The organism is Lentisalinibacter orientalis (genome assembly GCF_040706535.1).
In the GTDB taxonomy this organism is placed as follows: Bacteria; Pseudomonadota; Gammaproteobacteria; order Steroidobacterales; family Woeseiaceae; genus Lentisalinibacter; species Lentisalinibacter orientalis.
This window is the reverse complement of record NZ_JAPDRJ010000001.1, coordinates 623,481-850,546: the sequence shown is the minus strand read 5'-3', so window position 1 is coordinate 850,546 and position 227,066 is coordinate 623,481. Positions and strand designations below refer to the sequence as shown.

Genomic DNA, 227,066 nt, shown 5'->3' with positions numbered 1-227,066 from the left:
AGCCGCTGCCGGGTCCCTCGATGTCGAAGACCACTTTCGCGCCGTGCGGCGGATCCGCCTCCAGTATCTCCTTCAGCCGCCGGGCGGCCGCCGGCGCATCGACCGTGGGCGGCAGGCGCAACGACAGCTTCAGCGTGGTGTGGGTCCGCAGCACGTTGCCCGCGCTGGCGGCCTCGGGCAGGCCCTCCGCGCCCACCACCGACAGCGCCGGGCGCCAGGTGTTGTTCACTACCAGTTCGGCGACGTCGTCGGTGACCGGGCCGGTGCCGTCCGCGTACGGGAAGCTCCGCCAGACCTCGTCGCCGAGCACCTCGGCGGCGCGGCGCACCTGCTCCAGGCGCTCGCCCTCGGGTTCCGCCAGGAACTCCGGCGCGTTTATCTCACCGGTCTCGGCGTCCTCGATACGCCCGAGCAGCGCCCGGGCGATGCGGAAACTCGAGGGCACGATGCCGCTGGCCGTGCCCGAGTGCACGCCCTCGGTGAGCACGTCCACGCGCAGGTCGCCCACCACGATGCCGCGCAGCGAGGTGGTGACCCAGAGCTGGTCGTAATTGCCGGCGCCGGAATCCAGACACACGATCAGGCCCGGCGTGCCGATGCGCTCGCTCAGGTGATCGAGATAGGCGGGCAGGTCCGGGCTGCCGCTCTCCTCCGAGCCCTCGATCAGCACGATGCAGCGGGGATGCGGGATGCCCTGCCGCTGCAGCGCCTCGATGGCGGCGAGCGAGCCGTAGGCGGCGTAGCCGTCGTCGGCGCCGCCACGCCCGTAGAGCCTGCCGTCCTCGATCACCGGCTTCCAGGGGCCGAGGTCGTCGCGCCAGCCGGTGAACGGCGGCTGCTTGTCCATGTGCCCGTACAGGAGCACGGTCTCCTCCGTGGCGCCCGGGATCTCCATGTAGAGGAGCGGCGTCCTGCCCTCCAGCCGCAGGATCTCCCAGGTCATCCCCTCGATGTCCCGGGCCGCACACCACTCGGCGATGTGATCCATGGCCCGGTCGATGTGACCGTTCGCCTGCCATTCCGGGTCGAACAGCGGCGACAGGGCGGGGATGGTGATGTAGTCCTCCAGCGACGGGACGATCTCGGCGTCCCACACGGAGTCGACGAATTCCGTTGTTCTCGCGGTGTCCATGATCCTCTTCCCCACCGGTCTGTTGCTGCGATGTTCCGGCCGGCAGAATATCATGCGCCACGGCACACTGCGGTTGGGAGAGGCCATGCGCCGCCTGCTGAAATTTCTGCACACGATGAGCACCATCGGCATCACCGGCGGACTGGCCGCCTACATGCTCGTGCTCGCGACCGCGCCGCCGGTGGAGTCGCTGGAGGCCTATGCGGCGATGCGCGAGAGCCTGGCCATGCTCTCCAAGTGGCTGATCATGCCCTCCATGCTGATCGTCGTCCTGAGCGGGCTGCTGGCCATCGCCGCCCACTTCCCGTTCGCCGAGGCGCCCTGGGTGTGGGCGAAGGCGCTGGCCGGCATCCTCGTGTTCGAATCCACGCTGATGGCCATCGACGGCCCGGCCCAGCGGGCGGCGGAACTGAGCGAGAAGGCGCTGGGCGGCGAGATCGCCCCCGCCGAACTCGCCGGACTCGTCAGCGACGAGTGGGGCGCCTGGTGGATACTGCTCGCGCTGTTCACGGCCAACGTGATCCTCGCCATCTGGCGGCCGCGGTTCGGGCTGAAGGGCAAGTAGGGCGGAGGCTCGGGATGGAACGGGAACGCTGGCTCAGGATCAAGGAGATCTACCGCGAGGCGCTGGATTGCCCTGAACCCGAGCGCGCGGCGTTCGTGCGCGAGGCCTGCGGCGGCGACGAGGCGCTGGCCACCGAGATACTGGCGCTGCTGGAGACCGCCGGCGGCGCGACGGAGGCGCTCGGCGGCATAGTGGGAGACATCGTGGGCGACGTCGCCGGCGCCGCTGCGCCGGGCTGGTGGAGCGGCTCCGCCGCCGGCGAGCGCATCGGACCGTATCGCCTGCTCGACGTCATCGGCGAAGGCGGGATGGGCCAGGTCTATCTCGCCGAACGCGCGGACGACGAGTTCGAGCAGCGCGTCGCCATCAAGATGGCCAACTGGCTGCGCGCCAGCCCGCAGGTGATCGAACGCTTCCGCGTGGAGCGGCAGATACTCGCCAACCTCGAGCACCCGAACATCGCCCGCCTGCTGGACGGCGGGCGCACCGAGGCCGGCGTGCCCTACATCGTCATGGAGTACGTGGACGGCGTCTCCATCGTCGACTACGCGGCCACGCGTTCGCTCGACCAGCGTCTCGACCTCTTCCTCGCCATCTGCGACGCGGTGCAGTACGCCCACCGCAAACTCGTGGTCCATCGGGACATCAAGCCCTCGAACATCCTGGTGGGCGCGGACGGTGTGCCGAAACTGCTCGACTTCGGCATCGCCAAACTGCTGGACCCGGCGGACACCGAGCCGCTGACCCGGGCCGAGGCGCGCATCATGACGCCGGAGTATGCGAGCCCCGAGCAGCTGAGCGGCCAGCCGGTCACCACCGCCACCGACGTCTACGGCCTCGGCATGATCCTGTATCGGCTCATGGCCGATGCGCTGCCCTTCGATCTCGCCTCCCGCACCTCACCCGAGATCCGCGACATCGTCTGCCACACGGAACCGGTCCTGCCGAGCCGGGCCGCGGCGGCAGCAGGCAAGCCGGAGCGGGCCAGCCGCCTGAGAGGCGACCTGGACAACGTGATCATGATGGCGCTGCGCAAGGACCCGCAGCGCCGCTACGCCACGGTGAAGGAGCTCGCGGACGACATCCGCAACTACCGGGCCGATCAGCCGGTGCGCGCGCGGGGCGACGGCTGGGCCTATCGCACGGGGAAATTCCTGCGCCGCCACCGCGCGGCCGCGGCGGCGGTGGTGGTCGTCGTCGGCGCCATCGCCGCGCAGACGGTCTTCTACACCCAGCGGCTCGCCGAGGAGCGCGATTCCGCGGTGCGCGAGCGGCAGGTCGCCGAGAACACCACCGAGTTCCTGGTGGACCTGTTCGAGGTGTCGGATCCGGCCACCGCCCGGGGAGAGACGGTCACGGCGCGGGAGATCCTGGACCGGGGCGCCGTGCGCATCCGCGAGGAGCTCACGGACGGGGACGACGTGCGCGCACGCATGCTGCAGACCATCGGCCGGGTCTACGAGCGCCTGGGCCTGTACGAGGACGCCAGGCAACTCATGGAGGAGGCCGTACTGCTGAACCGCGAGCTGCTGGAGCCGCAGGACCGCCGCTTCATCGATTCCCTCAACGAGCTCTCCTGGCTGCACTACCGCCGCGAGGACTGGTCCGCCGCGCAGCAGCTTGCCGAGGAGGCGCTCGCGCTGCAGCGCTCGGCCAGCGGCGGCGACACCCCGGAGATGGCACGCTCCCTGAACCTGCTCGGCACCATCACCTACTACCTGGACGACTACGAGGGCTCCATCGGCTACTACCGGCGTGCTCAGGCCGTACTGGATGCCCCGGAGTGGCGCGACAGCGAGCTGCGCGGCACGACGCTCAATCACCTGGGCATCGTCTACTCCACCCTCTCCCGCTTCGACGAGGCCGAGGCCGTGTACCGGGAATCGCTGGAAATTCGCCGCCGCGTGCTCGGCGAGGACCACCCGGACACGGCCACCGCCTACGTCAACCTGGGCGCGCTCTATGCCAACATGAACCGCTACGACGACGCCCTGGAATACGCCAACCGCGGCCTGGAGATCGACCGCAGGACCAAGGGCGACGACCACGTGGACGTGGCCTTCGACCTCAACCTGCTCGGCAGCATCGAGGTCCAGCGAGGCAACCTGGAACGAGCTCTTGACCATGCACTGGAGGCGGCGGCCATCTGGCGCACCGCGGCGGGGCCCACGCACTCCCGCTACGCCCGCGCGCTGGACCAGCTCGCCGACGTCTATCGGCGGCTCGGGCGCCTCGACGAGGCGCAGGAGAGCGGGCGGCAGGCGCTGACGATATTCCGGGACGAGTACGGCGCGGATCACACACTGACCTCGAATGCCCACTACACCCTGGGCCTGATCTATACCGACGGGGGCGACCCCACGGCGGCACGCGAGCAGCTGCAGCGTGCCCTCGACATCCGGGTGCAGGCCTTCGGCGAGTCGCATCGGGAAGTCTGGAACGCAATGCACCGGCTGGCGAAGCTGGACCTGGACGCCGGCGATGCGGCCGCCGCGCTCGCCCGGGCCGAACAGGCCATCGCCCTGATCGAGGGCGCGGGACTCACCGAGCTGGATATCTACGAGTGGCTAAGCGGGCTGCGCGAGGCGAGCCTCGCTGCGCTGTGAGGCGGCACTCTGACGCTCGCCCGACAATACTCCGTCAGTCAGATCCGGCCGGCGGCTCCACGACCCACTCCGGGTCCTCGAACTCGCCGATCACGCGGATGTCCACGTGTTCGGCCTCCGCCGAGATGATCTCCTGCACCCGCTCGTTCGGTGTGGACTCCATCGCGTCCCGCGCCTCCTTGGACTCCCACCTGGCGATGGCGAGCAGCACGTGCGGGTCGTCGATCTTGCGGTGCAGCCGCGTACCGCGAGCGCCGGTCGCCCGCTGGATGATGCGGCTGGCGCGTACCCAGGCGTCGGCGTACTGCTCGGCGGTGTAATGGGGCCTGATGTGGACCTCGAAGACGAAGATCATGGCGGGGTGCTCCGGCTGGCTGCATGCCGTCACCGTAGCGCGCGCGTCCCCGCCTGCCAACGGACCGGCGCTGCGGCAGTGGCCATTGCCATTGCCATTGCCGGCGCACCGACCCGTTCAGTCGCTCAGGAGTCCGTGCCCGCGAACAGCTTCCACAGGGTCGCCTGATCCGGGAAGCCCGTGGGCTCGTAGCCGATGCTCGCCTGGTAGGACTGCACGGCCTCCAGGGTCGCGGCGTCGTAGTTGCCGGAGGCCGGCCCGTCGTAGTGCCCGCCCTCGCTCAGGCGGGCCTGCATGCGGGCGACCGTCTCCCGGTACAGCCGGGTCGCCTTCCCGTCCACGCGCACGTTCAGGATCGGCGAGGCCTCGCGCAGGCGCTGCTCGCGCAGCTGCTCCGCGATGGAACTCACCACGGTGAACAGGCGGTGTTGCGGGTTGTCCTCGCAGTGCCCCTCGATGACCGTGACCAGCAGCTCCGTGGACTGGAACGTGGTGATGTCGTAGGTGGACTCGGAGAGCTGGTTGTAGGCCGTGATGTAGCCGTCGATCCAGCCGCCCATCATCACGTAGGCATCCGAAGCGGCCCCTTTCTCGGCGAGGAAGGTCGCACAGTCGACGACGCCGGCGCCGCGCACGGCGTGACGTGCCTCGTCGTCGCCGGCGAAGGCCGGCCCCGTGGCGAGCAGCCCCAGCGACAGATACAGAATCGCGAGTTTCATGCCAGTGCTCCTCCGTTTGCAGAAATAGTCTCCGGTTCCGCCACGGACCGCCGGCGATTGGCAGCGACGGCCAGCAGCAGCAGGCCCAGCAACAGCAGGCCGAGCGAACCGGGCTCGGATACGGCCGTGGCCTCACCGACGCTCACGAGGAAAGAGGAGGCCTGGTACTCACTGAAACCGCCCAGGCCGAAATCGAGATCGAACAGCGACAGTCGGCCGATATCGAACTCCTCGACCAGCGAGCCGAGGCCCCAGGAACGGTTGAACGTGTAGTCGCCTAGGATGCCCAGATCCTTGCCGATGGAGATGCCGAAGGTCAGGAGGTCGATCTCGAGCAGCCCGTTGATGTCCAGCAACAGCTCGTTCAGGAAGCCGGCGACGTTGCGCTGGCCTTCGTAGCCGAGGTAGAAGGTGGGCGTCACCAGCGTCTCGCCGAGCCCGAACATGAAGTCCGGCAACGCGTTCCATTCTAGCCCGCCGACGAAGTCGACCATCTGTCCGAGATAGTCCACCGGCCGCGAAAAGGCGAGATCCACCATCAGCGTGGGCGTCAGCGTGAACTCCTGGCGCAGGTCCAGCGCGGGGCCGAAGTCCACGTCGACGAAGTCCCAGCTGGCGGAGCCGAAGCCCAGGTCCAGCGAGCCGCCGTACAGGTTCTGGGTGGCGCCCTGGGTGGCGACGAGGGAGACCAGGTTGTCGAAGTCGAGCGTCAGGTTGATGAGATCGTCCTGGCCGCTGGCGAACAGGCTCGTGCCGTCGGTGCCGTCGTAGCTGGCGTTCGGCTGGGGCAGGAACAGATCCACCTCGGCGAGTCCGCCGGCCAGCGGGATGTCTTCGGCCGGCAGCCCGGTCGGCAGCGAGACGCCGCCGGCGCCGAGCACCGCCTCCAGCAAGGGGTTGCCGCCGAACCACTCGATGCCGCCCTCGCCGTCCTCGTTGAACGAGACGATGGGCAGGTCGGGGTTCACGTTCATGCTGGCATTGATGGGGACGCAGCCGCCGATGCAGGCCTCGCCGCTGATGCCGGCGTAGATGTCGAACACGAGACCCGAGGTGAGCACGATGGTCGGGAACTGACTGGTGAGGTCGTCGCCGGTGAGATCGGCGGTCGGGTTCAGGTTCACCAGCCCGCCGTTCGCGCCGGCCTCGATCGCATCCGGGATCGTTGCCGTCACGTTGTCGAAGCCCACGGCCGCGTCGACGGAACCGCTGTCGATGGTGACGCCGAACTCGAAGCCGACCCGGCCGTCCGTCGCCAGCGTAACCTCCGCGCCGACAGGCACGGCGGGAACCGGATTCGAGATGGTCCGGGACGGCGCGTCACCGAGACCCGGGATGCCGATTGCGCCGTTGATACAGACGTCGCGGGAAAGTCCGGTTGCCGTGCAGCCGGCGAGCGCCAGCGACCAGGTCGTGTACAGCGGATTCGTGATGGTCCCGCCGGTGCCCGGGAAGTTGTTGATACTGCCGAACGACGTGCTCTCGTCCCATTCCAGGCCGAAGAAATACTCCTCGTCCAGCTGGAACGCCTCGCCCGGGCCCCACATGCTCTGGTCCTCGCTCTCGAAGCCGAGTGATCCCGGGTCGTAGATGGCGGGGTCCGCCCACGCTATCGAGGCCGTCGCGGCCAGTGCCCAGGTCGCGAGGCAGACGGCCATCCTGTTTATTGTTGTTTTCATCGCTACGCTCTCCCTACCGTTGTCGGTCGGCGGCGTCTTCCGCGCCGCCGGATCGGGGCGGCAGAGCGCCCCTTATCCTGTAAAGCAGGAAACGGAGGGAAAAGCGATCACGAAGGGTCGGCGGAACCTCGGGGCACGCCGCCGGAGGCCTGCTGCCCGTCCAGTGCGGCCAGCACGTCCACCCGTTCGGCGAACGCCTGCCGCCAGGCCTCGAGAATCTCGCGCCGGGCCAGGGCGGCGTCCTCGCGCAGCGCTTTCGCTTCCGCGGTCCGGCCGGCACCGGCCAGCGCCTCGGCCAGGGCGAGCCTCAGCTCCAGGATGCCGAGGTGGCCATCGTCGAGTTGTCGGCGCTCGAGCTCGAGAGCGCGCTCGAGCAGGGTGACGGCGGCGGGGGCATCACCGGCGGCGAGCTCGGTCCTGCCGAGCCAGCCCAGCGCCTCGGCAACGTAAGGGTGCTCGGGCCGGCCCAGCGCATTCTTCCCGTCGACCACCGACTGCAGCCGCTCGCGGGCGTCGGCGTAGTCCCCGGCGGCGAATGCCGCCCGTGCCACCGCGGTGCGCGAGCGCCAGGTGCTCGGTTGCTTCTCGCCCAGCGCGGCAATTCGGATCGCGAGCGCGCGCTCCATCAGCGCCCGCCCCTCGACGAGGCGGCCACGCTTCAGCGCCACGTTGCCACTGGCGATGAGTGTGGGCGCAAGGTCCGGGTTGTCGGGCGCGAGCGCGGCGTGCTGGATGGCGGCGGCGCGCTCGAGCACGGCCGCGGCGGGATCCAGCTCGCCCATCTCCTCCAGCAGGAACGCGTAACCGGTCAAAGAGAAGGCGAGCTCCGGGTGATCCGCGCCGACCGCCTCCACCTGGAGGAGGATCTGCCGCTCGAAGGTCTCCCGGGCGGCGACGAACTCGCCGAGCTGGTTGCGGGTGGTCGCCAGCGAGTAGAGCGTCAGCGGCAGGACAGCGTCTGCGCGGCCGACGCTCCGGATGCGCCGCTCGATGGACTCCTCGTAGGTCTCCGCCGCCTTGCGGTAATCGCCCATCTCGTAGAAGACGAGGCCGGTATTGTGCAGCGTGCTCGAGATGGCGGCGTCGTTCGGTGCGGGCTGCGCCTTCTGGATGCGCAGGATCTCCCGATAGAACCCGGCCGCCTGCTGCAGCTCGCCACGCTGCCAGTGGCACAGGGCGAGCGAGTTGATGCCCGGCGCGAGTGAAGCGTCGTCGGCATCCAGCAGCGCGTGGCGTATGTCGTAGGAGCGCTCGGCCCAGCGGCACATGGTCTCGTTGTCGCCCTCCGCATTCGCCACGGCCGAGAGCATGCTCGCGATCTGCGCCACGGGCATCGAGTTGCTGCCCTGTTCGCGCTCCCGTATCGCGAGGGAGCGCTCCAGCGAGGCCCGGGCGCCCGCATAGTCGCCGGTGATACGCAGGATCTTGCCCTGCACGTACAGCGCCATCGCCACGTCCGGGTGGTCGGCCGGGAGCCCCGCTGCCAGCAGGGCCAGCGCCTCGTCGATCAGCGTGCCGGCCTCCTCCGTGCGCCCGATCGACGAGTAGACGTCGGCGATGGTCGTGAGGAGCCGCCCCTGCACGCGGGGAGCGAGATCGGCATCGTCGCGGATGCGCTCGGCGCCCCGCCGGACGATGTGGTCGAGGGTGACCGTGCCGTCCTGACCGCGGTAGGGGTTGCGGGCGTCGAGCAGAGAGACCAGGAAATCGGCAGTCTGCTGGGCCGTCGTCCGCTCAGCGGCGAGCTGTGCCGTGTAGAAGGTCGTGAGCCCCACCACGGCCGCGAGCAGCGCGGCGGCGATGCCCACCGGCAGCCGGTGGCGGCGCAGGAACTTGCCGGCCACGTAACCGAAACTGTCGGGGCGCGCCTGCACGGGCAGGTTCGCGAGGTAGCGCCGCAGGTCGTCGGCGAACGCGGACACGGATTCGTAGCGGCGCTCCGGCTCCTTGCGCAGAGCCTTCAGCAGGATGACGTCGAGATCGCCCTTCAGCGCACGGCGCTGCCGCTCCACCCAGCGCTCGCTGCGGCCGCCCGTCCGGTGCTCGGCCTCGCGGGGCCGGTCGGAGGTCACGGCCGCACTGGGCCGCTCGGCGGGCGTGTACAGGATGGCGCGGGCGACGTCGGCGGGCCGCTCCGACGTCTCGGTGTAAGGCATCCTCCCGGTCAGCAGCCGATAGGCGAGCAGCCCGAGGCCGTAGACGTCCGCGGCGGTGGTGATCGGCTGACCGGCGATCTGCTCGGGGCTGGCGTACAGCGGCGTCATGATGCGCTGATCGGCACGGGTGAGATCGTTGCCCGCGGCGTCGTCGTCCAGCAGCTTCGCGATGCCGAAGTCGACGAGCTTCGGCACGCCCTGCCGGTCGATGAGGATATTGCTCGGCTTGATGTCGCGGTGGATCACGAGCTTGCGATGAGCGTACTGCACGGCATCGCAGACCTTCAGCAGCAGCCGCAGGATTCCCTCGTTGTCCGGCGCGTTGTCGCGGCAGTAGTGCTCGATGCTGACACCGTCCACGTACTCCATGGCGATGTAGGGCACGCCGTCGTCCAGCATGCCGCCGTCGATCAGCCGCGCGATGTTGGGGTGTTCCAGCGAGGCGAGGATGCGGCGCTCCTCCACGAATCGGGCGGTCGCCGCAGGATCCAGGCGGTGAGGCGGCAGGAGCTTTATCGCCGCCGTCTGCTCGAAGTCCGCGTCGACCCGATGGGCCAGGTAGACCGAGCCCATGCCGCCGTCTGCGATCTTGCGGCGGATACGCCACGCCCCGATCCGGCGTCCGTCCATGGAGGCGGCAAGACCGGGCTCCAGCGAGCCGGCTACCTCGCGGATGGCACTGCCGATATCCTCGGTCTGCTCACCGTCGTAAGCGAGCAGCTGCATGACTTCCTCGTACAGCGCCGCATCGCCCGCACAGGCCTCGCGCAGCCAGGCGTCGCGCTCCGACTCGTCGCGTTCGAGAGCGGATTCGAGCAAGGCGTTGATGCGCTGCCAGCGTTCCTGGTCGTCGGTCATGCGGGGCCCCCGCGTCAGGATCCTGCCCCTTATAGCAGCTTCGGGGCCCGGAAACGCTCACGCTTGCCCGCACGGCGGGCTCTATCCAGCCGCCGACGAGATCACCTGAGGCGAACGACTCGCCCGTGGAGTTCGCGGATGCGCTCGGAATTCGCCTGCAGCACCGGCGTCTGGCGGCGCAGCCAGAGTGCCCGCTCGTCCATGATGGAGGCCATGGTCTGCCAGCACATCATCGGATTGATGTCCCAGTCCCAGAGAATCTCCTCGAAGCGCTCCTCCGTGTCCCGGATGCCCCGGCGCGTCCGGCTCGCTTGCAGATCGTCCGGGAGATGGCTCTGCACGATCACGTCGGCGGGCCCTGAGAATTCCACGGAGAGAGGCCGGTCCGAGCCCGCCTCGTAGCGATCCAGGCTGTCGCGCAGGTCCCGCAACCAGGCGAGGCGGTCCTCCAGCGTCGCGATAGTCTGATCGACGTCCCGCTGGGGCATGCGCCAGACGCGCAGCGCCCGCGAGTAGATCTGCACAAGATCGGCGTAGTGCCACTGGTCGAAGATCTCGATGATCGCCTCCTCCCGTCAGGCGTCGTCAGCATCCGCCTCGGCGCGGCCGACGGCGTCGGAGCGGAATCGCCCGAGTCGATTCCCCCGGATATCGAAGACCTCGATGCCCGGGAAACGCCGCAGCACCCGTGCGAGCGTGCCGACGGGCACGTGGCTCACGCGTCGCTTTGCGGGCACCACGAGCAGAGCCAGCCCGTTCCAGCGCCGGATCAGGTGGGGCTCGGTCGAGAAATAGCGGTTGCTGCGGCTCACGGGATAGTTCTACCGCGTGCGGCCGCCTATGGCGACGGAGCAACCTCTGGAAATGCTGTGGAAATCGTGGGGTTCGCGCGGACTGTGCATCGAACCCGTTTCCGGGTCACTGGTCCCGGACAAAGTGTTAACCCTGTGTCCGGAACAAGGTGTAAACCATGTGATCGGAATGAACTAAGGAAGAATTGGCGGGCCCGGCAGGATTGGACAGCAGCTTCGCTGCCCTCGGTTCGAACCTGCGACCTCTGCCTTCGGAGCTCGCCTCTTCACTCCCAAGGTACTGAATTAATTAACACTATCCGGCGCGACGCTCATTGCATTTTCAGTACGGTTCAGGACTCTGCCGCACTCAGTCCCACAAATCTCCCACAGTCGGCACTTCGAGCGGGCGGTGCTGTAACTCTGGGTCGCTGGTCTTTGCTGAATCCAGGGCGTATCGGAGATGACGGACGTACGTACGGCGGCTTTGCTCCTGAAAGCAGCCCTAAGCTTGGGTTAAGTTATGATGTCGGGAGTCGACCCGAAGCGGACGTTAGATAGCTCTCTGGCCTGTACTCAATCCAGCGTCTGCCTGCTGGCTGTCGGCTTATCGGGACGACAGTAGCTTCTGTCCTAAAATCCAGCCGGCCAACCCGATATTGAATAGCAGAACAGAACCAGTGAAAGCCCACTTTGTGCTCGCAGGCGGGAAGACTTTATCGCCAACTCCGATCAGCACCAAGAGGCTCAGGCCAAGCAATAAACCGCAGGAAACTGAATCTCGGCGCAATTGTTGCTGGAGCCGACCGGTCAGAACGGCGATCAATTCAACGCCAGCCAGAATTAGGACTCCTACGAAGATCCAGCTCATAGTCTCCATAATTCTATATCCCTGTTCTTCGGCCAACTGCAGGCAATCATAGCTGCGGAGTCACGCGGGGTCACATTAACGATGTATGCACCGAATTTGAACGTACTCTGTAGTGACTCGAATGCACAAGAGCGATTCGGGCGCATTGTCAGAAGTCTGGATATATTACTGGGACTGACAGTTGTTTAATGACGGCTAATGTGAGCGGCCGCTCCTGGCCGATTCCCGACTGTTTGAGGTTAGATTTCCGCGATCCGAAGTAGTCCGCTTCCACCCTCATAGCGGACCATTAGCTATCAGGCGCGACCTCTCGGCTTAAGTCGGCTTTGCGGCCAGAGGCGGAAGGAGCGTCTCAATCAACGATTGCCGCCCCCGAGCAGAGAACTGTGGAGCGCCACACACCGCAGGGGATTCCCATTCAAGAGGGATTACCACTTGGTGATTTCATCGCAGATCGGCAGTTGTCCATCGGTGCCGGTTGTAGCACCTTTATCGTCTGCAACGGGATCGTCGATCAATTGAGGAACGCAATGACGCCGCTCATCGGTCCACTTTGACATCGTGGCTCGGGTGACTAGCAAGTTGCTCATCGGTCTAATCGGAGCCCTTGGCGGTCTGTCTATTTGGTTGTTTACCGATGGCTCAAGCAGGGAACCCACCGGCAGTCGTATATCGGAACTTGGTTTGTATCCCGAGATCGAGGAACCCGCGCAGAAACGTACCGAGACGCCGCCAGGCGGACTCGGGGGACATGAAATTGACTTGAACGCAGCGGACCGTGTATCCATCCCGAGACAGGCCGATCCACAGCCCATGGAGTCGATGATTGTCAGCGACCCTGGCGAACAGACGGCCGGGCTCGGACCAAGAACTCTGCGAGAGGTACTTGTAGATCGGGCATTCGCAGATCTGCCAGGGCTCATGGTGGATATTGACCAGCAGTTTCTGGCGGAAGAGGAGACCCGATGGGGCGAAAGATCCGCGGCTGCACTCGACAGGATAATGTCGGATGCTTATGCGCCAAACGATCCACCTCCTTATTCCCGACTTTGCAGAGCAACCATCTGCTACCTGGAACTTGACGGATCTGGGGCCGCGGCGGTGGATCTCCATCGTCGCCTCCGTACGATCGCCGGCTCGCAATACGATTTCGCAGAACAGTACGGCGATTTCACGTTGGGTTTTTATTCACGGCTGCCAGACGAGAGAACCCGGTTCTTTTTCCTTCATCCGGATTTCCATCTTGCCGAGCGTGCCGAGTCAGGACTGGAATCAGCGCGGTAACGCGACTCACGCCAACTGCAGAAAATCACGCAATCCGGACCCGCAACAAGAACGTGAAATAGCCGGCATGGAGTGGGGCCGAACACTGTCCTTCGGATCGCCCCTCCCACAAATCTCCCACAATCGGAGAATTGCCGGCACGGCGGTACAGGAGAGCCGCTCGTAAGCCACTGAAATAAAAGGGAAGAATTGGCGCGCCCGGCAGGATTCGAACCTGCGACCTCTGCCTTCGGAGGGCAGCGCTCTATCCAGCTGAGCTACGGGCGCTGATGCGGGTAACCGGCGGGTGCCGGGAAACGGAGGGATTGTACTCTCAGCGTCCAGCACACGTCCAACCCGGTCCTCACCCCAGGTTCGGCGCCTTCGGCGCTGAAACCGGCGAACAAGCTACTGCTGATAGACTGAAAGACAGGGCTACGAGTGGAGAGAATTGATTGTCCGACATTACCGAGCTGCTGCTCCAGTGGAACAGCGGTGACGAAGAGGCGCGAGCCGCTCTGGTCGAGAGCCTCTACAGCGAACTGACGAGCATTGCGGCACGTTACACAGCCGGCGAAAGCAATCTCCCGGACTTGCAGCCGAATGCCCTGGTCCACGAGGCCTATCTTCGCCTCGTGGATATGGACCGGGTGGCATGGCGCAATCGCGCCCATTTCCTCGCCATGGCTGCCACGGTGATGCGTCAGATTATCATCGATGAAGCGCGAAAAAGAGACTCGGCCAAACGCGATGGCGGGATACAGGTCACGCTGAGCGGTATCTTCCCGGCGCTGCAGGAGCCGAGCACCGACGCGCTGATGCTGCACGAGGCACTCGAACGGTTGGCCGAGGTGGACGCAGACCGGGCGCGGCTCGTGGAGTTGCGCTACTTCGGAGGCATGACCATCGAGGAGACCGCCGAAGTGCTCGACATCTCGCCGGCGACGGTGAAGCGCAACTGGGAGGTGGCGCGGGGCTGGCTCTACCGGGCGATGAAAAAAGGACAGTGGGACTAATTGGTTGCGGAAATATATCGCGCCGCTTCCTCGGGCTTCTGCCAGCGCTTGTACAAGTCGATGACCCGCTCGCGCGTGCTCTCCGTCACCTCATGATCCGGACCACGGGTCTCAGTCAGATGATCGAGCGCCCGCAAAAGATGGTCCTCCGCCGCCGCGTATGCGCCTGCCATCGTAAGGCAGAGACCGAGGACGCTCTCACCGGAGCTTATCGCCCAGTGCCCTTCCGGCAATAACTCCCGCCGGCTCTGCAACGACGACCGTGCCAGCGACGTTCCCTCCCCTACGTCGCCCTGCTCGCACAGGATGATCCCTCCTACGTTTTCGACGTAGGAGACAATGAACGGATTCGTCCCGCTTGAAGCCTTCACGCCGGCAACCGCGCGGCGGATGACCGCTTCGGCCTCGCCCGCCGCACCCATCTGCCTATGCAGATTCGCGAGGGATGTGAGCGAGGTGATCGTCTCGGCATGGCCCTCGCCGAGGACGTCCGTCAGGGTCCTGGCAGCCGCCTTGTAATTCTCCACCGCCTGGTCCAGGCGGCCCGTGTTCTTCTGTACGCCGGCGAGATTCGAGAGCAGGATGGCCTGTCTGACAGGGCCCACATTGCCTTTGCGGGCCGCATCCACAGCCTGCAGAAACACGGGTTCGGCCTGCTCGTATTCGCCTCGCTGCATACGATCCGTCGCGATATTATTGAGGATCGTGACCAGCTGCTCCGAGTCTTCCAGCTTCTCTTGCCGATACAGCGTGAGGGCCCGCTCGTAATATTCTGCCGCCGTCGCCTCGGTCGTGAGTTCGCCCTGTACGTTGCCCATCTGGTCATAGGCCCGGACGAGCCCGCTCCAGTCCGGGCTGTCTTGTTCGAGATACAGCGATATCGCCGTGTCGAATTCCCGTGCCGCCGCCTCGTAATCGCCGAGATAGTACAGCGACAGGCCCAGGGCCCGATGCGCATTGGCGGCCGCATTGCCGTCTGCCTGGGCCATCCGGTCGTAGATAGCGAGAGCCTCGAGAGACAGATTGCGGCCGCGCTCGTAATCTCCCCTTGCGACGAAGATATCGCCGAGCGCGACGAGAATCGTCGCGCGAGAACCGGGAGAGTCCGCGTACGCATTAGCGAGATTCGCTTCGGCGTAATCCAGGACATCGGCGATAGTCTCTTCTTTCTCCGAGGTCGCGAACGGATCACCGGCGAACAGCACCGCCTTGAGAAAGTCCACGGTGTCCCTTGCGTTCGCCGCCTGCTCCCTGGCGATATCTCGCTGCCTGGCCGCCTCGCGAGCCTGTGTGGCGTAAGCCAGCAGCCCGACTGCCAGGGATACGATCACCATCGTTACTGCAGCGCTGGCGATCCAGTTCCGCCGGATGAACTTGCCCAGCCGATAGCCCATGCCGCTGTCGCGAGCCTTCACCGGTAGCCCGGCGAGATAGCGATCCAGATCTTCGGAGAACTGCGCAACCGAGGCATAGCGGCGGTCCGGTTCCTGACGCAGGGCCATCATGAGGATCTTCTCGAGATCTCCCTCGAGCGCGCGCTGCAGCTTGCCGACCGATGTTGCCCGGCTCCGTGCTATCGCGTTGCGCTGATCAGCCTCCCGTATACGCTGCAACCGCGTGCTGGGACGTGGAACCGTCAGGCCCTCGAATGTGCGGACCATGTCCCGGTGGCTTCCCGTCTCAAGGCGGTACGGTCGTTCGCCGACCAGTAGCTGGTAGGCGAGTATGCCCAGCGTGTAGACGTCACTCGCCGTCGTCACGCGATTCTCGAGTATCTGCTCCGGACTCGCGTAATCCGGCGTCAGCGCCTGACGTCCGATGACCGTAACATCTCCGGGTGCCTGAGCCTCGGCATCCTCGATCAGCTTCGCGATGCCGAAGTCCAGGAGCTTCGGAATACCGTCCTGCGTAATCAGCACGTTGGAGGGCTTCAGGTCACGGTGAATCACGAGATTCTGGTGTGCGGCCTGGACGGCCGTGGCAACCTTCTGCAGTAGCCGGATTCGCTCACGGAGCCCGAGCCTCCGAGCGTCGCAGTATTCGTCGATGGGCAGCCCCTCGACATACTCCATCACGAGATACGGGATACCGTCCGAGGTGCGGCCACCGTCGATCAGGGCGGCAATGTACGGATGATTCAGGCCCGCCAGGATCTTGCGCTCGGCGTCGAAACGCTTCACGAGTTCCCGGGCCAGCATGGCGCCGCGGACGAACTTGATGGCGACGCGTTGCTTGAACTCCTCTGTGCGGCGCTCCGCCAGATACACGGCGCCCATGCCGCCTTCGCCGAGTCGCTCGAGGATGTGATAGTTGTCGACGGTACGGTCGATGAATCCGTCTTCTACCCCGTCGGATGGCAGCTGCAGTTTCAGGAAATTGCCGGACTCCTCGATGGCGAGCAGGACGGAGTCGACCGATGCACGGAGCTTGGGATCGCCGGCGCAGACCTTGTCGAGAAATCGAATCCGGGCCTCGTCACCAAGAACGACTGCCTCGTCGCAGATATCGAGGACGCGTTTCGACCGCCCCGCTTCAGTCATCCCATTACCCGCTGTATCAGTCGATACGCTGACCCGCCAGACAATGTCGGCCAGATCCGTCCTCGCAGCTCACGCATCAACTGCCGTTCAGGTCGATCCGGAAACGGGAGAGATTACTGCCGCCGGAAAAATAAAGCGAGACATCGCAGGGCATGAGAGGTATGCGACAGCGCTCGTCGAAGCTCCCGAGCGGCACGGCGCCGGCCTGACAGCCATCAGATTGTAGCCAGCTTTTGCACGAGCGGGTTGAGCGCGTTGAGGAACTCACGGACCTGACTCTCGTACCTGAATATACCCTTGGTCAGGAACGTTTGTCGCAAGACGACGTTCGCGCCGTCCGCGATCGCCTCAAGAGTGACGTTCGCCACGTTGTTTGCGCTCTTGCCCTTCCCGCTCCGTTGCAGGAACGCGATCAGATCATCTCCCCCACTGGCGAGGTAACGCTGAAAGGCTCGCAGACCCCTGAAGTTGTTGGAGTCCTGCAATACCGCGCTCGCAGCCGCTGTTTTCGTCACGTCGTTGGCATTGAACGAAACAGGCGCGATTCCCAGTGTGATGACCTCCACCCCGAGGTTGATCACGAATACTTTGAAGATATTGGCTCGGCTCACCGACCCTGAGGTCGAACCGATGGCGTCGGTAGTCGCACCTTCAACCACAGACAGTAACGTGGAGACCATGGCTTTCGAGGTGGCGATACTGATGAACACCATACCCTTGCGTGCGAGCTGAGAGGTGAGAGTCGAGACAACCTTCTGTGAGAGCTTCGCGGTCAATCGCGCGGACGCAGCACCACCGACCGCTGCAAACACTGCGGACACGGTTGCATTCGCGACTATCTTCGTGGGATTCCTGACACCGCTTGCAAGATCGAAAGCCACGGACGTTGTCACCGCGATCGTAAGCGCCACCTTGAGCTCCGAGCTCAGAGTGAATTGGCCCGTCGGGTCGCTGTTGCTGATCGGATTGCTGTTGGCGTAGAGATACCGGTGGAGCGAGACCGGATCCCTGAGTATGCCCTCGAAGGGATCCCGGCTCAGGAAGCGCCCACTGGCCGGATCATAGTACCTGGCCCGCAGATAGGTCAGGCCCTCTGGATCACCGAAGCGCTCACTCGCGAAGCGATACGAATTGGGTGTATCTCCGCTCCGCCCGAGCAGCTCGCCGAACGCATTGTAGTCATAGGTATCGGTCAGCTGGCCGCCCGCATCCGTCAGCGCGCGCACATTCAGGCTTCCGTCGCGATGATGATAGTGATCTACCCCGCCTCTATCCTGCCCGATCAGTTCGCTGCCCCAGGTGTACTCCGCGAATTGCTCGTAGGACTCGCCGTAGTCGGCCAGCACCTGCGAGACACCGGTCGGGTTGATCGGGTCCACAAGGAAGTTCGTGGTAAGCCCGCCTGCGGAGCGTGACAGGCGTTCACCGACGGCGTCATAGCTGTAGTGCACGGAGCCTGTTGCAGTGGTCACCGTCCGTAGCTGGTTCTCGGGATCGAACTCGTAGGTAGCTACCCCCGTGGGATCCGACCGCAGGAGACGATTGCCGTTGGCGTCGTAGCCAAAGCTGCTGTCGCCGGCTGCTATGAGCTGGTCTGCACTCGTGTAGGTGTAGGAAACACTCTGGCCGCTCAGGTTAGCCCTGTTGAGACGGTTGCCGACGAGATCGTACGTATACGACTGCTCGTAGAGCTTGGTGCCGACAGCAGAGTAATGACTTTCCCGGCTCAGCCGACGCTGGGAATCATAGGCGTAATCGACCCATGATCCGTCGGGGTGAACCACACGCGTGCGGTCGCCGGCGGCGTTGACCTCGTAGTCGTAATCGGCGATCAGCACGAGACCGCGGGTGTGCCTCAGGTTCACCAGTCTGCTGCGGCTGTCATAGGTGAATGAGGATAAGACACCGTTCGGATACGTGATCGAAGACACATTGCCGATCGCGTCATAGGTGTAGGACGTCGTTGCGTCATCCGGATCCGTGACCGAGGAAATCCGGTTCAGGGCGTCATAGGTATAGGTCGTAACCCGGGGTATCCGGATGCCGATGCCGGTTACCAGCCTGATCCGATTGCCGTTCCGATCATACGAAAAGGCGACGTAGCTACCGTCGGGCTGAGTGATCCGTGTCGGCCTGTCCATCGAATCGTATTCGTAAGCTGTCACGCCTTGCCCGTTAGTCGCGGAGAGCAGTTGCCCGGACGGGGAGTACGTGTAGGATTCCTCCGAACCGTCAGCGAAAAGCTTGCCGATCAGCTGACCTCCCGCATCATATTCAAGCGTCGTGACATCCCCGTTGGGGTCCGTCGTAGTCGCGATCCGGCCTGCGGCGTCGTAGGTCTGCGATTCGACCGTACCGTCCGGGAAAGTCTTGCTGGTGCGACGCCCGTTGGCGTCATAGGCGAAGAGCGTGGCACGACCAAGTGCGTCGATCTGGCGGACGAGATTGTCCTCCGCATCGTATTCGAACCGGGTCGTCGCACCACCCGGTTCGTCAACCGCCACCAGATTGCCGTCCCTGTCGTACGTGTAGCTCGTCGTCCGACCGAGCGCGTCAGTCTCGCTCAGGAGGTTTCCGAGCCCGTCGTAAGTCTTTGTCTCGGAGACGCCGTCCGGATAGGTACTACGGATGAGGCGATCGAGCGCATCGTACTCGAACTCGAAGGTGTTGCCTTTCGCGTCCGTCTGACTGACAAGATTGCCTGCCGCGTCGTAGGCGAAGGTCGTAGAATTCCCGAGGGCATCGGTCCGACGGGTGTTCCTGCCTGCCGCGTCATACTCGAAGCTGGTCACGTTGCCCAGGGCATCAGTCTCGGTCAGTATCCGGTCCGCGAGATCATAGGTCAGGACCACCTCGCCACCATCGGGACTGATGGTGCGGGTTCGCCTTCCGAGCGGGTCGTACTCGTAGCGCGTCGTCTCTCCGTTGGCATTCGTCAGTGCGACGAGATTGCCCTGCGCATCGTAGGCTCTCGTGACGGATTGCCCGAGCGCGTCCGTGTACGAGATGTCTTTCCCATTCGCGTCAAGCGCCAGAGCCGAGGAGTTGCCGAACGGGTCGGCTGCCGTTGTCAATGCACCGGTAGGATCGAAAGTGAACGTACTGGTCTGGCCGAGCGGGTCGGTCTTGGACGTAAACAGTCCGCGGCCGTCGACAGTCGTGCTGACGGTCGTGCCCCGCGCATCGGTCTCCGAGACTATGGCGCCGGTCGGATCGTAGCTGGTCGTCGAACGATTGCCTCGGCCATCGATCTCAGCGATCCGGTTTCCGAACGCATCGTACTCGAACCGGGTCGGGTTACCGTTAGCGTCCGTACGGACGATCACATTGCCATTGGAATCGTAGGTCCTGATCTCCTCGGCTATGCCCAGCGCATTGACGGTTCGCGTCAGACGCCCTGCCGCGTCATACTCGTAGCGGGTCGTCCGCCCGAGCGGATCGGTGGTCGACGTGAGCCTGTCCCGCTGATCGTAGGAGTAGGTCGAAGTTTCTCCTGCAGGATTCGTCTCCGTCAGCAGATTGCCTCTGGAGTCGAAACTGCGCGTAGTTGTCTCACCGAGGGGGTTGGTCGTCGAAGTCTGGTTGCCGTCGGCGTCGTAGCTGTTGACGGTGACACCACCGAGCGGATCGGTGACCCGCAGCACGTTGCCCTGCCGGTCGTACTCCAGCACGGTCACATTCCCGGCAGCATCGGTGACAACCTCCTGGCGGGCGTCCAGATCGCGCGCGTATTCTATGGTGCGGCCCGCGGCGTTCGTCACGCTGATCAGCCGTCCGTCCTGGTCGTACTCCGTACGCGCGATCACCCGCTCCAGGGGATCCGTCACGCGGATGAGCCCGTGATTTCGGTCGTAGGCGTAACGTGTCCTGTGGCCTTCCGCGTCCACGTGCGAGACGAGGTCACCATTGGAGTCGTAGCTGTAGACCTGCTCGTTGCCCGCCGGATCGGTCACGCTGATGATACGGCCCTCGCCGTCGCGCCGGAACGCGACCGAGCGGCCGGACGAATGCGTGATCCCATCCGGGGTGAACGTGATCACGTTGCCGCTTGGATCGGTGATGCTGCGCACGCCGGTGAGCCGACTTATGACGATTCGCGTTCCGTCAGGGGCCGTGTAGCGGAAGAGTTCCGGGTCGTAGGTGTCGCCCGTAACGTCGTCGGCCAGGATAACCGAGCCCGGCTGCGGATCGAATATGGTGAGAGTGTTGTTGGCCAGGCTCTCGAGACGGCCGAGCGTACCCGGGCGCGCAGCGAAGCTGGCGCGCAGCGAGGAGGCAGGGAACGGCACCAGCGGCGACAGGCGCGGCGAGACGACGAGATCGAACTCTTCCACCCTGCCGTTCGGCAGAGTTAGGCTCACTTTGTGCTGATCGGTCGGGATCAGGCCGAACGCGAGTCCGGACCTGTCCACGCGCCAGCCCGTCCCGGGCACCCGGTTCGTTCGCAGCTGCAGCGTGTTGACGTCCAGCCGCCAGCCGATACCGAAGTCTCCCTGCGCCTTGTCCCTGCTGTCATAGGTCCGGGTAACCGTGATCGGGATACCCGCCAGGGGGATCTCGAGATCGGTGAAGCTTAATGTGAAGTTGCCCACCTTGAGACCGCCGTCTACCTGCACGGTGGCCTCATCCACGTACTGATTGCCACCGGTGTCAGAGACGGTGAGACGAAGCGTGTAGAGGTCGTTGATCAGGAGCGTCGGGTCGAAGCGGCCGAGCGGGCCGTTCGTGACCGGCGCGGTACTCGTCACGATCGTCGTGAAGTCGGTCTCACCGGCAGGCGCATAGGCGAGCTCGTATTTCAGGAAGTTGCCGTCCGCCGCGGAACCGAGGACCTCCACCGGCTCAGTGACCGTGGCGTTGGCCGCCGGAGAAGTGAGCGACGCCGTCGGAGGCACTGTGTCACCCGTCGCACGCGCGACGACCTTCACCGTCGCAGATCCGCTGACGGCCCCTCTCGTCGCGGTGACAATGAAACTGCCGGGATCAGCTGAACTGAACAGCGGCCCGGCGGACCAGCCGACCACGCCGGTGAGGTTCTGGCTGGTACCATCCGCGAAGATACCCGTGGCGCTCAGAGGGACACTCTGCCCGGTCAGGACGGTCGCACCGGCGGGCGAGATGACGATGCTCGCGAGTGCCAGGTCCCCGTCGATGCCATCGCAGTTCGCGTCGATGCCATCGGCCGGTTCGTCGGCGGCGCCGGGCGCGACCGCGGCATCGCCGTCGTCGCAGTCGCCCTGGTTCTCGGTGAAGCCGTCGCCGTCGTCGTCGATGTCCGATGGAGCGGGACCCGTGGACACCACGAGATCCACCTGTGCGCCGAATTCCGCCACCGAGCCGGCCGGCGGCGCCTGCGAACTCACCGAACCGGCCGGTACGGACGGGTGCGTAACGGCTACGCTACTTCCGACCACGAGGTTGGCGCCGGTCAGCGAGGTTCCGGCGGCAGCTTCCGACTGGCCGACGACATCCGGCACGACGACGGGCTCTCCGACCACCAGTGTGTAGGACTGCACGGTGGAGAATCCGATGGTATCGCTGGCAATGAGACTGACCGCATACTCGCCGACGGCGTCCGGCGTCCAATTCAGCCGTCCCGTCGACGACAGGGTCATGCCCGCCGGCGCCGCGGCCAGCGACAGGCTCACCGTATCCCCGGCATCGAGATCGACGACCCTCGCGGCGTACTCGTAGGGGAAACCGACCGTGGTCAGGGTGTCCGGCTCGCTGAGGAACGCCGGCGGTGTGCCGGCCGGCTGCACATCGAACGTCACCGTGGCGATGTTCGAGGTTCTCTGCCCGTCCGAAACCTGGTAGGTGAAGGCGTCGGTCGTGCCGGCCAGCGGGTCCGGCGCCCGCTTGATCAGGTTCCAGCCGTTCAGCTCCGGCCGCAGCCAGTGCGGCGTCGGGTTGGACAGGACGTCACCGTCGGCGTCGGCGTAGCCCTCATGGAATATCCACTGGGTGCGGACCTGCGGCGCGGGAGGCAAGGGTTTCGCCTCCGTGCCCCCGATCACGCGCACGGTGCCCCTTAGACCCGTATTGAAGGACGTGACGATCTCTGCCTCACCGTCGCCATCGACGTCGGCGATGGTCGGGAAGCGATGGAACGGCGCATAGCGGTCCACCGGCATGAACTCGAGCAGGCTGCCGTCGCGGCCGCTGAAAATGTAGAGCCCGTTGCCGTTCTCGGCGTTGAGATGAACCACCAGGTCGTAGGCGCCATCGGCGTTGGCGTCGAACGCGGTCACACCCTGCCGCGCGCCCCCGGCGAAACCGGAGGGCTCCTGGAACCGGTCCCGATTCGCGTGACTCCAGAGCGGCGTGCCATCGGTATCGAACACCGCGAGGTAACGCGGCAGGCCCGAGCTGAACACGCTGTAGTCGCCGTCCATCCAGCCGAACTCGACCTGGCCGTCGCCGTCGAAGTCGGCGACGGAAATCGCGCTGGTGGAGGGCGTCTCCCGCGCAATTTCCCAGGCCAGCGTACCGTCGTGTTCGAACAGGTACGTCCAGTCCCTGCTGCGGCCGACGATCTCGGGATAAGGATCGTCGTCGAAGTTCGCGACGGCCGTGTGCAGGTACAGCCCCTGGCCGGGTGTCGTCGAAAATGCATCACGAATCGGCAACCGGAACTCGAATTCGCCATCGTGGCTGACGACGTGATTGTGAACTATGACTTCCATGGTGCCGTCCAGGTCGAGATCGACGACGGCAATGGGCTGGTTATTGACACCGTCCCGCTTCGGCTCAGCCTGGTACTCCCATTTCAGGGAGCCGTCCGCACTGTTGTAGACGGTGACCCCGGAGCACGAAACGCTCGCACCACAGCCGCCGGCATTCCACGGCACGAGGATTTCGACGGTCCCATCGTCATCGAGATCGGCGAAGGTCGGACCAGAGTTCGGCTCTGAGTAACCAATATAGGTCCGACCGGTGGGCTCGGAACCGCCGTTCCCCGGCCAGGCCAGGGTGCCGTCGTGATGGGCCGCGACCAGGGAGGGGGTCGGATCGAAGCCACCGTTCGGCTCCCGGAGGCGGTGCGCGATCAACTCGAGATCGCCGTCGCCGTCGATGTCGAGCAGGCCAAGATGGGAGCCCACGCGCACGCCGCCGACTGCCGCCACTTGCACCAGCGGGCTGGCGGGAAGCTGTACCGAGCAATCCTCGGCGTTGAGGATGAAGAACTCGCCGGTGAACGTATTCGTGATCCAGGACATGCCGACGAGCTCGATGTCGCCGTCGTTGTCGACGTCGCCGACGGCCACCGTGCCATTTGTCATGGTAGGCCGGGGCCCATTGAAGGGCAGCTCGCACTGGGTCTGCGTGTACACGCGATGCGGATCCGAGACCAGGTGGAAACCGTTGCGCCCAGGCTGCAGCCATGCCGGCTCCGGGTCGGTCAGGACGTTGGCCGCGTCGTCGATGCGCGTCTGGTCGAACATCCACTGGTTGCGGACGCCCGGCGCCGCCGGCAGCGGATTCGCGGTCGTGCCGCGCCAGACGCGCGTCGCGCCGGTACCGCCTGAAGTGAACGAGCTGATCAGCTCGGCCGTACCGTCGTCGTCGACGTCGGCGACAGTCATGAAGCGCTGCTCGGTGAAGTACGAATCGATCGCCACGAACTCGAGCACGGAGCCGTCGCGGCCATCGAAGATGTAGACACCGGTTTGTGCGGATATGCCGTTGTCGTAATGGACCACGAGGTCGGCCGCGCCGTCGGCATTGGCATCCCACGCCGTGATGTTCGGCCCGGTCGACCGGTTGATGAACGGTGGTGACAGCTCAGGGTTGCCAGCGTGGCTCCAGAGCACCTGGCCGTCGGTGTCGAAGGCCACCATGTAGCCCGGCAGGTTGCCGGTACCGGCGATAAAGGCAAACTCGACCTCGCCGTCCGCGTCGAGATCGGCCACGGTGACCTGGCTCTGGCCGTTGTTGACGAAGGGCCGCTGCCAGGCTAGCGCCCCGTTCTCTTCGAAGAGGTACACGTTCTGCTGGTCGTAGGCGACGATCTCCGCGAAGGTGTCGCCATCGAAGTCGGCCACGGCGCTGTAGAGATGGGTGGTGATTCTCGAGGGACCGCCGAGGTAGCTTTCAACGGGCAGCTCGAACTCGAGACCACCTGTATGGTCCACGACCTGCGTGTGGAGGATGATCTCCATGGTGCCGTCGCGGTCGAGGTCGGCGACGACCGGCGGCTTGTAGTCCGCATCGGCGCGCTGGTCGGGGCCGGTGTACTCCCACTTGATGCTGCCGTCGCGGCTGTCGTAGACAGTGATGCCGCTCCGCAGGTAGACGGACACGCTGCCGATGATGTGCCATGGCATCACGATCTCGACTACGCCGTCGGCGTCAATGTCGGCGAAGGTCGGGCCGGTGTAGCGGTAGGCGCCGCTGCTGGAGCCGGCCGCCGGGAGGCCGAGCGTCGGGCTCGTGGCGCTGCCACCGTCACCCGGCCAGGCCGGGGTGCCGTCGTGGTGCACGGCCAGCAGGTGCCGACTGTCGAAGACCTGGGATTGCGGCAGCGCCTCACGCGGCGCGATGATCTCCAGGTCGCCGTCGCCATCGATGTCGAGCAGGCCCGGGTGCGAGCCCTGCGCAAAGCCGCCGGCCGCGACCACCGCGGGAGAGGTCGCCAGCTCGGGCGTGCAGTCGGCCGCGTTAAGGATCCAGAGCTCGGCGCGGCCCGGGTTGGTGATCCAGTTGTAGCCGACAATTTCGGCCTGCCCGTCGTTGTCCACGTCGCCGACGGCGACCGTGCCGTTGTGCTGGAAATCGTTGGCCGAGATCGGGGACTCGCACAGGAGTTCGAGCTCGACCGGCCCGATGGGCTCCGGCAGCCCGGGCGTGTAGTCGAAGGAGCCGTCGGCGCGGAAGTCGAGCACGCCCTTTGTCGTGGTCGCAACGAGCTGAGCGCTGAGCGGGTCAGCGTCGGCGTCGGAGTCGTTTTGCAACACACCGGGCACGGTCTCACTGATGGTTTCACCGATGCGCGCCTGGTAGAGGTCGTCTACGGCCACCGGAGCACGGTTCAGCGGGCTCACGGTTACCATGAAGCTCTGCAGGGCGGCGGCGCCGGCGGGATCGGTGACCTGCACGGTGACGTCGTGGGCACGGGCGTCCGCCGCACCCGGCAACCAGGTGATCGACCCGTCTGCGTCGATCGTCATGCCGGCGGGCGCCGCGGGCAGGGTCCACGTGAGCGGATCGTCGTCCGGGTCGGATGCAACCGCCTGGATCGTCAGCGCAGTGCCCACTGGCACGTTGCGACCGGCAATGGGATCCAGCACGGGCGCTCCGTTGTCAGGAAGCTGTGCGGGTAACGAACGAACCTCGATCGTGAAAGTCCGCGTATCGGACAATCCGCCCTGATCCTCCACCCTCGCGGTGACGGCATTGGCGCCAAGCTGGGTCGCGTCAGGCGTGAAGTTCAGCTGGCCGGAGACCGGATCGATGCCGATGCCGTCCGGGCCTGCCGGGAGGGAGTAGCGCAGCGTATCGCCGGCGTCCGGATCGATGCCAAAGATCCGGAAGGCTAGGCTCTCGCCGAGGAACATCACCCGATTGCCGATGCTGGCCAGAGTGGGAGGATTATTCGACACGGCCACCGGAACGGTCACGGTCGCCGGCGCACTCGCGAGCTCTCCGTCGTCAACCACCAGCGTTGCGGTATAGCTGCCCTCCACGTCGGCGACGAACGATGTGGCCACATCGGTAGCCGAGGTCAGGCTCGCATTGCTGCCGGCAGGCACAGCCAGGGTCCACGAATAAGACAGGTCGGCGCCTTCGGGGTCGCTCGAGGCGCTGCCATCGAGCTCGACGAGTGCCCCGGGCTCCGGCGCGGCGGGTGTTGCCGTCGCCACCGCTACCGGAACCTCGTTTGGGCTGCGTGCCTCGATCACCGCCGTGTCGGGATCGCTGGCAGTGGTCCCGTCATCGACGATCAGCTGGGCCACGTAGAGGCCATCCTGGTCCGCCAGGAAACTCGTCGTCGCCGCGCCGGAATCGAGAATTGCGGCGGAACTGCTATCCGGCTGCTCCAGCAGCGACCACAGGTACGTGAGTGCATCGTCGTCGACATCGAACGAGAAGCTCCCGTCCAGCACGACGGTCTCTCCCGCCACGACCGACTGGTCGTCGCCGGCATCGGCCACCGGCGGGGAGTTCGCGGTGGTCACCGTCATTGAATCCGGCAGACTGTCAACGTAGCCGTCGTTCACGATCAGCTCGACGACATACTCGCCGGCCGCATCCACGGTGAAAGCGGTGTCGATGCCGCTTGTCGATTCGAGAGTCGCTTCGCTGCCGACCGGGCGATCCGCCAATCGCCACGCGTACGTCAGTACGTCGCCGTTCGCGTCTTCGGACGCATCGCCGAAAATCACGACGCGGGTGCCTACCGTGACGGTCTGGTCGAGACCGGCATCGGCGACCGGCCGGGTATTGCTGGTGGACACGGTCACCGTATCCGGAGCGCTCTGGTCCTTGCCATCGTTGACCACGAGCTGAGCCACGTAGTCGCCGGGCCGGTCGGCCAGGAACTCGGGCATGACCGCCGCGGGGTCATCCAGAACGGCATTGCTGGCAGCGGGGACCTGCAGGAACGTCCAGAGGTAACTCAGCGCATCACCGTCGGCGTCGGTAGAGCCGCTGGCGTTCAGTGTGACGACGGTATTGGTGGTCGTGCTCTGGTCCGGTCCGGCATCGGCGACCGGCGGCGTGTTGGTCGGGCCCGCGGGATCGGCGGCGAACGACCAGACGATGCTGTCGGGATTGAAGCGGTACCGTCTGTTCTGGCGAAACGTGAAGGTATCAGTGGTCAGAACCGTAGCGCCGGCAGCAACATCGCCGACGTCGACCGTTGCGTCAACGATCGTCGTGAAAGGGGCCGAGCTGGCTGCCGTTGCGACGACATTCGCCAGCGCATCACCGCCGTTGCGTACGGTAATCCGGTAAGTGAATTCGTAGTCCGTGCGGCTCACCCGGCGCGCACCGGCGTATTCGTAATCCACCACCTCGAGGGTCGTTGTGTCGGCTCTCACCCCGGCCGTATCGAGCATTGGCAGCAGAAAGACGGTAAACAGCGCGAAGAGGGTGCGTGCAGTGCGGGACAACGGCGGGCGGTTCAGCATGACGGTCGGCCTCGGCAGGCGGCCGCTCCTGCGGCCGCACGAAAAGATCGGCGCCGCGCGATCGATTGCGGTGCCGGGCAGCATCTCAGGACGAGAGAGGGGTGCGATCGCGAGGGCGGCGTCGCAATCCCAGAAGGGCCAGTCCGGCCCCCAGTAGTGCGAACGTGCCCGGCTCGGGCACCGCTGCCGTGGGCAGCGGACGGGTGAACGAACTGGCGACCTCGTTGAAAGCGAGGTCGAAGATCGTGAATGGCTGGGAACCGGGCCGGCCATCGCCGAGATAGGTGAAAGTCAGCGAGAAACCTGCCAGCAGTTCTCCGACTCCGACCGGGTCACCGAGGGCCAGCGCATCGAAAACTCCGCGCTGGTCGTCCGGCTCACCCGGGAAAAACGGATCCGGCGGCAGGAGGAGGACGTCCCAGTCGTCCGGTGCGTCCGCCGACAAGGGGTCGGCGATGTCGAACCCGCTACCCCATGGGTCCGGCACGAGGTCGAACACGAACAGGTCGGCATCGAAGTAGATCTGGAAGGACTCGATCGGCGCCCCGATTTCGTTGCCCACCGTATAGAAGTAGGTGTACCGGTCCTCGCCGTCGGCAGGCTCGACTTCGTAGAAGATTGGCGTCGCCGAGACCGAAACAGCAAGAAGACAAAGACCGAAGAATGCAGCGAGGCGCGTGGGACCCATTTTCATCTCCCCTTGGTTGTTGTTATGCCGGGTCCTGCCCGGAGTCGTTATGGGGTTAGGCGTAAACGGCGGACCAATCAGCTCACCCCCGCGCGGATGTGACTGCCCGGCCCATCTATCGACGGATCGAGGGCTAGCAGCATGGATACCTCCAGGGCGCACGCATAGCCTTATAGCCATGCCGTACCACTTGCAGCTGCCTCGCGGACTCTGACTGGCGGACTCCGGCGCCCGTTTACGATCTGTGTCATTACAGGGCAGTTGCCCGCAGCGGGCCGGCCGGGCACCCTAAGGTGGGGGCGAACAGGAATGCAGGACGACGACAGGTTCAGGACGGGTGGTGCGATCCGCGATCTGGGGGAACTGGCGGAGTCCGGCGCCGATTCCCTGGTCGGCAGCACCATCGGCCCCTATCGCCTGCTCTCGCTGATCGCCGCCGGCGGCATGGGCCGGGTCTATCGCGCGGAACGGACGGACGGCACCTTCGAGCGCGAGGTGGCGGTGAAGGTCGTGCCGTCCGGGCTCGGCGGCGAGTACGCCCGGCGTTTCGAGCTGGAGCGTCGCATCCTCGCCAGTCTCGCTCACCCGGATATCGCGCAGTTGTTCGATGCCGGCGTGTCGGAGTCCGGCAACCTCTACATCATCATGGAGCTGGTCGAGGGGGAACCCATCGACCGCTACGTCCGGGACCGGCGCGCGAGCACTCGCGGCAAGGCGCGCCTGATGCTGCGCCTCGCGCAGGTGCTGGAATTCGCCCACGCCAGGCTGGTGGTGCACCGCGACCTGAAACCGTCCAACGTGCTCATTACCGAGGACGGGAGCCTGAAGCTGCTGGACTTCGGCATCGCCAAAATCCTGGAGTCGCCGGATGACCTGACCGCGGCGTATCGCCCCATGACGCCGCGCTATGCGAGTCCCGAGCAGTTACTTAACGAACCCGTATCGGTTGCCAGCGATATCTATCAGTTCGGGCTGCTGTTCCTGGACCTGTTCGAGCAGCAACCGGGGTTCGAGGAAGAGACGCCGGCCTCGGCCACGGCACGGGCGGTCCGGGGAATCCCGGTCACGGCCGAGTCACGCCTGCTCGGCCGGCTGCCAACCGAGCTCGCGGCGATCATCAACAAGTGCCTGCGCCCGGATCCGGCCGAGCGTTACGGCTCGGCCGCGGACCTGGCGCGCGACCTGGAGAATCATCTCGCCGGCTACCCGGTCGCGGCACGGAATCCCGGCGTGCTGCAGCGCGGCGGAAAGTTCCTCCGGCGCAACTGGCTGCCATCCGCGACCGTGGCCTTGTTCCTTGCGGTCACCGTCGCCTCGACGGCCTGGTACATCCACGCCATCGACCGGGAGCGCGCAGCGGCGATTCTCGCCAACGAGCGGGCGCAGCAGGAGGCCGCGGTTGCCGAGAGTATGTCCGATTTCCTGCTGGGGATGATATCCGGCTCCAACGCGATGCTCACACCGGATGAGCCGCGCACGGTGCCCGAGGCCGTTACGCGGGGCGCGGAATTGCTGCAGACCGAACTCGCGGAGCGGCCGGTGGTGCGCGCGCGCCTGGTCAATTCGCTCTCCGGTGCGCTCAACAGCATGGCCGAATGGCAGAGTAGTCGGGACCTGCTGGAGGCCGCGTTGCCGGAACTCATCGACCACCCCGATATCGACTTCGAACAGCGCGGGCTCCTGCGCAGCAACCTCGCGTACGCGACCTACCGGCTTTCGGACTTCGATGCCGCCCGGGAGCCGTATGGCGAGATCATAGACCTCTACGAGCGGGCCGGCAGAGCCGACGATCTGGTGTATGCGAACGCGTGGCGGCGGCTGGGCCTTCTGGAGCGCCGGGCCGCGAACTTCGATGCCGCGGTCGAGAACATGGAACGCGCCGAGAGGGCGTATCGCGCCGCCGACGCGCCTGTGGGGGTCCTGGGCGGGTTCGCAGGAGACTACGGGCTGGTGCTGAGTCATCAGGACAAGGCAGCCGCGATTGCGAAGTACGAGGAATCGATCCGTCTCCTGCGCCAGATCCAGGGGGACGACTGTACGCGCTGCGCCATTACGATGGTCAATATGGCCTGGGCGCTGCGGGAACAGGAGCGACTGGACGAGGCGCTGGAGACGATAGAAGAGGCGGACCGGATCTACCGGCAGAATCTGGGCGACAATTACGGCACTCGGCAGGGGAGCATCGTCTTCGAGAAGGCAGCGATCATGAACGACATGGGCCGCTACGAGGAGGCCGACCGCCTGCATCGGCAGGCGACAGGGATCTATCACCGTGAGCTGGGAGCCCGCCATTCCCTCTACGCCCTTTCGCTCTACAATCATGCGCAGACCCACCGGGATCACGGCCGCTGCGATCTCGCCCTACCGCTGCTGCGCGAGGCCCGTGAAATTCACGTCGAGCTGTTCGGCGAGGCGGGAGAATGGGTGAAGAAGGACGACGCCCGAATCGCACAGTGTGAACAACGGCTGCAGGACTGAGACACACGGTCGTCGGCGCGGTCCGGGCGCTGCCAAATCCATGGTATCGCCGGTATAATGAGCGGCTGCTGAACAGGCTCCCGCCGGTCTCCGGTGCCGGAGCTCTACTCACCCGTCCGCAACAACCGGAGTGATCCCTTGAGCACGCACGACCGTCGCTTCTTCGACATCTTCATGCTGATCCTCGGCATCCTGATCGCCGTGGCGGTCGGTATCTTCCTGCTGGCCGAGTCCATCACGGACCGTACGCCCGGGGCCGAATCGGAGGCCATGTTCCAGGCCGAGGTGAAACAGCGCATCGCGCCCATCGGCGAGGTGGTGATGCCGGGCGAGGAAGCCGCAGCACGGGCGGAGGCCGAGACGGTGCCGACGCCCGAGCCGGTGGCGGCCACCCTGTCGGGACCCCAGGTCTACAACCAGGCCTGCATCGCGTGCCACGGCGCCGGTGTGGCCGGCGCGCCGGTGGTGGGGGACGCCTCCGTCTGGGAGGCGCGCATCGCCAAAGGCATGGAGATCCTCTACGACCATAGCCTGAACGGCTTCCAGGGCGATGCCGGCTATATGCCGCCAAAGGGAGGCCGCACCGACCTGTCCGACGAAGAGGTGATCGCCGCAGTCGACTACATGGTGGAAGAGAGCCGCTAGTGTCCTGTCCCGGTCGGCCGGGTCCGCATGCCCGCGGCGCCCGTAATCGTATTCCTGAAACTCACCGCCTCGGCGAGGTGATCGGTGCCGATCGCCTCGCTGCCGGAGACGTCCGCGATGCTGCGGGCCACCCGGATCACCCGGTGGCAGGCCCGCATGGACAGCGCCATGCGGTCGGCGGCCGACGCCAGCAGCCTGCGGCAGGCGTCGTCCAGCGGCGCATGGGCCGCGAGTTCGCGGCTGCCCAGCGCGGCGTTCAGCTTCCCGGCCCGCCGGAGCTGGAGCCGGCGCGCCGCGGCGACCCGAGCGGCCACCGCCGCCGTGGGCTCGCCTGACGACTGACCCGATCGCAGCACCTCCGGGGGCAGCCGGGTGACCTCCACGCCGATGTCGATGCGGTCCAGGAACGGGCCGGAGACGCGGCTGCGGTACATCGCGATCTGGCCGGGCGTGCAGCGACACTCGTGGCGGGGATCGCCCCGGTAGCCGCACGGACAGGGGTTCATGGCGGCGACGAGCTGGAAGCGCGCTGGGAAATCGGTCTGGCGCCGGGCACGGGATATGGTGATGCGGCCCCGCTCGATCGGCTCGCGCAGCACCTCCAGCACCGGACGCTGGAACTCCGGCAGCTCGTCCAGGAACAGGACCCCGTTGTGGGCCCGGGAGATCTCGCCCGGCATCGGCGTGCTGCCGCCGCCCACCAGCGCAGGTGCCGAGGCGGTATGGTGCGGCGCCCGATAAGGCCGCCGGCCCCAGCGCTCGCCGTCGAAGGGCCGGCCCGCGACGGAGTCGACGGCCGCGGTCTCCAGGGCTTCCGCCTCGGTCAGCGGCGGCAGCAGGCCTGGCAGCCGGGAGGCCAGCATGCTCTTGCCCGTGCCCGGCGGTCCGATCAGCAGCAGGTGGTGACCGCCCGCTGCAGCCACCTCCAGCGCCCGCCGCGCCCGTGACTGCCCGATTACGTCCGCCAGGTCCTCGCAGGGGTTGTCCGCGAGCGGTGGCAGGCCGGTGTCCAGCACCGGCAGACGTGGTTTGCCGCGCAGGTGCGCGACGACTTCGGTCAGGCTCGACGCCGCGAACACGGTGGCCCCGCGGATCAGCGCCGCCTCCCGCGCGACGGCCGCGGGTACCACGAGCGCCCTTCCGGCGGCCGCGGCACAGACCGCGGCCGGCAGTATCCCGGGTACCGCCCGCAGCTCGCCGTTGAGGCCGAGTTCGCCGTAGAACTCGCAGTTCCCGAGCGCCGGGGCCGGTACGTGCCTGCGGGCGGCGAGAATGCCCAGCGCGATCGGCAGGTCGAAGCGACCGCCCGACTTGGGCAGGTCCGCCGGGGCGAGATTGACGGTGATGCGGCTCTGGGGGAACTCGAAGTCGCTCTCCAGGATGGCGCCCCGAACCCGGTCCCGCGCCTCGCGCACGGCCGCCTCGGCGAGGCCGACGACGGAGAACCGGGGCAGGCCGCCGGACAGGTGCACCTCCACCATCACCGGGGGCGCCTCGAGCCCGTTCTGGGCCCGGCTGTGAAGCGTGGCGAGTCCCATCCGCCCTCCCTGGCAGATTTCGCTGGCAGACTTCCCCGGCAGACTCGCGAGGGAGACTTGCCAGACAGATTCGACGTCGGGCGCCGGGCGCGCCGGCGCGGAGTCAGTCCTGGTCGCTGGCGGGTTCGCCGTTGCCGCCTTCGGCTTCCAGCTCGGCGACCCGCTTCTCCAGTTGCTCGAGCAGTGAGCGGCTGCGGGCCAGCACGGCGGCCTGAACCTCGAACTCCTCCCGGGTCACGAGATCCATGCGGCCGAGCGCGGTGCGGAGCATCGCCCGGAAATTCTCCTCCAGGTCGCCCTGCACCGAGCGCAACCCCTGGGGGACCGCCGCCGCTAGCCGGCTGGCGAGGCTGTCTATGGTTTCTTTTTCCATGGGGCACTGTTTATCGCAGGCGGCGGCGAAAGGCCAGGCCCGAATCGGGCCACTGCGCCCGGAAAAGTGGCGTCGGCGCTGTCCATCATGATGCAGAGCAGCATTCTCGCTGCACCATAACGGAGCATACGCCAGACCAGGCCGAAGGTAACTTATTGAATTCAAGCCATATCCCGTCTTGGCACAGATTCTGCTTTACCCAGCCCGCATTGGCACCGGCCCGGTCGGCTGCCGGGCGCATAACGACAACAGAAACAGATCATCCGAGAAATACAGAGGAAATCATGAAACTGATCAACAAGACGGCACTACTGACGGCGGGTGTGCTTGCAAGCAGTGCGGCTATGGCCGACTTCTCCGCCAATGCGGGCTGGATGAGCGAGTACCACTTCCGCGGCATCTTCCAGAAGAACTCCTCGGCTTATGCCGGCCTGGATTTCGAGCAGAACGGCTTCTACGTCGGCACGTGGGCAGCCGACGTGGACAATGGTCCCGGCGCCGATGGTCTCGAGGTCGACGGCTACTTCGGTTACGGCGGCGAGATCGAGGGCTTCACGTACGGCATCGGCTTCACCGGCTACTACTACACCGGCGACTTCGACGACACCTACCAGGAGATCAACCTCTCCGTCGGTTACGACTGGCTGAGCATCGCGACGGCCTTCGGTGAGTACGAGAACTTCGACGGCCCCACCCAGGACTACACGTTCTACTCCATTACCGGCGAGTACGAGGGTTTCTATGCGACCTTCGGCGGTTTCAGCCAGGACTTCGACGGCAACTACCTCGAGCTCGGCTATGGCTGGGACTTCTCCGGCGTTGACCTGGGGGTCTCGCTGATCCTGGCCGAAGACGACCTGACGGGCCGTAGCGAGAACGACGAGTCGATCATCTTCACCATCGGCAAGTCCTTCGATCTCGACTGACAAGACCGGGGAGCGGCCGCTCACGCGCGCCGCTCCCGGTACATCCAACCGAAACAGGGGTACAAGCAATGAAGCTGATCACAGCGATCATCAAGCCCTTCAAACTCGATGACGTCCGCCAGGCGGTGGCCGACATCGGCATACAGGGCATCACCGTAACGGAAGTGAAGGGCTTCGGCCGTCAGCGCGGCCACACCGAGCTCTACCGCGGCGCCGAGTACGTCGTGGACTTCCTGCCGAAGGCCAAGATCGAACTCGCCGTGGACGACGACATCGCCGAGCAGGTGATCGAGGCGATCACCAACACGGCCCGAACGGGCAAGATCGGCGACGGCAAGATCTTCGTCACCACCCTCGAACAGGCGATACGCATCCGCACCGGTGAGACCGGCGCGGAGGCCGTCTGACCGTATAACGATAAAGGGAGGCTCCCCCAGTGGAAGAACTCACACAGTTAAGCGGGCAGGTGACCGAACTCGCCTATGCCCTCGATACTTTCTATTTCCTGGTGATGGGCGCGCTGGTCATGTGGATGGCCGCCGGCTTCACCATGCTCGAATCGGGTCTCGTCCGCGCCAAGAACACGGCCGAGATCCTGACCAAGAACGTCGGTCTGTATTCGATCGCCTGCATCATGTACATGGTGGTCGGCTACAACATCATGTACCCCGGCGACGCGGTATCCAGCTGGTTCCCGGGGATCTCTTTCTTCCTCGGTGCCGACAACACCGCGGAGGACGTGATCGCCAGCGGCGGAGACATCTACTACTCCGGCCTGTCCGACTTCTTCTTCCAGGTCGTGTTCGTGGCCACCGCCATGTCCATCGTCTCCGGCGCGGTCGCCGAGCGCATGAAGCTCTGGTCGTTCTTCGCCTTCGCGGTGGTGCTGACCGGCTTCATCTATCCCCTCCAGGGCTACTGGAAGTGGGGCGGCGGCTTCCTGGATCAGGCCAACTTCCAGGACTTCGCGGGCTCCGGCGTGGTGCATATGACGGGTGCCGCCGCGGCACTCGCCGGCGTGATCCTGCTGGGCGCGCGCAAGGGCAAGTACGGGCCGAAGGGCGAGATCAACGCCATCCCGGGCTGCAACCTGCCGCTGGCCACCCTGGGCACGCTGATCCTCTGGCTCGGCTGGTTCGGCTTCAACGGCGGCTCCGAACTGATGGTGTCCAACGTCGGCGAAGCGAACGCGGTCTCCATGATCTTCGTGAATACGAACATGGCCGCCGCGGGTGGCCTGGTAGGCGCGCTGATACTGTCGCGGCTCTGGTTCGGCAAGGCGGATCTGACCATGGCCCTGAACGGCGCCCTGGCCGGACTCGTGGCCATCACGGCCGAACCGCTGACGCCGACGCCCGGCGTGGCCACCATCATCGGCCTCGTCGGCGGCCTGCTGGTCGTGGGTTCCATCGTGTTCCTGGACAAGCTGCGCATCGACGACCCGGTGGGCGCCATCTCGGTCCATGGCGTGGTCGGCATGTGGGGTCTGCTGGCGGTGCCACTGACCAACGAGGGCGCCACCTTCGGTGCCCAGCTGCTCGGCCTGGTGACCATCTTCGCCTGGGTATTCATCGCCAGCTTCATCGTCTGGTTCATCCTGAAAGCCACCGTCGGCATCCGGGTGAGCGAGGAGCAGGAGTACGAGGGCGTGGATCTCAGCGAGTGCGGCCTCGAGGCATACCCCGAGTTCGTCAAGGGAGGCGGCGAATAGGAAAAACACCATAATAATCACTAAGGGTATCCGCCGGCGTCATCCGGTCCCCCTCCCGGTGCCGGCGGATACCTACCTGCAAAGGCTGTGGCACGCAGCCGCTGTTGCCGGGCCCCGTCAGGGGCCCTTTTTTTGTGCCGGCGCCGGTTATCCGGGCGGCAGCAGTCAGCCGGATCAGGTAGTGTGAACATAATGTGCGACGGGCCCGCAGCCCGGAATGGGAGTTGGTTCACTTAATGCGGACGGCCCCGGTGCTAGACTTCTTCCATCGCTGGCTGGAACCCCATCCACGGAATCTGGGAAAGACGAATCTGGAACATGAATGGACTGATCCGGACAGGGCTTATCGTTCTCGGCGCCACCTTCTTCCTGGCGACGCCGGTAACCGCCGACGTCTACATGTGGCGCGACGCCGACGGCACCGTGCACTACGGTGACAAGCCGGGCAGCGAGGACGCGAAGAAGCTCGACATCGAGACCGGGCAGACCGACCGGGCCACGGTCGCCCGACGCTACGAGCAGCGCCAGACGGCCCGCACCGAGTCCAACGCGGCCATAGCGGAGCGCCGCGCGTCCGCCGAGCAGCAGGCGGCCGACGCCGCGGCCCAGCGCGAGCAGAAGGCGGCGCGCTGCGAAGAGGCGCGGGAGCGGCTGGCGAGCTACATCAATTCCCGCCGGCTGTACCGTCTCGACGAGAACGGCGAGCGCCAGTACCTGGACGACGCCGAGATCGCCGAAGCCCGCGCCAAGGCCGAGGAAGCGGTCAACGAGAACTGCAACTGAGGGCACCGCCCACCCGGTGACGCTGGGGTAGAATCCCTGCGCAGGGGCGAGCGGAGTTCACTGTGGCGGCATTGGGCGAGGAGACCAGCGACGGGCAGTCCTACCTGCCCGACTTCTGCTCGGCCCGGGCGGTGCTCGTGGTGGTGCTCATCGCCGAGATGGTCGCCCTGGTCCTCACGCTGGCAGGCACGGCCGAGGGCGACTCCTTCCTGCTCGGCCTCTCCACGAACTCGCTGTTCGTGCTCTGGATCGCGCTGACCAGCGCGGCAGTCTTGTGCAGAGCCCGCCGCTGGCTCGCAGGCATCGACGTCGTCACCGCGCTCACCCTGTGCTTCGTGTTGCTGCAACTCGTGACCCTGCTGGTCTCGGAATGCGCCTGGTGGCTCGACCGCGTGTACGCCAGCGCGTTCCTGCAGACCGAGAGCCACGGCTGGTTCCTGCTGCGCAATCTCGGCATCAGCGGGCTCGTCTCGGCGGTCGCGCTGCGCTATTTCTACGTGGCCGGCGAATGGCGGCGCAACGTGGAGCTGGAGGCGCGGGCGAGAATCCGCGCGCTGCAGGCCCGCATCCGGCCGCACTTCCTGTTCAACAGCATGAACACCATCGCGGCGCTGATCGGCAGCAATCCCGGCCGGGCCGAGGAGGCGGTGGAGGATCTCTCCGATCTCTTCCGTGCCACCCTCGCCGAGGCGCAGAGCATGATCCCGCTGAAGCAGGAGCTCGAGGTGGCGCGGATCTACCAGCGCATGGAGCAGCTGCGCCTGGGCGAGCGCCTGGTGGTGAACTGGGACGTCGCAGAGCTGCCCATGCGCGCCCGCATCCCGGGGCTGATGGTGCAGCCGCTGCTCGAGAACGCCATCTATCACGGCATCGAGCCGCTGCCCGAGGGCGGCACGGTCTCGATCAGGGGCCGCAGGGATGACGGCGACGTGATGCTCACCATCTCCAATCCCCGGTCGCCGGGCGCCACGCGCCGGGAGGGCAACCGGCTGGCGCTGGACAACATCCGCCAGCGACTCGAGCTCGCCTTCGGCCGCCGCGCCGGCGTGGAGGTGGACGAAAGCGAGGCGCGCTACAGCGTGACGCTGCGCTTCCCCGCGGAGGAGGCGGAGCAGTGAGGATACTGATCGTCGACGACGAACGGCCGGCCCGCGAGCGGCTCGCCGATCAGCTCGGCCGGATGCAGCGCTGCGAGATCGCCGGCCAGGCGGCCGACGGCCGGGAGGCCCTCGAGCTCTGCGAGCGGCTGCGCCCCGACGTGGTGCTGCTGGACATCCGCATGCCGGGCATGGACGGCATCGAGACCGCGCGGCACATGGCGCGGCTCGCCAGCCCGCCAGCGGTAATCTTCACCACGGCCTACGACGAGTACGCCATCGAGGCGTTCGAGGCGGAGGCGGTCGGCTATCTGCTGAAGCCCATCCGCCGCAGCAAACTGGAGCAGGCGCTCGCGCGCGCCGCCCGGCTCACCGGCGGCCAGCTCTCCGGCATCGCCGCCACCGGCGAACGGCGCCGCCACCTCTGCGCCCGGGTGCGCGACGAGCTGCGCCTGATCCCGGTCGCGGACGTCTACTACTTCCAGGCGGACCAGAAATACGTGCGCGCCTGCCATCGCCGGGGCGAGGACCTGCTCGACGAGTCGCTGAAGTCGCTGGAGGAGGAGTTCGCGCCGGATTTCTGCCGCATCCACCGCAATTCCCTGGTCGCCCTGGAGCACCTCGAGGCGCTGGATAAGGATGCCGACGGCAAACCGGTGGTACGCTTCCGCCGCACCGGACAGACCCTGCCCGTCAGCAGGCGCCATGTCGGGGAGATCCGCCAACGACTCAAGGGAGGCATTCAATGAGGGTGAGAATCGCGACGAGGGAGAGTGAACTGGCACTCTGGCAGGCCCGCCACGTGGCGGAGCGCCTGGACGCGCTGCCCGAGGTCGAAGCCGTCGAGCTCGTACCGATGACCACGAAGGGCGATCGCATCCTCGACCGCACCCTCAGCAAGATCGGCGGCAAGGGGCTGTTCATCAAGGAGCTGGAGGTGGCCATGGAGGCGGGCGAGGCCGACATCGCCGTGCATTCCATGAAGGACGTGCCGGGGGAAATGCCGCCCGGCTTCGCCCTGCCGGCCGTGCTGGAACGCGAGGATCCGCGGGACGCCATGGTGGGCAGCACGCTGGACGCCCTGCCGGGCGGCGCCGTCGTCGGTACCTCGAGCCTGAGGCGCCAGTCCCAGGTGCTGGTGCGCCGGCCCGACGTGACCGTGAAGCCGCTGCGGGGCAACGTGCAGACCCGCCTCGGCAAGCTGGACGCCGGCGACTACGACGCCATCATGCTCGCCGCCGCGGGCCTGAAGCGGCTGGGGCTGGACGACCGCATCGCGGAATGTGTGGATCCGAAGGTGATCCTGCCGGCCAACGGCCAGGGCATCGTCGGCATCGAATGCCACGAGGACCGCGCCGACCTGATCGAGGTGCTGCGCAAGCTCGAGCACGCCGAGGCGCGGCTGGTGGTCGCCGCCGAGCGCCGGGTGGGCGTCGCCCTCGGCGCGGACTGCCATTCCCCCATCGCCGTGTACGCGACCACGGCGGGCGACCGCATCACGATCCTCGCCCGGGTGATCGCCACCGACGGCTCGCGGATGCTGGAGGACAGCATCGAGGGCGCCGCTGTCGATGGCGAGTCCCTGGGCGCCACGCTGGCGGACCGGCTGCTCTCGGCCGGCGCCGGCGAGATTCTCGCCGCGGCGGAATCCGCGACCGCATGAGCCGGCCCTCGCTGGCCGGCGCCGGTGTCCTCGTCACCCGTGCCCGGGACCAGGCGGGTCCGCTCGTCGCGGCGGTCGAGGAGGCGGGCGGCGTGGCCTGGCTGCTGCCGGCGCTCGAGATCGTTGCGGTGGACGGGAAGGAGGCGGCCGGTGAGACACCCGACCTGGCCGTCTTCGTCAGCCCCAACGCGGTGCGGCACGGCGCCCGCTTTCTCTCGCTGCCCGGCTGCCGCTACGCCGCCATCGGCCCCGCCACCGCCGAGGCGATGAGCCGGGCCGGCCGGCCGCCCGACCTCACGCCCGCGGGCGGCTACGACAGCGAGAGCCTGCTGGCCGCGGACGAACTCGCCGACATGAGCGGCCGCCGGGTGCTCATCGTGCGCGGCCGCGGCGGCCGGGAATTGCTGGCCGACACGCTGCGCGAGCGCGGCGCCACGGTCGACTACGCCGAGGTCTACGAGCGTCGGCTGCCACAGCCGGAAGCCGGGGAGGTCGAGGCGGTCATCGCCGCCTGGCGTGAGGGTCGGCTCCGTTACGTGACCTGCCTCAGCGTCGCCACGCTGCGTAACCTGGCGGAACTGCTGGGGGAAAACGGGGCGGCAGTGCTGCGGGGGGCCACACTGGTGAGCGCCAGCGATCGTGTGTTACAACTCGCCGTACGCGAAGACATCGCTGTGGACACCCTGCTTGCGCAAGGCCCGGAGCCCTCCGACCTCGTTCGGGCTATGGTCTTGGCGATGGTCTTCCCCGACGGGGATACCGGACAGAGCAGATCATGACTGAGCAAGAGAAGCCCCGGTCGAAGACCGCAGCGGACGACGATGCCCGACCCGACGCCGGCCCGCCGGAGGCCGACGAGGCTCGGGAGGCGCAGGGCGAAGACGAGGCCCCCGCCGAGGCCCGGGAGGCCTCCGGGCAGCCCGCAGACGACACCGCGGAAGCCGCCACGGACGACGCCTCAGCCGCCGCGCACGAAGAACCCCCCGCAGCAGACTCAGCCCGCGCGGACGACCCGCACGAAGGCGGAGGCGCCGCCGTGCCCGCCCCCGGCGGCAACGGTAAAGACGCCAGTGGCGGCGGCAGGACCGTCGCGCTGGTCGCATGGCTGGCACTCGTCCTCGCGCTGGCCGCAGCCGGCTTCAGCGGTTACCGCTGGTGGCTGGAGCGCAGCGCCGGCGCCGAGACGGCCGGGCTCGAGTCCGCCGTGAACACGCTGGAGAGGGAGGCGGCGGACAACGCGGAGGCCGTGTCCGAACTCCGCGGCCGACTGTCGTCGCTGCAGCAATCGTTGCAGCAGGCGCAGCAAGCGGCGCGCCAGGCGGCCGATGCCGACGAACTCGCGCGGCTGCAGCGCGAGTTCCGGGAGAGCCGCGACATCGTCGAGTCGCTGCCCGGCCGCATGGAGAACCTGGAAGAATCCATGGCCAGTCTCCAGGGCGTATCGGCCGGCGCGCGTGATGCCTGGCTCGTGGCCGAGGCCGAGTACTACATGCAGCTGGCGAATGCCCAGGCGCAGCTGGCCGGCAACGCCGAGCTGGCGGCGTTCGCGCTCGAACTGGCCGACCGCCGCATCCGCGAGCTGGGCGATCCGGTCTACACGCCGGTACGCCGCGAACTCGCCGACGAGATCACCGCGCTGCGGGCCGTGGAGGATGTCGACATCGAAGGGGTCACGCTGACGTTGGCGAGCCTGGCCGACGTGATCCAGTCTCTGCCGCTGGACGAGGAGGTGACGCCGGAGGATCGGCCGCGGCCGGAGATCGGCGAGGAGACCAGCGGATTCAGCCGCGCCTGGACGGCGGTGAAGAACGCCTTCTCGGACATGGTCAGCGTGCGCCGCACCAACGAACAGCTGGAGCCGCTGCTGTCGCCGGAGGCGCAGTACTTCCTGCGCACCAACATCGCGCTGCAGCTGCAGACGGCGCGCCTCGCTTTGCTGCAGGGCGAAGGCGCGATATTCCGCCAGAGCCTCGAGGACGCCCGCAGCTGGCTGGAGCGCTATTTCGACGGGGACACCAGGGCGGTGAGCGGCGCGGTGGAGACCATCGCCGAGCTCGCCGACAGCCCGGTCGCTGCGGAGCTGCCCGACATCTCGGCCTCGCTGCGGCTGTTCCGCCAGCGCCAGGCCCTGGCCCAGGGCAGTGGCCAGGGAAGTGGCCCGGGAGCCGACGAGGGAGCCGAATGAAGTTCGGAGCCTGGGTCGTCGTCACGCTGATCCTGGGCGCCCTGGGCGCACACCTCCTGTTTGCCGACCCGGGCTACGTGGTCATCAACATCCGCGGCTGGCTGATCGAGATGTCGGTACCCATCCTGCTGGCGCTGATACTCGCCACGATGTTCGCACTCTGGCTCGCCTGGGAGCTCCTCAAGGCGCCGAAGAAGCTGGGCGAGAAGGCCGGGGAGTTCCGTGCCCGCCGCGCCGGCCACCAGTTCACGAAAGGGCTGATCGAGGTGGCCGAGGGCAATTTCTCCAAAGGCGAGAAGCTGCTCACCCGGCGCGTGAACCGGGCGGACGCCCCGCTGCTGAACTACCTGGCCGCGGCGCGCGCGGCCCAGCTCCAGGGCGACGGCGAGCGCCGGGACAAGTGGCTGCGGCTGGCCTACGAGGAGACGCCGGATGCCACGAACGCCGTGCTCCTGACCCAGGCCGAGCTGCAGCTCGCGGCCGAGGAATACGAGCAGGCGCTGGCGACGCTGCGGCGCCTGCAGGAGAACGCCCCCAATCACTCCCAGGCGCTGTTCCTGCTCGGCCGGCTCTATCGGGAGCTCGAAGACTGGGATCAGCTCGCCGAGCTGCTGCCTAAGCTCAGGAAGCAGGGGCGCATCCCTGCCGGGACGCTGCAGGAATGGGCCCGGGAAGTGCATCGGCGCAAGCTCGAGCAGGCGGGAGAGGATCCCACCCGCGTGACCGCGGTGTGGAAGCAGATACCGAAGGCACTGCGGGACGACGACGTGCTGATCGGCGCCTACGTCGACGCCCTGGCCCGCGCGGGCGGCGAGGAGGTGGCCGAGGCGGAGCTGCGGCGCCGGCTGCGCGCCCGCTGGTCGCCGGGGCTGGCCCGACTGTACGGCAAGCTGGAGACGGCCGACGCCGGCCGCCAGCTCCGCCACGCCGAGAACTGGCTGAAGCAGCACGGCGAGGACGCCGCCCTGCTGCTGACCGCCGGCCGGCTGTGCATGCGCCAGGAGCTCTGGGGCAAGGCCCGGAGTTATCTGGAGACCGCGCTCGCGATCGGGCCCACGCCCGAGACCTACGAACTCTACGGCCGCCTCCTCAATCGCCTGGGCGAAGGCGAAGCCGCCGCCGACGCCTACCGCTCCGGCCTGACCATGGTCGCCGCCTCGGACCGGCTCGCGCTGCCGCACCTGGGCGAGGCCGGCGACGAGCGCCCCTGAGGGGGACGTGAGCCGGACATGAGCAGGATATGAGCGAGTCGTGACCGCGCCGCTGACGCTGATCGTGGGCGCCGGCTACACCGGCCGGCGGGTCGCCCGCCGTCTGGCGGACGAGCGCGCCGCCGTGCATTGCCTCACCGGCTCCGCTGCCTCCGCGGCGGCGCTGGCCGATGCCGGCATTGCGGCCACGGCGCTCGACCTCGACGAGTCCGGCACGCTGCCCCGCCTGCCGGGCGGAGCGCTGCGGGTGCTCTATCTCGTCCCGCCCGGGGAGGGTGAGGGCGAGGACGATCCGCGCCTCGCACGCTTCCTCGCGGCGCTGCCGCGCCAGCCGGAACGCTTCGTGCTGGCCAGCACCAGCGGCGTGTACGGCGATTGCGGCGGCGAACTCGTGGACGAGGAGCGCCCGCCGGCGCCGTCCACGGAACGCGCACGGCGCCGGGTGGCCGCGGAGACGACGCTCAGGCGTTGGGCGGACGCCGAGGGGGTGAGCTGGACGATCCTGCGTATCGCCGGCATCTACGGCCCCGGGCGGCTGCCCCTGGAGGCGATCCGTTCGGGTCAGCCCGTGATCCGCGAGGAAGACGCCTCGCCGGGGAACCGCATCCACGTGGACGACCTGGCGCGCGTCTGCATCGCCGCCCTGGAGCCGGCCGCGCCCGGCGGCATCTACAATGTGGCGGACGGCAGCGGGCAGAGCTCCGGGGCGTTCTTCCGACGGGTGGCGGAGGCGGCCGGGCTGCCGGCGCCGCCCGCGGTCAGCCGGGCGGAGGCGCGGCGGCAGATGTCACCGATGCGCTACAGCTTCCTCGCCGAAGCGCGCCGGCTCGACACGCGGCGGCTGCGCGAGACACTGGGCGTGGAACTGGCCTACGACGACCCGGCAGCAGGCGTACGGGCCAGCCTCGAGGAGGCCGGCGCAGCGCGAGACGGCTGACGCCGGCGCCGCTGCCGGCTCGGCCGTCGGCTGTCAGGGCCGGCTGCGGCGGGAGTTCAGCCACTCCATCAGCGGTTCCCACTGATCCCAGTCCGGCCAGGCCAGGTACTCGGGCAGCTCCGAGACGCCGAGCCCCCGGGTGTAGGCGCGGATGTAGTTCTGGGCCTCCCGGAACCAGGCCACGTAGGGCACCTTCAGGCTCTCCAGGTATTCGTCCAGATCGCCGGCGATCAGGGTGTTCTCGCGCACCCGGTTGGCCACCACGCCGATGCGCGCCTTCTTGCGCTCCACCTTGCCGACGCCCAGGAGCTCGTCGATGAAGCGGTTGGCCGCCTGCATGTCCACCGTCGACGGCAGCACGGGCACGATAATGGTCTCGGCATGGTTGATGAGCGAGGTCAGTTCCGGTCCGTGGGAGCGGGCCGGTGCGTCCATTATCAGCACGTCGGCGCTGCGGGGCAGATGCTTCAGCCCCTCCTCGAAGGCGGCGAGTCCGACGATCTCCGGATAGCCTTCCGGCCGGCGCTCGAGCCAGTCCAGACTGGAGCGCTGCGGGTCGTAGTCCGCGAGCGCGACGCTCTTGCCCTCGTTCGCATACCAGGCGGCGAGATTGGTGGCGAGCGTACTTTTGCCGCAACCGCCCTTCGGGTTCAGCACGATGATCTGACGCATGTTGTCTCCCTGCGCTTCGTGTTGGTTTTGTGCAGTTTATGTAAAGTATCGCCGCGCCGCTAGAAAGTCCACGCAACAGTGACGCCATTCGCACGGCAATTTGACCTACAGTACGCCCATGCAGCTGCCCTTCGTGAAAATGCACGGCCTCGGCAACGACTTCATGGTGGTGCGCGACCAGCCCGATGCTGCACTGCCCGACGCCGCCGCCATCCGCCGCCTGGCGCATCGCCGGGAGGGCGTGGGCTTCGACCAGCTGCTCTGGATAGAAGCGCCGCGCAGCGCCGGCACCGACGCGTGGTACCGGATATTCAACGCCGACGGCGGCGAGGTGGAGCAGTGCGGCAACGGCCTGCGCTGCATCGCGCGCCTGCTCGGCGAGGCGCCGGGGGCTCCGCCGATGCTGCGCCTGGAGTGCCGCGCCGGGATCTCCGAGGCACGCATCGCCGGACCGGGCATCACCGCCGTCTCCATGGGCCAGCCCCGGTTCGCGCCGGCGGACGTCCCTATGGCCGTGGAGATGGCCATGGAGACGGCGACGACCGCGGAAGCGGATGCCGGCACCTACCGGCTGGAGGCCGGCGGCCGCAGCGTGGAGGTCGCGGCGCTGTCCATGGGCAATCCCCACTGCGTGCTGCTGGTCGACGACGTCGACCGCGCGCCGGTGGCCGAACTCGGGCCCGCGCTCGAGCATCACCCCGCCTTCCCCGAACGCTGCAACGTCGGCTTCCTGGAGCCCCGCGGGCGCGACCGGGCCCGGCTGCGGGTGTGGGAGCGCGGGGTCGGTGAGACCCGGGCCTGCGGCAGCGGTGCCTGCGCCGCGATGGTGGCGGGGAGGCGCCGCGGCCTGTTCGGCGACGAGGTAACCCTGGCCCTGCCCGGTGGCGATCTCGTGGTAAGCTGGCGCGGCCCCGGTGAGGCCGTCTGGCTGACCGGCCCGGCCCAGTACTCCTTCGAGGGAACCGTCGCCCTATGAGCACACAGCACAAACGAGAGCCCGTGGTGGACAGTGCCAGCGAGGAGGCCGTGGAGGACTATCTCCTGCACCACCCCGAGTTCTTCGAGAACCATCCCCGCCTGCTCGACACGCTGCGCCTGCCCCATGCCGCGGGCGGCGGCGCCGTCTCGCTGGTGGAGCGCCAGGTGGCGACGCTCAGGCAGAAGAACCTCAAGGTCGAGCGCAAGCTGCGGGAACTCCTGGAGGTGGCGCGCGCCAACGACCGCCTGGCCGCCCGCATCCACACGCTGGCGCTGGCGCTCATGGCCGCCGACAGTCGGGAGGAGACCCTGGCCTGCATCGCACGGGAACTGCGCACGGGCTTCGGGGCGGATCACGCCGTGATGGTGCTGTTCGGCGACCCGGCGGACTATGCCGGCGTCGGCGAACGGCGTTTCCTGCACGTCATCGGCCGTGACGACCCGCGGCTGGGCCCCTTCGAGACCTTCCTCTCGGCCGCCCGCGCCCGTTGCGGCCGGGTGCGCGACAGCCAGCGCGAATTCCTGTTCGGCGCCTCCGCCGACGAGGTGGGCAGCATGGCGCTGCTGCCCCTCGGCGAGGGAGCCGCGCTCGGCTTCATCGGCATCGGCAGCGTCGATGCGGACCATTTCCACCCGGCCATGAGCATCGACTTCCTCACCCGCATCGGCGAGCTCGTGGCCGCTGCCGTGAGGCGTTACTGACCGGTCGGCCCGTTGTCGCCGGAAGAACGCCAGCGCACCGACGCCTTCCTCGAGCACCTCGCCTTCGAGAAGCGCTGCTCCGCGCATACCGTGGCCAACTACCGCCGGGACCTCGCGGCCCTGGTCGACTATTGCGAGCGCGCCGGCCACGACCGCTGGCGCGACCTCACCACCCACGATGTTCGCGCCTTCGCCGCCGCCTGCCACCGGCGCGGTCTCTCGCCCCGCTCCATCCAGCGCCGGCTGTCCGCCGTGCGCAGCTTCTTCCGCTACCTGATCCGGGAGAAGGTGCTGAAGCGCAACCCGGCCGCGGACGTGAGCGCGCCGAAGGCCGGCAAGCGCCTGCCGGGCACGCTGGACGCCGACCAGATGGCGCGGCTGCTGGAGTTCCCCGGCGACGACCCGCTCACGGTGCGGGACCGGGCCATGCTCGAACTCCTGTATTCGTCGGGACTGCGGCTGGCCGAGCTCGTGGCCCTGGACGTGCACGACGTGGACGCATCTGATGCCACGGTCACGGTGACCGGCAAGGGCGCGAAGACCCGCATCGTGCCGGTGGGCCGCCGCGCGCTCGAGGCGCTCGCGCAGTGGCAGCGCACCCGGGTGCGGATGGCCGGCCACGAGGAGCGCGCGCTGTTCGTCAGCCGGCGGGGCACCCGGCTGGCGCCCCGCTCGGTGCAGGAGCGCATCGTCCACTGGGCGAAGCGCCAGGGCATGGACCGGAGCGTCTATCCGCACCTCTTCCGCCATTCGTTCGCGTCCCACCTGCTGGAGTCGAGCGGCGACCTGCGCGCGGTGCAGGAACTGCTGGGACATGCGGACGTATCCACGACGCAGATCTACACCCACCTTGATTTCCAGCACCTGGCCCAGATATACGACCGGACTCATCCCAGGGCGCGCAACAACCGCAAATAGCCGGCGCCCGCAACAGCGAAGGCAGATCCATGGAGCAGTACAGAGGCACAACCATCGTCTCGGTGAGACGCGGTGGCCGCGTGGCCATCGGCGGCGACGGCCAGGTGAGCATGGGCGACACCGTCATGAAGGGCAACGCCCGCAAGGTGCGCCGTCTGGCCGACGGCAGCGTGATCGCCGGCTTCGCGGGCGGCACGGCGGACGCCTTCACGCTGTTCGAGTATTTCGAGCGCAAGCTGCAGCAATACGGCAACCTGACCCGCGCCGCCATCGAGCTGGCCAAGGACTGGCGCACCGACCGCATGCTACGCCGGCTGGAAGCGCTGCTGTGCGTGGCCGACCGGGAGACCTCGCTGATCATCTCGGGCAACGGCGACGTGATCGAGCCCGAATTCGACCTCATGGCGATCGGCTCCGGCGGGCCCTATGCCCAGTCGGCCGCCCGGGCGCTGCTGGAGAACACGGACCTGGGCGCCCGGGAGATCGTGGAGAAGTCGCTCGAGATCGCCGGCGACGTCTGCGTCTATACCAATCGTTTCATCACCATCGAGGAACTCCCCGGCGAGACGGAAGCCGGGGCCGAATGACATGTCTATGACCCCCAGGGAGATCGTCCAGGAGCTGGACAAGCACATCGTCGGCCAGGACAACGCCAAGCGGGCCGTGGCCATCGCACTCAGGAACCGCTGGCGCCGGGTACAGGTGCCCGAGCCGCTCAGGAGCGAGATCACGCCGAAGAACATCCTCATGATCGGCGCCACCGGCGTCGGCAAGACCGAGATCGCACGCCGCCTGGCGCGCCTCGCCCGCGCGCCGTTCATCAAGGTGGAGGCCACCAAATTCACCGAGGTGGGCTACGTCGGCCGCGAAGTGGACTCCATCGTCCGCGACCTGATGGACGTCTCCATCAAGATGACCCGGGAAGCCGAGATGGCCAAGGTGCGCCACCGGGCCGAGGACGCGGCCGAGGAGCGGGTGCTGGACGCCCTGCTGCCGCCGCCGCGCCGTGGCGTGGGTTTCGCCGCGGAGGAGCAGCCGCCCCGGGAAGGCAGCGATACCCGGCAGAAGTTCCGCAAGAAGCTGCGCGAGGGCGATCTGGACGAGCGCGAGATCGAGGTGGAGACCCAGGCCATGCCGGCGGGCGTCGAGATCATGGCGCCGCCGGGCATGGAGGAGATGACCAGCCAGCTGCAGAGCATGTTCCAGAACCTGGGCCAGGGCCGGCGCACGACCCGCAAGCTGAAGGTCCGCGAGGCGCTGAAGATCCTCACCGAGGAGGAGGCGGCACGGCTGCTGGACGACGAGGAGGTGAAGGCGCGGGCACTGGAGGCCGTGGAGCAGCACGGCATCGTCTTCATCGACGAGCTGGACAAGGTGGCCAAGCGCTCCGAGAGCATGGGCGCCGACGTCTCCCGGGAAGGCGTGCAGCGCGACCTGCTGCCGCTGGTGGAGGGCTGCACGGTCAACACCAAATACGGCATGGTGCGCACCGATCACATCCTGTTCATCGCCTCCGGCGCCTTCCACGTGGCCAAGCCCTCCGACCTGATCCCGGAGCTGCAGGGCCGCTTCCCCATCCGGGTGGAGCTCGATTCCCTGAAGGCGCCCGATTTCGTGCGCATCCTCACCGAGCCGGATGCCTCGCTGACCCGCCAGTACCGCGCGCTGCTTGACACCGAGGGCATGGAGCTGGAGTTCACCGACGAGGGAGTGGAGCGCATCGCGGACGTGGCCTTCCGGGTGAACGAGAACACGGAGAACATCGGCGCGCGCCGGCTGCACACCGTGATGGAGCGGCTGCTGGAGGTCATCTCCTACGAGGCGGCGGACAGGAGCGGCTACCGGCTCTCGGTCACGGCGGAGTACGTCGACGAGCATCTCGGCGAGCTCGTCCAGGACGAGGATCTCAGCCGCTACATCCTGTGAGCGCGCGAGCCGCATAGCCATGGAAGAGGCACCCACGGAAATACGCCTGCGCCGCAAGTCCCGGCTGCTGACGGTCGCCTTCGCCGACGGCGCGAGCTTCGACCTGCCCTTCGAGTACCTGCGTGTGTACTCGCCGTCGGCCGAGGTGCGTGGCCACGGGCCGGGCCAGGAGGTGCTGCAGACGGGCAAGGAGGACGTGCAGATCACCGCCGTGGAACCCGTCGGCCACTACGCAGTTCGACTCGTCTTCGACGACGGCCACAATACCGGGCTGTACCGCTGGGGTTACCTGCGGAAACTGGGCGAGAATCGGGACGAGCGCTGGCAGGAGTACCTCGACCGGCTCGAGGCCGCGGGGTATCCTCGCAGACCCGCTGACTGACCGCCCGACCCCGCCATGAGCAAAGAGAAGACCCGCGACAGCGAGACCCATTTCGGCTACCGCCGGGTGGCGGCCGACCAGAAGGCCGACCTGGTCCGCGGCGTCTTCGATTCCGTGGCCGAGCGCTACGACCTCATGAACGACCTCATGTCCGGCGGCATCCACCGGCTGTGGAAGCGCCGGACGGTCAGCGAGGCCGCCGCCCGTCCCGGCCAGTGCGCCCTGGACCTGGCCGGCGGCACCGGCGATCTGGCGATGAGCTTCGCCCGGCAGGTGGGCGAGACCGGCCACGTGGTGCTGGCCGACATCAACGCGGCGATGCTGCGCCAGGGACGACGGCGCATGCTCGACGCCGGCATCATCGGCAACGTGAGCATGGCCCAGGTGGACGCGGAAAACCTGCCGTTCGCGGACGGCAGCTTCGACCTGGTCACCATCGCCTTCGGGCTGCGCAACGTCACGCACAAGGAGGCGGCGCTGGCCTCCATGTACCGCGTGCTGAAGCCCGGCGGCAAGATGCTGATCCTGGAGTTCTCCCGCCCCGCGGAGGCCCTGCAGCCGATCTACGACCTGTATTCCTTCCGCGTCCTGCCGCTGCTGGGCCGCATGGTGGCGGGCGACGCGGACAGCTACCAGTACCTGGCCGAGTCCATCCGCATGCATCCCGACCAGGAGACGCTGCTCGGCATGATGGGCGATGCAGGCTTCGAGCGCTGCCGCTACGTCAATCTCACCGGGGGCATCGCCGCCCTGCACATCGGTTACCACCTCTGAGGGCCGTACGCCGTGGATCCCCTGGAAACCCTGTTCCGGCCGGCGCTCACCCTGGTGAACGCCCAGATCGCCCAGAGCACGCCGGCACGGGACCTGTGCGACGAACTCGACGGCCGGGTGATCGCGGTGCGGGTGCGGGATTCGTTCCTGGCGCTCTATGTCCGGGTCACCGCCGCCGGCCTGGAGCTGCACACCGACTACGTGGATGACCCGGATACGGTCATCACCGGCTCGCTGCTGGCGCTGCCCCGGTTGCTCGCCGGCGGCGCCGCCGAGGCGATCCGCAGCGGCAGCATCGAGATCGACGGCGATACCGAGACGGCCACCCGCTTCCGCGAGCTGCTGCGGTTCGCGCGGCCGGACGTGGAGGAACGGCTCTCGGGCGTGCTGGGCGACGCCGGCGCGCGCCAGGCCGGCGAGCTCGCGCGCAGCATCGGGCTCTGGGGCCGGCAGGTGGCCGACACCCTGACCCGCAACGTCTCCGAGTACGTGACCGAGGAACGGGGCGACCTCCCCGCCCGGGGCGAGGTCGAGGCCTTCTACGCCGAGGTGGACCGGCTGCGGGACGACGTGGCGCGGCTCGAGGCCCGCATCCGGGCACTGTCCGCAGACGACCGCTCATGATGCGCCCCCGGCTGCTGTTGCGCCTCATCGCCATCCAGCGGGTGCTGGTGCGCTACGGCCTGGACGAGCTGATCGTCGCCACCCATCTGCTGCGCCCCATGCGCTTCGTGTTCCGGCTGCTGCCGGGCCGGGCTGTCGTGGACGAACCGCTGGGCGTGCGCATCCGCCTGGCACTGCAGGAGCTGGGACCCATCTTCGTGAAGTTCGGGCAGGCCATCTCCACGCGGCGGGACCTGCTGCCGGTGGAGGTCGCCGACGAGCTCGCCAAGCTGCAGGACCAGGTGCCTCCGTTCTCCTCCGAGCTGGCGCTGGAGATCGTCGAGAAAGCCTATGGCAAGCCTGTCGCGGAGGTCTTCGGCAGCTTCGAGGAGCAGGCGCTCGCGGCCGCCTCCATCGCCCAGGTGCACGCGGCCACGCTGAAGGACGGCACCGAGGTGGTGGTGAAGATGCTGCGTCCCGACATGCGCGAGGTGATCGAGCGCGACCTGGAGGTGATGTACTTCATGGCCGGGCTCGCGCACCGCTACTGGCGGGAGGCGCGGCGGCTGCGCCCGGTGGAAGTGGTGCGCGAGTACGAGAAGACCATCATCGACGAGCTGGACCTCATGCGCGAAGCCGCCAACGCGGCCCAGCTCGCGCGCAACTTCGCCGGCTCGGACCTGCTGCACGTGCCGGAGATCTACTTCGACTACTGTCACGTCAACGTCATCGTGATGGAGCGCATCTACGGCATCCCCATCAGCAACATGCGGGCGCTCAGGGAGGCCGGGGCGGACATAAAGCGGCTGGCCGAGAAGGGCGTGGAGATCTTCTTCACCCAGGTGTTCCGGCACAACTTCTTCCACGCCGACATGCACCCGGGCAACATCTTCATCCAGGTGCACGACCCGAAGGACCCGCAGTATGCCGCGGTCGACTTCGGCATCGTCGGCACGCTGAACCCGGTGGACCAGCGCTACCTGGCCGAGAACTTCCTCGCCTTCTTCGAGCAGGACTATCACAAGGTGGCGCGGCTGCACATCGACTCGGGCTGGGTGCCGCCGGACACCCGGGTGGACGAGCTGGAATCCGCCGTGCGAACGGTCTGCGAGCCCATCTTCAGCAAGCCGCTGGACGAGATCTCCTTCGCCCAGGTCCTGATGCGGCTGTTCGAGACGGCGCGGCGCTTCGACATGCAGGTGCAGCCGCAGCTGATCCTGCTGCAGAAGACGCTGCTGAACATCGAGGGGCTGGGACGCGAGCTCTATCCCCAGCTGGACCTGTGGGAGACCGCCTATCCCATCATGCGCCAGTGGATGACCGACCGCCTGGGCGGCAAGGCCATGATCGACGATATACGCGACCATCTGCCGGAGCTGCGCGAGACGCTGCGTGAGCTGCCCCACTGGCTCAGGACCATCGCCGAGCAGTCGGCGGCCGGTGACCTGCGGGTACGCTTCGACGCCCCGGAACTGCGCGAGCTGCGCGATTCGATGGCGCGCCAGCAGCGCCAGCGCTTCGCGCTCGCCGTGGCGGCCGCTGCGTTCATCGGCGGCATCGTGCTGCTGACGACGGGGCACCCCCCCTGGCTCGGCTGGGGTGCGATGGGCGCGGCCGCGCTTGCCGCCCTGGCCGGGCGGCCCGGCGCAGGCTAGGAGGCGTACGCGGACGCGGGCCGGGCCGCGTTCGGCGGGAACCCGCTCAGTACGCGCTGGCGGCGCGGGCCTCGTAGTCCTCCAGCCGGGAGCGCGCCACCGCGGCCTCCCGATGCAGCGAGGCGATCTCGGATTCCAGCTCGCCCTCGCGGCGGGACATCTCTTTGGTCTCCATCAGGAGGCGCACCCGTTCCTCGGCCGTGGCCTCGCCGGCGATGAGGCGTGCGGAATTCGCCGCCATGTCGGAGCGGAGTTCCTCCAGCTCGTTCGCGCGGGCATCGATGCGGCTCTCGATACGCGATACCTCGGAGCGCAGTTCGTAGAGTTCGCGGCCCTCGGCGTAGCCGGCCATGAAGTCCGGCTCCAGGTCGGGCGGACACACGCCGCTGTAGCCGCCGCCGGAGGCGCCCACCCGGTAGCCGACGCCCGGCCGGCAGTACTCGAGCAGGCCCGCCTGGCGGCCGCGTTCGTAATCGTGGAAGTCCGGCGTGATGCCGGCGCTGGCACAGGCCTTGCGGTGACGGCCGATGGTGTCGGCCGAAGCACCCCGGGCGCCGTCCTCGTAGCCGATGGCCTCCCAGTCGGCGACCAGGCACTCCTCGGCGCTCATGCTCGCGCAGCCGGCGAGCGCGAGAGCGGCCGCCGCCGTGATCAGCCGTTTCAGTCCCATGATGCGTCCCTTCCCCGGTGGCAGGAACGGTGACGGTACCGCCGCCGGCAGGGCCGGCGCCCGGACCCGGTTCACAGAACGGGGCCGCCGCCGGGGCCCCTGTTTTACATAAGAGTCAGGGCGCGGCCGGGTCCCGGTCCTGGGCCCGGCCGCAGTTCCAGCAGACGGCGAACTGGTGCTCGTTCTCCTCGCCGCAGCGCCGGCAGCGCCAGCGAGGCCCCTCGTCCGCCTCCGCCCCGCGAGCCTCGCGGATGATCTCCTCGGCGCGCGCGGCCTCGAAGTCGTTGCGCACCCAGAGTTCGGGCCAGATCTCCGCATACGGGATCTCGCCCATGATCGAGCCCATGTTCTCGTTCCTGAGGAAGCAGTCGATGCCCTCGCCCTCGAGGAGGTTGCGGTAGTGGGCGACGGTTACCAGGGATTCGGCCGCGTAGACCTTCTTCACCGGCTCACCCGGGACCGGCCCTCAGCGACTCCAGGAACGCCGCGGGGTCGTCGCCCCGTTCCAGCACCTCCACCAGCGCGGAGCCCACGATGACGCCGTCGGCATGCCGGCCCACCTCGGCCACCTGCTCCGCCGTGCGGATGCCGAAGCCGGCGCAAACGGGCAGCTCCGAGGCATCGCGCACCCGGTCCAGGTAGGCGCTGGTATCCGCAGGCAGGCCGGCGCCGCCGCCCGTGATCCCGCGCATGGTCACCGCATAGACGAAACCCCGGCTCGCGCCGCACAGCCGGGCCAGCCTGGCCTCCGGTGTCGCCGGCGTGACCAGCTGCACCAGCGCGAGGCCCGCCTCCTCCAGCGGCGCCCCGAACTCCCGGCTCTCCTCCCAGGGCAGGTCCGGCACGATGAAGCCGGCCACGCCGGCTTCGAGCGACCGGCTGGCGACCCGCTCGTAGCCGTAGGCGAGCAGCGGATTCAGGTAGGACATGAGGATGACCGGCGCTTCGATGCGGTCACGGGCCTCCTCCAGGCGGTCGAAGATCCAGGTGAGGCTGACGCCCTGCTCCAGCGCGCCGCGGCTGGAGCGCTGGATGGTCATGCCGTCGGCCATCGGGTCGGAGAAGGGCACGCCCACCTCCACGACGTCGCCAACGGCGGCGATCGTGGCGAGATCATCCGCGAACCGGTCGGCTTTGGGGTAGCCCGCGGTCAGGAACGGCACCAGGCCGACGCGCCCGGCCGCCGTCGCCTCGCGGAGCGCGCGGGTGATGGTCTCATGAGGCTGCATCGTGGCTTCCTCCGATCGGATACTGGGTGAGCGTGGGCATGTCCTTGTCTCCCCGGCCCGAATTGCCGATCAGGATGCGGGCGCCGGGGTGGCTCGCCGCCCACTTGCGGGCCGCGGCGTAGGCGTGGGCGGTCTCGAGCGCCGTGAGGATGCCTTCCGCGGCGCAGAGTTCGGCCAGCGCGTCCAGGGCCTCGTCGTCGCTGGCGTTCTCGTATTCCACCCGGCCGATCGCCTGCAGGAAGGCATGCTCCGGCCCCACGCCGGAGTAGTCGAGGCCCGCCGACACCGAGTGGGTCTCCTGCACCTGGCCGTTGTCGTCCTGCAGGATCATCGTGTAGCAGCCCTGCAGCACGCCCGGCCGGCCGGTGGACAGCGTGGCCGAGTTCTCGCCCAGTCCGGTGCCCTTGCCGCCGGCCTCGACGCCGATCAGCCGCACGTCCTCGTCGCCGATGAAGGGGTGGAACAGGCCGATGGCGTTGGAGCCGCCGCCGACGCAGGCGAAGACCGCGTCCGGGAGCCCGCCGATCTCGATCATCTGCCGCCGCGCCTCCTGGCCGATGACCGCCTGCAGCTCGCGCACCAGGTAGGGGTAGGGATGCGGGCCCACCGCGGAGCCGAGCAGATAATAGATGCCCTCCGGGTCCGACACCCAGTGCCTGAGCGCCTCGTCGATGGCGGCGCGCAGCGTCTGGTCGCCGCTCTCCACCGGGCAGACCTCGGCGCCGAGCCGGCGCATGCGATCGACGTTGGGGGCCTGGCGCACGATGTCCACCGCGCCCATGTAGACGCGGCAGGGCAGCCCCACCCGGGCGCAGGCCGCGGCGGAGGCCACGCCGTGCTGCCCGGCGCCGGTCTCGGCGATCACCCGTTTGGCGCCGAGGCGCTTCGCCAGCAGGGCCTGGCCGATGGCGTTGTTGATCTTGTGCGCGCCCGTGTGGGCCAGGTCCTCGCGCTTCAGCCAGACCTCCGCGCCCCAGGCCTCGCCGAGGCGGCGCGCGCCGGTCAGCGCCGTCGGGCGTCCCACCCATTCGCGGAGCTCCCGGGCGTAGTCGGCCTGAAAGTCATCCCGGGGCAGGATCTCGCGGACGCCCTGCTCCAGCCGCTCCAGCGCCGGGACGAGGGTCTCCGGCACATATCGGCCGCCAAATGGCCCGAAACGGCCGCGATCGTCGGGTAACTCCCTGTCAAGGAGCTTCTGCAGCAGGCCCGGTGCCTCGCTCGCTGCGATCAATTCGTTCGTGGCTTCGCTCATGTGGCCTCACTCATCCTCTGTCCTCGTTCTCTACTCGGATACCCGCTGGTCCCATCGGCGGACGCTCTCCACGAAGGCAGCGATCCGGGCCGGGTCCTTGCGGCCCGGCGCCCGCTCCACGCCACTGGACACGTCCACGCCCCAGGGCGCGACGGCGGCCAGCGCCGCCTCCACGTTGTCCGGCGACAGCCCGCCGGCCAGCACCAGCTCGGCGTGGGCCGCCAGCGCCGCGGCCGCCGACCAGTCGGCCCGCTCCCCGGTACCGCTGCGCGCCCCCTCGAAGAGAAAACGTGCTGGTATCTTCGCCGAACCGGACGCCAAGTCCGAGTCATCGTCCCTGTACACCGGCAAACGGACGCAGGCGTCGGGCAGCTCCAGCGCCGCGAAATCCGCCGCATCCGTCTGCAGCCAGTCGGGGGCGAAGCCGTCCCGGACCGCGGCCCACTCGTCGGGGGCGGGGTGACGCATCACGGCCACCCGGATAACCCGCCGGTCCAGCCCCTCGCAGAGCCGCCGGGCCTCACCCGGCAGCACCCGCCGTGGCGACTCGGCGAACACGAAGCCCACCGCGTCGGCACCCGCCTCCGCGGCCGCCTGTACGGCCTCGCGGCTGGTCAGTCCGCAGATCTTCACCCAGGTGCTGTCGCTCATTCGCACGATGCTCATTCGCCCAGTGCCGCACGCCCGGCGTCGCGCATCGTGCGCACCAGCTGCCCGGGCCGCCGGTCCTGCATGAGCGCCGTGCCGACCAGCGCCAGGCGGTAACCCGCCGTCGCCAGCCGCACCGCATCGGCCGGCACCTGCAAGCCGCTCTCGGCCACCGCCGGCGCCGCGTGGGGCAACAGGGGCGCCAGCGCCTCCAGCCGGCCGTCGTCCACCTCCAGGGTGCGCAGGTCGCGGCTGTTCACGCCGATGAGCAGGCGCCCGTCGTTGCCGCGCTCGTGGAAGCGGGGTTCGTCGAGCAGCCGGCCGCAGCGCTCCAGCTCGCCGGCATCGAAGCATTCCAGCAGCACGAACAGCTGCAGATCCTCCGCCAGGTCGAGCATGTCCGCGAGCGCCTCGTCGTCGAGCAGCGCGGCGATCAGCAGCACGCCGCCGGCGCCGGCCGCCCGCGCCTCCAGCAACTGGTAGGGATCGACCAGGAAATCCTTGCGCATGGCCGGGATGCCCCGCGGCGCCAGGGCGGCGGCCACGCGCTCGAGGTGGACGAGGTCGCCGCCGAAGCGGGACGGTTCGGTGAGCACGGAGACCGCCGCCGCGCCGCCGTCGGCGTAGATCTCCGCGCGGGCGGCGTCGTCGTGGACCGCGCCGCCCACCTCGACACCCCCATTGACACCGAGGGCGCCGTCCCGGGGCGAGCGGTGCTTGATCTCGGCGATGATGTCGAAACGGTCCAGCACCAGGCCCGGGGGCGGTTCACCGTCGGCGATGCGCTTGCGGAGTTCATCGGCGGGGTGCTCCCGCCGCGCCGCCTCGCAGCGCAGGCGGCTCGCCGCCGCCATCTCACGCAGGAAATCCGCCATGGCTCAGCCCCCGAAGCCCCGCAGGCCGTCCAGTACCCGCGCCGCCCGGCCGTCGTCGAGGGCGGCGGCGGCCATGGCCACGCCTGCCTCCGGCCCGGCGGCCTCGCCCGTCACCTCCAGCACCAGCGAGGCACCGAGCAGCAGCGCGTCCCGGTGGGGGCCGCGGTCCTCGCCGGAGAACACGTCGCGAATGGCGGCGGCGTTCGTTTCGGCGTCGCCGCCGGCCAGGTCTTCGGGAGCACAGCGTCCGAGGCCGTAGTCCTCGGGCCGCCGGCGGGTCTCGACGATACGGCCGGGCGTGACGTCCAGCAGCAGAAACTCCCCGCAGGGCGTGGCTTCGTCCCAGCCCGGCTCGCCATGCACCACGAAGGCGCGCTCCATCTCCATGCCGGCCAGCGTCGCGGCCATGAGCCTGGCCGCCTCCTCGCTGAAGGCGCCGACGAGGTGATACGGCGGGGCGGCCGGGTTGGCCAGCGGCCCCAGCAGGTTAAACACCGTGCGCACGCCCATGGCGCCGCGGATGGGGGCGATGGCCTTCATGGCCGGATGGTAGTAGGGGGCGAACAGGAAGGTGAAGCCGGTCGCCGCCAGGCACTCCACCGCCGCGGCTTCGTCCAGCGGCAGCGTGAGCCCCAGCGTCTCCAGCACGTCGGCGCTGCCGCAGCGCGAGGACACCGAGCGATTGCCGTGCTTCACCACCCGGGCGCCGCAGGCGGCGGCGAGCAGGCCGGTGCCGGTGGACAGGTTCAGGCTGCCGGAGCCGTCGCCGCCGGTGCCGACCGTATCGACGGTGGGCGCGCCGGGCGGGATGCCCGGATCCCGGGCCAGCTCGCGCATGGCGGCGGCGAAGCCCCGGATCTCCTCCGCGGTCTCGCCCTTCGCGCGCAGCCCGGCCAGCAGGGCGCCGGCCAGCGCCTGGGGATACGCATCCTCCGCCAGCGCGTGCATCAGCCCGTGCGCCTCCTGCTCCGAGAGGTGCTCGCCTTCGAGCAGGCGCTCCAGTAAACGGCTGCCCTCGCTCAATGCTCCGCTCCCGGGCGCTGTTCGATGAAATTGCGCATGAGGTGGTCGCCCTCCGGTGTCAGCACGCTCTCGGGATGGAACTGCACGCCCTCCAGCGGCAGCTCCCGGTGGCGCACGCCCATTATCTCGTCCTGCTCGGTGCGCGCCGTCACGATCAACGCGTCGGGAACGGTCTCCGCTTCGGCGCACAGGGAATGATAGCGGCCGGCCTCGAACGGCTGGGAGAGGCCGCGGTAGACGCCCTGGCCGTCGTGGCTGACCGCCGAGGTCTTGCCGTGCATCAGACGACCCGCGCGCACGATGCGGCCGCCGAAATGCTGCACCAGGCACTGATGGCCCAGACACACGCCGAGCACGGGCACGCGGCGCTCGAAGGCGGCGATCATGGCCAGCGAGACGCCGGCATCCTCCGGTCGGCCCGGCCCCGGGGAGATCACCAGGTGAGTCGGCTCGAGCGCCAGCCCTTCCTCCACGGTGATGCTGTCGTTGCGATAGACGTGCACGTCGGCGCCCAGCGCCGCAAAGGCCTGCACCAGGTTGTAGGTGAAGGAATCGTAGTTGTCTATGAGCAGGATCCTCGCCGTGGCCTGCCCGCGACTGCCGTCGGCTATGCCCCTGACCAGCATGACTAGAGCCCCTCCTTCGCCATGTCCAGTGCCCGGCGGAGGATGGCGCTCTTCGCCATCACCTCCTCGTACTCGCGCGCCGGCACGCTGTCGGCCACCAGGCCTGCGCCGGCCTGGAAGCGGTACTGGCCGTCGCGGAACACCATCGTGCGGATCGTGATGGCCTGATCCATGTCGCCGCCGTGGCCGAAATAGCCCACCGTGCCCGCGTACAGGCCGCGGCCCACCGGCTCCATGGCGTCGATGATCTCCATGGCCCGGACCTTCGGCGCACCCACCAGCGTGCCTGCCGGGAAGGCGGCGGCGAACAGATCGAAGGCGTCCCGGTCTTCGGCCAGCGTGCCCTGCACGCCGCTCACGATGTGCATGACGTGGCTGTAGCGCTCGATGGAGAGGTACGGATCCACGTGTACGCTGCCGGCCTCGGCGACGCGGCCGAGATCGTTACGGGCGAGGTCCACCAGCATCACGTGTTCGGCGATCTCCTTGGGGTCGGCCAGCAGCCGCTGCTCGTTGGCCCGGTCTTCGGCCGTGGTCGCTCCGCGCGGCAGGGTGCCGGCGATGGGTCGGAGAGAGGCCCGCCGCCCGTTCAGCCGCACCAGCGCCTCCGGCGACGAGCCCACCACCTGCAGGTCGCCGAGATCCACGAAGAAGAGATAGGGAGAGGGGTTCAGCAGCCGCAGCGCGCGGTAGGCCTCGAAGGGCGAGACCGTGCTGGCGCCCGAGAAGCACACCGACAGGACGATCTGGTAGATATCGCCCGCCGCAATGTGCTCCTTGGCCTGCTCCACCGCCGCCATGTAATCCTCCGGCGAGACGCTGGCGGTGGCATCCTCCACCCGGCCGCCGTCCTCCTGGGCGTCCTGCGGCACGGCACCCCGCAGCCGGCCGATCACCTCCGTGCGCAGCGCCCGCCGCTCGGACTCGGAGCCCGCGTGCAACAGGGCGGCCCGACGGGTGAGGTGATCGAACACCAGCAGGGACTCCGGCGCCACGTAGGCGGCCAGCGGCATGCCCTCCTGGGCCGGCGGACCGTCCGGCAGACGCTCGAACCAGCGCACCAGGTCGTAGCCGGAGACGCCGACCAGTCCGCCGGTGAAGGGCAGCTCTTCGGCCTCCGGCGCAAGCCGGGGCACGCCGGCCAGCGCCTGGCGCAGGCCGTCGAGCAGTTCATCCCGGCCCCGGGGCAGCGGCCGCGACTCGCCGTCCACCCGGAAACCATCGGCATCCAGCCGCACCTCGCGGCCCGGCCCGAAACCGAGGAAGGAATAGCGCGCCAGACGCTCTCCGCCCTCCACGCTCTCGAGCAGGAAACGCGGGCCGAGATCCGCCAGCTTCAGCCAGGCCGATACCGGCGTGTCCAGATCGGCGGTTATGTCGAAGGGGCCCTGCATGTCTGTCCCGGTCTCCCTTGGATTGGTCTCGTGTCAAAAAAAAACCCATCCCCACGGTGCTGCGGAGATGGGTTTTCGGTTGTCCTGTCTGGTGAACGCTAGCCGGCTACCCTCTCCCGGAGAGGCCGCCACCACCAGATGCCGATTGCGTTCGGAGCGTTCATGACCGTCGGGAGTATCCACGGCCCCCGGCAGAGGGTCAAGCGCCACGGGCTCCGCACTGGCCTCACAGGCCGTAGAGCAGCGGCAGCACCAGGGAGAAGCCGAGCCACATGATCAGCGTCAGCGGGATGCCCACCCGCAGGAAATCCGAAAACTTGTAGCCGCCGGCACTCAGGATCAGCAGGTTGGTCTGGTAGCCGATCGGCGTGGCATAGCTCATGTTGGCACCGAACAGCACCGCAAGCACGAAAGGCAGCGGATCCGCGTTCAGCTGCTGGGCGATGCTGATGGCGATGGGCGTGCCGATCACCGCCGCGGCATTGTTGCTGACCACGTTGGTCAGCACGGTCATGATCAGCATGAACGCGCTCAGGATGAACGGTATCGGCATGGCGTCGGTGATGTCCACGAACTCGTGGGCGAGGTAATAGGCCATGCCGGTCTGCAGCAGCGCGCCGCCGAGCCCGAGGCTCGCGACGATGATCAGGACGACCGGGCGGCTCAGCGCATCGCTGGTGTCGCGCCAGGTGAGGCAATTCGAGGCCAGCATCAGGCCGACGCCGGCCAGCGCGCTCACCGAGATCGGCAACAGCCCGAAGGCGGCGGTCAATACCACGAAGGCCATGATGGCCAGCGCCCGCTTGGCCCGATGGGTGTGCGGCAGCGAGGTGGTGCCGTCCAGCACGAGCATGCTGCCGCTCGCCTTTAGCGTCTCGATCGCCTTGCGCGAGCCCTGCACCAGCAGCACGTCGCCGGCGCGCAGGCGCACCGAGCCGATGTCGGAGGTCAGCCGCGAAGCCGGCATGCGCGCCCGGTGCAGCGCGAGCGGCAGCAGGCCGCTGGACTGGGCGAAGCGCGAATCGGCGAGCGTACGGTGATGCAGCGGCGAGCCGCGGGTCACCACCACCTCCGCCAGCTGTTGCCCCTTCGAGCCCTCTCCAGTCTGCTCCTTGCCGCCCATCCCGTGCAGGGTGGCGCCGAGCTCGCGTTCGTACTCCTTCAGGTTGTCCGGTGTGTCCTTCACGAACAGCCGATCGCCCGGCTGCAGTTTCACCGAGGGCAGCTTGGCGACGAACAGCGACTCGCTGCGCCGGATGCGGTCCACCCGCATGCGTCCGCCCGTGCGCGCCAGCACCTCGGATAGGGTCTTGCCGGCGGCGAAGCTGTCCTCGTCGACGTGCAGCTGGGCGCTGAAGACCCGCGGCGAGGTGTCCTCCAGGGGCGGCACGCGTTCCGGCACCAGCCGCGGGCCCGCCAGCCACAGGAACAGGATGCCGGCGGCGCCCACGATGGCCACCGGCAGCGCGAAATCGAACATGTCCAGGCGCGCCTGGCCCAGATCGGCGGCAATGCCGACCACCAGCAGGTTGGTCGAGGTGCCGATGGTCGTGGACATGCCGCCGAGGATGGTGGCGAAGCCCATCGGCATCAGCACGCCGGACACCGGCACCTTCGAGCGCAGCGAGGCCGCCACCAGGATGGGCAGCAGCAGCACGACGATGGGCGTGTTGTTCAGGAAGGCGCTCAGCACCGCGCCGGCCACCAGGGTGAGCAGCAGCGCGATCATCGGCCGGGCCTTCCAGGCCGCGGCGATCGCGCTCGCCAGCGGCTGCAGCGCGCCGGTGGTCTCCAGACCCTTGCCCACGATCATGAGGGCGCACACGGCCACCAGCGCCTCGTTGCCGAAGGCACCGAAGAAATCCGCCGGACCGAGCAGCCGCTCGCCGTCGGACGTGTACGGGAAGATCTGGAACAGCAGTATGAGCGCGACCAGGATGCCGAGGCTCGAGCTCTCCAGAGGGATGTTGTCGCGCGTGAACAGGATCAGCGCGATCACGGTCAGCACGAGGACCGCTATGCCGTGGGCATCGGGCGTGAGTGTTTCCAAACCGTCCTCGCAACGTCAACCAGCAACGCGGCCCCCGCCGGGGGATCGCCGAGTATACGGGACCGCCCCCACGGCCGGACCGGGGAGTTTCTCACATCCGCTCCGCGGGCAGGACCACCCCGCGGACGGAAGCTGACACGCGGCAGCATGGCGGCGCCGGCGGGATTTGGGCCTCGATCGGGTTTCTGCTATGGTCGCGGCGAGTCCGCCGCGGCGCATCATCGCTGCCCGGCCGGCGCCTGGCCACCCTTGCAGGGCCACCCGTGTGGCCGCCCCTTCAGGAGTCCGCCCATGAGCTTCAAGCAGCTGCTGGAAACCTGGCAGAAGACGCCCCGTGTCACCCGGACCGAGGAGGAATATGCGGTCCGCCTGCCGCTGGAGGACGCGGCCCGGCTGCACGCCCTGGAGGAGCTGTTCGGCGGCCCCGAGCTGGAGCAGATCATCACCGACCTGCTGGGCACCGCCCTCGACGAACTGGAGGCCGCGATGCCCTACGAGCCCGGCGAACGCGTCATCCGCGAGGACGAGCAGGGCGACCCCATCTACGAGGACGCCGGCCTGACGCCGCGCTTCATCGAACTCGCCCGCAAGCATCTGCGCGCCCTGGAGAGCGCCGGCAGCGACTGAGCCGAACGGCTCGCCCGCACCCATGTCCCGCAGCACCGACGACGCCTGGGGCGCTCCCGGCGTCGGCGTATTCCGTTACAGCCGCCGGGCGATCGAACTCGTCTGGAGCACCTCCCGCGCGCTAGCCGTCTGGCTGGGGCTGGCCACCGTGGCGGCCGGCCTGCTGCCGGCGGCGGTGGCCTGGGTGGGCCAGCAGATCGTGGACTCCGTGGTGGCCGCGATGCAGTCCGGCGGCGGCTACCGGGAGGCGCTGACCTGGGTGGCGGTGGAAGGCGGGCTGCTGGTGCTCACCGCCGCCAGCCAGCGCTCCATCTCGCTCTGCCAGTCCCTGCTGCGCGCCCGGCTGGCGCAGCGGGTGAATACCATGATCCTGGAGAAGGCGCTGACGCTGTCGCTGGACCAGTTCGAGGACGCGGAGTTCTACGACAAGCTGACCCGCGCCCGGCGCGAGGCCTCCAGCCGGCCTCTGAGCCTCGTGAACCGCACGTTCTCGCTGGCCCAGAACGGCATCTCGCTGGTCAGCTACGCCGTGCTGCTGGTGCAGTTCTCGCCCTGGGCCGTGCTGCTCCTGGTGCTGGCGGGTCTGCCGGCCTTCGTGGCGGAGACCAAGTTCTCCGGCGACGCGTTCCGCCTGTTCCGCTGGCGCTCGCCGGAGTCGCGCATGCAGATGTACCTTGAGACGGTGCTGGCCCGCGAGGACCACGCCAAGGAGGTGAAGCTGTTCCGCCTGGGCCCGCTGCTGCTCGACCGCTACCGGGACATCTTCCACCGCCTCTACCGCGAAGACCGGCGCCTCACCATCCGCCGCGAGACGTGGGGCTTCTTCCTCGGCCTCATCGGCACGGCGGCGTTCTACGGCGCTTATGCCTGGATCGCCGTCAGCACGGTGGACGGCAGCATCACGCTGGGCCAGATGACCATGTACCTGCTGCTGTTCAAGCAGGGTCAGAGCGCGGTGGCCGCGAGCCTCGCCGCCATGGGCGGGATGTACGAGGACAACCTCTACCTCTCCAACCTGTACGAGTACCTGGAACAGCCGGGCACCATCGCCGGCGGCGACCGCACCGCCGGGGAGTCGCCCGGCGACGGCATCCGCTTCGAGGGCGTGGGCTTCACCTACCCCGGCAACGAGACCGCGGCGCTCACGGGCATCGACCTGCACATCGCCCCCGGGCAGAGCCTGGCGCTGGTCGGCGAGAACGGCGCGGGCAAGACCACCCTGATCAAGCTCATGACCGGCCTGTACCGGCCCACCGAGGGGCGCATCCTGCTGGACGGCACGCCGCTCGCGGACTGGGACCCGGACGCGCTCACCCGCCGCTTCGGCGTGATCTTCCAGGACTTCGCCCGCTACCAGTTCACGGTGGGCGAGAACATCGGCGCCGGCGACGTGGACCATTTCGCGGACGAGGAGCGCTGGCGCGAGGCGGCGGGCCTCGGGCTGGCGGACGCCTTCATCGAGCGGCTGCCGGCCGGCTACTCGAGCCAGCTCGGCAAGTGGTTCCGTGACGGCCAGGAACTGTCCACCGGCCAGTGGCAGAAGATCGCGCTGGCCCGGGCGTTCATGGACCGGGGCGCCGACATCCTCATCATGGACGAGCCCACCGCCTCCATGGACGCGGCCGCCGAGGCGGCGATGTTCGAGCATTTCCAGGAACTCGCGGCCGGGCGCATCACCATACTGATCTCCCACCGCTTCTCCACGGTGCGCCGCGCGGACCGCATCCTGGTCATCCAGCACGGCCGCGTCACTGAGGCCGGCAGCCACGAAGAGCTGATGGCGCTGGGCGGGCACTACGCTACACTGTTCTCCCTGCAGGCCGAGGGCTATCTGTGAGCCGCCGCCGGCCGGAGAGAACACCGTTGCACGGAGCCGAATACATGCCGAGGTTTGGGAGAGCGCTGCTGGCGGCACTGGCCCTCGCGCTGGTGGCGGGCTGCGGCGAGCAGCGCACCGACGCGCCGGCCGAGCCGCCGCTCGGGGCCTGGCGTGCCTGGCTCGAGCTGCCCGGCGGCCGCGCGCCCTTCGGCCTGGAGCTGGGCCGCGACGGCGCCGGCCACCGCGCCACGCTGATCAACGGCCAGGAACGGGTGCGCGTGCCCGAGGTCGCCGTCAGCGGCAGCCGGGTCACCCTCACGTTCCCCGCCTACAACAACCGCATCGAGGCGGAGTGGGCGGAGGGCCGGCTCACCGGCACGCTCACCCTCGTGAAACGCTATGGCAAGGAGCAGCGCATCCCCTTCGCTGCCGTGCCTGGCACCGCGGCATCCAGCCAGCCCCACGCCACGGCGGAAGTGGACGTCTCCGGGCGCTGGGAGGTGAGCTTCACGGAGCCGGACGGTAACCAGCATCCGGCCGTGGGCGAGTTCGCCCAGCGCGGCAACCGGCTGTTCGGCACGTTCCTCACCGAGACCGGCGACTACCGCTACCTGGAAGGCACGGTGCGCGGGCGCGAGGTGACCCTGTCCAAGTTCGACGGCGCCCACGCGTTCCTGTTCAAGGCAGTGGAAGAAGAGGGCCGCCTGACCGGCCGCTTCTGGTCCGGCACCGAGTGGCAGGAGACATGGTCGGCCGTGCGCAACCCGCGGGCCTCGCTGGCGGACGCCCGGCGGCTGACCTTTCTGAAGCCCGGCTACGAGCGCTTCACTTTCACCTTCCCCGATACGGACGGCCAACCGGTCTCGCTGGACGACGAGCGTTTCCGCGGCAAGGTGGTGGTGGTGACGCTGGCCGGCAGCTGGTGCCCGAACTGCCACGACGAGGCCGCGTTCATGGCGCCGCTGTACAAGCGGCTGCGCGGCCAGGGCCTGGAGGTGGTCGCACTCATGTACGAGCACCTGGAGGACTTCGACGCGGCCGCCGCCCAGGTGGAGAAGTTCCGGCAGAAGTTCGGCATCGAGTACGCCACACTGATCGCGGGCATCTCGGACAAGACGGAGGCCGCGAAGACACTGCCCTCGCTGAACCACGTGCTCGCGTTCCCCACCACCATCTTCATCGGCCGGGGCGGGCGGGTGCGCCAGATCCATACCGGATTCCAGGGCCCGGGCACGGGCGAGCATTACGAGCAGCTGACCCGGGAGATGACCACCTTCATCGAGGACCTGCTGGCCGAGCCCGTGCCGGCAGCCGAGGACGCAGCCTGAGGAGGGCCACATGCCATCGTTCGACGTCGTCTCCGAAGTGGACATGCACGAGGTTACCAACGCGGTGGACCAGGCCAACCGGGAGGTCACCAACCGCTTCGACTTCAAGGGCACCGGCGCGAAGTTCGAGCAGGAGGAGTCGGCCATCCGCCTGCGTGCGCAGGTGGAGTTCCAGCTGCAGCAGATGATGGACATCCTGCGCCAGAAACTCGCCAAGCGCGGCATCGACGTCGCCTGCCTGGAGGCGGGCGAGGTCGAGGAGAGCGGCAGCGAGGCACGCCAGACCGTGACGCTGCGCCAGGGCATCGACTCGGCGCTGGCAAAGAAGATCGTCCGGCTCGTCAAGGATTCGAAGATGAAGGTGCAGGCCTCCATCCAGGGGGAAAAGGTTCGCATCAACGGGAAGAAGAAGGACGACCTGCAGGCGGCGATCGCGCTGCTGAAGGACGCCGACATCGACCTGCCGCTCCAGTACGAGAACTTCCGCGACTGACCCGCCCGTGAGCGAACCAGCCGACAGCGGCAACGGCGGCCTGCGCCGCAGCGAGATCGTCTTCGCCCGCAAGGACCGGGCGCTGCGCGACGACGTACGCACCCTCGGTCGTCTGATCGGCGAGCTGCTGCGCGAGCAGGGCGGCGAATCCCTGTACGAGCTGGTGGAGAGCGCCCGGCGCATCTCCATCCGTCGCCGGGAGGGCGACCGGGAAGCCGCAGCCGAGCTCACCGACCTGGTGCAGGCCCTGCCGCCGGATACCGCCCGCGACGTGATCCGCGCCTTCTCCACCTACTTCGAGCTGGTGAACACGGCCGAGAAGGTGCACCGCATCCGGCGGCGGCGGGACTACCTGCGCGACGAAGACACGTTCCAGCCCGGCGGCCTGGAGTACGCCCTGCGCGACCTGCACGAGGCCGGCGTCAGCAACGCCGACCTCGACACGCTGCTGCATCGGCTGCGCATCCAGCCGGTGTTCACGGCCCACCCCACGGAGCCCACCCGCCGTACCATCCTGCGCAAGGAGCAGAACATCGTCCGCCATCTGGTGGACATGCTGAACCCCACGCTCACGCCCCAGGAGGAGCGCACCGCACTCGCCTCGATCCGCGCCGAGGTCACCGCCATCTGGCAGACCGAGGAGCACCCCTCCGAGAGCATGACCGTCGCCGACGAGCTCGAGCACGTGCTGTTCTTCCTCACCGACGTGCTCTACCGGGTGCTGCCGCCGTTCTACGAGAGCCTGGAGGACGCCATCGGCGCCGTCTACGGCCAGGAGACGCTCGACAACATCGAGATACCGGACCTCATCTCCTTCGCCTCCTGGGTCGGCGGCGACATGGACGGCAATCCCAACGTGGGGGCGAAGACCATCCGCGATACGCTGACCCGGCAGCGCTCGCTGATCCTGGACCTCTATTACCGGGAGTGCGGCCGCCTGTCCGGCAAGCTCAGCCAGACGGTGTCCCGCGTGGGCGTGGCGCCGGCCATCCTGGAACGCATCGAGGTCTACCGGGGCCACTTCCCCCACGCCTGGCACGCGGTGCCGGCCCGCCACCGGGAGATGCCCTACCGGATGTATCTCCGCCTCGTCCAGGAGCGGCTGCAGTCCACCTACGACGACAGCGCCTTCCCCTACGAATCGGCGCAGGAGTTCGAGGCCGACATCCGCCTGATCGCGACCAGCCTGCGCGCGAACCGGGGCCGCCATGCCGGGCTGTTCACGGTGCGCCGGCTGCTCCGGCGCATCCGCACCTTCGGTTTCCACCTGCTGACCCTGGACGTGCGCCAGGACGCACTGGTGCACCGGGAGGTGGTGGGCCGCTGCCTGGACATCGAGGACTGGCTGGAGTGGACGCCGGAGGCGCGGGCGGAGCGCATCCGCGAGGCCTTGCTGGACCGGGAGCTGCCCAAGGCCGACAGCACCGACACGCGCATCCGCAAGACCCTGGCCGTGTTCCAGGCCATCTCGTTCTGCCGGCGCAAGTACGGCAAGCGGGCCATCGGCCCGTTCATCGTCAGCATGACCCAGGGCGCCGACGACGTGCTGTCCGTGCTGCTGCTGGCCCGCTGGGGCGACCTGGCGTCGAAGGGCGGCAAGGTACCGCTGGACGTCGCACCCCTGTTCGAGACCGTCGACGATCTCAGGAACGGTACCCGCATCATGCAGGAGCTGCTGGCCGACGAGGTCTATCGCAAGCACCTCGCCCACCGCGGCGACGAGCAGATGATCATGGTGGGCTATTCGGACAGCAACAAGGACTCGGGGCTGGCCTCGGCGCGCTGGGCGCTGTACGAGGCCCAGGCGGATCTCGTGCGCGAACTCGACAGCGAGGATCTCGACATCACGCTCTTCCACGGCCGCGGCGGCACCACCAGCCGGGGCGGCGGCAAGACCCACGCCGCGGTACTGGGCGCGCCGGCGGACACCATCCGCGGCCGCCTGCGGGTCACCGAGCAGGGGGAGATCATCAACGAGAAGTACGGCCTGCGTGGCATCGCGCTGCGCACGCTGGAGCAGCTGATGGCCTCGGTCTCCATCGCCACCGCCAACCCGGAGCGCACCACGCCGGAACCGGACGAGTGGCGGCAGATGATGGACACCGTCGCCGTCGAGAGCCGCAAGGTCTACCGGGGCCTCGTCTACGAGCGGCCGGGCTTCTTCGACTACTTCCGCTGCGCGACTCCCATCGACGTCATCGAGCGCATGCGCATCGGCTCGCGGCCGTCGTCCCGGCGCAAGCAGCGGGGCATCCAGGACCTGCGGGCCATCCCCTGGGTATTCGCCTGGACCCAGAGCCGGCACATCCTGCCGGGCTGGTTCGGCTTCGGCAGCGGACTGCGCGCGGCCATCGAGATCCACGGCGAAGAGGCCTTCACGGCCATGACCCGTGAGTGGTTCTACCTGCAGTCGCTGCTCTCCGACGTGGAGATGGTGCTGGCGAAATCCGACATGACCATCGCCTCGCGCTACTCGGAACTCGCCGGCACGCTGCACGAGAAGTTCTACCCGGTGATCTGCGACGAATTCGAACTGACCCGGGACATGGTGCTGAAGCTCACGGGCAACGCGAACCTGCTGGAGAAGGACAAGACGATGCAGCGGGCCATCATGCTGCGCAATCCCTACGTGGACCCCATGAGCCTTCTGCAGGTGGATCTCCTGGCCCGCTGGCGCGCGAAGGAGCGCGACGACGACGAACTGTTCGCGGCGCTGCTGGCCAGCGTGAACGGCATCGCGCAAGGGCTGCAGAACACGGGCTGATCCCCTGTAGGAGGGCCTTCAGGCCCGATCCGGTTTCTTTTGACGTTGGCCCGCCAGCGTCACTGACTGGCGGATCCTCTCGGCCACCACGAGGCGGCCGTCATGCGGGGGTATCCATCGCCGCGACCTTTTGTCGGGAGCAAGATGGATACCCCCGCAGGGCGGCCACAATAGAAAGGGGGTCTGGCAGGGCGGGGTCGGGCCTGAAGGCCCTCCTACACGTCGTTGTAGGTGACGAATTCTTCCAGCTTCTTGCGGCGGATGTCCGGCACCCGGGCGTCCTTGCCGGGATAGCCCGTCACCAGCAGCAGGAACGGCCGCTCGCTCTTCGGGCGCTCGAGGATCTCGTTCAGGAAGCCCATCGGGCTGGGCGTGTGGGTGAGGGTGGCGAGGCCCGCGTGGTGCAGCGCCGTGATCAGCATGCCGGTGGCGAGGCCCACGGATTCCTGGGGGTAGTAGTGCTTCACCCGGGTGCCGTCCTCCAGGTAGCCGTATTTCTGCAGGAACACGGCGATCAGGTAGGGCGCCTTCTCGAGGAAGGGCTTGTCCGCATCGGTGCCCAGCGGCGCCAGGGCCTGCAGCCATTCCTCCGGTGCGCGGCGCTGGTAGAACTCCCGCTCCTCGGTCTCCGCGGCTTCGCGGATGCGCCGCTTGGTCTGCGGACCGCTGACGACCACGAAGTGCCAGGGCTGGCGGTTGGCGCCGCTGGGCGCCGTGCCCGCGGCGCGCAGGCAATCGTCGATGATCTGGCGGGGGACGGCGCGGGACGAGAAATCCCGCACGCTGCGCCGGCGCTCGAGTTCCTCGTGGAAGCGCCGCGCCCGGTCGCGCATATCGGCGACGGGGAACTCCCGGTAGGCGGGCAGCGGGATGAATCGGGCATCGGCCATCGCTCTCTCCTCGCGCCGCCTGCGGCGGCCGTCAGGGCCCGGACCCGCCGGGCAGGGGAATCATGTCGCACTCCGGATCCGGTTCCCCGTGCTCGTTCTCGGACACGGCCCAGGCACGCACGGAGATGCCGGCCTCGTGGACCGTCTCGGGATTGCCGCTGACCAGCGGATGCCACCAGGCGAGGCCGCGGCCCTCGCTGATGCGGCGATAGGCACAGGACCGGGGCAGCCAGGTCATCTCACCCAGCGAATCCGGACTCATCACGAGACAGTCCGGCACCCGCTCGGCGCGGTTCGCATAATCCGAGCAGCGGCAGCTGCCGAGCTCCAGCAGGCGGCAGGCCACCCGGGTGTAGCGCACCTCGCCGGTGTCGATGTCCTCCAGCTTGTGCAGGCAGCAGCGGCCGCAGCCGTCGCACAGCGACTCCCACTGTTCGCGGGTCATCTCCGCCAGCGGCGTGGTTTTCCAGAACGGTTTCACGGCCGCTCCCGCCCCGGCCGTCCGCAAGCCGCTCCTGCCGATGTCAGTGCTCCGTCCAATTCCCTGTCCCGCCGGCTCCGCCTCTCACTGGCCTCGTATCGGGCCACGGTTGCTAAACTAATCGTTTTCCCCCGGCCATCACAATGAGCAATAGCCCCAAAGCCGACGCCGTTTTCCTCGACCTGGACACGATGGGTGCCGGCGACCTGGACCTCGCCCCGCTGGCGGACGCCGTCGGCGGCAGCCTGGAGGTGCACGGCGCCACCGAGCCCGATGAGGTCGCCCGCCGCATTGCCGACGCCAGACTGGTCTTCCTGAACAAGGTGAAGCTGGGCCGCGCCGAGATCGAGAGCGCGGGCCGCCTGGGCTTCGTGGGCCTCACCGCCACGGGCGTGGACAACATCGACCTCGAGGCAGCCGGAGAGCGGGGCGTGGTCGTGGCCAACATCCGCGACTACTGCACGCAGTCGGTGGTGCAGCACGTCATGGGCGTCATGCTCTCGCTCACCCACCGGCTGGCCGAGTACACGGCGCTGGTCGCCGCCGGCGACTGGCAGCAGGCCGGCAACTTCTGCCTGCTCGACTATTCCATCCGGGAACTGGCCGGCAGGCGCCTCGGCATCGTCGGCTACGGGGCGCTCGGCCGCGGCGTCGCCCGCATGGGCGAAGCGCTGGGGATGGAGGCGCTGATCAGCGAACGCCCGGGCGCGGACTCCGTGCGGGCGGGCCGCCGGCCTTTCGAGGAGGTGCTCACGGAGGCCGACGTGCTCAGCCTGCATTGCCCCCTCACGGAAGTTAACCGGGGAATGATCGGCGCCGGCGAACTGCAGCGCATGAAGCCGGATGCGGTGCTGATCAACACCGCCCGCGGCGCGCTGGTGGACACCGCCGCCCTCGCCGCGGCGCTCACCAACGGGCGCATCGCGGGCGCCGGCATCGACGTGCTGCCCCAGGAGCCGCCGGTGGACGGCGATCCGCTGCTCGACTACCGGGGCGACAACCTGATCCTCACCCCCCACATCGCCTGGGCGGCGCGGGAGTCCCGCCAGCGCGCCATCGCGGAACTCGCCGAGAACGCGCGCGCCTGGCTCGCGGGAGAGCCCCGCAACCGGGTGAACTGAATGTCGCAGGGCACCGCGCTCGTCTGGTTCCGCCGGGACCTGAGACTCTCCGATAACCCGGCGCTGCGCCGGGCGGTGGACGAGAGCGAGACGGTCGTCCCCGTCTTCATCCACGACGAGGGCGAGGGCGAATGGGCGCACGGCGCCGCCTCGCGCTGGTGGCTGCATCACAGTCTGGCCGCGCTGGACGAAGCGCTGCGGCAGAAGGGCAGCCGGCTGGTCATCCGCCGCGGCGAGCCGCTGGCCGTGCTGCGCGAACTCGCCGGCGACACGGGAGCCGACGCGGTGCACTGGAACCGCCTCTACGACCCCCACCTCGTGGAGCGGGACACCCGTGTTAAGGAGGGGCTGGCCGAGTCCGGCATCCGCGCCCGCAGCGACAAGGCGGCGCTGCTGCTGGAGCCCTGGGAGATCGCCACGGGCAGCGGCGACCCCTACCGGGTGTTCACGCCCTTCTGGCGGCGGGCCCGGCAGGAGCTGCCGCCGCCGGAGGCGCTGGAGGCGCCGCACACCGCACGGCCGCCGGATTCCTGGCCCGTCTCGCTGGACCTCGCCGAACTCGGCTATCTGCCGCGCATCGACTGGGCCGCCGGCTTCCGCGAGCACTGGACTCCGGGCGAGGCCGGCGGCCGACGGCGCCTGGAGACCTTCGCCGACGGCGCGCTGCGCGACTACGACGAGACCCGGGACATCCCGGCCGTGGACGGCGTCTCCCGACTCTCGCCGCACCTTCACTTCGGCGAGATCTCCCCCCGCCATGCCTGGCACCGGATCGCGGCCCGGGCGGAGGATTATCCCGACGGCACCGAGGTCTGGCTGCGCGAACTCGGCTGGCGGGAGTTCGCCCACCACGTGCTCTACCACTTCCCCCGCACGACCGACGAGCCGCTGTACGAGAAGTACCGGAACTTCCCCTGGCGTCAGGATGGCGAGGACATGCTGGAGGCCTGGCAGCAGGGCCGCACCGGCATACCCGTCGTCGATGCCGGCATGCGGGAGCTGTGGCACACCGGCTGGATGCACAACCGGGTGCGCATGATCGTCGCCTCGCTGCTGGTGAAGAACATCCGCCTGCACTGGCTGGAGGGCGCGCGCTGGTTCTGGGACACCCTGGTGGATGCGGATCTGGCCAACAACACCATGGGCTGGCAATGGTCGGCGGGCTGCGGCGCCGACGCCGCGCCCTATTTCCGCATCTTCAACCCCGTACGCCAGGGCGAGCGCTTCGACGGCGACGGCAGCTACGTGCGCCGCTGGGTACCGGAGCTCGAGCACGTGCCCGACCGCTACGTCCACGAGCCGTGGAAGCTGCCGGCGGACGAGGCCCGCCGCATCGGTTTCACACTGGGTCGTGACTACCCCCGGCCGATCGTGGACCTGAAGCAGTCCCGCAAGGAAGCCCTGGAAGCCCTCAAGCGACTGTGAACCACGTTCTTTCATGGCCGCCCTGCGGGGGTATCCATCTTGCTCCCGACAAAAGGTCGCGGCGATGGATACCCCCGCATGACGGCCGTGCTCGCGGTGGCGTGAAGGCGCTGCCAGTCAGAAGCGCCTGCTGATTGGTGCCCAAGCCTCTCGGCTACGGGCCCGCCAGCGGCTGGGGCGGGCTGCGGGGGTCGTCCGGGCCGACTGGAGCCATGACGGCGGGAAGGAGGCCCGGCCGAAGCGAGGGAGGACAGGACGTCCGACTGAGCGTCCCCCGTAGCCCGCCCCAGTCGATGGCGGGCCTACGCCAACAGAAAGCCGGGTCGGGCCTGAAGGCCCTCCTACATGGGTTACGCGCGGCGCAGCGTGTTGACCGGCGGCGCGTTCACCGCACCGCGGGCGGCCAGCGTACCGCTGATACCCACCAGCAGCATGCCGGCGACCATCCCGGCCGCCCACAGCACCGGATCCACGGTGTAGGCCAGGTCGAACAGCCGTTTCGCCGCGAGCATGCCGAGAACCGTCGCGCCGGCCGCCGCGAATACCCCGGCGAGCAGGCCCAGCGCCAGGAACTCCGAGGCGAGACCCGCCATCACGGTGCGGCGCTTCGCGCCGAAGGTGCGCAGCAGAGCGCTCTCGTAGCGGCGTTCGTCCAGGGTGGCCTGGACCGCCGCGAACAGCACGACCAGACCGGCCAGCAGGGTGAACAGGAAGACGTACTGCACCGCCAGTGCGGCCTTGTCGATCACGCCGCGCACCTGGGCGATCAGCGCCTGGATGTCGATCACGGAGATGCTGGGATGGCTGCGTACCAGCTCCAGCAGCACGCCCTTGCTGTCCGGATCGATGTAGAAACTGGAGATATAGGTCTTCGGGTAGCCCTCCAGCGCGCCCGGCGAGAGCACCATGAAGAAGTTCGGCTCGAAGGAGTCCCACTGGATCTCGCGGATGCTCGCCACTTCGGCGGTGAGGGGCTCGCCCGCCACCAGGTAGGAGAGCTCGTCGCCGAGGCCCACGCCGAGCTCCTCGGCGGCATCCGCTTCCATGGACACCAGCGGTGGACCGTCGTAGCCCGCCGGCCACCAGCTGCCCGCCACCACCCGGTTGCTGGCGGAAAGCTCGCCGGTGAACGAGAGGTTCTGCTCCCGTTCCGACATGCCGCGGCCCCGCTCGTCCTCGAACGTGATCTCGCCGATGGGGGTGCCGTTGATGGCCGTCAGCCGCGCGCGCACCAGCGGCACGAACTCCGGCGCCTCGATGCCGGCACCGCGGAGGATGTCGGCGACGCTCGCCCGGTCGTCCGGCTGGATATTGATCAGGAAGTGGTTCGGCGCGTCCTCGTCCAGTGTGGCGCGCCAGCCCGCCAGCAGATCGTTGCGCACCAGCGTCAGCAACAGCAGGACCATCAGGCCGAGACCGAATGCCACCACCTGCACCGCGCTGTCGCCGCCGCGGCGGGCGACGTTCGCGAGCCCGTAGCGCCAGGCGACGCCCACCCGGCCCCGCATCCGCGACAGCGCGAGCACCAGCAGCCGCCCGGCCAGATACAGCACGCCCGCTATGACGGCAGTGCCGCCGAGGACCAGGACCAGCAGGGCGACGTCGCGCACCGCCCAGTAGACGAGCGCCGTCAGCGCACCGAGCGCGGCCAGCGTGGTGAGCCAGGCGGCGGGCGGCGGCGGTGTCAGATCCCGGCGCAGCACCCGCAGCGGCGGCGTGCTCTTCAGGCGCATCAGCGAAGGCAGCGCGAAGCCGAGCAGCAGGATGAGCGACGTGCCCACGCCGAGCGCCACCGGCGTCAGCGACGGCGCCGGCAGGTCGCTGCCGATCAGGCCGGCGAGCAGCCGCGACAGGCCGCTCTCGGCCAGAAACCCGATGCCCGCGCCGACCAGGCCCGCCGCCAGCCCGATCATCAGCAGCTGCAGCAGCGAGACCCGGAATATGAACGACTGGGACGCGCCCAGGCTCTTCATCAGCGCCACCGAGTCCAGGCGCCGTTCCGCATAGCGCCGGCCGGACATGGCCACGGCGACGGCCGACAGCAGCAGGCTCACCAGCGAGGCCAGCGACAGGAATCGCCCGGCCCGCTCCACCGCCGCATTCAGCTCCTCGCCCGCATCGCCCCGGTCCTCGAGACGCACCGTGTCGGGCAGCCGGTCCTGCCACTCCTCGACGAAGCCGCGCACCGCCTCCCGGTCGCCGGCGTACAGCTGCGCGTGGCTCACCCGGCTGCCGGTCTGCACCAGGCCGGTGGCAGGCACCTCGCCGAGATTCATCAGCAGGCTGGGCGCCAGGCCGGCGAACCCGGGGGTCTGATCAGGGCGGTAGGTCAGCACGGCGTCCACGGTCAGCGTGGACGCGCCCACCTCGACCCGGTCGCCCACCCTGGCGCCGATGCGGGCGAGCAGCGCATCGTCGGCCCACACGGTGCCCGACGGCGGCAGACCCTCCACGGTGCGCTCGGCGCCGAAGATCTCGTCGGCGATGCGCACGGCGCCGCGCAGGGGATAGCCGGGGCCCACGGCCTTGATCGTGGCCAGCGCGTTGCGCTCGCCGGCGAAGACGACGCTCGGGAAGGTCAGCGTCTCGGCCGTCTCGAGGCCCATCTGCCTTGCGGAGGCGAGGGGGGCGTCGTCCATCTCCCGGGCCGAGCGCAGGCGGATGTCCGCGGCGAGCACTTCGGCGGCCTGCAGCGACACCGCCTGGGCGATGCGGTCGGTGAGGAATCCGATCGCGGTGAGGGAGGTCACCGCGATGGCCAGCGCGGCGGCCAGCACGATCAGCTCGCCGGAGCGCGCCTCGCGCCGGAGCGCCGTGAATGCGAACGCGGCGGTCTTCATCACTGGCCGACCAGGCGTCCCGCCTCCAGCGACAGGCGGCGGTCGCAGCGCCCGGCCAGCGACTCGTCGTGGGTGACCAGCACCAGCGTGGCCTCCGAGTCGCTGTTCAGGCGGAACAGCAGGTCGATGATGCGCTCGCCGGTGGCCGCGTCCAGGTTGCCGGTGGGCTCGTCGGCGAACAGCACGGCCGGATTCGTGGCGAAGGCACGGGCGATGGCCACCCGCTGCTTCTCGCCGCCGGAGAGCTGGTTCGGGTAATGGCCCTTGCGGGCGGCCAGCCCCACCTCGGCCAGGATGGCCGCGGCCCGCTCGCGGGCATCCTCCGCCCCGTCGAGCTCCATCGGCAGCATGACGTTCTCGATGGCCGTGAGCGACGGCACCAGGTGGAACGACTGGAAGACGAAGCCCACGCGGGCGGCGCGCACCGCGGCGCGGCCGTCCTCGTCCAGCGCCGAGAGTTCGCGGCCCTCCAGCCACACCCGGCCGGACGTGGGCGTGTCCAGACCGGCGAGCAGCGCCAGCAGCGTGGACTTGCCGGCGCCCGACGGCCCGACGATCGCCACCGACTCCGCTCGGCCGATGGCGAAACTGACGTCGTCCAGAATGGTCAGACTTCCTTCCGGACTGGTAACCTTTTTGCTGAGATGCTCGGCGACGAGCGCCGCATTCGAATCCACTGACATGAACAAGCTCTTCCTGACCCTGCTGCTGGTATTCGGCGTACCGGCCATTGCGGATGTTTCCCTGGCGGATACTGCCCGGAGCGACATTGCCGACGGCCCGCCGCCCACCATCCTGGTGCTGGGCGACAGCCTCAGCGCCGGCTACGGCCTCACCATGGAGGAATCCTGGGTGTCGCTGCTGGCCTCGCGGCTCGCGCAGGAAGGGTACGGGCATCGGGTCGTCAACGCCAGCGTGAGCGGCGACACCACCTCCGGCGGGCTGGCGCGTCTCGGCCCGGCCCTGGCACGCCACGAGCCGGAGCTGGTCATCATCGAGCTCGGCGGCAACGACGGCCTGCGCGGGCTGCCCCTGGACGTGGTGCGATCCAACTTCGAGGCCATGATCGAGCAGAGCCGGGAGGCCGGCGCCGAGGTAGTGCTGCTCGGCATGCGCATCCCGGTCAATTACGGTCCCCGCTACGCCGAAAGCTTCCATGCCCTGTACGGCGAGCTGGCCGAGACCTACGACCTGGAGTGGGTGCAGTTCTTTCTGGACGGCGTTGCGCTGGACGACGGCCTCATGCAGGCCGACGGCATCCACCCCAACGCCGAGGCCCAGCCGCTGATGCTGGACAACGCCTGGCCGGCGGTCGCGGCAGCGCTGGCGAACTGACGGCGGGCCGGCGGCGGAACGGCGCCCGGGATCCGCTTGCCCGCCTGACCGGCCCCGTGTATAGGTAGTCCAATGACACATTCTCCCCGGCGCCCGCGGCGCGCCGGCCACAGGAGGGGGATTCCGTGGAGAAATTCTGGCTGAAGGAGTACGCGCCGGGCGTGCCGGCGGAGGTGGACAACGGCGGCTTCCGCTCGCTCCGGGACCTGATCGAGACGAGCTTCAAGGAGTACGGCGGCCGGCCCGCCTACACTTGCATGGACGTCACCCTGAGCTATGCCGACCTGGACCGCCTGTCCCGGCACATGGCGGCCTGGCTGCAGGAGCGGGCGGGCCTGTCGAAGGGCGATCGCATCGCGATCATGCTGCCGAACATCCTGCAGTACCCCGTGGTGCTCTGCGCGGCGCTCAGGGCCGGGCTGGTGATCGTCAACGTGAACCCGCTCTACACGCCGCGGGAACTCGAGCACCAGCTCAGGGACTCCGGCGCACGGGCGATAGTGATCCTCGAGAATTTCGCCACGACCCTCGAGAAGGTGATCGGCGAGACCCCCGTCGAGACGGTGATCACGACGGCGGTGGGCGACCTGTTCGGCACGCCGAAACGCCAGATCGTCAATTTCGTGGTGAAGCGCATCAGGAAGCAGGTGCCGGCCTACAATCTGCCCGGCGCCGTGTCTTTCCGCGACGCTCTCTACGACGGTGGCAGCCTGGTGTTCCAGCCGCCGGACATCGACCTCGGCGATCTCGCCTTCCTGCAGTACACCGGCGGCACCACGGGCGTGGCCAAGGGCGCGATGCTGAGCCACCGCAACCTGGTCTACAACGTGGAGCAGTCCACCGCCTGGCTGGGCGCGAAACTGGACCCGGACCAGGACGTGGTCGCCATCACGGCGCTGCCGCTCTATCACATCTTCTCGCTGGAGGGTAACTGCCTCGGCATCATGAAGCTGGGCGGCCGCAACATCCTGATCCCGAACCCGCGGGACTTCGAGGGCTTCGTGAAGGAGCTGGCCAAGTACCCGTTCACCTACTTCACCGGCGTGAACACGCTGTTCAGCGCCCTGCTGAACACCCCGGGCTTCGCCGAGCTGGACTTCAGCAGCCTGCAGATCACGGTGGGCGGCGGCATGGCCGTGCAGGAACCGGTGGCGCGGCGCTGGAAGGAGGTGACCGGCAACACGCTGATCCAGGCCTACGGCCTCACCGAGACGTCCCCGGCCGCGGTCATCAACCCCATCACCGACGACGCCGCTTTCAACGGCTCCATCGGCCTGCCCATCTCCTCCACGGAGGTCAGCATCCGCGACGACAAGGGCGAGGCGGTGCCCACCGGCGAGATCGGCGAGATCTGCATACGCGGGCCCCAGGTGATGGAGGGCTACTGGAACCATCCGGAGGAGACCGAGAAGGTGATGCTCGAGGGCGGCTGGTTCCGGACCGGCGACATGGGCCGCATGGACGACCGCGGCTACGTCTACATCGAGGACCGCAAGAAGGACATGATCCTGGTCTCCGGCTTCAACGTGTACCCGAACGAGATCGAGGAGGTGATCGCCGACATGGACGGCGTGCTCGAGGTGGCGGCCGTCGGCCAGCCCGACGAGCGTGCGGGCGAGGTGGTGAAGGTATTCGTGGTGCGCAAGGACCCGTCGCTGACCGAGAAGGCCGTCATCGCTCACTGCCGGGAGAACCTCACCGGCTACAAGGTGCCGAAGGTGGTCGAGTTCCGCGACGAGCTGCCCAAGACCAACGTGGGCAAGATACTCCGGCGCGCGCTCCGCGACGAAGAGCACGAGGCCTAGCAACGGGCACCGCCGTCGGCGCGGGTTTCAGCTGACGAACTGCCAGAGCGTGTAGAGGGTCAGCCCGACGAGTCCGCCCACCAGCGTGCCGTTGATGCGGATGAACTGCAGGTCGCGCCCCACGTGCAGCTCGATGCGGCGCGCGGTCGCCTCGGCGTCCCAGCCGGAGATGGTCTCGCTGATGATCGAGGAGATGTTGGTCCGGTAACGGGTGACCATGTAGAGCAGGGTGTCCCGGAACCAGCTGTCCAGCTCCAGGCGCAGGCCCGGGTTGGCGGCCAGCGTGTCGCCCGCGCCGGCCAGCGATTCGGCGATGCGGAGGCGCATGCCCGACTCCGGGTCGGCCGCCTCTTCCTCCAGGAACCGGTTCACGTCGGCCACCACGCCGGAGAGGTAGCGCTTCAGCGACGGGTGTTTCAGCAGCCGGTGCTTGATCTCCTCGCCGCGCTCGATCAGCGCCTCGTCGCTCTTCAGCGAGGCCACCAGCTCCTCCAGCGTGCGGCGCAGGCGCTGGCGCGCCTCGGTATCGGTGTCGCTGGCGGTGATGCCGGTGAGCACTTCCTCGATCTCGGCGACCATGCGGCGGTAGATCTGCTCGTCGACGAAATTGGGCAGCCACCAGGGCGTGCGCTCGCCGATGTGCTGGCGCAGCTGGAGCCGGTTCTCGTCGAGCTGCGTGCGGGCGAGGCCGACCAGGCCGTTTATCACCGTCTGATCCGGGTCCTGCAGGAGTAGCAGGTCCAGCAGCTGGCCCACCGTCGGCGTCAGCGGGGTCTCGCTGAGCGCGCGCTGGAGGTTCGACTTCACCAGGTCGCGCAGCAGCCGGTTGTCGGTGCTGGCGAGCACCCGGCCGAGTATCACCGACAGGTCCTGGGTGAGCCGGTCCGCGTTGCCGGGTGTGGCGAGCCAGCGGCCCATGCCCTGGGCGAAGTCCGCCTTCTCGAGCCGCGGCGCCAGCGCCTCGGCGGTCAGGAAATGGGTCTCCACGAAGCCGGCCAGGCTCTGGCCGATGTCGTCCTTGCGCCGGGAGATGATCGCGGTGTGGGGAATCGGCAGGCCGAGCGGGTGGCGGAACAGCGCCGTGACCGCGAACCAGTCGGCCAGCGCGCCGACGGTGGCCGCCTCGGCGAAGGCGCGCACGTAGCCCAGCCACGGGTAGTGCTCCTCGCCGAAACCGGTGACGACATACAGGATGACCATGGCCACCAGCAGGCCGGCGGCCACCCGCTTCATGCGGCGCAGGCGCTCAGCGCGCAGCGCGTCGAGACCGTCTGACAGCGTCGCTTCCATGGCTTTTCCGCGCCCGGGTGCGGATCCGCGGTATCCCTTCCGCGGCGGCGCTCCCGTCAGGACTCCGCGTTCAGTGGAGCTGGTTCAGTGACAAGGGTTCGATGGACCGGTCAATGGGACTGGTCAATGGTACTGCGGGCTCAGCCTGTGTACGGCCTCCAGCATGGCGCTGACGTGCTCCGGATCGATGTCCGGATGAATGCCGTGGCCCAGGTTGAACACGTGGCCGGGACCTTTCCCGTAGCTGGCCAGGACGCCGGCCACCGCCTCGGCGATCGCCTCCGGCCCCGCGTAGAGTATGGACGGATCCAGGTTGCCCTGCAGCGCCACCTTGTCGCCGGTATAGCGGCGCGCGTCGGCGAGGTCGGTGGTCCAGTCCACGCCGAGGGCGTCGCAGCCCGTCTCCGCCATGTCGGCGAGCAGCGGGCCGGCATTCTTCGTGAACAGCACCACGGGGACGCGGCGGCCGTCCTGCTCGCGCTCGAGTCCGTCCATCACCCGCTGCATGGCCGCCAGCGAGAAGCGCCGGTAGGTATCCGGCGTCAGCACCCCGCCCCAGGTATCGAAGATCATCACCGCCTGGGCACCGGCCCGGATCTGGGCGTTCAGGTATTCGCGGGTGGTGTCGGCGAGTTTGTTCAGCAGTAGCTCCATCAGATCGGGGCGGTCGTATAGCAGCCCCTTGATGCGGCCGAAGTTTTTGCTGCTGCCGCCCTCGACCATGTAGGTGGCCACGGTCCAGGGGCTGCCGGAGAAACCGATCAGCGGCACCCGGCCCGCCAGCTCGCGGCGGATCACCCGGACGGCGTCGATGACGTAGCCGAGTTTCTCCGCCACGTCCGGCACCGCCAGCTGCTCGATCTCGGCGGGCGTGCGCACCGGGCGCTCGAACTTGGGCCCCTCACCGGTCTCGAAGTACAGCCCGCAGCCCATCGCATCCGGCACCGTCAGGATGTCGGAGAACAGGATGGCGGCGTCCAGCGGGTAGCGCTCCAGCGGCTGCAGGGTCACCTCGCAGGCGAAGTCGGGGTTGCCGCACAGAGCCATGAAGTTACCGGCCTGCGCCCGGGTGGCCCGGTATTCGGGCAGGTAACGGCCCGCCTGGCGCATCATCCACACCGGCGTGCGCGGCACGGGCTCGCGCAGCAGGGCGCGTAACAACAGATCGTTCTCGAGTTCGCTCATCAATCTACTCCGCCGGGAACAGGCCGGCGATGGTGGTCTGTATGGCTTCCGCGGCGGCCCGCGGCGAATCGGCGTCCCGGATGGGGCGGCCGACGACGATGTGATCCGCGCCGTTGGCAAAGGCCTCCTCGACGCTGACCACCCGCTTCTGGTCGTCCGCGGGGCGGTTGTCGACCGGGCGGATGCCCGGCGTCACCACCAGCAGGCGGTTGTCGACGTGCTCGCGCAGGCGCGGCACCTCCAGTCCGGAGGAGATCACCCCGTCGCAGCCGGCCTCGAAGGCGCGCCGGGCCCGGGACAGCACCAGCTCCTCCACGTCGCAGTCGAAACCGAGATCGTCCAGGTCGCCCCGGTCGAGGCTGGTCAGCACGGTCACGGCCAGCACCTTCAGGTCGCCCTTGTTCTCGGCGGCCGCCTCCATGATGGACTGGTTGCCGTGTACCGTGGCGAAGGTGGCGCCGCGGGCCGCCAGGTTGCGCACCGCCGCCCCGACTGTCGCCGGCACGTCGAACAGCTTCACGTCCAGGAAGACCTTCTTGTCCCGTTCGATCAGCCAGTCGGCGAGCTCGAAATAGCCGCCGCTCATGGCCAGTTCCAGACCGATCTTGTAGAACGAGACGCTGTCCCCGAGCTCCTCGGCGAGCCGCCGGGCCGCGCCGACGTCCGGCACGTCGAGTGCGAATATCAGTCTGTCCCTGGCGGCTATGTCAGCGATGCTCTGCTCGGTCACGGTGTCCCCTCGGCTGCGGGCGTGCATTCTATCACCGCTCCGTGCGGTCGGGGGCTGCGGCTCAGGTGTTGCCGACGGCGGGGTCGGTGAGCCGCTCGTGCTCCGCGATGGCGTAGCGGTCCGTCATGCCGGCGACGTAGTCCGCCACCACCCGTGCGCGGGCGGCGTCCCCGTGGTCCCGGCCGGCGGAGCGGGCCGCGGTGGCGAACTCGGCGGGCATGAGCCGGGGCTCGTCCATGTAGGCGGCGAACAGGGTCTCGACGACCCGCCGTGCCTTCAGCGTCATGCCCAGCACCCGATGATGGCGGTAGAGGTTCGCGTGCAGGAATCGCTTCAGCGAGAGGTGCTGCTCCCGGACCTCGTCGCCGAAGCCCACCAGCGGCCGCTCCTGGTCGCGCACCTCGTCGATGGAGCGGGGGTTCGCGGCACGCAGCCGCCCGGCGGTCTCCCGGATGAGGTCGGTGACCACCCGGTTGATCATGCGCCGGATCACCTCGTGGATCAGGCGCCGGCCTTCCAGACCGGGATAGCGGGCCAGCACTTCGTCGTGCTGCGCGGCGAACAGTGGCTCCGCGCGCAGCATCTCCACGCCCAGCAGGCCGGCGCGCAGCCCGTCGTCCACGTCGTGGTTGTTGTAGGCGATCTCGTCGGCGAGATTCGCGAGCTGAGCTTCCAGTCCCGGCTGGCGGCGCTCCAGGAAGCGCCGCCCGAGCTCGCCGAGCTCCCGGGCGTGGCGGGCGGAGCAGTGCTTCAGTATGCCCTCCCGGGTCTCGTACATGAGGTTCAGGCCGGCGAATTCCGCGTACTTCTCCTCCAGCTCGTCGACCACACGCAGGGACTGCAGGTTGTGCTCGAAGCCGCCGTAGTCCCGCATGCACTCGTTCAGCGCGTCCTGCCCCGCGTGGCCGAAGGGGGTGTGGCCGAGATCGTGGGCCAGGCAGATGGCCTCGGCCAGGGTCTCGTTGAGCCCGAGGGTATGGGCCACGCTGCGGGCGATCTGGGCCACCTCCAGCGAGTGGGTGAGCCGCGTGCGGTACAGGTCCCCCTCGTGGTTCACGAACACCTGGGTCTTGTAGACCAGGCGGCGGAACGCGCTGGCGTGGATGATGCGGTCCCGGTCGCGCTGGTACTCGCCGCGGTAGACCGGCGGCGGCTCGTCGTGGCGGCGGCCCGGGCTCTGCGACTCCCGCGCGGCCCCCGGCAGCAGGCCGTCGTCGGCTCGCTCCAGATTCACGTATTCCATCGTTCCCGACACCCGCTCAGTCCGCCCCGACGTCGGCCGGCGCCAGCGCTTCGGCCAGCGCCTGCGCGGAGAAGTCCGCAGTCACGTAAGCCTCGCCGATGGCGCGCAGCAGGACCAGCCGCAGGCGTCCGGCCTGCACCTTCTTGTCGAGCTGCATCGCCTCGCGCAGCCGCACGGCGCCCACCGGCGGCGGTGCCACAGGCAGCCCGGCGGCCGCGATCAGATTGCGGATGCGGTCGAGCTCGGCCCCGGCCAGGCCGCTGACCCGGGCCGCCATCAGCATGCCCGCCGCCACCGCCTCGCCGTGCAGCCATTCGCCGTAGCCCGTGACCGACTCGATGGCGTGGCCGAAGGTATGCCCGAGGTTCAGGAGCGCCCGCTGGCCCGCCTCGCGCTCGTCGGCCGCCACGATGGCGGCCTTCATCTCGCAGCAGCGGCGCACCGCGTGCTGCAGCGCCGCCGTGTCCCGGCGCCGCAGCGCGGCCATGTTGTCCTCGAGCCAGCCGAAGAAGGCCGCGTCGCCCAGCAGGCCGTATTTGATGATCTCGGCGAGGCCGGCGGCCAGCTCCCGGTCCGGCAGGGTATCCAGGGTGGCGAGGTCGATCAGCACGAAGGTCGGCTGATGGAATGCCCCGATCAGGTTCTTGCCCCGAGGGTGGTTGACGCCGGTCTTGCCGCCCACCGACGAGTCCACCTGGGCCAGCAGCGTGGTGGGCACCTGGATGAAGTCCACGCCCCGCTGGTAGCAGGCCGCGGCGAAGCCGGCCATGTCGCCCACGACGCCGCCGCCCAGCGCCACCACGGTCGTATCCCGGTTGGCGCCTGCACCCACCAGTGTGTCGATGATCGCGGCCACCTGGCCCAGGTCCTTGTGCGCTTCCCCGTCCGGCAGCACGTGCACGGCGGCGAGCCGGTCGCCCAGGGCGCGCCGGGCGGCATCCAGATACAGCGGGCCCACCACGTCGTTTGTCACCACCACCGCATCCGGTCCGCGCAGGCGAACCGCGAGCGCATCGGCATCGTCGAGCAGGCCCTGGCCGACGACGATCGGGTAGCTTCTGGCGCCCAGCTGGACGGTGAGCGTCTCGGGGTCTGTCACGGAAGGCGGCTCCTGATGCCGGGAGAGCGCCTAAGTTGCCGGGCGCCGGCGGTAGAATCAAGCGCCGTCACGGCCGGTCACAGCCGGCTGCGGATATCCTCGACCACGTGGTGCACCCGGCGGCCGTCGGTCTCGATCACCAGGTCGGCAATCTCCCGGTACAGGGGGTCGCGTTCGGCGAACAGCCGGCCGAGGGTCTCTTCCGGATCGCCCGCGGCCAGCATGGGCCGCTCGCGGCCGCGGCGGGTACGCGCGAGCTGCTGCGCCACCGTGGTGTGGAGGTAGACCACCGTGCCCCGCGCGGCCAGATGCCGGCGGTTGTCCGGATCGCCCACCACGCCGCCGCCGGTGGCCAGCACCAGATCCGGCCGGGCCGTGAGTTCGTCGACGACCGCCGCTTCACGTTTGCGGAAGCCCGCCTCGCCTTCCTTCTCGAAGATGAACGGAATGTCGACGCCGGTGCGCCGCTCGATCTCGTCGTCGGTGTCCACGAACTCGAGCTTCAGGGCCCGGGCCAGCGCGCGGCCGACCGCGGACTTCCCCGCGCCCATGGGGCCTACGAGAAATATCCTGGTGCCGTCACTCAAGATTGCCGTCCGGAAAGAAGAAAGCCGGCCCGGAGGCCGGCTTTCCCGCTCACTCGATCAGAGCGTATCGTTGCAGGTATTGGATTCGCCGAACGGGCTCGGATTGCCCGGCGGGTTCGTGTTCTGGTCAGTCACGTCGCTCGCTGCGATCGGCAACCGGAACTTCGAGGTCTCCGTGGTCTCCGTTCCCTGGACCGTCGCCTGGGCGGTGAGGGTCACGTCCACCCAGCGGGCGAACTCCTGGGGATAGATCACGTCGACGATGCCGAAGCCGTTCTGATCCGTGGAGAAGGTGCCGTTGCCGGTACTCTGGGCGGCCACCGTCGCGATGTTGCCGGCCTCCAGGGTGCCGCTGCTGTTGTTGTCCTCACCCGGATCGAGTACGCCGTTGCGGTTGACGTCCTCGTCGGCGCAGGGCCCGGCGGTGATCACCTGGACCCACTGGCTGGCGACGCTGTCGTACACCCAGTAGCCCTTGTAGTACGCGTCCGACTGGATGCGCATCTGCACGGTCACGTCGGCCACGCCCGCGCCCTGGGAGTCGGTGACCTGGACCGCGTATTCCTTGCGGTACTGGGCCTGGTTCGGCTCGTTGATCTCGTTGCCGGTACCCAGCGTGATGAAGACCTCCAGCTGGGCGACGGTGAGATTCACCGAGCCGCTGACCGCCGGCGTGTCCCGCACGGTGGCGGTGATGCTGACGCCGTTGCTGGCACTCGTGCTGGAGCCGGCGGTGTAGGACACCGTGGCCCGGCCCTGGGTGTTGGTGGTGGCCGAGCCGGCGGACAGCGAGCCGCCGGTGACGTCGTCGAGGCTGAAGTCCACGACCTTGTTGGCCACCAGGTTGCCGGCGGCGTCCCGCACGATGGCGGTGATCGCGCTCTGCTCGCTGGGCGCCACGGTGAACGGGCTCGCCTGCACCTCGATGCTGTCGGCGGTGGTCGCGACGAACTGGATCTGCACGGTCGTCTCGGTGCCGTCCGGGTTGGTGGCCGTAATCACCGCAGGACCGGCATTCGATGCCTGCAGGTCCACCGAGGCGTCGCCGTTGGCGTCGGTGGTTGCCGACGGGGCGGACAGCGTGCCGCGGGTGGTGGAGAACGTGACGTTCTCGCCCGCCTGGGCCGCGCCGCCGACGGTCCAGTTGACCGTGACCGTGACCGGCGTATTCAGCGGCACCTGGGTGCCCGAGGCCGGCGCCGTGATGACGAAGGAGTCGTCCGAGACGGTCAGGGTCACCTCGTCGGTGATACCGAGCGCCGTCGCCGACAGCGTATCCGCACCGGCGGTCGAGGCGGTCACCTGTACCTGGGCCTGGCCGAGGTTGTCGGTGACCAGCGAACTGGAGGCCAGTGTGTTGCCGTTCGCGGAGGCCACGTCCACCGTCTGGCCGGGGATGCCGTCGCCGTTGGAATCGGCCAGCACGACGCTGTAGTTCGCGCTGTCGCCCTGGGCCAGGCTGGCCGGCCCCTGCAGCGTGATGGTCGTGCCCACCACGTTGACGTCCACGGCGTTGGTGAGACCGTTCACGTCGGCCGTCACGGTGATGGCCCGGTTGGTGGGGTCGCCCGCGGTGCCCAGCGAGGCCGTCGCCGTGCCGTTCTCCAGCGTGGTGACCTCGTTGACCGTCAGGATGCCCGAGGTGGAGGAGAATACGACCGGCTGGTCGGCCATCACCCGGTTGTCCGCGTCGCGGACCAGCGCGGTGATGGTCACCTCCGAACCGCCCGCCGAGGGCAGCTGGGGGCTGCTGGTCAGCACCGTGACGCTGGCCGGCGTGGGCTGGTCGGGTCCGGCGCCGCCACCCGTGCCGCCGTCGCCGCCGCCGGCGAACGAGTTGTCGGTGCCACCGCTGGAACAGGCGCCGAGCGCGAGCCCCATGAATGCGATAAGCAGTGTCGGCAGAGTCGAGAGTTTTCTCATCGGTTCGATTCCCAAGCTTTAGGGCGGTCGTGCGCCATCAGTAAACGACTGCGTTTTCTTCCAGGATCTTCGGTGTCACGAAGATGAGCAGTTCCGACTTGTTCGCCACGTTCTGGGTGGAGCGGAACAGCGCGCCCACGCCGGGGATATCGCCCAGCAGCGGGACCTTGTTGGCCACTTCTCGTCGCTCTGTCTCGTAGATTCCTCCGAGCACGACGGTCTGGCCGTCGCGCACGAGTACCTGGGTGCGGATCTCGCGGGTGTCGATACTCGGCACGAAGCCGCCGGTGGCGCTCGCCACGAGCTCGCCGACACTGTCCGAGTTCACCTGCAGATCCATGATGATGTTGTCGTCCGGCGTGATCTGCGGGGTCACCGTCAGGCTCAGCACCGCCTTTTTGAACTGGGTGGTGGTCGCGCCGCTGGAGGAGGACTCCTGGAACGGGATCTCCACGCCCTGCTCGATCAGCGCCTCCTTCTGGTTGGCGGTGATCACGCGCGGCGTCGAGACGATCTCGCCCCGGCCCTCCGCCTGCAGGGCGGAGAGTTCGAGGTCGACGATGTAGTCGGAGTCCAGGATGGCCAGCGCGATCTGGCCCGCCGGGTTGTTCACCGGCAGGTTCACGTTATAGCGGTTGTTGACGCTGGGAGCTTCCACCGGGAAGGGCTGGCCCGTATTGGCCAGATTGTCCAGCGCCGAGGCGGTGATCACGTCGGAGCCGGCGCTCGTGCCGGTAACCGAGAACAGGCCGTCGCTCGAGTTCTCCTGCACGGCGGTGAGGCCGAGGCGGACGCCGAGCTCGCGGCTGAAGTCGTCGTTCACGACCACGATGCGAGACTCGATCAGGACCTGGCGCACGGGGATGTCCAGGATCTGCACCAGTCGTCGCACGTCGCGCAACCGCTCAACGGTATCCTGCACCAGCAGCGTGTTGGTGCGCTCGTCGATGGCCACCGAGCCGCGGTCGGAGAGCAGCGAGTTCTCGCCTTCCTTGATCAGCGCGGCGAGATCGCTGGCCTTGGCGTAGTTGACCTGCAGGAATTCGGAGAACAACGGCTCCAGCTCCTGGATGGCCTGTTTGGCCTCGAGGTCGGCCTTCTCCCGCGCGGCGATCTCTTCCGCCGGCGCCACGATGATCACGTTGCCGTTCTGGCGCATGTCCAGACCCTTGGTGGTCAGGACGATGTCGAGCGCCTGATCCCAGGGCACGCTGTTCAGCCGCAGGGTGACGTTGCCCTGGACGGTATCGGAGACCACGATGTTGCGGCCGCTGATCTCGGCCAGCAGCTGCAGCACGGCACGGGTCTCAATGTCCTGGAAATTCAGGGTGACCCGCTCGCCTTCGTAGTCCTTGTCTTCGGCGAACAGGCTGGCAGCCTGCTCCTCTTCCTCGGCCACCGGGTTGATCTCGATGGTGAAGACGTCGTCCGACTGATAGGCGAGCTGCTCGTAATCGCCGTCGGCGGAGATCAGCACGCGGGCGTCGGCGTTGACCCGCACCGCATCGATGGTGGTAACGGGGGTGGCGAAGTCCTGCACGTCCAGACGGCGGATGAGCTCGCCCGGCAGGTCCGTGCCCTTGAACACGGCGACCACGCGACCGCCTTCCTGGCGGATATCCACCGGCGTGGACGGGTCGGTCAGGTCGATGATGATCCGGCCGCCGCCCTCACGGGTGCGGCGGAAGTCGACGTTCTCGATGGCGCGCGGCCCGCTTGCGGCCGCGGAAGAGGCCGACGGCGCGCCGGTGAACGTGGTGGTCTCCGCCACCCTGTCACCGCCCTCGCCGAGGGTCAGGATGACGGTATTACCGGACACACGGGTCTCGTAAGGCACCATGCTGTCCAGGTTCAGCACCACGCGGGTGCGGCCGTTGGCCTCGGCGGTCAGCACGGTATCCAGCATGCGCAGGTCCACGTCGCGACGACGGGAGCTGAGGCCGAGGGCGGTGTCGGGCAGGTCGAGCGCGATGCGCGCCGGGTTGTCGATGGTGAAGGAGAGCGGCTCCGGAGCGGGCCCCGAAAGAATCAGCCGCAGTTCCACCTGCTGCCCGGGCAGCGACTGGACCTGAATGTCCTGCAGGGTGTTCCCGGGCGCGTCCTGTGCGTGGGTGCCCGCGGAGGCGAACAGCAGCACGAGGGCGGCGAGCCAGCCGAGAGGATTCCTGAGGACGTCCAGCCCGAGGCAATCCAGACCCTGATAGTTCGCCGGCAGCGGCTTCGTTGTGCGAGTCATTCCAGTTTCTCCCAGTGCCATCTGCTTGGCCTCAGTCCGAAATACTGATGGCGGCATCTCTCTCCAGATACCCGCCTATGCCGTCGGAGACGATCTCCTTGACCACAATCTCCGACTCGTTGATCTCGATGATGCGGCCGTCGTTCTGGCCCACGTAATTACCCACGGTCACCCGGTTGATGAGCCCGTCGGCCGTCTGCACGAGACCGTAGGTCGTCGCGCCCTGCTGCAGCGTGCCGACCATGTCGAGGGAATCCAGCGGGAACTGCTCCAGGTATTCACGGCTGCGGTTGCTGTCCGGACGGATGCCGCCGCCGCCCGCGGAGCGCGTATCGGCCACGGGCGAATCCGGCACGAAGGGCGAGCGCAGCCCGTCGACGTCGGCCGTGTAGACGTAGCTCTCGTAGGTCTGGATCTCGGGCAGCGGGTCCGGCCGGTCGCCGGGCCTCGCCTTCACCTCGTCGATGTAGGCGTTCAGATCGTTCATGCCGCCGCCGCAGCCGGCCGCGAAAGGCAGCACGAGTGCCGCCAGCACGGCGAAGAGGCCGGCAGGACGCCGCTTGCTGCGATTTACCTGGAAGCGAGGTTGCTGCCTCATCACTCGGTCTCCTCTTCCAGATAGCGATAGGTCTTGGCGGTCACGTCGAGCGAGAGCTGGTCGAACTGCTCGTCGGTGGCCGGCTGGATCTGGATGTCGTGCAGCGTCACGATGCGCGGCAGGGCAGCCACGCTGCTGGCGAAATTGGCGAGCTCGTGATAGCTGCCGGCCAGCTGAATCTTGATGGGCTTCTCGGCATAGAAGTCCTTGCGGATCTCGCCCTGGGGCTCGAACAGCTTCTCCTCCAGCCCTGCCGCCAGACCGGTCTGGGAGATGTCGACGATCAGGTTCGGTATCTCGGTCTCGCCCGGCAGCTGGCGCAGCATGGTGCCGAAGGACTGCTGCATCTGGCTGAGCTGGGCACGGTAGGCGTCGAAGTTGGCCGCCTTGCTCTGCTTGGTCTCGAACGTCTGCCTGAGCTCCTGCTCGCGGGCCTCGGCGCGCTCGAGCAGCGGCACCTTGTTCTTCACCACCGTCATGTAGATGCCGAACGCGGTGACCGCGACGAAGACGATGACGATGGCGCCGACACGGAAGGCCAGCGGCCAGCGGCCGACGTCGTTGGTATCGAGATTGCGCAGTTCCTCGAGGACGTTCATGCGGCCTCCTCCTCATCCTCGTCCAGGACCTTCACCTGCTTCGCCTTCAGCGTGAAGTTGAAGCGCTCGGCCTGACCTGCGTCCACGGTGCGGATCTGCTCGAGGTCCGGGTCGGTGAGCCACTCCGAGGCGTCGATGTTGCGCATGAAGGCGGACACCCGGGTGCTGGACTGGGCCGTGCCGGTGATCTGGATCTCCCGGCCGGTCTGCTTGATCCCGGTGAGATAGACGCCTTCCGGCAGCGTGCGCACGAGTTCGTCGAAGAGATGCACTACCATCGGGCGGCTGGTCTGCAGCTGCTCGATGATCTCCATGCGGGCGAGCAGGCGTTCCTTCTGCCGCTCCAGGCCCTCGATCTCCTTGATGGCCTTGTTCAGCTCGGCGATCTCGGCCTCGAGCCGCTGGTTGCGATCTTCCTGGTAGTCGATGCGGCTCTGGTAGAACATGTTGCCCAGCCAGATCACGAGGCCGGCCAGCAGCACCGACAGCACGATGGCGATGCCGAATTGTTGCTGGCGTTGCTTGCGCTGCTCTTCGCGCCATGGCAGTAGGTTGATACGCGGCATCAGTCGAAGCTCCTCAATGCGAGCCCGCAGGCGATCAGCAGCGCCGTGGAATCCTTGGTGACGCCCTGGGATTTGGCTTTCGATGCGATCTTCATCTGGCCGAGCGGGTCACCGATCTCGGTCGGGATGCCCACCCGGCTCGAGATGACGTCGGCGATACCCGGGATGTTGGCGCAGCCGCCGCAGACCAGGATCATGTCGGGCTGCTCCCGGCCGCCGCCGGAGGCCAGGTAGAACTGCAGCGAGCGACTGACCTGCTGGGTCATGTCGTCGATGAAGGGGTCCAGCACCTCCGGCTGATAGTTGCTGGGCAGACCGCCTTCCTTCTTCGCCCGGCCGGCGTCCTCCATGGACAGGCCGTAGGTACGCATGATCTCTTCGGTGAGCTGCACGCCGCCGAAGGCGAAGTCACGCGTATAGATGACCTTCAGGTCGTCCAGCACGCTGAACGTGGTGGCGCTGGCGCCGATGTCGACCACCGCGACCGACTGGCCGACGCCGCCGTTCGGCATCTGATGGGTGAGGAGCTGGCAGGCGTTCTCCAGGGCGAAGGCCTCGACGTCGACCACCCGGGCGGAGAGGCCGGCGGCGTCGACGGCCGCCTGGCGCTGATCCACGTTGTCGGTCCGCGTGGCCACCAGCAGCACGTCGTTCATGTCCGGGTCGTTCTCGTTCGGCCCGATCACCTCGAAATCGAAGCTGACCTCTTCCATGGGGAAGGGGATGTACTGGTCGGCCTGGATCTCCACCTGCCCCTCGAGATCCTTGTCCGCCAGGGAGGCCGGCATCTGGATCACCTTGGTGATGGCGGCGTCACCGCTGATGGCGATGGCCACGTCCTTCACCTTGGTGGCGGCCCGCTTCACCGCACGCCGGATGGCACCCCCTACGGCCTGGGCGTCGACGATGTTTTTCTCGTTGATGGAATTGGGCGGGGTCGGCTCCGCCGCGTACGATTCGACGCGGTAGCGCTTGCCGCTCTGGGACAGCTCGATGAGCTTGACCGACGATGTCGTTATGTCAAGCCCCAGGAGCGGACGATTTTTCTTGCCGAATTGCACCTGTTTTCCCTTCCAAGTCCGTAGGTTACGCTGGATAAGTGGTGGGGCGCCTGAAGAAATCGGTTTAACTATATATCAACGTAATGTTAAATAAAACGACGCTGATCCCCTGCTGAATGCCCGCGTATAGTAAGGCACGCCCCGCCAGCTATTCTGTGAACTGTGTACCGGTAGTGAGCCAGGCCCGAAAGTGGAGGGTGCGGGGAGTTTTGCTGCAACGAGACGCGGCCGGCCGGGTGCGGCCTGCCGGGTATGGTTGTAGACTGTCGCCGCGAAGCATTGCGGTCTGGCCCCCCGCTGACGGTATGATCCGGTCTTCGCCCTGACCCGGACCGCCCCATGCCCCCTTGTTAACAAGGAACGGTCCGCTTCGGCCGCAGTCACTATGCAGTAAGCCCCTGACGCTGGCAAGGACCGGAAAGCGCTTTGGCAACACGATCTTTCACTCGCATCCTCGCCGCACTGGCGGGTACGGTGGCGATACTCGCCCTGTCGCTGGCGGCGGGCGTCGTCGGCGCGTACCACTACACCCTGGCAAGCCTCCCCGAGGCGGCGACCATCCGGGACATCCCGCTGCAGATACCGCTCAGGGTCTACAGCCGGGACGGCAAACTGATCGCCGAGATCGGCGAGCAGCGCCGCATACCGGTGGAATACGAGGAGATCCCCGGGCACGTGGTGCAGGCGTTCCTGGCCGCCGAGGACGACCGCTTCTTCGAACATCCGGGCATCGACTATCAGGGCGTGCTGCGCGCCGGCATCAATTTCCTCGCCACCGGCTCGCGCAGCCAGGGCGGCAGCACGATCACCCAGCAGCTGGCCCGGGACTACTTCCTCACCCGCGAGCGGCTGTTCACCCGCAAGATCCGCGAGGCGTTCCTGGCCTGGAAGATCGAGAAGGAATTCAGCAAGGAGGAGATCCTTGCCATGTTCCTGAACAAGATGTTCTTCGGCCAGCGGGCGTACGGCGTGGCCGCCGCCTCCCGGGTGTACTTCAACAAGACCCTGGAGGAGATCAACGCCGCGGAAGCCGCGACCCTGGCCGGCCTGCTGCAGGCACCGTCGGCCTATAACCCGGTGCGCAGCCCGGAGAAGGCCACTACGCGGCGCAGTTACGTGCTGCGTCGCATGCGCGAGCTGGACTATCTCACCGAAGCCGAATACGACGCGGCCATGGAATACCCCATGGAGTCCCGCCTGTATGGGCCCGCGGTCGAGCTGACCGCCCCCTATCTGGCGGAGATGGTGCGCCGGGAGATGCTGGAGCGCTACGGCCCCGAGATCTACTCGGGGGGCTACCGGGTGACCACCACCCTCGACTCCTCGCTGCAGACCGCCGCCGTGTACGCGGTGCGCAACGGCCTGCTGGAATACGACCGGCGCCACGGCTACCGGGGTCCGCTGGCGAGGCTCGAGCTGCCCGTGCCCGCCGGCGGCGACGAGGGAACGAACGGCCGAGGCGATGGCCGGGATAATGACAATGGTGGCAATGGCGGCGGCGACAGCTACTCGGACAGCGGCTATCCGGCGCTCCCGGCGGACGTGCTGCAGACTCTCGAAGACTACCCGGAGCCCGGCGGCCTGCGCGTGGGTGTGGTGGTCGGCCTCGGGGAGGACAACAGCGCGGCCGTCGCCCTGCGGCGCGACCGCATCGTGCGGGTGCCCTGGTCGGGCATCAGCTGGGCCAAACGCTACATCGACGACGACCGGGTGGGCTCGCCGCCGGAGTCCGTCGGCGAGGTGTTGGCCGTGGGCGACGTCATCCACGTGATGCCCACGGTCTCGGACCGGTGGGCCCTGGCCCAGGTGCCGGCCCCCCAGGGCGCGCTGGTGTCCGTGGACCCGGACGACGGCGCCGTGGTGAGCCTCGTCGGCGGCTTCGATTATGCGGCCAGCAAGTTCAACCGGGCGGTGCAGATCCGGCGCCAGCCCGGCTCCGCTTTCAAGCCTTTCATCTACTCCGCCGCACTGGAGAACGGCTTCACGGCGGCCACCATCGTCAACGACACGCCGGTGGTGTTCGAGTCGGAGGAACTGGAGGGGCCGTGGAAGCCCATCAACTACACGGGCAAGTTCTACGGGCCGGTGCGGCTGCGCGAGGCGCTGTATCGCTCGCTGAACCTGGCCTCGGTGCGGGTCCTCATCGGCACCGGGCTCGGCGATGCGGTGCCGCACATCCGCAGCTTCGGCTTCGCGGCGGAGGCCGTGCCCTACAACTACTCGCTGGCGCTCGGCAGCGGCGCCGTCTCGCCGCTGGACATGGCGCTGGGCTATGCCGTGTTCGCCAACGGCGGCTACCGGGTGGAGCCCTACTTCATCGACCGCATCGAGGACAGCGAAGGCAATGTGCTGGATCGGGCCGACCCGGCGCTGGTGTGCCCGGAGTGCGAGTACAGCGAGGAGCTGGCGGAGATCGATACCGACCCCTTCGCCGACCCGCTCGCCGGGCGGGACGACGGCCGGACGGACCCCCTCGCCGGCAGCGAGCGACTGGAAGGCCGGACCCTCGACTGGCGGCCCACGGCGAACGAGGATCCCAGACTCTACGCCGGCATGCGCCTCGCCGACCGCGTGCTCACGAAGGAAAACGCCTTCCTGGTGGCCGACATGATGCGCGACGTCATCCGCCGCGGCACCGGGCGGCGGGCCCGCTCGCTCGGCCGGGACGATCTGTACGGCAAGACCGGCACCTCCAACGATCGCCGCGACGCCTGGTTCGGCGGCTTCAATGCGGACCTGGTAGCCGTCACCTGGGTGGGCTTCGACGAGGACAAGCCGCTGGGGGCGGGCGAGGAGGGGTCGCGCACCGCGCTGCCCGTGTGGATCCACTTCATGGAGCGGGCGCTCGACGGCGCGCCGACCGCTCGCGTCGAGGAACCGGAAGGCCTCGTCACGGTGCGCGTCTCGCCGGAGACCGGCCGCCCCGTGAGCTCGGCAGACGGCAACTTCATCTTCGAGAAATTCCGCGTCGGCAACGAGCCGGAAGCTGGTACGATCGGCGGCGCGGACGAGATCTACAACGATACCGGCTCGAGCGGCGACATCGAGGATCCCATCTTCTGACAGCTGCCGGGTGCCGGCCTGACCGCAGGAGAGCGCCATGCCGAAGCATGACGAAGTGTGCCGGACCCGCCAGCTGCTGGCACGCGAAGCGGCCCGCATCATCGCCGATCAGGGCATCGAGAACTACCGCCAGGCCAAGGTGAAGGCCGCCGAGCGGCTCGGCTTCCGCGAGCGGGGCGCGCTGCCGAGCAACAGCGAGATCGAATCGGCGCTGATCGAGCACCACCGGCTGTTCGGCGCCTCGGATCATTCCGAAATGCTGGACCGCCTGCGGCGCATCGCCCTGGAGGTCATGCACCGCTTCGCCGAGTTCCGACCGCGCCTCGTCGGCCCGGTGCTGGCGGGCACGGCGGCTTCCCATTCCGCCATAAACCTGCACCTGTTCGCCGACTCGCCGGAGGAGGTGGCGTGGCAGCTGGACGGCGAGCAGACGGCCTATCAGCTCTACGAGCGGCGGCTGAAGAGCCGGCAGGACCGGCTGGATACCTACCCCGGCTATCGTTTCCGCTGTGCCGAGGCCACGGTGGAGGCGACGGTATTCCCCGAGAAGGGGCTGAGGCAGGCACCGATCAGCCCGGTGGATGGCCGGCCGATGCGCCGGGCCGACAAACGCAAGCTGGAGAAGCTGCTGGCCGAGGCGCCCGCCCCCATAATCTGAGCCACGGTCCGGGCGATCGTCTGACCAAGCGTCTGACCGACCGTCCCGGCCTGCTGCCCGCGCGCCCCGCCGGGGCGCGCCGGATCAGCGCTGGTCCAGGGGTACGTAGTCCCTGACGCCGGGCCCGGTGTAGAGCTGGCGCGGCCGGCTGATGCGCCGTCCGGGCTCGGTGATCATCTCCCGCCAGTGAGCCACCCAGCCGACCGTGCGGCCGATGGCGAACATCACCGTGAACATCGAGGTGGGGATGCCGAGCGCGCGGTAGATGATGCCCGAGTAGAAGTCCACGTTCGGGTACAGGTTCTTCTCCACGAAGTACTCGTCCCTCAGCGCGACCTGCTCCAGCTCCAGCGCCAGCTCGAACAGCGGATTGTCGTCGTTGCCGAGCTTCTTCAGCACCTTGTGGCACATCTCGCGGATGATCTTCGCGCGCGGATCGAAGTTCTTGTACACCCGGTGGCCGAAGCCCATCAGGCGGAAGGGGTCGTCCTTGTCCTTGGCCTTGGCGACGTATTTCGGAATGTTCTTCACGTCGCCGATCTCCTCGAGCATCTCCAGCACGGCCTCGTTGGCGCCGCCGTGGGCCGGGCCCCAGAGCGCGGAGATGCCGGCCGCGATGGCCGAGTAGGGGTTCGCGCCGGAGCTGCCCGCCATGCGCACCGTGGAGGTGGAGCAGTTCTGCTCGTGGTCGGCGTGCAGGATGAACAGGAGGTCCAGGGCCTCCGCGGCGACCGGGTCCACGTGGTAGGGCTCGGCGGGCACCGCGAAGAACATGTTCAGCAGGTTCGAGCAGTAGTCGAGGTCGTTGCGCGGATAGATGAACGGCTGGCCGATGGAGTGCTTGTACGCCGCCGCCGCTATGGTGGGCAGCTTGGCGATGATGCGGTGGGCGAAGATGTCGCGCTGGCGCTCGTCGTGGATGTTCATGGTGTCGTGGTAGAACGCCGACATCGAACCGACGACGGCCGACAGCATGGCCATCGGGTGAGCGTCGTAGCGGAAGCCCATGAAGAACCGGGACACCGACTCGTTCAGCATGGTGTGCCGGCGGATGATCGACTCGAAGTCCTCCAGCTCGTCCTTCGTGGGCAGGTCGCCGTAGAGGAGCAGGTAGCAAACCTCGATGAAGGAGGACCGCTCGGCGAGCTGCTCGACCGGGTAGCCGCGGTAGAGCAACACGCCCTCGGCGCCGTCGATGAACGTGATGGTGCTCTCGCAGCTGGCCGTGGAGACGAAGCCGGGATCGTAGGTGAAGACGCCGCGCTCCCGGTACAGACTGGAGATATCGACCACGTCCGGGCCGAGGGTGCCCTCGAGTACGGGCAGCTCGGTGCCGTCGCCCTCGGGGCTCGTCAGCGTGAAGTGCTTGTTGCTCATCGTTGATTCCTGGCTTATACGGGATCGCGCAAGCGGACGGACGCCGGCACGCGGCGCCCGGCGCGATCCTCATTCGTTATGATCCCGGGTCCTTGCGGTGGGCAGGACCTGCCGCGAGATACTTCTATGGTGCCGCAGACGGAGCCGGGCCGGCAAGCGCCCGGCGCACCCGGGAAGGCGTCCCAGGACCGGACGCCGGGTCCCTCAGGACATGCCGTACTTGCGGCGGAAACGGTCGACGCGGCCGCCCGAATCCATGATCTTCTGCTTGCCCGTGTAGAACGGGTGACAGGCGGAGCAGACTTCAACGTGCAGCTCCTCGCCGGCCGTCGAGCGGGTCACGAACTCGTTCCCGCAGCTGCAGACCACCTTGATCTCGTCGTAGCGGGGATGGATATCGGCTTTCATCGTCATTCTCCGGTCGTCTGCCCGCCGGACGGACAGAGCGAAAAGGGGCGCGGAGCATACAGCGCCGCAGAGCCGCTGGCAAGCCCGCGCCAGGCCTCCGGGAGGGGCCGGCCGTTATCCACAAATCCTGTGGATAACTCTGTGGAAGGATTTTGGCTAAACGCCGCAAGCCCACGATTTTCAAGCCTCCCCGTTAGAATGTCTATTTTCTGTTCACAATAATAAAGATAATAATTTCAATAAAATACGAGACTCTTACAAAGTCGGGTTTCAGCTGATCGCGACTCTACAAGACAAATATAGGGATAGCCCCGACATTGTGCATAACGGTCGCCGGCCGGACCGCCGCGGAGTCACCCGGCGGCTGCCCCGGAAGAGGGCAGAAACAGGGCCTGGAGATCGTTCAGGAAGCGCATGCCGAGGGCGCTCGGGCGCAGACCGCCGACGCCGTCGGCCTCCAGCAGACCCCGGCGGCGCGCGGCCGCCAGTCCGGGCTCCAGGGCCGCCGGGCCCAGACCCGTGCGGGCCGCGAAATCCGACGTCGTGAAGCCCCGGGTGAGGCGCAGCGCATTCAGCGTGTACTCGAAGACGAGATCTTCGGCGGCGACGGCAGCGGCCGCCTCCCCGGTGCGCCCGGCCAGCGCGGCCTCCATCCAGGCCCGGGGGCTCGCCGGCTTCGCGTAGCGTCGCACGGTGCCGTCGGCGTCGGTGATCTTGCCGTGGGCGCCGGCTCCGGCCGCCAGATAGTCGCCGAATTCCCAGTAGTTCAGGTTGTGCCGGCATTCCCGCCCCGGCCGGGCGAACGCCGACACCTCGTAGCGGCGGTAGCCGGCCGCCTCCAGCGCCTCGTGGCAGCGCTTCTGCATCTCCCACGCGGTATCGGCGTCCGGCAGCGGCGGCGGGGAGTGATGGAAGCGGGTGTTCGGCTCCAGGGTCAGCTGGTAATGGGAGATGTGCGCCGGCGCCAGGGCGAGCGCCGCCGAGACGTCCGCCAGCGCGCCCGCCACGCTCTGCCGCGGCAGCGCGAACATGACGTCCAGGTTCAGGTTGTCGATGCCCGCGCGCCGGGCCTCGTCGACCGCGGCGCGGGTCTCGGCCGCAGTATGGATCCGCCCGAGCGCGGCGAGGCAGGCATCGTCGAAGCTCTGCGCCCCCAGCGACACCCGGTTGACGCCGGCGGCACGGTAGGCCGCGAAGCTGCCCCGCTCGACGGTACCGGGGTTGGCCTCCAGCGTGATCTCGGCGTCCGCGGCCAGCGTATAGCGGCCGGCCACGGCGTCGAGCAGCCGGCCGATCTGCCCGCCGCTGAACAGCGACGGCGTACCGCCGCCGATGAAAATCGCCGTGAGCGGCCGGCCGGCCGCGCGGACCGCCTCCACGTCGAGGTCGGCAACGAGCGCGTCGACGTAGCGCTCGAGCGGGGGATCGTCCCCGGCCCGGTGGGAATTGAAGTCGCAGTAGGGGCACTTCCGCACGCACCAGGGCAGGTGCAGATAGAGGGTGAGGGGGATGGCCGCGCCGGCAGTATCCGCCCTGTCCGCCCCGGGGCCGGCGCTCATCCGGCTGCTCCCGCCCCCAGGCGACGGGCCAGCTCCCGCAGCGCCCGGGCCCGGTGGCTCACGCGGTTCTTCTCCGCGGGCGGCAGTTCGGCCGCGCTCCGGCCGAGCTCCGGATCGAAGAAGACCGGGTCGTAGCCGAAGCCGCCCTCGCCCCGGCGCCCGGTCAGGATGCGTCCCCGCCAGACGCCCTCGGCGATCACGGGTGCGGGGTCTTCGGCGTGGCGCAGGAACACCATGACGCAGCGGAAGGCGGCGGTGCGTTCCTCCGTGCCCTCCAGCGCGGCGAGCAGCCGGTCGATGTTCGCGGCGTCGTCGGCGGGCTCGCCGGCATAGCGGGCCGAGCGGATGCCGGGAGCGCCGCCCAGCGCGTCCACCTCCAGGCCGGAATCGTCGGCGATGGCCGGCCTTCCCGCGTGCGCGGCCGCATTGCGGGCCTTCAGGAGCGCGTTCTCCACGAAGGTGAGGCCGGTTTCCTCCACCTCGCCGATGCCGAGCTCGCCCTGCGAGACCACCTCCACGCGGAACTCCTCCAGGATGGCCCGGATCTCGGCGAGCTTGCCCCGGTTGCCCGTGGCCACCACGATGCTCGAGCCCGCCTGCAGCACGGCTCCCTCCTCAGGCGGCGGCCAGCGCCTGATTCTGCGCCGCCACCAGCTGACCGATGCCGGCGCCGGCGAGGTCCAGCAGCCGTTCGAGCTCGTCACGGCGGAAGGCATGGCCCTCGGCGGTGCCCTGTACCTCGATGAAGGCGCCCGCATCGTTCATGACGATGTTCATGTCGGTCTCGGCGTCGGAATCCTCGGCATAGTCCAGGTCGAGCACGGGTTCGCCCCGGTAGATGCCCACCGAGATGGCGGCCACCTGGCCGTGCAGCGGGTTCTTCGCCAGTGCGCCCTTCTTCTTCAGCCGCTCCATGGCCAGCGCCAGGGCCACGTAGCCCCCGGTGATCGAGGCGGTGCGGGTGCCCCCGTCCGCCTGCAGCACGTCGCAGTCCACGGTGACGGTGCGCTCCCCCAGCGCGGAGAGATCCGCCACGGCGCGCAGCGAGCGGCCGATCAGCCGCTGTATCTCCTGGGTGCGCCCGCCCTGCCGGCCGCGGGCGGCCTCCCTGGCCGTGCGCGTGTGCGTGGCGCGGGGCAGCATGCCGTACTCGGCGGTGATCCAGCCCTGCTGGCGACCCCGGAGCCAGGGCGGCACGCGGTCCTCGACGCTGGCAGTGCACAGGACGCGGGTGTGGCCGCACTCGATGAGGACGGCGCCCTCGGCGTGGCGGGTGTAATCGGGGATGAATGCCACTGGACGCAGTTCGTCCGGGCGGCGGCCGCTTGGTCGCATATCGCTCCTGCCCTGTCTTGATCCGGAGAATTCGGTTCCGGCGAGTTCCGTTCCGGCGAGGGGCCGGCCCGGTCAGCCGAGCCAGCGGATGGAGGCCGCCGTCGTGTTGTCGCTGTGAGGACCGTTGGCGCGGACCGCGCGCTCGCCCAGCTCGCGCAGATTCTCCACCACCGCATGTTCGGCGCGGCTGGCGATCCTGGCGATGTCGCGCTCGCCGAGCCCCGACCACAGCCCGTCCGTGCAAGCTATCAGCACATCCCCGCTTTGCAAAGGCTTCTTGCGGGTGACGGTGATGCCGGGCAGGGCCTGGTCGCCGCCCAGGCAGGACTCGACGAAGTTGCGCATCGGGTGTTCGCGGGCCTCGCGCTCGTCGATCACGCCCTCGCGCAACAGCACCTCCACGTGGCTGTGGTCGCGGGTGCGGCCGCGGATGCGCCCGCCGCGTACCTGATATACGCGGCTGTCGCCCACGTGCGCCCACCAGGAGGCCTGATCCTGCACCAGGCAGACCGCGCCGGTGGCGCGGGGACGGTGATCCACGTCGGTCTGCGCGCCCACCGCCACCACGGCGTCGTGGGCGCGGCCCATGGCGGCATAGAGGAAACCCTGGGGGTCGAAGACCGGGTGCTCCGCGGCGGCGAAGTCCTTCTGCACCGATTCCAGCGCCACCTCGGCGGCCAGCGCGCCGTCCGAGTGGCCGCCCATGCCGTCGAACACCAGCAGCATCGCGGCCCGCTCGCTCACCGCGATGGCGACCCGGTCCTGGTTGTCCCGGCGATCGCCGGTGAGCGAGATTTTCGCGTATTCGATGCGCACGTGTTCCCGGGCGGGCGCAAGGCCCGCAAGCAGCACGACTCCTGAAGGACGGTGACGGAGGGTATACCACTTGCGCCGCCCCGGGGAGGGCACGGGTCGCAGATTCGCCGACGCTGCCCGTAGCAGTGAGCGGTGGCAGCGCGCGCCGCGGCGCGCTTACAATGCCGGCCCTCCGTCACCGCACCCCGAGTGGAGACACCGATGTTACGCAGCATGACAGGGTTCGCCCGCAGCGAGCGCCAGACAGAGTTCGGCGATCTCGCCTGGGAGGTGCGCTCGGTCAATCATCGCTACCTGGATCTGCAGTTCCGCCTGCCGGACGTGCTGCGAGGCGCCGAGGCGGAATTCCGCCGCGCCGCCGGCGAGCGGCTGGGACGCGGCAAGGTGGACCTGAGTCTCACGCTGCGCCGCGGCGGCGGCAACCGGCGGGAGCTCGCCATCGACGCGGCGCTGGTCGGGCGCATAGCCGAGGGCGTCGCGGTGGTGCGCGAGCGGTTCGGCGAGACCGGCCAGGTGGACCCCATGGAAGTGCTGCGCTGGCCCGGGGTCATCGAGGAGCCGGCCGTGGAACAGGATGCCCTGCTCGCCGAGAGCCTGTCCCTGCTGGACGAGGCGCTTGCGACCCTGGACGAGATGCGCCGCGCCGAGGGCGCCCGGCTGGCCGAGACGCTGCGCAGCCGCACGGACGATGTGGCCGGCATCGCCGCCGCCGTGCGGACCCGGCGCCCGGAGGTGCTGGCCGGCATCGAGCAGAAGCTGCGCGAGCGCCTCGCCCGCCTGGATGTGGAGGCCGAACCCGGCCGCCTGGAGACGGAGCTGGCCATCATCGCCCAGAAGATGGACGTCGACGAGGAGCTGGACCGGCTGGACAGCCACGTGGAGGAGATGCGCAGCGCGCTCGAACGGGACGAACCCGTGGGACGGCGCCTCGATTTCCTGATGCAGGAATTCAACCGGGAGGCCAACACGCTCGGCTCGAAATCCGGCGACCCCGAAACCACCCGCGCCTCGGTCGAGCTAAAGGTGCTCATCGAGCAGATGCGCGAGCAGATCCAGAACATCGAGTAACGCCATGGCGACAGGCAGACCGAGGGGGAGACTCATCGTCATCGCGGCGCCGTCCGGCGCCGGCAAGACGACGCTGGTGCACGCGCTCATCGAGCGCAACCCGGACTTCGTCTTCTCGGTGTCCTACACCACCCGGCCGAAGCGGCCGAACGAGGAACACGGCCGGGACTACTTCTTCGTCAGCGAGGAGGAATTCCGGCGCCTCGACCGGCAGGGGGAGTTCCTGGAGAGCGCCCGGGTGTTCGACAACTACTACGGCACCAGCCGCAGCCAGGTGGAGAGCGAGCTCGCGAAAGGCCGCAACGTGGTGCTGGAGATCGACTGGCAGGGCGCCCGACAGGTGCGCGCCGCCATGCCCGAGTGCCGCAGCATCTTCATCCTGCCGCCCTCGGTGGAGGCGCTGGAGCAGCGGCTGCGCAGCCGGCGCACCGACTCCGAGGACGTGATCCGGCGGCGGCTCCGCGACTCCCTCAGCGACCTCTCCCACTGGGACGAGTTCGACTACGTGGTGATCAACGACGACCTGGAACGCGCCATCGACGAGCTGGAGGGCATCGCCACCGGCCGTTACCGCCGCAACCGGGTGGGCACCCAGGCCACCCGGAAAAAGCTCGCTCACCTACTGGTTTAGGAGCGGCTCCTTACAGTACACTGACGGGTCCGGCGGCCGATTCTTCCCGCGGTCCGCACCGTTCAGCATTATTCGAGAGAGGCCGGAGTAGCCTCGGAATAGCGTTGCAATAGCTTTGGAGTAGCCAATAAATGGCCAGAATTACCGTCGAGGACTGCCTCGAGAACATCGACAACATCTTCGAACTCGTGCTGGTCGCGTCCAAGCGCGCCCGACGTATCGCCAATGGTGCCGACCCCTACGTGGAGCTGGAGAACGACAAGCCCACGGTGGTCGCGCTGCGCGAGATCGCCGAGGGCCACGTGACCCCGGCCATACTCGACGAGGCGGACCAGCCCGCCGAGGACCTGCTGCGCGCCGAATCCGGCTCCGAGGACCTCATGCCCATGCGAGGGCTCTCGCTCGGCGAGTAAGCGCTGACAAGACCGGTGCCGCCCCCGGCACCGACCGGTTAACCCCCATGGATTACGCCGCCTCGATCCGCTCCAAACTGCCGAAGACGCGGCGCTCCACGGGTCTCAAGCAGCTCCTCCAGAAACTCGAGACCTACATGGCCGACGACCAGATCGCACTGGTCGTCAAGGCTTACGAGTTCGGCGCCGAGGCCCATGCCGGCCAGTTGCGCCAGTCCGGCGAGCCCTACATCTCCCACCCGGTCGCGGTCGCCGGCATCCTGGCGGACATGCGCATGGACGCCAAGGGCATCGCCGCGGCGATCCTGCATGACGTGATCGAGGACACGCCGGCGGCCAAGGAACAGCTGGAGAGCGAGTTCGGCGCGGACATCGCCGCGCTGGTCGACGGCGTCACCAAGCTGGACCAGCTGCAGTTCCGCAGCCGCCTGGAAGCCCAGGCCGAGAGCTTCCGCAAGATGCTGCTGGCGATGGTCGAGGACATCCGGGTGATCCTGGTGAAGCTCGCCGACCGCCTGCACAACATGCGCACGCTGGACTCCCTGCCGCGGGAGAAGCAGTCCCGCATCGCCCGGGAGACGCTGGAGATCTACGCCCCCATCGCCAACCGGCTCGGCATCAATACGCTGAAGGTCGAGCTGGAGGACCTCGGCTTTCGCTACACGCGGCCCTACCGCTACCGGGTGCTGGAGCGGGCGCTGAAGAAGGCCCAGGGCAACCAGCGCCAGATCGTGAAGAAGATCAGCGACACCCTGGAGAAGGAGCTGGCGCGCCACGAGATCGCGGCCAGCGTCGCCGGGCGGCAGAAGCATCTGTATTCCATCTACCGCAAGATGCTGGTGAAGGGGCGCACCCTCGGCGAGATCGTGGACGTCTACGGCTTCCGCATCGTGGTCGAGGACGTCGACGACTGTTACCGGGCGCTGGGGCTGGTGCACAAGGTGTACAAGCCGATGCCGGGCCGCTTCAAGGACTACGTCGCCATACCCCGGGTGAACGGCTACCAGTCCCTGCACACCACCTGCTTCGGCCCGCGGGGGCTGCCGCTGGAGGTGCAGATCCGCACCCGTGAGATGGACCTGGTGGCGGAGAGCGGCATCGCCTCGCACTGGCGCTACAAGGCCGAGGACAAGTCCGCCGCCTCGCCCCAGCTGAGGGCCCGGGAGTGGCTCTCCAACCTGGTGGAGCTGCAGCAGGACGACAGCTCCGAGGAGTTCCTGGAGAGCGTGAAGGTGGACCTGTTCCCGGACAAGGTCTACGTGTTCACGCCCAAGGGCGACATCCGCCGCCTGCCCCGCGGCGCCACCGCGGTGGACTTCGCCTACGCCGTGCACACGGACATCGGCAACCGCTGCGTCGCGGCCAAGATCGACCGGCGCCTCGTGCCGCTGAGGACGCCGCTCTCCAACGGCCAGACCGTCGAGATCATCACCAACAAGGGGGCCCGGCCGAATCCGAACTGGGTCAACTTCGTGGTCACGGCTAAGGCGCGTTCCGCCATTCGCCACTACCTGAAGAACCTGCGCCGGGGCGAGGCCGCTGAACTCGGCAAGCGCCTGCTGGAACAGGCGCTGAAGGAACAGAAGTCCTCGCTGCGCAAGGTGGACAAGAAGTCGATGACCGAGGTACTGGAAGCTTTCGGCCTGAACAACAAGATCGAGCTGTACGAGCAGCTCGGCCTCGGCGAGCGGCTGTCGCCGATCGTCGCCCGGCTGCTGCTGGGCGTGGATGCCGGCGAGGTGGAGCCGGCCGTGCGCGAGAGCACCTCGCTCACGATCACCGGCACCGAGGGCATGGTCGTCACCTATGCGCGCTGCTGCCACCCGATTCCCGGCGATGCCATCATGGGCCACCTGTCCAGCGGCCGCGGGGTCGTCATCCACAGAAACGTCTGTCACAACCTGGCGAATTTCCGCAAGCACCCCGAGAAGTGGGTGACGGTGAACTGGCGCAGCGACATCGACCAGGACTTCACGGCCCAGGTGACGCTGATCGCCGTCAACCGCATGGGAGTGCTGGCCGAGGTGGCGGCCACCATCTCGGCGGCACAGTCCAACATCGAGCAGGTCTCGGTGCGCGAAGGCGACGACGACGCCTCCGTGATGACCTTCCTGCTGCAGGTGCGCGACCGCCAGCACCTGGCCGCCGTGCTGCGCAGCATCCGCAAGATGCCCAGCGTCATCAAAGTCACCCGCGACTGCGCCTGACCGGAGGAAGCATGCAGAAGAAACACGTGGTCACACCGGCCGCACCCGCCGCCATCGGCACCTACTCGCAGGCCGTCGAGACGGGCAGCGTGGTCTATGTCTCGGGCCAGATCCCGCTGGACCCCGCCACCATGGAGCTCGTGGAGGGGGAGTTCGCCGACCGGGTGCGGCAGGTGTTCCGCAATCTGGCGGCCATCGCGGAGGCGGCGGGCGGCAGCCTCGCCGATGCCGTGAAGCTCACCATCTACCTCACCGACATGGCCAACTTCGCCACCGTGAACGAAGTGATGGCCGAGTTCTTCGACGAGCCTTACCCCGCCCGGGCCGCCGTCGGCGTGGCCGCGCTGCCGAAGGGAGCCGACGTAGAGGCGGACGCCATCCTTATTCACGGCACCAGCATGCCGTGAACCGGGACGCCGGCGCCTCCGGGAGCCCGGGCCTCGGCTCGCCGCTGACGGCGCTGAAGGGCGTCGGCCCGGCGCTGGCGGAGAAACTCGCCCGCCTCGGCGCGGAGTCGGTGGAGGATCTCCTGTTCCTGCTGCCGCTGCGCTACGAAGACCGCACGCGGGTGACCCGCATCGGCTCGGCCAGGCACGGCGAGCGGGTGCTGGTGGCCGGCGACATCCTGCTCTCGGAGACCGTGTACCGGGGCCGGCGGTCGCTGCTGGTGCGCATCACAGACGGCAGCGGCCAGCTCACGCTGCGCTTCTTCCATTTCTCCCGTTCCCAGCAGGCGCGCCTGGCGCGGGGCTCGCGCATCGCCTGTTACGGCGAGATCCGCCCCGGCCCGTCGGGCAAGGAGATGGTGCATCCCGAGTACCGGCTGCTGGGCGCGGAGGAACCGGTACCGGTGGAGGACAGGCTGACGCCGGTGTATCCGACCACCGAGGGCGTGCAGCAGGGCCGCCTGCGGCGCCTCGTCGCGGAGGCCCTGGACATGATGCGCCGGGAGGCGCCCACCGAACTGGTGCCGCGCCAGGTGCTGGAACGTACGGACCTGCCGACGCTGACGGAGGCGGTGGAGTACCTGCACCGGCCGCCGCGGGGCGTGGACCTTGCGGAACTCGCCGGCGGCGGCCACCCCTGCCAGCAGCGCCTGGCATTCGAGGAGCTGCTGGCGCACCACCTGAGCCTGAGGCGGCTGCGCCATCGCATCCGCGACGAGCTGGCGCCGGCGCTGGCGGACGGCGACGGCCTGGCGCAGCGGTTCCTGGACAGCCTGCCGTTTCGGCTGACGGCCGCGCAGGAACGGGTGCTGGCAGAGATATCGGCGGATATCGCCCGGGCCCACCCCATGCTGCGCCTGGTGCAGGGCGACGTCGGCTCCGGCAAGACGGTGGTCGCGGCCGCCGCCTGCCTGAAGGCCATCGCGGCGGGATGTCAGGCGGCCCTCATGGCGCCGACGGAGCTGCTCGCCGAGCAGCATTACAAGAGCTTCAGCGCCTGGCTCGAGCCGCTGGGCATCCGGCCGGTCTGGCTCACCGGCAGCCTGCGTTCCGCGGTGCGGCGCGAAGCGCTGGCCGCCATCGCCGACGGCAGCGCGGCGATGGTCATCGGCACCCACGCCCTGTTCCAGGAATTCGTCGCCTTCCACAATCTCGCGCTGGTGGTGATCGACGAGCAGCACCGCTTCGGCGTGCACCAGCGCCTAGCGCTGCGGGAGAAAGGCGAGCAGGGAGTGACCCGGCCGCACCAGCTGGTCATGACGGCCACCCCCATCCCGCGGACGCTCGCCATGACCGCCTACGCCGACCTCGACACCTCCGTCATCGACGAACTGCCGCCGGGCCGCCGGCCCGTGACCACCGTGGTGCTGCCCGAGACCCGCCGCGAGGAGGTCATCGAGCGGGTGCGCCGCGCCTGTGCCGAAGGCCGTCAGGCCTACTGGGTATGCCCGCTGGTGGAGGAGAGCGAGCAGCTCGACTACCAGGCCGCCGAGGCCAGCTACCGGATGCTGGGCGAGGCGCTGCCCGGCATACCCGTAGGCCTGGTGCACGGCCGTATGAAGCCGGCGGAGAAGGAAGCCGTGATGCAGGCGTTCAAGGCCGGCGAACTGAGGCTGCTGGTCGCCACCACCGTGATCGAGGTGGGCGTGGACGTGCCGAACGCCAGCCTGATGATCGTGGAGAACGCCGAACGCATGGGCCTGTCCCAGCTCCACCAGCTGCGCGGGCGGGTTGGACGGGGCAGTCGGGAGAGCACCTGCCTGCTCATGTACCGCCCACCGCTGTCCGAGATGGCGCGCCGGCGCCTCGCCGTGCTGCGCGAGACGAACGACGGCTTCGTCGTGGCCGAGGAGGATCTGCGCCTGCGCGGGCCCGGCGAGGTGCTGGGCACGCGCCAGACCGGTGCGATGCAGCTGCGCATCGCCGATCTCAGCCGCGACGCCGCCCTCATGCCGAAGGTGCAGCTCGCCGCCGCGGCCGTCTCGCCGGCGGACGCCGAGGCCATCATCCAGCGCTGGCTGGGTGGCGCCAGCCGCTACGGCAGCGTCTGACCAAGCCGGGAGCGCCGCCCTGCACTGTCATGGAGCGCGATCTCGTCTACACTCTGCACCCCATGCTTCCCGGTAACGAACAAGCCTCGGGCGACGGCCGCTGGTCCGCGACCATCCCGGCCTCGGTGCCCGCCGGCCTGACCGGCTGGCTGGCCGACCACGGCCTGCTGACGCCCCGCATCCGGTCCTTTCAGCCGGCGAGCTTCCGCCTCGCGGTGCACGCCGAGAGCCGCCGGCGCCTCCACGGAGAGGAACGGGCGCTGCTCGACGGAGACGCCGGCGAGGCACTGGTCCGCGAGATCAGCATGGGCGGTGCCGCCGGCGAACTGGTGGTGGCATCGAGCATCATCCCGGCGGGGACCTTGGAGCGTTTCCCGAGCCTGGCCGCCCTGGGCGAGCGCCCCCTCGGCGAGGCCCTGGCCCGGCTGGACGAGGTGAGCCGGGAGCCGTTCCGCTACGCCGTCTTCGAGCCGGGCGACCAAGGCTACCCGGCGCTGCCCGAGCGCATGGCGGCCGAACGGCTGTTCGCGCGGCGTTCGGTGATCCGCGTGGCCGGCGCGCCCATCCTGGTCATCGAGTATTTCCCCGCCAGCCTCGCGGCACCGGAGGGCGCAGCGCTGTGAGGACGGGAGCCGCTTCCCGCGGGCAGGCCCGGGCAGCGGAACGCACCCGCCCCGGTTTCCTCGCGGTGCTGGTCTCCCAGCTCGGCGTCTACGCCCGGCTCATGCGGCTGGACCGGCCCATCGGCTTCTATCTGCTGATGTGGCCCACGCTGTGGGCGCTGTGGGTGGCCGGCGACGGCCGCCCGGACGAGGGCATCTTCGCCATATTCATGGCCGGCGTCGTGGTCACCCGCTGCGCCGGCTGCATCATCAACGACATCGCCGACCGGGGCTTCGATCCCTACGTGACCCGCACCCGGGAGCGGCCGCTGGCCACGGGCAAGGTCAGCGTGGTGGAAGCGGCCCTGCTGTTCGTCGGCCTGGGCCTGATCGCCGTCGGCCTGGTGACGTTGCTCAATCCGCTCTCCCGGGTGGTGGCCGCCGCCGCCGCGGTGCTGATGATCGTCTACCCGTTCGTGAAGCGCATCCTCTCGGTGCCCCAGCTCGTGCTGGGGGCGGCCTTCGCCATGGCCATCCCGCTGGCTTTCGCCGCGCAGACGGGCGAGATACCGGAGATCGCCTGGCTGATGTTCGCCGTCACCGTGATCTGGGCCATCATCTACGACACGATGTACGCCATGGTCGACCGGCCGGACGACCTGCAGGTGGGCATCAAGTCGACGGCGATCCTGTTCGGCGATGCCGACCGTTTCATGATCGGCGCGCTGCAGGGCCTCATGCTGCTGGGGCTCGTGCTGATGGGCACGCGGCTCTCCATGGGGCTCTGGTACTTCCTGGGAGTGGCGCTGGCCGCCGGCTTCATGGCCTGGCACCAGTACCTCATCCGCGACCGGGATACCGCCGACTGTTTCCGCGCGTTCCTGAACAACCACTACATCGGCATGATGGTGTTCATCGGCATCGCGCTGGATTACCTGTTCCGCTGAGCGGCCCGCGCCGCGGCCACCACGCTGACCCGGGCGCAGCCGCCTTCCCGTAGCAGGGCGGCGATCTCGCGCGTGGTGGCGCCGGTGGTGACGACGTCGTCCACGATGACGGCGTGCCCGAAGTCCGCCGGGCGCCGCAGCCGGAAAGCGCCGGCCACGTTGCGGCGCCGCGCCCGGGCGCTCAGGGACGACTGTTCCCGGGTGGGGCGCCTGCGCACCACCACGTCGTCGGCCAGGCGGCAGCCGAGGCGCCGGGCCAGCGGGCGGGCGATCTCCAGCGCCTGGTTGTAGCCCCGGGCGGCCAGGCGCCGGCGGTGCAGCGGCACCGGGATCAGCACCGCCGCGGGCCCGGGCCTGAACGACGGCTCCGCCTCCAGCGCTGCGGCAACGAGCCCGGCCAGCAGCGGCCCGTGCCAGAGGCGGGCATTGAACTTCAGCTCGGTGAGCAGCCAGTCCGCCGGGAAGGCGTAATGCAGCGGCGCCAGCGTCAGGTCCATCGGCGGCGGGTGTCGCCGGCATGCGAGGCACAGGGTGCCCGCACTCAGCGGTTCGGCGCAGCGGCGACAAGCGCCGGCGATCCGGGGCAGATCACCGAGACAGCCTGCGCAGAGATCCGGCGCGGCCCATCGTTTGCCGGCTCGGCTGCCGGGCGGGCCGCCGGGTTTGTCCCCGTCCCGGAGACAGGGAGACTCGCCGCACAGCGCGCAGCGCGGCGGGAACAGGAGGCGGGCCAGGGCATCGAGTGCGGCGCGGCGGTGTGTCATGGCGCTGGTCATGGCGCAGGTCATGGCGCTCGTCATCGCCGCAGCGTGCGGGCCCGCGGACCCGGGTGCAGCCGGGTTTTCTGCCGGCTGCCGGCATTTTTGCCGTAAGCTTCCCGGGCTCATGAGCGCGCCCGACCGACCAGCCGTCCCCGCCCCTCGCCGCCGGGAGGTACGCCGCCGCACCGACGCCAGCGTGGCCGGGGCGGACGACTTCCTGTCGGCCCGCACCCGTGAGGAACTGCTCTCCCGCCTGAATCTCACCGCCATCCGGCCGCGGCGGGTGCTGGACGCCGGCGCGGCTACCGGCCGCGCCTCGGCGGAACTGGCACGCCGCTACCGCGGCTGCCGCGTGGTCTCCCTGGACCTCTCGCCGGCCCGGCTCGCCGCGGCCCGACGGAGCCGCGGCCGTTTCGCCCGCCGCGACGAGGTGGCCGGGGACGCCGCCCGCCTGCCCTTCCGCGACCGCGTCTTCGACATGGTGTTCGCCAACCTCCTGCTGCCCTGGTTCGCCGATCCGGCGCCGGCGCTGGCGGAGACCGCCCGCGTGCTGCGCCCGGAGGGTCTGTTCACCTTCTCCAGCCTGGGCCCGGACAGCTTCCGGGAGCTGCGGGAAGCCTGGCGGGCGGTGGACCCCGGGGAACACGTGCAGGCGTTCCCCGACATGCACGACCTGGGCGACGCGCTGGTGCGCGCCGGCCTGCGCGACCCGGTGCTGGACGTCGAGCATCTCACCGTGACCTATGCCGAGCCCGCCGCGCTGTGGCGGGACCTGACCGCGGCGGGTGCCCGCAACACGCTGGCCGGCCGCAGCCGGGGACTGGCGACACCCGCGCGCTTCCGCCGCCTCGCGGAGGCCTGGGGACGGGTGCGGCGGGAAGACGGCCGCCTGCCGCTGACGCTGGAGCTCGTCTACGGCCACTGCTGGGGCGGCAGCGGCCTGCCCGGGGCCGATGCGGACGGCGCGGTGCGTATCAGTCCGCAGCAGATAATGCGACGCACCTGAGACGCCGGGACCCGGTCTCTTGCACGGCAGACGGGCGCCCCGATAATCGATGGAGCAGGGAAGTTGCGGCAGGTCAGCGGTCGTCCGCTGCAATTTGCTGATTTATCAACATTAATTGGACATGGAAAGCCACTTGCGCAGTTGCACCCGGAAGGCCGTTTCTTTAGACTCCCGAGTCCGCGGTCCGGCGGGTCCGGACCGGCGTACCGAGGATCAGGGAAATTCAGGACCAGCCGCAGGATCTGTCCAGTTGCACCGCTTCGAACTGAAGCCGAATTGTTCTCTGGATTCCCGCACGGCAACGCTCTTTTTCGTCTCGATTCTGGCGGTCTCCATGACGGTCGCCGGCGGCTTCGCGGCGATGGGCTACTGGCCGGTGCTGCCGATGGCCGGGCTGGAACTCTCCGGGCTCGGCGCGGCGCTCTGGCTGAGCATGCGGCGCGGCCGCGACCGTGACCTGATCGACGTCGGGCCGGACGAGGTGGTCGTGAGCCGCCTGCGCGGCCGGGAGCGGCGGGACCAGCGCTTCCTGCGGGCCTGGACGCGGGTGCGCCATGCGGGTGGCCGGCGCGCCGGCGCGCCCGGCAGGCTGGAGATAGGCGCCCACGGGTGCTGGTGCGCGGTCGGAGAGTTTCTGACCGACGCCGAGCGCCGGGGGCTGGGCGACAGACTGAAGAGAATACTGGCGGAGCCGGCGGCGGCGCCGCAGGACGACCGCGGGGCGCGGCAGGATGCGCAACCGTGACAGGACGAACACACCGGCCGCGGCCGGCAGGATAACAGACCGATGATTCGAAAAATCTCCCTCTTCTTGCTGACCCTGTCGGCTTCGACGGCCGCGCTGGCCGAGTCGAAGATCAACATGCCCCAGGGCGTGACCGAGGTCAGCCGCGACATCTACGGCCTGCACATGCTCATCTTCCTGGTGTGCTGCGCCATCGCCGTGTTCGTGTTCGGCTGGATGATCATCGCGCTGGTCCTGCATCGGAAGTCGCGGGGCGTGGAGCCGGCGAAGTTCTCCCATTCCACCAAGGCGGAGATCATCTGGACCGTGATTCCCATCGGCATCTTGATCGGCATGGCCATCCCCTCGGCCGAGACGCTGGTGAAGATCGAGGACAGCCGCAACCCGGACATCACGGTGAAGGTCACCGGCTACCAGTGGAAGTGGCATTACGAATACCTGGACGAGGGCGTGGAGTTCTACTCGAACCTGGCGCGCTCGAGCAACGACGCGCGGCGGCTGGGCTCGGGCATCGACCCGAACACCGTGCCGAACTACCTCCTCGAGGTGGACAACCCCATGGTGGTGCCGGTCGGCGCCAAGGTGCGGGTGCTGATCACCTCCAACGACGTCATCCACGCGTGGTGGATGAAGGACTTCGGCATCAAGAAGGACGCGATCCCCGGCTTCATCAACGAGGCCTGGTTCCGGGCGGAGGAGCCCGGCGTGTACCGCGGCCAGTGCGCCGAACTCTGCGGCAAGGACCACGGCTTCATGCCGATCGTCGTGGAGGTGCTCGAGCAGGCCGAGTACGAGGGCTGGGTCGCCGCCCGCCAGGAAGAGCAGGGCGTGAGCCCGAAGCTCGCCGCGGCGCCGGCCGAGTGACCGCGGCGACAGTCGCCCGCAGCAGAACCGACAGGAACGAGCGCCGGGGCCCGAGCGGAGCCCCGGCAGGAAACCAGGAGCCATCCGTATGAGCAGTGCAACCGACGCGCTACACCACGACGACCACCATCACGGCCCGGAGATGACCGGCATCCGGCGGTGGCTGTTCACCACGAACCACAAGGACATCGGCACGATGTACCTGGTGTTCAGCCTGCTCATGTTCTTCGTGGGCGGCGCGATGGCGCTCATCGTCCGGGCGGAGCTGGGCCAGCCGGGCCTGCAGTTCGTCAACCCGGGCTTCTACAACCAGATGGTCACCATGCACGCGCTGATCATGATCTTCGGCGCGGTCATGCCGGCGTTCGTCGGCCTGGCCAACTGGATGATCCCCATGATGGTGGGCGCGCCGGACATGGCGCTGCCGCGCATGAACAACTGGTCGTTCTGGATCCTTCCGGCGGCCTTCACGATCCTGCTGGCCACGCTGTTCGTGCCGGGCGGGGCGCCGGCCAGCGGCTGGACCATGTACCCGCCGCTGGTGCTGCAGACCGGTGATGCCTTCCCGCTGCTGATCTTCTCGGTCCACCTGATGGGCATCTCCTCCATCATGGGCGCGATCAACATCATCGTGACCATCATGAACATGCGCGCGCCCGGAATGACGCTGCTGAAGATGCCCATGTTCGTGTGGTCCTGGCTGATCACGGCCTACCTCCTGATCGCCGTCATGCCGGTGCTCGCCGGCGCGGTCACCATGCTGCTGACCGACCAGTTCTTCGGCACCAGCTTCTTCCGCGCGGCCGGCGGCGGCGACCCGGTGATGTTCCAGCACATCTTCTGGTTCTTCGGCCATCCCGAGGTGTACATCATGATCCTGCCGGCCTTCGGCATCATCTCGGAGATCATCCCCACGTTCTCCAGGAAGCCGCTGTTCGGCTACGACTCCATGGTCTACGCCACGGCGAGCATCGCCTTCCTGTCGTTCATCGTCTGGGCGCACCACATGTTCACCGTCGGCATGCCGCTGACCGGGCAGCTGTTCTTCATGTTCTCCACCATGCTGATCGCGGTGCCGACGGGCGTGAAGATCTTCAACTGGACGTCGACGATGTGGCGGGGCTCGATGACCTTCGAGACGCCGATGCTGTTCGCCATCGCGTTCCTGTTCCTGTTCACCATCGGCGGCTTCTCCGGCCTGATGCTCGCCATCGTGCCGGCGGACTTCCAGTACCACGATTCCTACTTCGTGGTGGCGCACTTCCACTACGTGCTCGTGCCGGGCGCCATCTTCGCCATCATGGCGGCCGCCTACTACTGGCTGCCGAAGTGGACCGGACACATGTACAACGAGACGCTGGGCAAGTGGCACTTCTGGCTGACCACCATCTTCGTGAACATGACGTTCTTCCCGATGCACTTCGTGGGTCTGGCCGGCATGCCGCGGCGCATCCCCGACTACGCCACCCAGTTCGCCGATTTCAACCTGCTGGCGACGGTCGGGGCCTTCGGCTTCGGCCTGTCCCAGCTGCTGTTCGTCTGGATCGTCGTCTCCTGCGCACGCGGCGGCAAGCCCGCCACGGCGGAGGTGTGGGACAACCCGAAGGGCCTGGAGTGGACGGTGCCCTCGCCGGCGCCGTATCACACCTTCGAGCAGGCGCCGGAGGTCAAATAAGCGCCCGTGGATGAACGCACGCCGGAACAGCGCCGCAAGGCACTACGCAACGCCATCATCCTGGCAGTGGTGGCCGTGGGGTTCTACGCCGGCTTCATCTTCGTCGAGTATCTGCGCAGCCAGGGAGGCAGCTAGCCCATGACGGAAGACAGCGGCAAGCGTAACCACAGGGGTCTGTCCTGGCAGCTGCTGGTGATGACCGTCGCCATGTTCGGCTTCGGCTTCGCGCTGGTGCCGCTGTACGACGTGTTCTGCGAGATCACCGGCCTCGGCGGCCGCACGAACGCGGAGGCCGTGACGGTTACCGAACAGCCCGACGAGGACCGCCTCATCACGGTGGAGTTCGTCGCCACGGTCAACCAGCGGGGCCCGTGGGAGTTCGAGCCCACCGTCACGAAGATGCAGGTGCATCCGGGCAAGCTCTACGACACCACCTTCTTCGCGAAGAACCTGCAGAATCACGGCACCGTCGGCCGCGCCGTGCCCAGCGTGTCGCCGCCGGTGGCCGCCAGGCACTTCACGAAGACGGAGTGTTTCTGCTTTACCAACCAGCCCTTCGAGGCTCAGCAGGGCAGGGACATGCCGGTGCGTTTCATCGTCGACCGGGCGCTGCCCGCCCACATCGACACGGTGACGCTTTCCTATACGCTGTTCGACACCGAACAGCAGGTGGCTGCGGCGGACGACTGACCGTCAACCGCACCCGGCCCATAACAAGACAGCCAGTCAAGACAGCGGGACATCTCCATGGCACAGACCAAAGACAGCTATTACGTACCCCACGGCAGCCACTGGCCCGTGGTGGGCTCCGTCGGCCTCTTCCTCCTCATGGTCGGGGTGTCGATGTGGCTGAACGGCTCGGACATCGGCAGCTGGATCACGTTCGCGGGCATCGGCGTCATCGTCGTGATGCTGTTCGGCTGGTTCGGCGACGTCATCGACGAGAGCGAGGGCGGCGTCTACAACGCCCAGGTGGACAAGTCGTTCCGCATGGGGATGATGTGGTTCATCTTCTCCGAGGTGATGTTCTTCGCCGCCTTCTTCGGCGCGCTGTTCTACGCCCGCTCCTTCGTGCTGCCCTGGCTGGACGGCGAGGGCAACAACTTCTTCACCAACCTGCTGCTGTGGCCCGGCTTCGAAGACACGTGGCCCACCAACGGACCCGCCGACATCGGCGGCGAGTTCCAGAAGATGGGCGCGCTGGGCCTGCCCCTGATCAATACCGCCATCCTGCTCACCTCGAGCGTGACCGTGACCATCGCCCACCACGCCATCCGCGAAGGCAACCGCGGCATGACCGCACTGTTCCTGGCGCTGACGTTCCTGCTCGGCTACGTGTTCGTCGGGCTGCAGGCCTACGAGTACGTGCACGCCTACCGGGATCTGAACCTGACGCTCGAGTCGGGCATCTACGGTTCGACGTTCTTCATGCTGACGGGCTTCCACGGCATGCACGTGACCATCGGCGCGATCATGCTGACCGTGATCTTCCTGCGGGTGATACGGGGCCACTTCACGGCCAAGCACCACTTCGCCTTCGAGGCGACCGCGTGGTACTGGCACTTCGTGGACGTGGTCTGGCTGGGCCTCTACATCTTCGTCTACTGGCTCTAGCCGGCAGCGGCCGGCGCGCCGGGGCCCGATCAGGCGTTGGGTGCGATCCAGCCGTTGAGCCCGGCGACGATGAGGAAGATGAAGAGAGCCACGGACAGGCCGATGCGCCAGGTGAGCGCCTTCACCAGACGGCCGGAGCCGTCCTTGTCGCTGACCAGGTAGAAGAGCCCGGAGCCGAGGCTCGCGATGATCCCGCCGAGGATCAGGATGACGAGGAGTTTCATAGCGTCGATATGTGGGCTGTCGCCGGACCCTCAAGTATAGCGGTCCGGCCGCGAGGCCGCCCGCCGGTCAGGCGATGTCGAGGAATGCGGCGGAACGCCCGGGGAGCGGGCGTGTCCATGGACAGGCGATGAGCGACGTCGATGACACGCGGCGGGAATTCCGGCCGGCCCTGGTGCCCACCCTGCTGACGGTGGCGCTGCTGCCGGTGCTGATCGGGCTCGGCGTCTGGCAGCTGTCGCGCTACGAATACAAGACCGGACTGGAGCAGGCATATGCGGCCTCCGCCGCCGAGCCTGCGGCCGCCGACGCGGTGAGCGGAGACGACCGGGACCGCTACCGACCGGTGACCGCGCGGGGCCGTTACGACAGCGAGCGCCAGTTCCTGATCGACAACATGGTGAGCCGGGGCCGCAACGGGTTCTTCGTGATCACGCCGTTTCGGCTCGAGAGCGGCGGCCTGCTGCTGGTGAACCGGGGCTGGATCGCCCAGGACGCCCGCCGCCGGCCGGCCGCCGACATCGCGGTGAGCGAGGGGACGCGCCGGCTCGAGGGCCGGGTTGGCCGTCTGCCGGTCGCGGGCCTCGACCTCGGCGGCGGCGACGCTGCGGCCGACGGCTGGCCGTCGGTGCGCCAGTTCCCGGATATCCCGGAGCTGTCGGCGGCGCTGTCGGAACCGGTGGCGCCCTGGGTGCTGCTGCTCGCGCCGGAGGCCGCGGACGGTTTCCGGCGGGAGTGGGAGCCGGGCGGAGTGCCGGCGTCCCGGCACCTGGGTTACGCGGTGCAGTGGTTCGCGCTGGCAGCGGCGCTGGCGGTCATCTACGTGGTGGTCAACGTCAGGCGGCGCCCGCGGGCCGCGAGTGACAACGAGTAGCCGGGCCGGCGGCCCGGGCGAGAACGACGGACGAATGAACGAACAGAAGCAAAGACGGCGCGGCCGCCTGCAATTCATCCTGCTGGCGGTGATCTTCCTGGGGCCGCTGGCCCTGGCCATGTACCTGTACTACGGCGTGGACGACTGGAGCCCGCCGGGCCAGACCAACCACGGCACGCTGATCCAGCCGGTGGTGGTGCTGCCGGAGGTGCCCATCGAGACGCTGGCGGGCGAGAGCCTCTCGCCGGACGGGTGGCGCCATCACTGGACCATGGTGTACGTGAACCCGGAGCCCTGCGGCGAGACCTGCCGCCAGGAGATCATCAAGATCCGGCAGATCCGGCTGGCGCTGGGCGCGGAGGCCGACCGGGTGGAGCGGCTCTACCTCTCCGGCGCCGAGCCGCCGGCCGCCGACTGGCTGGAGCGCACCCAGGCCGGCCTGGTCAGCGCCGCGCTGGACGACAACCCGGCGCTGGCCGACGCCCTGCCGTCCCGGGAAGCGGCGATCTACTTCATCGATCCCCTCGGCAACCTGATGATGCGCTTTCCCACCGATGCGGACCCGGAAAACATCAAGGACGACCTGAAGAAGCTGCTGAAGATCTCGCGGATCGGATGAGCCCCGGAACACAGGATCGAAGGAACAGGACCATGAACAGAGCGGCAGGAATCTACCGCGTGCTCGTGCCGGCGGCGACCGTGCTGACCCTCTGCGTGGTCGTGCTCGGCGCCTGGGTGCGCCTCACCGACGCCGGCCTCGGCTGCCCGGACTGGCCCGGCTGCTATGGCACGCTGACCGTGCCGAAGACCGCCGAACAGCTGGACTACGCCGCCGGCGCGTTCCCGGAGCGCCCGGTGGACCACGGCAAGGCCTGGCGGGAGATGATCCACCGCTACTTCGCCGGTGCGCTCGGCCTGATGATATTCGCCATCGCCGCGGCCGCCTGGGCCAACCGTCGGGACCCGGCGCAGCCGGTGCGCCTGCCCCTCGCGCTGGCCGGCGTCATCGTCGCCCAGGCGCTGCTGGGCATGTGGACCGTGACGCTGCTGCTGAAGCCGTTCATCGTGACGCTGCACCTGCTGGGCGGGCTGACCACGCTGGGCCTGCTGTTCTGGCTGACGCTGGGCGTGTTCAGAGCGGGGACGGCGGGAGCGATGACGCGCGCACCGCGCCGGCTGCGCACGCTGGCGCTGGCGGGGCTCGTGCTGCTCGGTGCGCAGATCACCCTCGGCGGCTGGACCAGCACCAACTACGCCGCCCTGGCCTGTCCGGACTTCCCCACCTGCCAGACCCAGTGGTGGCCGGAGATGGACTTCGCCGAGGGCTTCCGGCCCTGGCACGGACTCGGCATCGACTACGAGGGCGGCATCCTGGACAGCCCGGCCCGCACCGCCATCCATTATGTCCACCGCATCGGCGCGCTCGTGGTCACCCTGGTACTCGGCGGCCTCGCGATCGCGGCGCTGGGCGGCGGCCGCCCCCCGGCCCTGCGCCGGGCCGGGGCGCTCCTGCTGGGGGCACTGGCAGTGCAGCTGGCGATCGGTATAGGTATCATTCACTATTCACTGCCGCTCTCACTTGCGACTGCCCACAATGCCGGCGCCGCGCTCCTGCTGCTGGCGCTGCTCAACTACAACCATCTGGTCCGGCATGCCGAACACTGACGCACAGACTCTCGAGAGAAGCCGCTCCGTCAACTGGCGGGACTACTACGAGCTCACCAAGCCCCGCGTGGTGGCGCTGATCGTGTTCACCGCCATCGTCGGCATGTTCCTGGCCGTGCCGGGGCTGCCGGATCCGGTCGCGCTCATCCTCGGCACGCTCGGTATCGGCCTGGCCAGCGCCGGGGCCGCCGCGGTGAACCAGATTCTGGACGCGCGCTTCGACGCGATCATGGCCCGCACCCAGCACCGGCCGCTGCCCACCGGCACGGTCTCCGAGCCCCAGGCATTCGCCTTCGCCGGCGCGCTGTCGGCGGTGTCCATGCTCATTCTGTGGTTCGGGGTGAATCCCCTGACCGCGGTGCTGACCTTCTGTTCGCTGATCGGCTATGCCGTCATCTACACGGTGTTCCTGAAGCACGCGACGCCCCAGAACATCGTCATCGGCGGCGCCGCCGGCGCCGCACCGCCGGTGCTCGGCTGGACGGCCATCACCGGTGAGGTGCACGCCCACGCGCTGATCCTGTTCCTGATCATCTTCGTGTGGACGCCGCCCCACTTCTGGGCGCTGGCCATCGCCCGCAAGGACGAGTACGCGAAGGTGGGCATCCCGATGCTGCCGGTCTCCTACGGCGAGCAATTCACCCGCCTCTACGTGCTGCTCTATACCATCCTGCTCGTGCTGGTCACGCTGCTGCCCTGGCTCACGGGCATGAGCGGCCCGCTCTATCTCGCCAGCGCACTCGTGCTGGGCGGCGTGTTCCTGTGGTACGCGTGGCGGATGAAGGTCAGCGACGATCCGTCGTTGCCGATGCGCACCTTCTCCTGGTCCATCACCTATCTCATGGCGCTGTTCACGGCGCTGCTGGTCGACCACTACCTGTTCTGATTCCCCATCCGTTATCCTCGGCGGCATGGCCGGGGACAAAGACAGCGCCAGACTCGAGCCGGACGAGGTCGTCAGCGCCGTCTATTATCCGAACAAGGTGCGCCTCGTCGCCGCCACGATCTCGGGCAGCATAGCCGGACTGATCGTCGGCATCGGCGTGGCGCTGCTGCTGACCGGTGACGGGGCCGCCGGACTCCTCACGGCAGCCGCCTCCGTCGTCCTCGGCGCCGGCGTCTCCCTGTTCGGTTCGGCCAGCAAGGGCCGGCTGCGATTCGGCAGCGACTGGGTGGAGGGGCCGGTGGAGGGCGGCGTCGGCTACGTCCTGATGTGGCGGGACGACATCGCCGCGCTGGAGGTCGTCGATCAGGACAAGCTCCGGGTGGCGCGCCAGGACGGCGAGCGCTTGCTCGTCGACCTCGCCCATTACGACTTCATGGACCAGCAGATGATCCGGATGCGGCTCACCTCGCTCGCCGGCGGGCACACCTCCACGCCGCCGGAGACGATGGTGCAGGAATCGTCACGGCACCGGCTCGGATTCCGGCGCAAGAAGGAGCAGGAGCCCTCATCGGACCCCGTACGGAACAAATGAAGGCGATCAGCTGGCAGGATTTCGAGCAGGTGGAACTCCGCGTGGGCACCGTGACCCGGGCGGAGCCCTTCCCCGAGGCGCGCAAGCCGGCCTACAAGCTCACCGTGGACTTCGGCGCCGAGGTGGGCGTGAGGCGCTCCTCGGCGCAGATCACCGATCTCTACGAGCCGGACGAGCTGGTGGGCCGCCAGGTGCTGGCGGTGACTAACTTCCCGCCGAAACAGATCGGCCCCTTCATGTCGGAATGCCTGGTGACCGGCTTCGTGCAGGCGGACGGCAGCGTCGTGCTGGCCGTGCCGGACCGGCCGGTGGCGGACGGGAGCCGTCTGGCATGAGCGGCCGCGAGAGCCGCGCGCGCATCGCCGCCCGGCTGCGCGATACCCAGCGCCGCCAGCAGCGGCGCGAACTCCTGCTCACGGCGGCGGTTCTGATCGGCGGCGGCCTGCTGATCGCCGGCTGGGGTCTCGGCTGGTTCGCCGCGGAGATCACCCTCGAGAGCTCCGACGGCCACTGGGCCGACCGGGAAGCGCTGGACGAAGGGCGGGATTACACGGACAGCGTCGCGCTGTTCATGCAGTACCGCATCGAATGCGGCGCGCCGGAAGCCGAACTCTATCGCGCCACCGCCAGGCCCTGGTGGAACCCGTTTCTCTGGCCCAGCCTGATCGCCGACGCGAAATGGTCCATCCCCTACCGGAAGCCGCTGGGTACGGCCGAACCCACCGGCATCCCCGAGGTGAGCTGCACACCCGTCCGCGGTGCCTGGGAGCGGGCGGACCGCCAGGCCGACGCCTATCTGGAGTCGCTGTGAGCGCGACGGCAGGAGCAAGGGAGGAGACCGTCGTCATCGACGCCCGCTATTGCGGACCGCCGGAGTCGGGCAACGGCGGCTACAGCGCGGGGCTGCTGGGCACCCGCCTGCCCGGCACGCCCGAGGTGCGCCTGCACCGGCCGCCGCCCCTCGACCGGCCGCTGACGCTGCGCCTGGGCGCGGAGACCGGCGAACTCCTGGACGGCGAGACCGTTGTCGCGAGCGCGCGGCCGGGCGCGATCGAGGGCGACCTGCCGCCGGCCCCGAGCCTGGAAGAGGCGGGGGCGGCCTCCCGCGATTATCTCGGCTTCGAGGCCCACACGTTCTCCACCTGCTTCGTCTGCGGCCCGGCGCGCAGCCCGGCGGACGGCGGGCTGTGCATCTATCCCGGTCCCGTTGCCGGCACGGACCGGGTGGCAGCGCCGTGGCAGCCGGCGGACGCGCTGGCAGACGAGTCGGGACACGTACGGCCCATCTATCTCTGGTCGGCGCTGGACTGTCCGTCGGGCTTCGGCGCGATGGGACGCAACCCGGCTCCGGTCGTCCTCGGCACCATAACGGTGCAGATCGCCGCGCCGCTGCCGGCCGGCCGGTCCTGCGTCGTCGCCGGCTGGCCCATCCGCAGGTCCGGGCGCAAGCACTACGCGGGATCGGCCATCTACACGGCGGAGGGCGAGCCCGTGGCCCGCGCCAGCACCATCTGGATCGCCCTCTGAGGACGCTTTCCCAGGGTGCCGACGGCGCCCCGCGAACGTGGCGATCCGGTTGCGGCGACAGCCGACACTGAAAACGACCGCCCGCCTCCGCTATAGTCGGACGTTCGTCGCGCTGCCATCGGAGTCATCATCCCCCATCCCATGCTCACCATCCCGACCCGTCCCGGCCTCAACAGGATCGTCGTCCTGAACTCGAAAGGCGGCTGCGGCAAGACCACGCTCGCCACGAATCTCGCCAGCCACTACGCCCTGCGGGGGCCGCGGCCGGCGCTGATGGACTGCGACCCTCAGGGCTCGGCCATGCGCTGGCTGGAGCGCAGGCCGGCGGAGGCGCCGCCCGTGCACGGCATCGCCGCCTACAAGCGCAACATGGCGGCGACGCAGAGCTGGCAACTGCGCGTGCCGCAGGAGACGGAGACGCTCATCGTGGACTCGCCGGCCGGCCTCGACCGGGACGCGCTGCGCCAGCTCACCCGGGACGCCACCAGCCTGATCATCCCGGTGATGCCCTCGGCCATCGACATCCACGCCACGGCCCGGTTCATCGGCGAGCTGCTGATCGGCGCCGGCGTCGACCGGCGACGCCGCAACGTGGCCGTGGTGGCGAACCGCATCCGCCGCAATACCCGCAGCTTCATCAAGCTGACCCGCTTCCTGGAATCGCTGGAAATCCCGGTCATCGCCGCGCTGCGTGACGTCCAGGCCTACGTTAGCGCGGCGGAAGACGGCATCGGCCTGTACGAGATGAAGCCCTACCGGGTCAGGAAGGACCTCGTGCATCTCGACCGCATCGTCGCCTGGCTGGAGGGCTGGCGCTCCCGCGTCCCCGGCGCGGAACCGGAAGAACCCGTGCGGCCCGGGACGCAGGCGGCTGCACCGACCGTCCGTGACGGGCCGCAATGGTCCGCACCCGGGTCCGGACCGGGCGCCGGTCACCGGTAGCACTACGTAGTGCCGCGGCGTACGGCCGCGTGTTTCAATAGAGGAAGCGCTGGAGGCAAGGAGGAACCCCGTGAAACAGATCACCGAATCGTCGAAAAGCGTCGAGCAGGCCACCGCGGATCTGCAGGAGGCGGTGAAGAAACACGGCTTCGGCGTGCTGCACATCTACGATCTCAAGGCGACCCTGCAGGAAAAGGGCGCGCCCATCGAGAACGAATGCCGCGTGCTGGAAGTGTGCAATCCCCAACAGGCGCAGAAGGTGCTGTCCGCCGACATGAGCATGAATATGGCGCTGCCCTGCCGGGTGTCCGTCTACGAGCAGGACGGCCGTACCCGCATCGGCCTGCTGAGCCCGAAGGAGATGCTGGGTCTGCTGTCGGACCGGCCGGAGCTGGCCGAGGTGGCCGCGGAGGTCGAGGCCACCATGCAGCGCATGATCGAGGATGCAAAATAAGCCGGCCGCGGCCGCCCCGCAGCATCCGGAGCCCGAACCGGCAGTAAGCCTGCGACGGCCGGAGCGGAGCATGGCCGGCGAGTTCCTGACCGCCGTGCGGCTCAGCCGGGACCTGCACGGGCCCTGGGTGGTCGCGCCGGATTCCCTCGCCGGCTACCGGGCCTATCTCGACCGTCTGCAGCAGGACAGCAACCTGGGCTATTTCGTCATGACGGCGGACGAGCGCATCGCCGGTGTCATCAATGTCAACGAGATCGTCCGGGGCGTGTTCCGCAGCGGCTACCTGGGCTACTACGCCTTCCTACCCTGGACGGGACGCGGCTACATGCGCGCCGGCATGCGCAAGGTCATCACCCGGGCGTTCAGGGTGCATCGGCTGCACCGTCTCGAGGCGAATATCCAGCCGGGCAACGAGCCGTCCCGGCGGCTGGTCGGCGCCCTCGGCTTCCGGCTCGAGGGTTACTCGCCGCGCTATCTCAAGATCCGCGGGCGCTGGCGGGATCACGAGCGCTGGGCCATCACCCGCGAGGAGTGGCCGCCGGGATAGCGGGGCAGTGCTGGCGGCGGCCCGGCTCCGCGCCTATGCTGCTCCGGGGAGGGCCACCACGATGAGACTCGAGACCGAACGACTGCTGCTGCGGCTGCCGGAGGAACGCGACCTCGACGCACTCGCCCGCATGCATACCGACGAACAGCACATGCGTTACATGGGCGGCCCGCTCGACCGCGAGACGACCTGGCGCCACATCGCGATGATGCTGGGCCACTGGCAGATCCGGGGCTATGGCCTGTTCGCCGTGGAAGACCGGCGGGACGGCACCTTCCTCGGCCGCGTCGGTTTCATCCACCCCGAGGGCTGGCCCGGCTTCGAGATCGGCTGGCTCATCGGCCAGGAATACGCCGGCCGCGGCTACGCCACGGAGGCGGCCGAGGCCGCGCTGGACTGGTGCTTCGACAATCTGGACCAGGACCACGTGATCAGCCTGATCCATCCCGACAACCGACCGTCAATCCGGGTGGCCGAGAAGCTGGGCGAGCGGCCCTGGGGCGAGACGCGGATCAAGGACATGGACGTGGTCATCCACCGCCTCGAGCGCGCGGACTGGACCGGGCGCAGACGCTAGGAGGTAAGCAATGCGAGCAGACCGCACGCGTCTCGGCGCGGCGTTACAGGCAGCCGCCGTCTTTCTGTTGCTCGCCGCGCCCCTCGCGGGCGCGGCGGCAGAGACCGGCGACAGCCCCTACCGCTACGGCACTCCGAGCCGCGACGGCATCGGCAAGTTCTACATGGGCCGGGAGATCTCCCATGTCATGGGCCACCTGGGCGCCGGCTGGCTGGAGCGCCCGTCCCGCCAGCAGGAGGAGCGCACCGATCTCCTGGTGCGGAATCTGCCGCTGGCGGAGGACGACGTGGTGGCGGACGTCGGCGCCGGGACCGGTTACTTCAGCTTCCGCATCGCGCCGGGCGTCCCGCGGGGAGAGGTCCTCGCCGTGGACATCCAGCCGGAGATGCTCGCCATCATCGAGGAGCGCGGGCGCGAGGAGGGCGTGGACAACGTCCGCGGTGTCCGCGGCAGCATCACCGACCCGAACCTGCCCGAGGCGGCCGTCGACCTGGCCCTGATCGTCGATGCCTACCACGAGTTCTCCCATCCGCGGGAGATGGCCGCGGGCCTGCTGCGCGCGCTGCGGCCGGGAGGCCTGCTGGTGCTGGTGGAGTACCGCGCCGAGGATCCGTCGGTGCCGATAAAGCGCCTGCACAAGATGAGCGAGGCGCAGGCCCGGCGCGAGCTGGAGGCGGCCGGCTTCGAGTTCGTCCGCAACGAGGATTTCCTGCCGCAGCAGCATTTCCTGGTGTTCCGGCGCCCCGGCTGAGACGCCGTTCCGGCGGCCGTCGGGGATGTTAGGATGCGCCCGTTTTCGAGTACGGAGGAGACGCGGTCCATGCGCAAGACCACGCAGGGAACGGCGGCACTTCTTGCGATTTCGATGGCGATTTCGATGGCGATAACGGCACTGCTGCCGGCAGGAGACACCATGAGCGCCGAGACGCCCGACGACCCCTGGATCTGGCTGGAACAAGTGGAAGGCGAACGAGCACTCGCCTGGGTGGAGGAACGCAACGAGTCCTCACTCGGCTACCTGGAGTCGCGGCCCCTGTTCGGGCCGCTGAAGAAACGCGGCCTGGAGATCCTGGATTCGGATGCGCGGATCCCGGAACCGGCGCTGCGCGGCGGGATGGTCTACAACTTCTGGCAGGACGCGGGCAACCGCCGCGGCCTCTGGCGCCGCATGTCGCTGGACGACTATGCCCACGGCGGCAGCGACTGGGAGGTGCTGCTGGACCTGGACGCCCTCGCCCGGCGCGAGAACGAGGACTGGGTCTGGAAGGGCGCGAGCTGCCTGCCGCCGGAATACCGCCGCTGCCTCGTGCACCTGTCCAGAGGCGGCGCCGACGCCACCGTGGTGCGTGAATTCGACACCGTGACCGCGCGCTTCGTCGACGACGGCTTCCGGCTGGAGGAGGCGAAGCACGTGGTGAGCTGGGCCGACGAGGACACACTGTACGTCGGCACGGACTTCGGACCGGGCAGCCTGACCGACTCCGGCTACGCGCGCACCGCGCGGCGCTGGCGGCGCGGCCAGCCGCTGGCCGAGGCGCCGGAGATCTTCGCCGGCGAGAAGACCGACGTGGCCGTCAGCGTCGTTCGGGTGCGGGACGGCCATGGCAACGGCGACAGACACTACGACATCGCCAGCCGCGGCAAGACCTTCTTCACCAGCGAACGCTATCTCTACCGTGACGGCGAGCTCGCCAGGATCGACATTCCGGAAGACGCCGAGCTGCACGGCATACTGGACGCGCAGATGATCGTGGAGCTGAAGAGCGCCTGGGCGCCCGCCGGCCGGGAGTATCCCCAGGGCGCGCTGCTCGCCACGGACTTCGCGGCATTCATGGACGGCGAGCGGGACTTCGAGATGCTGATCGAGCCCGCTCCCGCAACGGCGATCGTCAGCGGTGCGGCGACGGGTGTGATACGCACGCGCAGTCACCTGGTGGTGAACGAACTCGAGGACGTGGTCAGCCGGCTGACCCGCTTCACCCGGGAGGACGGCCGCTGGACCCGCCAGCGGATCGAGGCGCCGGAGGACGGCGACATCACGCTGGTGAGCGCCACCGAGACGTCGGACTACTTCTTCTTCCGCTACGAGAGCTTCCTCACCCCCGACACGCTCTACCTCGCCCGCGACGGCGGCAGCCGGACGGGCGACGTGCGCTCCCTCCCCGCCTACTTCGACACCGACGGCATGCGCGTGGAGCAGCACTTCGCCACCAGCCGCGACGGGACCCGGGTGCCCTACTTCCTGGTGCTGCCCGCCAGCTTCGACGCGGACGGCGACACGCCCACCCTGCTGTACGGCTACGGCGGTTTCGAGGTGAGCATGGCGCCCTCCTACAGCGCCGTCCTGGGCTCGAGCTGGCTCGCCCGCGGCGGTGCCTACGCGCTGGCCAACATCCGCGGCGGCGGCGAGTACGGCCCGCGCTGGCACCGTGCCGCGCTGCGCGAGAACCGCCAGCGAGCCTACGACGACTTCATCGCGGTCGCCGAGGACCTGGTGAAACGGGGCGTCACCGTCCCCGAACGCCTAGGTATCCGCGGCGGCTCGAACGGCGGCCTGCTGACCGGCGTCATGCTGACCCAGCGCCCCGACCTGTTCGGCGGCGTGGTGGTGCAGGTGCCGCTCCTCGACATGAAGCGCTACCACCAGCTGCTGGCCGGCGCCTCCTGGATGGGTGAATACGGCAACCCCGACACCGGCGACTGGGACTTCATCGCCGAATACTCGCCCTACCACAACCTGGATCCGGAGGCGGACTACCCGCGGGCCTTCTTCACCACCTCCACCCGCGACGACCGGGTGCACCCGGCCCATGCGCGCAAGATGGTGGCGCGGATGGAGGCGATGGGGCACGACGTCCTGTACTACGAGAACACCGTCGGCGGCCACGCGGGCGCCGCCGACAACGCCCAGCGGGCCCGGGTGGAGGCGCTGATCTACACCTATCTGTGGGACGCGCTGGGCGGCGACGGGGGCGACGGGGGCGACGGGGGCTAATTGTGCGCGGGTTCACGCCTCCGACCCGCCCGGGTCTGTAGACTCGAAAGCGGTTATGACCTTCTCGCAGCAAAACGCCCAGGTCCGCAAAAAGCTCACGGCCCTGCTGGAAGAGATCGTCGCGGCCGGAGAGGCGGGCGAGGACGCCGGGCGCACGGTGGAGCTGGATCAGGCCCGCGTGGGGCGGCTGTCGCGGATGGACGCGCTGCAGGCCCAGGCCATGTCCCGGGCGACCAGCCGGCGGCGCAGCGAGAATATCCTGCGCATCCGCGCCGCGCTGCAGCGCCTGGACGACGACGAATACGGCCGCTGCGTGCGCTGCGGCGAGGCCATCAACCCGAAGCGGCTCGAACTCGATCCGGCCACCGCGCTGTGCATCGGCTGCGCCGAGAGTGTCGAGCAACCCCGGCGCTGAGCGCCCACCCCCACCGCCGTCATATTGCGGAAACTGCGACTGTTCGCGGCATCACCGGGGGTTACCATGGACGCGAGCGGCCTTGCAGGCTGCCCGTTTTTTTATGTCCAGAGAAAGTGGAGTGGCTCCCCAATGACGGATTCAGTGCCGAGGTCGCGCGACGACGACTACACCCCCGAGATGGCCGAGAAGCGCCGAGGCTTCGTCGGCGAGCGCACCGGCGTCAGACTGCGCCACGTCGGCCAGTTCTCCTTCGAGCCGTCGGTACTGCCCGGCAACATCGAGAACTTCATCGGCGTGGCCCAGGTGCCCATCGGGCTGGCGGGACCGCTGCTGGTGCACGGCGAACACGCCGAGGGCGAGTTCTACATCCCCCTGGCCACCACCGAAGGCACCCTGGTGGCGAGCTACAACCGTGGCATGAAACTGCTGCGGGCCGCCGGCGGCGTGCGCACGACGGTGCACGACGACTGCATGCAGCGGGCGCCCGCCTTCATCTTCAAGAGCGCGCGGGATGCCCGCGAGTTCGGCATCTGGATCGAGGAGAACATCGACGCGATCCGCGAGCAGGCGGAATCCACCAGCAGCGTCGCGAAGCTGCGCAACATCGAGCAATACTCGGCCAGCCGGTTCCGCTACCTGCGCTTCGACTACACCACCGGCGACGCGGCCGGCCAGAACATGGTGACCCGGGCCACCCGGGCGGCCTGCGACTGGATCAAGGCCAATTATCCGGGCATCGACCACTACTACCTGGAGTCGAACTTCGCCACCGACAAGAAGAGCTCCCAGGTCAACGTGCTGCACACCCGGGGCAAGCGGGTGACCGCGGAGGCGATCATCCCCGGCGAACTGCTGACCTCGGTGACCCACGCGCCGGCCAGCCTGGTGCTGCGGGGTCGACAGGTGGCGAATCTCGGTGCCATGCTGTCCGGGGCGAACAACAACGGCGCCCATTCCGCGAACGCCATCACGGCCATGTTCATCGCCACCGGCCAGGACGTGGCCAACGTCGCGGAGTCCAGTGCCGGCATCATCCACGCGGAACTGACGCCGGAAGGGGATTATTATTTCTCCATTACGCTACCGTCCCTGATCGTCGCCACCCACGGCGGCGGCACGGGGCTGCCGACCCAGCGGGAGTGCCTGGAGGTACTCGGATGTTACGGCAAGGGCAAGGTGCTGAAACTGGCGGAGATCGTGGCCGCGACCGTGCTCTGCGGGGAGCTCTCGCTGGGCGGCGCCATCGTCGCCGACGAATGGGTGTCCAGCCACGAGAGCTACGGCCGCAACCGCTGAGCGTGGGGAGGTGGGCCGCCACGGTACTGCTCGCGCTGCTGGCGGCCGCGCCGGCAGGAGCGGCTGACCCGGCGGATCCGGAGCCTGCCTTCAGCTACGAACGGCCCGAGAGCCTGCCGAGCGACGAGGAACTGGTGGCGATGGGGGCGGTGATCGGCGAGGTGCGCCTCGACCGCCAGCAGATCTTCGACACCAGCCAGCCGGAGGAAGACAGGGCACTGTACCGGCTCGCCAACCGGCTGCATCCGCTGACCCGGCCCTCCGTCATCACCAGCCAGCTGCTGTTCTCGAGCGGCGACTCCTACGACCCGCGCCTGCTCGCGGAATCCGAGCGCATCCTGCGCAGCAACGGCTTCCTGTTCGATGCGCTGGTGGTGCCGGTGGCCTACGAGGACGGCAAGGTGGACGTGCTGGTGCGCACCCGCGACGTATGGACGCTGGAGCCCTCGCTGTCGCTTTCGCGCTCCGGCGGCGAGAACCGCTCGCTGGTAGGGGTCGAGGACCAGAATTTCCTCGGCACCGGCGCGACCATCGCGCTGGAATTCGAGAACGACGTCGACCGGGATTCCCGCCGCGTCACCTATTCCGACCGCCAGCTCGGGCGCAACTGGATCTCGGTGGACCTGAGCTACTCCGACAACACGGACGGCTCCACTCAGGCCCTCAGCGTCTGGCGCCCTTTCTACGCCCTCGACACGCGCTGGGCCGGCGGCTTCACGGGATTCACCGACGACCGTGAGGAATCGCTGTACGAGCTCGGCGACGAGGTGGTCGACTACCGCCACGAAGAGGACCTGCTGCACGCCTGGTACGGCTGGTCGCCGGGACTCAGCGACGGCTGGACCCGCCGCTGGCGCGCCGGCGTGGTCTACGACGACAACGTGTTCGGCCCGCCCGACGACCTCGTGCGGGCCGGGCCGGTGCCGGAGGACCGCAAACTGGTCTATCCCTATATCGGCGTCGAGATCATCGAGGACCGCTATACGGAGGCCATGAACCACGACCAGATCGGCCGCACGGAAGACTTCTTCCTCGGCACCCGGCTGTCGGCGAGCATCGGCTGGAGCGACGAGTCGTTCGGCGCGGACCGGGACGCCTGGATCGTCTCCGGCGCCGCCAGCCGCGGCTACGGCACGCCCGCCGAGCGCATGCTGCTGCTGGATGCCCGGGCATCGGCCCGGCTGGAATCCGGCAACATCGAGAACGGGCTGGTGCGGGGCTCCATCCGCTATTACCACAAGCAGTCGGAGAAGCGGCTGTTCTTCATGACCCTGCACGGCGCGGTGAGCGAGAATCTGGACCTGGACAACCCGCTGCAGCTGGGCGGCGACACCGGACTGCGCGGCTACCCCATCCGCTACCAGACGGGCGAAGCGAGCGCGGTCTTCACCATCGAGCAGCGCTACTTCACCGACTGGTACCCGTGGCGCTTCTTCCGCGTCGGCGGCGCGGTCTTCGCCGACATCGGCCGCACCTGGGGCGACAACCCGGTGGGCGGCGGCAGCCTCGGACTGCTGAAGGATGCGGGCTTCGGCCTGCGCCTGGCGCCCACCCGGGGCGGCAGCGAGAAGGTGATCCACATCGACGTCGCCTTCCCCCTGGACGGCGACGACTCTCTCGATTCGGTGCAGATCAGCGTGGAAGGCAAGCGCAGCTTCTAGGACCGCGGCCTGGCGGCCCGCCGGCACCGCAGCACGAGGCCGTAGACCGCCAGGTTGACGAGAATCACGCCGCTGCCGAGCACCAGCTGCACCGTCGGCGTCAGACCGGCGGGATAGATCAGCGGCAGGAGGTAGTGCTCGATGAAACCGCCGCTGTAGCCCGCCTCGCCCGCGGCCGCACGCAGGCGCTGCTCCAGCGGGGTCAGCGGGCAGACGCCGCCGGTGAACTCGATGGCCGCCCCCCAGACGGCGCAGGGCAGGTGCGCGAGCGCGGCCGGCGGCCAGCGCAGCGCGAGCAGGCCGCCGGCCACGACGAACACGATGAACGCGGCGTGCAGCAAGAGTACGGCGTCTGCGGCCAGGCTTGCGGCCATCGGCGCTTGCCTCCCGGCGGCTTGCGTAAATCCCATAGTTACACGCCGAACCGGCGGAGCGAAACTGACTCCTATCGAGGCAGACACCAGAGAGCGCTGGCACCCGGCCGGGGGGCCCCGGCCGCGCGGTTCGGCATCGGAAGGAGGAACCAGTGAACGAGTCGGCAACAGGTATTCGCGTCATCGGCGCGGGGGTCGGCAGGACGGGCACCCATTCCCTGAAACGCGCGCTCGAGCACCTGCTCGACGGACGCTGCTACGACATGGACGAGGTCCTCGCGCACCGGGAGCACGAAACGGTATGGCAGGCGGCCGCGGAAGGTCGCATGCCCGATTGGCGGCGCTTCCTCGGCGACTACGTCAGCACCGAGGACTGGCCGGCGGCCGCGTTCTGGCCCGAACTCGTCGCGGCGTTTCCGGATGCCTTCGTGCTCCTGTCCCACCGCCGCGCCGAGGACTGGCTCCTGAGCGCCCGGGCGACCATCTTCCAGGCGATGGAGGAAGACGAGGACACGCCGTGGGGAGACATGATCCACGCCATCATGCGCGAGCGTTTCACCGACCAGCTCGAGGACGACAACGCCTGCCTCGAGGCCTACGAGCGGCACAACGCCGCGGTGCGCGCCGCAGTGCCGCCGGAACGCCTCATCGACTGGCCCACCGGCGCCGGCTGGGAACCGCTGTGCAAGGCGCTCGGCGTCGAGGTGCCGGACATGCCGTTCCCCCACGTGAACACCACCCGGGAGTTCCGGGAGCGGGTGAAAGCGCACTGACCGCTCCCGTTGCGGTACCCTGTGCGCCGGCGCGCTGCCGCGCCGCCGCGCCGTCGTAATGCCGTCGCCGGCGTGCCGCAACGAGGAGAGAACATGATCACCGTCCATCACCTGGAAGACTCGCGCTCCCAGCGCGTGCTGTGGCTGCTCGAGGAACTGGGCGCCGACTACGAGATACGGCGCTACGAGCGCGACCCCGAGACCATGCTCGGCCCCGAGTCCCTGAAGGCGGTGCACCCGCTGGGCAAATCGCCGGTGATCGAGGAAGACGGCCGCGTGGTGGCGGAGTCCGGCGCCATCATCGAGTATCTGATCGCGCGCCACGGCGGCGGCCGGCTGATCCCGCCCGCGGACTCCGAGGAGCGCCTGCGCTACACCTACTGGCTGCACTACGCCGAAGGCACGCTGATGCCGCTGTTCGTCATGGGCCTGGTATTCGAGCGCCTGTCGCAACCGCCCATGCCGCTGCTGCTGCGTCCCGTCGGCGGCCTGATCGGCGCCGGCGTCAGGAAGTCGTTCATCGAGCCCCGCCTCGAACAGAACCTGGGCTTCATCGAGGAGGAACTGGGCCGCAGCAGCTGGTTCGCCGGCGAGGAACTCACCGGCGCCGACGTGCAGATGAGCTTCCCCCTCGAGGCCGCGGTGGCCCGGGGCGGCGTCGGCGAAGCCTTCCCCCGCATCCGCACCTTCGTCGAGCGCGTGCACGCGCGGCCGGCCTACCGCCGGGCGCTGGAGCGCGGCGGCCCTTATTCCTACGCCGGCTGAGCCGCCGGCAGGAGCACGACGATGACCGTGATGGCCACCTGTATCGCACTGCTGGGGCTGCTCGTGTTCCTGCTCGGACTGGGCGTGTCGCTGGCGCGGCGCCGGGCGAAGACGGGCGTCGGCTACCCCGACGACCCCGCGGATATCCTGCACAAGCTGGTGCGCGCCCACGGCAACACCATCGAGTACGCGCCGATGCTGGCGCTGCTGATCTGGGTGGCCGGCACCGCCACCAGCGCGGTCTGGCTGCAGTGGATCATGATCGGCGCCACGGCCAGCCGCTACATGATCGTGGCGGGCATGCTGCTCGCGCCGTCGCTGCGCCACCCGCATCCGCTGCGATTGCTCGGCGCGCTCGGCACTTACGTCTTCGGCACGGTGCTCTGCCTGGACCTCCTCTACCGGGCGCTGGCCTGACGCGAGAGCCCCGCCCGCCCTGCATAACGGCGCCGAAAGCGTTACCCTACGGGCAGTGGCCCGGGAACCGGCATGGCGCCGGCGCCTCCTGGCGCGACAATCCACGATGCGGTGTGGCCGCGACCGCCCCGCTGAAGAACACTATGGAGAACCCTGTGAAGATTGCTGAAAACTGCGTCGTCGCCATCGACTACACCCTGACCGACGACGACAAGAACGAGCTCGACAGCTCCGCGGGCCGCGAGCCGCTGAAATACCTGCACGGTGCGCAGAACATCATCCCGGGCCTGGAGAAGGCGCTGGCCGGCAAGGCCGAGGGCGACGAGGTGCAGGTCACGGTGCAGCCGGAAGAGGCCTACGGCCCGGTGAACCCGGACCTGATCCAGAAGGCCCCGCTGAGCGCCTTCCAGGGCGTCGAGGAAGTGAAGCCCGGCATGCAGTTCCAGGCCGAGGGGCCGAACGGGCAGACCCAGATCATCACCGTGCGGGAAGTGCATGACGACGGCGTTTCCATCGACGCCAACCATCCCCTGGCCGGCCAGGTGCTGCACTTCGACGTGAAGGTACAGGAAGTCCGCGAGGCCACCGAGGAAGAAGTGGAACACGGCCACGTGCACTGATGACGGATGACCGGATCGATAACCTCGAGGCGAAGGTGGCTTATCTGGAGGACGCCAACGAGACCCTGAGCGGCGAGGTGGCCGCGCAGCTGCGCATGATAGAGAGCCTGCAGTCACGGCTGGCGCTGGCTCTCGAGCGCATCGGCGAGCTCGAGTCGGGGCCGGCGGACGAGCCCCGGGGAGACGAACCGCCGCCCCACTACTGATCCGGGCGCGGGGACAGCCGGCACATGGATGCTCTGGCCGTCGCCGCCAACGTCATACTGATCGCGATCCTGATCGCGATGCTCGTCGAGGCGGTGCAGCGCCGCCTCTTCGCACCTCCCTGGTTGCGTTACGGCGTCGCGGCGGCGGCGCTGCTGGTGGCCGCGGACCTGGCCGTGTACCTGATCGAGGCCGAGGTGCACCAGGTGGTACCGGTGTGGTTCTACCTGGTCGCCGCCGCCATACTCGTGGTCCGCGCCGCGACCGAGGCCGTGGTGGGGCTGGCCGCCGCCGAGCGGCTGGGGCTGAAGCCGCTGCCGCTCGTACGTCCCCGTACGGACGGCGAGAGGCGCGGCGGCGCCGCAGCCGTCGTGGCTGCCGGCATCGCCTGCGGACTCGCCATCGCGGCGTGGAGTGCGGTCCTGTTCCTCGTCACGGCACCGGGACCGGCCGGCGGCGGCGAGATCGCACCGTGGCAGATGCCGGAGGGGGCCGCCCTGGCCTGGTTCCTCACGGCGCTGGTGGTCACATCCCTGGGTGAGGAGCTCACCTTCCGCCTGGGTATCCAGAACTATTTCGCGGCGCTGTTCGGTCGCGGCGCGGCCGGCTACTGGGCCGCCATCGTCCTCGCGTCCGCGCTGTGGTCACTCGGGCACATCGGCCGGGTGGACCCGGAGTGGGTAAAGTTCGCGCAGATCTTCCCGGCGGGGCTCGCGCTGGGCTGGCTGTTCCGCCGCGCGGGCTTCGAGGCCTGCGTGATCGCCCATGCCGTGCTGAACCTGATCATGCCCTTCGCCACCCCGAAACTGCTCGGATGAGCGACGGCACGCTGGGACGGTGCAGCCTCGTGGCATAATCGGGACAGCACGCAGACAGACGGATACACCAGTGAGCGAACAGGATCGATTGAAGGATCAACTCCGCACGCTGCACCGGGAGCTCGAGGGCTCCGGTCAGCTGGACGAGGACATGCGCAGGCTGCTGACCCAGGTGGACGAGGACATCCACCGGCTGCTCGATCAGGGCGAACAAGCCGCAGCGGAACCCGAGAGCGGCGACGCGCTCAGCAACCAGGTGCGCGAGACGGCGACCAATTTCCAGGCCGAACACCCGCGCACCTATCGCGTGCTGCGCGAGATAGCGGACACTCTGGCGAAGCTGGGCATCTAGTGTCCTGTATGACGGCGGGGATGACCGGCCCGACGGCAGCCGTCGCGGAGCGGCGTCCGGCAGCGTGAGCGACCTGATCGCGGCATTCGGCGACTACGTGCCCGCGCTGGCGGCCACCGCCTTCGTGGCGATGGTCCTCGCGCTGGGCCAGTGGCTGCTGCTGTCCCGCAAGCCCCTCGGCACGGAGGCACGCCTGCCCCGGCAGCTGACCATGCTGCTGCTCACGGCCGCGGGGCTGCTGTTGGTCGTGCTGCTGCTGCCCATGTCGGACAGCACGCGGGGACAGGTGCTGAGCCTGATCGGCATCGTGCTCACCGCCGTCATCGCCCTGTCTTCCACCACCTTCGTGGCCAACGCCATGGCGGGCCTGATGCTGCGCATGGTGAGGAGCTTCCGCCCGGGCGACTTCGTCAGCGTCGGCGAGGAGTTCGGCCGCGTGACCGAGCGGGGCCTGTTCCACACCGAGATCCAGACGGAGGAACGCGACCTCACGACCATCCCTAACCTCTACCTGGTCACGAACCCCGTCACTGTCGTGCACTACTCCGGCACCATGATCTCGGCCTCGCTGTCCCTCGGCTACGACGTCGCCCACAGCCGCATAGAGACGCTGCTGAAGGAGGCGGCATCCGCATCGGGTTTGGACGAGCCGTTCGTGCACCTGCGCGAGCTCGGTGACTTCTCAGTCACCTACCGGGTGTCGGGCTTCCTGGCGGAGGTGAAGCACCTGCTGACGGCGCGCTCCAATCTCAGGCGCGCGATCCTGGACACCCTGCACGGCGCCGGCATCGAGATCGTCTCGCCCACGTTCATGAACCAGCGGCGCATCGGCGAAGGCGTGCCGGTCATCCCGCCGGAGGCGGATGGAGGGTCGGCACCGCAGAAAACGCCGGTGGAGCAGAAGCCCGAGGACCGCATATTCGACAAGGCCGAGGAGGCCGGCGAGCGCGAGTCCCTGCGGCTGGAGCTGGAAGAGCAGCAGGCGGCGAAAACCGCGCTCGAGGCCGCCATCAAGGAAGCCGACGAGGAGAAGAAGCCGGCCATGCAGCGTGAGCTCGAGGCGCTGGAGCGGCGGGTGGCCGCGCTGACGGAGGCCGTGGACGCAGCCGGCGGCGGCAAGGACGACAAAGACCGCAAGCCGGGGGGCTGAGGCCGGCTCACGCGGCCGAGAGCTGGCGGATCCGCGGCACGAAGATCATCAGCAGCGCGGCCGAGAGTATCGGCAGCAGCGAGACCACCACGAACAGCGGCCGGTACGAGTAGTTCTGGATGAGCCAGCCGGCCATGGGCGCGAACAGCGCCGCGCCCAGGCTGCCGATGGCCCCGTATGCCCCCCACACCGACGCCACCCGCCCGGCCGAGAAAAGGTCCGACGGCAGGGTGAAGAACACCGCGCTCTTTACCTGGATGGAGAACATGCCCAGCGATATCAGCGCGATGGCGACGTAGGGCGAGCCGGCGGTGGCAGCCGGCATGGCGCCGAGCATCAGCAGCGCACCCAGCCAGATCACGAACTTGCGGGAGAAGTCGATGCTGCCCCCGTTCTTGATGATGCGGCTGGACAGCCAGCCGCCGAACCAGGCGCCCAGATCCGCCGCCACGAACGGTATCCAGGCGAACATGCCGATCTCGCGCAGGTTGAAGCCGCGCTCGTCCGCCAGGTACAGCGGCAGCCAGAAGACGAAGAAATAGAACGGCCCGTCGCTGACGAAGCGGGAGATCATCAGGCCCCAGAATTCCCGGTGCTTCAGCAGCTCCGCCCAGCCCTCGCCGGCCTGCTGGGGGGCACGCTCGGCGAGGATGAGATTGCGCTCGGCGGGGGTGATGCGGGGGTGGTCCTCCGGCAGGCGGAACCAGCGATGCCAGAAGAAGGCCCAGACCAGGCCGATACCGCCGGGCACCAGGAACGCCCACTCCCAGCCGAAGTTCTCGATCAGCCCGGCCGCCAGCGGCGGCGTGATGATGGAGCCCGCGCCGGCGCCCAGCATGAAGATGCCCACGGCGGTGGAACGCTCGCTGGCCGGGAACCACTGGGCCACCGCCTTCAGTGCGGCCGGGAAGTTCGCGGCCTCGGTGAGGCCGAGGGAGATCCGCAGCACCAGGAAGCTCGTCACGCCGCGCCCCAGCGCATGCAGCATGGTGGACAGACTCCACAGGCCGGCCGCCAGCGTGAACGACAGCCGCGTGCCGAGTCGGTCGATGACCGGTCCGGTGAGCAGCTGGCCCAGCGCATAGGCGCCGAGGAAGGCCGAGGTCAGCCAGCCGTAGTGCTGATCGCTGATGCCGAAGTCGTCCCTGACCACGGGCATGACCATGCCGAAACTCAGCCGGTCGACGTAGTTGATGGTCGTGATGACCGCCAGCATGATGGCGATCCGCCAGCGCACGGCCATGGCTTCCCCTTTCTTGTTCTAGTCCGTCTCGTCCCCGCCGCCGCCCAGCCGCGGCAGCGGCGGCGGCTCCACTGCGATGGTGGTCACCTTGGTCTCGGTGTAGAAAGCCAGGCCCTCGCGGCCGCCGGAACGGCCCAGACCGGAGTCCTTGCAGCCGCCAAACGGCGCCCGGATCTCCCGCATGAGCGGCGTATTGATCCAGACGGTACCCGTTCGCAGGCCGTCGCGCACCCGGAACGCGGTGCCGATGTCCCGGGTCCACACGTAGGCCACCAGGCCGTAGGGCGAGTCGTTGGCGATGCGTACCGCCTCGTCCTCGGTATCGAACACGTGGAAGGTGGCGAACGGGCCGAAGATCTCCTCCCGGGCCACCCGGCTCGCGGGGTCCGCGAGCACCGCCGTCGGCTGCAGATAGAAGCCCTCGCCGTCGGCGCCCAGCCGCTCCCCGCCGATGAGGAGCTGCGCCCCCTCGGACCGGGCGATATCGGCATAGCCGAGCACGCGCCGGAAATGCGCCTCGTAGGCCAGCGGGCCGATCTCGGTGGCCGGGTCCATGGGATCGCCGACCCGCAGGTTGCGGGCCCGCTCCACGAAGCGTCCCATGAACGCGTCGGCCACGGAGCGCTGCACCAGGATGCGGGAGCCGGCCAGGCACTGCTGGCCGTTGTTGGAGAAGATGCCGATCAGGGCCCCGTCCAGCGCCCGGTCCAGGTCGGCGTCGGCGAAGACGATGTTGGCGGACTTGCCGCCCAGTTCCAGCATCACCGGGGTCAGGTTCGGCGCGGCGGCGGCCATGATCCGGCGGCCGGTCTCCGTCCCGCCCGTGAAGGCGATCCGGTCCACGCCGGGGTGAGCCGCCAGGGCTGCGCCGGTCACCGCGCCGCGGCCGTTGACCAGGTTGACGACCCCCGGTGGCAGACCCGCCTCGTGCAACAGTTCCACCAGCCGCGGCAGGGACAGCGCCGTATGCTCCGAGGGCTTCAGCACGCAGGCATTACCCGCCGCGATGGCCGCGGCGATTTTCATGGATGCGAGCGCGAGGGGCGCATTCCACGGCGCCAGCAGCGCGGCGACACCGGCCGGCTCCCGGCCCACCGTGGTCACGAAACCCGGGGTCTGCTCGTACAGTTCGCCGGCCTCGGTGCTCACCAGTTCGGCGAAGTACTCGAAGTTCCGCGCCAGGCGCGGGATGTGGCGGTCGCGGACGTCGCGCATCGGCAGGCCGGCATTGCTGCACTCCAGCCAGGCCAGTTCCGCAGCATTTTCCAGCAGCAACCTGCGGGCCTGCAGCATGACGGCCTTGCGTTCATCCAGCGGCATGCGCGGCCAGGGGCCGGTGTCGAAGGCGGTGCGGGCGGCGCGCACCGCGGCATCCACCTCTGCCCGGTCGGCCTCCACAAGGCGGGCGATGCGCATCTCCGTGGCCGGGTTCAGCACGGGCAGACGCGTCGCCGCGGCCGCCGGCAACACCGCTGAGCCGTTGATTATGCTAACGATTTCGTCGGGTAGCGGCCATGCCATAGGTCAGCCCTCTGCCATCATCCGCCCGGCGTCGGCCGCGCCGTCGCCCGGCCACTCCCCCGTGCGCCGCAGCAGCTGCGCGGCAAGACAGAGATTGCTCGAGATCATCGGCGGCCCGTCCTTCGCGGACAGGATGGCATCCAGGCTCGGCATGCCGGTGCCGCTCAGCAGAACGACGTCGGCCTCGGGTGCAGCAAAATCCGCCAGCGCGCCGGCTACCGCCGCCGGCGTCAGATCGTAGATGGAGCGGGTGTCCTCGCTGCCGATCTCCAGGCGCTGCAGACGCACCACCTCAAAGCCCGCCGCCTGCCAGTAGCGCCTGGCCGCGGCGCACAACGAGGCCGGATAAGGTGCGAAGACGGCCAGCCGGCGCGCCCCCCGCAGCGCGAGCTCCGCCCGGATGGCAGCCGTGGCCGTCACCACGGGGAGGCCGAAGTGGTCCGTCAGGCGCTGGACGGCGGCGTCCTCCGCCTCGGCACCGGTGAGATAGGTGGAGCCGGTGCACGCGAAGGCGAAGGCCGCCAGCGGCAGGCTGTCGAAGCTCTCGATGGCCGGGCCGATCTGCCCGAAGTATTCGCGCAGCCGCTCGGCCGGGTCCCGGGCCCGGCTGGTGAGGCGGGTCGTGACCGGCAGGTGCCGGCCGGTGAGCAGGTGCCGGAACTCGGCCTCGACCGTCGGGTTGGCCTGGGGCGTGGCGACGCCGAAGTGCAGCGTCGGCATGATCGACTGCTTCACGCGATGGTCTCCGCTTCTCTCAGGCCGGTGATCATGGAGCTGCGCAGCAGAAACTGCCGGCAACGGGACTCATCTTTCGCGATTTCCTCGAATTGTGCCAGCCGCTCCTCCTGCTCGGCAGGGTCGCGGGTCTGCATGCGGGCGCGGTTGTCGGCAGCCTGGGGGATGATGGCGCCCGCGGCCATGTGGCGGCGCTGCCGGGAGTAGCGCTCCAGCAGCGCATCGGGCCCGCCGTGCAGCACCCGCAGCAGTTTCTCGACCAGGTTCATGGCGTCATGGATGCCGCCGTTCATGCCCATGCCGCCGCTGGGCGCGTTCAGGTGGGCGGAATCGCCGGCCAGCAGCACCCGGCCGCGGCGGAACTCGGGCACACAGCGTTCGTGCACGCGGTAGGGGTTCACCGCCAGCAGGCGGGCATCGGCCGCATCCGGGTGGATACGCGCCAGCGCCGGGCGGAGCCGGTCGCTCGCCTGCAGCGCGGCGAGGTCGTCACCCGCGTCGGGGTAGAGGCTCACCCGCCAGCAGCCGGGCAGCCGCAGCAGACTGAAGGGGCCCGCGCCGCTCCAGCAGTAGGCGACGTTGGCCAGACCCTCCAGGTAATTGTGGAAGGGGAAATCCGTGGTCACCAGCACCGAGGCGTGCTCGTAGGTCCGGCCCTCGTACTCGAGCCCCAGGCACTCGCGCACGCGGCTGCCGGCGCCGTCCGCGCCGATGAGCCAGTCGGCCGTGCGCTGCACGCCGTCGGCGGTGTGCACCGTCACGCCGCCGGCATCCTGCGCGACCTGCTGCACCGGCGTGGAGAAGCGCACTTCGGCAAGGTCCGACTGCCGGAGTTCCGCCAGAAGGATGCGGCACAGGCGATGCTGCTCGCATTGCAGCCGGAAGGGGTGGGCGGTATCGCCCTGCAGAACGCCGAGATCGAAGTTCACGGTGCGGCCGCTCTCGTGCTGGCGCATCTGCCAGACCGGTGCCTTCAGCCCCTCGGCCACAAGCGTCTCGGCCACGCCGAGCGCCTGCAGCATGTCCAGGGTGGGCGGGTGGAAGGTGGAGGCGCGCATCCGCATATCGATGTCGTCCGCGGCCTCCAGCACGAGGCAACGGACACCCGCCCTGGACAACGCCATGGCGGCCGAGAGACCCACCGGTCCGGCGCCGGCGATGATCACCTGATGGTTGGTCAATTCATGGGACCCCCCGGCCCGCCCCCTTCGACGACGAATACTAGCGCCTGCCCGACTGCCGGTCATCCGCCGAGGGGAGCAGAACGTCTCCCGACGTTGGGGGCGGCGGCGGTGACCCCCGCCGCCGCCCCGTCCGGTATACTCCGGGTCCCGGCACCCGCCATCCGGGTGCATGCCTGCTCACTCAGACCCACGCGAGTCCATGGACGTCACGCCCATCATCGATCCGTTGAACGACGCTCAGCGGGAAGCGGTCACCGCACCCGACGAACCCGTGCTGGTGATCGCCGGCGCCGGCAGCGGCAAGACCCGCGTGCTGGTGCACCGCGCCGCGTGGCTGATCCGCGTGGGCGGCGTCGCGCCCCAGAGCCTGCTCGCGGTGACCTTCACCAACAAGGCCGCCAACGAGATGCGCAGCCGCATCGAGAGCCTGCTGGACATGCCGGCGCAGCATCTTTGGATCGGCACCTTCCACGGCCTCGCCCACCGGCTGCTGCGCCGCCACTGGCGCGAGGCCGGCCTGCCGCAGTCGTTCCAGATCATCGACGCCGACGACCAGCAGCGGCTGATCAAGCGCATGCTGCGCGGCATGGAGCTGGACGAGTCCCGCTGGGTGCCGAAGGAGGTGCAGTGGTTCATCAACAACCAGAAGGACGAGGGCCTGAGACCCGACCACCTGGACGACGGCGGCGACCCGAACCGGCGCCGCATGATCGAGCTCTACCGGGCCTACCAGGAGCAGTGCGACCGCGCCGGCCTCGTGGATTTCGCCGAGCTGCTGCTGCGGGCGCATGAGCTCTGGCGCAACGACCCCGAGCTGCTGGCCCATTACCAGCGCCGCTTCCGCCACCTGCTGGTGGACGAGTTCCAGGACACCAACGCCATCCAGTACGCCTGGCTGAGGATGCTGGCCGGCTCGAGCGGCATCCCCTTCGTGGTGGGCGACGACGACCAGTCCATCTACCGCTGGCGCGGCGCCCGGGTGGAGCACATCCAGCGCTTCCAGAAGGACTTCCCCGGCGCGAAGGTGGTGAAGCTCGAGCAGAACTACCGCTCGACCGGCACGATTCTGGAGGCCGCCAACGCCATCATCGCCAACAACGACGGGCGCATGGGCAAGAACCTGTGGACCGAGGGCGGCGAGGGCGAGCCCATCCGCATCTACGCCGCGTTCAACGAGCGCGACGAGAGCGACTTCGTCGTGAACCGCATCCGCGACTGGGTGGCCCAGGGCAACGCCCGCGCGGACGCCGCCATTCTGTACCGCTCCAACGCCCAGTCCCGGGTGCTCGAAGAGGGCCTCGTGAACGCGCGCATCCCGTACCGGGTGTACGGCGGCCTGCGCTTCTTCGAGCGTGCCGAGATCAAGGACGCGCTCGCCTACCTGCGGCTCATCGCCAACCGGGACGACGACGCCTCCTTCGAGCGAGTGGTGAACACGCCCACGCGGGGCATCGGGGCGCGCAGCGTGGAGGCCATGCGCTCCTACGCCCGGGCCAACGCCTGCTCGCTGTGGCGCGCGGCGGGCGCACTCGCCAGCGACGACGGCGTGAACGCGCGCGCCGCCAACGCCATCCGCGCCTTCCTGAATCTCATCGAGGTGCTGGACCGGGACACGAAGGGCCTGGACCTGCACGAGCGGGTGGACCACGTCATCGGCGCCAGCGGGCTGGTGGAGCACTTCCGCAAGGAGAAGAGCGAGCGCGCCATCACCCGGGTGGAGAACCTGGAGGAACTGGTGAGCGCCGCCCGGGGCTTCGACCCGGAGCAGAGCGACACCGACATGCCGCCGCTGGACGCCTTCCTGGCCCACGCGGCGCTGGAGGCGGGCGAGGGCCAGGCGGATGCCTGGGAGGACTGCGTCCAGCTGATGACGCTGCACTCCGCGAAGGGCCTGGAATTCCCGCTGGTCTTCCTCTGCGGCATGGAGGACGGCCTGTTCCCCCACCAGCGCTCCATCAACGACCCGGGCGGACTCGAGGAGGAGCGGCGCCTGTGCTACGTCGGCACCACCCGGGCGATGCGCCAGCTCTACATCACCTACGCCGAGCAGCGGCGCCTGCACGGCACCGACAGTTTCTCGCTGCCGTCGCGCTTCATCGCCGAGATCCCGACCGAGCTGGTGGAGGAGATCCGGCCGCGGGCGCAGATCAGCCGGCCGGTGGTCTCGCCGGCGCGGCGCCCGTCCCGGGCCGGCCGCGAGCCCTCGGGCGGTGAGGACGGCATCCGGCTCGGCCAGCGCGTGCGCCACGGCAAGTTCGGCGAAGGCGTGGTGCTGAACTGCGAGGGCCAGGGCGCCCATGCCCGGGTGCAGGTGAACTTCGAGGGTGCCGGCACCAAGTGGCTGGTGCTCACCTATGCCAATCTGGAACTGATGTAAACTGGCTCCCGGTCGCGGGCCGAAAGCCGGCAAGAACATGAAGATACTCATACTCGGCGCAGGGCAGGTCGGATCCTCGGCTGCCTATCACCTCTCCCGGGAGGAGGCCAACGAGGTCACGGTCGTCGACCGCAGCCCGGAAGTGCTGCGCGAGCTGCAGGACCGCCTCGACATCCGCACCGTCGTGGGCCATGCCGCGTATCCGGACGTGCTCACCCGGGCCGGCGCGAGCGACGCCGACATCCTCATCGCGCTCACTGACAGCGACGAGACCAACATGATCGCCTGTCAGATCGCCTACACCCTGTATCACACGCCGACCAAGATCGCCCGCATCCGCGCGGCGGAATACATGAACGCGAAGAAGCTGTTCAGCCAGGAGTCCCTGCCGGTGGACGTTCTGATCAGCCCGGAGCAGCTGGTCTGCGAATACGTGGAGCAGCTCATCCTCTATCCGGGCGCGCTGCAGGTGCTGGAGTTCGCCGACGGCCGGGTGCGGCTGGTGGGCGCCAGGGCCGACCGGGACGGGCTGCTGGTGGGCCAGCAGCTGAAGAACATGAAGGAGCACATCCCGAACACGGAGGCCCGCATCGCGGCCATCTACCGGGACGGCCAGAGCGTCATGCCGGACGGCGACACGGTGATCCGCGAGGGCGACGAGGTCTTCTTCCTGGCGGCGCGCAAGGACATCCGCGTTTTCATGAGCGAGATGCGCAAGCTGGACGACCCCATCCGCCGGGTGGTCATCGCCGGCGGCGGCAACATCGGTTTCCGTCTCGCCATGGCGCTGGAGCAGACCAACCAGGTGAAGATCATCGAACGCAACCCGGAGCGGGCGCGGCGCATCTCCGAGCAGCTGGCCAAGGCCATCGTGCTGGTGGGCGACGCTGCCGACGAGGAGCTGCTGCTCGAGGAGAACATCGACTCCACCGACGTCTTCTGCGCGCTCACCAATGCGGAGGAGGCGAACATCCTGTCGGCGATGCTGGCCAAGCGGCTGGGCGCGCACAAGGTGATGGCGCTCATCAACCGGCCCTCCTACGCCGAACTGGTGGAGGCCGGCACCATCGACATCGCCATCTCGCCCCAGCAGGTCACCATCGGCTCGCTGCTGGCACACGTACGCCGCGGCGACGTGGTGAAGGTGCATTCGATGCGCCGCGGCGCCGCCGAGGCCATCGAGGCCGTCGCACACGGCTCGCCGGAGAACTCGAAGGTGGTGGGCCGCAAGATCGAGGACATCCCGATACCGCGCGGCACGACCATCGCCGCGCTGGTTCGGGACGACCAGGTGATCTTCGCCCATCACGACACCGAAGTGCAGGCCGACGACCACGTGATTCTCTTCATGACGGACCGGCGCCGCATCGAGGAAGTGGAGGAATTATTCCAGGTCGGCGTCTCCTTCGTCTGACCGGTATGGCCGTCTCTGCGAGTCACAGCCAGCGGCGGGGATCGGCGGAGCGATGAACCGGGTCGTCGTCCAGCGCATCCTCGGCCTGCTGCTGATGATGTTCAGCGTGACGATGCTGCCGCCGGTGGTCGTCTCGCTGATCTACGGCGACGGTGGCTGGCTGGCGTTCGTCGAGGGTTTTCTCCTCAACCTGGCAGCGGGCTTCTTCCTCTGGCTGCCGGTCCGCGACGCCCGGGCCGACCTCAGGCTGCGGGACGGCTTCCTGGTGGTGGCTTCTTTCTGGCTGGTGCTTGGCACGTTCGGCGCCGCGCCGCTGTATTTCTCCGACGTGCCCACGATGTCGTTCACGGACGCCGTGTTCGAATCCATGTCCGGGCTGACGACCACCGGCGCGACTGTGCTGACCGGGCTCGACGCCCTGCCGCGCTCGATCCTGTGGTACCGCCAGCAGCTGCAGTGGCTCGGCGGCATGGGCATCATCGTGCTGGCGGTGGCCATCCTGCCCATGCTCGGCGTCGGCGGCATGCAGCTCTACCGGGCCGAGACGCCGGGCCCGATCAAGGACACCAAGCTCACGCCGCGCATCACCGAGACCGCGAAGGCGCTGTGGTATCTGTACCTCGGCTTCACCATCATCTGCGCGGCTTCCTACTGGGCAGCCGGCATGAGCGTGTTCGACGCGCTGTGCCACAGCTTCAGCACGGTGGCGATCGGCGGCTTCTCCACCCACGATCTCAGCATCGGGCATTTCCAGTCCACCACGATCAACCTCATTGCCGTGGTGTTCATGTTCCTGGCCGGCATCAACTTCTCGCTGCATTTCTTCGCCTGGCGCTACAGCAGCGTCGCGCACTACTTCAAGGACCCGGAGTTCCGGGCCTACTCGTTCATCCTGATGATGCTGGTGGCGACTATCGTCGTGGTGCTCGCGCTGCGGGGCACCTACGAGAGCCCGCTGCAGGCCGCGGAACACGGACTGTTCCAGGCGGTCTCCATCGCGACCACCACCGGGTTCACCACCGCCAACTATTCGGCCTGGCCCGGTGCCCTGCCGGTGCTGCTGATCTTCGCGAGCTTCGTCGGCGGCTGCGCCGGCTCCACGGCCGGCGGCATGAAGGTGATCCGCTGGCTGCTCATCTACAAGCAGGGTGTGCGCGAGATCGCGCGGCTGGTGCATCCCAGTGCCGAGATCCCGGTGAAGCTCGGGCCGAGAGCGGTGCAGGCCCGGGTGATCGAGGCGGTGTGGGGCTTCTTCTCGGTGTACGTCGTCGTGTTCGCCGTGATGATGATGCTGATGCTCTCCACGGGACTGGACCAGGTAACGGCTTTCTCGGCGGTGGCGGCGGTGCTGAATAATCTCGGCCCCGGGCTGGGCGACGTGGCCAGCGGCTTCATGACGGTGCCCACGCTGGGCAAGTGGGTGGCGATCCTCGCGATGGTGATGGGGCGGCTGGAGATATTCACCCTGCTCGTGCTGGTGACGCCGATATTCTGGAGGCGCTGATGGCGGGCGATCGGCTGCAGGCATTGCAGAAGCTGCTCGACAGCGGTCGGGAGGACGCGCTGCTGCGTTATTCCCTGGGCAACGAGTGGCTGGCCGCCGCCGAACCGGCGGAGGCCGTGCCCCATCTCGAGCGGGCGGTGGCGCTCGACCCCGGCTATTCCGCCGCCTGGAAGCTGCTGGGCCGGGCGCTCACCGATACCGGCGACGCCGGGGCGGCGGCGGCCGCCTACCGGCGCGGTATCGCCGTGGCCGAGGAGCGGGGCGACAAGCAGGCGGCGAAGGAGATGCAGGTCTTCCTGCGCCGCATCGAGAAGGCGGGCGGCGCGGATGAGTGACCGGGCGGCGACCGTTGCCACCCTGGCGACTCTGGGCCGCGCGCTCGACCGGGTGAGCGCGGCGACCGGCCGCGCGGTCTCCTGGCTCACGCTGGTGATGGTGCTGGTGACGTTCCTGGTCGTGGTGCTGCGCTATGTCTTCGACGCCGGCTTCATCTGGCTGCAGGAGAGCATCACCTGGATGCACGCGGCCGTGTTCATGCTGGGTGCGGCCTACACGCTCGAGCAGGACCAGCACGTGCGCGTGGACGTGTTCTACCGGGGCCTGTCCGGGCGGGGCAAGGCGATGGTGGATATCGCCGGCGTGCTGCTGCTCCTGCTGCCGCTCATGGTGTTCTTCCTGTGGCAGTCGTGGGACTACGTCGAGACGTCCTGGCGCATCCGCGAGTCGTCCCGTGAGGCCGGCGGTCTGCCGTATCCCTGGACACCGCTGCTGAAGAGCTGCCTGCTGGTGATGCCGGCGGCGGTGGCCCTGCAGGCGGTCGCCCTGTTGCTGCGCTCCGCGCTGACCCTGTCCCGCGGCTATCGGGTGCCGGCCGTGGACGGCGACAGCGAAGACATACGGGGCTGAGCGATGGAGTGGATGTCTGCGCTGCTCTTCCTCGCCGTGATCCTGGTGCTGCTGGCCGGATTCCCGGTGGCGTTCACCCTGGGCGGCACCGCGCTCCTCTTCGCCGGCATCGGCGCTGCAGCCGGCGTCTTCGACGCGGCCTTCCTGTCCAGCATCCCGAACCGGCTCTACGGCATCATGGGCAACGAGACCCTGGTGGCGGTGCCGCTGTTCGTGTTCATGGGCATCACGCTGGAGCGCGCCCGCATCGCCGAGGAACTGCTCGACACGCTGTCGGCGCTGTTCGGCCGGCTACGCGGGGGGCTCGGCATCTCGGTCACCCTCGTCGGCATGCTGCTGGCGGCCAGCACGGGCATCGTGGGCGCGACGGTGGTGACCATGGGGCTGCTCTCCCTGCCGACCATGCTGAAGCGGGGCTACTCGCCGTCGGTGGCCTGCGGCACCATCTGCGCCTCCGGCACGCTCGGCCAGATCATCCCGCCGTCCATCATCCTGGTGCTGCTCGGCGACGTGCTGTCGTCCGCGTATCAGGAAGCGCAGCTGGAACAGGGCATCTTCTCGCCGGAGACCGTATCGGTAGGCGACCTGTTCGCCGGCGCGCTCGTGCCGGGGCTGCTGCTGGTGGCACTGTACGTCGCCTACGTGGCGGCGACCGCACTGCTGCGGCCGGAATCCATGCCGGCGCCCGACGAGGTGGAGGGCGGCGGCGAACACCTGGGAGGCCGGATATTCCGGGCGCTGCTGCCGCCGCTCGGGCTGATCCTGGCCGTGCTCGGCTCCATCCTGGCGGGCATCGCCACGCCCACCGAGGCCGCGGCGGTGGGCGCGATGGGCGCCATGCTGCTCGCACTCGGCCGCCGCCAGCTGGACCTGCCACGGCTGCGCGAGATCATGGAAGGCACCGTGCGGGTGAGCAGCATGGTGTTCCTGATCCTGATCGGCGCCTCGGTGTTCTCGGTGGTGTTCCGCGGCTACGGCGGCGACGACGCCGTAGCGGAAATCCTCGGCGGCCTGCCGGGGGGCGTCTTCGGTGCGGTCGTCGTGGTGATGCTGGTGATGTTCCTGCTGGGCTTCGTGCTGGACTTCATCGAGATCACCTTCGTCGTGGTGCCCATCGTCGGGCCCGTACTGCTGGCCATGGGCCTGGACCCGGTATGGCTCGGCGTGATGATCGCGATCAACCTGCAGACCTCGTTCCTGACGCCGCCGTTCGGCTTCGCGCTGTTCTACCTGCGCGGCGTGGCCCCACCCGAGGTGCGCACCGGCCAGATCTACCGGGGCGTGATCCCGTTCGTGATCATCCAGCTCGCCACCCTGGGCGTGCTGGCGCTGTGGCCGGAACTGGTCACCTGGCTGCCCGACCGCATCTACGGCTGACAAGACGCGTAGGAGGGCCTTCAGGCCCGATCCGACTCTTGCTGGCCGGTATCACCTTCTCTTGATGTTGGCACGCCATCGGGCGGACACGGGTTGCGGGGGTATCCATCGCCGCGACCTTTTGTCGGGAGCAAGATGGATACCCCCGCAGGGCGGCCAAAAAAGAAGGAATCGGGCCTGAAGGCCCTCCTACAGATCTACCGGGCCGTCGCGGGCCTCCAGGTAGGCGCGTTCGGTGATGCCCTGGAACACGGCGGAGTGCTCGAGGAAGGCCTCCTGGGACGCGCGGATCCTGGCGATCAGCGGGTCGCGGGCGCTCATCTCGTCGAGGAGTTCCCGCGTGATTTCCTTCAGGCGCTCCAGCACCGGCTGGGGGAAGCGGCGCACCTCGATGTCCGGGTCGTCGAGGATGGTCTGCAGCGCCTCGGCGTCCCGGTAGGCGAACTCCGCGCGCATGTCGTTGTTCACGGACTGGCTGGCCACGGCGATGACCGCCTGCAGGTCCGGCGGCAGGCTGTCCCAGGCGTCCTTGTTGACGATGCACTCGAGGGTCGGGCCGGGCTCGTGCCAGCCGGGGTAGTAGTAATAGCGGGCCGCCTTGTTCAGGCCGAAGGCGACGTCGTTGTACGGGCCGACCCATTCCGTGGCGTCGATGTTGCCGGTCTGCAGTGCGGTGAAGATCTCGCCGCCGGGCAGGCTGACCGGCGTGCCGCCGGCCCGGCGCAATACCTCGCCGCCAAGGCCGGGGATGCGCATCTTCAGGCCCTCGAGATCGGCGACGGTCTCGATGGGCTTGTTGAACCAGCCGCCCATCTGCACGCCGGTGTTGCCCGCGGCGTGGGGCACGAGGTTGAACGGGGCATAGGTCTCCCGCCACAGGTCCATGCCGCCGCCATAGAACAACCACCCGTTCATCTCGTGGGAGTTCAGACCGAACGGGATAGCGGTGAAGAACTGGCCTGCCTCGACCTTGCCCTTCCAGTAATAGGCGGCGCCGTGGCCGAGCTCGGCCGTACCCTGGGAGACGGCATCGAACACCTCGAAGGGGGGCACCAGCTCACCGGCGGCATAGACGTGCACCTTGATGCGGCCGCCCGAGACCTCCTCGATGCGCCGCGCCACGTTGGCGGCCCCTCGACCCAGGCCCGGGAAGTTGGGCGGCCAGGTCGTCACCATCTTCCAGGTCCGGACAGGGCCGTCCGCGCACTCCGCGCCGGGCGCGGCCGACTGTTCGCCGGCGCAGCCTGCCAGACCCGCGGTGAGTGCCCCGGCGCCGATGCCGGTAACGAAATCCCTTCTCTTCATGCCGATAACCCCGCTGATGTTCCGGGGAGTGTAGTCCGGGCGGGGCCGACCGCCAACATTCGGTATGCCGGGCCGGCATTTACCACTCTTATCTGGATCTGATTGCCAGGTGAACAAAAAATCCCACATTGTTGTTTAAATAAATTATGTGGAACTCTTATTATTTTATAGGCCGTATTTTCGGATTTTAGTGGGAGAACTGGTGGGAAAGGAGGGCCGCGTCCGCCGTCCACGTCCCTGTGGGCGGCGGCCGCGGCGGTCCTCCTCCCCCGTGGCAGGTCGGTGGCGTGCCCGCAGGGCGGGGTGCCGGTGACCGGGGTAGACTGCCAGCAGCACCGGCAGGCAGCATCGCCATTATCTGGATAACCGCGGGAAGAAGCCGGACATGATCGGTCTGCTGCAGAGGGTCACGGAAGCCGCCGTCCATGTGGACGGGCGCGAGGTGGCGAGCATCGGGGAGGGGCTCGCCGTCCTCATAGGAGTGCGCCGTGGCGACGACGAGCGGGACGCCGCCCGCCTGGCCGAGCGCCTGCTGGGTTACCGGGTGTTCCCGGATGCCGAGGGTCGCATGAACCGTTCGCTGGCCGACACCGGCGGGGCGCTGCTGCTCGTGCCCCAGTTCACTCTGGCCGCCAATACGCGCAAGGGCACCCGGGCGAGCTTCACGGGGGCGGCGCCGCCCGAGGAGGGCCGGCGCCTGTTCGACGCGCTGGTGGCCCGGGCGCGGGCCGCCCACGGTGCCGTCGCCACCGGGGAATTCGGCGCCGACATGCGGGTATCGCTGGTCAACTGGGGCCCCGTGACCTTCTGGCTGGAGACCTGAACGGCAGCCTCCGGCATCGGGGAACCTGCGCACATTTCCTGTTGCCGAATTGACGTATCATCCACCACTCGGAGGTGGCCCCGTGGCCGCCGCACATTCACAATCCGTACACAGGACCGCCTGTGGGGTGACTAGGCAATGTTAGGGAACATCAGTATCTGGCAGCTCCTCATCGTGCTGCTGATCGTCATCGCGATCTTCGGCACGAAGAAGCTGCGCAACATGGGTTCCGACGTGGGCGAGGCCGTGAAGGGCTTCCGCAGCGCGATGGACGATGCCGACAAGGAGCCCGAGCAGAAGAACCTCCCGAACAGCGAGGAGAAGGACGCGGACTTCGGGACTCACAACGAGACCCGCACGACGGAGAGCCAGTCCGGTTCGAAGACCGGTCAGTCCTGACCCTGCGCGCTCGCCGTGTTCGACGTCGGTTTTTCCGAACTCATCCTGCTGTTCATCATCGGGCTCCTGGTGCTGGGGCCCGAGAAGCTGCCGCAGGTGGCGAACAAGCTCGGCAGCTGGGTGGGGCAGGCCCGGCGCATGACCCGCATGCTGAAGCGCCAGATCGAGGAGGAACTCGAGTTCTCAAAGGTGCGGGAGACGGTCAACCAGCCGCTGTCCTCCCTCATGGACAAGCCGGCCGCGAAGCCCAAGCCGAAACCCACCGACCTGAACTACGAGGAAGGCGAGGACGACGAGTCCGGTTTCGGCGAGACCGGCCACGCCGATGCCGAGCACCAGGACCGGGAACGCCCGGTGCCGGACCCGGCGGCACCGCCGCCGCCCGAGGCTGAAGAGGCACCGGCCGGCGAGCCGACGACGGCCGGCGAGAGCGGTGACCAGCCCGATGAACAACGCGCGCACCCCGCCGGTAGCGAGCCCGGCGACCACGGCGCGGAGGACGGCGCAGACAGCCACAAGACCACGGCGTCGTCATGACCACGGGCGAAGAGCGCACCCCGGAACAAAAGGACGAGGAGCGGCTGGAGGAAGCGACGCTGCTCTCCCATCTCGTCGAGCTGCGATCCCGGTTGCTGAAGGCCACGATCGCCGTCCTCGTCATCTTCCTGATCCTGGCGCCGTTCGCGGCCCGCATCTTCACGCTGGTGGCCACACCCCTCGTGCAGGCCCTCCCCGAGGGCAACAGCATGATCGCCACCGGCGTCGCCTCCCCGTTCTTCTCGCCTTTCAAGCTCTCTTTCTTCGTCGCGCTGTTCCTGGCCATGCCGGTGGTGCTGTATCAGGCCTGGGCCTTCATCGCGCCCGGCCTCTACAAGCGCGAGAAGAAGATGGCGGTGCCGTTGCTCGCCTCGAGCATCCTGCTGTTTTATCTCGGCATCGCCTTCGCCTACTACGTGGTGTTCCCGCTGATGTTCGGCTTCTTCACCAGCGTGGCACCGGCCGACGTGGCGGTGATGACCGACATCGAGGCGTATCTCAGCTTCATCATCGCGATCTTCTTCGCCTTCGGCCTCGCCTTCGAGGTGCCGGTGGCCACCGTGCTGCTGGTGTGGGCCGGCTTCACCACGCCGGAGACCCTGGGCAAGGCCCGGGCGTACGTGTTCCTGGGTGCCTTCGTGCTGGGTATGCTGCTGACCCCGCCCGACATGATCAGCCAGACGCTGCTGGCGATCCCGGTGTACCTTCTGTACGAGGCGGGGATCTTCATGTCGAAGGTGCTGGTGAAACGCCGCAGCCGCGAGGAAGATACCGAACCGGATACCGGAGGCGAGGGCTGATGCGATGCAGGATTTCGAGAAACTCGGTGCGTTCTACGTAGGCAAGGCGGTCGACGAGACCACCGGCAAGCTCGGCGACGAGCTGGTCCTCTACGATTCGAAGGACCTCACCACCCACGCCGTGATCATCGGCATGACCGGCAGCGGCAAGACCGGCCTCGGCATCGGCATCATCGAGGAAGCCGCCATGGACCACGTGCCGGTGATCGCCATCGATCCGAAGGGCGATCTCGGCAACCTGCTGCTGACCTTTCCGGAACTCGCCGCCGACGATTTCGAGCCCTGGGTGAATCCCTCGGAAGCGGTGAACCAGGGCCGCACCGTGCGCCAGTTCGCCGCCGACCAGGCGGCGCTGTGGAAGAAGGGGCTGGCGGACTGGGGCCAGGACGGCGAACGCATACGTGCGCTGCGCGAGCGCACCGACATGGCCGTCTACACGCCGGGCTCCACCGCGGGCCTGCCGGTCTCGGTGCTGCGCTCATTCGCCGCGCCCGACGCGGCATTCCGCGAGGATCGGGATCTCTACCGGGAGCGGGTGCAGGCGACCGCCACCAGCGTGTTGTCGCTGCTCGGCATCGACGCCGATCCGGTGACCAGCCGGGAGCACATCCTCGTCTCCAACCTGCTCGACCACTACTGGAGCGAGGGCCGGGACCTGGACGTCGCCACGCTGATCGGACTGATCCAGAATCCGCCCATCACGCGCATCGGCGTGATGTCGCTCGACTCCTTCTACCCGCCGAAGGAACGCTTCGAACTGGCCATGCAGCTGAACAGCCTGCTGGCCGCACCCGGTTTCGAGGCCTGGATGGAGGGCGAGCCGCTCAGCGCCGGCCGACTGCTCTACACGGAGAGCGGCAAGCCGCGGGTGTCGGTCATGTCGATCGCCCATCTGTCGGAGCCGGAGCGTATGTTCTTCGTGAGCATGCTGCTGAACGAACTCATCGCCTGGATGCGCGCCCAGCCCGGCACCGCCAGCCTGCGCGCCATCCTCTACATGGACGAGATATTCGGCTACATGCCGCCGGTGGCGAACCCGCCGTCGAAGCCGCTGCTGCTGACCCTGCTGAAGCAGGCCCGCGCCTACGGCCTGGGGCTGGTGCTCTCCACCCAGAACCCGGTGGACCTCGACTACAAGGGCCTGTCCAACACGGGCACCTGGTTCATCGGCCGCCTGCAGACCGAGCGCGACAAGGCCCGCGTGATGGAGGGCCTCGAGGGCGCGGCCGCCGGCGTGGAGTTCGACCGCGGCCGCATGGAGCAGACCATCGCGGGGCTGGGCAAGCGACGTTTCCTGCTGCACAACGTGCACGAGGACGCGCCGGTGGTCTTCAACACCCGCTGGGTCATGTCCTACCTGCCCGGGCCGCTCACCCGGGACCAGATCCGGCGCCTGATGGAGGGCCGCCGGCCGGCGCCGGCGGAGGCCGCAGCACCCGACGACGCCGGATCCGCGTCGATGCTGGGCGACGTGGCATCGGCGCCGCCGGTACTGCCGCCCGCCGTGCAGCAGTACTGGCTGCCGGCCGGGGCGGAGAACCCCGGCGACATCGTCTACCGCGCCAGGGTGATCGGCGCGGCGGCAGCGGCCTACACCAGCGCCCGGTACGGCGTGGACGAGGAACGCCGTTACCTGCTTGCGACGGAGGCCGGGGACGGGGCGGTGGCACTGGACTGGAACGAGGCGCAGCAGCTGCCGTTCGATGCCGACGAACTCGAGACCCGGGGTCTGCCCGGCACTGCCTACGCCCCGCTCGGAGACGCGCTGGCGGCGGCGGGCAGCTATGCCGGCTGGGAGCGCGACCTGAAGCGCTGGATACGCAACGAGCAGCCGGTCGTCCTGTATCGCAACCGGCACCTCAAACTGACGTCCGAGCCGGCCGAGAGCGAGGCGGATTTCCGCATCCGGTTGCAGCAGGCCGCCAGCGAGAAGCGCGACCAGGCGGTGGCGCAACTTCGCAAACGCTACGCCTCGAAGGTGAACACGCTGGAGAACCGGTTGCTGCGGGCCAGGCAGACGCTGGAGCGCGAGAGCCAGCAGGTGGCGAAGAAGCGCATCGATACCGTGATCTCGGTGGGCACGGCCATCCTCGGCGCCGTACTCGGCAGAAAGCGGCTGTCGACCACCACGGCAGGTAAGATCGGTACCGCCGTGAAGACGGCCGGCGGCATGGGCAAGGAGGCAGGCGACGTCGCCCGCGCAGAAGAAACCGTCGCTCGGGTCGAGACCGAACTCGCCGAGCTGAATGCGCAGATGGAGCAGGAAGTGGCGCAGCTCGATACCGCCTTCGACGCACAGGAAGCGGAACTCGAGGAGATTCCCGTACGGGCCGCGGCGAGTAACATCCGGGTGCGCTTCGTCGGCTTGCTCTGGGTGCCCCACCGCCGCAAGCCCGACGGCCGGCTGGCACCGCTTGCCGTCCAGGCGCGATAACCGCGGCCGCGGATCAGCCGTCCGGTCGCTCCGTTTCCTCGTCCTCGGCCGCGCCGGAGAGCGCGACGTATTTCTTCAGGAAGTAGTCGGTGTGGCCGGGCGGATGGTCGGGCAGCTCGGCGAAGACCTCGTAGCCCATCTTCCGGTAGAAGCCGAGCGCCTGGAAGCTGGTGGTGCCCACCTGGAAGCGATTGACGTCGCGGTCCAGCGCGAGGCGCTCCAGCCGCATCATCAGTTCGGTGCCGACGTGACGGCCGCGGAACTCCTCGTCCACCCACAGACGCTCGACGTAAAGCCAGCCCCAGCCGATGTAGCCGGTGGCCCCGCCGCGCACGCGCCCGGTGGGATCGCGCACGAACACCCCCACGGGCACGTGGGCGGTAGGTCCGATCTGCGAGTCGTTCCAGGCGGCGAGGCCGCGGCGTACCGCCTCCACGGCGGAGGCATCCGGGTTCTCCACCGCCTCGAAGGCCAGGTCGGAGCGCCGCCGGCGGCGCACGAGCCAGTCGGACAGCCGTCGTCTGAGCGTGAGCTCGCCCATGGCGGTCAGAGGCACTCCCCGGCGTAGGCCAGTTCGACCCCGGCCGATTCCAGCAGGCACTGGTTGTCGTAGGTGCGCCCGTCCATGCCGCAGACCGGCTGGTAGGTGGGCGGGCAATTGAGGCCGCTGCACGTGCCGGGCATCTCGATGCGGGCGCCGGCACGCTCGGCCTCGCAGGCATTGCCGTAGGTCACTCCGTCGGCGCCGCACACCGGCACGAACATGCCGGGGCAGGGCCGGGTGTCGCAGGCATTCAGCTCGACGATGCGCACGGACTCGGCCTCCGCCACACAGGCGTTGGCATAGGTGCGGCCGTCCTCGCCGCACACCGGCGCGTACACGTCCGGGCAGTTGGTCACGTCGCAGATACCCTCGCGCTGGACGGCGACGCGGGCCAGGTCCGCCCGGCAGCGGTTACGGAAGGTGCGTCCGTTCATGCCGCACACCGGCTCGTAGACGTCGGGGCACTCCGGCTCTTCGCAGATACCGTAGCTCACCACCTCGACGCCCGCCCGCTGCGCGTAGCAGTCGTTGCTGTAGGTATTCCCGTCGGCGCCGCACACGGGCCGGAAGCGGTCGGGACAGGACTTCTGCTCGTCGCACACGCCGGCCACCGCGGTGGCATGGCCGGCCGCCTGCGCCATGCAGGCGTTGGTGTAGGTCTTGCCGTCCGGCGCGCAGACCGGATCGTAGTCCCGGGGGCAGACCACGTCCGCAGCGCGCGCCGGCGCGGCCGCATCAGCGTCGCCGGCTGACGACTCCGGGGGCGGCTGCTCCGCCTGGCCCGCGTCCTGCGCCATCGACCCGAGCGGGAGCACGGCGCACAGCAGCAGTGCTGCCAGGATCGGCTTGCGCGGTCGGCTCATCGTCATGGGATCGGTCACGGAGTCGGTCAATGGAAGGTCCCGGATTATAGCGCCGGCGGCCGGCCGGCCCTGTGACGGAGTTTGGACAAGCGGGCCGCGGCCCGGTTCAACGGTCGGGGCGGGCGCTGCCCCACCACTGCCAGGACAGCATCTTCGGCCCGCCGGGCACGTACATGCTGTCCTCTTCCTCCATGCGGAAGCCGGCCTCGCGGATCAGAGCGGGTATGTCCCGGTTCAGCTGACAGCCGCCGGCGATGCGGCTCCAGGGCCGGTTGAGGCGGTCCTGCCAGCGGCGGACCTTCTCGTCCGGCGCCCGCCCGTGCTCGCAGAACAGCAGCCGCCCGCCGGGCTTCAGCACGCGGCGCATGCCGGCCAGCGCGGCCGTGGTATCGGGGATGGTGCAGAGCGTGAACGTGCAGAGCACCGTGTCCACGCTGGCGTCCTCCAGCGGAATCTCCTCGCCGGGCAGATCGATGAACTCGAACTCGGTACGCACCGGATTCAGGCGCTTGCGGGCGAGGCGGCGCATGCCCTCGGAGGGCTCCAGCGCCCAGATCCTGGTGACCTTGTCGAAGTCGTAGTAGGGCACGTTGAGGCCGCTGCCGAAGCCGATCTCGAGCACCCGGCCCTGCGCCGCCGGCACCACCTTCGACCGCTGGCGCCGGATCGCCTTGAAGCCGCACGCCAGATTCAGCGCATGGGGCAGGACATAGTGCTCGTAGAAGCTCACTGCCCGCGCTCCAGGTCGGATTCCCGTCCGGGCAGCGGGACGTAATCCCGCTCGTAGCCCCGGCTGGCCAGCCAGTCCCTGAGCGCGGTACCGGTGCCGCGCGGCCAGGGCCGGACCTTTTCCACCGGCACCTCCCGCCAGTCGGCCAGCTCGCTCTCGTCCAGGCGTATCTCGCCGGGACCGGCGAGCACGTGGTAGGCGATGATGAGCTGGTTCATGCGATAGAAAGGGTACATGCCCACGTAACCCCCGAGCTCGGCCGAGAGACCGGTCTCCTCGCGCACCTCGCGCAGCACCGCCTCTTCGGGCATCTCGCCGTGTTCGAGGAAGCCGGTGACCAGCCCGAACCATTTCTCCGGCCAGCCGTGACTGCGTACGAGGATGACATGGTCGTCGCGCTCCACGATGGCCGCCACCACCGGCGCCGGGTTGTTCCAGTGCACGAAGCCGCAACCCTCGGCGGGACACACCCCGCGCAGGCTGCCGCCCCGTTCCTCCTCCGCCAGCGGCGTGGCGCAGCGGGGGCAGTAGCGGTAGTCACGCATCGTCGTCTCCCTCGCCGGGCCAGTCACCCGTGCGCCGGGCCCGGTCCGACGGCGCCATCTCGGCCCGGGACGCGGCGGGACCGCAGGCGATGGTACGGCGCGCCGCCTCGATGGCCGCGGCATTGGCGCCGCTGCCCGCGAAATAGCGCACCAGCGCCATGCCCCGCTCGTCGGGGGCCCGGACCACCAGCGGCCGGCCTCCCGTGGCGGCCTCGTACTCGTCCACGGGGCCGGAGACGATCAGGAGTTCGATGGAGCCGCCCGGCGCCTGGCGGTCGTTGACAGTGAAGAAATTGTCGGTGTTCATGGCGTAGAGAGAGACTGACACATAGCTGTCCGGCACCTCCAGCCGGATCGACCAGGGGCCCGCCGCCAGGTCGTACAGGCAGACGGAGTAGATGAGATCCGGACTGGGGCGCACCACGGTCCGGGAGGTGGCGTCGGGCCGCGGCGCGTGCACCAGGCCGGCGTCGTCGGCGGACAGGGAGATGGCCTCCCATGCGCCCCGCATCAGGAGGCGCGGATAGGCATGGACGGCCGCCAGGTGGGTGAGCGCGGCGATCAGCGCGACGCCGAGCAGCCAGCCCGGCAGACCGCCGGGCAGCCGGCCGCGCAATCGGTTTCGCAATCGGTTTCGCAATTGGTCTGGCGATCGGTCCGCGCGCCGCTCACTCATCGCCGTCCACCCGTTCGATCACCGGCAGGTCGGACGCGCTCGCCCGGCCCCTCGGGTTGTACAGCCGCAGCAGCAGGTCGAACCGCTTGACCTCGCCGAGCGGCAGCCAGTCACCCTCCCTTGGCGTACGCGAGACCAGGAATGCGAAGCCGCCGTCCTCCCCGCGGGACACGCTCTCGCTGTTGAACGAATAAACCCCCCGTTCGTTGGGCATCAGATAGTAGTCGGGACCGTAGGCCGTGATGCTCCACCAGCGGGCGGGAACGGCGGTGCCGCTGACCCGGTAGGTGGCATCGGCGGAGAGGGGACGGCCGTCGCTGTCACGGGTGGCGACGTAATAGACGGCCTCCTCCCGGGTCAGACCCAGCAGCGCGTGGTGGGCGACCCGCGCCCGGTCCCAGGGTCCCGCCGTCGCGCTGCCCACCAGCGGATTGTTCTCCCAGGGGCCGTAGGCCACGCCGGTGACGGCAGCGCCGGTGATGGCGTACCAGGCACTGCCCAGGCCGAGCAGGAGCCCGGCCAGCACCATGGTCAGCGCATGGACGAAGCGTCTCATGAGACTAGCTTAACCCGCCGCGGAGCGCGGAGGGCATCCTCAGCCGGCATAACCGCTGGGTCGCTTGGCGGCCTCCAGCCGCTCGCGCTCGGCGCGCTCCCGGTACATCGCCCGGTCGGCGAGCGTGGGCAGCTGCCGGTAATCCTCGCTGTCCTCGGGATAGACCGCCGCGCCCAGGCTGGCGCTGATGCGAATCATGGACCGCCCCACGCTGAAGGTGGTGGCGTGCACGCTGTTGCGTATCCTGAGCATGATGCGCTCGGCGGTCGTCCGGTCGATGCCGGGCAAGAGCAGGATCAGCTCGTCGCCGCCCAAACGGGCGAGCGTGTCGGCCCGCCGCGTGCAGCGCTGGATGGCCTTGACCACCAGGCGGATGGCGCGGTTGCCGGTCTCGTGGCCGAACTCCTCGTTGATCTTCTTCAGGTTGTCCACGTCGACGACCACGACGGCATAGCGGCCACCCTCGTGGCTCGCGCGCTCGTGTTCGGCCTGCAGGCGGCGGGTGAAGGCGTGCATGTTCAGCTGTCCGGTGAGCGCGTCGCGCTCGCTCAGGTCGCGGATGCGGGCGCGCCCGGCGCGGATGTTGCCGGCCAGCAGCATCGTCAGGACCGCCACCAGCGCCATCGGCGCGAGCAGCGTGAACAGCGCGGCGAAGTCCTCGCGGTCGGGCGCCCCGCGGCTGACGGTCATTAGCGTGAACAGGCAGGCCACCAGGCAGACGAACAGCCACAGCGTGGTGAGCCGGCCGAAGACCAGCGCGCTGGTCACCAGTGGCAGCAGGTACAGATTGATCAACGGGCTGTGCACGCCGCCGGTCTGCCAGCTCACCAGCGTCACGAACAGGGTCATCAGCGCCAGCTCGACGCCGATCAGCAGACGCGGCGTGCCACGCAGGGCCGGCGTGTAGCGCAGCACCAGGATGCTGGCGGCGAAGCCGGTGACGAAGGCCACGTAGAGCCCCGGGCTGCCCGGGCCACCATCCGGGAAGTCCGCGAAATAGACGTAGACCAGCGCCAGCGCCACCAGCAGCCACTCCACCTCGACCACGCTGCGCGCGAAGCCCCTGAGCTCCGCCCAGTCGAGATCCGGCAGTTCGCGGGACGACCGGCTCACCGGCAATGCACGCCGTCGGCCCTCACACCGGGGCGCGCAGGGGGTGTGACCGGCGCAGGCGCTGTTCCACTTCCATGGCGCGCTCCTCGCCGAGCAACGCGGCCACCAGCTCCAGCGCGAAATCCATGGCCGTGCCCGCGCTGCGGGAGGTGATGATGCGCCCGTCCCGCACCACGGCGTCCGCGGCCAGCTGCACGCCCTCGTCCCGGTAGGGATCGAGGAAACCGGGGAAGCTGGTGGCGCGGCGTCCCTCCAGCAGGCCCGCGGCCGCCAGCACCTTCGGCGCCGCACAGACGGCGGCGGTGAAACGGCCGCTGTCGGCCATGCGCCGCAGGAGCCCGCCGATGCGCTCGTCGGCCTCCAGGTTGTCCGCGCCGGGCAGCCCGCCCGGCAGCACGATCATGTCGTAGTCGCGGCCCAGCACGTCGTCCAGGGTCTCGTCCGGCACCAGCTGGATGCCGTGGGAGCCGTGCACGGGCCCCGGCGCCAGGCCGGCGACGGTCACCTCGGCGCCGCCACGGCGCAGGATGTCGACGACGGTGACCGCTTCTATTTCTTCGAAGCCGTCTGCAAGCGGTACGAGGACGGTGGCCATGATCGATTCGCCTCCGATGTGCGTATGCGGACCAGGTCGCCGGGGCTCACCAGCTCGATGCCGAGTTCGGCGAGCCGCGGCAGCTCCTTCTCCAGCAGCGCCAGCGTGGCCGGGTAGGGATGACCGATCGCGAGCGCCGTGCCGTGCCGGCGCGCAAGCGCGAGCAGCCGGTCGAACTCCCGCCGTACGGTCGCCGGGTCCGGATCCGGGTCCAGGAACACGTCCCGGCGGGCGGCCGGAATGCCGGACTCCCGGGCGATGCCCAGGGCGACGCTGGCGGCGGTGGTATAGCTGTCGATGAAGAACAGCCCCTCGCGGGCGGCGATCTCCTCCATCAGCCAGGCCATGTGGCCCGGATGCCGGGTCAGCAGGCTGCCCCGGTGGTTGTTGATGCCGGTGACGTGGGGGATGGCGGCGAGGTCGGCGGCCACCCGCGAGGCGAGCTGCGCCCGCGTGGTGTCCACCTGGAACAGTCCGGGCGCCGGTTCGATGTCGTCCAACGACTGCATCGGCAGGTGCAGCATGACCTGCTTGCCTGCCGCGTGGGCCAGCCGGGCCAGGCGGGGGCCGTGGGGCGTGCCCGGCAGCACGGCGCAGGCAACGGGGCCCGGCAGGCGCGTCGCGCGTTCGCCGGCCGCCCGGCCATAGCCGAGATCGTCGATGATGATGGCGATGCGCGGCGCTGCCTCCCCGGCGGAGGCATGGCTCAGAGCCGCATACCCGAGTAACGCCGGGATCAGCAGTCCCGCGAGACGCGTCACGGTGCCTTGCTTTGTACGATACGAGGCCGGGTGATCCGGTCGATCGCCCCCGCGAGCTGCCGGTCCACCGCCGCGTCGGGCGGTGCCAGTATGGCGGAGGCCACCGGCGCCTCGGGCGGCTGCTCGATCACGACGTCCGGCGTGATGCCGGTCTCGTGGATGCTGGCGCCGGAGGGCGTGAAATACCGGGAAGTGGTCAGCTTGATCGCATGGCCGTTCGACAGCGGCATCACCGTCTGCACCGAGCCCTTGCCGAAGGTGTGGGTGCCCATGACGACGGCCCGATGATTGTCCTGCAGCGCACCGGCCACGATCTCGGATGCCGAGGCCGAGCCGCCGTTCACCAGCACCACCAGTTCGGCCCCGTCCAGCACGTCGCCCCGCCGGGCGCTGTGGGAGAAACGTGCCTCCTCGCTGCGGCCCTCCGCCGAGACGATCAGCCCTTCGTCGAGGAACAGGTCGGAGACGTCCACCGCCGCATCCAGCACGCCGCCCGGATTATTGCGCAGATCGAGCACCAGGCCGGCCAGGTCGCCGCCGTTCTCCTGCTCCAGGCCGCGCAGGGCGCGTTTCAGGTCCCGGCTGGTGGCCTCGCTGAACTGGGTGACCCGCACGTAACCGAGATCGTCGTCCAGCAGATGGGCCCGCACGCTCTCCACGTGCACGTTGGCCCGCAGCAGTGAGAAGTCCAGCGACTCCTCGCCGCGCATCACGGTCAACTTGACCCGGGTGCCCACCTTGCCGCGCATGCGGCTGACGGTCTCGTCCAGGTTCTCGTGGTCGACCGGCAGGTCGTCGATGGCGATGATGACGTCGCCCGGCTCGATGCCCGCCTGCTGGGCCGGCGTGCCGTCGAAGGGAGCCACCACCCGCACCTCGCCGCCGTCCATGCTGACTTCTATGCCCACGCCGGAGTAATTGCCGGTGGTGCTGATGCGGATCTCCTCGTACTGCTCCTCGTCGAGGAACCGGGAGTGGGGGTCGAGGTCCGCCACCATGCCGCGGATGGCGGCTTCCATCAGCCGGCGGTCGTCGACGTCGTCGACGTAGTCGCGCTTGACCCGCTCCATGACCTCGGCCAGCAGCCGGGCCTGCTCCCAGGGCAGGTCCTCGTCTCCCTCGCCCTGTCGGTCCGCCAGCACGCCGCCGCCCAGCGACAGGCTGAGACCCAGCATGGCGCCGACGACGAGTACCAGAATACCGCGGATTTTCAGGGACATAGAAAGCTCCGGACTCCGTTGCCGGAATCAGGCTTCGAAGATAGCACAGCCACGGCGGGCTGGGGAGTGACGGGGTCGGCGTTCAGCCGCCGCCCGGACGGCGGCTCACCCAGTCGCCGGGATCCACGGGCTTGCGGCCCTGCCGGATCTCGAAGTACAGCGCCGGCACCGCCTGACCGCCGCTCTGGCCGACCGTGGCCACGACGTCGCCGGGCGCCACCCAGTCGCCGGCGGACTTCAGCAGGGACTCGTTGTGCCCGTACAGCGACAGGTAGCCGTCGCCGTGGTCCACGATGACGAGCAGGCCGAGGCCGGGCAGCCAGTCGGCGTAGGCGACCCGGCCATGGTAGACCGAGCGCACCTCCTTGCCGGCGGGCGCGGCGATCAGCACGCCGTTCCAGCGCAGGCGGCCGTTGCCCCGGGGCTGGCCGTAGTCCTGGATCAGGCGCCCGGCCACCGGCCAGGTCAGCCGGCCCTTCAGCCGCCCGAAAGGCTCCTCGGAGGTGATGGGGTAGTCGGCCAGGATGGAGGAGAGCTCGGCGATCAGGCGGGTCAGGTCCTCCTCCTGGCGGCGCAGCCGCTCCACCTCGTCGCCCCGGGCGGCAATCTCCGCCTCGATGGCGACCACCAGCCGCTGCCGCTCGCTGCGGGAGGCGGCCAGCCGGGCGAGTTCCTGGCGTTCCTCCTCCGCCAGCTCCGCGAGCCTCGCCTGCTCCTCGGCTTCCTGGCGGCGCAGCGCAGCCAGCGCGTCGAGCTGACCGCGGACCTCGCGGATGTTCTCGCCCCGCACCCGATTCAGGTAACCGTAGTAGGCCAGCAGGCGGCCGAGTTCCGCCGGGTTCTCCTGGTTCAGGAGCAGCTTGATCCGCTCCTGCCGGCCGCTGGTATACGCCGCCCGTATCTGGCCGCCCAGTCGCTCCTTCTCGGCCTCGAGTTCGCCCAGGCGCTCGGCCTGCTGGCGCGCGATATCGTCGAGGCGGGCACGGCTCTCGCGCACCCCGGCCTCGATGCGCTCCAGCTTCACCCGGACCCGGCCGATGGCCGCCTCCGCCTCGCCCAGCTCCGCGCTGAGTTCGTCGCGGCGCCGGTTCTGGCGCTCGATGCTCCGCGTCAGCTCCGCGATGCGCTCGCGCACCTCGGCCAGTTCCTGCTCCTTGATGCGGGCGCGCTCCTCGTCGTCGGCGCCGCCCGCAAGCGGCAGCACGCATATTAAAAGGAGGAGGGCGGCGCGGCGCATCCGCCAAGGATAGAGCGTGGACGTCGGGGACGGAACAGGCCCTCATCACTGGTATACTGCGGCGCTCTCCGGCAACCGGCCTCCCGCTAACCCGGCACCACGACCCGCAGCCATGGACAGACTGATCGAATTCTCCGGCAATCACCCGATTCTGATGCTCGGTCTCATGGCCAGCTTCTTCCTGCTGGTGTTCACGGAGATCCGGCGCAAGCGCCAGGGCCTGACCGACCTCGGACCCCTGGATGCGGTGCGGCTGATCAACAACGACGCCGTCGTGGTGGACGTGCGCAACCCCGAGAGCTACGCCAAGGGCCACATCGTGAACGCGCGCAACATCCCGGCGGACCAGCTGGAGCGCGACCGGCTCGGCGACGCGGCGGAGCACTCGGTGCTGCTGGTGGACGACAACGGCCTCGCAGCCGGACGGGCCGCGGCGAAACTGCGCGGCGCCGGCCTGGAGAACGTTTTCAGCCTGCGGGGCGGTCTCGCGGCATGGCAGCAGGAGAGCCTGCCGCTGGTGACCGGCCGCAAGAAGAAAAAGGGTGGATGATGAACGCGACCAGCACATCCGATACGTCCGGTACACCGGCCCCGGTGCCCGTGCGCATGTACGCCACCGGCTGGTGCCCCTACTGCGTGGCGGCCAGGGACCTGCTGCGCGGCAAGGGCGTGCAGTTCGAGGAGATCGACCTGACCAGCGACCCTACGCGGCGCGCCGAGATGGAATCCCTCAGCGGACGCTCGAGCGTGCCGCAGATCTTCATCGGCGACGAGCACGTGGGCGGTTACGACGACATGGCGGCGCTGGATCGCAGCGGCCGCCTGGACCGGCTCCTGGGTATCACGGAGCACAACGAATGACGGAAAGGACGGGACACGGCTATGAGTGAACAGGGCAGCAACGAACAGGCGGGCGGACAGGTCACCCTGCAGAAGATCTACGTGAAGGACCTGTCGTTCGAATCGCCGAACGCGCCGCAGGTCTTCACCCAGGACCTGAAGCCGAAGACCCAGCTGAATCTGCGCTCCGGCCACCGGGAGCTCGAAGGCGGCACCTACGAGGTCGTCCTCACGGTGACCGTCGAGGCGAAAGCGGAGGAGAAGACGGTCTTCCTGATGGAGATCCAGCAGGCGGGCCTGTTCGGCCTGGCGGGCATCAGCGAGGAGCACCGGGGCATCCTCCTGGGCAGCTTCTGCCCGGGCGTGCTCTATCCCTACGTGCGCGAGGCGGTGGCCAGCGTGGTCCAGCGGGGCGGATTCCCCGAGTTCCTGCTACAGCCGATCGACTTCGACGGCCTGTATGCCCAGTCACGCCAGGAAGGCGCGACTCCGCCGACCGAACAGCAGAACTGAGGGCGGGGCGCCATGACCCGGGGGGGAGCAGCGTCATCGTCATCGCCGGCATCGCCGTCATCGGCGGGACCGGTCGCCGTCATCGGCGCCGGCTCCTGGGGCACGGCGCTGGCCATCCAGTATGCGCGCACCGGCCGCGAGACCCGCATGTGGGGACGCGAGACCGACGAGGTGGCGGAGATGCGCGAACTCCGCGAGAATCCGGGCTATCTGCCCGGCGCACGTTTCCCGGAGGCGCTGCATCCGGAACCCGATCTGGCGGCCGCGCTCGACGGCGTCACGGACGTGCTGATCGTGGTGCCGAGCCACGGCCTCCGGGAAACGCTGGTGAAGGTGCGCGATGCCGCCCGCCTGCCGCTGCGGGTGTCCTGGGCCACCAAGGGCTTCGAGCTCGAGACCGGCAAGCTGCCCCACGAGGTGGCACGGGAAGTACTCGGTGAAGATGTGTCCGTGGCAGTGCTGTCGGGCCCCACGTTCGCGAAGGAAGTGGGCGCCGGCCTGCCGACCGCGCTGACCATTGCCTCGCCGGACGCGGACTTCGCCCGCGAGATCGCCGAGAGCATCTCCACCGACAATTTCCGCGCCTATACCTCGGCCGACATGATCGGCGTCGAGGTGGGCGGCGCGGTCAAGAACGTGCTGGCCATCGGCGCCGGCCTGTCGGACGGGCTGGGCTTCGGCGCCAACACCCGCATCGCGCTCATCACCCGCGGACTCATCGAGATGACCCGGCTTGGCGTGGCGGTGGGCGCCGAACGGGACACCTTCATGGGACTCGCCGGCATGGGCGACCTGGTGCTGACCTGCACCGACAACCAGTCGCGCAACCGGCGCATGGGCCTTGCGCTGGCTGCCGGCAAGACGGTGGCGGAGGCGGAGGCCGAGATCAAGCAGGTGGTGGAAGGCGTGCTGGCCGCGCGGGCCGTGTGGGAGAAGGCCCAGGCACTCGGCGTGGAGATGCCGATCGCCGAGCAGATCTACCGCATCATCTACGAGCAGAAGTCGCCCCAGGAGGCGGTCACCGACCTGATGCGCCGCGCGCTGAAGCCGGAGAACGTGATCTAGCGACCAGGCTTCGGGGCACCGCTCAGGCGCCGCCGGCGAAATCCTGCTGGCGCCAGGCCTCGAACAGCGCGACGGCGGCCGCGTTCGACAGGTTCAGGCTGCGGTTGCCGGACACCGTCGCCATCGGCAGGCGCAGGCGGCAGGACTCGTCGAGAGAAGACAGCACCGCGTCCGGCAATCCCCGCGTCTCCGGCCCGAACATCAGCGCGTCGCCCGGCTCGTAGCGGACGGCGTCGTAGCGGCGCGTGCCGCGGGTGGAGAAGGCGAACAGCCGCGGCCGGCCCAGCGCCTCCCGGCATGCGGCGAGATCGTCGTGCACGCTCACGCTGGCGAACTCCCGGTAGTCCAGCCCCGCGCGCCGCAGCCGCCGCTCGTCCAGCTCGAAACCGAGCGGCCGCACGAGGTGCAGCGCCGTGCCCGTATTGGCGCAAAGGCGTATGATATTGCCCGTATTCGGCGGTATCTCGGGCTGATACAGGATCAGGCTGAACATCGTCCGTCATTGTCCCACGCATCGTCCCACGGACCGAACCTCGACGACATGGTTGCAGCCACCGACGCGAAGAACGCCGTGCAGGCGACGGAGAGCGCGCACCCCGCCGGCGTGCGCTTCTGCGGCCTGGAACTGGCATCACCCATCGTGCTGCTGTCCGGCTGCGTCGGCTTCGGCGAGGAGTACACCCGGGTGGAGGGTTTCTCCAACCGGGACGTCGGCGCCGTCGTGCTGAAGGGCACGACGCCGGAGCCCCGCCTCGGCAACCCGCCCCATCGCATCTGGGAGACGCCGATGGGCATGCTGAATGCCATCGGCCTGCAGAACCCCGGCGCGGACAAGGTGGTGGACGAGATCCTGCCCACGCTGGACTTCGAGGAGACCCGCTTCTTCGCCAACGTCTGCGGCTCCACCATCGAAGACTACGCCGAGGTGACCCGGCGCTTCGACGACTCGCCCATCGACGCCATCGAGATCAACATCTCCTGCCCCAACATCAAGGAGGGCGGCGTCGCCTTCGGCAATTACCCGGAGATGTCGGCGCGGGTGGTGGAGGCCTGCCGCAAGGTGACGGACAAGCCCATCATCACCAAGCTATCGCCGAACCAGACCGACATCGCGGAGAACGCCCGCGCCTGCATCGAGGCGGGCAGCGACGCGCTGGCCGTCATCAACACCATCATGGGCATGGCCATCGACACCGAGTCGCGCACGCCGGTGATCGGCAACGTGCAGGGCGGGCTGTCCGGTCCCGCCATACGGCCCATCGCCTTGCTGAAGGTGCACCAGGTGTACCAGGTGGCGAAGCGCCACGGCGTACCCATCATCGGTCAGGGCGGCATCCACACCGCGCAGGACGCGCTGGAGTTCCTGATCGCCGGCGCCACCACCGTCGGCATCGGCACGGCGCTGTTCTACGAGCCGCTGCTCTGCCGCAAGATCAACGACGGCATCGCCGATTATCTGTCCCGCCACGGCATCCCGTCGGTGGAGGCCCTGGTCGGCTCCCTGCAGATTCCCGAACGGGGCAACGCGCCGGTCTGCTGAGCGGCGTCAGTCGACGCCGGCGGCCTCGAGCAGCGCTTCTGCGCTGAGCCTTTCCCGATAGTCCGGGTTCACGTAGCGGAAACGAACGAAGCCGTCGACGTCCACCAGGAATACGCTGGGTACCGGTAGTTGCTGATGGTCGTAGCCGGACGCGGCTGCGAGGTCGATGCCGAGGCTGCGATAGCGCTCGGCGGTCTCGTCGTCCACGCGGAACGCGATGCCCCAGTCGCGCGCGATCGCCATCGAGGCATCGGACAGAAGCCGGTAGTCCAGGTCCGGCTCTTCCAGACTGGCACGCAGGCGGGACGGCCGGTCGGCGGACAGGAACAGGACCTCGTAGCCGGCGTCCTGCAGCTTCGGAACGGCGTCGCGCAGCTCGGCCAGGTGGCTGTTGCAGTAGGGGCACCAGCCGCCCCGGTAGAAGATCAGGATCGCGGGGCGGTCCAGCTCGTCCGGGCGGAAGTCGTAGACGCTGCCGTCCGGTGCCGGGGCCTCGAAGGCCGGGGCTCGCTCGCCGACATCGAGCGGGCGAACGTCGGCCGCGTCGTCGGGGACCTGCTGGGAGGCGGCCGCCACGGCCATCAGGGCGTACAGGACGAAAACGAGGGGAGTCTGTAGGCGCGTGCGGGGCTGCATGATCTTTATCCGTGCGATTGCTGATTCACGGACGGAGACCGGGCGGGCCGGGGTTTTATTTCCGGGGTTTTATTCCCGGAGTTTATTTCAGCCCGGCCGCGGGAACGGTTCCCCGGGTCAGTCCTCGATCTCCAGGGAGCGGATCTTGCGGGTCAGCGTGTTGCGTCCCCAGCCGAGCAGCCGGGCCGCCTCCTGGCGATGGCCGTTCGATTCCGCCAGTGCGGCGCGGATCAGCGTGCGCTCGAACTCGGGCAGGGCCTCGTCCAGCAACGGGGGCGCCCCCGGCGTGCGCAGCCGCTGCTCCGCCCAGCGCGCGAGGCTCACCGCCCAGTTCTGCCGGCCGGTAACCTCGGCCCGCCGCCCGCCCAGTTCGGGCGGGATGTCCGCAGGGCCGATGACGTTGCCGGGCGCGGTGACGGTCAGCCTGCGGCAGGCGTTCACCAGCTGGCGGACGTTGCCCGGCCAGTCGAAGGCGGTGAGTATCGCCAGCGCCTCGTCGCTCAGCGTCTTCGCCTCGATGCCGAGCTCCCGCGCGGCCGCGCCGAGGTAGTGGGCGAGCAGCAGCGGGATGTCCTCGCGGCGCTCGCGCAGCGGCGGGGTCTCGATGCGGATGACGTTCAGGCGATGGAACAGATCTTCGCGGAACGTGCCTTCCTTCACCGCGCGCCCGAGGTCGTGATTGGTGGCCGCGATCACGCGGACGTCCACGCGGATGGGCACCTGACCGCCCACCCGGTAGAACTCGCTCTCGGCGAGCACCCGCAGAAGGCGGGTCTGCAGGGCGGCCGACATGTCACCGATCTCGTCGAGGAACAGGGTGCCGCCGTCGGCCTGCTCGAAGCGGCCGGTGCGGCGGGAGTCGGCCCCGGTGAACGCGCCGCGCTCGTGGCCGAACAGCTCCGACTCCAGCAGCTCGGAGGCGATGGCCGAGGTGTTCAGCGCGACGAACGGCTTGCGCGAGCGGGGGCTGTGCTGATGCAGCGCCCGGGCCACCAGCTCCTTGCCCGTGCCGGACTCGCCGGTGATCAGCACCGTCATGCTGGAGCGCGCCAGCCGGCCGATGGAACGGAACACCTCCTGCATGGCGGGGGCCTGGCCGATCAGCGTGGGGATCACCGGCTGGCTCTCGCCCTCCTCCACCTCCCGGCTGGCGCGCTCGCGGCGGGCCCGGCGAACCAGCTCCACCGCCTCGTCCACGTCGAAGGGTTTCGGCAGGTATTCGAACGCGCCGCCCTGGTAGGCGGCGACGGCGCTGTCCAGATCCGAGTGCGCGGTGATGACGATGACGGGCAGGTCCGGATGATCCTTGTTAAGCCGCTGCATGAGCTCCAGCCCGTCGATGCCGGGCATGCGCACGTCGGTGATGACCACGTCGGGCACGGAGTCGCCGAGGGCGTCCAGAAAATCCTCGGCCCGGTCGAAGCAGCGGGGCTCCATGCCGGACTGGGCGAGCGCCTGGTCCAGCACCCAGCGCACCGAATGATCGTCGTCGACCACCCAGACTCTGACGTGGCTGTCGTTCATGGCCTGCGCCCGTCCGGCTCGGTCAGCGGCAGCCGGATGTGAAAGACGGTGGAACCGGGCCGGCTGGTGAACTCGATGAGCCCGCCGTGGCGGTTCACCAGTTCCTGCGCCAGCGGCAGGCCGAGGCCGGTGCCCTCGGGCCGGCTGGTAACCAGCGGATAGAACACGGAGTCCTGCAATTCCTCGGGGATCCCCGGCCCGTCGTCCTCCACGTCGATGCTGGCGATGACCCGGTGGCGGATGTCGCCGATGGTGAAGTTGGTGATCGCCCGGGTGCGCAGCGTCACGGTGCCGGCGGGGCCGGTCGCGGCCACGGCATTGCGTACGAGATTCAGCACGGCCTGCACCATCAGGTCCCGGTCGAGCATCATCGGCGGCAGACCCGGGTCGTAGTCCCTCTCGAGGCGCAAGCTGCCCTCGGTCTCCGCGGAGACCAGCTGGGCCACGTGTTCCAGCACCTCGTGGATGTTGGTCTCGCGCCGGGCGACCTGGCCGCCGGGCCCGAGCAGCGAATCCACCAGGCCCGCGAGACGGTCCGCCTCACGAATGATGACGCCGGTGTATTCCTTCAGCTCCGGGCTGGCGAGCTGGCGCTCGAGCAGCTGGGCGGCGCCGCGCAGGCCGCCGAGCGGGTTCTTTATCTCGTGGGCGAGCTGGCGGATGATCTTGCGGCCGGTGAAGTGCTGCGCCAGCAGCGCGTTCTCCCGGGTAATGCGCGAGCGCCGGGTGACGTCCGAGAACTCCACGATGAGTGTGACGTCGGGGCGGATGCCGCCGTGGGGCGTGACCCGGCAGTCGGTTATGCGCTGGTCGTCGTCGCCGTTGCGCGTGGCGAAGGTGATTTCGCGCGCAAAGGTCTGGCCGGCGTCGAGCGCCCGCTGCAGGACCTCAGCGAGCTTCCGGTTGTCGCCGCACAAGCTGACCAGCGGCGTGCCGCGGGCCCGTTCGTGACTGACGCCGAGGAGATTCTCGGCCGCAGGGTTCAGGTCGACGACGCGGAATTCGTCATCCAGGAGGATGACGCTGGTTGAGAGATACTCGATGATGACGCGGGCCCCCTCGGCATCAGACCCGCCGGTGCCGATCAGGGAGGATTGATCACCGAGGTCTGCTGTACGTAGAACGTGATCTCGTTGCTCTGGATGAGCACCTGGCCGCCGGAGTCCAGCACCCGTGCCCACAGAGTGTGGGTGCCCCGGTACACCTCCGGTATCGTGAAGCTGAGGCTCCGGGGTGCGCGGCTCTCCAACACCGAGCCGTCGAACCACACCTCGATCTCGTGACCCTCCCTGAGGCCCGGTGTCAGGCTCAACGACACATCCAGTGTGGCGCCTATATTCCAAAGTGTCTCCTCGTCAGACGGCTGCACGATCTGGAAGCTCCGGTAAGTGAAGCCCTGATCGGCATCCTCTTCGGCCGCCGCGGCCCTGTCCGCCGACGGAATCGGCGCCGGCCGGCGGAAGGTGGTGCCCCTGGACTCCGGCAGATCGACGACCTCGGCACCTTCGACCGGACGGTCGGTGTAGTGCACGACGCCGTCCTCGTCCACCCAGCGATAGACCTGGGCGAGGGCGGGCTGGACGAGCAGCAGTGCGACGAAGAATACGGTAAGGCGCATGCCGCTAGCATAACCTGCACCCCCGGAGCGGGCCAGCGTCCGGGCGACATAATCGCCCGGACGCCGGATCCGGTCAGAGGCTGTAGTACATCTCGAACTCGACCGGGTGGGTCGTCATCCGGAGCAGCTGTACGTTCTCCTCCTTCAGCGCGAGATAACCGTCGATGAGGTCGTCCGTGAACACGCCGCCGGCCTTCAGGAAGTCGCGGTCCTCGTCCAGCGCGCGCAGCGCCTGCTCCAGCGAGAAGCAGACCGTCTGCAGGTTCTTCTCCTCCTCGGGCGGCAGGTCGTAGAGATCCTTGTCCGCCGGGTCGCCGGGGTGGATCTTGTTCTGGATGCCGTCGAGGCCGGCCATCATCATCGCGGCGAACGCGAAGTAGGGGTTCGCCATCGAATCCGGGAAGCGCACCTCGATGCGGCGCGCCTTCGGGTTCGCGATGTAGGGCACGCGGATGGAGGCGGAGCGGTTCCGCGCCGAGTAGGCGAGGATGGTGGGCGCCTCGAAGCCGGGGATCAGCCGCTTGTAGCTGTTCGTGGCCGGGTTGGTGAAGGCGTTCAGCGCCTTCGCGTGCTTCATGATGCCGCCGATGTAGTACAGCGCCGTCTCCGACAGGCCGCCGTAGCCGTCGCCGGTGAAGAGATTCTTGCCGTCCTTCGCGAGCGACTGGTGCACGTGCATGCCGTTACCGTTGTCGTTCACCAGCGGCTTCGGCATGAAGGTGGCGGTCTTGCCGTAGCCGTGCGCCACGTTGTGCACGACATACTTCAGGATCTGCACCTCGTCCGCCTTGCGCGTGAGCGAGTTGAAGGCGACACCGATCTCGCACTGGCCGGCCGTGGCCACCTCGTGGTGATGCACCTCCGTCTTCAGGCCCATCTCCTCGAGCGCGAGGCACATGGCGCCGCGGATGTCGTGCAGGCTGTCCACCGGCGGCACCGGGAAATAGCCGCCCTTCACGCCGGGGCGGTGGCCCATGTTGCCTTCCGGTACGTCGCGGCCCGAGTTCCAGGCACCCTCGGACGAATCGATGTGGTAGTACGCCCCTTCCATGGCGGAGCCGAAGCGCACGTCGTCGAACACGAAGAACTCGTTCTCCGGGCCGAAGTAGGCCACGTCGGCGATGCCGGTGGACTTCAGGTATTCCTCGGCACGCCTGGCGAGCGAACGGGGATCCCGCTCGTAGCCCTGCATGGTGGAGGGCTCGACGACGTCGCAACGCAGATTCAGGGTCGTCTCCTCGCAGAAGACGTCCAGTACGGCCGTCGTCGGGTCGGGCATCAGGATCATGTCCGACTCGTTGATGCCCTTCCAGCCCGCGATGGACGAGCCGTCGAACATCTTGCCCTCCTCGAACACCTCGTCTTCCATGGTGTGGGCAGGCACGGTCACGTGCTGCTCCTTGCCCTTGGTGTCGGTGAACCGGTAGTCGACGAACTTGACGTCCTTTTCTTTTATAAGGCTGAGTACTTCAGCAGGGGTCATGGGGTTTCCTCCAGAATTCCGTTGGCTGTGGTTATGTGCTGTGGTTATGTTTTTCCCCGGCCCTATGCCCGGGAAGGCAACATGCGCTGATGCACCTGAACCTTGGCCGCATGCAGGATGCGTGCCAGTTTTTGGTGCATGCTAACTCCCTGAATAGAGGGGATAAAAAGAAATCGGCCGGAGAGCGATTGCACCTTCTATGTGCAATTCTACGCCCTTTTGCACCAAAATAGTTCAAAACTTGCAGGGCCGGGCGGCCGTGGGTGCCTGCGGGCCGGACGGATCGGCAGGGCGCCCCCGGTCCGGTATACTGCGGCGTCTTTTGTGACCGGCATGCCGATCATGCAACCGACTGCCGACAAAGCGCCGGCTGCGCCGCCGCAGACCTTCCAGGACCTCATCCTCCGCCTGCAGCAGTTCTGGGCGGCGGAAGGCTGCGTGGTGCAGCAGCCCTACGACATGGAGATGGGCGCCGGCACCTTCCATCCGGCCACCTTCCTGCGCTCCATCGGCCCGGAACCGTGGAGTGCCGCCTACGTGCAGCCGTCCCGACGGCCCACCGACGGCCGCTACGGGGACAACCCGTTCCGTCTGCAGCACTATTACCAGTATCAGGTGGTGATCAAGCCCTCGCCGGCGGACATCCAGGACAGGTACCTGCGCTCGCTGGCCGCGCTCGGCATCGACTCAGGCATCCACGACATCCGCTTCGTGGAGGACAACTGGGAGTCGCCCACTCTCGGGGCCTGGGGGCTCGGCTGGGAAGTGTGGCTGAACGGCATGGAGATCACCCAGTTCACCTACTTCCAGCAGGTGGGCGGCCTCGAGTGCCGGCCCGTTACCGGCGAGATCACCTACGGGCTGGAGCGCATCGCCATGTACCTGCAGCAGGTGGAGAGCATCTTCGACATTGTCTGGACCGACGGGCCGCTGGGGCGCATCACCTACCGGGACGTTTTCCACCAGAACGAGGTCGAGCAGTCCCGCTACAACTTCGAGGAGGCGAACGTGGAGTATCTGTTCGCCGCCTTCGAGCAGTGCGAGCGGGAGAACGCCCGGCTCATCGAGCTGAATCTGGCGCTGCCGGCCTACGAGCAGGTGCTGGCAGCTTCCCACGCCTTCAACCTGCTGGACGCCCGTCAGGCCATCTCCGTCACCGAGCGGCAGCGCTACATCCTGCGTGTGCGCACGATGGCCCGTGCGGTGGCCGAGGCCTATTACGAGAGCCGCCGCGCACTCGGTTTCCCCATGGTCGAGACCGCCACGCGCGGGCGCACGCAGGAGGAGACGCCGTGAGCGGGAAGGAAGGCAGCGAGCGCCGGGATCTTCTGGTCGAGATCGGCACCGAGGAGCTGCCGCCGACGGCTCTGCGCGGGCTGATGGAGGCCTTCGCCGGCGGCCTGGGCGAGGGCCTGCAGGGAGCCGGTCTGTCCCACGGCACCGTGCGCCCCTACGCGAGCCCGCGCCGGCTGGCGGCGCTGGTGGAAGCCGTGCCGCCCGGGCAGCCCGACGAGGAAGTGGAGATGCGGGGCCCGCCGGTGACGGTGGCATTCGACGACGACGGCAATCCCACCCGCGCGGCCCAGGCCTTCGCCGAAAAGTGCGGCGTGACGGTCGGGGAACTGGAGCGGGTCAGCACCCCGAAGGGGGAGTGGCTGGCGCACCGCTCCGTGCGCCGGGGCCGGACCACGGCGGAGCTGCTCCCCGAACTGGTGCAGGCGGCCCTGGACCGGCTGCCGGTGCCGCGGCGCATGCGCTGGGGCGACGGCGACGCCGAGTTCGTGCGGCCGGTGCACTGGGTGGTCATGCTGTACGGCGACGAGGTCGTGCCCGGTCGTCTGTACGGGCTGGACTCGGGCCGGCACAGCCGCGGCCATCGAGTCCATGCCGCCGGCCGGGAGATCGTGATCGCCGAGCCGGGCGCCTACGTCGAGACGCTCCGGGAAGCGGGCCGGGTAGTGGTGGATTTCAACGAACGACGCGACGCCATCAGCCGGGCCGTCGGCGAAGCCGCGGCAGCGGCTGGCGGCCACCCGGTGAGCGATGCCGCGCTCATGGACGAGGTGGCGGCACTGAACGAGTGGCCGGTGGCCGTGACGGGTTCCTTCGATCCCGCCTTTCTGGAGCTGCCGCGGGAGGTGCTGGTGTCCACGCTGCAGAAACACCAGCGTTACTTCCCCGTCGAGCGGGACGACGGCGCGCTGGTGGCGAGTTTCATCGCCGTGGCCAACCTGGAGAGCCGGGAGCCGGAGAAGGTGCGCGAAGGCAACGAGCGGGTGGTCAAGCCGCGGCTCGCCGATGCGGCGTTCTTCTGGGAAGCGGACCGGCGCATGCCGCTGGCCGCCCGGCGGGACGATATGCAGCACGTGGTCTACCAGCGGGAGCTCGGCACCCTGCTGGCCAAGAGCCAGCGGGTGGCCGCGCTGGCCGGGCACCTTGCCCGCGCCCTCGAGGTGGCGCCCGAGCACGCCGTGCGGGCGGCGGAGCTCGCCCGCGCCGACCTTCTCACCGACATGGTGGGCGAGTTCCCGGATCTGCAGGGCATCATGGGCGGGCACTACGCCCGCGCCGACGGCGAACCGGAAGCCGTCGCCGCAGCCATCGCCGAGCAATACCTGCCCCGCTATGCCGGCGACGCGCTGCCGGCAACGGACGCCGGCCGCGTCCTCGCGCTCGCGGACCGGCTCGATACGCTGGCCGGCATCTTCGCCATCGGCCGGCGGCCCACCGGCAACCGGGATCCGTTCGGGCTGCGGCGGGGCGCACTCGGCCTGCTGCGCATCGTGATCGAGGGCGGTCTGGAGCTGGACCTGAAGGCCGCCATCGCCGAGGCGCTGTCGTTGCAGCCCGTGGACGAGAACGAGGAGCAGCTCCGGCTGGTGGGCGAGATCTATGATTTCGTGATGGAGCGCCTGCGTGCCTGGTACGCCGAGCGCGAGCCGTCGATCAGCCCGGAGATGTTCCAGGCGGTGCTGGCGCGCGAGCCCCGATCGCCGCTGGACTTCGACGCGCGGCTACGGGCGGTGGCGGCCTTCGCGCGCCACGCGAGCGCGGAGAGCCTGTCGGCGGCGAACAAGCGCATCGCCAATATCCTGCGCCAGGCCAGGGGCGATGCCGGTGCGGCACCGGACGCGGCCTTGCTGAAAGAGGCGGAGGAGAAGACGCTGTTCGCCGCCCTCGGCGAGGCCCGGGCCGAGGTGGAGCCGCTGCTCGCCGGCCGGGAATACACCGAGGCGCTCGACCGCCTGGCGCTGCTCCGCGAACCCGTGGACGAGTTCTTCGATCACGTGCTGGTGATGGACGAGGACGTCGCGGTTCGCCGCAACCGGCTGGGCCTGCTGGGCGAGCTGCGCGGACTGTTCCTCGAGGTGGCGGACATCTCGCGGTTGTCCACCGGCTAGGGCCGGCGGAATGAGAGGGGTGAAGCTCGTGGTGCTGGATCGGGACGGCACGATCAACCGGGATTCGGCCGCCTACATCAAGAGCCCGGACGAGTGGATCCCGCTGCCCGGCAGTGCAAAGGCCATCGCCCGGCTGAACCGGGCGGGATTCACGGTGGCGGTCGCCAGCAACCAGTCGGGGCTGGCGCGCGGGCTGTTCGACGAGGCGGCCCTCGCGAGTATCCATGAGAAGATGCACGCGGTCGTGGGAGAAGCCGGCGGCGCGATAGACCGTATCGTCTGGTGCCCGCATCATCCGGACGACGGCTGTCACTGCCGCAAGCCACGGCCGGGGCTGCTGCACCGGCTGGCGGAGCACTACGGCATCGGCCTCGAGGGCGTGCCGGTGATCGGGGATTCCGCCCGGGACCTGGAGGCCGCTCGGGCCGTGGGCGCGCGTCCGGTGCTGGTGCGCACCGGTAACGGCCGGCGCACCGAAGCCGAAGGCGAGGCGGGCGGCGCCGAGGTGTACGATGACCTCGCCGCCGCCGCCGCCGCACTCACGGGGGAGCGCTAGCCGTCATGCAGATGCTGCGATCGATCGTCTTCACGGTGTGGCTGTTCGTCTCCGTGCCGTTCTACGTGTTCGCACTGCTGTTGCTGGCACCGTTGCCTCACCGCATGCGCTATCCCATCGCGGTCGCCTGGGTGCGTCAGGTGATGTGGGTGATGCGCCACCTGGTCGGCCTCGACTACCGGGTCGTAGGCCGCGAGAACATCCCGGACGAGGCCTCGGTGGTACTGCTGAAGCATTCCTCGACGCTGGAGACGCTGGCGGAACTGCTGCTGTTCCCGCCCCAGACCTGGGTGCTGAAGCGGGAACTGATGTTCGCGCCGTTCTTCGGCTGGGGCATCGCCCTGCTGAAGCCGATCGCGATCAACCGGGGCGCCGGCCGCAGCGCCGTGCGCCAGGTGATCAGCCAGGGTAGCGCCCGCTTGCGCGAGGGGATCTGGGTGATGATCTTCCCGGAGGGCACCCGCATGCCCGCGGGACAGACCCGGCGTTACGGCGTCAGCGGCGCGGCGCTCGCAGCGGCCTCGGGGCGGAAGATCGTGCCAGTCGCCCACGATGCCGGGCACTACTGGCCGCGGCGTGGGTGGCTGAAGAAACCCGGCACGGTGACCTTCGTGATAGGCGAGCCGGTCGACGCGGCAGGCCGGGACCCCCGGGAAGTGAACCGGGAGATCCAGGACTGGATCGAGAAGACCATCCGCAACATCGACGAGATCGCCGAGAGCGCGGCCGAAGCGGAGCGGGACGCCCGGACGCGTCCACGCGGCACGGGCGGGACGGGTTCGGGGGCGGGCGAAGGTGAAGACGCACGGGGCCGCGGGGTCGCGACGACCGGGCCGGCCGACGAGCACCGCCATCACGACGAAGCGGAAAACAGGAAAGGAACGGACGGTCCGGAAGACGCCGCGCCGTCTTCGGGAGCCTCGTCGAACACACGGTCGAACACACGGCCGAGCACGGGGGCGAAGGGTGCGGTCGTCGCGCCGGACTCGGCACGCTCACCAGGCTCGGCGGACAGGTCCGACTCGAATCGACAGGGCGGTTCCGGCCGCGACTGAGTCCGCTCAGACGTCCAGGTTGGACACGGCCAGCGCGTTGTCCTCGATGAACACCCGTCGCGGCTCCACCTGGTCGCCCATCAGCGTGGTGAAGATCTCGTCGGCCCGCACCGCGTCCTCGATCCGCACCTGCATGAGGCGTCGGGTCTCCGGGTTCACGGTGGTATCCCAGAGCTGGTCCGGATTCATCTCGCCCAGACCCTTGTAGCGCTGCACCGACTGACCGCGACGCGCCTCGGTCATGAACCACTGGACGACCTCGCCCAGCGAAGAGATCTCCTCCCGGCGATCGCCACGCTGCACGTAGGCGCCCTCGCCGATCAGTCCCTGCATCTGTTCGCCCAGGGAAGCCATGCGACGGTACTCCGCCGACTCGAAGAACTCCTTGGGGATGTAGCGGGTGGTGGTGAGCCCGTGCTGGGTGTGATGGATGGCGATGCGCGTGCCTTCGCCGCCGTTGTCACCACGCTCCAGCGTGGCCTCGTAGCTGCCGCCGTTGTTGTCCCGGCTGCTCTGCGTGGGGCCCTTCGGCAGGGAGTCGGACAGCGACCGCGTCCATTCTTCCAATCGGTCAATATCAGACAGGATCTCCTCGTCGACCCGGGGTACCTCCAGCATCGCCCGCAGCACCTTCTCATTGTAGCGCCTGGCGAGCCGGTCGATGATGGCCTGCACGGTCATGTAGTCCCGCGACAGCGTCTCGAGGGCGGAGCCGGACATGGCGGGCGCCGCGTCGTTGACGTGCAGCTCGGCACCCTCGAGGGCGGAAGTCAGCAGATACTCGGTGAGCTCCGCGTCGTCCTTGAGGTAGACCTCCTGCTTGCCCCGCTTGATCTTGTACAGCGGCGGCTGGGCGATGTAGATGTGCCCGCGCTCGATCAGCTCCGGCATCTGCCGGTAGAAGAACGTCAGCAGCAACGTCCGGATGTGCGAGCCGTCGACGTCGGCGTCCGTCATGATGATGATGCGATGGTAGCGCAGCTTGTCCGGGTCGAAATCGTCCCGGCCGATGCCGCAACCGAGCGCCGTGATGAGCGTGCCCACTTCGGCGGAAGACAGCATCTTGTCGAAACGGGCTTTCTCCACGTTCAGGATCTTGCCCTTCAGCGGCAGGATCGCCTGGGTACGGCGGTCCCGGCCCTGCTTGGCGGAGCCGCCGGCGGAGTCGCCCTCCACCAGAAACAACTCGGACAGGGCGGGGTCCTTCTCCTGACAGTCGGCCAGCTTGCCGGGCAGGCCGGCGACGTCCAACGCACCCTTGCGGCGAGTCATCTCCCGCGCCTTGCGCGCCGCTTCCCGTGCCCGGGCGGCATCGATGATCTTCGCGACGATGGCCTTCGCTTCCTGGGGATACTCCAGCAGGAAGTCCTCCAGGGCCTCGGCCATGGCGGATTCGACGATTCCCTTCACCTCGGAGGAGACCAGCTTGTCCTTGGTCTGGGAGGAGAATTTGGGATCCGGCACCTTCACCGAGAGCACGGCGGTCAGGCCTTCCCGGGAGTCGTCACCGGCCGGCGTGACCTTCTCCTTGCGGCCGCTCATCTCCCGCTCGATATAGCTGTTCAGCGTCCGCGTCAGCGCACTGCGGAAGCCGGCGAGGTGAGTTCCGCCATCCCGCTGTGGGATGTTGTTGGTGTAGCAGAACATGATCTCCTGATAGGCGTCGTTCCACTGCATCGCCGCTTCCACGATGACGCCTTCCCGCTCTGCCTCGATGTGGATCACGCTGTCGTGGATGGTGGTCTTGTTCCGGTTCAGGTGCTCGACGAAAGCACGGATGCCGCCCTGATACTCGAAGACGTCGTGCTGGTCGGTGCGCTCGTCGATCAGCTCGATGTGGACGCCCGAATTCAGGAACGAGAGCTCGCGCAGCCGCTTCGCCAGGATGTCGTAACTGAACTCGATGTTGTTGAAGATCGTGTCGCTCGGGCGGAAGCGGATGATACTGCCGCTCTTGTCCGTCTCGCCCACGACCTTCAGCGGACCCACGGGCTCGCCCATCCGGTATTCCTGGTAATGGACCTCGCCGGCCCGGTAGATGGTGAGGCTCAGTTGCTCGGACAGCGCATTGACCACCGACACGCCCACGCCGTGCAGGCCACCCGAAACCTTGTACGAGTTGTCGTCGAACTTGCCGCCGGCGTGGAGCACCGTCATGATGACTTCCGCCGCAGACCGCCCCTCCTCCGGGTGGATGTCGACGGGGATGCCGCGGCCGTCGTCGGACACCGTCACCGATTCGTCGGCGTGGATGGTGACAACGATGTTGCTGCAGTAACCGGCCAGGGCTTCGTCGATGCTGTTGTCGACGACCTCGAAGACCATGTGGTGCAGACCGGTGCCGTCATCGGTGTCTCCGATGTACATGCCCGGCCGTTTGCGCACGGCCTCCAGGCCCTTTAAGACCTTGATATTACTGGAATCGTAGGTATTCTGATCGGCCATTCGGCACCCTCCGGATCAAGCGCGCCATTATAGCATCCCTGAGGGGTGCACGGGTCGCTCGTGTGGCGACGCGACCGCCCTGGACAACCCGTCGATCAGCCGGCAGCCGTGACCTCGCCATGTTCCACGTGGAACACCCGGGTGCCTTCGGGCAGCCTCACCGCATCCTCCGTCAGGGCTGTTACGATGAGTTGGCTGTCCGTCTCGAGCACGCAACCCATCAACCCGGCCAGGGAAGCCCCGTCCAGCTCTGCTGCCGGATCGTCCACGAGCAGCACGGGCGGATCGCCCAGCCGTTCCGCCATCAGCCGGGTCTGGGCCAGCACCAACGCCGCGCCGAACAGCTTCTGCTGTCCCCGGGACACCTGCTGCCGCGCGCTCCGGTGCCGATACACAAGCCTGAGATCGGCACGATGAGGCCCGACCGTCGTCGTGCCCTGCTCCCTGTCCCGCTCACGCAGGGCGTCCAGCGCGGCCTCGAGGCCACCGCCTTCCGACCACCCGCACCGGTATTCACACGCCACAGACCCCGCCAGCAGTCTCTCACCCAGTTCGACGAACGCCTCCGCCAGCGCCGCCACATGACGCCGCCGTAGACCATCCACCGTCTCCCCCGCTGCCACCAGCTCCGGTTCCCATGCTTTCACCGCCGGCTCTCCGAGCCCCTCCCGCAGAGCCGCATTGCGCTGCCTCAGCGCCCGCCGATAGCGTCTCCAGGCGTCCAGGAAGCCCTGTTCCACGTGAAACACACCGTAATCGAGGAATCGACGCCGGACCTCCGGCCCGTCCGACACCAGCCTGTGAATCTCCGGATCGATCACCTGAACCGCCAGCTTCTCCGCCAGTGCCGCGAGGCTGTCCGCCGGCTGGCGATCCACTCGGATCACCAGATGCCCACGCCCCGCCTCCACGCCCAGCCGGTGTTCCCGATCTCCGGACCGCACGAGTGCCGCCACCGTGAAATGCCCCGCCCCGTGCCGAACGAGCCCGTCGGTCCGCGTCCCGCGGAACGACCGGCCCCGGCTGAGAAAGCCGATAGCCTCGAGCAGGCTGGTCTTGCCGCTCCCGTTCGGTCCGTAGATGAGATTGCTGCGCCCCGTCAGCTCGAGCCGAGCCGAGCCGATACAGCGGAAATCGGAAATATCGATCCTGATCAGGCTCACCGGGCGGATCCCCGGCCGCCGTCTACAGCCGCATCGGCATGACGACGAACTTGCTATCGTCCCTGTCGAGATCCGTGACCAGGCAACTGCTGTTGCTGTCCGTCAGACCGAGCTTCACCGACTCGGATTCCACCGCGGCCAGCGCATCCAGCAGATAGTTCACGTTGAAGCCGATCTCGATGTCTTCTCCGCTGTACTCCACCTCGACCTCTTCCTCGGCCTCTTCCTGCTCCGGGTTGTGTGCCTGGATCACTACACCGCTGTCCTTGATGTCCAGCCTGATGCCCCGGTATTTCTCGTTCGACAGGATCGCTGCCCTCTGCAGCGCGTGTCGCAGCGTGCCCCGATCCGCCGTCAGCACGTTCGGGGGATCCTGAGGTATCACCCGCTCGTATTCCGGGAACCGCCCGTCGATCAGCTTCGAGGTGAACCGGATCCCGTCCACCTGAATCCGGATGTGGTTCGACCCGATATCGATGGTCAGATCGCCGCTCCCGTCCAGCAGCCGCTGCAGCTCGATCACGCCCTTCCGGGGCACGATGACCTGCTGCGCCGGCAGGTTCTGATCCGGAACGGCCACCTCGCAGAGCGCCAGCCGGTGCCCGTCCGTCGCCACCGCGCGCAGATAATGCTCTCCCGTCTCCAGCAACATGCCGTTCAGGTAATAGCGGACGTCCTGCTGCGCCATGGCGAAATGCGTCTTCTCCAGCAACCGCTCGACGGCCTCCCGCGGCAGGCTGAAGCTCTGGCTGGCCTGGATATCCTCCACCGTCGGGAATTCCGCAGCCGGCAGCGACGACAGGTTGAACCGACTCCGTCCCGCCTGCACCTGGACCCGATCGCCTTTCACCGCCACTGATACCGTGACTCCGTCCGGCAACGCCTTGCAGATATCGAGCAGCTTCCTGCCGGGCACCGTGATCTCGCCTTCGCTCTCCACGTCCGCGTCGGCACTCGCCACCAGCTCCACTTCCAGGTCCGTGGCCGTTACCAGCAGCTGATCGTTCTTCACCACCAGCAGCATGTTCGCGAGTATCGGCATTGTCTGCCGACGCTCCACCACGCCGATGATGGCCTGGAGGGGTTTCAGCAAGGTCTCCCGGGGAGCAGTGAACTTCATCGATTCCACCTGTTAATAAATATTGAATATTTAGAGTTCTATTATCGTTATTAGTCCGACCGCGGACTGTGTATAACAGATAAAAAGCTTTTTAAAACAATATCTTAAATGATTTATTCCTGCCCATAACCCGGCCGGTAACCTCATCGCCACCTGTGCATCGCCTGTGGATAAAAACACCCGCTGCGCTTACCAACAAGTTATCCACATCATCCGGTTAGGGTTCTCAACAGGTTCAGATAATCCTCTTCCACCCGGCTCTCGGTCTCCCGCAGCGCCTTCACCCGGCGGCAGGCATGCAGCACCGTGGTGTGGTCGCGACCGCCGAAAGCATCGCCGATCTCCGGCAGGCTGTGGCTCGTCAGCTCCTTCGCCAGGCTCATCGCGATCTGGCGCGGCCGCGTGATCGAGCGGCTGCGCCGCTTCGACAGCAGATCCGCTACGCGGATCTTGAAGTATTCGGCCACGGTCTTCTGGATGTTCTCCACCGTCACCAGCTTGTCCTGCAGCGCCAGCAGATCCCGCAGCGCCTCCTTCGTGAAGTCGAGGGTAATCGCCCTGCCCGTGAAGCGGGAATTGGCTATCACCCGTCGCAATGCCCCTTCCAGCTCGCGAACGTTCGAGCGGATGCGCTTCGCGATGAAGAAGGCGACCTCTTCCGGCAGCACCACGCCCTCGTTCTGCGCCTTGCTCATCAGGATGGCCACCGAAGTCTCCAGCTCCGGCGGCTCGATGGCCACCGTCAGGCCCCAGCCGAAACGGGACTTCAGGCGCTCCTCCAGCCCGTTGACCTCCTTCGGATACCGGTCGCAGGTGAGGATGATCTGGCGCTGCCCTTCGAGCAACGCGTTGAAGGTATGGAAGAACTCCTCCTGAGAGCGCTCCTTGCCGGCGAAGAACTGGATGTCGTCGATCAGCAGGGCGTCGAGCGAGCGGTAGGCACGCTTGAACTCGCTGATGGTGTTGTGCTGGAGGCCCTTGACCATGTCGCCCACGAAACGCTCGGAATGGACGTAGCACACCCGCGCCTCCGAGTTGCGTGCGAGCATCAGGTTTCCCACCGAATGCATCAGGTGGGTCTTGCCTAGTCCCACACCGCCGTAAATGAACAGCGGATTGTAAGCCTTCCCCGGATTCTCCCCCACCTGGGACGCCGCCGCCCGGGCGAGCTGGTTGCTTTTGCCCTCGACGAAATTCTCGAACGTGAATATCGGGTTCAGCCGGCTCTCGATGGGCTGCGGACGCGATCTGCCGCCCCACCCGGCGGGCGGGGACGCCACGGCGGCGGCAGTCCGGGCTGGCGAACCACCCCGGGATCCCACTTCGATGATGACTTTCGCGTCTGCATCGGTGCTCGTCACCACTTCGCTGATACGCTGGAGGAAGTGTTCCCGCAGCCACTCCACCACGAACCGGTTGGGCGCCAGCAGCCGCAGCACGTCGCCCTGCTCCACCGCCTGCAGCGGACGAATCCAGGTGTTGAACTGCTGCTCCGGCAGCTCCGATCGCAGCTGACGAACACAGCGGTTCCATAGCGTGGTGTCGGTCTGCAACAGGATCCCCAGGTGACTGGAATAGGGTGACTCGAATAAAGATTGTTTTTTTGCAGCTTTCCCGGATCGACGCGCAGGCGCACGGAAATTCGCGGGAGGACCGTCAAGTCTATACCGCATCCCCTGCGCTAATCTAGCGGCCGGCCACCGGCGAAACGCGACGGTGCAAGTTGACATGGCCACACCCCGTGCGTACCCTTCTCGCCCCCTTGTGACGGGTGCCCTCACCACCGGGATCGAAGACGATGAAACGTACCTACCAGCCCAGCAGAATCAAGAAGAAGCGAGCTCACGGTTTCCGTGCGCGCATGGCGACCAAGGCCGGCCGGCAGGTGCTGAAGCGTCGTCGGGCGAAAGGCCGCGCCCGCCTCACGCCCTGAGTCCATCCGACGGCTCATCCGGGCACGACGGCAGAGACGCTCGCCGGCAATCCTCCGCGCAATCGTCTGCACGATCTTCTGCACGATTCCCGCGGGAAGCCCGGCTCACCACCGGCGCCGACTTCTCCCGCGTCTTCCGCCGCGCCACCCGCAGCGCCGACGCCTATTTCACCGTGCTCGCCAATTTCCGCCACCAGGATGGCCCGCGGCTGGGCATGGCCGTTTCCCGGCGCACCGCGAAAAGCGCGGTGGTGCGCAACCGTATCAAGCGGCTCATCCGCGAATCGTTCCGCCACGGGTGCGACCGACTGCCCTGCGCTGATATAGTTGTCATCAGCCGACCGCCGGCCGCCGAGGCCAGCAACAAGACGTTAACCCGAAGCCTCGAGACCCACTGGCGTCGCCTCCGCAGCCGGCGCCGGGGCGAGGAATGATCGACGCTCGCGCGCTGCCGCCCGGGCGGAGTACAAGAACCGCTTAACGACTGCCTGACAAGCGCCCATGGAAAACCAACGCCTCTTCATCTGGGCTCTGTTCGGGCTCATGGCTTTCATGACCTGGACGGCCTGGCAGCAGGACTATGCCCCGCGCCTGGTGCCCGCCGATACGTCGTCGCAACAGGCGGCCGACCGCCTGCCGCCTGACGATGCGCTGGGCACGGATCTGCCCGACGTCGGCGACGTGCCCACGGTGGATGCCGGCGACGGCACCGCCGGTCCCCGGCCCGCCGACAGCGTCGCCGAGCCGGCGGAGACCCGTGTGCGGGTGGTCACGGACGTCCTCGACGTCCTGATCTCGAGCCGGGGCGGCGATATCGTTTCCGCCGTCACGCGGCGTTACCCGGTGGAGAAGGACCGTCCCGACCAGCTGGTGCAGGTGCTCAATCCCTCGCCGAACGAACTCGCGGTATTCCGCACCGGCCTGCGCACCGTCTCCGGCGATACGAACCAGCCCGAGCCGAACCACCGGGCCGAATTCACCGCCGCGCGCAGCGAGTACCGTCTGGGCGACGGCGAAGACGCGCTGGAGGTGCCTCTCACCTGGGAGCGCGAAGACGGACTCAGCGTCACCAAGATCTACCGCTTCGAACGCGGCAGCTACATCATCCCGATGGAGCAGCGCGTCACGAATGGCACCGGCGAGACCTGGGCCGCCGCGCCCTATGGCCAGATCGCGCACCGGATGCACGCCCAGGAGCGGTCCATGTTCGACGTGGCCACGTACTCCTACGACGGCCCGGTGCTCTACAACGGCGACAAGTACGAGAAGATCAAGCCGGACGACCTCCAGGACGACGGGCCCGTGCAGGCCCGCGGCGAGAACGGCTGGCTGGCCGCCATCGAGCATCATTTCCTGTCGGCCATCGTGCCGCCGTCGGGCCAGCAATACCGCTACGACTTCAGCGCCCGCGGCGACAACTTCCTGGCGAGCGCCATCGGCCCGGCCTACAGCTTCGCGCCCGGCGAGACGGGCAGCCTCGAGCTGACCCTGTTCGTGGGTCCTAAGATCCAGGACCAGCTCACCCAGGTCGCCGAAACGCTCAAGCTCACGGTCGACTACGGCTTCCTGACCATCCTCTCGCAGCCGCTTTTCTGGCTGCTGGACAAGGTGCACGACTTCGTCGGCAACTGGGGCTGGTCCATCATCATCGTCACGCTGCTCATCAAGCTGGTGTTCTACAAGCTGACGGAGACCAGCGGCCGCTCGATGGCCAAGATGCGCAAGCTGCAGCCACGGCTGAAGGCCATCCAGGAGCGCTACAAGGACGATCGCCAGAAACTCTCCCAGGCGATGATGGAGCTGTACAAGCGGGAGAAGGTGAATCCCGCGGCAGGCTGTCTGCCCATACTGGTGCAGATGCCGTTCTTCCTGGCCTTCTACTGGGTACTGCTCGAAAGCGTGGAGATGCGCCAGGCGCCGTTCATGCTCTGGATCCAGGACCTCTCGTCACGGGATCCGTACTTCATCCTGCCGGTGCTGATGGGCGCGGCCATGTTCGGCCAGCAGAAACTGAACCCGGCGCCGCCGGATCCGGTGCAGGCGAAGGTGATGAGCATCCTGCCCATCGTGTTCACCGTGTTCTTCGCGTTCTTCCCGGCCGGGCTGGTGCTCTACTGGCTCACCAACACGCTGCTGTCGATCGCCCAGCAGTGGCAGGTCAACCGCGTGGTGGAGGCAGAGGACCGCAAGACGCGCCAGCCCAAGAGCAAGAAGAAGAACGGCGACGAAGGCTGACGACCCGGTCGCCGCTCAGCGGCGCAGCCGGGTCTGCACGTGGATCTCCCCGTGCAGGCTGCGGTGCACCGGGCAGCGGTCGGCGATCTCGGTGATGCGCTCCAGTTGCTGCTCGGTGAGGTCGCCTTCAACCGTCAGCTCGCGCTCGAACCGATCGATCTTCCCGTCGCGCTGCTCGCATTCCTCGCAATCCTTCGCGTGGATCTTGTCGTGGCGCACGCTGACCGTCACCGACTCCAGCGGCAGCTTCATGTGATCGGCATACATGCGGATGGTCATGCTGGTGCAGGTGGCGAGTGCGCCGCTCAGCAGGTCGTAGGGCGTGGGGCCCATGTTCGTGCCGCCGTAGTCCTCGGGCTCGTCGGCGATGAGGGTGTGGCCGGACAGGCTCACGTCGCTCCTGAACCCGGACGCGCCGGTGCGGGACACCGCCTCGCCGGGGTCCGCGCCGAGGCGCAGCACCGGACGGTCGATGTCGAGATACTTCGCCGCCCAGGCGGCGAGCACCCGGCCAGCGTAGCGGGCGTCCGGTTCGTCGGTCATCAGGTGATCCGCCTGGTCCAGGCTGACGAAGCTCTTCGGGTGCATGGCGTTCCTGAACAGCAGGGTGGCGTTCTCGATATCCACCACGGTGTCCACCGGCGAGTGCAGGATCAGCAGCGGCCGGCGTAACTCGGCGACGGAGCCGGGCAGCTCGTGCCTGCCCAGGTCCTCGAGGAACTGCTTGCGGATGCGGAAGGTGCGCCCGCCCAGGTCCACTTCGGCCTCGCCTTCCTCCTCGATCCTGTCCCGGTCGCCGGCGAACAGCCGCGCCACGTGTTCGGGGTCGGCCGGCGCGCCGATGGTGGCCACGGCGCGCACGGTCTCCAGCTCCGCCGCCGCCTGCAACACCGCCGTGCCGCCGAGACTGTGGCCTACCAGCAGCTGCGGGCTCTCGTGCTCCTCGCCCAGATACCGCACCGCGGCCAGCAGGTCCGAGACGTTGCTGGAAAAATTCGTCTGTGCGAAATCCCCCTCGCTCTGGCCCAGCCCGGTAAAATCGAACCGCAGGACGGCGTAGCCGTGGTCGGCCAGCACCCGGGCGATGTTGGCTGCCGCCTTGGCATTCTTGGTGCAGGTGAAGCAATGTGCGAACAGGGCCCACGCCCGGGGCCGCCCGGCCGGCTCGTCGATCAGGCCGGTGAGGGTGTCGCCGTTGTCGTTGCGGAATTTCACGCTGCGGGTTTTCATGCCGTCGTTCCTTCCTTCAGTGCCAGTCCGATGCGAGGCCAGAGTTCTCCGTGACCCCCGAGGATGACACCATTGTCGCACTCGCGACACCGCCCGGGCGGGGCGGTGTGGGCATCGTGCGCGTCTCCGGTCCCGGCGTCCCGCAGATGGTGCAGGCCCTGTTCGGCGTCGTGCCGCCGCCCCGCAAGGCCCGGCTCGTCCACCTGGCCGACGCCGACGGCGCGCCCATCGATCACGGCCTGCTGCTGGTCTTCGTCGCCCCCCATTCGTTCACCGGCGAACACGTGTTCGAATTCCAGGGTCATGGCGGGCCGGTGGTGATGCAGCTCGCCATCGAGCGATTCATGGAACTCGGCGCCCGCCTCGCCGAGCCCGGCGAGTTCTCCCGCCGTGCCTTCCTGAACGACCGGCTCGACCTCGCCCAGGCCGAGGCCATCGCGGATCTCATCGCCAGCGGCTCGGCGCAGGCGGCGCGCGCCGCATTGCGTTCGCTGGAGGGTGAGTTCTCGGCTGCGGTCCATCAGCTGACCGAACTGCTGACCCAGCTGCGCATGTACGTCGAGGCGGCGATTGACTTCCCCGAGGAGGAGATCGACTTCCTGACCGATCACGCGCTGGCCGATCGGGTGCAGGGCGTGGCCGCGGCCTTCGACGACCTCACGGCACGGGCGGAGCAGGGCCGCCTGCTTGCCGACGGCATCACCGTGGTCATCGCCGGCCGCCCGAATGCCGGCAAGTCGAGCCTGCTGAACGCCCTCGCCGGCACCGAGACCGCCATCGTCACCGACATCCCCGGCACCACCCGCGATCTTCTGCGCGAGACGATGGTCATCGACGGCCTGGCCGTGCACCTCACCGACACGGCAGGGCTGCGCGCCGACGCCGACCGGATAGAGGCGGAGGGCATCCGCCGGGCCCGGGCCACCCTGGCCACGGCCGATCACGCGCTGCTGTTGCTCGATGCCGCGGACGAGTCGGCACCGCGTCAGGCCGTGATGGACGAGTTGCGCGGCGAGCTGCCGGCCGACCTCGGTCACACGGTCGTGCTCAACAAGGTGGATCTGAGCGCAGAGACGGCCGGTGCGACGGAGGACGGCGCATTGAATATCTCGGCGAAGACCGGTGCCGGTCTCGATGCGCTGCGCGACCGGCTGCGCGCACTGGCCGGCACGACGGACTTCGGCGAGGGCGCTCTGTCCGCCCGCCGCCGTCACCTCGAAGCGCTGGCCGAAGCGCGGGCCCGCTTCGATGCCGGACGGGAACACCTGGAGACCCGCCGCGCCGGCGAACTGATGGCGGAAGAACTCCGCCAGGCGCAGATGGCGCTGGGCCGGATCACCGGCGAATTCACCAGCGACGATCTGCTGGGCCGCATCTTCTCGAGTTTCTGTATCGGTAAATGAAACCATGATCGATCCCGCCGAATTCCTGCTCTCACTCGCCGAGATCGCCGTCGCGCTCGCGGGCTTCTCGGGACTGATCGTGGCGATCCGCGCCACGGGCCCGCACGGCTGGCATCCGCGCGACATCTGGTCGCTGTCGTGGATGATCGGAGCCAGTCTGGGTACGTTGTTCCTGGCGCTGCTGCCGCTCTGGCTCGCGGGGCTCGGCTTCGCGCCGGCCGCCGCCTATCGCGCCTCCGCCGCGGCGGCCTCCGTGTACTGCGTCGTATTCCTGGTCCTGATGGCCTCGATCGGCAGGGGACTCAGCCTGCGCGGCTACCCGCGCCGCATCCCGTTTTTCCCGACGGCCATGATGACGCTGCTCGGCACTGTGCTGGCGGCGGTCGGCACGACGGCGGCGGGTCTGGTCCCCGCCTCCCGGCTGCACGGCGTCTACACCGGCGGACTGATCGCGCTGCTGGTGATCTCCTCGCTCGCGCTCGGTGTATTCCTGGTCCTGCTGGCACGGGTCGTGAAAAAGCGCGGCGGCGAGGGTGGCGTTACCATGAACCCCGGTAACGGGCCGGACCCGGCGGACGAGCAAGCAGCCAGAGGGGGTTGATGCCAGCGTGAACACGGAATGCTACGACGTCATCATCGTCGGTGCCGGTCTGTCCGGCATCGGCGCCGCCGCCCACCTGGAACGCGAATGCCCCGGCAAGCGCTACCTCATCCTGGAAGGGCGCGAGCGCATGGGCGGCACCTGGGACCTGTTCCGCTACCCGGGCATACGCTCGGACAGCGACATGCACACCCTCGGCTACGACTTCAAACCCTGGCGGGCGGAGAAGGCCATCGCGGACGGGCCCGCTATCCTCGACTACATCCGTGAGACGGCCGCAGAGCACGACATCGAGTCGCACATACGCTACGGCCACCGGGTCACGAACGCGGCCTGGTCGAGTGCGGAGGCCGCCTGGACGATCGAGGCCGGGAAGGCAGACACGGGCGAGACGGTCGCCGTACGCGGCAACTTCCTGATGATGTGTTCCGGCTACTTCAGCTACGAACACGGCTACACGCCGGACTTCCCTGGCCGCGAGCGTTTCGGCGGCGAGATCGTGCATCCCCAGGACTGGCCGGAAGACCTCGACTACGCCGGCAAGCGCGTCGTGGTCATCGGCTCCGGCGCCACGGCCATGACGCTGGTGCCCGCCATGGCGGAGGACGCCGGCCACGTGGTCATGCTGCAGCGGTCACCGACCTACGTGGTCTCCCGCCCGGACCGGGACGTGATCGCGAACTTCCTGCGCAAGGTGCTGCCGGGCCGCGCGGCCTACGCGCTCACCCGCTGGAAGAACATCGCCCTGCAGCGCTGGTTCTACGGCCGCACCCGCAAGGCCCCGGAGAAGGTGAAACGCCAGCTGCTGAAATGGGTGCGCGACGAGCTCGGCGACGACTTCGACGTGGAGAAGCATTTCACGCCGGATTACGACCCCTGGGATCAGCGCCTGTGCCTGGTGCCGAACAGCGACCTCTTCCGCGCCCTGCGTTCCGGCAAAGCGTCCGTGGTCACCGACCACGTTGAACTATTCACCGAAACCGGCATCCGTCTCGCATCCGGCGAGGAGATCGAAGCCGACATCATCGTCACGGCAACCGGCCTGGACCTCGTCGTCCTGGGCGGCGTGAGGTTCACCATCGACGGCCAGCCGGTGGACTTCGCCGAGACCGTGACCTACCGGGGCATGATGTACTCGGGCGTGCCGAACATGGTCTCGGTGTTCGGCTATATCAACGCCTCGTGGACCCTGCGTGCGGACCTCATCGAGCGCTTCGCCTGCCGGCTCATCAACCACATGGATACCACGGGTACGGATCGGGTCGCGCCGCGCCTGCGACCGGCGGACGGGGAGATGACGCTGAGGCCGTACGTGGAGGACTTCACGCCGGGTTACATGCTGCGGGTGATCCACCTGTTCCCGAAGCAGGGCGACCGGGAGCCGTGGACGAATCCCCAGGATTATCGCCACGACCGCAAGACCTTGCTCGAGGGGCCGCTGGAAGACGGGGTGCTGGAGTTCGCCGCTTCCGACAGTCGAGCGGTCGAAAAGGAGGCGGCGGACGCCGCGTAGCGGCCGGCCTCAGAACGGCATCGGCACGACGACGCTGATGGCCTCCGCCGTCTTCCTCCCGCGGTTGCGGTACGAGTGCGCCTGATCGCCGGGGAATGCCAGTACGTCGCCGGCCCCGACGGCGAACGCCTCGCCGGCCACGAGCACCGTCACTTCGCCGGCGAGGCAGTACAGGTACTCCTTCGTGCCGGCGATATGGGGCGTTCCCGCCATCGAGGCGCCGGCGGCGATCTCGAGTCGATCGAGTTCGAGTCCGCGCGCCCGCTCCGGCAACAGCTTGCGCACGCGAACGGCACCCTGGCTGCGGCTGCGCAGGGGGACGTCGGTGGCTCGCAGCAACTGGCATTCCGAGCGCGGCCGGGACAGGATCTCCTCGAGCCCGACGCCGAGCGCCGCGGAGAGTAGCGCCAGATTGGCGAGGGAAGGATTGGCGCCCCCCGATTCGATATTGGTCACCGTGGAGCGGGGCATGCCGGCCCGCCGGGCGAGCTGCTCCTGACTCATGTTCTGCCGCCGTCGCAGGCTCCTCACGTTCGCCGCGAGATACTCGGATACCCGGGACTGGCTCATGCGCTACTACCTTGGCAATCTGCCAATATACTGGCGTAAAGGTTGGCATATTGCCAGCGCTGCAGCACCCTGACGGCATCATCCATCGCGAAGAGGAACAGGCCATGATCCAGGTGAACGGCATCGACCATATCAACGTATCCGTGAGCAACCTCGCGCGCTCGCTCCGGTTCTACACGGAGACCTTCGGGCTGGAGCTGAAGGAGGACGGCCGTTCGGCCGAGCGGCCGTTCGCCATCGTCGGCAGGCCGGGCGTGGCCTATCTGGCGCTGCACGAGAGCAAGGATGCCGGCCCCGCCGCCCATCCGGCGATCAACCACTGGGGCTTCGCCGTGGGTGACCTCGAGCCGGTGCTCGACCGGCTGGAGACGGGCGGGGTGAAGATCCAGTTCACCGATGAGTATCCCCGGGGAGTGATCGAGTACCCGCGGTCCCGGTCGGTCTACGTCGAGGATCCCGACGGTCATCAGATCGAGCTGGCCGAAGTCTTCGGGGGCGGCCTCGACTGACGCGGGTGAACCGGAGGCGGAAGGCCGACCGCCGCCTCCGGTTCACCGTACGCCGGCGATCAACGGAACCGGAACTGTATCCCCGCCGAGACCATCTCCACTTCCACGGTGTCGAGTTCGTAGCGGGTCCAGTCGCCGGTGACGGAGAAGTGACGGCTGAAGTCCACCCGCAGGCCCGCGCCGTAGAAGAAGTTCTCGTCGCTCTCGTCGAAGCGAATGTCGTCCACGCGATTCTCGCTGTCCCAGAACAGGAAGCCGCCGCGGCCGGTAAGGATCAGGCTGTCGGTGACCGGCCAGCCGACGGTGCCCGCCACCGTATACCCTTCCGCGTCCGCGGAGACGGGCACGAAGCTCGTGCCGATGTCGATGCGTTCGTCCAGTTCGCCGAAGTTGACGTACCCGACCTCCGCGCCCAGGTAGTCGCTGAGGCGCCAGCCGCCGTAGAGCCGCCAGGCGTCGGTGCTGGCGTCGAAATCGAAGCCGTCGAAGAATTCCTCGGCACTGACTTCGCCGAGGTCGCCGCCCATATAGAATTCACCACCGAAGCCGCCGGCATGGGCGGCCGGCGCGAGTGCCAGTCCGAGCAGGCCGGCGCCGAGCCAGCCGATGTGTCGTCTTTCCATGATGTCTTCCTCCGTCACGGGACGGCCGCAGGCCGGCCGACAGCTTCGAGGCTAGGCCGGTGAGCCTTAACGGAGGCTGAAGGGGGAGGATACCGCGCGGCGGGGCCGGGCGTGGCTCAGCCGAGTATGCCTTCCCGGCGATAGAGGCGCATGGCGAGCCAGGTCAGCGCGACGCCGACGGCCAGCGTGCTGCCGACCGAGGTCGCCACGAACAGGGGCGAGAGCGCCTCGTCCTTGATGAGGTCGGTGACCAGCAGGTGCTGGCTGAGGCTCGGTACCGCCATCCACTGCAGCGTGGGCCGCACGGTGAGCAGCGCTGCAATCATGATGGGCAGGGTGGGCAGCAGCAGCACCACGGTCATGTAGCTCTGCGCTTCCTTGTAACTCTTGGTGAAGGAGGCCACCACGGTCATGAGCGAGGCGCCGAGCAGTGTGAAAGGCACGAGTATCAGGAACGCGCTGGCAACGACACCCGGGCCGAAGTTCGCGGTCATGCCCACCTTCTCGAGCGGCAGGAACTGCAGCGAGACGGAGAAGGCGATCAGGGCGGCGGCCAGCGACATGGACATGTAGACGCAGGTGGCGAGGATCTTGCCGCCGATCAGCGTGCTGCGCTCCACGGGCAGTGTGAGCAGCGGTTCCAGCGAGCCACGCTCCCGCTCGCCGGCGGTGGTGTCTATGGCCAGATACATGCCGCCCATCAGCATGGAGAAGATCAGGAAGTAGCTCATCATGCCGAGCAGGATGGCCGAGCGTCCCGTGGGCGTGGAGACGTCGATCTCCTGCAGTTGCACGGCGCGGGTGATGGCCGGGTCGATGCCGCGCACCTGCAGCCTGAGCATGCCGATCTGCCGGCCCCAGGCGCTCACCAGCCCGCGCGCGCGGCGGATGTCGCCCTGGGCCCGGCTGTTGGACTCGTCGATGATGAGTTCCACCCGGGCGGGGATGCCGGCGCGGAACTGCTCGCCGTAGACCACGGGAATAAAGAGAATCTGATCGTGCTCGCCGGCCTTCACCGCCGCCATGGCGGCGTCCCGGTCCATGCCGAGCTCCTCCGGTTCCACGTTGTTCTGCCGCAGGAAGTCCACCAGGTTTGGCGCCCGGTCGGCGCCGGCGATGGCCAGTTCCAGCGGCTTGCCCGAGTCCGAGATGGCCTGGTCCAGCGAGAGGGTCATGATGCCCAGGAATAGCACCGGGCCGAAGAAGGGGCCGAACACCAGCGCGGAGAGCAGCGTGCGCCGGTCGCGGAAGTTGTCCTTCACTTCCTTGGCGCAGACGGTGAGGAGCCGGCTCATTCCAGACCCTCCGCCGAGCCGATGGCGCTCACGAAGGCATCCTCCAGGTTCTCCCGGCCGGTGCGCCTGCGGATCTCGGCCGGCGTGCCGGACAGCGCCACCCGGCCCTCGGCGATGATCACGATCTCGTCGCACAGCGCGGCCACCTCCTGCATCACGTGGCTGGAGAACAGCACGCACTTGCCGGCGTCGCGCAGCCGGCGGATGAGCTCGCGCAGCGAGCGGGTGGCCATCACGTCCAGGCCGTTGGTGGGCTCGTCCAGGATGACGTTGCGGGGTTCGTGCACCATGGCGCGGGCGAGGGCCACTTTCGTGCGCTGGCCCTGGGAGAAGCCCTTCGTGCGGCGGTCGGCGAATTCACCGATCTCCAGCAGGTCGATCATGGACTGCACGCGGCGTTCCAGCTCCCCGCCGGCGAGGCCGTGCAGCGCGCCGTAGTAGGCGATGTTCTCCCGCGCCGTCAGCTGGGGATAGAGGCCCGAGGAATGGGGCAGCGCGCCGATGCGTGCGCGCGCGCCCAGGCTGTCCGCGGTGACGTCGATGCCGTCGATGCTGGCGCTGCCGGCATCCGGCTTCAGCACGGTGTACAGCACCCTGAGCGTGGTGGACTTGCCGGCGCCGTTCGGCCCGAGCAGGCCGGTGATGCGGCCGTCCTCGGCAGTGAAGCTCACGTCCGTGACGGCCTGCACCTTGCCGAACGACTTGGCGATGTTGTCCACGCGGATCATGGCCGGGGTCCGTTGAAGTCGAGGAAGAAGGGCATCGGAGCGAGGCGGGAGACGCAGTCGGCGTCGAGGTTCTCCACGCTGGCGTCGACGATGAAATCGGCCACCAGGCGGGGCGTGCAGCCGTGGGGCAGCAGTCCGTGGCCCTGTCCCGGCCCCACGACATGGCGGGCGTTGTCGTATTGCGCGGCGGCGCGGTCGCCCCAGGCCGGCGGCGTGACGGGATCGAATTCGCCGGAAAGCAGCAGCACGGGCACCTCCGTGTCCAGCGGCTCGCGGAAGTCGGGGTCGATGGGTCCCCGGGGCCAGTGGCGGCAGATCTCGCGCAGCATGTCGATCTGCTGCTCGCCCATGAACGTCGCACCCAGAGCCTCCCGATCGATGTCGGCCTCGGTCACGAAAGGCATGTCCTCGGCGCATACCACCGAGTGGTGCATGCCGATGGCCAGCGACTCGTACATCGACGCCTCGATCATCATGATCTGCGCGGTCAGCGGACTCAGATTGCCGCGGGCGCCCTCGTGGATCAGGTGGGGCAGAAGTGCCGCGCTGGCGGGGGCATAGGCCAGCAGCCTGACGGCCCCGGCCAGCTCCTGATTGGAGAAACGACGCTCCGCCGGCTCGCCCGTCACGGGATGATTCAGGGCGACTTCCTCGGGGCTGGCCGCCAGCCGGTCGAGCAGGGCGGCGAACTCGGACTCGACGTCCGGGAAACGCTCGGCGCAGGCCTCGCTCTCGGCGCAGCGGTGGAAAATGTCGTCCACGGCCGCCTGCGCGAACAGGGCGATGTCGGGGCCGAGCACTTCGCCGGCGGGTATCACCCCGTCGAGCACCACGGAGCGGGTCCGGTCCGGGTAGCGCCGCAGATAATGCTGGGCCACGCGGGTGCCGTAGGAGATGCCGTAGAGATTCAGCGCCGGGTAGCCGAGCGCCTCGCGCACGGCCTCCAGGTCGCGCACGGCGACGCTGGTCGTGTAGTAGCGCGGGTCGGCGTCCAGCCCGTCCAGGCACTGGTTCACGAGCGGGCCGATCTCCTCGAGCTCCGGCACCTCTTCCAGCATGTCTTCGGATTCCGGGCACGTCAGCCGCGCGGACTCGCCGGTGCCGCGCTGATCGACCAGCAGGATGGGGCGCTCGCGGCGCAGGGCCTCGAAGGCGCCCCGGTAGGCCACGTAGAAATCGCTGGCCGCCTGGCCGGGGCCGCCGGCCAGCGGCACGACCGGATCCGCTGCCGGCTCCACCGACAGGGCGGGCACCACGGCGACCCGCAGCCCGATCCGGCGCCCGTCCGGGTCGTCCGGGTTTTCGGGCCGCTCCAGCGTGCCGCAGCGGGCCTTCACCGTCGCCAGGCCCGGCCCGGCGTCCAGTCGGCAGTCCTCCAGCGCCAGCGTCTCTCCTGCGGCCGGCGCGGCGGCACCGAGAATTGCTATGGCGCCGGACAGCGACAATGTCAGCGCGAATGTCGTCGGTCGGAAGGCCACGGCCGCTCCCTGCAGTCCGCACGAAAGTGGGCAATACTGCGGCCCGACCCGCCTGCTGTAAAGACGGTTTCCCCTTTGCTCCCGGTAGTCAGGCACTTAGAATGTGCCGCCTGCCACCGCGAGCCGCCACGGCCACTGTCGTCACCACGACTGTAGCGGCCACGGCCGGGCCGCACGGCTCGCGGCTACGGCATCTCGATTCCCGGAACTGCAGACCCATTGCCATGGACAACGGACGTCACTACGAAGTCATCGTCATCGGCGGCGGCCACGCCGGCACCGAGGCGGCTCTTGCCGCCGCGCGCACCGGCGCCCGGACCCTGCTGGTGACCGACAACCTGGAGACGCTGGGCCAGATGAGCTGCAACCCGGCCATCGGCGGCATCGGCAAGGGTCACCTCACCCGGGAAGTGGACGCGCTGGGCGGCGCCATGGCCCGGGCCATCGACCGGGCCGGCATCCAGTTCCGCACGCTGAACGCGAGCAAGGGCCCCGCGGTGCGCGCTACCCGCGCCCAGGCGGACCGTGCGCTTTACCGCCAGGCGATCCGCGGCATCCTGGAGAACCAGCCCGACCTCACCCTGTTCCAGCAGTCCGTGGACGATCTCATCGTCGAGGGCGAGCGGGTCCGCGGCATCGTCACCCGGCTCGGCCTGTGCCTGTATGCCGAGACGGTGGTACTCACCGTCGGCACCTTTCTCGGCGGCCGCATCCACATCGGCCGGGAGCATTTCGGCGGCGGCCGGGCCGGCGACGCCCCGGCGCTGCGGCTGGCCGAGCGGCTGCGCGAGCTGCCGATGCGGGTGGGCCGGCTGAAGACCGGCACGCCCCCGCGCCTCGACGGACGCACGCTGGACTTCGGGCGCATGCAGCCGCAGCCCGGCGACGAGCCGGCGCCGGTGTTCTCCTTCGTGGGCAGCCGGGACGAGCACCCCCGCCAGGTGCCCTGCCACATCACCCACACCTGCGAGGCCACCCACGACATCATCCGCGCCTCGCTGGGCGAGTCCGCGATGTTCAGCGGCAACATCGAGGGAGTGGGCCCGCGCTACTGCCCCTCGGTGGAGGACAAGATCCACCGCTTCGCCGACCGCAGCTCTCATCAGATCTTCGTGGAGCCGGAGGGACTCACCACCCACGAGGTGTACCCCAACGGCATCTCCACCAGTCTTCCGTTCGAGGTGCAGGAGCGATTCGTGCGCAGCATTCCAGGCTTCGAGAACGCGCACATCACGCGGCCGGGCTACGCCATCGAATACGACTTCTTCGATCCGCGGGATCTGAGCCCGAGCCTGGAAACCAAGGAAATTCAGGGGCTTTTCTTCGCCGGCCAGATCAACGGCACCACGGGCTACGAGGAGGCCGCGGCCCAGGGGCTGGTGGCCGGCCTGAATGCTGCGCGAAAAGTGCAGCAAAAATCGCCCTGGACGCCGGGCCGCGAGGCCGCCTACATCGGCGTGCTGATCGACGACCTGAACACCCGCGGCGCCAGCGAGCCCTACCGCATGTTCACCAGCCGCGCCGAGTACCGGCTGCTGCTGCGTGAGGACAATGCGGACCTGCGCCTGACCCCGGTCGGCCGGGAGATGGGTCTGGTGGACGACGAGCGCTGGCGGCGCTTCGAGGCCAAGCGCGAGGCGGTGGAGCGGGAGCGCGGCCGGCTGCAGGATTGCCTCGTCCGGCCGGCCGACGTGACCGCCGACGAGGCCGGGCGGCTGCTCGGCGGGCCGCTTTCCCGGGAGGCGCGGGCACTGGAGCTCCTCCGTCGCCCCGAGCTCGACCATGCCGCGGTCACGGCGCTCGCCGCCGTGGGCGCGGATACCCTCGACGAGACCCACCCGCCGGAGGAGGCGGAGCAGATCCGCCTGCAGGTGGAGGTGGGCGTCAAGTACGAGGGCTATATCGAACGCCAGCAGCGGGAGATCGCCCGCCACGCCCGCCAGGAGCATCTGGCGCTGCCGGCCGATCTCGACTACGCGGACGTGCAGGGGCTGTCCAACGAGGTGCGCCAGAAACTGGCGGCGGCGCGGCCGGCCACCATCGGCCAGGCCTCCCGGCTGGACGGGATGACGCCCGCCGCCGTCTCGCTGCTGCTGATCCACCTCAAGAAACGCGGCCTCAGGCGCAGCGCCTGATGGGAAAGGCCCTGCTGGAGAAGGCCATGAATGGAAAGAGAGCCATGGTGGCAGCGGCGGCATTGCTGCTGGTTGCCTGCGGCGGGTCCGGCGACACGGCCGGCGAGAGGTCGGGCGATGCGTCGCGCCAGGGCATGCAGGAGGCCGCGCGGAAGACCGCGGACCGGGCCGCTGACCAGGGCCCGGACTTCCTCCGCCGCGCCATCTCGGCCGAGCCGGAATCGCTGGACCCCCATCTCGCCCGCAGCGTCCCCGCCACCAAGGTGCTGGGAGACCTGTTCGAGGGACTGCTGACCCTGGGGCCGGACGGCAGCCTGCAGGCGGGGGCGGCGTCCGGCTGGGAAACCGCCGACGAGGGCCTCACCTGGACCTTTCGCCTGCGCGAGGGCCTCAAGTGGTCGAACGGCGATCCCCTGACGGCGGACGATTTTGTCTGGAGTTTCCGCCGCCTGGTGGACCCGGCCACGGGCGCGTTCTATGCCAGCAACCTGGCGCCGCTCGCCGGCGCCGAGGCCATCCTGGCCGGCGAGGCCGCCCCGGACACACTCGGGGTGGAGGCGCCGGATGCCCGCACGCTGGTGATCCGCCTGACGCACCCGCTGGGCGACCTCCTGCACCGGCTCGCCCACCCCAGCGCGGCACCGGTGCACCGTCCCTCGATAGAGCAATGGGGCGACGACTATCCCGCGCCGGAGCGCCTGGTCAGTAACGGCCCCTACCGGCTGGTGGAGCGGATCATCGGCGGGCACATCGGCCTGGCGAAGAACGGGTTCTACCGGGACCCCGTGTCCGTGCCGATCGAGCGGGTGCGTTACTACCCGCTGGAAGACGAGAGCGCCGAGTACAACCGCTACCGGGCCGGCGAGCTGGACGTCACCGCCCGGGTGCCGGCGCCGGTGTTCGCCGACGTGGGCATCGAGCGCCCCGGCGAGCTGCGGGTGGCGCCCTATCTCGGCGTCTACTACGTGGGGTTCAACCTGAACGAGCCGCCTTTCGCCGATGCGCCCGGCCTCCGCAAGGCCCTGTCGCTCGCCATCGACCGGGAGCGCCTCGCCGAGTCGGTCATGGGCCGCGGCGAGCGGCCAGCCTGGAGCTGGGTGCCGCCTTCCGTGCAGGACTATACGCCGCCCCGTTTCGGCTATGCGCAGACCGGCGCGGAGGCCCGGGCGGAAGAGGCGCGGCGCCTCTACCGGGAGGCGGGCTACGGCCCGGACCGCCCGCTGTCTTTCCGGCTGCGTTACAACACCAGCGACGAGAACCGGCGCATCGCCGCCGCGCTGCAGTCCATGTGGCGCGAAGTGCTCGGCGCCGAGGCCGAGCTGGTCAACCAGGAGTTCCGGGTGATGATCGCCGAGACCCGCCGCGGCGACGTGCCGGGCATGTTCCGCGGCAGCTGGATCGCCGACTACGACGACGCGGGCAACTTCCTCTCGGTGCTGACCTCGGGCAGCAGCGCCAACCAGTTCGGCTACGCCAACCCGGCCTACGACTCGCTCGTGGCGGCCGCCATGCGCGAGCAGGGCGGGGAGGAGCGCGCCTCCCTGTTCGCGAACGCCGAGAAAGTGCTGCTGGCCGACCATCCCGTCCTGCCGCTCTTCTTCTACGTGAGCAAGCACCTGGTGCACCCGCGGGTGCGCGGATGGGTGGATAATCCCCTCGACTATCACTACTCCCGTTATCTCCGCCTGCGCGAGAACGAACCCGACGCCCCGGACCCCGGAGACTGACCCTTGCTGCGCTATGCGCTGACGCGGCTCGCGAGCGCCATCCCGACGCTGCTGCTGGTGGTGGCGCTGGCCTTCGTGCTGGTGCGCGCCGCGCCCGGCGGCCCCTTCGATACCGAGCGCCGCCTCAGCCCGGCGATGGAGCAGCGCCTGGCCGAGGCCTATCACCTGGACGAGCCGCTGCCGCAGCAATTCCTGCGTTATCTCGGCGGTCTGCTGCAGGGCGACCTCGGCCCCTCCTACCGCTACCGGCAGTCGGACGTGAGCGAGCTCATCGCCGACGGCTTCCCGGTCTCGCTGAAGATCGGCGGCCTCGCCATGCTGCTGGCGGTGGTGCTGGGCATCGCCGCCGGCACGCTGGCCGCGCTGCGCCAGAACCGGCTCGCCGATCACGTGGTGATGGCGCTGTCGATGACCGGCATATCGGTGCCGAACTTCGTCGTGGCGCCGGTGCTGGTGCTGGTGTTCGCCGTCGTGCTGCGCTGGCTGCCGGCCGGCGATCTCGCCTCGCCCGCCCATTACGTGCTGCCGGTGATCGCGCTCGCGCTGCCCCAGCTCGCCTACATCGCGCGGCTGACCCGGGCCAGCATGATCGACGTGCTGAAGAGCCCGTATATCCGCACCGCCCGTGCGCAGGGGCTGTCCGAGCGCAGCATCGTACTGCAGCACGCACTGAAGCCGACGCTGCTGCCGGTAGTCTCCTACCTGGGGCCGGCCACGGCGGCCATCCTCACCGGTTCGGTAGTCATCGAGCAGATCTTCAACCTGCCGGGACTCGGCCGCTTCTTCGTCCAGGGCGCACTGAACCGGGACTACACGCTGGTGATGGGCGTCGTCGTCTTCTACGGCATGCTCATCGTGCTGTTCAACTTCGTGGTCGATCTCCTCTACGGCCTGCTCGACCCGCGGGTGCGTTACCGATGACTGCCGCCGCCGTGCCGGGCGGACTCGGCCGCCACGCGCTCGCCGCGCTCGGCCGCAACCGGGCGGCCGTGGTCTCGGCCTGCCTGCTCGGCCTGATCGTGGTGCTGGTCATCGCCGGTCCCTGGCTGAGCCCCCACGACTATTACGAGACCGACTTCGACCGCATCCTCGCGCCGCCCTCGCTGAGCGGCGGCCACCTGTTCGGCACCGACGACCTGGGGCGCGACCTGTTCGTGCGCACGCTGACCGGCGGGCGCATCTCGCTGGCGGTCGGCGTGGTGGCCACGGCCGTCAGCCTGCTGATCGGCGTCGCCTGGGGGGCCGTTGCCGGCTACCTGGGCGGTCGCATCGATCACCTGATGATGCGCGTGGTCGACATCCTGTATGCGATGCCGTTCATGTTCTTCGTGATCCTGCTGATGGTGGTGTTCGGCCGCAACATCCTGCTGATCTTCGTCGCCATCGGCGCGGTGAACTGGCTGGACATGGCCCGCATCGTGCGCGGCCAGACGCTCAGCCTGCGCCAGCAGGAGTTCGTGGAGGCGGCCGAGGCAACGGGCGTTTCCACCTTCTCCATCCTGCGCCGCCACATCGTGCCGAACCTGCTCGGCGTGGTGGTGGTGTACGCCACGCTGACCATCCCCCAGGTGATTCTGGTGGAGTCGTTCCTGAGCTTCCTCGGCCTCGGCGTGCAGGAGCCCATGAGTTCCTGGGGCTCGCTGGTGCAGCAGGGTTCCCGTCTGATGGAGACCGCGCCCTGGATGCTGGTCTTCCCGGGCCTGTTTCTGGCGACCACCCTGTTCTGCTTCAACTTCCTCGGCGACGGCCTGCGCGACGCGCTGGACCCCAGGGACCGGCCCCGATGAGCGTGCTCTCCGTCACCAACCTGGACGTCACCTTCGAGACCGCCGCCGGCACGGTGGCGGCGGTACGCGACCTGCGCTTCCGGCTGGACGCCCGGGAGACGCTGGGCATCGTCGGCGAGTCCGGCTCGGGCAAGAGCCAGTCGGTGCTCGCCATCATGGGCCTGCTGGCGGAGAACGGCCGCGCCCAGGGCAGCGTGAAGCTCGACGGCGAGGAAATCCTGAACCGGCCGGCGGCCGAGATGAACCGCATTCGCGGGCGGCGCATCGCCATGGTGTTCCAGGACCCCATGACCTCCCTGAATCCGCACGTCACCGTCGGGCGGCAGCTGGCCCGGGTGCTGATGGAACACCGCGGCCGTTCCTACAAGGAATCGCTGAAAGAGGTCGAGCAGATGCTCGATGCGGTGCGCTTGCCCGCGGCGGGCCGGCGGCTGTCGAGCTATCCGCACGAGTTCTCCGGCGGCATGCGCCAGCGGGTGATGATTGCGGGTGCGCTGCTGTGCCGGCCCGAGGTGCTGATCGCCGACGAGCCCACCACCGCGCTGGACGTCACCGTGCAGGCGAGCATCCTGGCCCTGCTGCGCGAGCTGCGGGATGCCTTCGGCACCGCCCTGATCCTGATCACCCACGACCTCGGCGTGGTGGCCGGCAACTGCGACCAGGTCATCGTGATGCAGGACGGCGAGCGCCGGGAGGAAGGCGCCACGGCGGACATCTTCGCCAGTCCCCGCGACCCCTACACCCGCAAGCTGCTGGCGGCGGTGCCGCGGCTCGACGAACGCACGCCGCTGCGCACCGCGCTGGCGGCCGACGGCGCCGATCCGCTGCTGGAGGTGCGGGGCCTGAGCGTGCGCTTCCCGCTGCCACGCCAGCGGCTGCTCGCGCGCCGGGAGTACTTCCGGGCCGTCGAGGATGCGGACCTGACGCTGGCGCCGGCGGAGACCCTGGGCGTGGTCGGCGAGTCCGGCTGCGGTAAGTCGAGCCTGGCGCGGGCCGTGCTGCGGCTGCTGCCGGCCACCGAGGGCACGGTGGCGCTGCTGGGAAGGCCGCTGGACCGGCTGGACCGTGCGCAGATGCGGGCCGTGCGCCGGGATCTGCAGCTGGTGTTCCAGGACCCGCTGGGTTCGCTGGACCCGCGCATGCCCATCGGCGAGATCGTGGCCGAGCCGCTGACCGTGCACGAGCGCGGCCTGCGCCGGGCCGAGCGGCGGGAGCGGGTGGAGGCCATGCTCGAGCGCGTGGGCCTCGGGCCCGAGACCCTGTCCCGCTATCCCCACGAACTCTCCGGCGGCCAGTGCCAGCGGGCCGGTATCGCGCGGGCGCTCATCACCCGGCCGCGGCTCTTGATCTGCGACGAGGCCGTCAGCGCCCTCGACGTCTCGGTGCAGGCCGGCATCATCGACCTGCTGCTGTCGCTGCAGCAGGAGATGGGCCTGGGCATCCTGTTCATCGCCCACGACCTCGCCGTGGTGCGGCGGGTCAGCCATCGGGTGATGGTGATGTATCTCGGCCGGATCGTGGAGCGCAACCGGGCCGGCGAGCTCTACGCGCGGCCCCGCCACCCCTACACCCGAACGCTGCTCGATGCCGTGCCGGTGCCGGACCCCGCCGTGGAGCGCCGCCGGGCGCCGCCGCCGGCGGCCCGGGACCTGCCGGTGCCCTGGAATCCGCCGGCGGGCTGCGCCTACCGCACCCGCTGTCCCTGGGCCGTGGAGCGATGTGCGGCGGAGGAACCGCCGCTGCGCTCAGTGGGGGGCGGCGAGGTCGCCTGTCACCGCGCGGAAGAGCTCGACCTCTCCCTTGCCACGCCCCTTACCAGGCCTGTCACCAAGCCAGGGGAACCGGCAGCGGGAGACCGTTGACGGTCAGCAGGCCGTTGCCGTATTCGGCCTGCATGCGGTAGTCCCCGCCGTCGGGGCGCAGCAGGCCGGCCGCGATCAGCATCTCCAGCTGCTCGGCGGCCTCGGGGGCGATGCTGCGCACCTGCTCCACCACGCTGACCGGGATGCGCAGCTCCACGGTCCCGGTCAGCCGTTCCAGCAGCTCCCGGGCTTCCAGCCGCGGGCCGGTATCGCCGCCGGCGGCCAGGGCGAGGTAGCTCGTCAGCCGCAACTCCCCGTCCGGCAGCGCGATGCCGAGCTTGCGCAGATCGATCACCGGACCTTCCGTCACCAGCCGGGCGAGCGCCGGCTCCATGAGACGGTACGCTTCCCCGGGCGGTATCTGCGAACCCGCGCCCTCGAGCGTCTGGATGGTCTCGGAGAGCGCCGCCAGGCTGGGCTCGTGGAAGTTCTGCACCGCCAGCTCCAGGGTGAGGGAGACCGGGCCCGGGCCGCCGCCCTCGATGCGGCCCACCCGCAGTTCGGTGGTGCCGGAGAGGAGTTCGTCCACCACCTCGCCGTCGGAGGTGAGCCGGATGTCCTGCAGGGTGACGCCCGCGTCGTCTTCGGTGACGGAAACCGAGCCGATGGTCACGGCGGTCGGGCCCACCGGCAGGCCGTTGGCGCTGTAGCGCTGCACGCTGTCGCCCTCGATGTCGGCGATGCGCACGCGCGCGGTGCCGCCGCCGGCTCCGTCCCGGGCCACGAGCTCAAAACCGCCGATGCGCCCGCGGGTGTGGATGCGCCGCCCGTCGGCGCTGATGTCGGCATCGAGGCTCGCCGCCTCCCAGCTGATGCGCCCGTCGGCCTCCGGCAGTTCCCGGGAGCCGGCCTGCAGGCGGAACTCCGCGTGCGTGCTGCCGTCCAGCGCCATGCTCGTCACCAGCCGGCCGGGCAGCGGCACCGCAGCCCGGTCGCTGCCGGCGTCCAGGCTGAACGTGGACACCGCCCGGGACAGCCCCGGCCGGAACGGCGCGTCGGCGCCGCGTGGCAGCGGCCCGTGCTCTATGCGCGTGTCGATCACGATGGCGGGTTCGTCGGCGAACACCTCGCCGCCGGCCAGTTCGCGCAGGGCCTCGGTGGTCCGGGGGTCGGTGATGACGATGCGGTGGCGGCTGTCGCTGGAGAACCAGCGGCGGCGGTATTCCTCGGTCACGATAGCCATGCCGGGCCGGCTGTCCGCGCCTGCATCCAGCCGCTTCTCAAGCGTGCGCTCGGTGAACGAGCCCAGGAACCACGGCGCCGCCAGCAGCACCGCGAAGAGTCCGAGTACGAGGAAGAACAGGAATTTCTTCACGGCCGCTCCGGGCACCACGGGAGGCTGCCGATGCTATCACAGCGCCCGCACGGCCCAGGCGGTGCACCCGGCGCCCGACAGGTGGACGGATATTCGCTAGAAATCGGCGATGACACTCACTACCATAGCGGCCTTGTTCCGACCCTCAGCCAAAACACGGGTATCAGCGTGCTCACACTGACCTTCAAGCGTGCGGCCCTGCTCGCCGCAGCCCTGCTCCCCCTGTCCGTCCCCTTCACCGCCGGCGCCGCAGGCGATGCGGAGCGGGGCGAGGCGCTCGCCTATACCTGCCTCGGCTGCCACGGCATCGAGGGTTACCGCAATGCGTATCCCTCTTTCCGCGTGCCGAAGCTGGGCGGTCAGCACCCGCAGTACATCGTGGCGTCGCTGAAGGCCTACAAGGCCGGCGAGCGGCCCCACGACACCATGAAGGCCCAGGCGAGTTCGCTGTCCGAGCAGGACATGCAGGACATCGCCGCATACTTCGCCACCTGGGGCGAGGCCAACGCCGAGCCGCAGCCGACCGCGCCGGAGGGTGCGCCCGAGAAGCTCTCCACCTGCGTGGCCTGCCACAGCGGCAACGGCATCAGCCAGTCGCCGGAGTGGCCGAACCTGGCCGGGCAGCACGAGAGCTATCTCGCCCACTCGCTGGAACAGTACAAGGACGGCACCCGGGTGAATGCGGTCATGGCGGGCATCGTCACCGCGCTCACGCCGCAGGACATCCGCGCGCTGTCGGAGTATTTCGCCGAGCAGAAGGGCCTGTTCACCACCATCGAGGACTAGACACCGGATGGCGACGGGCCGGGGCGGCTAGCCGGACAGGGAACGGCGAAAATCCCGCGCCTGCCCGCGGATTGCCGCCAGTTCCTCGTCGCTCCAGCGGTCCAGGTTCTTCAGGATCATGTTCATGCGGCCCGTCTGCCGCAGCCGTTCCCGGTTGCGCGCGAGGAAGTCCCAGTACAGCAGCGTGTAGGGGCAGGCGTTCTCGCCGGTGCGCTTGCCCGGGTCGTAACGGCAGCCGCTGCAGTAGTTGCTCATCCGCCGGATGTACGCGCCGCCCGCCGCGTAGGGCTTGGAGCCGACGATGCCGCCGTCCCCGTGCAGGGCCATGCCGAGGGTGTTGGGCAGCTCCACCCACTCCACCGCGTCCACGTAGACGGCGAGGTACCAGTCGCAGACCTCCGACGGCCGCAGCCCCGCGAGCAGGGCGAAGTTGCCGATCACCATCAGCCGCTGGATGTGATGGGCGTAACCGTTCTCCAGCGTGTCGCCGATGCTCTGCGCCAGGCAGTTCATCTGTGTGTCGCCGGTCCAGAAGAAATCCGGCAGCGGCTGCTCGTGGTCGAAGTGGTTCAGCGAGCGATAGCCCGGCATCTCCAGCCAGTAGACCCCGCGGATGAATTCCCGCCAGCCGAGGATCTGGCGGACGAAGCCCTCCACCGCGTTCAGCGGCGCCCGGCCCTCCCGCCAGGCATCCACCGCCGCGTCGATCGCCTCCCGGGGGCCGAGCAGCTTCAGGTTCAGGCTGGACGACAGCAGGGAGTGGTACAGGAACGGCTCGCCCTGCCACATCGCGTCCTGGTAGCGGCCGAACCGCGGCAGGCGGTCGGCGACGAAAGCCGCGAGCGCCTCGCGCGCCTGCCCACGGGTGACCGGCCAGCGGAAATTCTCCGTGCTGCCCGGGTGGTCGGGGAAATGCCGCTCCACGGCGTCCAGCACGTCGCGGGTCACCGCGTCCGGCTCGAAGCCGGCCCGTTCGGGGAGGTCGCCCGGGCCGTCCCGCCCGAAGGCCTCCCGGTTGTCGGCGTCGTAGTTCCACTCGCCGCCCGCCGGCTCGTCGCCCTCCATCAGCACGTCGTGGCGCCGGCGCATGTGCCGGTAGAAATACTCCATCACCAGGCGCTTGCGGCCGTCCGCCCAGGCGGCGAACTCCTCGCGGGTACAGAGGAAATGGCGGTCGGCGAGCCATTCCACGGGCAGCTCGAGCGAGCCGCATACGGTGTCCACCGCATGGCGCACCCGCCACTCGCCGGGCTCGACCGCCACCAGGCGCCGGGGGCGATAGCGCACCGCCGCCGCCTCGATGGCGGCGGACAGGCTCGCCACGCCCTCGTCGATGTCCCGGTAGCAGACCCGCCGGCCGGACTCGCGCAGGCCGGCGGCGTAATGGCGCATGGCCGCGAGGAACACGGCGATGCGGTGCTTGTGGCTGGGCACGGCAGCGGCCTCGCCCGCCGTCTCCGCCATCAGGATTACGTCCCGGGCCGGATCGGCTCCGGCGACGGCGGCATTGTGCTCGTCCAGCTGGTCGCCGAGCACCAGCACCAGGTCCCGGCAGTCTCGCTCCGTCATCGCCTTCTCCCTGCAGCCGGCACCACTCTAACCCGGGTGGCGGCACGGTACAGAGGGCGTAGAATTGGTCAGCGCCTGCGCAAGGAGGCGGATACCCGCCCGGCCGCGGGCCTGCGGCGAGCCGTCGTGCCGCTCCGGCTTTCCGCAGGATTCGTCAGCGAGCATTCCCGGTCATCACCGCACCAGCCACCGACCCACCAGCCATCAACCACCCTTCATCAACCCACCCTTCATCAACCAGGAGCGACCATGGACAGATTCAGGGCCTACCGCATCGACAAGCAGGACGACGGCATCACGGCCGGCTTCGAGGAGATCGGCCTCGACGATCTGGGCGAGGGTGACGTGGTGGTGAAGGTCGGCTGGTCCACCATCAATTACAAGGACGCGCTGGCGGCGACGGGCACGAGCCCCATCCTCCGCCGCTACCCGCTGGTGGGCGGTATCGATCTCGCCGGCGTGGTGGAGAGCTCGGACGACGAGCGCTTCCCGGTCGGCACTGCGGTGCTGGTGAACGGCTGCGGCCTCGGCGAGAGCCACGACGGCGGCTACGCCGAATACGCCCGGGTGAAAGGCGACTGGGTGGTGCCCGTCCCCGAGGGCATGGACGCCCGGGAAGCCATGATGATCGGCACCGCGGGCTACACCGCGGCGCTGGCCATCCACCGCATGGAGCAGAACGGCCAGGCGCCGGAGAACGGGCCGGTGGCGGTGACCGGCGCCACCGGCGGCGTGGGCAGCCTCGCCATCGACATGCTGGCGGGCCGCGGCTACGAGGTGGCGGCGGTCACGGGCAAGGGCGACGAACGCGGCTATCTCGAGTCCATCGGCGCCGCCGAGGTGCTGGTGCGCGACGACATCGACCTGGGCAAGCGCCCGCTGGAGAAGGCCCGCTGGGCCGGCGCGGTCGACAGCCTGGGGGGAGAGGTGCTGACCTGGCTCACCCGCACCGCCGACTACGGCGCGAACATCGCCAGCATCGGCCTCGCCGCCAGCCCGAAGCTGGAGACCACCGTGCTGCCGTTCATCCTGCGTGCCGTCTGCCTGCTCGGCATCAACTCCGTGGACACGCCGCGGCCCCTGAGGCTCGACGTGTGGAAGCGCATCGGCACGGATCTGAAGCCCCGTCACCTGCACGACATCGGCCACCGGGAGATCGCCTTCGAGGATCTGCCCGGCGTTTTCGACGACTACATCGCCGGCCGGGTGACGGGCCGCACGATCGTACGCATCGGGAGCGCGTAGTCCCCAAATAGTCCAATTGGTCTATTTGGGAAAGGGCTCGGCGCTGGTTTAGAATCGCCGCCCCGCCCGGGACCCCGGGATCGATCGGAAGCACTGGAGAATTCGGGATGCAGAAGGAATCGGCCGGCGCCAGGTTCTGGCAGGCGCTGGAGGATGAGCGGCCCCTGCAGGTGGTCGGCACCATCAATGCCTACAGCGCCCTGCTGGCCGGCGAGGCCGGCTTCCGTGCCATCTACCTGTCCGGCGCCGGCGTGGCCAACGCCTCCTTCGGCCTGCCGGATCTCGCCATGACCACCCTGAACGACGTGTGCGAGGACGTGCGCCGGATCAGCTATGCGAGCGACCTGCCGCTGCTGGTGGACGCCGACACGGGCTGGGGCAGCGCCTTCATGATTGGCCGCACCATTCGCGAACTGATCCGGGCCGGCGCCGCCGGTTGCCACATCGAGGACCAGGTGGCGGCGAAGCGCTGCGGTCACCGGCCGGGCAAGGCCCTGGTGGAGGCCGGCGAGATGGTGGACCGCATCAAGGCCGCCGTGGACGGGCGCACCGACGATCGCTTCGCGATCATGGCCCGCACCGACGCCCACGCCGTGGAAGGACAGCAGGCCGCGCTGGACCGGGCCGCGCAGTACGTGGAGGCCGGCGCTGACATGATCTTCGCCGAGGCGCTGACCACCCTCGACGAGTATCGCCAGTTCACCGCCGCCATCGACGTGCCGGTGCTGGCCAACATGACCGAATTCGGCAAGACGCCGCTGTTCACCACGGACGAGCTCGGGGAGGCCGGCGTGGCGATGGCGCTGTACCCGCTCTCTGCCTTCCGGGCCATGAGCGCGGCCGCCATGCACGTCTACCGCACCCTGCGCTCGAAGGGCACCCAGGAGCCGGCAGTGGAGCGCATGCAGACCCGGGCGGAACTCTACGACGTGCTCGGCTACCACGAGTACGAGGAAAAACTCGACGAGCTGTTCGCCGAGAGCGGGCTCGCGAAGAAATGACGCGCCCGCCGTTACGGGAACGACGACACAACGATACGGGGACCGAAGACTATGGCAGCTAACAAGAAGACCGGCGGTCTCGCCGGTGTGGTGGCGGGCAAGACGGCACTCTGCACGGTGGGCAAGGAAGGCGCCGGTCTCACCTACCGCGGCTACGACATCTACGACCTCGCCGACAACGCGAACTTCGAGGAGGTCGCGCATCTACTGATGCACGGCAAGCTGCCGAACCGCAGCGAGCTGGATGCCTACGTGAAGAAGCTGCGCGGCCTGCGCGGCCTGGCCGACGAGCTGAAGACGGTTCTGGAGATGATCCCCGGCAGCGCCCATCCCATGGACGTGCTGCGCACCGGCGTGTCGATGCTCGGCAATCTGGAGCCCGAGGGCGATGTGTCCAACCAGGCGGACGTGGCCGACCGGCTGGTCGCCGTACTGCCCTCGATCCTGCTGTACTGGCACCGCTTCCACGCCGACGGCGTGAAGATCGATACCGAGACCGACGACGACAGCGTGGCCGGCCACTTCCTGCACCTGCTGCACGGCAAGCCGCCGAGCGAACTGCACAGGAAGACGCTGGATACCTCGCTGATCCTCTATGCCGAGCACGAATTCAACGCGTCCACGTTCACGGCCCGGGTCATCACGGCCACGCTGTCGGATTTCCACAGCGCGGTCACGGGCGCCATCGGCGCGCTGCGCGGCCCGCTGCACGGCGGCGCCAACGAGGCGGCCATGGAGCTGATCGAGAAGTTCTCCTCGCCGGAGGAGGCCACCGCCGGCATCAAGCAGATGCTGGAGCGCAAGGACAAGATCATGGGTTTCGGCCACCGCGTGTACACCGAGTCCGACCCGCGCAACACGGTGAACAAGAAGATGTCGAAGCGCCTCTCCGAGGAGACCGGCGACACCCATCTCTACGCCGTGTCCGAGGCCATCGAGAAGGTCATGTGGGACGAGAAGCGGCTGTTCGCCAACGCCGACTTCTTCTCCGCGAGCGCCTATCACTTCATGGGCATCCCCACCTATCTGTTCACCCCCATCTTCGTGTGCTCGCGCATCACGGGCTGGGCCGCCCACATCATGGAGCAGCGCGCCGACAACAAGCTGATCCGGCCGGGCGCCGACTACGTGGGCCCCGATCTGCGGCCGTTCACGCCCATCGACGAGAGAGACTGACAGGAGACCTCCATGTCCGCCGATATCCGCTCCGCCAAGCGGCCTGATCCCGATCGGGTCCTGGTCGACATCGCCGATTACGTCACCGGCTACGAGATCGACAGCGATGCCGCCTACGAGACCGCCCACTACTGCCTGCTGGATACGCTGGCCTGCGGCTTCCAGGCGCTGGACTATCCCGCCTGCACCAAGCTGCTGGGCCCGGTCGTCCCGGGCGCGACCCTCAAGGGGGGCGCCCGCGTGCCCGGCACCGATTACGAGCTGGACCCGGTGCAGGCCGCCTTCAACATCGGCGCCATGATCCGTTGGCTGGACTTCAACGACACCTGGCTGGCGGCCGAGTGGGGCCATCCGTCGGACAACCTGGGCGGCATCCTCGCCACGGCCGATTACCTCAGCCGCCAGGCGCGCAAGGACGGCAGGAAGCCGCTCGTGATGCGCGACGTGCTGACGGCCATGATCAAGGCCCACGAGATCCAGGGCGTGCTGGCGCTGGAGAACAGCTTCAACCGGGTGGGCCTGGACCACGTGCTGCTGGTGCGCATCGCCTCCACCGGGGTGGTGACGAAGATGCTCGGCGGCGACCGCGAGCAGGTCATCAACGCGGTCTCCAACGCCTGGATCGACGGCGGCGCGCTGCGCACCTACCGCCACGCCCCGAACACCGGCTCGCGCAAGAGCTGGGCCGCGGGCGATGCCACCAGCCGGGCCGTGCGCCACGCGCTGATCGCGCTCACGGGCGAGATGGGCTATCCCTCCGCCCTGTCGGCGAAGACCTGGGGCTTCTACGACGTGCTGTTCAAGGGCAAGGAGTTCACCTTCCCCCAGGGCTACGGCAGCTACGTCATGGAGAACGTGCTGTTCAAGATCTCCTACCCGGCCGAGTTCCACGCCCAGACGGCGGTGGAGGCCGGCATGAAGCTGCACGAGGAGGTCAGGGACCGGGTCGACGAGGTCGAGCGGATCGTGATCGAGACCCAGGAGCCGGGCGTGCGCATCATCGACAAGACCGGCCCTCTCGACAACCCGGCCGACCGGGACCACTGCATCCAGTACATGACCGCCATCCCGCTGATCTTCGGCCGGCTCACCGCGGCCGACTACGAGGACGACGTGGCAGGCGACCCGCGGGTGGACGCGCTGCGCGATGTGATGGTGGTCACCGAGAACGAGCAGTTCACCAAGGACTACTACGACCCGGACAAGCGCTACATCGGCAACGCCGTGCAGGTGTTCTTCAAGGACGGCTCGAAGACGGAGCGGGTGGAGGTGGAATACCCCATCGGTCACCGCAAGCGCCGGGAGGAGGGCATCCCGGTGCTGATGCAGAAGTTCCGCAAGAGCCTGCAGAAGAAGCTCGCCGGCGACCAGTGGAAACAGCTTTCCGAACTCTCCGCCGACAAGGACAAGCTGGCCGCCACCCCGGTCGACGAGTTCGTCGCCCTGCTGGTGAAATAAAATGTAGGAGGGCCTTCAGGCCCGATCCTCTGCCAGGTCGGGCCTGAAGGCCCTCCTACGTGCCCATTACGGGATCGGGGCTGAAGCCCCTCCTACATGCGGTTGACTTGTCTCGTTGCGCGGCCGGACAATGTTTCGGAACGCGCGCAGGATGCTGCCCGCACACACGACTGCTTCGAGTATTCAGGGAGAATCCTAATGAGCAGGACCATCGCAGTCTTTACCGCCACATTCATCGCTCTCTTCGGCACCGCCCAGGCGCTGGCCGGAGACAACGTCGGTGAGGTCTATATCACGCCGTCCATCGTCTACATGGACGACGACGCCGCCCGCAACGTCGACGACGGCGTCATCGGCGGCCAGCTGGCCATCGGCTATGCCTTGAACCGGTTCTTCAACATCGAGGGCTTCATCAACGTGGGCCAGCTCGACGGCGCGCAGGACTTCGATCAGTACGAGGTCGGCGCCAACCTGCTCGGCGTGTTCAACCGCGAGGGCATATTCTCGCCCTACCTGCTGGCGGGCATCAGCCAGACCGATACGGATGAGCCCCTGGGCGGCAGCAACAACGAGGCGGCCTCCAGCATCGGCGCCGGCTTCATGCTGGACCTGGGCAACACGCCCGCCACGCTGCGGGCCGAATGGCGCTACCGCACCGAGCTGGCCGGCTACGAGTTCGAGGACCAGATCGCCACCCTCGGCATCCAGTTCCCGCTGGCCGGCGGCAAGCCCCGCGTGGTGGATACCGACGGCGACGGCGTCCCCGACGATGCCGATCGCTGCCCCGGCACGCCCATCGGCACGCCCGTCGACCGGTTCGGCTGCGAGCTCGACTCCGACGGCGACGGCGTGGTGGACAGTGTCGACGAATGCCCGAACACCACCCCCGGTGCCGCCGTCGACGCGCGCGGCTGCGAGCGGGACAGCGACGGCGACGGCGTCGTCGACAGCCGCGACCAGTGCCCGGGCACGCCGGCAGGCGCCCCCGTGGACGAGGTCGGCTGCGAACTCGATTCCGACGGCGACGGCGTGGTCGACCGCCTCGACGAGTGCCCGAACACCGCAGCCGGCGTGCCGGTGGACACCCGCGGCTGCGAGATCAAAGACGTCATTCGGCTGCAGGGAGTCCAGTTCGAGCTGAATTCCGACCGGCTGCGGCCGGGCGCCGAGAACGTGCTCGACGACGCGGCCGAGACGCTGAAGCGCAACCCGGGTCTCGAGGTGGAGGTCGCCGGCCACACCGACAGCCAGGGCGCGGCGGCATACAACCAGGGCCTGTCCGAGCGCCGCGCGCGCACGGTGATGGACTACCTGATCGGCCGCGGCGTGGACGAGGACATGCTGAGCTATCGCGGCTACGGCGAGTCCCAGCCCATCGCGGACAACGCGACGGCAGCGGGCCGCGCCGAGAACCGCCGCGTGGAGCTGCGGATTCTCGACCGCTGAGGGTGACAATGGGTGGCGGGCGGGCCCGAGGCTCGCCCGCCCACCCCCGCTGTAGGAGGGCCTTCAGGCCCGATGGGATTCTCTTGGTGTAGGCCCGCCCCAGCCGCTGACGGGCCCGTAGCCGTGAGGTCTGGCACCCATTAGTTACCGCATCTGACTGGCAGCTCCTGCACGCGACCGCGAGCATGGCCGTCATGCGGGGATATCCATCGCCGCGACCTTTTGTCGGGAGCAAGATGGATACCCCCGCAGGGCGGCCACAATAGAACGAGTTAGCCGTCTGCCAGGCTCGTGCTGCGGGTGATCGTCTCCCACTTGTGCTGGCCGCCGCGCCACCAGCGGAACAGGCCCTGCAGCCGCCATAGGGCGTTCAGCTGGCGGTAGCCGAAGTTCTCCAGCACGGCCACCAGGTACAGCAGCAGCAGGTCCCGGGTGCGCGGGTACATGTGGAAGGAGAGTTCCTCCAGCATGATGGCGCTGGTGGACAGCAGAATGCCCAGCCCGATGGCCAGCGCCAGGAAGATGGCGGCCTCTGGCCAGGCCAGCCAGCCCATTAACGCGCTGATGATGATGAATGCGTAGCCGGTCACCTCGATGATGGGGCCGAACAGCTCGAAGATCAGGTAGAAGGGGATCGCGAGCCAGGACACGGCGCCGCCGCGCGGGTTGAAGATCAGCGAGCGGTTCAGGAACAGGCACTGGCCGAGGCCATGCTGCCAGCGCACCCGCTGGCTCTTGAGATCCTTCAGCGTCTCCGGCGCGTCGGTCCAGCACACCGGGTCGGGGATGAAGGTGATGCGGTAGGGCCGGCGCTTCTCCTTCATCAGGCGGTGCAGCCGCACGATGATCTCCATGTCCTCGCCCACGGCCTTCGGGTTGAAGCCGCCCGCTTCCACCAGGGTCTCCTTGTGGAAGACGCCGAAGGCGCCCGAGACGATCAGCAGCGCGTTCAGCGGCGACCAGCCCATGCGGCCGAACAGGAACGCGCGCAGGTATTCCACCACCTGGACCAGCGCCAGCGGATTGCGCGGCAGGCCCACCTTCTCCAGGAAGCCCTGGCGCACGGTGCAGCCGTTGGCGATGCGCACCGTGCCGCCCACGGCCACCGTCCGCGAGTCCTCCAGGAACGGGCGCACCACTCGGCGCAGGCTGTCGGTCTGCAGGATGGAGTCGGCGTCGACGACGCACACCAGCGGATAGCGGCAGGCGTTGACGCCGGCGTTGATGGCGTCGGCCTTGCTGCCACCGTTCTCCTTGTCCACCACCCGGAGGTTGCGGTAGCGCGCCGAGCGGTAGATGCTCCGCACCGGCTGGCAGTCGATGCGCGCGCGGTAGGCCTCCGGGAACGGCTGCAGGCCGAAGCCCTCGATGAGCTTCTCCAGCGTGTCGTCGCTGGAGCCGTCGTTCACCACCACCAGCTCGAAGTCCGGATACTCCAGCTGCAGCAGCGCCTTCACCGAGGTGATGATGGAGGCCGACTCGTTGTAGGCAGGCACCACCACGCTGATGGGGATGTCGAGGGCGGAGAAGACGCCCTCCGCCTCGAACTGGTCCGCCGTCTGCAGGTAGCGGCGGATGCCCATCGTCGCGATGACGTTCTGGGCCAGGTAGCCCACGTTGATGCCCACGAAGTAGACCAGGAAGATCCACTGGGCACCCAGGACGACGTCGGCGACGGTCATGCCAGGCCCCGCTCGGCCATGGCCTGCTCCAGCATGTCCCGGGCATAGCGGTCGGCCTGACGCTCGCGCAGGTCGCGCAGCGCGTTCGGGCCCAGGAACGGCAGACGCACCAGAGCCTGCGCGGCGCGGTAGCGCACCCACCACTCCGGATCGTCCAGCAGCGAGGCGAGCAGCGAGACGTGCTCCATCTGGCCCACGCGCCCCAGCACCTTGGCCACCTGCATGCGCACGTACCAGGCCTCGTGCCGCGCGAGGCTCGGCAGCCGCGGCACGCCCGCATGGCCGCTCACCTGCTTCAGCGCCGCCGTCAGCACGCCGGGATGATTGGTGGTGCGGATCAGTTCGTCGCACAGGGCGTCCACGATCTCGGCTTCGGCCAGCGGGCCGAACTGCAGCAGGTAGATCTTCTCGTCCTCGTCGCCGGAGCGGATCGCCCGGTACAGCGGTTCGCTGACCAGTTCGCTGCCGGCCTTGCGCAGGATCCGCGACACCCGCGTGCGCGGCCAGTCACGGCGTTGCGGAATCATCGGCACGAGCAACTCCACGGCCCGTGCCGGGTCGATCTCCGCCAGCGCCACGGCGGCGGTGACGGACAGGGCCGTGTTGGGGCTCGCCACCAGCGCGGCGATCGCGCCCCAGCTGTCCGCGTCGCGCAGATGCCCGAGGGTCTGCACGCCGAGCAGGCGGGCGCTGAGCCTGCGGCTGCGCAGGAGCTCCCGGGCGATGCGGGCGAAGCCCAGCCGGTCCGCAAGGATGATCAGATTATCCGCCGCGCTGCCCTCGACGGTGTCCCGGGCCCGGTTCCACTCCTCGAGCAGATCGGTGCGCTGATAACGCCGCACCCGGGGCAGAAGCTCGTTCTCGGCGTTCCGGCGGGAGAGTATCGCGTTGGCGAAGATGCCGCGCCAGCGCGACACGAGGTGGCGCCGACGACGGGCGCCCGTGACCGTCGCGAAGCGCAGGCCGAGCGTGTACACGAACAGCACGACCGTGGCGACGGCGGCCGCCACCGTGGACCACAGCGCCGCCCTGACCTCGGTGTCATAGGCCGTATCGAACAGCCAGGCCAGCATAGCGCCTCCGGTAGATGTCTCCCTGCGCATGGGTGCCGAGCCACCAGTCGAGCGTGATCCTCGGCGTGAGGGCGTGGCGGCCGGTCAGCGTGAGGCTGTCGACGTCCGTCTCCAGGATCTGTCCGGGGGCGATGACCTCGGCCTCCTCGCCCGTCGCGGCCACCAGCCCGAACGACAGCCCCGCCCGCGGGTACCAGCCGAGCGACACGACGTGGGACAGCGAGGTGGTGGCCCCGTGCAGCCGCGAGGCGTTCAGGGTGTAGGCGGCCCGGTAGTCGCCGAAGTAGCGCTCCGCCTCGGCGGACCAGGTGCTCACGGTCGTCGTCTCGTAGCGGCGATGGCGGAAAGCGCCGGCCGCGTTCCAGCCGTCGCCGAGCGTTCTCAGCACGCGGCCGTAGTACCCGGTATCCGGCAGGAAGTCGGCGTCGCCGCCCAGCGCCAGCTCGGCCTGCAGCGTCCAGTCCTCGCCGGCCTGCCATACGCCACCCAGGCCGAGCTCGGTGTCCGAGCGGTCGTAGCGTTCGTAGTGGCCAAGGCTCACGTGATAGTCGCCGCTTGCGGCGGTCTCGCCGTCCAGTCGCAGGAACTGCTGCTGCCAGCCCGGCAGACCGTTGGTGAGATCGTCGTAGCCCGCGCCCGCGGTCAGGAAGTAACCCGTCGCCGCGTCCGCGGCGCCCGGGTTATCGTCCTCTGCGAGTCGCTGCTCCAGCCGCCGCACCGCCTCGTACTCCGGCGCCAGCCGGACCGCCCGCCGCACGGCCTCCTGGGCCTCGGCATCGCGCCCGAGCTGCTCCAGCGCCAGTGCGCGGCCGTACACGTAGTCGACGTTGTCGGGATAGGCGTCCAGCAGGGCGTCGTATTCGCGCAGCGCGCCTTCCGGGTCTCCCGACCAGCGCAGCACCTGGGCGAGGCGGAAGCGCAGCGCGGGGTCGCCCGGGTGCTCGGCCAGCGCGTCCCGCAGCAACGCGCGGGCCGCGGGCCAGTCCCGCTCGTCGATGGCGGCGTCGGCGACGCTGGCCGGGTCGGCACTGGCGGCCGCTGCGGGTCCGGCCGCGGCCAGCACGGCCAGCAGCCCCACCCGGACCATGCGCAGGATGGCCCGGCTCATGCCGTCAGCCTCTCGCGGGTGGCGATCAGCCGCCGGATGCGGGCCAGCAGCTCCTGGGGCCGGAACGGTTTGGTGACGTAATCGTTCGCGCCCTGGTCCAGCGCCCGGGTCACGTCCATCTCCAGCACCTTGCCCGAGAGCACGAGGATGGGGACGTCCCGCCAGTCGGGGTCCTCGCGGGCATCCAGGATGATCTGGTAGCCGGAGACGTAAGGCAGCATCAGGTCCAGCACGATCACGTCCACCGGCGGCACGTTGCGCATGACCTCCTGGGCGTCGCGCCCGTTCGGCGCCACCAGTACCTCGTAGCCCGAGCGGTGCAGCAGGAATTCGAGCATATAGGCGGTGTGCTCGTTGTCCTCGACCACGAGGACACGACGCGCCGGTCGGACACTGGGCTCGGGATTCTTGCTCAAGGCGGCCTGCAGGAGGGTTTCACATAATCAATGTGGGAAGTGTAGGCATCGTGGGTTTTTACGGCGTGATCTGTGTCGCAGAACGCCTTTCCGCCGCGCGCCACGCGGGCCGCCGCCCCGGCCCGCCAGCCGCTATAATCCCCGCCCCCCACGGTTGGTGCGAAGGGACTATGGCGGAGAAAAAGGCGACCGGGCCGGCAGCGGCGAAACCGCAACAGGCCGAACTCGAAGAGGCAATCAGTCGCGGCGCGGCCGCCCTCGGCCAGGCGCTGCCGGCGGCGGCGGCCGCAAGGCTCGCCCGGCTGCTGCTCCTGCTGGCGAAGTGGTCGCGGGCCTACAACCTCACCGCCGTGCGCCGGCCCGGGGACATGGTGACCGAGCACGTGCTCGATGCGCTCAGCATCCGTCCCTGGCTGGACGGCCAGCGCATCGCCGACGTGGGCACCGGCGCGGGGCTGCCCGGGCTGGTGCTGGCGATAGCGGAGCCCGCGCGCCGGTTCACGCTGCTGGACGCCAGTGGCAAGAAGCTGCGCTTCGTGCGCCACGCGGTAGCGGAGCTCGGGCTCGCCAACGTGGAGGTGGTCCAGGCCCGCGTGGAAGACTATGCGCCGGAGGCCGGCTTTGATACCGTGCTTTGCAGAGCGTTCGCGCCGCTGCCACGGTTCGTCGAGTCGAGCGCCCACCTCATCACCGGACACGGCAAGCTCCTGGCGCAGAAGGGCCTCTCGCCCGACGGCGAACTGGGCGCGTTGCCGCCGGGCTGGGCGGCGGAATCGGAACCGGTGACGGTGCCCGGTCTCGCCAAGACCCGGCACGTGGTCAGCCTGAGAAGAACTGAGAAGGCGGCATGACGAGAATCATCGCGGTAGCGAATCAGAAGGGCGGCGTCGGCAAGACGACCACGGCCGTGAATCTGGCGGCCTCGCTGGCGGCCACCCATCGGCGCGTGCTGCTGGTGGACATGGACCCCCAGGGCAACGCCACCATGGGCTGCGGCGTCAACAAGATGGAGCTGGAGGCCAGCACCTGCGACGTGCTGCTGGGCGAGGCGAGCGCCGCGGACACCATCGTCTCCGTCCCCACCGGCAACTTCGCGCTGCTGCCCGGCAACGAGGACCTCACCCTGGCCGAGGTGCAGCTGCTGCAGGAGATCGGCCGGGAGATGAAGCTCGCGAAGGCGCTGGAACCCGTGGCCGGGCTCTACGACTTCGTGCTGATCGACTGCCCGCCGTCGATCAACATGCTCACCATCAACGCGCTGACCGCCGCCGACGGCGTGCTGATCCCCATGCAGTGCGAGTACTACGCGCTGGAGGGCCTGAGCGCCCTGCTGAACACGGTCGAGCAGATCCGTGACAGCGTGAACTCCCGGCTGGAGATGCACGGGCTGCTGCGCACCATGTTCGACCCGCGCAACAACCTGGCCAACGAGGTCTCGGCCCAGCTCATCGAGCATTTCGGCGACAAGGTCTACCGCACCGTGATCCCGCGCAACGTGCGCCTGGCCGAGGCGCCGAGCTACGGACTGCCCGTGCTCTACCACGACAAGTACTCCCGGGGCGCGCTGGCGTACCTGGCGCTGGCCGGCGAGATCCTGCGCCGGGAGGGCGAGCCGATACCGCGGGTGCGCACGGCCTGACGCGACGGCGGCCGCGGGCGAACCTGCTACAATTCCGCTCCCCGCCCCGCGGGCGCGAGGGCGGCGCCGCGGCCGCGGCAGGCGAGACGAGAGAATCCGCGAGACCCCACATGGTGACCAAGAAGAAGAGGCTGGGACGAGGACTGGATGCGCTGCTGTCCCAGTCGTCCGCGCGTGCCGCCGAGAGCGGCGAGCGGCCGGCCGCCGGCGAATCCGACACGCTGCGCGAGGTGCCGGTGGATCTCCTGCAGCGCGGCCGCTACCAGCCGCGCACCGACATGCGCCAGGAGTCGCTGGAGGATCTGGCCGATTCCATCCGTGCCCAGGGGGTGGTGCAGCCGATCGTGGTGCGGCCCCTGGATACGACGGGGGATACGACGGGGGGTACGACGGGGGCTTCCACCGGCGGCGGCCGCGGCGAGACCCGCTACGAGATCGTGGCCGGCGAAAGGCGCTGGCGTGCGGCCCAGCTCGCCGGCCTGGACACCATCCCGGCCGTGGTCCGGCAGATCCCGGACGAGGCGGCCGTGGCCATGGCCCTCATCGAGAACATCCAGCGCGAGGACCTCAATCCGCTGGAAGAGGCCATGGCGCTGTCGCGCCTGATCGCCGAATTCGACATGACCCACCAGCAGGCCGCCGAGGCTGTGGGCCGCTCCCGCGCCGCGGTGAGCAACCTGCTGCGGCTGCTGGAGCTCGGCGAGGAAGTGAAGAAGCTGGTGGAGGCCCGGCAGCTGGAGATGGGCCACGCCCGCGCGCTGCTGGCGCTCACCGACCCGGCCGCGCAGCTGGAGGCCGCCCGGCGGGTGGCGAAGGGCCAGCTCTCGGTGCGGGCCACGGAACAGCTGGTGCAGAAGCTCAACGCGCCGGGGAAGAAGCCGTCAGCGGGCAAGTCGAAGAAGGCGGTGGACCCGGATATCCGCCGGCTGGAGTCCGAAGTGGCGGAGCGCCTCGGTGCCCGGGTGGAACTCGAGCACGCCGCCGGCGGCAAGGGCCGGCTGGTGATCCGCTACAACAGTCTCGACGAGCTCGAGGGCATCCTCGAGCACATTCGCTGAGTCCGGGGCCGACTTCTTTCGGGCCTGACTCCGGGCCTGACTCCGGGCCTGACTCCGGGCTGACTCTCAGGCGGCCGACGCCGCCACCGCCGGATAGCAGCTGCGGATGATCTCCGGCATGACCGCCGCCGAGATCAGGAAGCCCTGCATCTTGTCGCAGCGGATCTCGCGCAGGAAGGCCAGCGTCTCCTCGTCCTCCACGCCCTCGGCGCACACCGTGATGCCGGAGCTGTGGGCCAGCCCGGTGATGGCCGCCAGGGCTTTGCGGGACATCTCGTTGGCCCGGGCGTGGGCCAGCATGCTGGCGTCGATCTTGATCTCGTCGAACTCCAGTGCGCCGAACGCCTTCAGCGAGGAGGCCGCCGCGCCGAAGTCGTCCAGCGAGATGCGGAAACCCTGCTGCCGGAGCGCCGAGACCACCCGCCGCCCGGCGAAATCCGGGTCCACCACGGCCGATTCGGCGATCTCCAGCGTGACGTCGCCGCAGACGAGCCCGTACTGCTCGACGATCTGGGCGTAACGCCAGGGCAGCGCCGGGTCGGCGAGCGCCACCGGCGCCAGGTTGATGCAGCCCTTCAGCGCCAGGCCCCGCTCGCGCCACTTGCGCAGGTTCCTCAGCATGTGCCTCAGCACCAGCTCGTCCAGCTCGGCGATGCGGCCCAGTCGTTCGGCGGCGGGCAGGAAAGCTCCGGGCCCCAGCAGGCCGTGCTCCGGGTGGCGCCAGCGGATCAGCGCCTCGGCCTCCGTCGTGCGCCACTCGCCGGTCTCGCCGACCCGCTCCACCTTGGGCTGGAACTGCACCACGAACTCGCGCCGGACCACCGCCGCCTCCAGCGCCTCCGCCGTGATCCGGGGCCCTCGCGTCCCGCCTGTGTCTGCCATTGATTACCTCCGGGGTCATTGCGGCGCGTCCTTCGGCCCCGCAGACTCAATGTCGAGGATCGACTATACGGCCGCGGCGCGAGGGTTCTGTGCGCCAGTTCGCAGACCGCCGCGCCGCGCCGGGCCGCCCCGGCAGGGGCCGGCGGGCGATGTTGCGCAGCAGCAGGACGCTATCTATAATGCTCAGGTTTGCACAGGATCGTTTCCAAAGACCTGTCCACGCCACATACCCAGGGGTTAGTGGCGTTTTTATTGTCGGCGTCATCCAGAAACGAGGGCCGCTCCGCGTGAGCGCCCCCGGCGGTGGTCGCGATCCTCGGCACCTCGTGCTGAAGATCCTGCTGGCACAGACAGGGCTGACGCTGTTCCTGACCGCGGCGGTCTGGATCGGTTACGGGACGGTCCCGGGCTATTCGCTGCTGATCGGCGGCCTGATCTGCATTCTGCCGAATGCGTTCCTGGCCGCTCGGATTCTGAAAGCGGATCTCGAAGGGCTCATGCGCGGCGCGTGGCTCGGCGAGATCGGCAAGTTCGCACTGACCGTGCTCCTGTTCGGCGTGGTCTTTGCGCTGGTGAGGCCGCTCTCCTATGTCGCGGTACTCGCCGGATTCATACTGGCACAACTGGTGATTCTGATTGCGCCCGTGCTCGAGGGCGGCGCGAGCAAGACACATTCTGACGGATAGAGAGCGGTATGGCAGGCGAAGGCACCTCCCCGGCGGACAGAACCGCGAGTGAATACATCTCGCATCATCTGCAGAACCTGCAGGTGTGCCGGGTGGACGACGAGTGGGTCTGGAACAAGTGCGGTGGCACTTTCATGGCCATCAACGTCGACTCCATCGTGGTCGCCGTGATCCTCGGCCTCGCCTTCATCTGGCTGTTCCGCAAGGTGGCCAGCGCCGCCACCAGCGGCGTGCCCGGAAAGCTGCAGGCTTTCATCGAGCTCATCGTCGACTTCGTGGACGGCTCCGTGAAGGACGCCTTCCATGGCAAGAGCAACCTGATCGCGCCACTGGCCCTGACCGTATTCATCTGGGTCTTCCTGATGAACCTCATGGACCTGGTGCCGGTGGACTGGCTGCCGTACTCGGCCGAGCTGATCGGCATCCCGTATCTGAAGGTGGTGCCCACCACCGACGTGAACGTGACCTTCGGCCTGTCGCTGTCGGTGTTCGCCCTGATCGTGTTCTACAGCATCAAGGTCAAGGGCATCGGCGGGTTCATCGGCGAGCTGACGCTGCATCCGATCAAGCCGCCGTCGAAGGGCCTGGGCCTCATCGCCGCGCCGTTCATCATCGCGTTCAACTTCATTCTGGAGGGCGTGTCGCTGCTGGCCAAGCCGCTCTCGCTCTCGCTGCGACTCTTCGGCAACCTCTACGCCGGCGAGCTGATATTCATCCTCATCGCGCTGGTCGGGCTGTGGCAGCTGCCGCTGCACTTCGCCTGGGCGGTGTTCCATATCCTCGTGATCATCCTGCAGGCCTTCATCTTCATGATGCTCACGATCGTTTACCTGAGCCTTGCTCACGAGCACCACTGATTCTGTATTGACGATTTAACTGTTCCTTTCAACTGACCTGATCCTGAGACGGAGAAACTGATGGACTTTGTAATTGGCATGACGGCGATTGCGGTGGCAATCATGATCGGCTTCGGCGCCATCGGCGTCGCCATCGGCATGGGCCTGCTCGGCGGCCGCTTCCTCGAGAGCTCTGCCCGCCAGCCGGAACTGGCACCGATGCTGCAGACGAAGATGTTCCTGGTGGTCGCCCTGCTCGACGCCGTCGCGATGATCGGCGTGGGCGTCGCGCTCCTGTTCGCCTTCGCGAATCCCTTCGTCGGTCAGCTGCAGGCGACCCTCGGCTGAGCATCCGGCCTTTGCCGGGCCGTGTGCAGGCGAGTGCCTGCATGACCAGCGGCCCACAGCCGGCATGCCCAGGAAAGATTGAGGAGATACGCAGGTGAATATCAACCTGACACTGATCGGCCAGTCCATCGCGTTCCTGTTCTTCGTGTGGTTCTGCATGAAGTTCATCTGGCCGCACCTCATGAACGCCATCGAGGAACGGCAGAAGACCATCGCCGACGGCCTCGCGGCGGCCGAGCGCGGTCAGCAGAGTCTCGAGACGGCCCAGGCGAAGGTCGACGAGCTCGTGCGTGAGGCTCGGGAACGGGCCCAGGAGATCGTGGATCAGGCGAACGCGCGGGCCAACCAGATCGTCGCCGAAGGCAAGGCAGAGGGCGAGCGCGAGCGCGAGCGTCAGCTGGCGGCCGCGCGCGCGGAGATCCAGCAGGAGACCCACAAGGCGCGGGAGGAACTCCGCGGCCAGGTCTCGGCCATTGCCGTGGCCAGCGCCGAGAAGATCCTGCAGCGCGAGATCGACAGCGCCAGCCACGAAGACATCCTGAACAAGCTGGCCTCCCAGCTGTAGGGGCAGACGATGGCGGACAAGCACACCCTGGCAAGACCCTACGCCGACGCGCTGTTCGACCTGGCGCGACAGGACGGAACGCTGGACGAGTGGTCCTCCGCGCTCGGCGTGGCGGCGACCGTCGCCGCCGACGATCGCGTGGCCGGGGTGATGCACGACCCGCGCTATTCCGATACGCAGCGGATCGAGTTCCTGACCGGCCTGTTCGCCGAGGTGCCCGGGGCGAAGATGCTCGCGGGCGGCGAGACGAAGGGCACGAACCTGCTCCGGCTGCTGGTGGATTACGACCGCATCGAGGTGCTGCCGGAGATCGCCGGCCACTTCGACGAGCTGAAGGCGGAACTGGAGAACACCATCGAGGTGACCGTGACCGCCGCCTCGCCGCTCACCGACGAGCTGTCGGCGCGCATCCGCAAGGCGCTCGAGGAGAAACTGGGCCGGGAGGTGACACTCTCCACGGCGGTGGACGAAGAACTCATCGGCGGTGCCGTGATACGCGCCGGCGACTTTGTCATTGATGGCTCGATACGTTCGCGGCTTACGAAGCTCGCCAACGTACTGGGCAGCTAAGAGGAACGAGACATGGCACTCAAGGCTTCTGAAATCAGTGAACTGATTAAAGAGCGCATACAGAATTTCGAGTCCGCCGCCGAGGCGCGCGACGTCGGCACGGTCATCGGCCTGAACGACGGCATCACCCGCATCTACGGCCTCACGGATGCGAAATACGGTGAGATGCTCGAGTTCCCCGGTGACACGTTCGGCCTGGCGCTGAACCTCGAGCAGGACTCGGTGGGCGCCGTGATCCTGGGTGACTACACCCACATCTCGGAAGGCGACACGGTGAAGACCACCGGCCGCATCCTCGAGGTGCCGGTGGGCGAGGCGCTGCTCGGCCGCGTCGTCGACTCGCTCGGCCGTCCCATCGACGGCAAGGGCGACATCAAGGAGTCCGGTTTCGAGCCCATCGAGAAGATCGCCCCGGGCGTCATCGAAAGGAAGTCGGTGGACCAGCCGGTGCAGACCGGCCTGAAGGCCATCGACTCCATGGTGCCGATCGGCCGCGGCCAGCGCGAGCTGATCATCGGCGACCGCCAGACCGGCAAGACTGCCATCGCGGTCGACACGATCATCAACCAGAAGGGCAAGGGCATAAAGTGCATCTACGTCGCCGTGGGCCAGAAGGTTTCGTCGGTGGCCGGCGTCGTGCGCAAGCTCGAGGAAGAGGGCGCGATGGATCACACCATCGTCGTCGCGGCCACCGCCGCCGAGTCTGCCGCCATGCAGTACATCGCCCCCTACGCCGGCTGCGCCATGGGCGAGTACTTCCGCGACCGCGGCCAGGACGCGCTGATCATCTACGACGATCTCACCAAGCAGGCCTGGGCGTATCGCCAGGTGTCGCTGCTGCTGCGCCGCCCGCCGGGCCGCGAAGCCTACCCCGGCGACGTCTTCTACCTGCACTCCCGCTTGCTGGAGCGCGCGGCCCGCGTGAACGCGGACTACGTCGAGCGCGCCACCAACGGCGAGGTGAAGGGCAAGACCGGCTCGCTGACGGCGCTGCCGATCATCGAGACCCAGGCCGGCGACGTCTCGGCCTTCGTGCCCACCAACGTGATCTCCATTACCGACGGCCAGATCTTCCTGGAGTCGGATCTGTTCAACGCAGGCGTCCGCCCGGCCATCAACGCCGGCCTGTCGGTGTCCCGCGTGGGCGGCGCTGCCCAGACCAAGATCATCAAGAAGCTCGGCGGCGGTGTGCGCCTGGCCCTGGCCCAGTACCGGGAGCTGGCGGCCTTCGCCCAGTTCGCCTCGGATCTGGACGAGACCACCCGCAAGCAGCTGTCACGCGGCCAGCGCGTCACGGAGCTGATGAAGCAGAAGCAGTACTCGCCCCTGTCGGTCGGCGAGATGGGCCTGTCCCTCTACGCGGTCAACGAGGGTTATATCGACGACGTCCCTGTGGACAAGGTGGTGGACTTCGAGGCCGCCCTGCATGCCTTCGCCCACGCGAGCCATGCAGACCTGATCGCGAAGATCGACGACACCGGCGCCTACGACGACGAGATTCAGGA

Annotated in this window: 212 protein-coding genes and 1 tRNA gene (2 of these 213 cut by a window edge); 124 read left to right on the top strand and 89 right to left on the bottom strand. The window is 68.6% G+C overall.

The window, feature by feature from the left end; all coding sequences use genetic code 11:
- On the bottom strand, nucleotides 1–1,132 hold the 5' portion of the coding sequence (locus tag ACJMK0_RS03770) for a M20 family metallopeptidase (protein WP_405235647.1). It extends 302 nt beyond the left edge of the window; 1,132 of the gene's 1,434 nt are visible here — the first part of the coding sequence; it begins with the start codon at nucleotides 1,130–1,132; its stop codon lies beyond the left edge, outside the window.
- 52 nt (nucleotides 1,133–1,184) lie between these two features.
- Here ACJMK0_RS03770 and ACJMK0_RS03765 point away from each other — a divergent pair, with 52 nt between their 5' ends.
- Both ACJMK0_RS03765 and ACJMK0_RS03760 read left to right on the top strand, forming a co-directional pair.
- Complete coding sequence (locus ACJMK0_RS03765; protein WP_405235645.1) at nucleotides 1,185–1,697, top strand: DUF2269 family protein; 513 nt, start codon at nucleotides 1,185–1,187, stop codon at nucleotides 1,695–1,697.
- Nucleotides 1,698–1,711: 14 nt separating this feature from the next.
- Nucleotides 1,712–4,303 carry a tetratricopeptide repeat protein gene (locus ACJMK0_RS03760; RefSeq protein ID WP_405235643.1) on the top strand — a complete coding sequence of 864 codons (2,592 nt, stop codon included), beginning with the start codon at nucleotides 1,712–1,714 and terminating at the stop codon, nucleotides 4,301–4,303.
- Nucleotides 4,304–4,337: 34 nt separating this feature from the next.
- Here ACJMK0_RS03760 and ACJMK0_RS03755 read toward each other — a convergent pair whose 3' ends face one another.
- The 7 genes from ACJMK0_RS03755 to ACJMK0_RS03725 all read right to left on the bottom strand — a co-directional run bounded on the left by ACJMK0_RS03755 (nucleotide 4,338) and on the right by ACJMK0_RS03725 (nucleotide 11,732).
- Complete coding sequence (locus ACJMK0_RS03755; protein WP_405235641.1) at nucleotides 4,338–4,658, bottom strand: antibiotic biosynthesis monooxygenase family protein; 321 nt, start codon at nucleotides 4,656–4,658, stop codon at nucleotides 4,338–4,340.
- A 125-nt stretch (nucleotides 4,659–4,783) separates the two neighbouring features.
- On the bottom strand, nucleotides 4,784–5,377 hold the full coding sequence (locus ACJMK0_RS03750) for a peptidoglycan-binding domain-containing protein (protein WP_405235639.1): 594 nt from the start codon (nucleotides 5,375–5,377) through the stop codon (nucleotides 4,784–4,786).
- The gene (locus ACJMK0_RS03745) at nucleotides 5,374–7,056 is read right to left on the bottom strand and encodes a PEP-CTERM sorting domain-containing protein (RefSeq protein ID WP_405235637.1); all 1,683 of its coding nucleotides are present in this window, start codon (nucleotides 7,054–7,056) and stop codon (nucleotides 5,374–5,376) included. Before ACJMK0_RS03745 ends, ACJMK0_RS03750 begins: the two co-directional genes overlap by 4 nt.
- Nucleotides 7,057–7,163: 107 nt before the next feature.
- Nucleotides 7,164–10,070 carry a serine/threonine-protein kinase gene (locus ACJMK0_RS03740; protein WP_405235635.1) on the bottom strand — a complete coding sequence of 969 codons (2,907 nt, stop codon included), beginning with the start codon at nucleotides 10,068–10,070 and terminating at the stop codon, nucleotides 7,164–7,166.
- A gap of 101 nt (nucleotides 10,071–10,171) precedes the next feature.
- The gene (locus ACJMK0_RS03735) at nucleotides 10,172–10,594 is read right to left on the bottom strand and encodes a hypothetical protein (RefSeq protein WP_405235633.1); all 423 of its coding nucleotides are present in this window, start codon (nucleotides 10,592–10,594) and stop codon (nucleotides 10,172–10,174) included.
- A gap of 51 nt (nucleotides 10,595–10,645) precedes the next feature.
- On the bottom strand, nucleotides 10,646–10,882 hold the full coding sequence (locus ACJMK0_RS03730; RefSeq protein ID WP_405235631.1) for a hypothetical protein: 237 nt from the start codon (nucleotides 10,880–10,882) through the stop codon (nucleotides 10,646–10,648).
- Between the two features lie 586 nt (nucleotides 10,883–11,468).
- On the bottom strand, nucleotides 11,469–11,732 hold the full coding sequence (locus tag ACJMK0_RS03725; protein WP_405235629.1) for a hypothetical protein: 264 nt from the start codon (nucleotides 11,730–11,732) through the stop codon (nucleotides 11,469–11,471).
- 684 nt (nucleotides 11,733–12,416) lie between these two features.
- Here ACJMK0_RS03725 and ACJMK0_RS03720 point away from each other — a divergent pair.
- Entirely contained in the window at nucleotides 12,417–13,016 is a 600-nt protein-coding gene (locus ACJMK0_RS03720; protein ID WP_405235627.1) for a hypothetical protein, read from the top strand.
- A gap of 190 nt (nucleotides 13,017–13,206) precedes the next feature.
- Here the strand turns inward: ACJMK0_RS03720 and ACJMK0_RS03715 are convergent.
- Nucleotides 13,207–13,283, bottom strand: a tRNA-Arg gene (locus tag ACJMK0_RS03715).
- Between the two features lie 167 nt (nucleotides 13,284–13,450).
- On the opposite strand from ACJMK0_RS03715, the gene ACJMK0_RS03710 reads away from it, so the two are divergent.
- A complete protein-coding gene (locus tag ACJMK0_RS03710) occupies nucleotides 13,451–14,011 on the top strand; it encodes a sigma-70 family RNA polymerase sigma factor (RefSeq protein ID WP_405235625.1) in 561 nt (186 codons plus the stop codon).
- Here ACJMK0_RS03710 and ACJMK0_RS03705 read toward each other — a convergent pair.
- From ACJMK0_RS03705 to ACJMK0_RS03695, 3 genes are all read right to left on the bottom strand, one after another.
- The gene (locus tag ACJMK0_RS03705; RefSeq protein ID WP_405235623.1) at nucleotides 14,008–16,551 is read right to left on the bottom strand and encodes a protein kinase domain-containing protein; all 2,544 of its coding nucleotides are present in this window, start codon (nucleotides 16,549–16,551) and stop codon (nucleotides 14,008–14,010) included. The genes ACJMK0_RS03710 and ACJMK0_RS03705 overlap by 4 nt on opposite strands.
- A gap of 215 nt (nucleotides 16,552–16,766) precedes the next feature.
- On the bottom strand, nucleotides 16,767–27,767 hold the full coding sequence (locus ACJMK0_RS03700; protein ID WP_405235621.1) for a PKD domain-containing protein: 11,001 nt from the start codon (nucleotides 27,765–27,767) through the stop codon (nucleotides 16,767–16,769).
- Nucleotide 27,768: 1 nt separating this feature from the next.
- On the bottom strand, nucleotides 27,769–28,371 hold the full coding sequence (locus tag ACJMK0_RS03695; protein WP_405235619.1) for a PEP-CTERM sorting domain-containing protein: 603 nt from the start codon (nucleotides 28,369–28,371) through the stop codon (nucleotides 27,769–27,771).
- Between the two features lie 309 nt (nucleotides 28,372–28,680).
- Between ACJMK0_RS03695 and ACJMK0_RS03690 the strand changes: the two genes are divergently transcribed.
- Together ACJMK0_RS03690 and ACJMK0_RS03685 are read left to right on the top strand one after the other, a co-directional pair.
- The gene (locus ACJMK0_RS03690) at nucleotides 28,681–30,849 is read left to right on the top strand and encodes a protein kinase domain-containing protein (RefSeq protein WP_405235617.1); all 2,169 of its coding nucleotides are present in this window, start codon (nucleotides 28,681–28,683) and stop codon (nucleotides 30,847–30,849) included.
- 138 nt (nucleotides 30,850–30,987) lie between these two features.
- Nucleotides 30,988–31,494, top strand: a complete 507-nt coding sequence (locus ACJMK0_RS03685) for a c-type cytochrome (RefSeq protein ID WP_405235615.1) — start codon at nucleotides 30,988–30,990, stop codon at nucleotides 31,492–31,494.
- Here ACJMK0_RS03685 and ACJMK0_RS03680 read toward each other — a convergent pair.
- Entirely contained in the window at nucleotides 31,491–33,032 is a 1,542-nt protein-coding gene (locus ACJMK0_RS03680) for a YifB family Mg chelatase-like AAA ATPase (protein ID WP_405235613.1), read from the bottom strand. The genes ACJMK0_RS03685 and ACJMK0_RS03680 overlap by 4 nt on opposite strands.
- Nucleotides 33,033–33,135: 103 nt before the next feature.
- Complete coding sequence (locus ACJMK0_RS03675) at nucleotides 33,136–33,405, bottom strand: accessory factor UbiK family protein (protein WP_405235611.1); 270 nt, start codon at nucleotides 33,403–33,405, stop codon at nucleotides 33,136–33,138.
- Nucleotides 33,406–33,689: 284 nt separating this feature from the next.
- Here ACJMK0_RS03675 and ACJMK0_RS03670 point away from each other — a divergent pair, with 284 nt between their 5' ends.
- The 11 genes from ACJMK0_RS03670 (at nucleotide 33,690) to ACJMK0_RS03620 (ending at nucleotide 43,918) form a co-directional block, all read left to right on the top strand.
- A complete protein-coding gene (locus ACJMK0_RS03670) occupies nucleotides 33,690–34,331 on the top strand; it encodes a TorF family putative porin (RefSeq protein WP_405235609.1) in 642 nt (213 codons plus the stop codon).
- 68 nt (nucleotides 34,332–34,399) lie between these two features.
- A complete protein-coding gene (locus tag ACJMK0_RS03665) occupies nucleotides 34,400–34,738 on the top strand; it encodes a P-II family nitrogen regulator (RefSeq protein WP_405224929.1) in 339 nt (112 codons plus the stop codon).
- 29 nt (nucleotides 34,739–34,767) lie between these two features.
- Nucleotides 34,768–36,042, top strand: a complete 1,275-nt coding sequence (locus ACJMK0_RS03660) for an ammonium transporter (RefSeq protein ID WP_405235607.1) — start codon at nucleotides 34,768–34,770, stop codon at nucleotides 36,040–36,042.
- Nucleotides 36,043–36,360: 318 nt separating this feature from the next.
- The gene (locus ACJMK0_RS03655; protein ID WP_405235605.1) at nucleotides 36,361–36,825 is read left to right on the top strand and encodes a DUF4124 domain-containing protein; all 465 of its coding nucleotides are present in this window, start codon (nucleotides 36,361–36,363) and stop codon (nucleotides 36,823–36,825) included.
- 62 nt (nucleotides 36,826–36,887) lie between these two features.
- On the top strand, nucleotides 36,888–37,943 hold the full coding sequence (locus tag ACJMK0_RS03650) for a sensor histidine kinase (RefSeq protein WP_405235603.1): 1,056 nt from the start codon (nucleotides 36,888–36,890) through the stop codon (nucleotides 37,941–37,943).
- On the top strand, nucleotides 37,940–38,671 hold the full coding sequence (locus ACJMK0_RS03645; protein ID WP_405235601.1) for a LytR/AlgR family response regulator transcription factor: 732 nt from the start codon (nucleotides 37,940–37,942) through the stop codon (nucleotides 38,669–38,671). The genes ACJMK0_RS03650 and ACJMK0_RS03645 overlap by 4 nt, the downstream gene beginning before the upstream one ends.
- A complete protein-coding gene (gene hemC / locus ACJMK0_RS03640) occupies nucleotides 38,668–39,585 on the top strand; it encodes a hydroxymethylbilane synthase (protein WP_405235599.1) in 918 nt (305 codons plus the stop codon). Before ACJMK0_RS03645 ends, hemC begins: the two co-directional genes overlap by 4 nt.
- The gene (locus ACJMK0_RS03635; protein WP_405235597.1) at nucleotides 39,582–40,364 is read left to right on the top strand and encodes a uroporphyrinogen-III synthase; all 783 of its coding nucleotides are present in this window, start codon (nucleotides 39,582–39,584) and stop codon (nucleotides 40,362–40,364) included. Before hemC ends, ACJMK0_RS03635 begins: the two co-directional genes overlap by 4 nt.
- Nucleotides 40,361–41,770, top strand: a complete 1,410-nt coding sequence (locus tag ACJMK0_RS03630; protein ID WP_405235595.1) for a uroporphyrinogen-III C-methyltransferase — start codon at nucleotides 40,361–40,363, stop codon at nucleotides 41,768–41,770. The genes ACJMK0_RS03635 and ACJMK0_RS03630 overlap by 4 nt, the downstream gene beginning before the upstream one ends.
- Entirely contained in the window at nucleotides 41,767–42,981 is a 1,215-nt protein-coding gene (locus ACJMK0_RS03625) for a heme biosynthesis HemY N-terminal domain-containing protein (protein ID WP_405235593.1), read from the top strand. The genes ACJMK0_RS03630 and ACJMK0_RS03625 overlap by 4 nt, the downstream gene beginning before the upstream one ends.
- 40 nt (nucleotides 42,982–43,021) lie before the next feature.
- Complete coding sequence (locus tag ACJMK0_RS03620) at nucleotides 43,022–43,918, top strand: SDR family oxidoreductase (protein WP_405235591.1); 897 nt, start codon at nucleotides 43,022–43,024, stop codon at nucleotides 43,916–43,918.
- A 33-nt stretch (nucleotides 43,919–43,951) separates the two neighbouring features.
- On the opposite strand, the gene ACJMK0_RS03615 is transcribed toward ACJMK0_RS03620, so the two are convergent.
- Nucleotides 43,952–44,590, bottom strand: coding sequence for a nucleotide-binding protein (locus ACJMK0_RS03615; protein ID WP_405235589.1), 639 nt, complete (start codon nucleotides 44,588–44,590; stop codon nucleotides 43,952–43,954).
- 118 nt (nucleotides 44,591–44,708) lie between these two features.
- Here ACJMK0_RS03615 and dapF point away from each other — a divergent pair, with 118 nt between their 5' ends.
- From dapF to ubiB, 9 genes are read left to right on the top strand one after another with little or no spacing between them, the layout of a single operon-like run.
- Nucleotides 44,709–45,566, top strand: coding sequence for a diaminopimelate epimerase (gene dapF, locus ACJMK0_RS03610; protein WP_405235587.1), 858 nt, complete (start codon nucleotides 44,709–44,711; stop codon nucleotides 45,564–45,566).
- Entirely contained in the window at nucleotides 45,563–46,270 is a 708-nt protein-coding gene (locus ACJMK0_RS03605; protein WP_405235585.1) for a DUF484 family protein, read from the top strand. Before dapF ends, ACJMK0_RS03605 begins: the two co-directional genes overlap by 4 nt.
- Before the next feature lie 12 nt (nucleotides 46,271–46,282).
- On the top strand, nucleotides 46,283–47,188 hold the full coding sequence (xerC, locus tag ACJMK0_RS03600; protein WP_405235583.1) for a tyrosine recombinase XerC: 906 nt from the start codon (nucleotides 46,283–46,285) through the stop codon (nucleotides 47,186–47,188).
- 29 nt (nucleotides 47,189–47,217) lie between these two features.
- Nucleotides 47,218–47,775: an ATP-dependent protease subunit HslV gene (gene hslV / locus ACJMK0_RS03595; protein WP_405235581.1), complete on the top strand. Its 558-nt coding sequence runs from the start codon at nucleotides 47,218–47,220 to the stop codon at nucleotides 47,773–47,775.
- 1 nt (nucleotide 47,776) lies between these two features.
- Entirely contained in the window at nucleotides 47,777–49,114 is a 1,338-nt protein-coding gene (hslU, locus tag ACJMK0_RS03590; protein WP_405235579.1) for an ATP-dependent protease ATPase subunit HslU, read from the top strand.
- Nucleotides 49,115–49,133: 19 nt separating this feature from the next.
- Nucleotides 49,134–49,496, top strand: coding sequence for a gamma-butyrobetaine hydroxylase-like domain-containing protein (locus ACJMK0_RS03585; RefSeq protein ID WP_405235578.1), 363 nt, complete (start codon nucleotides 49,134–49,136; stop codon nucleotides 49,494–49,496).
- Nucleotides 49,497–49,511: 15 nt separating this feature from the next.
- A complete protein-coding gene (ubiE, locus tag ACJMK0_RS03580; RefSeq protein WP_405235575.1) occupies nucleotides 49,512–50,270 on the top strand; it encodes a bifunctional demethylmenaquinone methyltransferase/2-methoxy-6-polyprenyl-1,4-benzoquinol methylase UbiE in 759 nt (252 codons plus the stop codon).
- A 12-nt stretch (nucleotides 50,271–50,282) separates the two neighbouring features.
- On the top strand, nucleotides 50,283–50,894 hold the full coding sequence (locus ACJMK0_RS03575) for a ubiquinone biosynthesis accessory factor UbiJ (protein WP_405235573.1): 612 nt from the start codon (nucleotides 50,283–50,285) through the stop codon (nucleotides 50,892–50,894).
- Nucleotides 50,891–52,528 carry a ubiquinone biosynthesis regulatory protein kinase UbiB gene (gene ubiB, locus ACJMK0_RS03570; RefSeq protein WP_405235571.1) on the top strand — a complete coding sequence of 546 codons (1,638 nt, stop codon included), beginning with the start codon at nucleotides 50,891–50,893 and terminating at the stop codon, nucleotides 52,526–52,528. The genes ACJMK0_RS03575 and ubiB overlap by 4 nt, the downstream gene beginning before the upstream one ends.
- Nucleotides 52,529–52,574: 46 nt before the next feature.
- Here ubiB and ACJMK0_RS03565 read toward each other — a convergent pair whose 3' ends face one another.
- The 10 genes from ACJMK0_RS03565 to ACJMK0_RS03520 form a co-directional block, all read right to left on the bottom strand.
- Nucleotides 52,575–53,198, bottom strand: a complete 624-nt coding sequence (locus tag ACJMK0_RS03565; RefSeq protein ID WP_405235569.1) for a DUF2799 domain-containing protein — start codon at nucleotides 53,196–53,198, stop codon at nucleotides 52,575–52,577.
- 115 nt (nucleotides 53,199–53,313) lie between these two features.
- Entirely contained in the window at nucleotides 53,314–53,643 is a 330-nt protein-coding gene (locus tag ACJMK0_RS03560; RefSeq protein WP_405235567.1) for a putative signal transducing protein, read from the bottom strand.
- Nucleotides 53,644–53,647: 4 nt separating this feature from the next.
- Entirely contained in the window at nucleotides 53,648–54,427 is a 780-nt protein-coding gene (trpA, locus tag ACJMK0_RS03555; protein WP_405235565.1) for a tryptophan synthase subunit alpha, read from the bottom strand.
- Nucleotides 54,414–55,679, bottom strand: a complete 1,266-nt coding sequence (gene trpB, locus ACJMK0_RS03550) for a tryptophan synthase subunit beta (RefSeq protein WP_405235563.1) — start codon at nucleotides 55,677–55,679, stop codon at nucleotides 54,414–54,416. Before trpB ends, trpA begins: the two co-directional genes overlap by 14 nt.
- A gap of 30 nt (nucleotides 55,680–55,709) precedes the next feature.
- Nucleotides 55,710–56,330, bottom strand: coding sequence for a phosphoribosylanthranilate isomerase (locus tag ACJMK0_RS03545; RefSeq protein WP_405235561.1), 621 nt, complete (start codon nucleotides 56,328–56,330; stop codon nucleotides 55,710–55,712).
- 11 nt (nucleotides 56,331–56,341) lie between these two features.
- Nucleotides 56,342–57,202, bottom strand: a complete 861-nt coding sequence (locus tag ACJMK0_RS03540) for an indole-3-glycerol phosphate synthase TrpC (RefSeq protein WP_405235560.1) — start codon at nucleotides 57,200–57,202, stop codon at nucleotides 56,342–56,344.
- 3 nt (nucleotides 57,203–57,205) lie between these two features.
- Complete coding sequence (gene trpD / locus ACJMK0_RS03535) at nucleotides 57,206–58,225, bottom strand: anthranilate phosphoribosyltransferase (protein WP_405235558.1); 1,020 nt, start codon at nucleotides 58,223–58,225, stop codon at nucleotides 57,206–57,208.
- The gene (locus tag ACJMK0_RS03530) at nucleotides 58,222–58,851 is read right to left on the bottom strand and encodes an anthranilate synthase component II (protein ID WP_405235556.1); all 630 of its coding nucleotides are present in this window, start codon (nucleotides 58,849–58,851) and stop codon (nucleotides 58,222–58,224) included. The genes trpD and ACJMK0_RS03530 overlap by 4 nt, the downstream gene beginning before the upstream one ends.
- 2 nt (nucleotides 58,852–58,853) lie before the next feature.
- Entirely contained in the window at nucleotides 58,854–60,245 is a 1,392-nt protein-coding gene (locus ACJMK0_RS03525; protein WP_405235554.1) for an anthranilate synthase component I family protein, read from the bottom strand.
- Nucleotides 60,246–60,471: 226 nt separating this feature from the next.
- The gene (locus ACJMK0_RS03520; RefSeq protein ID WP_405235553.1) at nucleotides 60,472–62,295 is read right to left on the bottom strand and encodes an SLC13 family permease; all 1,824 of its coding nucleotides are present in this window, start codon (nucleotides 62,293–62,295) and stop codon (nucleotides 60,472–60,474) included.
- Nucleotides 62,296–62,586: 291 nt separating this feature from the next.
- On the opposite strand from ACJMK0_RS03520, the gene ACJMK0_RS03515 reads away from it, so the two are divergent.
- The 5 genes from ACJMK0_RS03515 to ppc are packed head-to-tail and all read left to right on the top strand — an operon-like array spanning nucleotide 62,587 to nucleotide 69,326.
- A complete protein-coding gene (locus tag ACJMK0_RS03515) occupies nucleotides 62,587–62,922 on the top strand; it encodes a type 1 pili tip component (protein WP_405235551.1) in 336 nt (111 codons plus the stop codon).
- A 22-nt stretch (nucleotides 62,923–62,944) separates the two neighbouring features.
- Nucleotides 62,945–64,759, top strand: coding sequence for an ABC transporter ATP-binding protein (locus ACJMK0_RS03510; protein ID WP_405235549.1), 1,815 nt, complete (start codon nucleotides 62,945–62,947; stop codon nucleotides 64,757–64,759).
- 44 nt (nucleotides 64,760–64,803) lie between these two features.
- Nucleotides 64,804–66,069, top strand: a complete 1,266-nt coding sequence (locus ACJMK0_RS03505) for a TlpA disulfide reductase family protein (RefSeq protein WP_405235547.1) — start codon at nucleotides 64,804–64,806, stop codon at nucleotides 66,067–66,069.
- 10 nt (nucleotides 66,070–66,079) lie between these two features.
- Complete coding sequence (locus ACJMK0_RS03500) at nucleotides 66,080–66,562, top strand: YajQ family cyclic di-GMP-binding protein (protein WP_405235546.1); 483 nt, start codon at nucleotides 66,080–66,082, stop codon at nucleotides 66,560–66,562.
- 7 nt (nucleotides 66,563–66,569) lie between these two features.
- Nucleotides 66,570–69,326 (top strand): phosphoenolpyruvate carboxylase, encoded by a 2,757-nt coding sequence (ppc, locus tag ACJMK0_RS03495; protein WP_405235544.1) that lies wholly within the window; start codon nucleotides 66,570–66,572, stop codon nucleotides 69,324–69,326.
- A gap of 215 nt (nucleotides 69,327–69,541) precedes the next feature.
- Here the strand turns inward: ppc and ACJMK0_RS03490 are convergent, their stop codons facing one another.
- Nucleotides 69,542–70,216, bottom strand: coding sequence for a nitroreductase family protein (locus tag ACJMK0_RS03490; RefSeq protein ID WP_405235542.1), 675 nt, complete (start codon nucleotides 70,214–70,216; stop codon nucleotides 69,542–69,544).
- A gap of 31 nt (nucleotides 70,217–70,247) precedes the next feature.
- The gene (locus tag ACJMK0_RS03485) at nucleotides 70,248–70,697 is read right to left on the bottom strand and encodes a YcgN family cysteine cluster protein (RefSeq protein WP_405235540.1); all 450 of its coding nucleotides are present in this window, start codon (nucleotides 70,695–70,697) and stop codon (nucleotides 70,248–70,250) included.
- Between the two features lie 143 nt (nucleotides 70,698–70,840).
- Here ACJMK0_RS03485 and ACJMK0_RS03480 point away from each other — a divergent pair, with 143 nt between their 5' ends.
- Both ACJMK0_RS03480 and ACJMK0_RS03475 read left to right on the top strand, forming a co-directional pair.
- Entirely contained in the window at nucleotides 70,841–71,818 is a 978-nt protein-coding gene (locus ACJMK0_RS03480) for a D-2-hydroxyacid dehydrogenase (protein WP_405235538.1), read from the top strand.
- The gene (locus tag ACJMK0_RS03475; protein ID WP_405235536.1) at nucleotides 71,819–73,243 is read left to right on the top strand and encodes a cryptochrome/photolyase family protein; all 1,425 of its coding nucleotides are present in this window, start codon (nucleotides 71,819–71,821) and stop codon (nucleotides 73,241–73,243) included.
- A gap of 350 nt (nucleotides 73,244–73,593) precedes the next feature.
- Here the strand turns inward: ACJMK0_RS03475 and ACJMK0_RS03470 are convergent, their stop codons facing one another.
- Nucleotides 73,594–76,083, bottom strand: a complete 2,490-nt coding sequence (locus tag ACJMK0_RS03470) for an ABC transporter permease (RefSeq protein WP_405235534.1) — start codon at nucleotides 76,081–76,083, stop codon at nucleotides 73,594–73,596.
- Nucleotides 76,083–76,766 (bottom strand): ABC transporter ATP-binding protein, encoded by a 684-nt coding sequence (locus ACJMK0_RS03465; protein ID WP_405235532.1) that lies wholly within the window; start codon nucleotides 76,764–76,766, stop codon nucleotides 76,083–76,085. Before ACJMK0_RS03465 ends, ACJMK0_RS03470 begins: the two co-directional genes overlap by 1 nt.
- On the opposite strand from ACJMK0_RS03465, the gene ACJMK0_RS03460 reads away from it, so the two are divergent.
- Together ACJMK0_RS03460 and ACJMK0_RS03455 are read left to right on the top strand one after the other, a co-directional pair.
- On the top strand, nucleotides 76,765–77,418 hold the full coding sequence (locus tag ACJMK0_RS03460) for an arylesterase (RefSeq protein WP_405235530.1): 654 nt from the start codon (nucleotides 76,765–76,767) through the stop codon (nucleotides 77,416–77,418). The two genes, ACJMK0_RS03465 and ACJMK0_RS03460, sit on opposite strands and share 2 nt — an antisense overlap.
- A 125-nt stretch (nucleotides 77,419–77,543) precedes the next feature.
- The gene (locus ACJMK0_RS03455; RefSeq protein ID WP_405235528.1) at nucleotides 77,544–79,223 is read left to right on the top strand and encodes an AMP-binding protein; all 1,680 of its coding nucleotides are present in this window, start codon (nucleotides 77,544–77,546) and stop codon (nucleotides 79,221–79,223) included.
- A gap of 27 nt (nucleotides 79,224–79,250) precedes the next feature.
- Here ACJMK0_RS03455 and ACJMK0_RS03450 read toward each other — a convergent pair whose 3' ends face one another.
- The 12 genes from ACJMK0_RS03450 to ACJMK0_RS03395 all read right to left on the bottom strand — a co-directional run bounded on the left by ACJMK0_RS03450 (nucleotide 79,251) and on the right by ACJMK0_RS03395 (nucleotide 92,340).
- Nucleotides 79,251–80,513 (bottom strand): DUF445 domain-containing protein, encoded by a 1,263-nt coding sequence (locus tag ACJMK0_RS03450; protein ID WP_405235526.1) that lies wholly within the window; start codon nucleotides 80,511–80,513, stop codon nucleotides 79,251–79,253.
- A 123-nt stretch (nucleotides 80,514–80,636) separates the two neighbouring features.
- Nucleotides 80,637–81,698, bottom strand: a complete 1,062-nt coding sequence (hemE, locus tag ACJMK0_RS03445; protein WP_405235524.1) for a uroporphyrinogen decarboxylase — start codon at nucleotides 81,696–81,698, stop codon at nucleotides 80,637–80,639.
- A gap of 4 nt (nucleotides 81,699–81,702) precedes the next feature.
- Complete coding sequence (gene pyrF / locus ACJMK0_RS03440) at nucleotides 81,703–82,455, bottom strand: orotidine-5'-phosphate decarboxylase (RefSeq protein ID WP_405235522.1); 753 nt, start codon at nucleotides 82,453–82,455, stop codon at nucleotides 81,703–81,705.
- A gap of 34 nt (nucleotides 82,456–82,489) precedes the next feature.
- Nucleotides 82,490–83,671 (bottom strand): deoxyguanosinetriphosphate triphosphohydrolase, encoded by a 1,182-nt coding sequence (locus tag ACJMK0_RS03435; protein ID WP_405235520.1) that lies wholly within the window; start codon nucleotides 83,669–83,671, stop codon nucleotides 82,490–82,492.
- A gap of 16 nt (nucleotides 83,672–83,687) precedes the next feature.
- Nucleotides 83,688–84,770 (bottom strand): 3-dehydroquinate synthase, encoded by a 1,083-nt coding sequence (aroB, locus tag ACJMK0_RS03430; protein WP_405235518.1) that lies wholly within the window; start codon nucleotides 84,768–84,770, stop codon nucleotides 83,688–83,690.
- A 77-nt stretch (nucleotides 84,771–84,847) separates the two neighbouring features.
- Complete coding sequence (gene aroK, locus ACJMK0_RS03425; RefSeq protein ID WP_405235516.1) at nucleotides 84,848–85,357, bottom strand: shikimate kinase AroK; 510 nt, start codon at nucleotides 85,355–85,357, stop codon at nucleotides 84,848–84,850.
- Between the two features lie 57 nt (nucleotides 85,358–85,414).
- Entirely contained in the window at nucleotides 85,415–87,280 is a 1,866-nt protein-coding gene (locus ACJMK0_RS03420) for an Ig-like domain-containing protein (protein WP_405235514.1), read from the bottom strand.
- A 37-nt stretch (nucleotides 87,281–87,317) separates the two neighbouring features.
- Entirely contained in the window at nucleotides 87,318–89,516 is a 2,199-nt protein-coding gene (pilQ, locus tag ACJMK0_RS03415; protein ID WP_405235513.1) for a type IV pilus secretin PilQ, read from the bottom strand.
- A 31-nt stretch (nucleotides 89,517–89,547) separates the two neighbouring features.
- Nucleotides 89,548–90,114, bottom strand: coding sequence for a pilus assembly protein PilP (locus ACJMK0_RS03410; protein ID WP_405235511.1), 567 nt, complete (start codon nucleotides 90,112–90,114; stop codon nucleotides 89,548–89,550).
- The gene (pilO, locus tag ACJMK0_RS03405) at nucleotides 90,114–90,713 is read right to left on the bottom strand and encodes a type IV pilus inner membrane component PilO (protein WP_405235509.1); all 600 of its coding nucleotides are present in this window, start codon (nucleotides 90,711–90,713) and stop codon (nucleotides 90,114–90,116) included. Before pilO ends, ACJMK0_RS03410 begins: the two co-directional genes overlap by 1 nt.
- Nucleotides 90,710–91,279 (bottom strand): PilN domain-containing protein, encoded by a 570-nt coding sequence (locus ACJMK0_RS03400; RefSeq protein ID WP_405235507.1) that lies wholly within the window; start codon nucleotides 91,277–91,279, stop codon nucleotides 90,710–90,712. The genes pilO and ACJMK0_RS03400 overlap by 4 nt, the downstream gene beginning before the upstream one ends.
- Nucleotides 91,279–92,340, bottom strand: coding sequence for a pilus assembly protein PilM (locus ACJMK0_RS03395; RefSeq protein ID WP_405235505.1), 1,062 nt, complete (start codon nucleotides 92,338–92,340; stop codon nucleotides 91,279–91,281). The genes ACJMK0_RS03400 and ACJMK0_RS03395 overlap by 1 nt, the downstream gene beginning before the upstream one ends.
- Before the next feature lie 426 nt (nucleotides 92,341–92,766).
- On the opposite strand from ACJMK0_RS03395, the gene ACJMK0_RS03390 reads away from it, so the two are divergent.
- Both ACJMK0_RS03390 and ACJMK0_RS03385 read left to right on the top strand, forming a co-directional pair.
- Nucleotides 92,767–95,403 (top strand): penicillin-binding protein 1A, encoded by a 2,637-nt coding sequence (locus ACJMK0_RS03390; protein ID WP_405235503.1) that lies wholly within the window; start codon nucleotides 92,767–92,769, stop codon nucleotides 95,401–95,403.
- A gap of 37 nt (nucleotides 95,404–95,440) precedes the next feature.
- Entirely contained in the window at nucleotides 95,441–96,061 is a 621-nt protein-coding gene (locus ACJMK0_RS03385) for a hypothetical protein (protein WP_405235501.1), read from the top strand.
- An 84-nt stretch (nucleotides 96,062–96,145) separates the two neighbouring features.
- Here the strand turns inward: ACJMK0_RS03385 and ACJMK0_RS03380 are convergent, their stop codons facing one another.
- From ACJMK0_RS03380 to ACJMK0_RS03355, 6 genes are all read right to left on the bottom strand, one after another.
- Entirely contained in the window at nucleotides 96,146–97,438 is a 1,293-nt protein-coding gene (locus tag ACJMK0_RS03380; RefSeq protein ID WP_405235499.1) for a citrate synthase, read from the bottom strand.
- Between the two features lie 204 nt (nucleotides 97,439–97,642).
- The gene (gene rpmE / locus ACJMK0_RS03375; RefSeq protein WP_405235497.1) at nucleotides 97,643–97,846 is read right to left on the bottom strand and encodes a 50S ribosomal protein L31; all 204 of its coding nucleotides are present in this window, start codon (nucleotides 97,844–97,846) and stop codon (nucleotides 97,643–97,645) included.
- A gap of 353 nt (nucleotides 97,847–98,199) precedes the next feature.
- On the bottom strand, nucleotides 98,200–99,405 hold the full coding sequence (gene hemW / locus ACJMK0_RS03370) for a radical SAM family heme chaperone HemW (protein ID WP_405235495.1): 1,206 nt from the start codon (nucleotides 99,403–99,405) through the stop codon (nucleotides 98,200–98,202).
- Nucleotides 99,402–100,007, bottom strand: a complete 606-nt coding sequence (gene rdgB / locus ACJMK0_RS03365) for an RdgB/HAM1 family non-canonical purine NTP pyrophosphatase (protein ID WP_405237886.1) — start codon at nucleotides 100,005–100,007, stop codon at nucleotides 99,402–99,404. Before rdgB ends, hemW begins: the two co-directional genes overlap by 4 nt.
- A 13-nt stretch (nucleotides 100,008–100,020) precedes the next feature.
- The gene (rph, locus tag ACJMK0_RS03360; protein WP_405235493.1) at nucleotides 100,021–100,740 is read right to left on the bottom strand and encodes a ribonuclease PH; all 720 of its coding nucleotides are present in this window, start codon (nucleotides 100,738–100,740) and stop codon (nucleotides 100,021–100,023) included.
- A 72-nt stretch (nucleotides 100,741–100,812) separates the two neighbouring features.
- Nucleotides 100,813–101,592 (bottom strand): PP2C family protein-serine/threonine phosphatase, encoded by a 780-nt coding sequence (locus tag ACJMK0_RS03355; RefSeq protein ID WP_405235491.1) that lies wholly within the window; start codon nucleotides 101,590–101,592, stop codon nucleotides 100,813–100,815.
- A 177-nt stretch (nucleotides 101,593–101,769) separates the two neighbouring features.
- Between ACJMK0_RS03355 and ACJMK0_RS03350 the strand changes: the two genes are divergently transcribed.
- The 8 genes from ACJMK0_RS03350 (at nucleotide 101,770) to ubiA (ending at nucleotide 109,921) form a co-directional block, all read left to right on the top strand.
- Complete coding sequence (locus ACJMK0_RS03350) at nucleotides 101,770–102,624, top strand: YicC/YloC family endoribonuclease (RefSeq protein ID WP_405235489.1); 855 nt, start codon at nucleotides 101,770–101,772, stop codon at nucleotides 102,622–102,624.
- 4 nt (nucleotides 102,625–102,628) lie between these two features.
- On the top strand, nucleotides 102,629–103,255 hold the full coding sequence (gene gmk / locus ACJMK0_RS03345; RefSeq protein ID WP_405235487.1) for a guanylate kinase: 627 nt from the start codon (nucleotides 102,629–102,631) through the stop codon (nucleotides 103,253–103,255).
- A gap of 131 nt (nucleotides 103,256–103,386) precedes the next feature.
- Nucleotides 103,387–103,668, top strand: a complete 282-nt coding sequence (gene rpoZ / locus ACJMK0_RS03340; RefSeq protein ID WP_405232809.1) for a DNA-directed RNA polymerase subunit omega — start codon at nucleotides 103,387–103,389, stop codon at nucleotides 103,666–103,668.
- 47 nt (nucleotides 103,669–103,715) lie between these two features.
- On the top strand, nucleotides 103,716–105,875 hold the full coding sequence (locus ACJMK0_RS03335; protein WP_405235485.1) for a RelA/SpoT family protein: 2,160 nt from the start codon (nucleotides 103,716–103,718) through the stop codon (nucleotides 105,873–105,875).
- An 11-nt stretch (nucleotides 105,876–105,886) separates the two neighbouring features.
- Entirely contained in the window at nucleotides 105,887–106,282 is a 396-nt protein-coding gene (locus ACJMK0_RS03330) for a RidA family protein (RefSeq protein ID WP_405235483.1), read from the top strand.
- Nucleotides 106,279–108,372: an ATP-dependent DNA helicase RecG gene (recG, locus tag ACJMK0_RS03325; RefSeq protein WP_405235481.1), complete on the top strand. Its 2,094-nt coding sequence runs from the start codon at nucleotides 106,279–106,281 to the stop codon at nucleotides 108,370–108,372. Before ACJMK0_RS03330 ends, recG begins: the two co-directional genes overlap by 4 nt.
- 29 nt (nucleotides 108,373–108,401) lie before the next feature.
- The gene (locus ACJMK0_RS03320) at nucleotides 108,402–108,995 is read left to right on the top strand and encodes a chorismate--pyruvate lyase family protein (RefSeq protein WP_405235480.1); all 594 of its coding nucleotides are present in this window, start codon (nucleotides 108,402–108,404) and stop codon (nucleotides 108,993–108,995) included.
- 101 nt (nucleotides 108,996–109,096) lie between these two features.
- Nucleotides 109,097–109,921 carry a 4-hydroxybenzoate octaprenyltransferase gene (ubiA, locus tag ACJMK0_RS03315; protein WP_405237884.1) on the top strand — a complete coding sequence of 275 codons (825 nt, stop codon included), beginning with the start codon at nucleotides 109,097–109,099 and terminating at the stop codon, nucleotides 109,919–109,921.
- Here the strand turns inward: ubiA and ACJMK0_RS03310 are convergent.
- Nucleotides 109,906–110,721 carry a ComF family protein gene (locus tag ACJMK0_RS03310; protein ID WP_405235478.1) on the bottom strand — a complete coding sequence of 272 codons (816 nt, stop codon included), beginning with the start codon at nucleotides 110,719–110,721 and terminating at the stop codon, nucleotides 109,906–109,908. The two genes, ubiA and ACJMK0_RS03310, sit on opposite strands and share 16 nt — an antisense overlap.
- A gap of 85 nt (nucleotides 110,722–110,806) precedes the next feature.
- Between ACJMK0_RS03310 and ACJMK0_RS03305 the strand changes: the two genes are divergently transcribed.
- The 7 genes from ACJMK0_RS03305 (at nucleotide 110,807) to ACJMK0_RS03275 (ending at nucleotide 116,586) form a co-directional block, all read left to right on the top strand.
- Nucleotides 110,807–111,688, top strand: a complete 882-nt coding sequence (locus tag ACJMK0_RS03305; RefSeq protein ID WP_405235476.1) for a methyltransferase domain-containing protein — start codon at nucleotides 110,807–110,809, stop codon at nucleotides 111,686–111,688.
- Between the two features lie 250 nt (nucleotides 111,689–111,938).
- Entirely contained in the window at nucleotides 111,939–112,433 is a 495-nt protein-coding gene (locus tag ACJMK0_RS03300; protein WP_405235474.1) for a DUF2244 domain-containing protein, read from the top strand.
- A 42-nt stretch (nucleotides 112,434–112,475) separates the two neighbouring features.
- Complete coding sequence (gene coxB / locus ACJMK0_RS03295) at nucleotides 112,476–113,297, top strand: cytochrome c oxidase subunit II (RefSeq protein WP_405235472.1); 822 nt, start codon at nucleotides 112,476–112,478, stop codon at nucleotides 113,295–113,297.
- Between the two features lie 88 nt (nucleotides 113,298–113,385).
- Entirely contained in the window at nucleotides 113,386–114,972 is a 1,587-nt protein-coding gene (gene ctaD, locus ACJMK0_RS03290; RefSeq protein WP_405235470.1) for a cytochrome c oxidase subunit I, read from the top strand.
- Nucleotides 114,973–114,978: 6 nt separating this feature from the next.
- Nucleotides 114,979–115,107, top strand: coding sequence for a hypothetical protein (locus ACJMK0_RS03285; RefSeq protein WP_405235468.1), 129 nt, complete (start codon nucleotides 114,979–114,981; stop codon nucleotides 115,105–115,107).
- A 3-nt stretch (nucleotides 115,108–115,110) separates the two neighbouring features.
- Entirely contained in the window at nucleotides 115,111–115,662 is a 552-nt protein-coding gene (locus tag ACJMK0_RS03280; RefSeq protein ID WP_405235466.1) for a cytochrome c oxidase assembly protein, read from the top strand.
- Between the two features lie 57 nt (nucleotides 115,663–115,719).
- Nucleotides 115,720–116,586: a cytochrome c oxidase subunit 3 gene (locus ACJMK0_RS03275; protein ID WP_405235464.1), complete on the top strand. Its 867-nt coding sequence runs from the start codon at nucleotides 115,720–115,722 to the stop codon at nucleotides 116,584–116,586.
- Nucleotides 116,587–116,615: 29 nt separating this feature from the next.
- On the opposite strand, the gene ACJMK0_RS03270 is transcribed toward ACJMK0_RS03275, so the two are convergent.
- Nucleotides 116,616–116,810 carry a twin transmembrane helix small protein gene (locus ACJMK0_RS03270; RefSeq protein WP_405235462.1) on the bottom strand — a complete coding sequence of 65 codons (195 nt, stop codon included), beginning with the start codon at nucleotides 116,808–116,810 and terminating at the stop codon, nucleotides 116,616–116,618.
- A 128-nt stretch (nucleotides 116,811–116,938) separates the two neighbouring features.
- Between ACJMK0_RS03270 and ACJMK0_RS03265 the strand changes: the two genes are divergently transcribed.
- From ACJMK0_RS03265 to ACJMK0_RS03185, 17 genes are all read left to right on the top strand, one after another.
- Nucleotides 116,939–117,682 (top strand): SURF1 family protein, encoded by a 744-nt coding sequence (locus tag ACJMK0_RS03265; protein WP_405235461.1) that lies wholly within the window; start codon nucleotides 116,939–116,941, stop codon nucleotides 117,680–117,682.
- A gap of 34 nt (nucleotides 117,683–117,716) precedes the next feature.
- The gene (locus ACJMK0_RS03260) at nucleotides 117,717–118,301 is read left to right on the top strand and encodes a hypothetical protein (RefSeq protein WP_405235460.1); all 585 of its coding nucleotides are present in this window, start codon (nucleotides 117,717–117,719) and stop codon (nucleotides 118,299–118,301) included.
- Nucleotides 118,302–118,333: 32 nt separating this feature from the next.
- Entirely contained in the window at nucleotides 118,334–119,347 is a 1,014-nt protein-coding gene (locus ACJMK0_RS03255) for a COX15/CtaA family protein (protein ID WP_405235458.1), read from the top strand.
- Entirely contained in the window at nucleotides 119,334–120,233 is a 900-nt protein-coding gene (locus ACJMK0_RS03250; RefSeq protein ID WP_405235457.1) for a heme o synthase, read from the top strand. The genes ACJMK0_RS03255 and ACJMK0_RS03250 overlap by 14 nt, the downstream gene beginning before the upstream one ends.
- A 25-nt stretch (nucleotides 120,234–120,258) precedes the next feature.
- Nucleotides 120,259–120,825 (top strand): hypothetical protein, encoded by a 567-nt coding sequence (locus ACJMK0_RS03245; protein WP_405235455.1) that lies wholly within the window; start codon nucleotides 120,259–120,261, stop codon nucleotides 120,823–120,825.
- Nucleotides 120,822–121,160 carry a tRNA-binding protein gene (locus ACJMK0_RS03240; RefSeq protein WP_405235453.1) on the top strand — a complete coding sequence of 113 codons (339 nt, stop codon included), beginning with the start codon at nucleotides 120,822–120,824 and terminating at the stop codon, nucleotides 121,158–121,160. The genes ACJMK0_RS03245 and ACJMK0_RS03240 overlap by 4 nt, the downstream gene beginning before the upstream one ends.
- On the top strand, nucleotides 121,157–121,636 hold the full coding sequence (locus tag ACJMK0_RS03235; protein WP_405235451.1) for a hypothetical protein: 480 nt from the start codon (nucleotides 121,157–121,159) through the stop codon (nucleotides 121,634–121,636). Before ACJMK0_RS03240 ends, ACJMK0_RS03235 begins: the two co-directional genes overlap by 4 nt.
- Nucleotides 121,633–122,352, top strand: coding sequence for a hypothetical protein (locus tag ACJMK0_RS03230; protein ID WP_405235449.1), 720 nt, complete (start codon nucleotides 121,633–121,635; stop codon nucleotides 122,350–122,352). The genes ACJMK0_RS03235 and ACJMK0_RS03230 overlap by 4 nt, the downstream gene beginning before the upstream one ends.
- 141 nt (nucleotides 122,353–122,493) lie before the next feature.
- Nucleotides 122,494–123,294 (top strand): nucleotide-binding protein, encoded by an 801-nt coding sequence (locus ACJMK0_RS03225; RefSeq protein WP_405235447.1) that lies wholly within the window; start codon nucleotides 122,494–122,496, stop codon nucleotides 123,292–123,294.
- Nucleotides 123,295–123,364: 70 nt separating this feature from the next.
- Entirely contained in the window at nucleotides 123,365–123,748 is a 384-nt protein-coding gene (locus ACJMK0_RS03220) for a DUF302 domain-containing protein (RefSeq protein ID WP_405235445.1), read from the top strand.
- The gene (locus tag ACJMK0_RS03215) at nucleotides 123,738–124,295 is read left to right on the top strand and encodes a GNAT family N-acetyltransferase (RefSeq protein ID WP_405235443.1); all 558 of its coding nucleotides are present in this window, start codon (nucleotides 123,738–123,740) and stop codon (nucleotides 124,293–124,295) included. The genes ACJMK0_RS03220 and ACJMK0_RS03215 overlap by 11 nt, the downstream gene beginning before the upstream one ends.
- Nucleotides 124,296–124,356: 61 nt before the next feature.
- Nucleotides 124,357–124,872, top strand: coding sequence for a GNAT family N-acetyltransferase (locus ACJMK0_RS03210; protein ID WP_405235441.1), 516 nt, complete (start codon nucleotides 124,357–124,359; stop codon nucleotides 124,870–124,872).
- Nucleotides 124,873–124,882: 10 nt separating this feature from the next.
- On the top strand, nucleotides 124,883–125,623 hold the full coding sequence (locus ACJMK0_RS03205; RefSeq protein ID WP_405235440.1) for a class I SAM-dependent methyltransferase: 741 nt from the start codon (nucleotides 124,883–124,885) through the stop codon (nucleotides 125,621–125,623).
- 69 nt (nucleotides 125,624–125,692) lie between these two features.
- Complete coding sequence (locus tag ACJMK0_RS03200) at nucleotides 125,693–127,867, top strand: prolyl oligopeptidase family serine peptidase (protein WP_405235438.1); 2,175 nt, start codon at nucleotides 125,693–125,695, stop codon at nucleotides 127,865–127,867.
- A 55-nt stretch (nucleotides 127,868–127,922) separates the two neighbouring features.
- Nucleotides 127,923–128,282 (top strand): TraR/DksA family transcriptional regulator, encoded by a 360-nt coding sequence (locus ACJMK0_RS03195; protein WP_405235437.1) that lies wholly within the window; start codon nucleotides 127,923–127,925, stop codon nucleotides 128,280–128,282.
- A gap of 132 nt (nucleotides 128,283–128,414) precedes the next feature.
- On the top strand, nucleotides 128,415–129,581 hold the full coding sequence (locus ACJMK0_RS03190) for a hydroxymethylglutaryl-CoA reductase (RefSeq protein ID WP_405235435.1): 1,167 nt from the start codon (nucleotides 128,415–128,417) through the stop codon (nucleotides 129,579–129,581).
- Between the two features lie 2 nt (nucleotides 129,582–129,583).
- Nucleotides 129,584–131,242 carry a BamA/TamA family outer membrane protein gene (locus ACJMK0_RS03185; protein ID WP_405235433.1) on the top strand — a complete coding sequence of 553 codons (1,659 nt, stop codon included), beginning with the start codon at nucleotides 129,584–129,586 and terminating at the stop codon, nucleotides 131,240–131,242.
- On the opposite strand, the gene ACJMK0_RS03180 is transcribed toward ACJMK0_RS03185, so the two are convergent.
- The gene (locus ACJMK0_RS03180; protein WP_405235431.1) at nucleotides 131,239–131,616 is read right to left on the bottom strand and encodes a DUF2784 domain-containing protein; all 378 of its coding nucleotides are present in this window, start codon (nucleotides 131,614–131,616) and stop codon (nucleotides 131,239–131,241) included. The genes ACJMK0_RS03185 and ACJMK0_RS03180 overlap by 4 nt on opposite strands.
- A gap of 152 nt (nucleotides 131,617–131,768) precedes the next feature.
- Between ACJMK0_RS03180 and ACJMK0_RS03175 the strand changes: the two genes are divergently transcribed.
- The 8 genes from ACJMK0_RS03175 to ACJMK0_RS03140 all read left to right on the top strand — a co-directional run bounded on the left by ACJMK0_RS03175 (nucleotide 131,769) and on the right by ACJMK0_RS03140 (nucleotide 136,715).
- Nucleotides 131,769–132,389, top strand: coding sequence for a sulfotransferase family protein (locus ACJMK0_RS03175; RefSeq protein ID WP_405235429.1), 621 nt, complete (start codon nucleotides 131,769–131,771; stop codon nucleotides 132,387–132,389).
- A 93-nt stretch (nucleotides 132,390–132,482) separates the two neighbouring features.
- Nucleotides 132,483–133,154, top strand: a complete 672-nt coding sequence (locus ACJMK0_RS03170; protein WP_405235427.1) for a glutathione S-transferase family protein — start codon at nucleotides 132,483–132,485, stop codon at nucleotides 133,152–133,154.
- 21 nt (nucleotides 133,155–133,175) lie between these two features.
- A complete protein-coding gene (locus ACJMK0_RS03165) occupies nucleotides 133,176–133,571 on the top strand; it encodes an MAPEG family protein (protein WP_405235425.1) in 396 nt (131 codons plus the stop codon).
- 155 nt (nucleotides 133,572–133,726) lie between these two features.
- Complete coding sequence (locus ACJMK0_RS03160; RefSeq protein WP_405232842.1) at nucleotides 133,727–134,191, top strand: FKBP-type peptidyl-prolyl cis-trans isomerase; 465 nt, start codon at nucleotides 133,727–133,729, stop codon at nucleotides 134,189–134,191.
- The gene (locus ACJMK0_RS03155; RefSeq protein ID WP_405235423.1) at nucleotides 134,191–134,397 is read left to right on the top strand and encodes a SlyX family protein; all 207 of its coding nucleotides are present in this window, start codon (nucleotides 134,191–134,193) and stop codon (nucleotides 134,395–134,397) included. The genes ACJMK0_RS03160 and ACJMK0_RS03155 overlap by 1 nt, the downstream gene beginning before the upstream one ends.
- A 24-nt stretch (nucleotides 134,398–134,421) precedes the next feature.
- Complete coding sequence (locus ACJMK0_RS03150; RefSeq protein WP_405235421.1) at nucleotides 134,422–135,213, top strand: CPBP family intramembrane glutamic endopeptidase; 792 nt, start codon at nucleotides 134,422–134,424, stop codon at nucleotides 135,211–135,213.
- Between the two features lie 70 nt (nucleotides 135,214–135,283).
- On the top strand, nucleotides 135,284–135,565 hold the full coding sequence (locus tag ACJMK0_RS03145) for a DUF4404 family protein (protein WP_405235419.1): 282 nt from the start codon (nucleotides 135,284–135,286) through the stop codon (nucleotides 135,563–135,565).
- Between the two features lie 64 nt (nucleotides 135,566–135,629).
- Nucleotides 135,630–136,715: a mechanosensitive ion channel domain-containing protein gene (locus ACJMK0_RS03140; protein ID WP_405235417.1), complete on the top strand. Its 1,086-nt coding sequence runs from the start codon at nucleotides 135,630–135,632 to the stop codon at nucleotides 136,713–136,715.
- A gap of 7 nt (nucleotides 136,716–136,722) precedes the next feature.
- On the opposite strand, the gene ACJMK0_RS03135 is transcribed toward ACJMK0_RS03140, so the two are convergent.
- From ACJMK0_RS03135 to ACJMK0_RS03120, 4 genes are read right to left on the bottom strand one after another with little or no spacing between them, the layout of a single operon-like run.
- Nucleotides 136,723–137,958: an MFS transporter gene (locus ACJMK0_RS03135; protein ID WP_405235415.1), complete on the bottom strand. Its 1,236-nt coding sequence runs from the start codon at nucleotides 137,956–137,958 to the stop codon at nucleotides 136,723–136,725.
- Nucleotides 137,959–137,976: 18 nt separating this feature from the next.
- A complete protein-coding gene (locus ACJMK0_RS03130; protein ID WP_405235413.1) occupies nucleotides 137,977–139,428 on the bottom strand; it encodes an aldehyde dehydrogenase in 1,452 nt (483 codons plus the stop codon).
- Nucleotides 139,429–139,482: 54 nt separating this feature from the next.
- Entirely contained in the window at nucleotides 139,483–140,214 is a 732-nt protein-coding gene (locus ACJMK0_RS03125) for a maleate cis-trans isomerase family protein (RefSeq protein ID WP_405235411.1), read from the bottom strand.
- On the bottom strand, nucleotides 140,211–141,395 hold the full coding sequence (locus ACJMK0_RS03120; protein ID WP_405235409.1) for an FAD-dependent oxidoreductase: 1,185 nt from the start codon (nucleotides 141,393–141,395) through the stop codon (nucleotides 140,211–140,213). Before ACJMK0_RS03120 ends, ACJMK0_RS03125 begins: the two co-directional genes overlap by 4 nt.
- A 202-nt stretch (nucleotides 141,396–141,597) precedes the next feature.
- Here ACJMK0_RS03120 and uvrD point away from each other — a divergent pair, with 202 nt between their 5' ends.
- Genes uvrD through ACJMK0_RS03090 form a run of 6 tightly spaced genes read left to right on the top strand, consistent with a single transcriptional unit; the run spans nucleotide 141,598 to nucleotide 148,976 of the window.
- Nucleotides 141,598–143,775, top strand: coding sequence for a DNA helicase II (gene uvrD / locus ACJMK0_RS03115; RefSeq protein ID WP_405235407.1), 2,178 nt, complete (start codon nucleotides 141,598–141,600; stop codon nucleotides 143,773–143,775).
- Between the two features lie 37 nt (nucleotides 143,776–143,812).
- A complete protein-coding gene (gene trkA / locus ACJMK0_RS03110) occupies nucleotides 143,813–145,189 on the top strand; it encodes a Trk system potassium transporter TrkA (RefSeq protein WP_405235405.1) in 1,377 nt (458 codons plus the stop codon).
- Nucleotides 145,190–145,241: 52 nt separating this feature from the next.
- Nucleotides 145,242–146,693, top strand: a complete 1,452-nt coding sequence (locus ACJMK0_RS03105; RefSeq protein ID WP_405235403.1) for a TrkH family potassium uptake protein — start codon at nucleotides 145,242–145,244, stop codon at nucleotides 146,691–146,693.
- A complete protein-coding gene (locus tag ACJMK0_RS03100; protein WP_405235402.1) occupies nucleotides 146,693–147,028 on the top strand; it encodes a tetratricopeptide repeat protein in 336 nt (111 codons plus the stop codon). Before ACJMK0_RS03105 ends, ACJMK0_RS03100 begins: the two co-directional genes overlap by 1 nt.
- Nucleotides 147,021–147,599 (top strand): TRAP transporter small permease subunit, encoded by a 579-nt coding sequence (locus tag ACJMK0_RS03095; protein WP_405235400.1) that lies wholly within the window; start codon nucleotides 147,021–147,023, stop codon nucleotides 147,597–147,599. The genes ACJMK0_RS03100 and ACJMK0_RS03095 overlap by 8 nt, the downstream gene beginning before the upstream one ends.
- Nucleotides 147,600–147,602: 3 nt before the next feature.
- Nucleotides 147,603–148,976 carry a TRAP transporter large permease gene (locus ACJMK0_RS03090; RefSeq protein ID WP_405235398.1) on the top strand — a complete coding sequence of 458 codons (1,374 nt, stop codon included), beginning with the start codon at nucleotides 147,603–147,605 and terminating at the stop codon, nucleotides 148,974–148,976.
- A gap of 189 nt (nucleotides 148,977–149,165) precedes the next feature.
- On the opposite strand, the gene ACJMK0_RS03085 is transcribed toward ACJMK0_RS03090, so the two are convergent.
- A complete protein-coding gene (locus ACJMK0_RS03085; protein ID WP_405235396.1) occupies nucleotides 149,166–150,281 on the bottom strand; it encodes a TRAP transporter substrate-binding protein in 1,116 nt (371 codons plus the stop codon).
- A gap of 385 nt (nucleotides 150,282–150,666) precedes the next feature.
- Here ACJMK0_RS03085 and dtd point away from each other — a divergent pair, with 385 nt between their 5' ends.
- The 5 genes from dtd to ACJMK0_RS03060 all read left to right on the top strand — a co-directional run bounded on the left by dtd (nucleotide 150,667) and on the right by ACJMK0_RS03060 (nucleotide 155,274).
- Nucleotides 150,667–151,104 (top strand): D-aminoacyl-tRNA deacylase, encoded by a 438-nt coding sequence (gene dtd / locus ACJMK0_RS03080; protein ID WP_405235394.1) that lies wholly within the window; start codon nucleotides 150,667–150,669, stop codon nucleotides 151,102–151,104.
- A 138-nt stretch (nucleotides 151,105–151,242) separates the two neighbouring features.
- On the top strand, nucleotides 151,243–151,503 hold the full coding sequence (gene tatA, locus ACJMK0_RS03075; RefSeq protein ID WP_405235392.1) for a Sec-independent protein translocase subunit TatA: 261 nt from the start codon (nucleotides 151,243–151,245) through the stop codon (nucleotides 151,501–151,503).
- Between the two features lie 15 nt (nucleotides 151,504–151,518).
- The gene (tatB, locus tag ACJMK0_RS03070; RefSeq protein WP_405235390.1) at nucleotides 151,519–152,040 is read left to right on the top strand and encodes a Sec-independent protein translocase protein TatB; all 522 of its coding nucleotides are present in this window, start codon (nucleotides 151,519–151,521) and stop codon (nucleotides 152,038–152,040) included.
- A complete protein-coding gene (tatC, locus tag ACJMK0_RS03065) occupies nucleotides 152,037–152,840 on the top strand; it encodes a twin-arginine translocase subunit TatC (RefSeq protein ID WP_405235388.1) in 804 nt (267 codons plus the stop codon). Before tatB ends, tatC begins: the two co-directional genes overlap by 4 nt.
- Before the next feature lie 4 nt (nucleotides 152,841–152,844).
- Nucleotides 152,845–155,274 (top strand): ATP-binding protein, encoded by a 2,430-nt coding sequence (locus ACJMK0_RS03060; RefSeq protein ID WP_405235386.1) that lies wholly within the window; start codon nucleotides 152,845–152,847, stop codon nucleotides 155,272–155,274.
- 13 nt (nucleotides 155,275–155,287) lie between these two features.
- On the opposite strand, the gene ACJMK0_RS03055 is transcribed toward ACJMK0_RS03060, so the two are convergent.
- The 11 genes from ACJMK0_RS03055 to ACJMK0_RS03005 form a co-directional block, all read right to left on the bottom strand.
- Complete coding sequence (locus tag ACJMK0_RS03055; RefSeq protein WP_405235384.1) at nucleotides 155,288–155,815, bottom strand: GNAT family N-acetyltransferase; 528 nt, start codon at nucleotides 155,813–155,815, stop codon at nucleotides 155,288–155,290.
- Between the two features lie 5 nt (nucleotides 155,816–155,820).
- Nucleotides 155,821–156,711, bottom strand: a complete 891-nt coding sequence (locus tag ACJMK0_RS03050; protein WP_405235382.1) for a Kazal-type serine protease inhibitor family protein — start codon at nucleotides 156,709–156,711, stop codon at nucleotides 155,821–155,823.
- A 76-nt stretch (nucleotides 156,712–156,787) separates the two neighbouring features.
- Entirely contained in the window at nucleotides 156,788–157,411 is a 624-nt protein-coding gene (locus ACJMK0_RS03045) for a class I SAM-dependent methyltransferase (RefSeq protein WP_405235380.1), read from the bottom strand.
- Nucleotides 157,408–157,956 (bottom strand): NUDIX domain-containing protein, encoded by a 549-nt coding sequence (locus tag ACJMK0_RS03040; protein WP_405235378.1) that lies wholly within the window; start codon nucleotides 157,954–157,956, stop codon nucleotides 157,408–157,410. Before ACJMK0_RS03040 ends, ACJMK0_RS03045 begins: the two co-directional genes overlap by 4 nt.
- Nucleotides 157,949–158,584, bottom strand: coding sequence for a DUF1254 domain-containing protein (locus tag ACJMK0_RS03035; protein WP_405235376.1), 636 nt, complete (start codon nucleotides 158,582–158,584; stop codon nucleotides 157,949–157,951). The genes ACJMK0_RS03040 and ACJMK0_RS03035 overlap by 8 nt, the downstream gene beginning before the upstream one ends.
- A 40-nt stretch (nucleotides 158,585–158,624) precedes the next feature.
- Nucleotides 158,625–159,188 (bottom strand): DUF1214 domain-containing protein, encoded by a 564-nt coding sequence (locus ACJMK0_RS03030; protein WP_405235374.1) that lies wholly within the window; start codon nucleotides 159,186–159,188, stop codon nucleotides 158,625–158,627.
- 39 nt (nucleotides 159,189–159,227) lie between these two features.
- On the bottom strand, nucleotides 159,228–160,301 hold the full coding sequence (locus ACJMK0_RS03025) for a GGDEF domain-containing protein (protein ID WP_405235372.1): 1,074 nt from the start codon (nucleotides 160,299–160,301) through the stop codon (nucleotides 159,228–159,230).
- Nucleotides 160,302–160,323: 22 nt separating this feature from the next.
- A complete protein-coding gene (locus ACJMK0_RS03020) occupies nucleotides 160,324–160,896 on the bottom strand; it encodes a DJ-1 family glyoxalase III (RefSeq protein ID WP_405235370.1) in 573 nt (190 codons plus the stop codon).
- Nucleotides 160,851–161,657, bottom strand: coding sequence for a divergent polysaccharide deacetylase family protein (locus tag ACJMK0_RS03015; RefSeq protein WP_405235368.1), 807 nt, complete (start codon nucleotides 161,655–161,657; stop codon nucleotides 160,851–160,853). The genes ACJMK0_RS03020 and ACJMK0_RS03015 overlap by 46 nt, the downstream gene beginning before the upstream one ends.
- On the bottom strand, nucleotides 161,654–162,877 hold the full coding sequence (locus ACJMK0_RS03010; RefSeq protein ID WP_405235367.1) for a S41 family peptidase: 1,224 nt from the start codon (nucleotides 162,875–162,877) through the stop codon (nucleotides 161,654–161,656). The genes ACJMK0_RS03015 and ACJMK0_RS03010 overlap by 4 nt, the downstream gene beginning before the upstream one ends.
- Before the next feature lie 82 nt (nucleotides 162,878–162,959).
- The gene (locus ACJMK0_RS03005; RefSeq protein ID WP_405235365.1) at nucleotides 162,960–164,081 is read right to left on the bottom strand and encodes a murein hydrolase activator EnvC family protein; all 1,122 of its coding nucleotides are present in this window, start codon (nucleotides 164,079–164,081) and stop codon (nucleotides 162,960–162,962) included.
- A gap of 145 nt (nucleotides 164,082–164,226) precedes the next feature.
- Here ACJMK0_RS03005 and ACJMK0_RS03000 point away from each other — a divergent pair, with 145 nt between their 5' ends.
- The 4 genes from ACJMK0_RS03000 to ACJMK0_RS02985 are packed head-to-tail and all read left to right on the top strand — an operon-like array spanning nucleotide 164,227 to nucleotide 166,532.
- The gene (locus tag ACJMK0_RS03000; protein WP_405235363.1) at nucleotides 164,227–164,664 is read left to right on the top strand and encodes a rhodanese-like domain-containing protein; all 438 of its coding nucleotides are present in this window, start codon (nucleotides 164,227–164,229) and stop codon (nucleotides 164,662–164,664) included.
- Nucleotides 164,661–164,975: a glutaredoxin 3 gene (grxC, locus tag ACJMK0_RS02995; protein ID WP_405235362.1), complete on the top strand. Its 315-nt coding sequence runs from the start codon at nucleotides 164,661–164,663 to the stop codon at nucleotides 164,973–164,975. Before ACJMK0_RS03000 ends, grxC begins: the two co-directional genes overlap by 4 nt.
- Before the next feature lie 21 nt (nucleotides 164,976–164,996).
- Entirely contained in the window at nucleotides 164,997–165,467 is a 471-nt protein-coding gene (gene secB, locus ACJMK0_RS02990) for a protein-export chaperone SecB (protein WP_405235360.1), read from the top strand.
- Nucleotides 165,468–165,479: 12 nt separating this feature from the next.
- Nucleotides 165,480–166,532, top strand: a complete 1,053-nt coding sequence (locus ACJMK0_RS02985; protein WP_405235358.1) for an NAD(P)H-dependent glycerol-3-phosphate dehydrogenase — start codon at nucleotides 165,480–165,482, stop codon at nucleotides 166,530–166,532.
- A 22-nt stretch (nucleotides 166,533–166,554) separates the two neighbouring features.
- Here ACJMK0_RS02985 and ACJMK0_RS02980 read toward each other — a convergent pair whose 3' ends face one another.
- On the bottom strand, nucleotides 166,555–167,025 hold the full coding sequence (locus ACJMK0_RS02980) for a tRNA (cytidine(34)-2'-O)-methyltransferase (protein WP_405235356.1): 471 nt from the start codon (nucleotides 167,023–167,025) through the stop codon (nucleotides 166,555–166,557).
- A 48-nt stretch (nucleotides 167,026–167,073) separates the two neighbouring features.
- On the opposite strand from ACJMK0_RS02980, the gene ACJMK0_RS02975 reads away from it, so the two are divergent.
- The gene (locus ACJMK0_RS02975) at nucleotides 167,074–168,072 is read left to right on the top strand and encodes a dihydroorotate dehydrogenase (protein WP_405235354.1); all 999 of its coding nucleotides are present in this window, start codon (nucleotides 167,074–167,076) and stop codon (nucleotides 168,070–168,072) included.
- 6 nt (nucleotides 168,073–168,078) lie between these two features.
- Here the strand turns inward: ACJMK0_RS02975 and ACJMK0_RS02970 are convergent, their stop codons facing one another.
- The 5 genes from ACJMK0_RS02970 to glnA all read right to left on the bottom strand — a co-directional run bounded on the left by ACJMK0_RS02970 (nucleotide 168,079) and on the right by glnA (nucleotide 173,333).
- Nucleotides 168,079–168,708, bottom strand: coding sequence for a peroxiredoxin-like family protein (locus ACJMK0_RS02970; protein ID WP_405235352.1), 630 nt, complete (start codon nucleotides 168,706–168,708; stop codon nucleotides 168,079–168,081).
- A gap of 117 nt (nucleotides 168,709–168,825) precedes the next feature.
- Nucleotides 168,826–170,232, bottom strand: a complete 1,407-nt coding sequence (gene ntrC, locus ACJMK0_RS02965) for a nitrogen regulation protein NR(I) (RefSeq protein WP_405235350.1) — start codon at nucleotides 170,230–170,232, stop codon at nucleotides 168,826–168,828.
- Nucleotides 170,229–171,413 carry a nitrogen regulation protein NR(II) gene (gene glnL, locus ACJMK0_RS02960; protein WP_405235348.1) on the bottom strand — a complete coding sequence of 395 codons (1,185 nt, stop codon included), beginning with the start codon at nucleotides 171,411–171,413 and terminating at the stop codon, nucleotides 170,229–170,231. The genes ntrC and glnL overlap by 4 nt, the downstream gene beginning before the upstream one ends.
- Nucleotides 171,317–171,850: a DUF4124 domain-containing protein gene (locus tag ACJMK0_RS02955; protein ID WP_405235346.1), complete on the bottom strand. Its 534-nt coding sequence runs from the start codon at nucleotides 171,848–171,850 to the stop codon at nucleotides 171,317–171,319. The genes glnL and ACJMK0_RS02955 overlap by 97 nt, the downstream gene beginning before the upstream one ends.
- A 73-nt stretch (nucleotides 171,851–171,923) precedes the next feature.
- The gene (gene glnA, locus ACJMK0_RS02950) at nucleotides 171,924–173,333 is read right to left on the bottom strand and encodes a glutamate--ammonia ligase (protein ID WP_405235344.1); all 1,410 of its coding nucleotides are present in this window, start codon (nucleotides 173,331–173,333) and stop codon (nucleotides 171,924–171,926) included.
- A gap of 342 nt (nucleotides 173,334–173,675) precedes the next feature.
- On the opposite strand from glnA, the gene glyQ reads away from it, so the two are divergent.
- The 4 genes from glyQ to ACJMK0_RS02930 are packed head-to-tail and all read left to right on the top strand — an operon-like array spanning nucleotide 173,676 to nucleotide 178,345.
- Nucleotides 173,676–174,629 (top strand): glycine--tRNA ligase subunit alpha, encoded by a 954-nt coding sequence (gene glyQ, locus ACJMK0_RS02945; RefSeq protein WP_405235342.1) that lies wholly within the window; start codon nucleotides 173,676–173,678, stop codon nucleotides 174,627–174,629.
- Entirely contained in the window at nucleotides 174,626–176,734 is a 2,109-nt protein-coding gene (gene glyS, locus ACJMK0_RS02940) for a glycine--tRNA ligase subunit beta (RefSeq protein ID WP_405235340.1), read from the top strand. The genes glyQ and glyS overlap by 4 nt, the downstream gene beginning before the upstream one ends.
- Nucleotides 176,735–176,753: 19 nt before the next feature.
- Entirely contained in the window at nucleotides 176,754–177,290 is a 537-nt protein-coding gene (gene gmhB / locus ACJMK0_RS02935; RefSeq protein ID WP_405237882.1) for a D-glycero-beta-D-manno-heptose 1,7-bisphosphate 7-phosphatase, read from the top strand.
- A 5-nt stretch (nucleotides 177,291–177,295) separates the two neighbouring features.
- Nucleotides 177,296–178,345 (top strand): lysophospholipid acyltransferase family protein, encoded by a 1,050-nt coding sequence (locus tag ACJMK0_RS02930; RefSeq protein WP_405235338.1) that lies wholly within the window; start codon nucleotides 177,296–177,298, stop codon nucleotides 178,343–178,345.
- A 6-nt stretch (nucleotides 178,346–178,351) separates the two neighbouring features.
- Here the strand turns inward: ACJMK0_RS02930 and gyrB are convergent, their stop codons facing one another.
- The 4 genes from gyrB to dnaA form a co-directional block, all read right to left on the bottom strand.
- On the bottom strand, nucleotides 178,352–180,790 hold the full coding sequence (gene gyrB, locus ACJMK0_RS02925; RefSeq protein WP_405235336.1) for a DNA topoisomerase (ATP-hydrolyzing) subunit B: 2,439 nt from the start codon (nucleotides 180,788–180,790) through the stop codon (nucleotides 178,352–178,354).
- Nucleotides 180,791–180,885: 95 nt separating this feature from the next.
- Nucleotides 180,886–181,953 carry a DNA replication/repair protein RecF gene (recF, locus tag ACJMK0_RS02920; protein WP_405235334.1) on the bottom strand — a complete coding sequence of 356 codons (1,068 nt, stop codon included), beginning with the start codon at nucleotides 181,951–181,953 and terminating at the stop codon, nucleotides 180,886–180,888.
- Nucleotides 181,954–181,975: 22 nt separating this feature from the next.
- Nucleotides 181,976–183,073 (bottom strand): DNA polymerase III subunit beta, encoded by a 1,098-nt coding sequence (dnaN, locus tag ACJMK0_RS02915; RefSeq protein WP_405235332.1) that lies wholly within the window; start codon nucleotides 183,071–183,073, stop codon nucleotides 181,976–181,978.
- Nucleotides 183,074–183,282: 209 nt separating this feature from the next.
- On the bottom strand, nucleotides 183,283–184,626 hold the full coding sequence (dnaA, locus tag ACJMK0_RS02910) for a chromosomal replication initiator protein DnaA (protein ID WP_405235330.1): 1,344 nt from the start codon (nucleotides 184,624–184,626) through the stop codon (nucleotides 183,283–183,285).
- Nucleotides 184,627–184,871: 245 nt separating this feature from the next.
- Between dnaA and rpmH the strand changes: the two genes are divergently transcribed.
- The 3 genes from rpmH (at nucleotide 184,872) to yidC (ending at nucleotide 187,241) form a co-directional block, all read left to right on the top strand.
- Nucleotides 184,872–185,006 carry a 50S ribosomal protein L34 gene (gene rpmH, locus ACJMK0_RS02905; RefSeq protein WP_405225338.1) on the top strand — a complete coding sequence of 45 codons (135 nt, stop codon included), beginning with the start codon at nucleotides 184,872–184,874 and terminating at the stop codon, nucleotides 185,004–185,006.
- A complete protein-coding gene (gene rnpA / locus ACJMK0_RS02900; protein ID WP_405237880.1) occupies nucleotides 185,003–185,440 on the top strand; it encodes a ribonuclease P protein component in 438 nt (145 codons plus the stop codon). The genes rpmH and rnpA overlap by 4 nt, the downstream gene beginning before the upstream one ends.
- Nucleotides 185,441–185,507: 67 nt before the next feature.
- Entirely contained in the window at nucleotides 185,508–187,241 is a 1,734-nt protein-coding gene (gene yidC, locus ACJMK0_RS02895; protein WP_405235328.1) for a membrane protein insertase YidC, read from the top strand.
- A gap of 15 nt (nucleotides 187,242–187,256) precedes the next feature.
- Here yidC and ACJMK0_RS02890 read toward each other — a convergent pair whose 3' ends face one another.
- Nucleotides 187,257–188,471: a bifunctional alpha/beta hydrolase/OsmC family protein gene (locus ACJMK0_RS02890; RefSeq protein WP_405235327.1), complete on the bottom strand. Its 1,215-nt coding sequence runs from the start codon at nucleotides 188,469–188,471 to the stop codon at nucleotides 187,257–187,259.
- A gap of 50 nt (nucleotides 188,472–188,521) precedes the next feature.
- Between ACJMK0_RS02890 and mnmE the strand changes: the two genes are divergently transcribed.
- The 3 genes from mnmE to ACJMK0_RS02875 are packed head-to-tail and all read left to right on the top strand — an operon-like array spanning nucleotide 188,522 to nucleotide 191,988.
- On the top strand, nucleotides 188,522–189,874 hold the full coding sequence (mnmE, locus tag ACJMK0_RS02885; RefSeq protein ID WP_405235325.1) for a tRNA uridine-5-carboxymethylaminomethyl(34) synthesis GTPase MnmE: 1,353 nt from the start codon (nucleotides 188,522–188,524) through the stop codon (nucleotides 189,872–189,874).
- 4 nt (nucleotides 189,875–189,878) lie between these two features.
- Nucleotides 189,879–190,475, top strand: a complete 597-nt coding sequence (locus tag ACJMK0_RS02880; protein WP_405235323.1) for a hypothetical protein — start codon at nucleotides 189,879–189,881, stop codon at nucleotides 190,473–190,475.
- Between the two features lie 7 nt (nucleotides 190,476–190,482).
- Nucleotides 190,483–191,988: a flavin-containing monooxygenase gene (locus ACJMK0_RS02875; RefSeq protein WP_405235321.1), complete on the top strand. Its 1,506-nt coding sequence runs from the start codon at nucleotides 190,483–190,485 to the stop codon at nucleotides 191,986–191,988.
- A gap of 9 nt (nucleotides 191,989–191,997) precedes the next feature.
- Here ACJMK0_RS02875 and ACJMK0_RS02870 read toward each other — a convergent pair whose 3' ends face one another.
- Nucleotides 191,998–192,558 carry a helix-turn-helix domain-containing protein gene (locus tag ACJMK0_RS02870; protein WP_405235319.1) on the bottom strand — a complete coding sequence of 187 codons (561 nt, stop codon included), beginning with the start codon at nucleotides 192,556–192,558 and terminating at the stop codon, nucleotides 191,998–192,000.
- Nucleotides 192,559–192,608: 50 nt separating this feature from the next.
- Between ACJMK0_RS02870 and ACJMK0_RS02865 the strand changes: the two genes are divergently transcribed.
- Nucleotides 192,609–193,067 carry a VOC family protein gene (locus ACJMK0_RS02865; RefSeq protein WP_405235317.1) on the top strand — a complete coding sequence of 153 codons (459 nt, stop codon included), beginning with the start codon at nucleotides 192,609–192,611 and terminating at the stop codon, nucleotides 193,065–193,067.
- 59 nt (nucleotides 193,068–193,126) lie between these two features.
- Here ACJMK0_RS02865 and ACJMK0_RS02860 read toward each other — a convergent pair whose 3' ends face one another.
- From ACJMK0_RS02860 to ACJMK0_RS02845, 4 genes are all read right to left on the bottom strand, one after another.
- Entirely contained in the window at nucleotides 193,127–193,690 is a 564-nt protein-coding gene (locus ACJMK0_RS02860; RefSeq protein WP_405235316.1) for a porin family protein, read from the bottom strand.
- 116 nt (nucleotides 193,691–193,806) lie between these two features.
- Complete coding sequence (locus ACJMK0_RS02855) at nucleotides 193,807–194,985, bottom strand: ABC transporter permease (RefSeq protein ID WP_405235314.1); 1,179 nt, start codon at nucleotides 194,983–194,985, stop codon at nucleotides 193,807–193,809.
- The gene (locus tag ACJMK0_RS02850) at nucleotides 194,982–195,713 is read right to left on the bottom strand and encodes an ABC transporter ATP-binding protein (RefSeq protein ID WP_405235312.1); all 732 of its coding nucleotides are present in this window, start codon (nucleotides 195,711–195,713) and stop codon (nucleotides 194,982–194,984) included. Before ACJMK0_RS02850 ends, ACJMK0_RS02855 begins: the two co-directional genes overlap by 4 nt.
- On the bottom strand, nucleotides 195,710–197,191 hold the full coding sequence (locus tag ACJMK0_RS02845; protein WP_405235310.1) for an alpha/beta hydrolase: 1,482 nt from the start codon (nucleotides 197,189–197,191) through the stop codon (nucleotides 195,710–195,712). Before ACJMK0_RS02845 ends, ACJMK0_RS02850 begins: the two co-directional genes overlap by 4 nt.
- Nucleotides 197,192–197,415: 224 nt before the next feature.
- Here ACJMK0_RS02845 and mnmG point away from each other — a divergent pair, with 224 nt between their 5' ends.
- From mnmG to ACJMK0_RS02820, 5 genes are read left to right on the top strand one after another with little or no spacing between them, the layout of a single operon-like run.
- Nucleotides 197,416–199,326: a tRNA uridine-5-carboxymethylaminomethyl(34) synthesis enzyme MnmG gene (gene mnmG, locus ACJMK0_RS02840; protein WP_405235308.1), complete on the top strand. Its 1,911-nt coding sequence runs from the start codon at nucleotides 197,416–197,418 to the stop codon at nucleotides 199,324–199,326.
- A 26-nt stretch (nucleotides 199,327–199,352) separates the two neighbouring features.
- Complete coding sequence (locus ACJMK0_RS02835; protein ID WP_405235306.1) at nucleotides 199,353–201,053, top strand: peptide ABC transporter substrate-binding protein; 1,701 nt, start codon at nucleotides 199,353–199,355, stop codon at nucleotides 201,051–201,053.
- 3 nt (nucleotides 201,054–201,056) lie between these two features.
- The gene (locus tag ACJMK0_RS02830) at nucleotides 201,057–201,974 is read left to right on the top strand and encodes an ABC transporter permease (protein ID WP_405235304.1); all 918 of its coding nucleotides are present in this window, start codon (nucleotides 201,057–201,059) and stop codon (nucleotides 201,972–201,974) included.
- Nucleotides 201,971–202,840 (top strand): ABC transporter permease, encoded by an 870-nt coding sequence (locus tag ACJMK0_RS02825; protein WP_405235302.1) that lies wholly within the window; start codon nucleotides 201,971–201,973, stop codon nucleotides 202,838–202,840. The genes ACJMK0_RS02830 and ACJMK0_RS02825 overlap by 4 nt, the downstream gene beginning before the upstream one ends.
- Nucleotides 202,837–204,702, top strand: coding sequence for an ABC transporter ATP-binding protein (locus ACJMK0_RS02820; protein ID WP_405235300.1), 1,866 nt, complete (start codon nucleotides 202,837–202,839; stop codon nucleotides 204,700–204,702). The genes ACJMK0_RS02825 and ACJMK0_RS02820 overlap by 4 nt, the downstream gene beginning before the upstream one ends.
- Here the strand turns inward: ACJMK0_RS02820 and ACJMK0_RS02815 are convergent.
- The gene (locus ACJMK0_RS02815) at nucleotides 204,665–206,017 is read right to left on the bottom strand and encodes a DUF945 family protein (RefSeq protein ID WP_405235298.1); all 1,353 of its coding nucleotides are present in this window, start codon (nucleotides 206,015–206,017) and stop codon (nucleotides 204,665–204,667) included. The two genes, ACJMK0_RS02820 and ACJMK0_RS02815, sit on opposite strands and share 38 nt — an antisense overlap.
- A gap of 168 nt (nucleotides 206,018–206,185) precedes the next feature.
- Between ACJMK0_RS02815 and ACJMK0_RS02810 the strand changes: the two genes are divergently transcribed.
- On the top strand, nucleotides 206,186–206,803 hold the full coding sequence (locus ACJMK0_RS02810) for a c-type cytochrome (protein WP_405235296.1): 618 nt from the start codon (nucleotides 206,186–206,188) through the stop codon (nucleotides 206,801–206,803).
- A gap of 27 nt (nucleotides 206,804–206,830) precedes the next feature.
- Here the strand turns inward: ACJMK0_RS02810 and ACJMK0_RS02805 are convergent, their stop codons facing one another.
- Nucleotides 206,831–208,372: a cryptochrome/photolyase family protein gene (locus ACJMK0_RS02805; RefSeq protein WP_405235294.1), complete on the bottom strand. Its 1,542-nt coding sequence runs from the start codon at nucleotides 208,370–208,372 to the stop codon at nucleotides 206,831–206,833.
- Between the two features lie 249 nt (nucleotides 208,373–208,621).
- Here ACJMK0_RS02805 and ACJMK0_RS02800 point away from each other — a divergent pair, with 249 nt between their 5' ends.
- The 5 genes from ACJMK0_RS02800 to ACJMK0_RS02780 all read left to right on the top strand — a co-directional run bounded on the left by ACJMK0_RS02800 (nucleotide 208,622) and on the right by ACJMK0_RS02780 (nucleotide 214,698).
- Nucleotides 208,622–209,617 (top strand): oxidoreductase, encoded by a 996-nt coding sequence (locus tag ACJMK0_RS02800; RefSeq protein ID WP_405235292.1) that lies wholly within the window; start codon nucleotides 208,622–208,624, stop codon nucleotides 209,615–209,617.
- 107 nt (nucleotides 209,618–209,724) lie between these two features.
- On the top strand, nucleotides 209,725–210,618 hold the full coding sequence (gene prpB / locus ACJMK0_RS02795) for a methylisocitrate lyase (RefSeq protein ID WP_405235290.1): 894 nt from the start codon (nucleotides 209,725–209,727) through the stop codon (nucleotides 210,616–210,618).
- A 51-nt stretch (nucleotides 210,619–210,669) separates the two neighbouring features.
- A complete protein-coding gene (gene prpC, locus ACJMK0_RS02790) occupies nucleotides 210,670–211,794 on the top strand; it encodes a bifunctional 2-methylcitrate synthase/citrate synthase (protein WP_405235289.1) in 1,125 nt (374 codons plus the stop codon).
- Between the two features lie 12 nt (nucleotides 211,795–211,806).
- Complete coding sequence (locus ACJMK0_RS02785; protein ID WP_405235287.1) at nucleotides 211,807–213,252, top strand: bifunctional 2-methylcitrate dehydratase/aconitate hydratase; 1,446 nt, start codon at nucleotides 211,807–211,809, stop codon at nucleotides 213,250–213,252.
- 198 nt (nucleotides 213,253–213,450) lie between these two features.
- Entirely contained in the window at nucleotides 213,451–214,698 is a 1,248-nt protein-coding gene (locus ACJMK0_RS02780) for an OmpA family protein (protein ID WP_405235285.1), read from the top strand.
- Nucleotides 214,699–214,970: 272 nt separating this feature from the next.
- Here ACJMK0_RS02780 and ACJMK0_RS02775 read toward each other — a convergent pair whose 3' ends face one another.
- Genes ACJMK0_RS02775 through ACJMK0_RS02760 form a run of 4 tightly spaced genes read right to left on the bottom strand, consistent with a single transcriptional unit; the run spans nucleotide 214,971 to nucleotide 218,977 of the window.
- Nucleotides 214,971–216,380: a glycosyltransferase family 2 protein gene (locus ACJMK0_RS02775; protein WP_405235283.1), complete on the bottom strand. Its 1,410-nt coding sequence runs from the start codon at nucleotides 216,378–216,380 to the stop codon at nucleotides 214,971–214,973.
- Complete coding sequence (locus ACJMK0_RS02770; protein WP_405235281.1) at nucleotides 216,377–217,453, bottom strand: HEAT repeat domain-containing protein; 1,077 nt, start codon at nucleotides 217,451–217,453, stop codon at nucleotides 216,377–216,379. The genes ACJMK0_RS02775 and ACJMK0_RS02770 overlap by 4 nt, the downstream gene beginning before the upstream one ends.
- On the bottom strand, nucleotides 217,422–218,561 hold the full coding sequence (locus ACJMK0_RS02765) for a YaiO family outer membrane beta-barrel protein (protein ID WP_405235279.1): 1,140 nt from the start codon (nucleotides 218,559–218,561) through the stop codon (nucleotides 217,422–217,424). Before ACJMK0_RS02765 ends, ACJMK0_RS02770 begins: the two co-directional genes overlap by 32 nt.
- Nucleotides 218,558–218,977 (bottom strand): response regulator transcription factor, encoded by a 420-nt coding sequence (locus ACJMK0_RS02760; protein WP_405235277.1) that lies wholly within the window; start codon nucleotides 218,975–218,977, stop codon nucleotides 218,558–218,560. Before ACJMK0_RS02760 ends, ACJMK0_RS02765 begins: the two co-directional genes overlap by 4 nt.
- Before the next feature lie 170 nt (nucleotides 218,978–219,147).
- Between ACJMK0_RS02760 and rsmG the strand changes: the two genes are divergently transcribed.
- From rsmG to ACJMK0_RS02745, 3 genes are all read left to right on the top strand, one after another.
- A complete protein-coding gene (gene rsmG / locus ACJMK0_RS02755; RefSeq protein WP_405235275.1) occupies nucleotides 219,148–219,828 on the top strand; it encodes a 16S rRNA (guanine(527)-N(7))-methyltransferase RsmG in 681 nt (226 codons plus the stop codon).
- Complete coding sequence (locus ACJMK0_RS02750) at nucleotides 219,825–220,616, top strand: ParA family protein (RefSeq protein ID WP_405235273.1); 792 nt, start codon at nucleotides 219,825–219,827, stop codon at nucleotides 220,614–220,616. Before rsmG ends, ACJMK0_RS02750 begins: the two co-directional genes overlap by 4 nt.
- A 110-nt stretch (nucleotides 220,617–220,726) precedes the next feature.
- Nucleotides 220,727–221,674, top strand: coding sequence for a ParB/RepB/Spo0J family partition protein (locus ACJMK0_RS02745; RefSeq protein WP_405235272.1), 948 nt, complete (start codon nucleotides 220,727–220,729; stop codon nucleotides 221,672–221,674).
- A gap of 66 nt (nucleotides 221,675–221,740) precedes the next feature.
- Here ACJMK0_RS02745 and ACJMK0_RS02740 read toward each other — a convergent pair whose 3' ends face one another.
- Entirely contained in the window at nucleotides 221,741–222,556 is an 816-nt protein-coding gene (locus tag ACJMK0_RS02740) for an EAL domain-containing protein (protein WP_405235271.1), read from the bottom strand.
- A gap of 287 nt (nucleotides 222,557–222,843) precedes the next feature.
- Here ACJMK0_RS02740 and ACJMK0_RS02735 point away from each other — a divergent pair, with 287 nt between their 5' ends.
- The 6 genes from ACJMK0_RS02735 to atpA all read left to right on the top strand — a co-directional run.
- Complete coding sequence (locus tag ACJMK0_RS02735; RefSeq protein ID WP_405235270.1) at nucleotides 222,844–223,242, top strand: ATP synthase subunit I; 399 nt, start codon at nucleotides 222,844–222,846, stop codon at nucleotides 223,240–223,242.
- Nucleotides 223,243–223,250: 8 nt separating this feature from the next.
- Nucleotides 223,251–224,099, top strand: a complete 849-nt coding sequence (gene atpB, locus ACJMK0_RS02730) for a F0F1 ATP synthase subunit A (RefSeq protein WP_405235269.1) — start codon at nucleotides 223,251–223,253, stop codon at nucleotides 224,097–224,099.
- Nucleotides 224,100–224,159: 60 nt separating this feature from the next.
- Entirely contained in the window at nucleotides 224,160–224,426 is a 267-nt protein-coding gene (atpE, locus tag ACJMK0_RS02725) for a F0F1 ATP synthase subunit C (RefSeq protein ID WP_405225442.1), read from the top strand.
- A 94-nt stretch (nucleotides 224,427–224,520) separates the two neighbouring features.
- A complete protein-coding gene (locus ACJMK0_RS02720) occupies nucleotides 224,521–224,991 on the top strand; it encodes a F0F1 ATP synthase subunit B (protein WP_405235268.1) in 471 nt (156 codons plus the stop codon).
- 9 nt (nucleotides 224,992–225,000) lie between these two features.
- A complete protein-coding gene (locus tag ACJMK0_RS02715) occupies nucleotides 225,001–225,561 on the top strand; it encodes a F0F1 ATP synthase subunit delta (protein ID WP_405235267.1) in 561 nt (186 codons plus the stop codon).
- A gap of 12 nt (nucleotides 225,562–225,573) precedes the next feature.
- Nucleotides 225,574–227,066, top strand: the 5' portion of a protein-coding gene (gene atpA / locus ACJMK0_RS02710) for a F0F1 ATP synthase subunit alpha (RefSeq protein WP_405235266.1). It continues 49 nt past the right edge of the window; only the first 1,493 of its 1,542 coding nucleotides appear in the window; the start codon lies at nucleotides 225,574–225,576; the stop codon falls past the right edge of the window.

Bases quoted from the DNA above. Each gene is read 5' to 3' on its own strand.
- ACJMK0_RS03765 (WP_405235645.1), top strand. From the start codon at position 1,185: ATGCGCCACGGCACACTGCGGTTGGGAGAGGCCATGCGCCGCCTGCTG.
- ACJMK0_RS03760 (WP_405235643.1), top strand. From the start codon at position 1,712: ATGGAACGGGAACGCTGGCTCAGGATCAAGGAGATCTACCGCGAGGCG.
- ACJMK0_RS03755 (WP_405235641.1), bottom strand. From the start codon at position 4,658: ATGATCTTCGTCTTCGAGGTCCACATCAGGCCCCATTACACCGCCGAG.
- ACJMK0_RS03750 (WP_405235639.1), bottom strand. From the start codon at position 5,377: ATGAAACTCGCGATTCTGTATCTGTCGCTGGGGCTGCTCGCCACGGGG.
- ACJMK0_RS03745 (WP_405235637.1), bottom strand. From the start codon at position 7,056: ATGAAAACAACAATAAACAGGATGGCCGTCTGCCTCGCGACCTGGGCA.
- ACJMK0_RS03740 (WP_405235635.1), bottom strand. From the start codon at position 10,070: ATGACCGACGACCAGGAACGCTGGCAGCGCATCAACGCCTTGCTCGAA.
- ACJMK0_RS03725 (WP_405235629.1), bottom strand. From the start codon at position 11,732: ATGAGCTGGATCTTCGTAGGAGTCCTAATTCTGGCTGGCGTTGAATTG.
- ACJMK0_RS03705 (WP_405235623.1), bottom strand. From the start codon at position 16,551: ATGACTGAAGCGGGGCGGTCGAAACGCGTCCTCGATATCTGCGACGAG.
- ACJMK0_RS03700 (WP_405235621.1), bottom strand. From the start codon at position 27,767: ATGCTGCCCGGCACCGCAATCGATCGCGCGGCGCCGATCTTTTCGTGC.
- ACJMK0_RS03695 (WP_405235619.1), bottom strand. From the start codon at position 28,371: ATGGGTCCCACGCGCCTCGCTGCATTCTTCGGTCTTTGTCTTCTTGCT.
- ACJMK0_RS03690 (WP_405235617.1), top strand. From the start codon at position 28,681: ATGCAGGACGACGACAGGTTCAGGACGGGTGGTGCGATCCGCGATCTG.
- ACJMK0_RS03680 (WP_405235613.1), bottom strand. From the start codon at position 33,032: ATGGGACTCGCCACGCTTCACAGCCGGGCCCAGAACGGGCTCGAGGCG.
- ACJMK0_RS03675 (WP_405235611.1), bottom strand. From the start codon at position 33,405: ATGGAAAAAGAAACCATAGACAGCCTCGCCAGCCGGCTAGCGGCGGCG.
- ACJMK0_RS03670 (WP_405235609.1), top strand. From the start codon at position 33,690: ATGAAACTGATCAACAAGACGGCACTACTGACGGCGGGTGTGCTTGCA.
- ACJMK0_RS03665 (WP_405224929.1), top strand. From the start codon at position 34,400: ATGAAGCTGATCACAGCGATCATCAAGCCCTTCAAACTCGATGACGTC.
- ACJMK0_RS03655 (WP_405235605.1), top strand. From the start codon at position 36,361: ATGAATGGACTGATCCGGACAGGGCTTATCGTTCTCGGCGCCACCTTC.
- hemC (WP_405235599.1), top strand. From the start codon at position 38,668: ATGAGGGTGAGAATCGCGACGAGGGAGAGTGAACTGGCACTCTGGCAG.
- ACJMK0_RS03635 (WP_405235597.1), top strand. From the start codon at position 39,582: ATGAGCCGGCCCTCGCTGGCCGGCGCCGGTGTCCTCGTCACCCGTGCC.
- ACJMK0_RS03630 (WP_405235595.1), top strand. From the start codon at position 40,361: ATGACTGAGCAAGAGAAGCCCCGGTCGAAGACCGCAGCGGACGACGAT.
- ACJMK0_RS03625 (WP_405235593.1), top strand. From the start codon at position 41,767: ATGAAGTTCGGAGCCTGGGTCGTCGTCACGCTGATCCTGGGCGCCCTG.
- ACJMK0_RS03615 (WP_405235589.1), bottom strand. From the start codon at position 44,590: ATGCGTCAGATCATCGTGCTGAACCCGAAGGGCGGTTGCGGCAAAAGT.
- dapF (WP_405235587.1), top strand. From the start codon at position 44,709: ATGCAGCTGCCCTTCGTGAAAATGCACGGCCTCGGCAACGACTTCATG.
- ACJMK0_RS03605 (WP_405235585.1), top strand. From the start codon at position 45,563: ATGAGCACACAGCACAAACGAGAGCCCGTGGTGGACAGTGCCAGCGAG.
- hslV (WP_405235581.1), top strand. From the start codon at position 47,218: ATGGAGCAGTACAGAGGCACAACCATCGTCTCGGTGAGACGCGGTGGC.
- hslU (WP_405235579.1), top strand. From the start codon at position 47,777: ATGTCTATGACCCCCAGGGAGATCGTCCAGGAGCTGGACAAGCACATC.
- ACJMK0_RS03585 (WP_405235578.1), top strand. From the start codon at position 49,134: ATGGAAGAGGCACCCACGGAAATACGCCTGCGCCGCAAGTCCCGGCTG.
- ubiE (WP_405235575.1), top strand. From the start codon at position 49,512: ATGAGCAAAGAGAAGACCCGCGACAGCGAGACCCATTTCGGCTACCGC.
- ubiB (WP_405235571.1), top strand. From the start codon at position 50,891: ATGATGCGCCCCCGGCTGCTGTTGCGCCTCATCGCCATCCAGCGGGTG.
- ACJMK0_RS03565 (WP_405235569.1), bottom strand. From the start codon at position 53,198: ATGGGACTGAAACGGCTGATCACGGCGGCGGCCGCTCTCGCGCTCGCC.
- trpA (WP_405235565.1), bottom strand. From the start codon at position 54,427: ATGCAGCCTCATGAGACCATCACCCGCGCGCTCCGCGAGGCGACGGCG.
- trpB (WP_405235563.1), bottom strand. From the start codon at position 55,679: ATGAGCGAAGCCACGAACGAATTGATCGCAGCGAGCGAGGCACCGGGC.
- ACJMK0_RS03545 (WP_405235561.1), bottom strand. From the start codon at position 56,330: ATGAGCGACAGCACCTGGGTGAAGATCTGCGGACTGACCAGCCGCGAG.
- ACJMK0_RS03540 (WP_405235560.1), bottom strand. From the start codon at position 57,202: ATGGCGGATTTCCTGCGTGAGATGGCGGCGGCGAGCCGCCTGCGCTGC.
- ACJMK0_RS03530 (WP_405235556.1), bottom strand. From the start codon at position 58,851: ATGCTGGTCAGGGGCATAGCCGACGGCAGTCGCGGGCAGGCCACGGCG.
- ACJMK0_RS03525 (WP_405235554.1), bottom strand. From the start codon at position 60,245: ATGCAGGGCCCCTTCGACATAACCGCCGATCTGGACACGCCGGTATCG.
- ACJMK0_RS03515 (WP_405235551.1), top strand. From the start codon at position 62,587: ATGAGCTTCAAGCAGCTGCTGGAAACCTGGCAGAAGACGCCCCGTGTC.
- ACJMK0_RS03510 (WP_405235549.1), top strand. From the start codon at position 62,945: ATGTCCCGCAGCACCGACGACGCCTGGGGCGCTCCCGGCGTCGGCGTA.
- ACJMK0_RS03505 (WP_405235547.1), top strand. From the start codon at position 64,804: ATGCCGAGGTTTGGGAGAGCGCTGCTGGCGGCACTGGCCCTCGCGCTG.
- ACJMK0_RS03500 (WP_405235546.1), top strand. From the start codon at position 66,080: ATGCCATCGTTCGACGTCGTCTCCGAAGTGGACATGCACGAGGTTACC.
- ACJMK0_RS03490 (WP_405235542.1), bottom strand. From the start codon at position 70,216: ATGGCCGATGCCCGATTCATCCCGCTGCCCGCCTACCGGGAGTTCCCC.
- ACJMK0_RS03480 (WP_405235538.1), top strand. From the start codon at position 70,841: ATGAGCAATAGCCCCAAAGCCGACGCCGTTTTCCTCGACCTGGACACG.
- ACJMK0_RS03475 (WP_405235536.1), top strand. From the start codon at position 71,819: ATGTCGCAGGGCACCGCGCTCGTCTGGTTCCGCCGGGACCTGAGACTC.
- ACJMK0_RS03470 (WP_405235534.1), bottom strand. From the start codon at position 76,083: ATGAAGACCGCCGCGTTCGCATTCACGGCGCTCCGGCGCGAGGCGCGC.
- ACJMK0_RS03460 (WP_405235530.1), top strand. From the start codon at position 76,765: ATGAACAAGCTCTTCCTGACCCTGCTGCTGGTATTCGGCGTACCGGCC.
- ACJMK0_RS03465 (WP_405235532.1), bottom strand. From the start codon at position 76,766: ATGTCAGTGGATTCGAATGCGGCGCTCGTCGCCGAGCATCTCAGCAAA.
- ACJMK0_RS03450 (WP_405235526.1), bottom strand. From the start codon at position 80,513: ATGGAAGCGACGCTGTCAGACGGTCTCGACGCGCTGCGCGCTGAGCGC.
- hemE (WP_405235524.1), bottom strand. From the start codon at position 81,698: ATGAGCGAACTCGAGAACGATCTGTTGTTACGCGCCCTGCTGCGCGAG.
- pyrF (WP_405235522.1), bottom strand. From the start codon at position 82,455: ATGCACGCCCGCAGCCGAGGGGACACCGTGACCGAGCAGAGCATCGCT.
- ACJMK0_RS03435 (WP_405235520.1), bottom strand. From the start codon at position 83,671: ATGGAATACGTGAATCTGGAGCGAGCCGACGACGGCCTGCTGCCGGGG.
- ACJMK0_RS03420 (WP_405235514.1), bottom strand. From the start codon at position 87,280: ATGAGAAAACTCTCGACTCTGCCGACACTGCTTATCGCATTCATGGGG.
- pilQ (WP_405235513.1), bottom strand. From the start codon at position 89,516: ATGACTCGCACAACGAAGCCGCTGCCGGCGAACTATCAGGGTCTGGAT.
- ACJMK0_RS03410 (WP_405235511.1), bottom strand. From the start codon at position 90,114: ATGAGGCAGCAACCTCGCTTCCAGGTAAATCGCAGCAAGCGGCGTCCT.
- pilO (WP_405235509.1), bottom strand. From the start codon at position 90,713: ATGAACGTCCTCGAGGAACTGCGCAATCTCGATACCAACGACGTCGGC.
- ACJMK0_RS03400 (WP_405235507.1), bottom strand. From the start codon at position 91,279: ATGCCGCGTATCAACCTACTGCCATGGCGCGAAGAGCAGCGCAAGCAA.
- ACJMK0_RS03385 (WP_405235501.1), top strand. From the start codon at position 95,441: ATGCCGAAGCATGACGAAGTGTGCCGGACCCGCCAGCTGCTGGCACGC.
- ACJMK0_RS03380 (WP_405235499.1), bottom strand. From the start codon at position 97,438: ATGAGCAACAAGCACTTCACGCTGACGAGCCCCGAGGGCGACGGCACC.
- rpmE (WP_405235497.1), bottom strand. From the start codon at position 97,846: ATGAAAGCCGATATCCATCCCCGCTACGACGAGATCAAGGTGGTCTGC.
- hemW (WP_405235495.1), bottom strand. From the start codon at position 99,405: ATGAGCGCCGGCCCCGGGGCGGACAGGGCGGATACTGCCGGCGCGGCC.
- rph (WP_405235493.1), bottom strand. From the start codon at position 100,740: ATGCGACCAAGCGGCCGCCGCCCGGACGAACTGCGTCCAGTGGCATTC.
- ACJMK0_RS03350 (WP_405235489.1), top strand. From the start codon at position 101,770: ATGACAGGGTTCGCCCGCAGCGAGCGCCAGACAGAGTTCGGCGATCTC.
- gmk (WP_405235487.1), top strand. From the start codon at position 102,629: ATGGCGACAGGCAGACCGAGGGGGAGACTCATCGTCATCGCGGCGCCG.
- rpoZ (WP_405232809.1), top strand. From the start codon at position 103,387: ATGGCCAGAATTACCGTCGAGGACTGCCTCGAGAACATCGACAACATC.
- ACJMK0_RS03335 (WP_405235485.1), top strand. From the start codon at position 103,716: ATGGATTACGCCGCCTCGATCCGCTCCAAACTGCCGAAGACGCGGCGC.
- ACJMK0_RS03330 (WP_405235483.1), top strand. From the start codon at position 105,887: ATGCAGAAGAAACACGTGGTCACACCGGCCGCACCCGCCGCCATCGGC.
- ACJMK0_RS03320 (WP_405235480.1), top strand. From the start codon at position 108,402: ATGGAGCGCGATCTCGTCTACACTCTGCACCCCATGCTTCCCGGTAAC.
- ubiA (WP_405237884.1), top strand. From the start codon at position 109,097: ATGCGGCTGGACCGGCCCATCGGCTTCTATCTGCTGATGTGGCCCACG.
- ACJMK0_RS03310 (WP_405235478.1), bottom strand. From the start codon at position 110,721: ATGACGAGCGCCATGACCTGCGCCATGACCAGCGCCATGACACACCGC.
- ACJMK0_RS03305 (WP_405235476.1), top strand. From the start codon at position 110,807: ATGAGCGCGCCCGACCGACCAGCCGTCCCCGCCCCTCGCCGCCGGGAG.
- coxB (WP_405235472.1), top strand. From the start codon at position 112,476: ATGATTCGAAAAATCTCCCTCTTCTTGCTGACCCTGTCGGCTTCGACG.
- ctaD (WP_405235470.1), top strand. From the start codon at position 113,386: ATGAGCAGTGCAACCGACGCGCTACACCACGACGACCACCATCACGGC.
- ACJMK0_RS03280 (WP_405235466.1), top strand. From the start codon at position 115,111: ATGACGGAAGACAGCGGCAAGCGTAACCACAGGGGTCTGTCCTGGCAG.
- ACJMK0_RS03275 (WP_405235464.1), top strand. From the start codon at position 115,720: ATGGCACAGACCAAAGACAGCTATTACGTACCCCACGGCAGCCACTGG.
- ACJMK0_RS03270 (WP_405235462.1), bottom strand. From the start codon at position 116,810: ATGAAACTCCTCGTCATCCTGATCCTCGGCGGGATCATCGCGAGCCTC.
- ACJMK0_RS03265 (WP_405235461.1), top strand. From the start codon at position 116,939: ATGAGCGACGTCGATGACACGCGGCGGGAATTCCGGCCGGCCCTGGTG.
- ACJMK0_RS03260 (WP_405235460.1), top strand. From the start codon at position 117,717: ATGAACGAACAGAAGCAAAGACGGCGCGGCCGCCTGCAATTCATCCTG.
- ACJMK0_RS03255 (WP_405235458.1), top strand. From the start codon at position 118,334: ATGAACAGAGCGGCAGGAATCTACCGCGTGCTCGTGCCGGCGGCGACC.
- ACJMK0_RS03250 (WP_405235457.1), top strand. From the start codon at position 119,334: ATGCCGAACACTGACGCACAGACTCTCGAGAGAAGCCGCTCCGTCAAC.
- ACJMK0_RS03245 (WP_405235455.1), top strand. From the start codon at position 120,259: ATGGCCGGGGACAAAGACAGCGCCAGACTCGAGCCGGACGAGGTCGTC.
- ACJMK0_RS03240 (WP_405235453.1), top strand. From the start codon at position 120,822: ATGAAGGCGATCAGCTGGCAGGATTTCGAGCAGGTGGAACTCCGCGTG.
- ACJMK0_RS03235 (WP_405235451.1), top strand. From the start codon at position 121,157: ATGAGCGGCCGCGAGAGCCGCGCGCGCATCGCCGCCCGGCTGCGCGAT.
- ACJMK0_RS03225 (WP_405235447.1), top strand. From the start codon at position 122,494: ATGCTCACCATCCCGACCCGTCCCGGCCTCAACAGGATCGTCGTCCTG.
- ACJMK0_RS03215 (WP_405235443.1), top strand. From the start codon at position 123,738: ATGCAAAATAAGCCGGCCGCGGCCGCCCCGCAGCATCCGGAGCCCGAA.
- ACJMK0_RS03210 (WP_405235441.1), top strand. From the start codon at position 124,357: ATGAGACTCGAGACCGAACGACTGCTGCTGCGGCTGCCGGAGGAACGC.
- ACJMK0_RS03205 (WP_405235440.1), top strand. From the start codon at position 124,883: ATGCGAGCAGACCGCACGCGTCTCGGCGCGGCGTTACAGGCAGCCGCC.
- ACJMK0_RS03200 (WP_405235438.1), top strand. From the start codon at position 125,693: ATGCGCAAGACCACGCAGGGAACGGCGGCACTTCTTGCGATTTCGATG.
- ACJMK0_RS03195 (WP_405235437.1), top strand. From the start codon at position 127,923: ATGACCTTCTCGCAGCAAAACGCCCAGGTCCGCAAAAAGCTCACGGCC.
- ACJMK0_RS03190 (WP_405235435.1), top strand. From the start codon at position 128,415: ATGACGGATTCAGTGCCGAGGTCGCGCGACGACGACTACACCCCCGAG.
- ACJMK0_RS03180 (WP_405235431.1), bottom strand. From the start codon at position 131,616: ATGGCCGCAAGCCTGGCCGCAGACGCCGTACTCTTGCTGCACGCCGCG.
- ACJMK0_RS03170 (WP_405235427.1), top strand. From the start codon at position 132,483: ATGATCACCGTCCATCACCTGGAAGACTCGCGCTCCCAGCGCGTGCTG.
- ACJMK0_RS03165 (WP_405235425.1), top strand. From the start codon at position 133,176: ATGACCGTGATGGCCACCTGTATCGCACTGCTGGGGCTGCTCGTGTTC.
- ACJMK0_RS03155 (WP_405235423.1), top strand. From the start codon at position 134,191: ATGACGGATGACCGGATCGATAACCTCGAGGCGAAGGTGGCTTATCTG.
- ACJMK0_RS03150 (WP_405235421.1), top strand. From the start codon at position 134,422: ATGGATGCTCTGGCCGTCGCCGCCAACGTCATACTGATCGCGATCCTG.
- ACJMK0_RS03135 (WP_405235415.1), bottom strand. From the start codon at position 137,958: ATGGCCGTGCGCTGGCGGATCGCCATCATGCTGGCGGTCATCACGACC.
- uvrD (WP_405235407.1), top strand. From the start codon at position 141,598: ATGGACGTCACGCCCATCATCGATCCGTTGAACGACGCTCAGCGGGAA.
- trkA (WP_405235405.1), top strand. From the start codon at position 143,813: ATGAAGATACTCATACTCGGCGCAGGGCAGGTCGGATCCTCGGCTGCC.
- ACJMK0_RS03105 (WP_405235403.1), top strand. From the start codon at position 145,242: ATGAACCGGGTCGTCGTCCAGCGCATCCTCGGCCTGCTGCTGATGATG.
- ACJMK0_RS03100 (WP_405235402.1), top strand. From the start codon at position 146,693: ATGGCGGGCGATCGGCTGCAGGCATTGCAGAAGCTGCTCGACAGCGGT.
- ACJMK0_RS03095 (WP_405235400.1), top strand. From the start codon at position 147,021: ATGAGTGACCGGGCGGCGACCGTTGCCACCCTGGCGACTCTGGGCCGC.
- ACJMK0_RS03090 (WP_405235398.1), top strand. From the start codon at position 147,603: ATGGAGTGGATGTCTGCGCTGCTCTTCCTCGCCGTGATCCTGGTGCTG.
- ACJMK0_RS03085 (WP_405235396.1), bottom strand. From the start codon at position 150,281: ATGAAGAGAAGGGATTTCGTTACCGGCATCGGCGCCGGGGCACTCACC.
- dtd (WP_405235394.1), top strand. From the start codon at position 150,667: ATGATCGGTCTGCTGCAGAGGGTCACGGAAGCCGCCGTCCATGTGGAC.
- tatA (WP_405235392.1), top strand. From the start codon at position 151,243: ATGTTAGGGAACATCAGTATCTGGCAGCTCCTCATCGTGCTGCTGATC.
- tatC (WP_405235388.1), top strand. From the start codon at position 152,037: ATGACCACGGGCGAAGAGCGCACCCCGGAACAAAAGGACGAGGAGCGG.
- ACJMK0_RS03060 (WP_405235386.1), top strand. From the start codon at position 152,845: ATGCAGGATTTCGAGAAACTCGGTGCGTTCTACGTAGGCAAGGCGGTC.
- ACJMK0_RS03055 (WP_405235384.1), bottom strand. From the start codon at position 155,815: ATGGGCGAGCTCACGCTCAGACGACGGCTGTCCGACTGGCTCGTGCGC.
- ACJMK0_RS03040 (WP_405235378.1), bottom strand. From the start codon at position 157,956: ATGCGTGACTACCGCTACTGCCCCCGCTGCGCCACGCCGCTGGCGGAG.
- ACJMK0_RS03030 (WP_405235374.1), bottom strand. From the start codon at position 159,188: ATGAGACGCTTCGTCCATGCGCTGACCATGGTGCTGGCCGGGCTCCTG.
- ACJMK0_RS03020 (WP_405235370.1), bottom strand. From the start codon at position 160,896: ATGGCCACCGTCCTCGTACCGCTTGCAGACGGCTTCGAAGAAATAGAA.
- ACJMK0_RS03010 (WP_405235367.1), bottom strand. From the start codon at position 162,877: ATGTCCCTGAAAATCCGCGGTATTCTGGTACTCGTCGTCGGCGCCATG.
- ACJMK0_RS03000 (WP_405235363.1), top strand. From the start codon at position 164,227: ATGGACAGACTGATCGAATTCTCCGGCAATCACCCGATTCTGATGCTC.
- grxC (WP_405235362.1), top strand. From the start codon at position 164,661: ATGATGAACGCGACCAGCACATCCGATACGTCCGGTACACCGGCCCCG.
- secB (WP_405235360.1), top strand. From the start codon at position 164,997: ATGAGTGAACAGGGCAGCAACGAACAGGCGGGCGGACAGGTCACCCTG.
- ACJMK0_RS02985 (WP_405235358.1), top strand. From the start codon at position 165,480: ATGACCCGGGGGGGAGCAGCGTCATCGTCATCGCCGGCATCGCCGTCA.
- ACJMK0_RS02980 (WP_405235356.1), bottom strand. From the start codon at position 167,025: ATGTTCAGCCTGATCCTGTATCAGCCCGAGATACCGCCGAATACGGGC.
- ACJMK0_RS02975 (WP_405235354.1), top strand. From the start codon at position 167,074: ATGGTTGCAGCCACCGACGCGAAGAACGCCGTGCAGGCGACGGAGAGC.
- ACJMK0_RS02970 (WP_405235352.1), bottom strand. From the start codon at position 168,708: ATGCAGCCCCGCACGCGCCTACAGACTCCCCTCGTTTTCGTCCTGTAC.
- ntrC (WP_405235350.1), bottom strand. From the start codon at position 170,232: ATGAACGACAGCCACGTCAGAGTCTGGGTGGTCGACGACGATCATTCG.
- ACJMK0_RS02955 (WP_405235346.1), bottom strand. From the start codon at position 171,850: ATGCGCCTTACCGTATTCTTCGTCGCACTGCTGCTCGTCCAGCCCGCC.
- glnA (WP_405235344.1), bottom strand. From the start codon at position 173,333: ATGACCCCTGCTGAAGTACTCAGCCTTATAAAAGAAAAGGACGTCAAG.
- glyQ (WP_405235342.1), top strand. From the start codon at position 173,676: ATGCAACCGACTGCCGACAAAGCGCCGGCTGCGCCGCCGCAGACCTTC.
- ACJMK0_RS02930 (WP_405235338.1), top strand. From the start codon at position 177,296: ATGCAGATGCTGCGATCGATCGTCTTCACGGTGTGGCTGTTCGTCTCC.
- gyrB (WP_405235336.1), bottom strand. From the start codon at position 180,790: ATGGCCGATCAGAATACCTACGATTCCAGTAATATCAAGGTCTTAAAG.
- dnaN (WP_405235332.1), bottom strand. From the start codon at position 183,073: ATGAAGTTCACTGCTCCCCGGGAGACCTTGCTGAAACCCCTCCAGGCC.
- rpmH (WP_405225338.1), top strand. From the start codon at position 184,872: ATGAAACGTACCTACCAGCCCAGCAGAATCAAGAAGAAGCGAGCTCAC.
- yidC (WP_405235328.1), top strand. From the start codon at position 185,508: ATGGAAAACCAACGCCTCTTCATCTGGGCTCTGTTCGGGCTCATGGCT.
- ACJMK0_RS02890 (WP_405235327.1), bottom strand. From the start codon at position 188,471: ATGAAAACCCGCAGCGTGAAATTCCGCAACGACAACGGCGACACCCTC.
- ACJMK0_RS02880 (WP_405235323.1), top strand. From the start codon at position 189,879: ATGATCGATCCCGCCGAATTCCTGCTCTCACTCGCCGAGATCGCCGTC.
- ACJMK0_RS02870 (WP_405235319.1), bottom strand. From the start codon at position 192,558: ATGAGCCAGTCCCGGGTATCCGAGTATCTCGCGGCGAACGTGAGGAGC.
- ACJMK0_RS02860 (WP_405235316.1), bottom strand. From the start codon at position 193,690: ATGGAAAGACGACACATCGGCTGGCTCGGCGCCGGCCTGCTCGGACTG.
- ACJMK0_RS02855 (WP_405235314.1), bottom strand. From the start codon at position 194,985: ATGAGCCGGCTCCTCACCGTCTGCGCCAAGGAAGTGAAGGACAACTTC.
- ACJMK0_RS02850 (WP_405235312.1), bottom strand. From the start codon at position 195,713: ATGATCCGCGTGGACAACATCGCCAAGTCGTTCGGCAAGGTGCAGGCC.
- mnmG (WP_405235308.1), top strand. From the start codon at position 197,416: ATGGACAACGGACGTCACTACGAAGTCATCGTCATCGGCGGCGGCCAC.
- ACJMK0_RS02835 (WP_405235306.1), top strand. From the start codon at position 199,353: ATGAATGGAAAGAGAGCCATGGTGGCAGCGGCGGCATTGCTGCTGGTT.
- ACJMK0_RS02825 (WP_405235302.1), top strand. From the start codon at position 201,971: ATGACTGCCGCCGCCGTGCCGGGCGGACTCGGCCGCCACGCGCTCGCC.
- ACJMK0_RS02820 (WP_405235300.1), top strand. From the start codon at position 202,837: ATGAGCGTGCTCTCCGTCACCAACCTGGACGTCACCTTCGAGACCGCC.
- ACJMK0_RS02805 (WP_405235294.1), bottom strand. From the start codon at position 208,372: ATGACGGAGCGAGACTGCCGGGACCTGGTGCTGGTGCTCGGCGACCAG.
- ACJMK0_RS02800 (WP_405235292.1), top strand. From the start codon at position 208,622: ATGGACAGATTCAGGGCCTACCGCATCGACAAGCAGGACGACGGCATC.
- prpB (WP_405235290.1), top strand. From the start codon at position 209,725: ATGCAGAAGGAATCGGCCGGCGCCAGGTTCTGGCAGGCGCTGGAGGAT.
- prpC (WP_405235289.1), top strand. From the start codon at position 210,670: ATGGCAGCTAACAAGAAGACCGGCGGTCTCGCCGGTGTGGTGGCGGGC.
- ACJMK0_RS02785 (WP_405235287.1), top strand. From the start codon at position 211,807: ATGTCCGCCGATATCCGCTCCGCCAAGCGGCCTGATCCCGATCGGGTC.
- ACJMK0_RS02780 (WP_405235285.1), top strand. From the start codon at position 213,451: ATGAGCAGGACCATCGCAGTCTTTACCGCCACATTCATCGCTCTCTTC.
- ACJMK0_RS02775 (WP_405235283.1), bottom strand. From the start codon at position 216,380: ATGACCGTCGCCGACGTCGTCCTGGGTGCCCAGTGGATCTTCCTGGTC.
- ACJMK0_RS02770 (WP_405235281.1), bottom strand. From the start codon at position 217,453: ATGCTGGCCTGGCTGTTCGATACGGCCTATGACACCGAGGTCAGGGCG.
- ACJMK0_RS02765 (WP_405235279.1), bottom strand. From the start codon at position 218,561: ATGAGCCGGGCCATCCTGCGCATGGTCCGGGTGGGGCTGCTGGCCGTG.
- rsmG (WP_405235275.1), top strand. From the start codon at position 219,148: ATGGCGGAGAAAAAGGCGACCGGGCCGGCAGCGGCGAAACCGCAACAG.
- ACJMK0_RS02750 (WP_405235273.1), top strand. From the start codon at position 219,825: ATGACGAGAATCATCGCGGTAGCGAATCAGAAGGGCGGCGTCGGCAAG.
- ACJMK0_RS02745 (WP_405235272.1), top strand. From the start codon at position 220,727: ATGGTGACCAAGAAGAAGAGGCTGGGACGAGGACTGGATGCGCTGCTG.
- ACJMK0_RS02740 (WP_405235271.1), bottom strand. From the start codon at position 222,556: ATGGCAGACACAGGCGGGACGCGAGGGCCCCGGATCACGGCGGAGGCG.
- atpB (WP_405235269.1), top strand. From the start codon at position 223,251: ATGGCAGGCGAAGGCACCTCCCCGGCGGACAGAACCGCGAGTGAATAC.
- atpE (WP_405225442.1), top strand. From the start codon at position 224,160: ATGGACTTTGTAATTGGCATGACGGCGATTGCGGTGGCAATCATGATC.
- ACJMK0_RS02715 (WP_405235267.1), top strand. From the start codon at position 225,001: ATGGCGGACAAGCACACCCTGGCAAGACCCTACGCCGACGCGCTGTTC.